This is a genomic window from Comamonas sp. CAH-2, from assembly GCF_009668305.1.
Lineage (GTDB): Bacteria > Pseudomonadota > Gammaproteobacteria > Burkholderiales > Burkholderiaceae_C > Comamonas > Comamonas aquatica.
The window spans coordinates 228,024-458,709 of the sequence record NZ_VSWF01000001.1 but is presented as its reverse complement, the minus strand read 5'-3'; the positions used below and the strand labels follow the sequence as shown (position 1 = coordinate 458,709).

Below are 230,686 nucleotides of genomic sequence, written 5' to 3'. Positions count from 1 at the left end.
GGAATCAGGGCCGGTAATGGTGGTGTCGGTGCCATCGGTAAAAACGTTGTGTCCGTTCTCAATGAGCGCCTTAACCACAGAAACCTGCACAGGCCCCCAGGGTTTATTAACAATATTGTCCTCAAATATACGCTGTAAAGGTGTGTCAACTTTGGGTGCGACACCATTGCAAACACCATTAACAACCGTTGAACCAGCAGTACAGCTAGAAGAACCACTACGGCTAAGGTAGGAATCACGCTGCTGATAACTGCCGTTATATGCAGTGCCTGCAATAACTACAGAAGAAGATGTGCAGGAAACGACAGAGGCGCTACCCGGTGGCCTAAAGATGATTTGACTTTGCGCAGCTAAAAAAGCAAAACATGCGCCATGAATGGAAGTTCCACAGCCAGAGGTGGTGCAATATGAATAACCGTCCGCGACAGATACGAGCGTATTTGGGTCCGTAGCCTCAACAGACAAAGAACCGTCAGTATTCTTTTTTATTTGGTTGTAACCCCATTCCGCTAAAGGAGCGCAAAAGATGAGGCATGCATGCGCACCTAATTGAACGTAAGGATTTGATGCAGCCACTGACACAGCAGCAGCAGCAGATTTCATTAAATCTGAAGCAGATATTGCAAGTGATTGCTTGTTAATCGGCTTGATTACTGAAACCTTAGCAAGCGCCCCGCCCTTGTGCTGATACGGCAGATCATGCTTGCCGGTCACCTTGGGTTCAACGTCAGAAATATCGAGCACCCAACCGCCGCGTAGGCGCGTGGATTCAGGGGATGCGGGGTGGACGTGGTGGGCGTTGCCAGAACGGACGAACTCCAGACCGTTCCAGTTGTAAATCTGGTCAATGGCGTGCGCGTTCAGTGCCAGGAAGCCCAGAGCAGCAGCAGCAAGCCACCGGCAAACAGATAGTCTTGTGGATTGGACATACGACATAGCTTCATTCAGGGTCGACGCGGAACAAATCCAGAAGACGCCGCGCCAAGAAAATGACAAGGGCAGACACGAAGAAAAGGCCGGCAAGCTCTAGCATGTCGGCCTGCCCTTCGGGACTGGGCGGGGCGGGCTGAACCACCAGCGTTCCCACTGGCAGCTCAGTAGCTGGTGCAGTCTCAGCCATGCCCGCCGCCTGCTTAACGCCAGCCCAGCTTGGACATCAGCTTCATCAGACCCCAGACAGCCACGCCTGCAGCCATGACCAAGCCCAGAGCCTGCAGAGCGTCAGTCTCGTAAGCCGTGATGGCTGTACCGGCAGCAGCAGGCAACTCAGCGTGGACTGCAGAGCCGACAGCCAAAGCGCCAGCGCCCAGCAGCGCACGGGCTGCATTGATACGGTTTTTGAACATACGTTTTCCTTGCGCCTCAAATTGGGGCTGCAGCCTAGAGGCGTCAGCAGCAGCCCTTGAAAAATCAGCTCCTCAACCACATGAAGGGGCCGCCAGCCTCAATCAATCGAGGGTGCCTACGGACCCGGACAAAGCGCGTAAAACTGCCGCCTGCTGGGGCAAACTCAGCGTGGAGGACTTCACCAGTTGCAGCGTTCTCATATCCGCCGCCCTTTGCAGGTCTCCAGCGCTCGGAACAGTCAGCATTGCCCTGCACATACGCAGGCCACATAACCCAACGACGAATGCCGCGGCCAACGACATCAAGACCACCACAGCCATGTATGCGTGCTCCACGTGGGAAACCTCCGATGTTTTTGCTTTCGATCTTTGAGGCGTACTTCATGATGTAGGCCACAGGAGCGGTCGATTCCAGGCGGTTTGACATGCCGTGGCGCCACATAGGGGGCTGCCAGCCGTCACGGTTACGCCATGGGCGATCTGGCTTTGGAGGCGTTAAGGCATGGTCTAGCCAGCAGATCACGTGGTAGTGAATGACGCCCCGCTCCTGCAGCTCTGCAGCCCATACGTAGCGAACTTTTTTGGAGCCTGTGCGGCTGTAGTGCCACTTACGAAGGCCATCCAGAAATTGGCTGATGTGCCGCGCATGCCACTGACGGTTTGAACCCGCATAGGTCAGCGTGAGCATCCAGACGCGCTGATTGCGGTCGCCGAGGTTGTGAAGGCACTTTGCTGCCACGCCCAGGGATTTACGCAGTCTGGTGATGCGAGCAATGTTTTTGTCGATTTCTACGGTCTCAGCCTCAGCAAGCAGCTCGGAAAAACTAGCGTTTTCAGGTTCCTTGCAACTTGTTGAAACTGAGACAAGCCCGGCGGCTACGCCGCCAAGCTGGGCAGCACGTGCGCCCTGCTCCTCCATGAACGCAATTGCCGATTTACGGGCGTGGCGAGCCACTGCAGCGCGATGGCCCGGAGTTACACGCTTGGAGTGGTCGACAAAGTGCGGCTTTTCGTCATCGTCCCGGTACTTAAAGGGGCGATCACGGAAAGCATCAGCAGCAGGCATGGCCTGCGCCGGGTACTTGGTGTGGGAGGTGCCGAGCAGCATCACAAGGCCCCCAGCAAAATCTGAAACAACAAAACCAGGGTGAGCAAAAAATTCACCACGACAAACGCCATCTGCAACGCAAACCACCCCAAGGGATAGCGAACAGCATCACGATGAAGACGAGCAATAAGAGACATCACTGCACCCCCACTTGAATGAGGTACGCCCCCTGCTCACGCAGGCGCATTGCCGTGTCAAAACATTGACGGTCGTAGTCGGGGGGCAGCTCCCGGCCACGCTGGGGGTGGTCAAGCCGCCAAGCCCTGGCACGCAGGGCTTCCAGCAGCTTTGCGCCGTTGGATTGCCCAAAGCGCAGGGAATCGGGGATTGGGGCGAGGCGACCGACCAGCATCAGTGCCCCCCAATCAGACCTACATTACTTAGCCACATCCACGCCAAACTAAGCGCGCCCGCCCAGAATGCGAGTCCCAGCGGAATGCCGATAAAAAGCAGTAGGTACCAGCCCGGCAGGTGATCTGGATCGCGAGGGGTACTCATCAGAAGCCCTCCCCGCCAACCGGCACGTCACCAGCCCAGTAGGTCACGTCGGTGAAGCAGCCGCCATCGGCGCCAGTTGTGAGGGAGACAGTCACACGGTCCGCTTTCTGGTCGTGTGTGCCGTTGAATTGAGCGAGAAGGGACAGCAAGGCCCCTTCCGCCATGGCTTCACGCGCTGCGTGTTCCATGATGTGCCTTTAGGCTGCAGGAGCAGCTTTGGGCTTCAGAGGCACCAGCCGGGGGCTGATGCTCAGATTGCCGCTACGGTCCACGTAGACCGAATTCGGGGCCAGGGTGTATTCACCCACGGGGTAGAACAGCGCAGCGCCCTGCTCGTTCTTCTCCAGGATGATTTCGACCTTTTCAGGGAACGGATTGGGGTTGCCGTTGCGGTCAGAGGTGTGGGCCCAAACGGTCTGGAAGTTCAGGTCGTAGGCTTTGCCAGAGGCTTTGGCTGTTCCGCGTTGGTTGCGGACTTCGGTCGACGTCACCGAGATTTTGATCATGGTTGCTCCAGTTGAGTTACCCACATCGGATAACGCACCAAAGCTAACATTGCTCAATCTGGATAACAAAGCCCAAAGCGCGTTACTCCATTTGAGTAACAATCAAGCCACACTTACTGGAGGCCCTATGCAAACGACGATGAATCTGCTAACTGAAGCCGAAAAAGTTAAGGACTTGAGCGCATGGGCAGCAGAGCTGGGCCTATCGAAACGCGTGCTTTACACGTCCAAATATCGGGAGCACTTGAGCCCAGCAGTAGCCGGTGTTTTGGCGGAAAAACTGGGGCTTGATTCCAAAGAATGGATCGTGATTGCAGCACTGGAAAGCGAGCGCGAAAGCGCCTGCAAATCGCGCATGGTGCGCAAGTTCATCACCGGAGCAGCTATCGCAGGAACCCTGATGGGCGCTGCCGGTACTGCTACTGCTGCTGTAGCAAGTACCGCTGCCAGGGCGGCAGTCTGTATATTATGTTAAATTGCTTTTGCGTGCGTTTAAGCGCCGTTGCAGCGGTTGCTTTGAGCCTTTCTTTAGCCCACTGCGCATGGCCTGATCTGACCAGCTTTGCGCATGTTCCGAGCACCTAGACCCGCGCAACTTCCGCACCTTCATTCGCTGCTGGACAACATCGGGCGCAACGATGCAGATCTGGCCAAATTCTTGGATATTTCGCCCCGAACTTTGAGCAGCTACCGCAGCAAAGGCCAAGCACCGCGTGTGGTTATGTTGGCCCTGTTTTGGGAGTCCACATGGGGCCAATCGGCTGCAAACTGCGATGCAGTGAACTGGGGAAGGCTCCAGTTTCAGGAAAACGCGATGCTCAAACGCCAGATTGCAAAGCTGCAACGCCAAATCCTTGAGCTTGAAAAAGCACTGGCCGAGGTGGACAAGGCCGCCAATAGCCCAATCTTTGACGTCCGCTAGTCGCGGTATTCAGCCTCAAATGCTCGCCTTGCTCTCATGTGTTCATTCGCGCAGTCGGCACGTACGTTATCGAGGCGGCAAATCGGTGACGGCTTGTAGTAGCTCTGCCAAGCTGCTTCCTTGCGCTTGGCGGCAAACTCTACCTGCTGTCGCTCCCAATCTTTTTCCAGCTCCTGCCGCATCTGGCGTCGCTGCTCTTCTTTTTGTTGCTGCAACATCTGTTGCTGTGCTTGCCTTTGCTGGTCGTTCATGGCTTTGAGCTCTTGTGCAAGCTGCCGTGCAGCCTGCTCTGCGCGCCAGGCCAGTACGCCCTCGTAGGCAAAGATTGCAGCCATGCTGCCGATGAATACGCCCAGGGCAATTTTGGCTACATCACCTAAAAATCCCCAGTCGCTTTCTGTTTGCTGTCGTCTATACATGCCCTCTCCTTTTTTCGGATCATAGGAGCACATGCTGCAGAAGCGCTGACGCGCAACAGCCGTGTTTATCAGCGACGAGTTGGCGACATGTATGAGCAGGATGCACTCCACGCGTCACCGACCAACGCTGCGACAGCTGGACCCATCGCGCCTTCTATTATTCGACGCGCGATACCGCCAAGACCAACGTCTGCAACTACATCGAAATGTTCTACAACCCAAAGCGGCGCCACGGCTCTGCCGGAAATACTTCGCCAGTAGCGTTTGAATGACGTCACTCCCAACAGCTCAAGAGTGTCTAGGGAATCTGATTCGATTAAGTTCCGCCGTAAAACGTCAATTCACCTCAATCCCCTTGGAGGGCTAATAAGACAACGTCGATTAGGTATTGACCAATCATTTGTTGAATATGTAAATTAGCTTTGAGTTGTTACTCCTTGTAATCAAACTATGAAGCGGTGAATTATTGGGAGCGACTTGGAAGCAACCTCTGAGACGTCCTTATCTATGAACTCCAGCATTCTGATCGTGGATGACAATACGGACATGATCCAGTTGATGGCACGCATGCTGAAGGGGGTGGCGCGACTGCGTTTCGCGACCCATGGTCAGGAAGCGCTGCGATTGATGCGCATGGAGCCGCCAGACTTGGTTCTTCTGGATGCTGAGATGCCTGGAATGAGTGGCTACCATGTGTGCGAAGCCCTTCAATTGGACCCTGTGCTGACGGACATCCCCGTGATCTTTGTCACCGGTCACACAGATACGGATTACGAGGTACGTGGGCTGGATGCAGGTGCCGTGGATTTCATTACCAAGCCCGTGAACGAAGCACTTTTGTTGGCAAGGGTCCGAACGCAGCTGCGCATCAAATCGATGGCCGATGAGCTACGCCACATGGCGGCGATTGATAGCCTGACAGGGCTGGCCAACCGTCGGCATTTTGAGAGCCTGATGCGTCGTGAATGGAAGTGCTGCGCGCGTGATGGCAAGCACATGACATTGCTCATGGCCGATGTCGATCACTTCAAACGGTACAACGATAGCTACGGTCACCCTGCCGGCGATGCGTGCTTGCAAGCGGTGGCACAAGCGTTGCTGTCGATTGCCAAACGCCCGAGTGATCTGGTGGGCAGACTAGGTGGTGAGGAGTTTGCGGTCCTGTTGCCAGATACGGATTTGGCGGGCGGACAGGAGGTCGCAGAGCATGCCGTACAAGCCGTCCGTGCGCAAAGGTTGCCACATGCTAGCTCCCTGACCGCCGAGCACGTCACCATCAGCGTTGGCTTGGCGGTGTGCACGCCACACAACGCAGCCGAAGCAGAGCTGCATGCACTCTACAGCGCAGCTGATCGGGCGCTGTACCAAGCGAAAGCCGAGGGACGCAACCGTTGGATGACGTGGTCTGGAGTGCATGCATGACCCGCGAAAGGCCATACATCATGGGGTTTGTCGACCGAACCATGATGATGGCCTCGGTGGCCATATGTTTAACGATGGCTGCTGCTGCTTTTGCATACCACCAGCAACTAAAAAAGAATACGCTCGAGGCCACGGAGCGATTTGAACGCCTCAAAAACCGCGTGCTGGGTGAAGTGCTTCTGCGCATGCAGCAATACGAGTACGGGTTGCGCGGTACACGCGGCGCAATCGTTGCGGTGGGCGATGGACTAAATGCGGCCACGTTTGCACGTTATAGCGCCAGCCGAAATTTTGACCATGAATTCCCTGGCGCGCGAGGTTTTGGCTTCATCCGCAAAGTACGACCGGACGAGCTTGATGCGTTTGTGCAGCATGCGCGCGATGAAATGGGCGCTGATTACCATGTGAAGGAGCTGCAACCCCACACCGGCGACAAGTACATCATTCAGTACATCGAGCCTTTGGAGCGAAATCGGCCGGTGTTGGGAATGGATATCGCCTCTGATCCCGTGCGACAGGCCACGGCCTTGTCTGCCATGCATTCAGGGCAAGCCACGCTCAGCGCTCCAATCACTCTGATTCAAGACTCTCGCTCCGAGTCCTTGGGGCTGCTGTTGATGCTGCCCGTGTTCAATTACGGCATGCCCTCGAACACCGATACCGAAAAGGACCAATCGCTGCTGGGCTGGGTGTATGCGCCGCTGGCAATGTCAGAGGTGCTGCGCAACCTCGACACGGATGAAAACTTCTTCGCGATGAACCTGCGCGATCAGGCTTCACCTCCCCAGACATGGCTGTATGGCGGCGAGTTGCCAGAGGTCGCAGCGCACCTCAAGCAGTACCCGACGCCCTTGATGCTTTTTGGCCGCGTGTGGGAAGCGCTCCTGCAACCGACACAAGCCTTTATCGATTCACTGCGCCAGCCCTCTCCGGAGCGCAAGGCCATGGAGGCCGGGTTGCTGGGATTGTTGATGTCCGCCTTGGCGATGTCGGTGCTGCACCTGGGGCATCGCGGCCGCGTGCAGCGCCTGGAGCAAGCACGGCGTGCGGCCATCGTGGAAGGCTCGGAAGACGCCATCATTGTGCAAACCTTGGAAGGCATCATCACGGACTGGAACGACGGTGCCAAACGTCTTTTCGGCCATGACTCGGCCGATGTCCTGGGTCACACGGCCCAAGAGCTGCTGGTGCCGCCCCAGCTCAGGGATGAGGACGAATCCATGCTGGCCAGAGTCGCCCAGGGCGAGCATGTCAAAGCCTATGAGACCGTGCGCAGTCACCGCGATGGCAGCATGATCGAGGTGTCCATTTCAGCCGGGCCGATTGTTGGTGCCGATGGCCGCGTGGTGGGCCTGGCCAAGACCTTGCGCGATGTCCGTGAAGTGCGGGCCACTGCCCGTCGTGTCGCAGAGCTCAATGCGACCCTGGAGGACCAGGTCCGCGAGCGCACCACAGACCTGGAAACCGCACGCCATGCGCTGCAAACGGTGCTGGATGCGATGCCTTCGCAAATTGGTTACTGGGATTTGGCGCTGCGCAACCGTGTTGCCAACCGGGCGTATGGGGATTGGTTCCACATCGAACCGGCCAAAGTCCATGGCATGCACTTGCGCGAGCTCATTGGTCGGGAGATGTACGAGCTTTGCCGGCCCCATGTTGAGGCCGCGTTAGCGGGTGAGCCCCGCAGCTTTGAGCAAACACGCCCGGCCACCGCCTCCGAGCCTGCGCGCCACATGCTCTTGCATTTCCTGCCGGACGTCCAGGATGGTGCCGTCAAGGGCTTCTACGCCTTTGTGCACGATGTGACCGAGCTGACCGAAAGCCGCCTGCAGCTTGCTGCGGCACAGCGCGACAACATTGCCCTGCTGCAAACGCTGAACCAGCATGCGATTGTGTCTGTGGCCGACCGGACGGGGCGCATCATCGAAGTCAACGATGCCTTTTGCCACATTTCAGGGTTTGCGCGCGCAGAGCTTCTGGGGCAGAACCATCGCATCGTCAACTCCGGCGAACATCCGCGCGCCTTCTGGGTGGGCATGTGGCGCTCCATCAGCAGCGGGCGCAGCTGGCACGCCGAAGTCTGCAATCGCGCCAAGGATGGAACCCTCTATTGGGTAGACAGCGTCGTTGCGCCGTTCATCGATGCACAAGGTCGTGTGGAGAAGTACGTCTCCATCCGTACCGACATCACGGACCGCAAGCGCACCGAGCTGGAGCTGCAACGCACCCTGGCACTGCTGCGCTCCGTGCTGGAGGCATCGACCCAAGTTGCAATTGTGGCGACCGACACGCGGGGCGTAGTCTCGCTGCTGAACCGGGGGGCTGAGCTGCTGCTCAACACGGACGCCGATACCGTCGTAGGGAAAATGCAAGTCCTGGAGTTTCTGGAAGTGAATGGTGGGGATCCGGCCGAGAGCCTCGACGACGATGGCATTGAGTTTCCCATGCTCGGATTCCGTGGGCCGACCGACATGGCCAAGTTCTACCAAGCCACACAGAATCCCAAGACGCAGTGGTCCATGGTGCGTGCCGATGGTTTGCGTGTGCCGGTCTCGCTGGCAGTGACACGGATGCAGGATGCCAGCGATCAGTTCATCGGTTATCTGGGCATCGCTTCAGACATTCGCCTGCGCTTGGAGCAGGAGCAATCGCTGCGCGTCGCCATGCACCAGGCGAATGCGGCAAATGATGCCAAGAGCCGCTTTCTGGCGAATATGAGCCATGAAATTCGCACACCGATGAATGCCGTGCTGGGCCTGTCGTACCTGCTGTCACGCACCGCCTTGAGTGAAGAGCAGCAAGGCATGCTGCGCAGCGTCCAGGTCGCCGGCAAGGCGCTTCTGGCGGTCATCAATGATATTTTGGACTTCTCTAAGATCGAGGCCGGCGAGATGGCGTTGGAGCGTGTGCCCGTTGATCTGAACCAGGTGGTGCGCGATGTCGCTGCGCTGATCGCCCTGCAGGCGCGTGAAAAAGGCGTGGCCTTTGTGGTGGATGTGGATGAACCTGTGCCCCAGCCTCTGGAAGGCGACAGCGTTCGCCTGCAGCAAATCCTCATCAACCTGCTGAGCAATGCCATCAAATTCACGGACGCCGGAGAAGTGCGTCTGACCGTGCGCCACAAGGCACTGGGCAGCGGCACGTTCCAGGTGCAGATCAGTGTCAAGGACACCGGTATCGGCATCGATGAAGAAGCCCGCAAGCGCCTGTTTGCGCCATTCGTGCAAGCCGATCTGTCCACCACCCGCCGATATGGGGGCACCGGGCTGGGCCTGTCAATTGTCAAGCAGCTGGTGGAGATGATGCGTGGCACTGTCGAGGTGCACAGCACCGCGGGCCAAGGCAGCCTGTTTGTGGTCACCCTCCCCATGTATCGCAGTGCCGGACTGTTGCTGCACCGGGATGCGGTACCGCCCATCCCTGCCGGGCGTGGTCTGTTGGGCGCACGCCTGCTGGTGGTGGATGACAACGAAACCAACCAGGAAATTGCTGCGCTGATCCTGAAATCCGAAGGCGCCACCGTCGACGTTACCGCCAATGGCCAGGCAGCCCTTGCCATGCTGCAAGCGAGTGCACCACCCTACGATGCCGTGCTCATGGATGTGCACATGCCGGTACTCAATGGGCTGGATGCCACGCGGCAGATCCGTGCGGCCCAGCATACGGCCCAACTGCCTGTGATTGGACTTACCGCCGGGGTCTCATTGACAGAACAGACCGAGGCCATGGACGCCGGTATGAACGCCGTCGTCGGCAAACCTTTTGATCCACCGGAGTTGATCCGCATTCTCTGGCGTTGTCTGCCGGCACTGGCGCAGCGCAATCGCATGGTGGCAGCGCCCGCCCCTGCCGCCAACTCGGCATCGGTCCCCGGTGATTGGCCTGCACTGCCGGGCGTGTCGGCCATCCAGTCGTTTGTCCGGCTCAAGGGGCACGCGCCGCTGCTATGGCAACTGGCGCGGCGCATCCTGGATGGCGTGCACCATTTAGCGATGCCTTCGGCAACGCCAACGGCGGAAGATTTTCAGGCTTTGAAAACCAGACTGCACGACCTCAAAGGCATGTCGGGCTCGATGGGCGCTGAACAGCTGTACCAATTGATCAGCCAGGCTGAAGACGCCGCCAAGTCGCAGCAAACGGAGAAGCTGCGGGCATTGATCGCCCAAATCCAACCGAGCTTGCAGGGGTGGGACGCCGTGCTGGCCCCCGCAGAGGACGATGCCAAAGCTGCGGATGCAGGCGTGGAGGGGAACACTGGCCACGATGTCACCGGGGGCGAGGCGCCGGTGTTGCCTCCGCTGGATGCGGCCACGCGCGCCCATCTCGAATCGCTGCGTGCCGCCTTGCAGCGCCATGATCTGGACGCCCTGGACCACTGGGAGGCCCTGGCCCCTGGACTGGCACCCAGGCTGCGTCCAGACCAGTTTGCCGTGCTCAAACTACGCATAGAAACGCTGGCATTTGATGCGGCATTGAATGTGTTGAACGAAGTACCGTTCGATTGAACCGCTTGCTTCTGGCAGCCTGGAACTGGAAACCTTCCCCACCGAGGCCCATGGCCGCAGACACGCGCATTTGCGGCAGGAGGGGCGCCCCCAGCCTGCGCTGGCTGCACATGGTGCGGGGCATGGCAACCGCCCACGGCGACTGCGCCTGCAGGGCCTGGACTAACACCAGGGCGCGGACCTTGTCAGCTCGTGTGGTCCGAGGGTGAATGGCCGTGGGGCACTCCTGCGGGTCCGTCCCCTTGTCCACGGCGCATCCAAACTTGCACCGTTGCTACGATATACTGAGCCGCAAATTGGACCGGAAAGGTGGCGGCGCACGCTGTGCGCCCCATTTCCCAGCCAATTTCACGCAACAGGTGCCCGGGTTCAATCCCGGGTTAAACGGGAACAGGGTGCAATGCCCTGGCTGCCCCCGCAACGGTAAGCAGATCAATCCGAATCAGGGTTCTTGCATGCAAGAACCAGCCACTGGCGTTTTACGTGGCCCCTCACGGGGTGTGCGGAAGCGCTGGGAAGGCGATCGGCAGGCCTTTGGCCATCTGTCAGCCCGGATACCGGCCTGTTGAGCGCTGTGCAATGGAGCTCACCCTCCTCTTGCCAGCATGTGCAACGACCGTCTGCGGGGAGCAGCGTGATGGCCACCAGCTAGCGACAAGAGCTGCGTACGCAGCCTCAGCTTCGCAGCATGGATTCGTCACTTGCAGGCAGACGGCCAGCCTCTTTTGACACCATGCACCATCTCGCCTTGCCTTTCGCCCTGATTGGGCTTGTACCTGCGGCCTGCGCCATCGCTGCGGATGCTCCGGCCGAACCGGCCCCCACCCTGCGCGACAGCGCCGCCCCTCCAGCCCAACTGCCCACGGTCCACGTCACGGACCGTGCCGAAGGCGGCCTGGGCCTGTCGCACGCCACCACCTCAGGCAGTCGCACCGGCATCGCCACGCGCGATCTGCCGGCCAGCCTGGACACGGTGGGCGAGCAAACCTGGCAGGAGCGCGGGGACAGCCGCATGGCCGACATCATCGGCCGCACCGTGGGCATGACGCCGCTGTCTGCGACCAGCTACAGCAGCCTGTCCTTCAGCACCCGCGGGTTTACGGGCACCAACTCGGTCGGCATTGCCGAAGACGGCGTGCGCCTGAGTGTGGCCTCGTCGACCACGCCCTACCCGGCCAACAGCTGGGGCTATGAGCGTGTGGAGGTGCTGCGCGGCCCGGCCTCCATCGTCTATGGCACGGGCACCGTCGGTGCCACAGCGAACGTCGTGCGCAAGCAGCCCACGCGCGAAACGGTGCGCGAGGTGCTGGTCGGTGCCGGCTCACACGGCGCGTCCAGGCTGGGCCTGGGCATGGGCGGGGCGCTGAGCGACACGGTGACCTACCGGGTCGACGCCTATGGCCACTACACCAACGGTGAGCACGACATGGCCCGTGCCCGTGGCGGCAAGCTGATGAGCACGCTGCGCTGGCAGCCCACGCCCGCGCTGCGCCTGGAGCTGCTGGCCGATGTGAGTGACGAACGGCCCGCGCGCTATTTCGGCACCCCCACGCTCAACGGCGCCATCGTGCCCGAGCTGCTGGGCCGCAACTTCAACACCACCGACAGCCGCATCCGCATCCAGGACCAGCGCCTGCGCGCCCGGGCCCAGTACCAGGCCAACGCCTGGCTGACCGTGAGCAACGAGCTCTACCGCTTCCAGGCCAACCGCTACTGGCGCAACATCGAGGCCTACCGCTACCTGCCGGCGACCCAACAGGTGGCGCTCTCGGACTATCTGGAGCTGTCGCACGACCTGGTGCAAACCGGCAACCGGCTGGAGGCCGCCATCCAGACCGGGGCGCACAAGCTGGTCATCGGCTGGGAAGCCAGCCAGGCCCAATTCGACTTTGCCCGCAACGATTACGCCGGCAGCGACCTGGTCGGCGTGAACGACCCGTCGCTGGGGCACTGGCCCAATGCCTCGCCCATGCTACCCAGCTACCGCACCCAGGCGACCACGCACGATTTCTATGTCGAGGACGCCTGGACGCTCAGCGATCGCTGGCTGCTGCTGGCCGGCATCCGCCGCGACATCACAGACTTTGAGCGCCAGGACCTGGTGGGCAGCGGCTCCTTCGACAAGCGCCTGGGCGGCACGGCCTGGCGGCTGGGGGTGACGCACCGGCTCAACGCCCGCACCAGCCTGTATGGCCAGCTGTCCCAAGGCCACGACCCCGTCACCAATGTGCTGACGCTGAACCTGGGCAACCGCCCGTTCAAGCTGACCACGGCACGCCAGATCGAGCTGGGGCTGAAGCAACAGTGGGCCCAGGGCCAGGGTGAATGGACGGCCGCAGCCTACCGCATCGAGAAGAAAGACATCATCACCCGCGACCCGAACAACAGCCTGCTGTCCGTGCAGGGCGGCGAGCAAAGCGCGCAGGGGCTCGAGCTGAGTGCCGCGCTGCGCCTGTCGCCGCATTGGCGCGTCGAGGGCAACTACGCGTTCGTCGATGCGCAGTACGACAGGCTGCTGGAAGCCGGTGGGGCCGATCGATCCGGCAACCGCCCGGCCAATGTGGCGCGCAACACCGCCAACCTGTGGCTGCACTACACCACCCCCAGCAGCCTGGGCCGCTGGCAGGCCTCGCTGGGGGCGCGCGCCGTGGGGCAGCGCTTTGCGGACACCGCCAACACCGCCAGCAGCGCTGGCTACACCGTGTGGGATGCCGCGCTGAGCTGGCGCCCCCACCCGCTCAGCACCTACCGCCTGACGGTGCGCAACCTGAGCGACAAGCTCTACACCTACTCCGCCGTCTCCAGCGCCACCGCCGCACAGGCCTATCCCGGCGAAGGCCGCCGCGTGGACCTGAGCGCCGAGTTCGCGTTCTGACCCAGGGCGATCTCTCAAAAACAGTAGCTGTTAGCGCATGTATTGACTTGCATTCATAGCCAAAACACCATGAAAACCAATCAACACCTGCGCAACCAGCTCTTGTTTTCGAGTGGCTGGCGGCGCCGTGCCATCCCCGCGCTGGCGGGCCTGGCGCTGGTGGCCTGCTCCGACCCACGCCCGCCCGAGGTGCGGGATGCACCCGCCCAGGCCGTTCCTGCAGCGCGGGCGCCTGTCACGGTGGACGTCTGTGGCCAGCCGGTCACCTACACCCAGGTGCCCCAGCGCGCCGTCACCCACGGCATCAACATCACCGAGATGTTCCTGGCCCTGGGGCTGCAGGACCGGCTGGTGGGCTACGGCGGCCTGCGCGACATCACCCGTTTGCCACCCGCCCAGCAGCCGCTGCTGGCGACGGTGCCCGACCTCTCCAACCAGGGCATGAACCTGGAGACCTTGATCAACGCCCAGCCGGACTTTGTCTTCTCCGGCTGGTCCTACGGCTTTCGCCAAGGGCAGATCACGCCCGCCAGCCTGCAGGCGCTGGGCATTGCCAGCTATGTGCTCAGCGAATCCTGCATCCGCCAGGTCGCGCGCGAGCGCGTGTCGCTGGAGGACACCTTCCACGATCTGCTCGCCCTGGGGCGCATCTTCGCGATTGAGGAGCGGGCCGAGGCCCTGGTCAACGGCCTGCGGGCCGAGCTGCAGCGCACCACGGACGCCCTGCAGGACCTGCCCCGAAAGCCCAGGGTGTTCGTGTTCGACAGCGGCACCGACATTCCGGTCACCACGGGCCGCTATGCCATGCCGCAAGCCATGATCGAGGCTGCGGGCGCGACGAACATCTTTGATGACCTGGACAGCAGTTGGATGCGCGGCAACTGGGAGGACGTGATCGCCCGCGATCCGGACTGGATCGTGATTGTGGACAACGACCGCCCCACGGCAGATGGCAAACGCCAGTTCCTGCTGAGCCAGCCAGAGCTGTCCCAGGTCCAGGCCATCCGTGCGCAACGCTTTGTGCTGATGGATTTTGCCGAGGCCACGCCCGGTCCCCGCAATGTGCAGGCCGTGCGCAGACTGGCCCACGCCTTGCACCCCGAGAGGATCCCATCGCCATGAACATGGATGCCAATTTTGCTTTTGGCCTGCAGCGCCGGCGGCGGGCACTGTGGCTGGCCGCCCTGCTGGCCTTGCTGCTGCTGTCGCTCACCTTGGCCATCACCCTGGGGCCGGTGCGCATAGCGCCGCAGCAGGCCTGGTGGATCACGGCGCACGAGATCGGCGGGCGGCTGGGCCTGGACTGGCCGCGCGGTGACTGGACATCCGCCCAGTGGCAGATCGTCTGGCACGTGCGCCTGCCCCGCGTGCTGCTGGCCGCCCTGGCGGGCGCCAGCCTGGCCCTGGTGGGCGTGGCCATGCAGGCCATGGTGCGCAACCCCCTGGCCGACCCCTACCTGCTGGGTGTGTCTTCCGGGGCGTCGGTGGGCGCGGTCAGCGTGATGGCCTGGGGGGCCCTGTCTTTCATGGGGGAGCTGGCCCTGTCGCTGGGCGCCTTTGGCGGGGCGCTGCTGGCCTGCACGGCCGTGTATGTCCTGGCGTGCGTCAACGGGCGCGTGCTGGCCGCGCGCCTGATTCTGGGCGGCGTGGCCATCGCCTACTGCCTGGGTGGCCTCACCAGCCTCATCGTGCTGACCGCGGACCAGCGCGAGTTGGCCAACGCCATCCTGACCTGGACACTGGGCAGCCTGGCGGGTACACGCTGGGACGAACTGGGCCTGCCGGCCGCGCTGCTGCTGGTGGGCGCGGCCTTGCTGCTGACCCAGGCACGCGCGCTTAATGCCCTACTGGCCGGCGAGGAAAGTGCCGCCACGCTGGGCGTGGACACCACCCGCACACGGCGCTGGCTGTTTGTCCTGGTCTCCCTGGTCACCGGCGGGCTGGTGGCACTGACGGGCCCTATCGGTTTTGTCGGTCTGATCGTGCCCCACGTCACCCGCATGCTGGTGGGGGCCGAGCACCGCAGCGTATTGCCCGTGGCCGCCTTGGTGGGCGCCATCTTCCTGGTCTGGGTGGATGTGCTGTCACGCACCACGTTTGCCCCGGCCGAAGTGCCGGTGGGCGTCATCACCTCGCTGCTGGGGGGGCCGTTCTTTGTCTGGATGCTGTGCCGCCAGAGTGCCCGTGAAAGGCTGCTGGCATGAACACACACCTCGAAGCCCGGCAACTGCGCTGGTACGCTGCTGCCCGCCACATCGTGCGCGATGTCAGCCTGCACGTGGGGCACGGTGAAATGGTCGGCCTGCTGGGGCCCAACGGCAGCGGCAAGTCCACCCTGCTGCGCATGATCTACCGCACCCTGCAGCCCACCCGCGGCAGCGTGCATGTGAACGGCCGTGATGTCTGGCACAGCGGTGCGCGCGACAACGCGCGCGCCATGGCGGTGCTGGCCCAGGAGCATGGTGGGGAGTTCGAGCTGCGGGTCCGCGATGTCGTGCTCATGGGTCGCACGCCCCACCAGACGACCTGGGCACGTGACAGCGCGGAAGACTTCCGCATCGTGGCGCAGGCCTTGCAGCGGGTGGACGCCAGTGGCTTGGCCGAGCGCATGTTCTCCACCCTCTCGGGCGGCGAAAAGCAGCGTGTGCTGATGGCCCGCGCGCTGGCCCAGCAAGCGCCGCTGCTGATTCTGGACGAGCCCACCAACCACCTTGATGTGCGCCACCAGTTCGAGCTGATGAACCTGATCCGCAGCCTGGGCTTGACGGCACTGGCTGCGCTGCACGAGCTGCCCTTGGCGGCGCATTACTGCGACCGGCTGTACCTGCTCAAGGATGGCGCGCTCGCTGCCCAGGGCACGCCGGCCGAGGTGCTGACGCCCGAGATCATTGCCGATGTCTATGGCGTGCACGCCCTGGTGCACACCAGCCCCCGCACCGGCAAGCCGGTGATCGAATTCCTGCCGGACGCTGTGCGATGACTTCCATACCCCCTCCCCCCGCCACGGCCGTGGTGCTCCTGGGCCGTGGCACAGCCTATGCGAATGCCACCACCGAGCTGACGCAGCTGGCCGAACGCCTGCAAGCGGTGATGGCCGCACAAGGCCCCCCCGTGCTGCGGGTCCAGCCTGCGTGGGTGGACCGATCCCAACCCAGCTTGCCGCAGGCGCTGGACCTGTGCGCCCAGGCGCAGACCATCGTCATCCTGCCGGTGATGGCGCCGGACGAGCCTTCGCTGCGCCGCTGGCTGCACAAGCTCGTCATGCGCTGGCGGGCTGCACAACCGGCAACGGCTCCTTGCCCACGCTTGATTTTTGCGCCACCGCTGCTGGGTGCCCCTGATCTGGCCCAGGTGCTGGCCCGTACCGTCGAAGCCGCGCTCGGTGATGTCTGTGCCCAGGATGTGCCCGCCGTGGTGGGTGATGACCCCTGGGAGCACGACCCGGCCGCCTGGTCGGCCGTGCCTGAGCACCAGCACCACGTGCTGTGGTGCGTGGGGCCGCGTTGCACGGCCAAAGGTGCGACACAGCTGTACCCAGAGTTGGCCCGGACGGTGCAGGCGAACAAGGACCTGAAGAAAAAGGTGATGCTGCTGCAGACCAGCTGCCAGTACCCCTGCAATCATGGGCCGCTGATGATCGTTTACCCCGGTGGGCATTGGTACGGGCCCATGACCGCCTCGACCATCGCCCCGGTCCTGACCCAGCAGGTGCTGCATGGTCAGGTGAATGAGGCACTGCTGGTGCATGGGCCAACCATGGTGGATGCTGACAACGCTTGAACGCCCCGCCGACAGCGCTTGTCGCAGCACCTCTTGCACAAAGGCTTGCAGATCATCGATCACGCCTTGCAGCACAGGGACTGTGTTTGACAGCTGATTAATTCACAGGCTGCCAGCCACATCCAACGCTGCATCCTGGGCGCCATCCATCGCGCGTGCAAACCCATCGTGATCGCCACCCGCCGCTCTCTTAGGCAGGTGCTGGCGGCTGGTGCCTCAATCGCGGATTCCTTCCCCGTCGGGGCAATCGCAAACCTGCGTACAGAAGTATCGCGCAGGACAGCCATAGCGATCGAAGTCCTCCAAGGCAGGACGTACTGCAGCCAAACCGTCCACTAGGCGCAGACGTCAAAGCTTGGAACTGCGGCCCACTTTCTCGACTTCGGTGGTCGTTTGGCCCTGCTGCAACAACCACTCCGTCAATTCCGAAGGCGCTAGAGGGTGAGCGAATAGAAACCCCTGGGCGACAGGATAGCCCTGCATGCTCAGCATCGAACGCTGGGCCAGCGTTTCCACCCCTTCGGCAACCACGGTCAGGTGCAGACTTTGGCCAATCCCCAGGATGGCGTTGCTGAGCGCACGTGCGGATTCGTTGTGTTCCAGATCGGCCACGAAACTGCGATCCAGCTTGAGTTCGCTGACGGGCAGGCGGCGAAGGTAGCTGAGGCTCGAGTAGCCTGTCCCAAAATCATCCATGGACAGGCGCACGCCATGGGCATGCACCGCTTCAATGGTCTTCATCGTGCTGAGGTTGGTGTCCAGCAAAATGCTCTCGGTCAACTCCAGGGTCAGATCTTGGGGCAGCAGCGCATTGCGTTGCAACGTTTGCGCCACCATGTCCGGCAAGTCCAGGTCATGGAAGCTCGACGGGGAAAGATTGACCGACACCGACGGCACCCGCAAACCTTGGGCGCGCCACTGCGCCAGTTGGCGGCAAGCTTCGCCGAGTGCCCAGCGCCCGATGTCGGCAATCAATCCGCACTCCTCGGCCAAGGGGATGAAGCGCGCGGGCGAGATGAAACCCAGCGCGGGATGTGTCCACCGCGCCAAGGCCTCTACACCATACAGTTGGCCACTGGCCAGTTCAATCTGGGGCTGGTAGTGAAGGTGCAGCTCCTGGTTCTTCAGTGCATCGCGCAGCGCCGTCTCCAGGGTCCGTCGCTCTTGCGCTAACCGGTTCATTTCATCACTGAAGAAGCTAAACAGCCCTCGCCCAGCGTTCTTGGCCTGGTACATCGCCATGTCAGCACGCTGCAAGAGGGTGTCCATGTCCCGTCCATCTTCGGGAAACATGGCAATCCCGATGCTTGCAGACACTGCCAGGGGTTTGCCGGCGACCACCAGCGAGTTCGCGAGCTGTTCCTGCAGCCGCTCTATGGTGCTGGTCGCTTGTTCCGCATCGGTCTGCGACAGCACCATAACGAACTCGTCACCCGACAAGCGCCCTGCCATGTCGCTGGGTCCCAGCGCCTGCAGCAAGCACGCAGCCACATTGCACAGCAATTCGTCCCCTGCGGGGTGACCCATTGAGTCGTTCACCGGTTTGAACCGATCCAGATCAATGAACAAAACCGCCAAAGCTTGCTTGTCACGTGCAGCAAGGGTGATGGCCTGGTTTGCCTGGGCTTGCAACAGGCTGCGGTTGGGCAGGCCGGTCAGTCCATCATAAAAAGCCAGTTGTCGAATGCGGCTGCGTGCATGTTCGCGCTCCAGCGCCAGTGCGCACAAATGTACGCACACATCGGCCAGTTGCTGGTGAAACTCGGTCCAGGCTTTCGAGCAGGTTTGGCGGTAATAAAAGGCCACCGTGCCTATCGCGCGGCCCTCACTGCTTTGAATGGGGGTTGACCAGCAGGCACGAAAGCCCAAGGGCAGCGCCAGGTGCTTGTAATCGGTCCACAGGGGGTCATTCGCAATATCCTCTACGAAGACAGCTTGGTTGCGCCAGGCTGCGGTGCCGCAGGAACCCGCCTGGGGGCCGATGGACAAGCCATCCAGCAATTGCGAATAAGACGCCGGCAGAGACGCACCTGCCAGCGGATGCAGCATCCCGAACGCATCGACTTCCAGGATAGAGGCCGTGATTTCAGGGGCAATCCGCTCCACCTCTTTGCAAATGGTCTCCAGCACATCGCTCAGAGGGCGTTCACGCGCCATGGCCTCCAGCCCTCGGTACTGCAATGCCTCATGCATTTTCGCGCGGGTGATGTCGGTGAGCGTGGAAACCGTGAACAGCAGCTGTCCGGCATCATCCAGGATGGGGTTGCTGACAACTTTGACCCAGTAACGGCGCCCGGTCTTGGTCACCACAATTTCCTCGCGCTCGACGGGAAGGCCCCCGCGCAGTTGAGAGCGGTAAGTTTGCACAAAACCATCGTGCAGCTTGGGCGACAGCAGCGTGATGGGGTCCTGTCCCAGGATCTCTTTCGCATGCCAGCCAAACAAGCGGCTGAATCCGCCATTCACATGAACAATCCGCGAGCTGGCATCACTCATGATGACGGCCGTGTCGGTCGCATCGGCAATCAAGGAAAGGCGCTGCAGATGCGCCTTCTGTGCCTGCTCTTGCGTGCGTCGTGCGGTGATGTCGGTGGCAATCTTGAGGATTTCCACCACCTGGCCTTGCGCATCCAACACGGGGGAATAAGTGGCCTCCATCCAGCAACTGCGGCCGTCACTGCGCACACGTTCCACCACACCCGAATATGCGGTGCCTGCACAGAGTTGCGCCCAAATGTCGTGGTATCTGCTCGTCGCCAGCAGCGCTGGTGTGCAGAGACTGCTGTGCAAACGCCCTTGGGCCTCTTCATGTGTCATGCCCATCATGCGCAGGTAATTGGCATTCGCGTGGCACAAGGCTCCATCCACCCGGAAGGACGCAATCGCCATGACCCGGTCCAGCGCATCAAGGTAGGACAATCGCTCCGTCCTTGGTGGCTGGTTATGGCGACTTCCCTCATTAATGCTGTTTCCTTTGGGACTGCCATGGTGGGCATCCCTGGTATGTGTGCAGGCCCCACGCTTCCGTGTGATCGACGGCCGTATCGCAGTTGCTGACTTAGAAAGACACCCAATCTTTTTGGGCGTCATCGCTGGAAGCAGCGAGGCTTTGTGACGGACTGGCACCGGGCGACTTCTGGTCTGCAGGTTTTTTGGCTGTCAAGGCGGCGGTACGTTTTGGCGCAACCAATGGCGCGTTATCAGGCTCTGGTGTTGGCTTTTCGTGGTCTGCAATCTTGAAGACCGCCACGGCAGCCACCAACGACTGGGCCTGGTTGCGCAAGCTGCTTGCCGCTGCGGACATTTCTTCGACCAGTGCGGCATTTTGCTGCGTTGTCTGGTCCATCTGCGTCACGGCCTCCCCAATTTGTGCCATCCCTGTGCTTTGCTCCTGGTTGGCGGCACTGATTTCGCCCACGATGTCTGTGACCCGGCCAATCGCAGCGACCACCTCGGACATGGTCTGCCCCGCACGGTCAGCCAGTACCGAGCCCTGTTCCACCCGCGCCACACTGGTGGTAATCAGCTGTTTGATTTCCTTGGCCGCCTCGGCGCTGCGCTGTGCCAGTGCCCGGACTTCAGCCGCTACCACGGCAAAGCCGCGTCCCTGCTCCCCTGCCCGCGCAGCTTCAACGGCGGCATTCAGAGCAAGGATGTTGGTTTGAAATGCGATGCCATCGATCACACTGATGATGTCGGAAATCCGGTGACTGCTTTCATCGATGCTCTTCATGGTTTGGACCACTTCGGATACAACGCTGCCTCCTTGAACCGCAACGGTCGACGCATTGATAGCCATTTGGTTGGCCTGGCGCGCGTTGTCGGCATTCTGTTTTACGGTCGCTGCCAGTTGTTCCATGGATGCGGCGGTTTCCTCCAACGCACTGGCCTGCTCTTCGGTGCGTCCGGACAGATCACCGTTGCCCATGGCAATTTGCGCACTGGCCGCAGCTACGCCATGGGCATTGGACCTGACTGCCGAAACGGTGCTGACCAAGCTGTGCTGCATGCGCTCTAACGCGCGCAACAGCTGCCCCATCTCGTCGTGAGATTGCACCAGAATCTTCGCGCTCAGGTCGCCGCCAGCCACGCGTTCTGCCACCGTGACCGCCTGTGCAATGGGTCGTGTGATGGAACGGATGCTGCCAACCGCCAAGAAGATGGCCAGCACTACCGCCACGGCCACAGAAACGGAGACATTGCGGATCAAATCCCGGGCTGCCGTTTCTGCTTGCTCGCTGGCCGTAGCAACGCGTTGGTTTTGGTAGGCCAGCAATTCACGCACCGATGCTTGGTATTCGCGCTGCGCAGGACGCAGTTGATTTTCCAGTGCGGCCATGGCTTCATCACGCCGGTTGTCATTCATCAGGCCCAAGTACTGGTCGCCCAGCGCCAAGTATTTGGAACGCTGTTGCATTACTTGGGCCAGCATGGTCTTGGCCTGCTCGGTTTGAATCAGTCCTGGCAAACGGTCCAGGGCTGCGGCTATGTCGGCACGGGCAGACTTAATTCTTTCGCGCGCGGATGTTTGAATGGTTTCCGAATTGAAGAGCCCGATGTTGCGAAACTGAATCGCCTGTTCGTTGGTGCCATCCAGAACGATACCCAAGGCCTGATTGATGGGCATCTGCCTTTGCGTCACCTGATTGAGGGCCTCGCTTTGTGTCGAAGACCCAAGCAAAGCCACCCCACCCAGTACAGCCATCAGCAAAACCAGCAAGGCAAATGAAACAGCAAGCCGAGTGGAAATCTTGAAGTGATTCATTGCTTCATCCCTTTACGACGTGTCATTGAATGGGCTGGCTCAAATGACCTTTGGAGTATCAACTTTTAGTAACAAATGACCGTTTTTTATATCCGTAGATACCTGAGGCCACTGCGGCAATATCTGTCAAGGCAGTGTATGGGGCGGCAGTTTGTATCTTGGTGCAGTGAAGTGCGGTGGCGTTTTTTCACAACGCAGCGCCCTGTACAGGATTTCGCATAGAAAAACCGTGCAGCATGGCCGGGGTTGACCATGATTCGCCCAGATACGGTCATGAGACGGTCTGGCAGTTCGTCGGCATTGTGGGTGATTGCAGAACCAAGCAGTTTGTAGGGCACTACTGCCCGGTTTGAATGCCGAATTGCATGATGACTGCGCGTGGCCCCCATCAGGAAGGGGTCCGCTTGTTGCTCCGCAAATCAGATCAGCTGCCCAGCCGGGCATCGCGCATTTGCCGGCAGCTTCTGGAATACCCAAGGACCGCAGATCCCGTATCACGCCATGATGGCGCGATTGCGCCCGGAGGCCTTGGCCGCATACAAGGCCCGATCCGCACGGGCCAATAAATCTTCCAGAGAGGCGTCCCCAGGGCGCCACTCCGAGACACCGATGCTCACCGTCGTGCTCGGCAACTGGGCGTCGGCTGCTGCCTGGATATTCACGAGGCTGTTCGCCATCTGGGTGGCTTGCTCGGCATTTTTATCAGGCATCAGCACCACGAACTCTTCCCCTCCGAGGCGTCCCAGAACGTCTTCACGGTGCAGGCTGGTTTCAATTCGGCGACAGAAGGCCTGCAGTACCTGATCCCCGATCTGATGCCCAAATTGGTCATTGAGCGATTTGAAATGATCCAAATCGAGCATCATCAGGGCAAACGAGCGTGCATGCTTTTGGCTGCGCTGAAAGCAGGCATGGGCCGCGCTGACAATCGCCCGTCGGCTGTGAACGCCTGTCAGGGCATCCGTCATCGCCAGCTTTTCGAATTCACCGCGAATGCTTTCCGCAGCCAACAACTGGAAGCCGATGTTCATCATCACGATGCCAAACACATAGCTGCTGATGTACAGCATTTGCAGCAAGGTGGTATCCAGCATGCCCTGCCCGGTTTGCGGCAACGCAACCGCATGCAGCCAACGGACGCCAAAGATCAGCGTCGAGAAAGCCACCCAAAAACCGGTGAAGTAAATGCCGAGCGCGCGCGATTCACGCTGGACATGCCGGCGGCGGATTTCACGCACAAACACCAGCGTGTGCATCAGCCCGGTGGCAAACACAAACCCGGCCACGCTGATGTAGCGGCCGCGCAAGCTATCGAGCCCGTAGGTGCAGTACAGCTGCACACACCAAGCCACGGCAAACAAAGCCAGCCACGGTTTGAGATGGCAGGTTTGCCCCCAGTGCTTGGCACTGCCCAGCATGAAAAAGCTGAACGCCAGCATCACCGCGGTGTTTTCGACCGTGAATGTCAGCCAAACGGGCGCAATATCCCGCAGAAGAATCAGCACCCCGGCCATCGCTGCCATCAGCGAGCCCGCTGCCCAATACTGGATACCCGCGATGCGCCGGGTCGTCGCGGGCATCAGCAAAAGCACACAGCCCATCAAGCCCGTCAATAAACTGGCGATCAACAGGAAAGTCTTGGGGTTGTAAATGGGCATCGCGGACAGGAAACGCGGCTACGGCATCGGGACTGCGGATTGTATCGACGGCAGCCTGTTCAACACGCACCGCAATGTCCAGGTGGATGCCATCCTTGCTTGAGGCGGAGAGCCGATGCAGAAAGCCCCCCTCGCTGGCCGGTTCGCCGCCTGGTTATCCAGAGGATGCATCTTGCGCCGCCAATCGTTGTTTTGGGCGGATTGCCACCTTCAGGCGGACATCACCAAGGGCCCACCTTTGTGCAAGGCCCGCTGGTAGGCAGGCCGTGCCTGCATGCGCAGGCGGTAGGCCAGCAGGTGCGGCCAGGCTTGCGCATTCCCTCCCCGTGCCAGCGCGGCCTCGACCGCAAAGCTCATCTGGAAATCCGCCATTGTCATGTGCTCGCCAGCAAACCAGTGGTGCTGGGCCAAGTGACTGTCCATGAAAGCCAACGCGGTCTGCACATTCGGCATGACCAGCTTGTGCTGCACCTTGCCACACAGGGCCCGTGCAATCGGTCGCACAAAAAAGGGCATGGGCTGGCGTGGAATGGTGTCGAAGACCAGCTTCATCACCAACCAGTTCATCAGAGAGCCCTCGGCGTAGTGCATCCAGAAGCGGCACTGCCGGTGTTCTGGAGTGCCACGCGCTGGCTCCAAATGCTGCAGATCACCATGGGCCTGCGCGCCATAGGTTTCGACCAGGTATTCGATGATCGCGCCGGATTCCGCGACCACGGTGTCCCCGTCGGTGATCACCGGTGATTTGCCCAGGGGGTGAACCTGCTTGAGCTCGGCCGGGGCCAGGCGCGTTGCGGGGTCGCGCTGGTACAGGCGCAGGTTGTAAGGCAGCTCGAGCTCTTCCAGCAACCACAAAATGCGTTGCGAACGCGAAGTCTCCAGGTGGTGCAACGTCAATCCCATGTATGTCTCCCTCAGGCTTAGGCTTGTGCCTGGGGGGCCGCGCCCGCGCGGCGCAGGGCCCGCATCAGCACGCCCAGCACAGGCAGCTTTTCGTACAGTTCCTCGGCAGTATCCCAGTAATCACGGTGTTCCTGGACCAGCCCTTGTGCGTCGAAGCGCAGCAAGCTGCCGCCGCGGATGCACTGCGGTTGGTCTGCGCGCCAACGGCGCAGGCGAAAGTGGAACTCCCATGCCAGAAAGGCCTGCCGGCCCTGCACCAGCTGCTCAGTCACGGCAAAGCGTGGCACCTCCAGTGTGGCGAACATGTGGGCAAACACCTGGCGAATGCTGGCGATCCCATGCACATCGTTGAACGGGTCTTTGAAATGCGCCTGGGCGCCGTAACACAGGTGCAGGCTGTCCAGGTGCTGCGGCGTCAGTTGTCCGTACAGCTGCACCAACCGCGCCACGGCAGCCAGCGTTTCTGCTGAAGCACCAGCAGCGCCACCGGAAGGCGAAGACAACGCGGGGAAAATATCAGAAGTCATCCGTTCACAGTCCTGTCAGGCGGTGCACCAGGGCAAAGTACCAGCGATACGGCAGCAGCCGCAGCAGCTGCAGCCAGGCCGTGAAACGCCGCGGGAAATGGGTGGCGAACGCACCGCGCGCCCAACCGCGCAGCATGGCATCGGCCGCCTGCTGCGGGGTCAACAGAGCCGGCATCCGGAAGTCATTTTGCGCGGTCAACGGGGTGTCCACAAAACCCGGGTTGATCACACTGACGCCCACGCCCTGGGGCCGCAGGTCCAGAAACAGCGTCTCCGCCAGATTGATCAAGGCCGCCTTGGTCGGGCCATAGGCCAGGCTCTGCGGCAGCCCGCGCAGGCCCGCCACACTGGCCACCAGGCTCAGATGCGGCGTGCGGCCTGCGTGGGCCGCGCGCAGCAAGGCCGGCACCACGGCCGCCAGCACGTGCAGGGCCCCGGTCAGATTGACCTGCTGGTGGCGCAGCAGCTCGTCCAGGTCCAGCGCGTCGGCACGCATCGGCTGGTAGTGCCCGGCGCAGTAGCACACAAAGTCCAGCGGCCCGGCGGCCAGCACCTCACGGGCCGCAGCAGCCACGGCCTGGCGGTCGGTCACATCCAGCGCCAGGGCCTGGCTGCCCGGGTGCTGCTGCGCAAACGCCTGCAGGGCCGCCTGCTGGCGGGCGGAGACAATCACGCGGGCGCCGCGCGCCTGCAAGGCCTCGGCCACCGCGCGGCCAATGCCGGACGAGGCGCCGATGATCCAGACCCGCCGGCCCTGCCAGTCGGTGATGGGCTGATTGAGTGGCATGGTCCTGCTCCTCAGGGTTTGCTGAAGGACAGCAGCACTTCGCCCAGGCGGACGCCGAATTTGCTCATGGTGGCGCGGTTAAGCATGACGCGGTCGTCCATCAGAAACATCCAGTCGTCGAACTGCACCTCGTACACGCTGCCATCCACCGGCAGGCGCAGGGTGTAGTTCCAGCGGAAGGCATTGCCCGCGGTCTGTCCCGTGGCTTCGCCCACCACATCGTCGGCGCGCCCGGTGTAGCGCCCGTCGGCGTGCTTGACCAGGCGCCAGACGCGCCGCTGGGTGCTGCCGTCCGAGTAGGTGAAATGCTCGTCAAGCACCCCCTGGTTGCCCTCCCAGTGGCAGTCCATCACCACCGTGAAGCGGCGGGCGACCTGCCCATCGCGCTTCTGGAAGATGCCATGGGCCAGCACCCGGCCGTTGAAATAGCGGTCCAGCTCCAGCACCGGTTGTTCCCGGGCATAGTCCTGGGGCTGGGGGCCGGCACAGCCGGCCAGCCAGGCAGCACCACCCAGTGCCGCCAGCAACATGGTGCGACGTCGGTTCATGACAAACTCCTTGGGGTCCATGCCGGATGGGGTTCCCGGCGAATCAGCAGCACATACAGCAGCAGTGCGGCCAGCAGCTTGAGGGCACAGGGCACCAGGGCATAGGCCCAGGCCAGATGCTGCAAGGCCTGGGCGTCCTGGTTGCCAGGGGCGTAGCCCAGCCATTGCAGCAGCGGCAGCGCGGCACCTGCCGCCAGCGCCAGGTTCAGTTTCGTGGCCAGGTTCCACCAGCCCAGATAGGCGCCGTCACGCTGTCCCTGGGCGCCCAGGCCGGCAATCAGGCGCGCCAGCAAGGCCCCGGGCAGTGCCAGGTCGGCCCCCAACGCCACCCCCGTCAGCGCGCAGATGACGGCAAAGGCCTGCACCTGGCCACTGCCCAGGCCGGCAGTCCAGGCAAAACAGACCACGGCCAGCAGCATGCCCAGCCACCAGCTCCGGGCCAACCCCCAGCGCTGCACGGCACGCAGCCACAGTGGCATGGAAGCTGCCCCGCAGATGAAATACAGCACCAGGAACGCGGCCGTGGCGGTTTCGCTGGCCTGCAACCGGTCCTGGGCAAAGAACAGCATCAGCGCGGCCGGAATGGCGCTGGCGATGCCGTTGCACATGAAGACGGCCAGCAGCCGCCGGAATGCGGGCTGGGCCAGCGGCTCCCACAAAGGCAGCGCGGCCGTCGGCGGCTGGGGCACAGGCTGCGGCGCGCGCCACCAGGCCAGCCAGCCCAGCAGCAAGGCGCCGCCCAGCACCGCCAGCATGGCGGCAGGCCCCCACACCACCGACAGGGCCGAGGCCGCAATCACCCCGGCCAGCCCCAGGCCTTCGCGCCAGGCCACGATGCGCCCGCGCAGCAGGTCATCACCGCCCAGGCGTACACCCCAGGCCTGGTGCGCAATCACCAGCAGGCTGTGGGCCATGCAGGTGACCAGCAAGCCGCCGACCAGCCAAGTCCCCAGGGCCCCCTGCCCGCCGACGGCGGGGAAGAACAGCCCGGCCATGCCCAGCCATTGCACCGTGGCCGCCAGCGCCCCCGCCAGCAGGACGGCGCGGGCGCTGCGGGCGAACAAGGCATCACTGGCGCGGCCCAGCCAGGGCTCAACCACCGCGTCCACCAGACGCACCGCCATCAGCAAGACACCCACCGTGGCCAGCGGCAAGCCAAAGCTGCGGGCGTAATGGTGGGGCAGCACCACATACAGCGGCAGTGCCGCAAAAGCCAGCGGCAAGCCCAACAGGCCATAGGAGAGCCCGGACCGCCAGGGCAGCGCGTGGGCGGTGGGCAAGCTGGTCATGGGGCGCTTTCTGCCACTGCAGCCAGCAAGGCACTGCGCAGCCGGGGCTCCGACGTCTGTGGCGACAGCCAGATGCCAAAGAAATGCTGCGCCAAATCGGCATCGCTGAGCTGGCCCAACAGCTGCCCGCCCCGCCACAAGCGCATGCCCTGGCCCGGCAAGTACAGCCCCGTCAGGCGGTCACCCGGCTGCACATCGGGCAGCCATTGCGCCAGTGCAGCCGTCCAGCGTGCCGCCTGCTGTGCGTCCAATGTGCGCTGGCGCCCTATTTCTTGGACCGAGCGCTCGGCAATCGCCTGGGCGCTGAACGCCCGGTGGTAGGTGAGTTCCAGCGCCAACGGGAAAGCCCCAAAGGTCTGGGCGTCAAAGCCCGGGCCCACCCACAGCCGGGCGTCATAGATGCGCAGGCCCAGAAAGCGCATCTGCCCCTGGCCTGCAAGCCGGGGCTGGCCCACGGCCTGGGCCACGGGATCGGGCAGCTCGGCGTGGGCCGGCGCCCCGCCCAGTACGACCAGCAACCCCGCGCAGGCCACGAGGTGACGCAGGATCTTCAGGCTGGTCATTTTGAATAAAAAGTGACTTTGAAGCATATGGCACCTGCGCTGTCAGCTATGAATTTTTCAATCCTTGACCAGGGTGAACTGCACCACATCAATGTTGCGCACGCTGAAGGCCGCCTCGCAATACGCCAGGTAGAACTCCCAGGTGTGCAGGAAGCGCGTGTCAAAGCCCTGCATCAGCACCTGGCCACGCTGCTGCACAAACTGGTGGTGCCAACGGCGCAGGGTCTCGGCGTAGTCCTGGCCGAACGCGAATTCTTGCTCCACGCGCAGCCCGGCCCGCTGGGCTTCGGCGCGCACGCGCTCGGTGCTGGGCAGGCAGCCCCCGGGAAAGATGTACTGCTGGATGAAATCCGTGCCCTGGACATAACGGTCAAACAGGGCGTCATCGATGACGATGGCCTGGATACAGGCCTTGCCACCCGGCTTGAGCAGGCGCTGCACATGCGCAAAGTAGGTGGGCCAGTATTCGCGCCCCACGGCTTCCAGCATTTCGATGGAGCAGATGGCGTCGTAAGGGCCGTCCTGGATGTCGCGGTAGTCCTGCAGGCGCAGATCCACCTGCTGCGCCACCCCGGCGGCGGCCATGCGCTGTTGGCCATAGGCCAGCTGCTCGGTCGACAGGGTGACGCCGACCACCTGGGCCCCATGGTCGACAGCGGCCATTTCGGCCAGTGCGCCCCAGCCACAACCGATCTCCAGCACGCGCTGGCCAGGCTGTACCGCGGCGCTGTCCAGCGCCCGGCGGACCTTGGCGTACTGCGCCTGGGTCAGGTCGCCCTGCAGATCCCCCTGGAACCAGGCCGAGGAGTAATTCATGCTGGGGTCCAGCCACAGCTGGTAGAAGCTGTTGCCCAGGTCGTAGTGGGCATGGATGTTCTTGCGGCTGTTGGCCTTGGTGTTGCGGCGCAGCAGGTGGCGCAGCCGGTAGGCCAGCCGCCCCCACCAGGAGCCGTAGACCAGCGAGGCCAGCGCTTCGCGGTTGGCCAGCAGCAGCCGGAACAGGTCGGCCAGGTGCGGCGTGCTCCAGTCTTCGGCGATATAGCTTTCCGCCAGGCCGATGTCGCCGGAGCGCAGCACGGCGGCAAACACGTTCCAGTTGCGCAGCCGGATGCTGGCCGCGGGCAGGCCACCAGGGCCACAGTGCAGTTGGCGGCCATCGGGCAACTCCAGCAACAGGCTGCCATGGCGCATGCGTTGCAGCAGATGCAAGCCGGTGCGTGCCACGGCGGGCATGTCGTTGGGCAGGGACACGGCGGTGGAAGTGGGGGCAGTGGGATGCATGGTGTTTAACGGTGCAAGGTGGAACGGGTGACCGGCTGCAACGGAGGCGGCGGCTTGCGGTAGAACGGCACGCGCTTGAGCCACAGGCGCAGCGCGTGCCAATGGATGCGGGCCGTGACGGCCAGCGTCATGCAGGGATAGCGCCACAGGGCGTGGCGGCGGGCGGCGGCGGTCAGCGGCTGCAGGCGCCCGCCCACGCCGGTCAGCACCAGGGGGCCCTGGGCGTCGTCGTAGTCCACGCGCACGGACACCGCGTCCAGGCCCTCGACCCCGCGGCGCTGGAATTCGAAGCGGTAGCCGCCCTCCACCGGACAGAAGGGCGAGACGTGGAACACCTTGCTGGCCTGCAGCTCGCAGCCATAGGCGGGGTGGTCCAGCACATAGGCGTGGCGCTCTCCAAAGGTGTTGTTGACCTCGGCCACGATGGCGCGCAGGGTGCCATCGCGGCGGTGGCAATACCAGAAGCTCACGGGCTTGAAGCTGTAGCCCAGCACACGCGGATAGCACTGCAGCCAGATCTCGCCATCGGCATCACCCAGCCCCTCGGCCTGCAGCAGCGTCTCCAGCCACGCCAGCGCACCGCCCTGCGCGGCACTGCGCCCATCACCATGGTCACTGTCCCTGAAGCCCAGCAGACCCGTTCGGTTCCAGGCCAGCACGCCGGCGGCATCGGGCTGGCGCTGCAGCGTGCGCATGGGCAGCATCAGGAAGAAGGTCGGATAGACAAAACGGTGGCGGCGCGGCCGCAGCCGGGTATGCCGCACATGACCAAAGCCGATCAGGGGCACGGCCCCAGTGGCAGGCGCTATGACGGGGCTCATGCGGCCTCCGCAGGCTGACGTAGGCTGGCCAGCACGCCGGCAGCGGCCGCGTAGCCGGACCGCAGGCCATCCTCATGGAAGCCATAGCCCGTCCAGGCGCCGCAAAACCAGGTGAACTGCTGCCCTTGCAGCGCAGGCACCTGGGCTTGGGCACGGATGGCGGGCAGATCAAACACCGGATGCGCGTAATCGATCTCTGCCACCACCTGATCGGGGGCGATGCTGCGCACCGGGTTCAGCGACACCAGCACAGGCTGTGCAAAGGGCAGCGGCTGCAGGCGATTGATCCAGTAGTGCAGGCACACCCGGGCCGATTCCTGCGTGGCCGAGGGCGCGCGTTCGTAGTTCCAGGCCGCCCAGGCCGCGCGGCGTTGGGGCATCACCGACACATCGGTGTGCAGCACGGCCCGGTTCGGTTGGTAGCGGATCGCGCCCAGCACAGCCTGCTCCTGCGCCGAAGGCTGGGCCAGCAGGCGCAGGGCCTGGTCGCTGTGCACGGCCAGCACCACGGCATCGAAACGCTGCACCTGCCCATGCGTGTACACGCGCACCCCGGCCGCATCGCGCTCGATGCGCTGCACCGGCGTCTGCAAACGGGCGTCCGGCAATTGCTGCACGATGCGCTGCACATACTCGCGCGAGCCACCCGCCACAGTCCACCACTGCGGGCGGTCGTTCACCTGGATCAGGCCATGGTTGTGGCAAAAACGGATCATGGTGGCCACCGGAAAACGCAACATCTGGTCGGTGGGACAGCTCCAGATACAGCCCAGCATGGGCAGGAAGTACCAGTCGCGAAAGCTGGCATCAAAACCGTGCTGCTGCAGGAAGTCCGACAACGGCTGGGCCAGCGCGCCCTCCTCGTTCGCCAGCGCAATCGCCGTGCACAAGCGATTGAAACGCAGCACCTCGCACAGCATGCGCCAGAATTTTGGGCGCAACAGGTTGCTGCGCTGGGAAAACACGGTTGCCAGGTTGGCGCCATTCCACTCCAGCCCCTGCCCGCCCAAGCCAGCCCCGGGCACCTGCACGGAAAACGACATGTCCGAGCGTGCAGCGGGCACCCCCAACTCGTGCAGCAAGGCAATCAGACCAGGGTAGGTCCGCTCGTTGAAGACCAGAAAACCGGTGTCGACCCCGTGCCTGACCAGCTGCCCGTGTGCATTTGGCAATTCAACATCCAGCGTGTTCGAATGCCCGCCAAAATACGGGCCGGCCTCGTACAAGGTCACATGGGCCTGTGCACGCAGGCGGTGTGCCGCGGCCAAGCCTGAAATTCCTGAACCGATGACTGCAACCTTCATGGCGAAAGCTCCGGGCACAGCCCTCGGTGGCGTCTGTGCGGTGGGGTGACGGAGGCCGGATGCGGTGGAAAGGAAGACCGCACATCCGGGAATAGTTTTGATTAGACAAAATTCTATTTGTCTTAGACAATTAATGAAAATTCTCACTTTGTCCACCATGGTTTTGTCCATGTGCTTGACTGCTCACCTTTTGTCTGCTGCAGCGGCGCTGAACCTGCGGGAGCCCTCATGAATGCCTTTGCTTCGGACAGCCCGTCCACATCCGGATTGCCGATTGCGGCGGTTGAACGCGAGACGGGACTGTCCAAAGACACGCTGCGTGTCTGGGAAAAACGCTATGGTTTCCCACAACCACTGCGCGACAGTGCTGGAGATCGCCTCTACCCCTCTGACCAGGTTGAGCAACTGGTACTGATCAGTCGACTGCTGGCGTCCGGAATGCGTCCCAGCAAGGTCGTGGGCCTGGACCTCTCAGCGCTGCAAGCGCTGCTGGTCCCTGCAACGTCTGCGATGCCAGCCACGGTCATGCCGGCGCTGCCACCCCAAGGCGCAGAGACCACGATGCCGCTGGAAGACTGGCTGGTCGCGATTGCCGCCCATGACCAGGTCAGCCTGCGCCATCAACTGGCACAGGCCCAGTTGCGCATGGGACTGGCAGCGTTCGTCACGGACCTGGTGGTGCCTCTGACGATTGCCGTGGGCGAGTCTTGGGCCCAAGGACGCTTTCAGGTGTTTGAAGAGCACCTGTACACGGAAACCATCTCCGTCGTACTGCGGCAGGCGATCGCCACCCTTCCACCACCGCCACGGTCGCATGGCCCGAAGGTGCTGCTGACCACCTTGCCGCAGGAGATGCACAGCCTGGGTTTGCTGATGGTCGAGGCGATGCTGGTCCTGGAGGGCTGCCACTGCGTGTCCCTGGGCACACAGACACCCTTGACGGACGTGGTACAAGCCGCCCAGGCGCATCGCGTCGATGTCGTGGGCTTGAGCTTTACCAACAACCAGCCAGGGGCAGTGGTCAAAGCCTCGCTGCGCGAGCTGCGCCAAAGACTGCCCCGCGACACGGCACTGTGGGTCGGGGGCAATAGCGCGGCACTGTACCAGTCCCCAATGGACGGGATTGTGGCCATGCCATCACTGCATGGTTTGCGGGATGCGCTGCAGAACTGGAGAAACGGCTCGCGGCCTCACTCAGGGTAAGCTGCTGTCCAAGTCACTGGTTGCTGCCGACTTGAACGCCTGCACCAGTTTATCTGCCAGTTGCGAGCGCAAATAAGGCTTGGGCAGCAGCAGTGCCCCTGCCCCCAGACCACCATGGTGGACCATGGCATGGCCGGTGTAGCCTGAAGCAAAAAGCACCGGCAAATCGGGCCGCAAAGTGCGCGCTTGATGCGCCAATTCGCTGCCGCTCATGCCACCGGGCATGACCACATCGCTGAACAGCAGCGCAATATCGGGCTCGCAAACCAATTGGTGCAAGGCTTGCTGGCTGTTTTCTGCCTCAATCACGGCATAACCCAGTGTTTCCAACTGGCGCCGGCTGATTTGTCGCACCTGTGCGTCATCTTCAACCAAGAGCACCAGGCGCCCCTGTCCATCGTGGTGCACTTCATGCATGGCCGAAGCTGGCGTATAGCGGTCATTTTCCAGGCAACGCGGCAGATAAATTTTCACCGTGGTCCCTTGGTTGATTTCGCTGTATATCGCGACATGACCGCGTGACTGCTTGACAAAGCCATACACCGTCGGAAGCCCCAGACCTGTGCCTTTACCCTGCTCCTTGGTTGTGAAAAAAGGCTCAAACACACGCGCCAGGTTTTCTTTTGAAATACCCTGCCCGGTATCGGAGACCGCCAGCATCACATACGGTCCGGCCTGCAGATCCATGTGCTGTGCAGCATAGTCTTCATCCAGGACTGTGTTGCTGGTCTCAATCAGCAAACGCCCTCCACTGGGCATGGCATCCCGGGCATTGATGGCCAGATTCAGCAAAGCCATTTCCAGCTGCCCTGGATCTACCAACGTGGGCCACAGCCCGTCACAGTAAATGGTTTCCACCCAGATTTGCTGACCCAGCGAACGACGCAGCAAAGGGGTCATTTCCTTGACCAGGGTATTGAGCTCCAGCACCTGGGGCTCCAGGGATTGTCTGCGCGCGAACGTCAGCAAGCGCTGGGTCATCTCAGCCCCACGCTGTGCGGCAGAGGAAATCATCTGGGTCAGCGCCTGCTCTTGTGTCGAGGCCCCGAATTGCTCTGCCAAGATTTCCGCGTTGCCCAATATCACAGTCAAAAGATTGTTGAAATCGTGTGCAACGCCGCCGGTCAACTTCCCGAGCGCGTCAATGCGCTGGGCTTGCTGCAATTGTTCCGTCAAACGTTTTTGCGTTGTCACATCCCGAAAATAGACAATCACCCCCCCTTGATGCGGATATGCACTGACTTCGAAATGCTTTTTCAGTGGCGCATATTCCGCATCAAAGCGAACGGTGGCATGCTCTTTCACGCAGCGCTCATATTCCAGTTGAAATTTGGAACCCCTGGCTTGCGGAAACTCATCCCAGACGCAACTCGACAGCAATTCTTCACGCTTACGTTCCAAAACCGTCTCGCATTGGCGGTTCATGTAAGTGAAAATCCAGTCGTGGTCCAGCACAAAGATGGCATCTGCCACGCTTTCCATGGTTTCGACCAAGCGGTTGGCAAGTTGTGAACCCGTTTCCTGGGCCTCCTTGAAGTCCTGGATGTCCATGGCGGTTCCATACCACTGTGCGCCTTGGGATGCATCCACCCGCACGGCACGCGCCAAATGCCAGCGCCATGTGCCATCGTGGCGCAGCACCCGGAATTCGGCGAGAAACGGTTGCACCGTCATCAGCGCAGTTTTCCAGATTGCTTTGGCGTTGGGCTTGTCGTCAGGATGCACGTATTGCCACCAGCCTTCTTGGATCAATTGCCTGGCATTGCTTCCCATGTATCCGGCAGCAAACTGGTTCACGTAACTCATGCGTCCCAGAGAGTTCGTCGTCCAGACGATCATGGGCACCGACTCTGCAAGCAATTGCCACTCTTCGCGACTGCTTTCTATTTCTTTTTGTACGGCCTTGTGTTTGTCAATATCTTGTACAGCACCTTGCGCAGCTTCAATCTGCCCTTGATCGTTCCAAACAGCTTCTCCGACCAAACGCACCCAATGGGGCGTACCATCTGGATGAATCACCTGTATTTCAGTATCGAATGGGCGGCCCTCGAAAACACATTTTTCAAATTTATCGCGAACATCGACCTGATATTTTTCATCGTACCACCCGATGATGGTGTCTATATCGGGAACCGTACCATGCGGGCGACCCAATATTTTGAAAACCTCTGCGGACCAATACGATTCCATCTCTGGAAGCTTCACACGCCAGCCACCCAATCCACCGACAGTGCTCGCCACCTGTAACAAAGAGGCAGTATCTTCCAAGGCCACTTGGGAGACACGACGTTGACGTCGCAACCGCAAAAGAATCATCGCTGCCACAGCCGATGCAATAATAGTACCCCAACCTAATAATCGGTTGAGAAGAATATATTCATAGCCGACGTTGGGCAAAGTTCCATTGCTATAAAAAATTCCCAATCCTGTCCCTAGCATCCCCAACGAACCGATCAACCAAATTGAAATCACTCTGTTCGCGAATAAACCAAAAAAGGTTGCGGGCGCATATAAAATTCCATGCGCAAACCCGAGGGGGGTCAGCATATCCCCACAAAAAACCAGCAACTGTGTCAGAGCGCCTACCGCAGTCCAAAATATAAAAATATGCTTATTGTCTGAATTTTTTTGATTATTGCTGCTCAGAAAAAATTTCTGCATCCATCGAGCACAAAAATTTTCAAATGCCTTCATCATGATTCAGCATTTATTTTGAATGCCGCACGGTACTCTTTCAACCAAGTATCAAATTGAGCCGCAGGCAGTGGACGTGAAATAAAGTAGCCTTGCGCCAACGAGCAGCCCAGCGACTTCAAGGTATTCAGCACTTCTGCATTTTCAACGCCCTCTGCAACGCTGGTCAGACCCATGCCTTTGGCCATGCGGATGGTGGCATCGACGATCTTCAAAGCATCTGCAGATGATTGCAGTTTCATGACAAAAGACTTGTCAATCTTGATTTCAGAAAGTGGCATACGCGCCAGCTGTGCCAAAGAAGAGTAGCCAGTTCCAAAATCATCCACACTGAGCCTGAAGCCTTTCAAGCGCAGTCTTGTCAGCGTGTCAAAACAATCGGCCGTACGATCCATGGCGGTGGATTCTGTGACTTCCAAAATCAGTTTTTGTGGCGCCACACCGAGGTTGAGACAGGCCGCCTCGATGCGGTCGGCCAAGTGGACATCCACCAGACAGCTGGTCGACAGGTTGATGGCAAAACTGCCATATGCAAAAAGCGGGCTGCCCACGAACCACTGCAGGGCTTGATCCAGTACGCAGGCGGTCAACGCCTGCATCAGACCATGCGACTCGGCCAGCGGGATAAATGTATCCGGGGGGATGCTGCCCAACTCAGGATCATTCCAGCGCGACAACACTTCGACGCAGACGATCCGCTGGCTGTGGATGTCCATTTTCGGTTGCAGTACGATCGATAGCTTCTTCTGTTCTATCGCAGTGGCCAGCAAGGCAACGGTTGGAGCTGTGGCGAAAGGAACGGCGGGACGTTGCTTGGTTTGGTGCTGTGTGAGCAGTTCGCGCAGCGCCTGGGGCCTGAACGGTTTGGGCAGGACACCCACAATATTCAGTCCACGCTCAAACGCGGTAGCTTGGGCGGACTCCAGCACCTTCTGCCCCATGCCGCTGGTAAGAATCAAGCTGGCATTGCAGCCTGTCTGCGCCAATCGCCTCAGAACCTCAATCCCATCCATGCGGGGCATGATGAGATCCAGAGCAACGTGCGAAGGTTGCAGCATCAACAAAGCCTCGAAAAAAGGCTCTGGATCTTCAAAATGATGTACCGAAAAATCAAGACCTTTGGCAATGAAGCCAATCGTCTGAGCAACAGCCGCATCATCATCTAGGATTAATAGAGTGTTTTCAGCTTGGCTCATGGGGTGCACCAGTCTAGGCGCAAGTCAACTAGGGCGACACGGATGTACATAGTTTAAAAAGCTGCAGCCTACCGCAGGCGGTACCGCAGCCTATTGCTTACCCTTAGACAGACACGGCCCTTTGGTGTTTTCTAAGGCATGCGCCGGATCGCTACGGTGCTTTATGCACAATAGGCAACATGAGAATCCTTCACACCATGCTGCGCGTTGGCAACCTCCAGCGCTCGATCGACTTCTACACCAAGGTGCTGGGCATGCAATTGCTGCGCACGTCCGAGAACCCTGAGTACAAATACTCGCTGGCCTTCCTGGGCTATGAGGGTGGCAACCCGGGCCAGGCCGAGATCGAACTGACCTACAACTGGGGCACGGACAGCTACGACATGGGCACGGCCTATGGCCATATTGCGCTCGGGGTGGCCGACGCCTACGCGGCATGCGACAAGATCCGCGCTGCGGGCGGCAACATCACGCGCGAAGCCGGTCCCGTCAAAGGTGGCTCGACCGTGATTGCCTTCGTGACCGATCCAGACGGCTACAAGATCGAATTGATCCAAATGAACTCCCGGGCGCACGCGAAGGAGCACCAGCAAGACGCCGGCGCCACCTTCGACCCGCTGCGCAACGCCTGAGCAGTTGCGCGGCCCTAAGACGCCGTCAATGCATAGCAGCCCCCTCTGGCCTCAGGCCGGAGGGGGCTTTTATTTACAGCTGCCGTGCATCCGGCATCGGACTTTGAATGCCTGGCGTGCCGCAGCCGAAGCTCCATGCCAACAGGGCATGCAATGCAGGCGTCAACGTTCAAAGGAGTCGACCACGATGGGCAACTGGGGCTTGCTCCATACGTATGCCTCACTCAGCACATCGTTGGACATGGTTTGACCGGGCCATGTCAAGCGCATCACGTTCGCCAAAGTCCAGGCGGCCCAGTCCGCGCGAAAAGGCCGGGTGGCTATGCCCTGGTCCTTTTGCCACGAAGGCTGGTTGCTCCATAGCAGCATGGGGATGCGATAGCCTGAAGCGCTGAGTGGACTGTGGCCTGCATGATTGCGGCCGTGGCCCACCTCCTGCCCGTGGTCTGACATATAGACCCAGGCGGCATAGCCGTCCGCAGAGCGGATATTCCGTGTCAGCGCCAACGTCTCTGACACGACGAAGTCGTGATACAGCAATGCCGCGTCGTAATCATGGCGGAACCGTCGCACCCAGCTCGGCCGCCCCTGGGTCTGCAGTTGCTGATCCACGGCATCGCTTTCATCGTCAAACGGGTTCTGCCCCGCAGGAAAGCGCAAGCGGTAGTGCGGATGAGCCCCCAAAAGATGGACCACGATCAACTTTTGGGGCGTCGCATCGGCCAGTGCGCGTTGCAGGTTATCCAGCAGCTCGCCGTCCAAGGAGCTGCTGGTACGCCCCGGCTGTCGATTCGCGAAATCCTGAATATCGGCAACACGTGCATGCTGCTGCTCTATGCCCAGGTCATCGTGGTTGCTAATCCACCAGACCTTGTAGCCTGCCGCGCGGGCCACCGCCAGCAAGTGCTGCGCATCCTGCGCATCGGGCTGCCCAAAACCAAAGATGTTGCCCAACGCCGGCAGCGTGCTGGCATCCACCGACCACGCATTGCGCAGCATGAGCATTTCTCCGTCCAGCCCACGCAGTTGACTGGCCAGATGCGGGGTGGTCGCGCGCTTGTAGCCATAGATGGACATGTTGTCGCGGTTGATGCTGTCCGCAATCACCAGCACGACGGTGGAATGGCCGGCCACTTGCACTGTGGGCGCCAGTGCATGGGCACGTGCCAGCGCAGCCTCTCGCCTCGCTTGCTGATTGGCCAGGCCCTGTTGCAGCTGCTGGATGGAAAACATCCACTGCGTCCAGAAAGCGATCGGGTGGTGGCGTCGCCATGGCTTGCTGGCGTAGCCAACGCTGACCAGCAGCAGCGCCACGCACAAAGCCATCACCGCCGGTTTTGGCCATCTTGCGCCGCTGGCCAGTCCTGCCCACCGGACCAGCCACCACGCGGCAGCACCACTGCCGATGACGGCCAACGCCCAGACCAGCACACTGCGCCAGACGGCATGCAGGTATTCGCCCGACTCGCGTGGGTTGCTGTTGGCAATGGCGCCCAGCACCAGTGAACTGTCGGGCGCGGCACCGTACAGATCCGCCAACAGCCCTCGCACGGCCCCATCCACCAGGAAGATGAGGGTCCAAACCCAGGCCAGCGCTTGGCGCAGTCGACGCCATAGCGTGCTCCGTACAGGCCATAGCAAGCCCAGAACAGCCGGCGCAAACAGCAGCAGCACCTGCCCTATGCGTCGTCCCTCATAGCCGTGCACGGTAAAGACAGCCACCAGCGCGACAAGGCCGGCAGCACCCAAGATTTGGTGCATACGCTCATCCGTCCAACCTGAGCATGTATGCCCATCAATTTTTTGGATTCTATGTGTGCAAAAGTAAGCCCTTCTGCGCGCAAGGGTGAGACCTCAGGATGGGGTCATAAGGCGCCGTACAGACCTTACGCGTCGCCGCGGGCACATCCAACTCTGCGCACCGCGACGCCCAGGCCCGCCATAGCTGGCGGCGCCCAAGCACGCCCGGTGGCGGCAGCTTGGGCCGCGTCAAAAGGATGTTCTGGCGCTGGGCTGGTCAAGTCAGTAGGGATGCTGTGCACGATACGGCTCAGCGCACAGCACGATCTTTGCGGACCCCTTCTGGTCAACGCCCTGGCTGTCCACCATGCAAAAAGCCCCGGACACATGGCCTGGGGCTTTGGGCATGGTGGCAGCGCTCAGGCGGCCTCATTCGATCAAAGTCACTTCCACTCGGCGTGCCTCGGCATAGCTGCCGAGGATGACAGTGACGGCAGGCTTTTGCAGCAGGATGCTGGACGCAGGCACGCCCAGTTCGAGCAGCTTCTTTTGTACCGCCAGGGCGCGCTGCTTGGCCAGCTCGGCGTTCGAGGGCGCATCTCCCGTGGCATCGTGAAAACCTGAAATCTGCACGCGCCGGCCGGTCTGCACGGCTGCCACGATGTCTTGCAGGGCCTGGTCGGCCCCTTGCACCAGCTGGGACTTGCCCGATGCGAAGAAGAACTTCACCACGCCCTGGTCCACCCGGTAGGCCGCCACCTTGTTGAGCACCACCGCCGAAGCGGCCAGCGTGGGGGGCTCGTACGGCGCCTTGCCCGGGCCCTGCTCCACGCTGGCGGCGTCGGAAGAGCTGGCTTCAACGGCGTAGGACACGGTCAATGCCATCACGGCCGCCGAGAACACCAGGGTCAGCAGGGGGGGATGGGTGTGCGGCACGGGCGGCATGGAGGCTCCTCAACGTTGTTGTTCTCAGCGGTCAAGCGGCTGTTTTTAACATTTTCTAACGTTGGGAGCATCTATTTACGCTGCGCGAAATCAAAAAAACGGGCATCGCACAGCATCGGCGGTGACAAACGGTGGGTGCACAATCGGGCCCATGAGCCAAATTTCCGCCCACATTGCCGATCTGCGCAAAAGTTACGAGCGCGCCGAACTCAACGAGGACGCATCGCACGCGGCCCCGCTGCAGCAGTTTGACCAATGGCTGCAAGAAGCCGTGAATGCCCAGGTGAACGAGCCCAACGCCATGACCGTGGCCACGGTGGGCAGCGACCTGCGCCCCAGCACGCGCGTGGTGCTGATCAAGGGCTATGACGAGCGCGGCATCGTCTGGTACACCAACTACGGCAGCCGCAAGGGCCAGGAGTTGGGGGGCAACCCGTTTGCGGCGCTGCAGTTCCACTGGGTGGAGCTGGAGCGCGTGGTGCGCATCGAGGGCCGTGTCGAACGCGTCAGCGCCGAGGAAAGCGATGCCTACTTCCACAGCCGTCCACTCGACTCGCGCATCGGCGCCTGGGCCAGCCCGCAAAGCCAGGTCATCAGCGGCCGCAGCGTGCTGGTGGCCAACGCCGCCAAATACGGGGCGCAATTCCTGCTGAACCCGCCCCGCCCGCCGCACTGGGGCGGCTTCCGCCTGGTGCCTGACCGCTGGGAATTCTGGCAAGGCCGCAAGAGCCGCCTGCACGATCGCCTGCGCTATGCACTGCACGACGGCCAGTGGCTGCGCGAGCGGCTGGCGCCCTGAACGCGCGCGGCTTCTTCCAAAACAAGAGCGGCTTGCGCAGGCCAATATTGCTTTTGAAGGATAAAACCTTCCAATAGTCAATGCTGGCGCGCGCCAGCAGCTCACTTTTATACGACCACTGCCCCATCGACACGGGGTCGCAGGCCCTGCTGCGCGCGGGCTCTGCGTGCCTTGGTCACGCCCGCCGCCTGACGGCACGGCGGCCTGCCATGCCTTCAGCGCAGCCGCTCCAGCACCAGCAGCACCACAGGCAGGGTGAAGAGCGACAAGCCGGTCGACAGCGCGATGCAGGCCGTCACCTCTTCCTGGGCCACGCCATAGCGCTGGCTGAAGATGTAGACGTTGGCGCCCACCGGCAGGCCAGCCGCCAGGGCCATGGCGGCCATGGGGATGCCACGCAGGCCCAGCAACCACGCCACGCCCAGGAACAGGATGGGGTGGACCACGGTCTTGACCACAGCAATGCGCATCGCCGGGCGGATCATGCTGCCCAGCTTGCTGTAGGCCAGGGTGATTCCCACCAGCAGCAAGGCCATCGGCCCCAGGGCACTGCCCAGCAGCTGCAGCGGTTTGTCGACCACGCCGGGAATGCCCCAGCCGGTCTGCGCGTACAGCAGGCCGGCAATGATGGGCAGGGGAATCGGGTGGATCACGCTGTTCTTGATCGCCTGCCCCAGGGTGCGGGCCAGGCCCTGGGGCCGGCCTTCGCTGCTGAACTGCCGGGCCTGGGCCAGCTCGAACACCACGGTGCCGCTGCCCAGCAGCACCAGGGCGTGCACGGAGATCAGTGTCAGCAGCGTGACCAGGCCTTCCTGGCCGTAGACCAGGCCGACCAGCGGGATGCCGATCATCACGTTGTTGCTGAAGGTGTGCGCCAGGGCGCGCGCGGCGGCCAGGGTGTTGAAGCCGAAGACCAGCATGGTGCCGACAAACACCAGGCCGACCGCCAGGAAGTAGACCAGGATGGGGCTGAAATCCAGCTCGCCCAGCTTCACGCTCGCCATGGTGCGAAACAGCAGCGCGGGCGTCAGGATGTAGAACACCAGGTTCGTCAGGTCCTTGACGGCGGCGGGCCGTACCCAGTCCACCTTGGCGGCGATGAACCCCAGAACAATCAACAAGACCACCGGCAGCAAGGCCGTCAACGCAGGCGTATCCACAATCAATACCAATCTCGAGAAAGCGGCAGCCCGATCACGGCCCCCTGCCCGTCGCGGCTTGCAGGCACGGCGCACCCAGCTTGTGGCAGGTGCGCCGTGCGGTGCCAGGGATCATATGCGCTGCCGTGGGGCTGGCAGCGCACACCGGGGACGCCTGCGCGTCAGAACGCCACGCGCAGCCCCACGCTCAGGTTGCGCCCCTTGAGCGGCGCCGCCTGCTTGATGGCCGAGGTGTGGGCGTAGCCCAGGCGATCGGTCAGGTTCTCGGCCTTCAGCGTCAGCTCCAGCGGGCTGCCGCTGAAGCGGTAGCTGGCCATCAGGTTCAGCATGCCGTAGCCGCCAGTCGCCGTTTCATAGGCCGTGGTGCGGTCCTGGCGGGCCACCTGCACCCACTCGGCCAGGCCTTCCCAGCCGCGCCAGCTGGCGTCCACGCGCACGCCCAGTCGGGCGGCCGGGATGCGCGGCAGATGGCCGCCTTCGGCCAGGCGCGCGCGCACCAGGTCACCGAACACGCCCACGCCAACAAAGCGGTTGATGCGCTGGCGCACCTGGCCTTCCACGCCGGTGAAGCGGGCATCGGCCTGGGTGTAGTGCTGCAGCTGGAAGCCGTCGTGCGCATCCACGGTGCGGCCATAGATGTAGCCCTGCACCCGGTGGTGGAAGGCGTTCGCACTCCACGTGGTGTCCCCACGGGTTTTACGCAGGCCAAAATCCCAGGCCTGGCTGGTTTCGCGGCCCAGTTGGGCGTTGCCGACTTCCCAGCTGTTGGTGGCCAGGTGCGGGCCGTTGGCAAACAGCTCTTCGGCCGTGGGCATGCGCTGCGCACGGCTGAACGAGGCGCTGGCCTGCCAGCCCGTGGCAAAGCGCCAGACCGTGCCCAGCGAGGCCGACAGGCCCTGGTGCGAGCGCTCCACCGCATCGTCCTGGGCCCGCACCGTCTGGCGGTCGTGGCGCAGCGCGGCCTGCCAGTTCCAGGCGCCGATCTGGTATTCCTCCAGCAGGAACAGGCCCAGCTTGTGCGTGCGCGTGGGCTGCACATAGGCCTCCTCGCCGTCGGCGCTGAAGCTGCGCTGGCCGTTGCTCAGCCCCACCACGCCGCGCCAGCCGGCGACGGGCGCGTGCTGCACCTCCAGCCGCAGGTCGTGGGCGCGGTTGCGGAACTGGGTGGCGGCCACGCCGTCTTCCAGCTCGTCGTGGGCATAGCGCGTGTGGCTGCCCTTGAGGCGCACGGCCTCCACCCCCGGCGCCAGGTTGCGCCATTCGCCACGCAGGTCCCAGCGGTAGCTGTGCAGGTCGACCACGGGCACCTCCTCGTGCTCATCGTGGGCATGGCCGTGTCCATGGCCGCCGCAGTGCAGGTGGTCGCCATGCGGGTGGCAATCGCTGTGCACATGGCCCGGCAGGCCGTACTGCGCCGCCTGCTTGGTGTAGGCCGCGCCCAGGTAGGCATCGGTACCCACCCAGGACAGGCCGACGGTGCCGGTGCTGCTCTGGCTGTCGCTGCCGGTCACGCGGCGCCCGCCCTCCTCATTGCGCCAGCCGTGGCCGGCGCGGTAGTCGCCGGCGTCGCGGGTGGCGGCCTCCACGCGCAGCACCAGGGGGCCGGTGCCGGCACTCAGGCCCACGGCGCCACTTTTTTCGCGCGCACTGCTGCCCCACTGCGCTTCGGCGCTGCCTTCCAGGCCGTTGGCCGGCAAGGCAGTGGGCACCTTGCTGTCCACCACGTTGACCACCCCGCCCACGGCACCGCCGTGCACCAGGGCAGCCGGGCCGCGCAGGATTTCCACGCGCTCGGCCAGCAGGGTTTCCGTGACCACGGCGTGGTCCGGGCTGATGGTGGAGGCATCGTGCAGCTCCATGCCATTGGCCAGCACCCCCACGCGCGGGCCATCCATGCCGCGGATGATGGGGCGGCTGGCCCCGGCGCCAAAGTGCGTGGCGTGGATGCCGGGCTCCCCCGTCAGGCTGTCGCCCAGCGTGGCGGTGCGGCGCAGTTGCCAGGCCTGGCCCTCCAGCACGCTGATGGGCGCCGCCATGTCCTGGGCGCTCAGGCCCAGGCCGGTGGCGGTCACGGTGATGCCGGGCAACTGCGCCTCGGGCGCGTCAGTGGTCTGGGTCTGGGCCTGGGCCAGCGACAGCGGGCCGGCGGACAGGGTGAGGGCCAGGGCCACCGGGTGGTGGCGCAGGAACTGGCGGGGGGCACGCAGCGCCGGGCGGGCGGCGGGCAAAGGATTCAGAGGTTTCATGGTCGGTCACAGGCACAGGCGCAGGCAGGCGCTGCCGCCAGGTCCCTCATCGGCCACCCGGCAGCGCGCAGCACCTGGCCCACGGACAAGCCGCAGCTGTGCTTTTAAAAAATGGGAGTCAAATCAGCCCCCAACGCTGATGCAATCAGCGCTGGCAGCTCTGTTTTTTGAATCGACTGACGCCATTGGGCGCGCCAAGCCTGCGCGATGGGCAGGCGCCAAGCAGCGCGCGTGCGCAGCGTCGGGCACACCGGCGGTGGTCCAGGCGATTCGGTCGAAACGAAGAGAGCGATGGCCGTATCAGGCCAGGGGGCCGGCCGGCGGAGCGCGGGCCAGGAAGACGGTGCGCGGCGCGGGCAGCAGGTGGGCCGTGCTGGTCCAGGCCGGAGGGTGGGCGGGCAGGCTTTGGCTGGCCAGCACCAGGGGCGCGGGACTGGCGGCGCCATGTCCCAGTTGGTCCAGCACCAGACATTGGGCCTGGGTGTGTTCCCCAAACCAGGCTGCCACCCCGTGGGCGTGCTGGTGGGCGTGCGGGACAGCCTGCGGCGCGTGGCGCTCAGGCAGAAGCGGTGCGTGCAGCACCTCGTGCATGCGTCCCAGGGCCGGTGCCAGCACCACGGCCAGGGCCAGCCACCACGCCATCCAGGGCGCGAGCAGGCGTTGCATGCGAAATTTCACCAACATTCGTGCGGTCGTTCGGGCTTAGTGGGCGTGGCGCATGCCGCAGTTCTTGCCCAGGGCCAGGCCCTTGCAGGCGGTCTGCAGCTGCTTTTGGCAGTCGTCGTACTTGCTGCCGCTGGCCAGGCACTGGGCGGCCTGCTCATGCGCACGGGCCATGCCGCGGTGGCGTTCGATGTCCTCCAGGGTGTGGGCATCCAGCTGGGGGGCTGGCGCCGCATGGCTGTGGGCCGGCGCAGGCTGGGCCTTGCCCGCAGGCGCGGGTTCGTGCGCCCAGACGGGGCTGGCCAGCAGGCAGGCTGCGGCCACGGTGGCAATCAAAGTTTTCATGGAGAGTTCCCTGAGGGTGGTGAAGAAACCGGGGGGCTGGTCTCGGCGGCGCACTGGGCGCATTCGCCCTGCACGGCCACATCCAGCGTGGGGTTGCGCACACCGCTGTGCGCCAGGGCCTGGCGCAGCGCCTGCAGCGCGGCCTGGACAGCGGCACTGCCCTCGCCCAGCTGGAACGGCTGGTGGCAGCCACTGCATTCCATGTGCGGGGCGGCCTGGTCGTGTGCCGCAGGGGCCGCCAGCCAGTAGCGCGTGACACGCTGGCCATCGACGCTGCGCTGCAACAGGCCGGCCGCGCAAAAACGGTCCAGCGCGCGGTAGACCGTCACGCGGTTCACGGCCACGCCCTGCTGATGCAGGGCGGCCTCCACGGCCCCTTCCGTCCAGCCCTGTGTCGGCTGGTCAGGCAGCAGCGACAGCAAAGCCTGCACGGCGCGCGTGGCGCGCAGGCCGGCCGGCAGGGTCAAGGGTGCAAGGGCGGGTTGGGAAGTGGGCATGCCAGACAGTTAACGCAACTCGGTTGCATTATGCCTGCAATCCACCTCTTCAAAAGCAATAGCTGGCAGCGCAATCAGCGCTTGGCGTACTGGGCAAAAGTCTGCAGAAACTTCTGCACCTTGGGGCCGACCACGTAGGCGCAATAGCCCTGGTGCGGGTTGTGCGCGAAGTAATCCTGGTGGTAGGCCTCGGCCGGCCAGTAGTTGTCCAGCGGCTGCACCTCGGTGACCACGGGCACGCCGAACAGCAGGCGCTGGTTCAGCATGTCCACAAAATCGCGCGCCACCTGCAACTGGGCCTCACTGGTGGTGTAGATGGCGCTGCGGTACTGCGTGCCCACATCGTTGCCCTGGCGATTGGGCGTGGTCGGGTCGTGCGTGCCGAAGAAAATCTCCAGCAGCAGATCCAGCCCGATCTGGGCAGGGTCAAACACCAACTTCAGCACTTCGGCGTGGCCCGTCGTGCCTTCGCACACCTGTTCGTAGCTGGGATGGGGCACATGGCCGTTCGCGTAGCCGCTTTCCACGTCCAGTACGCCGTGAACACGGTCGAACACCGCCTCCGTGCACCAGAAGCACCCGCCGCCGAAATAAATGGTTTCTTGCATGCTGCATTTTTACACCCAGTGGCCGATCGCAGAAAACCCGGGGCCGCGTGCAGACCTGTAGGACAGTGCAGGTCTTCGCCGGGCTTGACGCTGGCGGCACGGCTTTCTATAGTCTGCTACTGACCCACGGGTCATTGACCACCAAAATCCAACCGTGACCGACCACCCCTCCTCCAGCGCCCATTCCGCGCGCGGCCGCAGCCGCCGCAAGGAGGCCCGCCCGGCCGAGCTGCTGGAGGCCGCCACGCGCCTGTTTGTCGAGAAAGGCTATGCCGCCACCAAGGTGGAGGAAGTCGCCGCGCTGGCCCAGGTGTCCAAAGGCACCCTCTTTCTGTACTACCCCAGCAAGCAGGCCCTGCTCAAGGCCGTGGTGCGCGAGAACATCGCCGGGCGCTTTGCCGAATGGCAGGCCGAGCTGGAGGCCTTTGCCGGCACCACCCCCGAGCTGGTGCGCTACGCCTTCCAGGTCTGGCAGGAGCGCATCGGCGACACCTATGCCGGGGGCATCTGCAAGCTGATGGCCAGCGAGTGCTGCAATTTCCCGGAACTGGCCAGTTTCTACCTCGAAGAGGTGGTGGAGCCCGGCAACGCCCTGGTGCGCCGCATCCTCGAGCGTGGCGTGGCGCGCGGCGAGTTGCGCCCCCTCGACCTGGACGCCGCCATCCACCTGATCACCACCCCCATGTTTGCCTACATCCACTGGCGCCATTCGATCGGCATGCTCTACCCGCAGTCGCTGGGCGTGAGTGCCCCGCTGTTTTTCCAGACGCATGTCGACAACCTGCTGCGTGGCCTGTCTGCCACGGCGCCCGATGTCTGAGCCGCACACCACCACCGCAGCCTTCACGCGCCGCGCCCGGTGGTGGTGGCTGCTGGCCCTGTGCGCGGTGCTGGCCATCGTCTGGGGGATGTGGCGCGCCCTGGAACAACGCCAGGCGCGGCAGGCCGCCCTGCAGGCCAGCACCCAGCAAGCGCCGGCCACCCTGGCCATCCCGGCCCAGGAATGGCTGCAGGTCCAGGCACGCACGCTGACCGTGGGGGTGCCTATCACCGGCAGCCTGGCCGCTGTGGACCGCACCGTGGTCAAGGCGCGTGTGCCGGGGGAGTTGCGCGACTTGCACGTACGCGAAGGCGATGCAGTCGTGCAAGGCCAGGTCATCGCCCGCGTGGACGCGACCGATTCGGAGGCCCGCTTCCGCCAGGCCAAACTGCAGGCCGATGCCGCCCAGGCCCAGGTGGCGATTGCACAGCGCCAGTACGACAACAACCGCGCCCTGGTCGCGCGCGGTTTCATCTCCGATACGGCGCTGACCACCTCCCTGGCCAACCTGCAGGCCGCACAGGCCAGCCATGCGGCCGCCCGCGCCGCCCAGGACGGCGCCCGCAAGAACCTGGACGACACCGTGCTGCGCAGCCCGATCGACGGTCAGGTCGCGCAGCGCATGGTGCAAAACGGCGAGCGCGTGAATGTCGAGGCCGCCGTGGTCGAAGTGGTCAACTTGGCGGCGCTGGAGTTGCAGGCCCAGGTGGCCGCGAACGACACGGCCCAGGTGCAGGTCGGCCAGACGGCCCTGCTGCAGCTGAGTGGCCATTCGGCGGCCATGCCCCTGCCACTGCAGGCCCAGGTGGTGCGCATCAACCCCAGTGCCGCGGCTGGCAGCCGCACGGTGCCGGTGTACCTGCGCTTGCAGCCGCGCAACGATCTGAGCCTGCGGCCCGGTATGTATGTGGAAGGTTTCATCCAGACCGGGCACCACCAGGCCCTGGCCGTGCCCCTGGACGCCGTCCGCACCGACCAGCCCCTGCCCTATGTGCACACCGTGGCCCATGGCCAGGTGCAGCACACACCCGTCGTCCTGGGCGTGCAGAGTGTGGACAGCGCCCGGCCCTGGGTGGCCGTGGAAGACTTGCCTGAGGGCACCGTCGTGCTCGGCGGACGTGTGGGCGGCATCCCTGCAGGCACATCGGTGCAGCTGGAGGCCCAGCAGCCCGTGCCGCATCCCCCCACTGCCGCGGCCGCCGCCGCGCACTGACCCTCCCCAGGAAGATCCCGCACCATGTGGTTCACCAAGGTCAGTCTGCGCAACCCTGTCATGGCCACCATGGTCATGCTGGCGTTCGTGGTGTTGGGGCTGTTTTCCTACCAGCGCTTGGCCATTGACCAGTTCCCGAATGTCGATTTCCCGGTGGTGGTGGTGTCCGTGGCCTACCCCGGCGCCTCGCCCGAGGTGGTCGAGAGCGAAGTCACCAAACCACTGGAAGAGGCCATCAATTCGATTGCTGGCATCAATGCCCTGACCTCGCGCAGCTACGAGGGCAAGGCGCTGATCATCATCGAATTCCAGCTGCACATCGATGGCCGCAAGGCCGCCGACGACGTGCGCGAGAAGGTGGCCACCGTCCGCCCGCTGCTGCGCGACGAGGTGGAGGAACCCTGGGTGCTGCGCTTTGACCCGGCCAATGCCCCCATCTGGTCCGTCGCGGTGCTGCCGCGCCCGGCCGACGGTGCCCAGCCCCTGTCGCCCATCCAGCTGACCACCTGGGCCGACCAGGTGCTGAAAAAGCGCCTCGAAAACGTGCGCGGCGTGGGCGCGGTGAACCTGGTGGGCGGCACCCCGCGCGAAATCAACATCTACCTGGATCCTGCGGCCCTGCAGGCCTACGGCATCAGCCCGGCCCAGGTGGTGCAGGCGGTGCGCAGCGAAAACCAGGACCTGCCAGTGGGCAGCATCCGTTCGCTGCAGCAGGAACGGGTGGTACAGATCCAGGCCCGCATTGCCCGCCCCGCACAGTTTGCCGACATCGTCGTGGCGCAGCGCGCCGGCGCGCCTGTGCGCCTGGGTCAGCTGGCGCGCATCCAGGACGGCGCCCCCGAAGTGGAGAACCTGGCCCTGTACAACGGACAGCGCACGCTGCTGCTGTCCGTGCAGAAAGCCCAGGACGAAAACACGATCGACGTGGTCCGTGGGCTGAACCAGGCCATCCAGAGCCTGGGCGCCGAGCTGCCCACCGGCATTGCCCTGGAGCCGATTGCCGATGCCGCCCGTCCGATCCAGGTGGCCGTGGACAACGTGCGCCAGACCCTGGTCGAGGGTGCCGTGCTGACCGTGCTGATCGTCTTTCTGTTCCTGAACTCCTGGCGCTCCACCATCATCACCGGCCTGACGCTGCCGATTGCGCTGATCGGCACTTTCTGGTTCATGTACATGTTCGGCTTCTCGATCAACATGGTGACCTTGATGGCGCTGTCCCTGTGCGTGGGGCTGCTGATCGACGATGCCATCGTGGTGCGCGAGAACATCGTGCGCCATGTGCAGATGGGCAAGCGTCCGTACGACGCAGCCATGGACGGCACACAGGAAATCGGCCTGGCGGTGCTGGCCACCACCTTGTCCATCGTCGCGGTGTTCCTGCCCATCGGCTTCATGGGCGGCATCATCGGCAAGTTCTTCCACGAATTCGGTATCACCATCGTGGCGGCGGTGCTGATTTCCATGGTCGTCAGCTTCACGCTGGACCCCATGCTCTCCAGCGTGTGGCACGACCCCAGCATCCATACCCCTGGGCAAGCCGCCAGCACCCGACGGTCTCTCTACGATCGCACGCTGGGGCGGGTCACCCAGGCCTTCGACCACGCCAGCGCCGACATCTCGGCCCTGTACCAGCGTCTGCTGGGCTGGGCCCTGCTGCACAAGCTGGCCACCGTGCTGACCGCCGTGGGCATTTTTGTGGCCAGCGTGCTGATGCTGCCGCTGCTGGGCTCCGAATTTGTGCCCAGCGCCGACTTTTCCGAGACCCAGGTCAAGTTCAAGACCCCGCAGGGCTCGTCCATCGAGACCACGGAAGCCAAGGCCCGGCAGGTCGAAGCCCTGCTGCGCGCCATGCCCGAGGTGGACTACACCCTGACCACCATCAACACCGGCAATGCCGAAGGCAAGCACTCCGCCAGCATCTTCGTGCGCCTGGTGGACCGCAAGCACCGCACGCGCAGCTTGGAAGAGATGTCGCTGGTGCTGCGCAACGCCCTGCGCAGCGTGCCGGGCATCACCGTCATCCACGTGGGGCTGCTGGAGCCGGTCGGCGGGCAAAAACAGATCGAGTTTTCCATCATGGGGCCGGACCTGGGAGAACTGGGCCGCCTGAACCAGCAGGTGCAGGCCCAGATGCTGCGCATTCCGGGGCTGGTGGACCTGGACACCAGCCTGCAGGCCCCCAAGCCCGTGGTCAATGTGGAGGTGCGCCGCGATGCGGCGGCCGACCTGGGCCTGTCCGTGGCCAGCGTGGCCGGCAGCCTGCGCACCCTGGTGGCCGGCGACAAGGTGGGCAACTGGCGGGCCAGCGATGACCAGACCTACGACGTCAAGGTGCGCCTGGCACCGGAAGCCCGCACCCAGCCGGCCGATCTGCTGCACCTGCCGTTCAGCGTGACGGGACCGGACGGCAACCCTCGCGTGGTCCAGCTCAACCAGGTGGCCCAGGTGGTGGAAGCGCACAGTCCCAGCCAGATCAACCGCCGGGCCCTGACGCGCGAGGTCCAGTTCACGGCCAATGTGGCGCTGCGCTCGGTGGGGGAGGTCTCGGCCGACATCACCCGGGTGCTGCAACAGATGCAGTTGCCGCCTGGCTACCGCTGGGAGTTTGGCGGCTCCACCAAGAACATGAATGAATCGTTCGCCTATGCCGTCTCGGCCCTGGCCCTGGCCATCATCTTCATCTACATGATCCTGGCCAGCCAGTTCAAAAGCTTCATCCAGCCGCTGGCACTGATGACCGCGCTGCCCCTGACCCTGATCGGCGTGGTGCTGGCGCTCATGATGTTCAACTCCGCCATCAGCATGTTCTCCATCATCGGCATCGTGATGCTGATGGGCCTGGTCACGAAGAACGCCATCTTGCTGGTGGACTTTGCCATCCGCGCCCAGGGCGAACACACGGACGAACACGGTCAACTGCACCCCGGCCTGCCGCGCGAACAGGCCTTGCTGATGGCGGCCAAGGTGCGCCTGCGCCCGATCCTGATGACCACACTGGCGATGGTGTTTGGCATGGTGCCGCTGGCCTTTGCCGTCACCGAAGGATCGGAGCAGCGCGCCCCCATGGGCCAGGCCGTGATTGGCGGCGTCATCACCTCCTCCCTGCTGACGCTGGTGGTGGTGCCGGTCGTGTACTGCTATCTGGATGATTTTCAGCAATGGCTGCGCAAGCTTTGGAAGGGGCGTGAGCCCGATCACGCTGCCAAAGCATCCCCACCCTCGTAGAATCGTGAGTTTGTTTCAGACAAGCCATCCCCAGCGGAGGAGACCACAATGAATTTGCCCCTGAACAGCCTGCTAGATCGCAACGACGCCACCGAAAACGCCCGTTACAACATGGTGCAGCAACAAGTGCGCCCCTGGAATGTGAGCGGCGAGCGCCTGCTGGAAGCGCTCTACACCGTGCGCCGTGAAGATTTCACGCCCCCCGCACACTACAGCCTGGCCTTCATGGACGTGGAAGTGCCCCTGACCGACGATGCCGATGCCATCGCCCAGGGCCTTTGCATGTTCCAGCCCCGCGTGGAAGCGCGCATGATCAACGACCTGGACATCCAGCCCCATGAGCGCGTGCTGGAAATCGGCACCGGTTCGGGCTACAGCGCGGCCTTGCTGTCGCGCCTGGCCCAGGACGTGCTGACCCTGGAAATCCACCCCGAGCTGGCGGAAATGGCCCGCGAGAACCTGACCGACGCTGGCTGCGCCAACGTCAGCGTGCGCGTGGCCGACGGCTCCAAGGACACCCTGCCCGAAGGTCCTTTCGATGTGATCTTGCTCAGCGGCTCGGTCGAGGTCCTGCCCGCCAACCTGCTGCCCCACCTCAAGGACGGCGGCCGCCTGGGCGCCATCGTTGGCACCCAGCCCGTGATGCAATTCACCGTGGTGACCAAGCAGGGCAGCCAGACCACGACGAAGTCGCCCTGGGACATCGTGGCACCGCGCCTGCAAGGCTTTGCCACCGCCCCCCGCTTCTCGTTCTAAGCCGTATCGCGCGAGCACCGCCGGAGACTGCTGCATGTTTTACCAAGTGCGCCCCGCCCTGCTGGATGCATGGCTGGGCCAATTCAACGGCGATGCCGCCAAGCCCGTGGTCTTGGATGTGCGTGAAAAGTGGGAGTGCCAGGTGGCCAGCGTGGCCCCCAGCGACCAGTTCGAGCTGCTGTGCATCCCCATGGGCGAAATCACATCACGCCTGAACGAGCTGGACCCGGACCGACCCATCGCCTGCCTGTGCCACCACGGCGCACGCAGCATGAGCGTGGCGGCCTACCTGGCCCGCGAAGGCTTTGAATCGGTGGCCAACATCACCGGCGGCATCGCCGCCTGGGCGGTGGAACGTGACCCCAACGTGCCTCAGTACTGAGGCACTATCCAGCGTTTGGTGCATGGCCGGCATGTCTGCGCTGCCGGTGCGGTCTTGAAAAGGGTATCCATGGTGTCTTCCTCCGGGCTGTCTGTCGTCTCCTTTCGCCCTGCCCTGCGCTGCATGGCCGCAGCCGTTCTGGCCAGTGGATGGCTGTCGCTGGCCCAGGCCCAAAGCCTGGTGCAACTGACCGAACAGGCCCAGACCTATGACGCGGCCTGGCAAAGCGCCCGCGCCCAGCTCGATGCCACCAGCAGCAAGGGCGCCCAGGCCAAGGCTGGCCTGCTGCCCCGCATTGGCATCCAGGCCGGCAGCCAGTACAGCGAAACCCGGGTGCGCAGCGACTTCCCCGCCGCACGCCTGGATGCACGCCAGGACTCGGCCAGCCTGCAGGCGCAACAACCGCTGTACAACCCGGCCAACCTGGTCACGTACCGCCAGGGCCAGCGCAGTGTCGACCTGGCGTATGCCCAGGTCGATGCCGCGGCACAGAACCTGCTGGTGCGGGCCGCCCAGGCCTATTTCCAGGTGCTCACCGCGCAGGACACCTTGCAGCTGGTGCAGGCCCAGAAGCGGTCCGTGTCCGAGCAACTGGCCTTTGCCCAGCGCAATTTCGAAATCGGCACGGCCACGGTGACCGATTCGCGCGAAGCCCAGGCCCGCTTCGATCTGGTCCGCGCCCAGGAAATCGCTGCCGACAACCAGTTGCGCGTCAGCCAGGCGGCCCTCGAACAATTGGTCGGCGTCGCGGGCGCAACCCCCTGGCCCTTGGCACAGCCCGTGCGCCTGCCCACCCTGGCACCAGCCGATCTGGCCAGTTGGCTTGCACTGGCGGCCGACCGCAGCCCCCTGGTGCGCCAGGCGCAGATCGCGCTGGACGTGGCCCAGCTGGAAACCGACAAGGCGCAGGCCGGTCACAAACCCACGGTGGACTTGCAGGCCAGCTATGGCACACAACGCAACCCCGATGGCACTGCTGCCATGCGCTACCCCAACAACGCCACCGTCGGGACGGTGGGCGTGGTGATGAACATCCCTCTGTTCGCCGGGTTTGCGGTGCAGAACCGGGTCAAGGAAACCCTGTCACTGGAAGAGAAAGCGCGTGCCGACCTGGAAGATGCCCGCCGCCAGGTGGCGCAGGCCGTGCGCACGGCCTTTTTTGGCGTGCAATCGGCCACCGGCCAGGTCCAGGCCCTGGAGGCGGCCGTGGCCTCCAGCCAGAGCGCCCTGGAAGCCAATAAGCTGGGCTACGAGGTGGGGGTGCGCATCAACATCGATGTGTTGAATGCGCAAAGCCAGCTGTACCAATCTCAAAAGGATCTGGCGCAGGCCCGTTACAACCTGCTGCTGGGACACCTGCAGCTGCGCCAGGCCGCCGGCAACTTGGACATGCAGGACGTGCACGCCATCAACCAGTTGCTGAGCCCTGCACTGCAGACGGCAGATGCCACGGCAACGTCGTCCGCCCGCTGAGCATTCACTGCAGCTTGTGAACTGTAGGTGTTGCGACGGCAGGGTCATCTGCGGATCATGGCCACGCACCAAGATCCTAGGCTTCATTGGAAAAGTGAGCAGGCTGCCTTTGTTGAGCAAGGACTTCAATACTCCTTAGCACTGAAGCTATTGTTTTGCTGCGATAGCAGCTCACTTTTTTAAGCCATTTCAGCGATCGTTGGAATGAGCGCAACACTCAACCAACGTCCCAAGTATGTGGATATGTCGCCCGATATCTCAATGTAAGCTGTATTCAAGAACTAAATAAAAAAACGCTGACCTCACGATCAGCGCAGGCTCGAATCTCCGTGGCTTACTTGACCAGTTCCAGCATCTGCTTGAAGGCAGGGTGCTCGCAGCTGCGGATCCATTCGAAAGCCACCATCTCGGTCGTGACCAGCTCGGCCCCAGCGCCAGCCAGACGGTCGAACGCCGCATCACGGTTGCGCTCGCTGCGCGAGCTGCAGGCATCCGTCACCACCCACACCTCCATCTCCTCTTCCAGCAGTTGCAAGGCGGTCTGCAGCAGACAGACATGGGCCTCACAGCCGGCAATGATGATGGAAGGACGCTCGGGTTCTGCCGGTGCCGCCGGCTTTTGCAGGTGCTTGGGCAGGCTGCGCGCATTGCCACCCTGCTGCTTGCGCACAGGCGGGCGCAGCAGATCGATCAGGCCATCCTCGGCCGCGCTGAAGCTCATCTTGGACAAGGTCTGGTCGCACAGTGCGCGCAACTCGGACGCGTTCGGGCCCAGGCGGGAAGGGTTTTGCTCTGTGCCCCACACCGGCACCTGCATCAGGTTCGCCAGCTTGGCCAGCTTGACCGCATTGGCCAGAACCTGCGGTCCTTCAAAAATCACGGACATCAGCTTTTCTTGGTAGTCGATCAACACCAGTTGCGAGTCATCGGCGTCCAGCAGCATGTAATTCTTCCTTCAGAGGTTCTTCAAAGCCACATTGTCGCAGTGAAGCCTGCAAGCGGGCACACAAAATGCATGCCCGGAAACTCTGTCATATATCAATTACGGCATAACCAACCCGTAAAAATCGGCAATTAGATGCACTTTGTGCGCCAATTTCCGCCCACAACGTCAGACAAGCGTGATAACCTCCGTGCCCATGACTTGCAAATGGCTATTGTTTATCGCCCTCAGCTGTGGAAGCGTGCAAGCCGCTCCCACCAACAGCGAACCGTTGACCCAGGAACGTCTGGCAGACATCGTGCATGAGCGCGGCCTCGGCGCGAACCTGCAGAGCATGGGCCATTCCGTGGCCAGCAACACGTCCAGCCTGATCAACACGGCCATGGGCATGATCGGCATCCCCTACCGCTTTGGCGGTACCAGCGCTGAAACCGGCTTTGATTGCAGCGGTTTTGTGCGTGCCATCTACCAAGATACCGTCGGCCATCTGCTGCCACGCCGTGCCGACGAGCAGGCCAAGGCCACCCAGAAGATCGACAAGAAAGAACTGCGTCCCGGCGACCTGGTGTTCTTCAACACCATGCGCCGCACCTTCAGCCATGTGGGCATCTACGTGGGCGAAGGCAAGTTCATCCACTCCCCCCGCAAGGGCAAGAGCGTGCGCGTGGAAAGCATGAACGACAGCTACTGGGCCAAGCGCTTCAACGGCGCCCGCCGCGTGGATGTGGCGGATGCACAGCCTGCGTTGCTGGAAGCCTCCACCGCTCCTTGACATTGATCAACTCCCGCCAAGGCCTGCTTTCATGCAGGCCTTGTCTTTTGTCCTTTACCCATTGGTTTTGCCATGACCGACCAAGCCACTCCCAAACCCAAACTGGTTCGCTGGATCATCGGCCTGCCGGTGGCGATGTTTGCCATCCTCATGCTGATCAGCCAGCTGTTGTTCAACGCCTCGCCCGACAAGGAAACGCAATGGGTGGAGCGTGAAACCATCCGCCTGTGCTGGAAGGAACGCGAAAAAGGTCCGAAGGAAGGCACGCCGGCGCAATTCACAGAAGGGCAGTGCGAGAAGCTGGAATTCGACTTCAAGACCCGCTGGGGCATGAACCCCTGAGCCGGTGGCGCAAAGCCTTGCGCCTGAAGCAATTGCACAGGCTGGGCACAATAGCGCCCCGGATTGGCCTGCACGCTGGCAGGCACCGTGCCTGCATTGTTTGAATGAATACTTCGCCCCCTACCTCGCCTGCCACGTTCAGCCCCTGGCGCATGTCCGTGGCCCCGATGCTCGACTGGACAGACCGGCACTGTCGCTACCTGCACCGCCTGCTGAGCCGGCACACCCTGCTCTACACCGAGATGATCACCACCGGGGCCCTGCTGCACGGCGACGTGCCGCGCCACCTGCGCTTCAACGCCGAAGAGCACCCCCTGGCCCTGCAACTGGGCGGCAGCGAGCCGGGCGACCTGGCACAGGCGGCCAAGATTGGCCAGGACTGGGGCTATGACGAGATCAACCTCAACTGCGGCTGCCCCAGCGAACGCGTGCAGCGCGGGGCCTTTGGCGCCTGCCTGATGAACGAGGCCGGCCTGGTGGCCGACAGCGTCAAGGCCATGCGCGATGTGGTGGACATTCCCGTCACTGTCAAGCACCGCATCGGCATCGACAAGATCGAGAGCTATGACTTTGTGCGCGACTTTGTCGGCACCGTGGCCGAGGCCGGCTGCGAGGTCTTCATCGTCCATGCCCGCAACGCCTGGCTGCAAGGCCTGTCGCCCAAGGAAAACCGCGACATTCCACCGCTGCGCTACGAAATCGTGGCCCAGCTCAAGCGCGAGTTCCCGCACCTGACGATTGCCATCAACGGCGGCATCAAAACCGACGCGGTGGTGCAGGAGCAGCTGCAGCAGGTCGATGGCGTGATGGTGGGCCGCGAGGCCTACCACAACCCCTGGTGGATGGCCCGCTGGGACGAACTGTACTTCGGCAAGCCGGCGTCCACGTTGACCCACCTGGACATCGAGCAGGCCATGGTCGCCTACATGGAACGCGAAGCGCGCGAGCACGACACCCATTGGTACGCGATTGCCCGCCACATGCTGGGCCTGCGCCACGGCCTGCCGGGCGCGCGCCGCTGGCGCCAGGTGTGGAGCGACCACCGCCTCAAGCACCTGCCGGCCCGCGAAGTCTCGTCAATTGCCAACACCCGGCCGGACGGCTCCCAGTCCGAATAAGCCCCTTATGGGCGACGACGCCATGCAGGAGCTTGTATGCGACGAGCATGCCAGCCTGCATAGCAGGCATCTGGCTACTCCACCGCCCCCATATCTACAGGCCTCGCACTGGTAGGTTGGAGGGATGAGCCGTTCTGCCATCCCGCGCCATAAATCTAGGCCCAACCTCACCTACTCCCGGGCCGAACCTGCAGCATGCCGGCGCCGTGACCACAGCCCTGGGCCCCCATCGCCACGGGCTGCAGCCCGCAGGTTTCTGCAGGTGCCAGCGCAGCATTGGAGTTAGGCTGCAGACCAGCAGACCAGCAGACCTGTGGCTGTGGCTGTGGCTGTGGCTGTGGCTGTGGCTGTATGACAGTCAAAAAACATAGCTACTGGTGATTGCACAGCTTGATTTTTGGATAATTGACCTATTCAAACTCCACCCCTACGCGCGCTGAGCGCTATGCTTTCCTGCAAGGCCCTTTTGCCGACCAGGGCTTGCGCAAAGCCGCCGGGGAGGCCACCTATTTCAATTCTTGCAGCACGCGGACGCGCTGGGGCACGCTTGTCGCCTGCGCGACGCCCTCCCCTGGATAGTGCCATTCCGCGCCGGCGCCGCATGCTGTTATATTGCACTGCAACATAACGAGGTATGCACGCCATGCTCTACCAGCTCTACGAAACCCAACGCGCCCTGCTGGCCCCCTTTGCCGACTTTGCGCAAGCCACCTCCAAGCTGTACACCAACCCGCTGCTGCCCATGGCACAGTGGCCCTTTGCCCAACGCATCTCGGCCGGTTTTGACCTGTTTTACCGCCTGGGCAAGGGCTATGAAAAACCCGAATTCGACATCCAGTCCGTGCCCGTGCATGGTGTCAAGGTCACCATCCTGGAGCGTGTCGAGATCGACAAGCCGTTTTGCGAGCTGCGCCGCTTCAAACGTTTCTCAGACGATCCCGAGACGCTGGACACCCTGCTCACCCAGCCCCCGGTGCTGGTCGTCGCCCCGCTGTCGGGCCATTACGCCACCTTGCTGCGCGACACAGTCAAAAGCCTGCTGAGCGACCACAAGGTCTTCATCACCGACTGGAAGAACGCCCGCCTGGTGCCCCTGGAAGACGGCGAATTCCACCTGGACGACTACATCAACTACGTGCAGGAATTCATCCGCTACCTGCAACAGCAGTACGGCAACTGCCACGTCATCAGCGTCTGCCAGCCCACGGTGCCGGTGCTGGCCGCCGTGTCGCTCATGGCCAGCCGCGGCGAGACCACGCCACTGACCATGACCATGATGGGCGGCCCCATCGATGCGCGCCGCACCCCCACGGCCGTGAACAACCTGGCCGTGCAGCGCAGCTTCGAGTGGTTCGAGAACAATGTCATCTACCGCGTGCCGGACAACTACCCGGGCGCCGGCCGCCGTGTCTATCCCGGCTTCTTGCAGTACTCCGGCTTTGTGGCCATGAACCCCGACCGCCACGCCAACAGCCACTACGACTACTTCAAGAACCTGGTGAGGGGCGATGACGCCAGCGTCGAGCAGCATCGCAAGTTCTACGACGAGTACAACGCCGTGCTGGACATGGACGCCGATTACTACCTGGAAACCATCCAGACCGTGTTCCAGGACTTCAAGCTGGTCAACGGCACCTGGGACGTGCGCGCGCCGGACGGCACGCTGGAGCGCGTGAAGCCCCAGGACATCACCAGCACCGCGCTGTTCACCATCGAAGGCGAGCTGGACGACATCTCCGGCTCCGGCCAGACCCGCGCCGCGCAGGAGCTGTGCGCCAACATTCCCGCCACCATGCGCCTGCACTACGACGTCATGGGGGCCGGCCACTACGGCATCTTCAGCGGCCGCCGCTGGCGCGACATGGTCTATCCCAAGGTACGGGGCTTCATCTACGCCCACCAACCCGCCCCGGCCGCCGACAGCGCACCGGTCAATGACGGGGAATTGGTGCACGCCGAAGACGCCGCTCCCCAAGTTGCGCCACACTCTGCCCCCAGGACACCGACCACCGCAAAACCGGCCCCCGCGTCCAGGGCGCGCCGGCGCGGCACCCGCTAGACTGCATGCCTGAAATTCAGCCCAAGCCAGTCCTCACCGGACTGGCTTTTTCCATTGATGCCGCCCTGCCGCAAACGCAATGCACCCGTTGCGGCTACCCCGACTGCGCACGCTACGCCCAGGCGATTGCCGAGGAAGGCGCACCGATCAACCAGTGCCCCCCCGGGGGCACGGAAGGGATTGCACGGCTGGCGGCCCTGACCGGCCAGCCCGCGCAGCCGCTGAACCCGCAGTTCGGCATCGAAGGACCGCTGACACTGGCACGCATTGACGAAGACTGGTGCATTGGCTGCACCCTGTGCCTGAAAGCCTGCCCCACCGACGCCATCCTGGGCGCCAACAAGCAGATGCACACGGTGATGCCGGCGCACTGCACCGGCTGCGAGCTGTGCATCCCCGTCTGCCCCGTGGACTGTATCGAGCTGGAGGTCGTCAGCGACGCGCGCACCGGCTGGGAGGCGTGGACGCCCGCACAGGCGCAACACGCCAAGCAGCGCTACCACGCGCGCCAGCAGCGGCTGCAGGCCCAGGGGCTGACGGACAGCATCAACGCCAATGCCCAGGCCACGGCCCCCGTGCCCGAGGTGGTGCCCGACAAGAAAGCGGCGGTTGCCGCCGCCCTGGCCAAAGCCCGCGGCCTGCGCGGGCACTGAGTTCCTCAACCCCTACCGATTGCCAAAGTTCCTGTATTGATAGCTGCAGACGCTTGATCTATCAGCGCTGCAGGCCATTTTGAGGCCCAGTGCGGCATGCCCACAGCCCGTGCGCCCCTGCCACCAGGGCCACGCCAAGGGCATCAAGGGCCATCAAGGGCACTCAGCCGGCAAAGCTCTTGTAGACGCCGCAGCCCAGGTACACGCCATCCTGCTTGCAGACATAGGACATCTTGGCCTGCACCTTGCCCGACACGGGGTTGGTGAAGTCGTACTCAACCCAACCCGGCCCCTGCTCGGCCTGGGCAATAATGGCGCGCAGCAGGGCATCGCCATCCACCCCCTTGACATCCTGCACCCGGGTGCCGCGCTTGCCCGGGTTACCACCGAACGCCAGGTACTGCCCACCGGCATCCAGCACAAAGACATACATGTCGCGGTCGTGAAAGGGTTGCTGCGGGTCCGTCAGCGCTTGCCAGTACTGCTGCTGCGCCATGCCCATGCGGCGCAGCGCCACGGCCCGCTCCACCAAGGAAACGGCCTCGACCGCCGTGCCCTGCTGCAGCCGAAAACGCTCCACCGCCTCCGACAGCGTGGCCGCGCGCTGCTCCAGCGCCTGCGCCTCCTGCACCACATGGCGCACCATCAGGGCGTTCTCCTGGGTGACCTGGTCGATCTGGTGCACCGCCTGGTTGATCTGCTGCAGGCCCGTGCCCTGGCTGTTGCCGGACTCCGAAATCGCCTCCACATGCCCGGCCACGCTGCGCACGCCCTGCGCCACCTGGTGCATGCCCTGGCCCGCCTGGCGGATCAGCTGCGTGCTGCTGGCCACCTGCCGCACGGAGTCCTCGATCAGCAGGCGGATCTCCTTGGAGGCCTCGGCGGAGCGCTGCGCCAGGCTGCGCACCTCGGAAGCCACCACGGCAAAGCCACGACCCTGTTCCCCCGCGCGTGCGGCCTCGACGGCCGCATTCAGCGCCAGGATGTTGGTCTGGAACGCAATCCCGTCAATCACGGCAATGATCTCGGACATGCGCCCTGCGCTGCGCTCGATCGCCTCGACCGAATGCACGGCCTGCTCCATCACGCCACTGCCCTGCTCCACCGCCTGGCGCACCTGGGCCGTGCAGCGGTCGGCGGCCACCGCGGTCTCGGCATTGTTCTGCACCACGGCCGTGACCTGCTCCACGCTGACCACGGTCTGCGCCACGTTCGAGGCCTGCAGCTCGGTGCGCGCCGCCAGGGCCTGGTTGTCCTGGGTGAGCGTGTGCCCGGCCTGCGTGACCAGGGCCGCGTTGCTGCGGATTTCGGCCACCATGCTGGACAGGGCCACCACCATGCTGTCCAGCAGGCGGGCCATCTGCGCCAGCTCATCGGCCCCGTGGGCCGTGATGCGGTGGGCCAGATTGCCCTGGGCCGCGTGCTCCATGGCCGTCAGCAGGCGCGCCACCTCATGGGCCAGGCTGCTGTAGACGCTGTACAGCACATACAAGAACCACAGGCCTGCCGCCACCGGCAGGCCCACCTGCAGCCCAGGCGCCCAGCCCTGGCCCGCAGCCAGCCATGCGGCCAGCATGGCCAACCCGCCGCTGACGCCGATCAGCGCCAGCTTTCCGCCCAGCTTGCAGTGCCTGAGCACCCAACGCATTGGCTTGTGCATGCTCCCCCTCCCCGCGTTCGCACACGATGAAATTCGTTACAAAGGGTTGTAACTCCGGGAGGCGGCGCCAGCCTTGGGGGTTTTCCCAGCTAGCCTTGTTCGTTTTTCGCCGCACCCCCCGGATGCTTGCGGTCTGCAGACCCCCGGCATCACACATCAAGCACAAAGCGGGCGACATTCTGACCCCATAATATTTGGACCATGAATCCCCTGCTCCAACACCTCCAGCCCTATCCCTTCGAGCGGCTGCGCCAACTTTTTGCGGGGGTGACACCACCCGCCGATCTGCGCCCCATCAGCCTGGGGATTGGCGAGCCACGGCACGACACGCCGGAATTCATCAAGACCAGCCTGTGCGACAACCTGGCGGGTCTGGCCAACTACCCCGCCACCGCCGGCGACCTGCGCCTGCGCCAGGCCTGCAGCGACTGGATACAGCGCCGCTATGGCATCGCGGTGGACGCGGCCACCCAGATCCTGCCCGTCAACGGCTCGCGCGAAGCCTTGTTTTCCTTCGCCCAGACCATCATCGACCCCACGCTGCCCGGCGCCACCGTGCTGTGTCCCAATCCCTTCTACCAAATCTATGAAGGCGCCACGCTGCTGGCCGGCGCGCAGCCCTACTTCGTGCCCAGCGATCCCGCGCGCAACTTCGCCGTGGACTGGGACAGCGTGCCGGACGAGGTCTGGGCCCGGACCCAGCTGATCTACGTCTGCTCGCCCGGCAACCCCACGGGCGCGGTCATGCCCTTGTCGGAATGGGAAAAGCTGTTCGCGCTGTCGGACCGCCACGGCTTCGTGATTGCCTCGGACGAGTGCTACAGCGAAATCTATTTCCGCGCAGAAGCGCCCCTGGGCGGTCTGGAAGCCGCCGTGCAACTGGGCCGCAGCGACTACCGCAACCTGGTGGCCTTCACCAGCCTGTCCAAGCGCAGCAATGTGCCCGGTCTGCGCAGCGGCTTTGTGGCCGGTGACGCCAAGCTGCTCAAATCCTTCCTGCTGTACCGCACCTACCACGGTGGCGCCATGGGCCTGCCGATCCAGCACGCCAGCATCGCCGCCTGGTCGGACGAAGCCCATGTGGAGCACAACCGCCAGCTCTACCGCGACAAGTTCGCCGCCGTCATGCCCATCCTGGAACCCGTAATGGACGTGCGCCTGCCGGATGCCGGTTTTTACCTCTGGCCCCGCATCCCCGATGCTTTGGGCATGACGGACACCGAGTTTGCACAGGCCTTGTACGCGCAAAACCATGTTACTGTCCTGCCCGGCAGCTACCTGGCCCGCGATGCGCGTGGCCACAACCCGGGGGCCCAGCGTGTGCGCCTGGCCCTGGTGGCAGAAACCTCCGAATGCGTGGAAGCCGCTCAACGCATCGCCGATTTCATCCAAAAACATTTGAAGTAATTTGCTCCTATGACACAGCAACTCCAACAGATCATCGAAACCGCTTGGGACAACCGCGCCGAGCTGTCCGCAGCCTCTGCCCCCAAGGAAGTCGTAGAAGCCGTCGAATTTGCCCTGCAGCAGCTGGACAACGGCACGCTGCGCGTGGCCAGCCGTGAAGGCGTGGGCCACTGGACCGTGCACCAGTGGCTCAAGAAGGCCGTGCTGCTGTCCTTCCGCCTGAACGACAACAAGCTGATGTCCGCCGGCGCCCTGAACTTCTTCGACAAGGTGCCCACCAAGTACGAAGGCCTGAGCGAAGCCGACATCGCCGCCACCGGTGTGCGCGTGGTGCCGCCGGCCGTGGCGCGCCGCGGCTCCTTCATCGCCAAGGGCGCCATCCTGATGCCTTCCTACGTGAACATCGGCGCCTATGTGGACTCCGGCACCATGGTCGACACCTGGGCCACCGTCGGCTCCTGCGCCCAAGTGGGCAAGAACGTCCACCTGTCGGGCGGCGTGGGCCTGGGTGGCGTGCTGGAACCCCTGCAGGCCAACCCCACCATCATTGAAGACAACTGCTTCATCGGCGCACGCTCCGAAGTGGTCGAAGGCGTGATCGTGGAAGAGAACTCCGTGATCTCCATGGGCGTCTACATCGGCCAGTCCACCCCCATCTTCAACCGCGAAACCGGTGAAATCACCTACGGCCGCGTGCCCGCAGGCTCCGTGGTGGTCTCGGGCAACCTGCCCAAGAAGACCAAGGACGGCAAGGACTACTCCATGTACGCGGCCATCATCGTGAAGACCGTGGACGCCAAGACCCGCTCCACCACCAGCCTGAACGACCTGTTGCGCGATTGATGCGCATCAAGCATTTAGACAAGCTCTAAATCGCAAGCTGGGGGTTTTGCTGCAGACTACAGGCCTGCAACAAAGCCCCCAGTTTTTTAATCAGAGGTTTCGGCATGAGCATGATGGAACGCATCCTGCGCCTGATGGCGGAAAAGCACGCCTCGGACGTTTACCTGTCCGCCAATTCCCCCGCGCTCATCAAGATCGACGGGGTCTGCGTGCCCATCAACAACCAGCTCCTGCCGCCGGACGCGCCGCGCGCCCTGCTGGCCGAAGTGGTGTCTCCACACGACATGGAGGTGCTGCAGGACACGGGCGAGCTCAACATGGCCGTGCCCATCAAGGGCGTGGGCCGCTTTCGCGTCAGCGCCATGCGCCAGCGGGGTTCCGTGGCCGTCGTGGTGCGCTTCATCGCCCAACAAATCCCCAAGCTGGAAGAACTCAAGCTGCCGCCCATCCTGAACCAGCTGATTCTGGAAAAGCGTGGCCTGCTGCTGGTGGTCGGTGCCACTGGCTCCGGCAAGAGCACCACCCTGGCGGCCATGATCGACAGCCGCAACGAGCAGCGCTCGGGCCACATCCTGACCATCGAGGACCCGATCGAATTCCAGTTCCGCAACAAGCGCTCCATCGTCAACCAGCGCGAAGTGGGCTCCGACACCCAGTCACTGCAGGTGGCACTGAAGAACGCGCTGCGCCAGGCGCCGGACGTGATCCTGATCGGCGAGATCCGCGACCGCGAAACCATGTCCGCCGCGATCGCCTACGCGCAATCGGGCCACCTGGTGCTGGCCACGCTGCACGGCAACAACAGCTACCACGCCCTGAACCGCATCCTGAGCTTTTACCCTGTGGAGGTGCGCGCCACCATGCTGGGCGACCTGTCCTCGTCGCTCAAGGCCGTGGTCACCCAGCGCCTGCTACGCACGCCTGCGGGCAAGCGCGTACCCGCCGTGGAAGTGCTGCTCAACACCAAGCTGGTGTCCGAGCTGATCGAAAAGGGCGACTTTTCCGGCGTGCGCGACAACATGGAGCAGTCCATGGCCGAAGGTTCGCAAACCTTCGAAGAAGACCTGGCGCGCCTCATCACCAGTGGCACAATTGACCGCAGTGAAGGCTTGGCCAATGCCGACTCGCCCACCAACTTGATGTGGCGCCTGCAAAATGCGCCCCAAAAAGCCGCTCCGACCAGCAGTCCCCTGGAAGCGCTGGCCCCTGCGGTGGAGCAGAACGTCCCGGCCCTGCCCGAGTTTGGCGACTTGTTGCTGAACACCGGTCTTAAAACATAAGCCCCCGTGCAGACTGGGGGCCAGGTTGCCCGCAAGGTGCAGCCCATTTTGGATTTCTCTCATGTCCCGCACACTGCAACTGGCTGAGCAACTGATCAGCCGCCCCTCCATCACCCCCGAAGATGCCGGCTGCCTGGAAATGCTGGCCGACCGCCTGGCCCCCCTGGGCTTTGCCTGCGAGCGCATGGACGGCGGCCCCGACAGCTTCCGCGTGCACAACCTCTGGGCCGTGCGCCGCAGCGGCCACCCCGCGGCCAAGACGCTGATCTTCGCCGGTCACACCGACGTGGTGCCCACCGGCCCGGTGGAACAATGGGGCAGCCCGCCGTTCACCCCTTCCTACCGCGACGGCAAGCTGTTCGGCCGCGGTGCCAGCGACATGAAGACCTCCATCGCCGCCTTTGTCGTGGCCGTCGAGGAGTTCCTGGCCCAGCAGACCGACACCCCCCTGGACATTGCCTTCCTGCTGACCAGCGACGAGGAAGGCCCTGGCCATGACGGCACCAAGATCGTCTGCCAGGCCCTGCACGCGCGCGGCGAGTCCATGGACTGGTGCATCGTGGGCGAGCCCACGGCCGTGCAGCAGACCGGCGACATGATCAAGAACGGCCGCCGCGGCTCGCTCAGCGGGCGCCTGACCGTGGAAGGCATCCAGGGCCACATCGCCTACCCCCAGCTGGCGCGCAACCCCATCCACCAGGCCCTGCCGGCGCTGGCCGAGCTGGCCAGTATCGAATGGGACCAGGGCAACGCCTTCTTCCCCGCCACCAGCTGGCAGATCAGCAACATGCATGGCGGCACGGGCGCGTCCAACGTGATCCCCGGCGAGGTCGTGATCGACTTCAACTTCCGCTACAGCACCGAGAACACGGCCGAAAGCCTGAAGCAGCGCGTCAAGTCTGTCCTCGACCGCCACGCGCTGGAGTACGACCTGACCTGGAGCCTGTCGGGCGAGCCCTTCCTGACCACGCCCGGCGATCTGGTCCACGCCACGCAGCAGGCCATCCGTGCCGAAACCGGGCTGGAGACCGAGCTGTCCACCAGCGGCGGCACCAGCGACGGCCGCTTCATCGCCAAGGTCTGCCCCCAGGTGATCGAGCTGGGCCCGCCCAACGCCACCATCCACAAGATCGATGAGCACATCGTCGTGGCCGATGTGGAGCCGCTGAAGAACATCTACCGCCGCGTGCTGGAAAACCTGCATGCGCAGCTGCAGTCCGCCGCCGCCGTGCAAGGGGCCGCCGCATGAGCCACGCCTACACCCTGCCCCACGGCGCCACCGTTGGCGCCCTGATCGATTCCGGCGCGCAATGCCTGACCCAGGCCGGCGTGGGCTTTGGCCACGGCACCGCAAACGCCGAGGAAGAAGCCATCTGGCTGGTGCTGTGGCAACTGGGCCTGCCGATTGACGCCCCGCTGGGCGACGACGAAGATTCGGTGGAAAATCAGCCTGTCACGCCCGAGCAGCAAGCGCTGGTAGCTACACTTTTCAAAGAACGCATCGCCAGCCGCAAACCCGCCGCCTACCTGACGCGTGAGGCCTGGCTGATGGGTGTGCCCTTCTACGTGGACGAGCGTGCCATCGTGCCGCGCAGCTTCATTGCCGAGCTGCTGGCCGACGGTAGCATCGACCATTTCCTCTCGGACAAGACCCGCCAGGTGCTGGACCTGTGCACCGGCAATGGCTCGCTGGCCTGCCTGGCCGCCATGGCCTGGCCCGAGGTCGCGGTGACCGGCGCCGACATCAGCACCGACGCCCTGGCCGTGGCCCGCATCAACGTCGACAAGCACGGCCTGCAGGAGCGCGTGACCCTGGTCGAGACCGATGGCCTGCGCCAGGTGCCCGGCCCCTGGGACCTGATCCTGTGCAACCCGCCGTACGTCAACGCCGACAGCATGGCCAAGCTGCCCGCCGAATACCTGGCCGAGCCCGAGCTGGCCCTGGCCGGTGGCACGGACGGCATGGACTTCATCCGCCAGCTATTGGCCGATGCGCCCGCCTGCATGACCGACGACGCCGTGCTGGTGCTGGAGATCGGCAACGAGCGCCCCTTCTTTGAGGCCGCCTTCCCCGAGCTGCTGGTCTACTGGCTGGACACCAGCGTGGGCGAAGACGCCGTGCTGCTGGTCACCCGGCAGGAACTCGTCGCCCAGACCCAGCGCACGGCACAATAAGCACCGTGCCACCGGGCTTGAGGTTTCAAGCCTTTTTGGCCTCTAGCGCTTATCCGGCTTGTGCCAAGCGCTATTTATTTTTTCAACACCCGCACGATGGACCCCGTCTGCGGGTGCGCTTTTTTTTCGCTGCAGATGATCACCCTGAAAAACGTCACCCTGCGCCGCGGCACCAAAGTGGTGCTCGACAGCGTCAACGCCACCATCAACCCCGGTGAACACGTGGGTCTGGTCGGCCGCAACGGTGCCGGCAAATCCTCGCTGTTCGCCCTGCTCAACGGCACACTGCACGAAGACGGCGGCGACTTCTTCATCCCGACGCAGTGGCGCATGGGCCAGGTGGCCCAGCACATGCCCGAGACCGAGGACTCCGCCACCCAGTTCGTGCTGGACGGCGACACCCGCCTGATGGAAGTGCAGGCGCGCCTGCAGGCCGCCGAACAGGCGGGCGACGGCATGGCCATCGCCCAGGCCCATGCCGACCTGCAGGACGCTGGCGCCCACGACGCCACGGCACGCGCCCAGGCACTGATCCTGGGCCTGGGTTTCAAGACCGGCGAGCTGAACCAGCCCGTCAACAGCTTCTCCGGCGGCTGGCGCATGCGCCTGCAACTGGCGCGCGCGCTGATGTGCCCGTCCGACCTGCTGCTGCTGGACGAACCCACCAACCACTTGGACCTGGACGCCCTGGTCTGGCTGGAAGCCTGGCTCAAGCGCTATCCCGGCACCATGATCGTCATCTCGCACGACCGGGAGTTCCTGGACGCGGTGACCACCGTCACCCTGGAGCTGGCCAGCGGCCAGATCACGCGCTACGGCGGCAACTACAGCAAGTACGAAGAGCTGCGTGCCCAGCAGCTGGAGCTGCAGCAGTCGGCGTTCGAGAAGCAGCAGGACAAGATCGCCCACCTGCAGAAGTTCATCGACCGCTTCAAGGCCCAGGCCACCAAGGCCAAGCAGGCCCAAAGCCGCGTGAAGATGATCGAGCGCATGGAAAAAGTGGCGCCGGTACTGGCCGATGCGGAATTCACCTTTGAATTCAAAGCCCCGGCCAGCCTGCCCAACCCCATGCTGGCGATCACCGATGCCAGCTTCGGCTACACCGATGAGGCCGGCCAGGTCACCACCATCCTGCGTGGCGTGAACCGCTCGGTGCTGGCGGGTCAGCGCATCGGCATCCTGGGCGCCAACGGCCAGGGCAAGTCCACCCTGGTCAAGACCATCGCCCGCACCATGCAGGCCCTGGGCGGCAAGATCACCGAGGGCAAGGGCCTGAACATCGGCTACTTCGCCCAGCAGGAGCTGGACGTGCTGCGCCCGGACGAAGACCCGCTGCAGCACATGACCCGCCTGGCCAAGGACCTGGGCGCCGACGCCCCCGCCGCCAGCCGCGAGCAGGACCTGCGCAACTGGCTGGGCACCTTCAACTTCACCGGCGACATGGTCAAGCAGACCGTGGGCAGCATGAGCGGCGGCGAAAAGGCCCGCCTGGTGCTGGCCATGATCGTCTGGCAACGCCCCAACCTGCTGCTGCTGGACGAGCCCACCAACCACCTGGACCTGGCCACCCGCGAGGCGCTGGCCATGGCCATCAACGACTTCGATGGCACCGTCATGCTGGTCTCGCACGACCGCCACCTGCTGCGCGCCGTGTGCGAGGACTTCTGGATGGTGGGCCGCGGCGTGGTCGGCCCGTTCGACGGGGATCTGGACGACTACCAGCGCTACCTGCTGGACGAATCCAAGCGCCTGCGCGAGGAAGCCAAGCTGGCCGAGCAGGCCACTGCTGTGCCCACCAGCAGCGCCAGCGACGCCGGCACAGCCCCCCCGGTCGACCAGCGCGAAGCCCGCCGCCTGGCCGCCGCCGCGCGCCAGCAACTGGGGGAAAAGACCAAGCCGCTGAAAAAGGAGCTGGAGCAGGTCGACAAGCAGATGGCCACCCTGTCGAGCGAAAAGGCCGCGCTGGAGGACAAGCTGGCCACGCCGCTTGCGCCGGCTGACATCGCCGAAGCCGGCAAGCGCCTGAAAACCGTGGGCGACGCCCTGGATACGCTGGAAGAGCGCTGGCTGGAGCTGAGCGAACAGATCGAGCAGCTGACGCAGGAAGCTGGCCTGGCCGGCTGAACCCGGAGCCCCGTGTGCCTGCGGCCCCGGCCCTGGGTGCACGGTGCAGAACACAAAAAATAGCTGCTCGCGCGCACCCTACTTTGTTTTCAGAAGATTTCCACTTTGAAAACAAGGCAGGACAAGCGCCAGCAGCTATATTTTTATCCAGGCTTCTACTCAGGCAGCCCACGCATGCTGCGCGGCGCCACCAGTACGCAGGTCTTAACGGTTAGTCGCAGCCAGCAGCCCGCCCGCCGCGATGAAGGCCCCGCCCGTCACGCGGTGGAACCAGCGCCCGGGGCCACTGCGGCCCAGGCGGGCCGCCACCTTGGCGCCGCCGACGGCATAGGCAGACATGATGCTGCCATCCAGCACCATCCAGGTCACGGCCAGAATGGCCAGTTGCCCGGCCACCGGCTCGGCCGGGTTCATGAATTGCGGAAACAGGGCGCTGAAGAACAGCAGGTCCTTGGGGTTGCCAATACCCACCAGGAAGCCCTTGCGGTACAGCTGGCCCCAAGTGGCCGAGGGCAAGGAGGTCGCGGGCACGGCCACCTCGGCGGACTGCGCCGCTGGCGATGCGGGGGCCGCCTGGGGCCGGCTGCGCCAGGTGCTGATGCCCAGATAGACCAGGTAGGCGGCGCCGGCCCACTTGATCGCGTGGAACAGCGTGTCGGAAGCCGCAATCACCGCCCCCAGGCCCAGGGCCGACAGCAGCATCAGCGTCATCGAGGCGGTAATCCCCCCCAGCACCGTGCCCAGGGTGCGGCGCACACCGTGGCTCACGCCGTGTGAGACGCACAGCAGGGCCGACGGCCCGGGCGACACGATCAGCGCCCCCGCCAAAGAGACATACAGCAACCAGAGATTCCAGGACATCGCACCCACCCGCCTTCAGACAGCAAAGCCTTCGATTCTAGGCAATCCGCATGCGCTGCGGCCCCCTGAACGCGCCGCAAACCCATCGCACAAACAGGTGGCCGAACACCCCACATTTTTTTACGTCAACGTGTCAACGCGGGCGTTTCACCCCACGTTGTTGGTCATACATAAGGAGTACATCCCCCATGACCGCAACCACCATCCTGTCTGTCTGGCCCGAAGACGAACGCGACCGCAAGCGCAGCCCGGCTCGCCTCTGATGGCGTTGCGGCCACTCCTGCACCAGGTACCGGCCATCCCATTCAAAAAATGATTGTTGCTGTCAACCGCAGAAATTTGACAGCGTTGAATCTCTAAAGGACACCACCATGAACACCATTGCCTCGATCTGGCCCGAAGACGAACGTGACCGCAAGCGCGCTCCCCTGCGCGGTTGAAGCCCCTTGCTGCAGGCGGCCCCACGCCGCCTGCTCCCACAGCCCGCTCTGCCAGCGGGCTTTGTTTTGGGCCCAGGCTTGTTACAAACAGGGACGCTTCATGCAAACGCTTGCGTCCCCATCGTCAACCCGAACGCCCCGCAACACGTTGAACAGGTACAAAGGAGTGAAACGATGACACAACCCCAAATTCTGTCTGCCTGGCCCGAAGACGAACGCGACCGCAAGCGCGCCCCTGCCCGCCTGTAAGGCTGCGGCCCGTGCCAACCGGCGCCGCCGGTGACTTGGCAGGCACTTCACAAGTTTCCTGTTCTCCATGAAAAAAGCCCGCATTGCGCGGGCTTTTTGCTGGGCACCAGAAGCGCTCAGTGCATGTGCAGACCACCGTTGACCGAGAAATCGGCGCCGGTCGAGTAGCTGCCATCTTCCGAAGCCAGCCACGAGACGATGGACGCAATTTCCCGGGGCTCGCCCAGGCGCTTGACGGGGATGGTGCCCACGATCTTGTCCAGCACATCCTGGCGGATCGCCTTGACCATGTCGGTGCCAATGTAGCCAGGGCTGACGGTGTTCACCGTAACGCCCTTGCTGGCCAGCTCCTGCGCCAGGGCCATGGTGAAGCCATGCATGCCCGCCTTGGCCGCCGAGTAGTTGGTCTGTCCGGCCTGGCCCTTGGCGCCGTTGACCGAGCTGATGTTGATCACCCGGCCCCAGCCCTTTTCCACCATGTCGCCCACGACCTGCTTGGTCACGTTGAACATGGAGTTCAGGTTGGTCTCGATCACGGCCTGCCAGTCGTCCGGGGTCATCTTCAGGAACATGCGGTCCCGCGTGATGCCGGCGTTGTTCACCAGGACATCGATGCTGCCATGCTCCTGCTTGGCCTGGCCGAAGGCCTCGACGGTGGAAGCCCAGTCTCCGACGTTGCCGACGGAGGCGTAGAAGGTGTAGCCCAGGGCCTTTTGCTCGTCCAGCCACTTCTGGAAGTCGCGAGTGGGGCCGCAGCCCGCAATCACTTTGAAACCATCGTCATGCAGACGCTGGCAAATGGCAGTGCCAATGCCGCCCATCCCTCCGGTGACATACGCGACTTTCTGACTCATTGCTGATCTCCTTGTACTTGCTGTACTTGCGTTGCTCAAATCCGTATCAATGACTGTAGCGGGCCCGCCCCTCCAGACGCGTTGCGGTTAACCCGCTGGCCACTGTCGTGCGGCGGCCACGCCACAGTCCTTGCACATGCTTAGCGCTCAACCGCCAGGGCCACGCCCATGCCGCCGCCGATGCACAGTGCCGCCACACCCTTTTTGGCATCCCGGCGCTGCATTTCGTGCAGCAGGGTCACCAGCACGCGGCAGCCCGAGGCACCGATGGGGTGGCCAATCGCGATGGCACCACCATTGACATTGACCTTGCCCGCATCAATGCCCAGCACCTTGTTCACGGCGCAGGCCTGGGCGGCGAAGGCTTCGTTCAACTCAAACAGGTCCACATCGCCGACCTGCCAACCCGCGCGCTGCAGCGCCTTGCGCGTGGCGGACACCGGCCCCATGCCCATCGTGGCGGGGTTCAGGCCGCTGGTGGCATAGGCCTTGATCGTAGCCAGGGGCTTCAGGCCGAGGGCGGCCGCCTTGCTGGCAGACATCACCACCACGGCGGCCGCGCCGTCGTTGATGCCCGAGGCATTGCCTGCGGTCACCGTGCCGGCCTTGTCAAAGGCCGGCTTCAGGCTGGCCAGCGCCTCGGCGTTGGTCTTGCGGTTGATGTACTCGTCCGCTTCAAACACCAGTGGGTCGCCCTTGCGCTGGGGAATGAGCACGGGCACGATTTCATCCTTGAACTTGCCCGCGTCCTGCGCCGCGGCGGCCTTGTGCTGGCTGCCGATCGCCAGCTCATCCTGCTGGCCGCGCGAAATGTCGTTTTCCTTGGCCACGTTCTCGGCGGTGATGCCCATGTGGTACTGGTTGTACACGTCCCACAGGCCGTCCACGATCATCGTGTCCTGCATCCTCCAGTCACCCATGCGCTGGCCTTCGCGCGAGCCCTGCAGCACGTGGGGCGACAGGCTCATGTTTTCCTGGCCGCCCGCCACCACGATTTCGCTGTCACCGGTCGCCACGGCCTGGGCCGCCAGCATCACGGCCTTCAGGCCCGAGCCGCACACGGCGTTGATGGTCAGCGCCGGCGTTTCCTGGGCCACGCCGGCCTTCATCATGGCCTGGCGCGCAGGGTTCTGGCCAACACCGGCCGTGAGCACCTGGCCCATGATGACTTCTCCCACCTGGTCCAGCGGCACCTGGGCGCGCTGCAAGGCCGCCTTGATCACTGTGGCGCCCAGATCGACGGCCGGCACTTTGGCCAGCCCCCCCCCAAACTTGCCCACGGCAGTGCGTACGGCGGAAACGATGACGATGTCTTCCATGTGATGGGTCCCTTGTCGTTGATTGATTCTGCGCCGCGGCCCGTGTTGCTCTGCGTACAGCACACCCCCTGGGCCGGCGGCAATTCACATTGTGCAGGGGTTCTGTGTCAGTCAGGCCTTTTGCAGCACATAACGGCCCGGCGCCGGTTCGATGGCCTTGTACTGGTTGCCCTTGCCATAGCGCTTGGGGGCCGCCACCAGCTTCCCGGCATGCCCCTTGAGCCACGCGGACCAGTCCGTCCACCAGCTGCCCGGATGCTCTTGCGCCCCCTGCAGCCAATCGGCATGCGTGGCAGGCAAAGCGCCGTCGGCGCGAATCCAGTGGCTGCGCTTGTTCTTGGCGGGTGGGTTGATGACGCCGGCAATGTGCCCGGACGCGCCCATCACAAAACGCTTGTCGCCCGGGAACACCTGGGTGGATGCGTAGGAACCGCCAATCGGCACGATGTGGTCCTCGCGCGAGCCGTAGATGTACAGGGGCACATCCACACGACCCAGATCCAGGGCCTGGCCGCACACCGTCAGATGCCCGGGCTTGACCAGGTTGTTCTCCAGGTACATGTTGCGCAAGTACCAGGCATACCAGGGCCCGGGCAGGTTGGTGGCGTCGCTGTTCCAGTACAGCAGGTCGAAGGGCGGCGGGGTCTCGCCCTTCAGGTAATTGCCGACCACATAGTTCCAGACCAAGTCGTTGGGGCGCAGAAAGCTGAAGGTAGAGGCCAGCTCCTGGCCTTGCAACAGGCCGCCCTTGCCCATTTGCAGCTCGCGCATCTGGACAAAGGCTTCGTCAATAAAGACATCCAGCACGCCGGTGTCGGTGAAGTCCACCAGGGTGGTCAGCAAGGTGGCGCTGGCCACCGGCGCCTGCTGGCGCGCCGCCAGCACGGCCAGGGCCGCCGACAGCATGGTGCCGCCCACGCAAAAGCCCAGAGCATTGATCTGGTCGGCCCCACCGATCTCCTGCGTGGCGGCAACCGCCTGGAGCACGGCATGCTCGATGTAATCGTCCCAGGTCAGGTGGCCCAGCGATTCATCCGGGTTGCGCCAGCTGACGACAAAAGTACGGTGGCCCTGGTTGACCGCATAGCGGATCAGCGAATTCTCCGGCTGCAGGTCCAGGATGTAGTACTTGTTGATGCACGGCGGCACCAGCAGGAAGGGTCGTTCATGCACCTTGGCCGTGAGTGGCTTGTACTCGATCAACTGGAAGATGTCGTTCTCGTAGACCACCGCACCTTCGCTGGTGGCCACGTTTTTGCCCACCTCGAACACGCTCTCGTCGGTCATCGAGACATGGCCCTGCCCCATGTCGTGCAGCAGGTTCTGGATGCCCTGGGCCAGGCTTTGGCCCTTCGTGGCAATCGCTTTTTGCTGGGCCTCGGGGTTCAAGGCCAGGAAGTTGCTGGGCGACATGGCCGCCACCCATTGTTCTACGGCAAAGCGGATGCGTTCGCGCGTCTTGGCGTCGGCCTGCACGGCCTCGGCCATGCCGGTCAGGGCCTGGGCGTTGAGCAGGTAGGCATTCGCCGTCCACGCGGACAAGGGGTTCTCGGCCCAGGCGGCCGCGCCGAAGCGCTTGTCTTTGAGGGCCGAAGGCTGGGCCACGCCCTGGCTCCAGAGAGCGGTGGCTTCGCGCACGTAGTGCTGTTGCAGTTCCTGCAGCTTGGCCGCATCCAGCTGCACTGCGGCAGGACCCGCAGCGCCAGCCGGAACTGTCGGAAAGGCCGCCACGGCCTTGGCCCACTGGTCGGCAAAGAATTGCTGGAACTGTTGCGCGCTCTGATCCCAAGAAGCTTCCGAAGCCATGTTGTCTCCTGTGTGTGCAGGCCAGCACGGTGCGTGCTGTGCCGCTGGATTGATTGTTGCGCAGCAGCATGTGTCTGGCAATCCAGCTCCGCCCCTGCCCCAAGCAAAAACCGGGCTCATTGACGCGAATCAAGCCCACTATCTCCCAGGGAGGTGCTGCATCAGGCACATTTCAGCCATGTACCTGATTGTCATTGCCTGGTTCTATGTGACGCTGATGATGGCGCTGGCCGAGGCGGCCAGCCCGCAAGGCAGCATTCTGGGAGCCGTCATCACTTTTGTGCTGTATGGGCTGCTGCCCATCTCCATCCTGGTTTACATCCTGGGCACGCCCGCGCGCAAACGCCGCCTGAAGGCCAGGCGGGAGGCCGAGCAACGCGCCTGGGATGCCGCCCAGGCGGCCGCCACCCAATCAGTCCGTCTTCCAGATGCAGGCGGCCATGCGCCCAGTGCTGCCGAGGACGCCGGCATCGCGGCGGTGCGAAAAGAACCTTGAAGCGTCGCTGAACGTGCACCAGGCCGGCGTGCCATCGTTGCCATACAGCTGCGTCAGACCCACTTGCGCCAACCGCCGCCGGGCCAGGCCCGACAGGTCGGCCATCCACTTGCCCGGAGCCCCGGCACGCGCCTGAAAGCATGGGTCGGCACCCGCGTCACGGCCGGTGAACGCTGCCCGCACGTCCTCCCCCACCTCGAAGGCTTGCGGGCCGATGCACGGCCCCAGCCAGACCTGGGTCTGCGCAGCCAGTGCAGCATCGGCAGGCAGGCCCAGCTGGCGGGCATAAGCCAGCCACAGGGCCTCCAGGACACCATGCCCCTCCTGCCTCTCCTGCCCCGCCAGCCCGCGCCAGCCGGCATGTGCCGCCGCCACGACCCGGCCCGAGCGATGGGCCATCAGCACTGGCAGGCAATCGGCCACCATGATGGTGCAGACCATGCCGACCTGGTCGGTGACACAGGCATCAAAGGCCTGCGCCTGCGGCACGCCCTCCTCCAGCACCTGCACCCCACAGCCGTGCACCTGCTGCATGAAAACCGGCTGCACCCACCGGTCTGCGGCGTCCTGGATCACGCGGCCCAGCAACTGGCGGTTGGCCGCCACCGCCTGTGGAGCGTCGCCCACATGGTCGCCCAGGTTCATCGTGTCCCATGGCGGCGCGCTCACGCCCCCCTGGCGCGTGGTGAACAAGGCCTGCACGCCGGGAATGGCAGGCCAGTCGGGCTGCAGCCATTGCTGCAAAAGATGCTTGGTATCAGTCACACAGGCAGCATACCCTGCCCAATCGGCGCAAGAACTCATGGCACACTTTCGGCTTCCATCGCTTTGTCTGTTTTGCCATGCAGTTTGCGTTCCCCCCCGCCCCCCAGGCCTCGTTGCCGATTGTTGACAGCACCGACCGTTTTCCCGTGCACCGCATCTACTGCGTGGGCCGCAACTATGCCGAACATGCCAAGGAAATGGGCTTTACCGGCCGTGAAGCCCCCTTCTTCTTCATGAAGCCCGCCGACGCGGTCGTGGCCCCCACAGGCGATGCCCCCGTGCAGATGCGCTACCCCAGCCTGACCAGCAACCTGCACCACGAAATCGAGCTGGTGGTGGCGATTGGCAAGGGCGGCAAGAACATTCCGGCCAGCGAGGCCTTCGCGCACATCTGGGGCTACGCCGTGGGCCTGGACATGACACGCCGCGACCTGCAAAACGAGATGAAGAAGCAAGGCCGCCCCTGGTGCATTGGCAAGGCCTTCGAGTACAGCGCGCCCATCGGCCCTGTCACCCCCGCCGCCCAGGCTGGCGACATTGAACAGGCCGACATCTGGCTACAGGTCAATGGCCAGGACCGCCAGCGCAGCCAGATCGGCCAACTGATCTGGAACATTGCCGAAACCATCGAACACCTGTCCCAGGCCTGGGAACTGCAACCGGGCGACCTGATCATGACCGGCACCCCCGAAGGCGTGGGCGCCGTGCAGGTGGGCGACCTGCTGGAAGGTGGCATCACAGGGCTGCCCCCGCTGCGCGTATCCATCACGGCTTGACCCCCGACATGTACCAGCGCCCCGCCATCCAGTTCTGCAGCCTCTGCGGGCACGCTACGCGCCACGCCATCCCCGACGATGGAGACACGCGCGTGCGCGCCATCTGCACCGGCTGTGGCACCGTGCACTACCAGAACCCGCTGAACGTGGTGGGGGCGATTCCCGTGGCCGACGATGGCCGCATCCTGCTGTGCAAGCGCAACATCGAGCCCCGCTGGGGCAAGTGGACCTTGCCCGCCGGCTTCATGGAACTGGGCGAAACCGCCAGCCAGGGCGCCGCGCGCGAGACGGACGAGGAAGCCGGCGCCGACATCGAGATGGGCCGGCTGTTTTCCGTCATCAGCGTGCCCCGCGTCGGCCAGGTGCACCTGTTCTACTGCGCGCGCCTGCGCAGCGACATGCTCGACCCCGGGCATGAAACGATTGAAGCGCGCCTGTTCCATGCCGACGACATCCCCTGGGACGAACTGGCATTTCGCACCGTCAGCGTTACCCTGCAACGCTACTTGGAAGACCGCCAGGCCGGCCTGACCCAGGTGCACAGCATCGACCTCGACTGAGCCCACCCCAGGTGTTACTCCCCCTGAGGGTCGCACGCCAGGGCCTCGTGCCCCCGACGCACTCCTCCCCCTACGTCCTGACCGTGGGCACTGCATGCCGGCAGGCAGCGCCCTTGCTCAGCCCCTGGCACGCCGGCTGCAGGTGTGCGTTCGGCGTCCCCTTTGAGCTTTGGCCGCTGTCGGGCAGGTGACACCCAGCCCCTGTGCGCAGGGCTTGCGTGGCCCGACTTTTGCATCTGTTTCAAAAAGTAGAAGCGGGACTGACTTCATGAACGTTCCGCGCATTGCACGCAAGGAGGGCTGACATGGCACGAGACAACGACATCCATATCGACACTTTCATCCCCTACATGCGGGATGTCGCACGCTGCGAACGCTCCTTGCACGAGCTCAACCTGCTGTGGCGCCTGATCGAATCCTCCGCGAAGATGAACTGCGCCGAGGAAGCCCACAGCATGCTGCCCATGATGGCCGCCACGCGCGAAGGTTTCCAGCGGCTGGAGCTGGACTTGGTGCACTCCATGGTCTCCGAGTCGGTCCACGAGGTCATGTCGGAGATCGCCACCTGCGCCCACCACGTCATCGACATCGTGGTGCGCAATCTGTATGAACGCACCGCCGATGTCGGCTTCCTGGCCACGGACCGCACGTTGTGCAACTACGTCGCTGGCATCAGCGATGGCCGCGGCATCATGGAACGGCTGGGCGAATACCGCAGCAAGTACACGGTCTACGACGAGATCATGCTCATCAACACCGAGGGCACGGTGCTGGCGCAGATCGACGAATCCTCGCCCGTGGAAGGCAGCCTGGACCCGCTGCTGGCGCAGACGCTGGCCAGCGACAGCTACCTGGAAACCTTCCGCGCCTGTGACCTGCGCCCGCACAAGCAGCAGGCCCTGCTGTACACCCAGCGCATGCTGCACCCCAGCACGGGCGAGCCCTGCGGGGTGCTGTGCCTGTCCTTCGACTTCGAGGGCGAAATGGCCGGCATCTTTGCCGGCAGCAGCGCCGCCCAGGGGCGCAGCGTAGCCTTGCTGCTGAACGCCCAGAACCGGGTCATCGCCAGCAGCGACAGCGACTGGATCGCGCTGGGGGTGAAGCTGCCCACCAACCAGGATGGTGCACCACATCTGTATACACACTCGGGTCGCACCTACCTGGTGCAAACCGTCTCCGCCACGGATTACCAGGGCTACCCGGGGCCAGAGGGTTGGAAGGGCCAGGTCATGATCCCGATCGAACAGGCCTTCGGCACCAAAATCATGCGCTGCATCGACAGCCTGCCCCAAGATGTGGCGCAAGGCCTGCTGGGGCACGCCAAGAGCTTTTGCCCACCGCTGTACGACATCATCAAGGCGGCCGATGCCATCCGCCGCGTGGTCTGGAACGGCCAGGTCATGACGGCGGGACAGCGCGGCGGCTCCAGCCGGCTCAAGTCGGTGCTGGAGCAGATCGGGGAAACCGGGGCGCGCACGAACGTGGTGTTCACCCAGTCCATCCGCGACCTGTACGACACCGTGCTCAGCGCCGGCCTGCGCGACAGCCAGTCGCTGACCCAGCTGCTGGTCGACCTGCTGGACCGCAACCTGTACGAGCGCGCCAACGACTGCCGCTGGTGGGCGCTGTCACCGGTGCTGCGCCAGCTGCTCTCGCACACCGCGGCGCAGGGCGCCCCCAGTGCAGAGCTGCTGGAGCAGGCCACGCGCGTGCTGGAGCACATCAACAGCCTCTACACCGTCTACACCCGGCTGATGGTCTATGACCGCCAGGGCCGCATCCTGTGCGCCAGCCACCCCGACATGGCCAGTGGCCACAGCGTGCTGGAGCAGCACATCGACCCGGCCACACTGGCGGCCGTGCTGCAGCTCAAGGACAGCCAGCAGTACCACGTCAGCCCCTGGAGCGATGCCCAGGCCGGCGCGGAAGGCGCCACCTACGTCTACCACGCTGCCATCCGCCAGGAGGGCGACAGCAGCGTGACCGTGGGCGGCATTGCGATTGTCTTCAACGCCATCCCGGAAATGCAGGCCATGCTGAGCAATGCCCTGGCGGGCAAGCCCAAGAACCAGGCGCTGTACGTCAACCGCCAGGGCCTGGTGCTGGCCAGCACCGACCCTGCCTCGCCACCCGGCAGCACCGTGCAACTGCCCTCCCCGCGGCTGCTGCAGGTGCAGGCCGGCCAGAGCGAGGCCGTGATCGCGGTCCACCAGCAGCAGTACAGCATCGTGGGGGCCAGCGTGTCGCGCGGCTACCGCGAGTTCAAGACCACGGACGGCTACGGCGACGATGTGCTGGCCCTGTCCATCGAGACCTTCGGCCAGGTCGAAACCGACAGCCATGGCTTGGTGCAGGCCGCGCACGCGGTGGACGGCACGGGCAGCGGCATCGGCGGGGTGGAAATGGCCACCTTCTATGTGGGCGCCCAGCTGTTTGCCCTGCGCGCCGAGTCCGTGCTGGAAGCCCTGCCCGCTGCGGCCATCAGCCCAGTCTCCGCCGGCCGCCTGCCCTATTGCCTGGGCACGCTGGCGCGCCACGCCCAGGGCCAGGTCACGGGCTACGTCTGGGTGTTTGACCTGGGCGAGCTGCTCACGGGCCAGCGCACCCGGTTGACGGAGCAAAGCCAAGTCGTGGTACTGGAGCATGGTGCGCGCAAGCTGGGCGTGCTGGTCAGCGCCCTGCACGGCGTGCACCACTTCGAGCACGCCAGCATCATCCCCGCCCCCAGCATGACCGGCGGGGGCGACATGCTGGTCAGCGAATTGATCAAGGCCAACCGCGGCGCGCTGCTGGTGCAGTGCATCAACCCACACAGCCTGCTCAACACCCTGCAACGCAAACCCGGCGAAGTGGCCATTGCCGCGCCGGCCGTGGAGTGACCGACCTCAGCGCGGCAGCGGCGGTGCCACCGGCGTGTGGCGCAGTCCGCTGAAGCAGGCCGCCAGCACGGCAAAACCGCCGGCCAGCCACATCGCGCGCTGCTCGGCCAGCCCCTCGGTGCCGGGCCACAGCACAAAACAGGCGGCCAGGCAGACCGCACCCAGGCCCTGGCCGGTGTGGCGGGCCGACCCCAGCATGCCGCTGGCCGCGCCGCTGCGGTGCACCGGGGCCGAGGTCACGATGGTGTGGTTGTTGGGCGACTGGAACATGGCGAAGCCCGCGCCACACAGGGCCATGCGCCAGGCCACATCCCAGACTGCCGCGCCGATGGGCAGCAGCGCCAGCGCCCACAACCCGCTGGCAAACAGCGCCATGCCCATGGCCCCCAGGCGCCCGGCCGGAATGCGCCCAATGCGCCGCCCCACCAGCGGTGCCACCACCGCCAGCGCCACCGGCCAGGCGCTGATCAGCAGGCCCGCGCGCCCGGTGCTCAGGCCATGGGTTTCGATCAGCAGGAATGGCAGGGCCAGAAAGGCCATGGTCTGCGCGCTGAAGGCGCTGATGGAGGCCCCCATCGACAAGGCAAACACGGGGATGCGCAGCAGGTCCAGCGGCAGCATGGGTTGCGCCTGCCGCTTTTGCCGGCGCACATACCAGCAGCCCGCGACCAGGCCCAACGCCAGCCACAGCCCCGCCCACGCCAGGCTGGCGGTGCCGGGCTGGTAATGGCTGATGCGGTCCAGCGCCAGAAAGATGGCACCGAACATCAGCACGTTCAAACCCACATCCAGCCAGGACAGCCCCGCCTGTGCGGCCCGGCCCGCGTGCGGCGGGGGCAAGGCCTTGCGGCCCAGCCAGCACACCCACAGCGACAGCGGCAGGTGCAGGCTGAACAGCCAGCGCCAGTCGAACTGGGTCAGCACCGCCGCGGCCAGCACCGGCCCGGTGACCGTGCTCAGTGCCACCACCATGGAATTCAGCGCCATGCCCTGGCCCAGCAGGCCGCGCGGGTAGATCTGCCGCACCAGGGCGCCGTTGACGCACAGCGCCCCGGCCATGCCCATGCCCTGCAGGGCCCGGGCCACGATCAGCCAGGGTAAGGAAGGCGCCAGCGCCGCCAGCACGCTGGCCAGCCCGAACACCAGCATGCCCCACAGGTACACGCGCTTGTAGCCCAGGCGGTCGCCCAGGGCCGCCAGCGGCAGCAGCAGCACCAGGGATGCAATCTGGTTGGCATTCACCACCCACAGGGTGTAGGCCGGGTCGATCTGCCACTGGCGCGCCATCTGCGGCAGCGCCAGGTTCAGCATGGTGCTGTCCAGCACACAGAGCATCAGACCGCACACGATCACCGCCATGGCCAGCTGACGGGCACGCCCCTGCATGCCATCGGGCGCTTCAGGCGCGGGCGTTGCGGACACAGTAGAAAGACTCATATTGCATAGCTGTCAGCGCTGCTGGAATCAGCGTTTCCAGCCAATTTGGTAATAAAAAAACCCCGCACGGCTGGCGGGGTGGCAGCAGCCCCGAAAGCGGGCTCAGAGCTGCTGGATCACGACCTGGCCGAAGCCCGAGCACGAGACCTGCGTGGCGCCGTCCATCAGGCGCGCGAAGTCGTAGGTCACCTTCTTGCTCTGGATGGCCTTTTCCATGGCCTGGATGATCAGGTCCGCGGCCTCGGTCCAGCCCAGGTGGCGCAGCATCATCTCGGCGCACAGGATCATGGAGCCGGGGTTCACATAGTCCTTGCCGGCGTACTTGGGCGCCGTGCCGTGCGTGGCCTCAAACACCGCCACCGCGCCCGACATGTTGGCGCCGGGGGCAATGCCGATGCCGCCCACCTGCGCGGCCACCGCGTCCGAGATGTAGTCGCCATTCAGGTTCAGGGTGGCGATCACGCTGTACTCTGCCGGGCGCAGCAGCACCTGCTGCAGGAAGGCGTCGGTGATGCTGTCCTTGATCAGGATGTGCTTGCCGGTCTTGGGGTTGGGCACCTGGACCCAGGGGCCGCCGTCGATCAGCTCGCCGCCGAACTCCTGCAGCGCCAGCTCGTAGCCCCAGTCCCGGAAGCTGCCTTCCGTGAACTTCATGATGTTGCCTTTGTGCACCAGCGTGACCGAGGGCTTGTCATGGTCGATGGCGTACTGGATGGCCTGGCGCACCAGGCGCTGCGAGCCTTCCTTGGACACGGGCTTGATGCCCAGGCCCGAGGTCTCGGGGAAGCGGATCTTGTCGATGCCCAGCTCGTCGCGCAGGAAGTCGATCAGCTTGCGCGCCTTGTCAGTGCCGGCGGCAAATTCGATGCCGGCATAGATGTCTTCCGAGTTCTCGCGGAAGATGACCATGTCGGTCTTCTCGGGCTCGCGCACGGGCGAAGGCACACCCTTGAAGTAACGCACCGGGCGCAGGCAGACATACAGGTCCAGCGCCTGGCGCAGCGCCACGTTGAGCGAACGGATGCCGCCGCCCACGGGCGTGTTCAGCGGGCCCTTGATGGACACCACATACTCGCGCACGGCGTCCAGCGTTTCTTCGGGCAGCCACTCATCGGGGCCATACACCTGGGTGGATTTCTGGCCAGCATAGACCTCCATCCACTGGATCTGGCGCGCGCCACCGTAGGCCTTGGCCACGGCCGCGTCCACCACCTTGCGCATCACCGGCGTGACATCCACCCCCACGCCATCGCCTTCGATGAATGGAATGATGGGCTGCAGCGGCACGTTCAGCGACATGTCCGCATTGACCGTGATCTTCTGGCCGTGCGCAGGGATCTGAATGTGGGTGGTGGTGCTCATAAAAAGGCGGTCTCCGGGCTCTGATTCCAAGGCCCATGCAGGGCTTGCATGGTGTGGCGGGTTTATTCTAGGGGAGCTTGCGCCGCGCTCCAGGCTTGCGCAGGCGCCTGCATGACACTGCACAATAGCCGCATGAACGCATTGCCCCATCGACGCATCCTTGGCTGGGCCCTGATGGCCTGGCTGTCCGCCACGCTGAGCGCCCACGCCCAGTCCTCGAACGAACCCCAGATGCACCTGCCGCGCACCGAGCTGCGCGCCGGCATGTACCGCATTGATGCCCAGGTGGCACAGCGCTTTGCCGACCGCCAGCACGGCCTGATGTTCCGCCAGAGCATGCCGGCGCACGAAGGCATGCTGTTCGTGTTCGAGCAACCCGCCGTGCAGTGCTTCTGGATGAAGAACACGCTGATCCCGCTGACCGCGGCATTCGTTGCCGACGATGGCACGATTGTCAACTTGGCAGACATGCAGCCGCACGACGAGAACTCGCACTGCTCGGCCAAGCCCGTGCGCTTCGTGCTGGAGATGAACCAGGGCTGGTTCAAATCCAAGCACATCCAGGCCGGTGCCAAACTGACCGGTGCGCCTTTCAAGCCCTGAGGTACAGCGCCCCGGCATTACACAAAAAAAGAGCTGCCAGCGCTTGATGTGCTTGGCTTTCAGATAGTTTCCTATCTCAAAGCCAGCCCACACAGGCGCTGGCAGCTCTTTTTTTCATGGCCCGCCGAACAGCTTCAGCGGGCCTAACTCACCCTCAGGCCAGCGAAGCGATCGCGGCGTTGAAGGTGGCGCTGGGGCGCATCACAGCGTCCAGCTTGGACAGGTCGGGCTGGTAGTAGCCGCCGATGTCGGCCGCCTTGCCTTGCACGGCGCCCAGTTCGGCCACGATCTTGGCTTCGTTCTCGGCCAGGGCCTTGGCCAGGGGCGCAAACTTGGCCGCCAGGCCTGCGTCTTCGGTCTGCGACGCCAGGGCCTGGGCCCAGTACAGCGACAGGTAGAACTGCGAGCCGCGGTTGTCGATCTGGCCGACCTTGCGCGATGGCGACTTGTTCTCGTCCAGCAGCTTCCCGGTGGCCTGGTCCAGGGTCTTGGCCAGCAGCTTGGCCTGGGCGTTGCCGGTCTTGATGCCCAGGTCTTCCAGCGACACGGCCAGCGCCAGGAATTCACCCAGCGAGTCCCAACGCAGGAAGTTCTCTTCCACCAGCTGTTGCACGTGCTTGGGCGCGGATCCACCGGCACCGGTTTCGTACATGCCACCACCGGCCATCAGCGGCACGATGGACAGCATCTTGGCCGAGGTGCCCAGTTCCATGATGGGGAACAGGTCGGTCAGGTAGTCGCGCAGGATGTTGCCGGTCACCGAGATGGTGTCCAGGCCACGGGCCACGCGCTCCAGGGTGTAACGCATGGCGCGCACCTGGCTCATGATCTGGATGTCCAGACCTGTGGTGTCGTGGTCCTTCAGGTACTTCTGCACCTTCTTGATCAGCTCGGCTTCGTGCGGACGGTAGGCGTCCAGCCAGAACACGGCGGGCATGCCGGAGTTGCGGGCGCGGGTCACGGCCAGCTTCACCCAGTCGCGGATCGGCGCGTCCTTGACCTGGCACATGCGCCAGATGTCGCCGGCTTCCACGTTCTGCGACAGCAGCACTTCACCGGTGGCCAGATCGACGATGTTGGCCACGCCGTCTTCCTGGATCTCGAAGGTCTTGTCGTGCGAGCCGTACTCTTCGGCCTTTTGCGCCATCAGACCCACGTTGGGCACGGTGCCCATGGTGCGTGGGTCGAAGTTGCCGTGCCACTTGCAGAAGTTGATCATCTCCTGGTAGATGCGGGCAAAGGTCGACTCGGGCATCACGGCCTTGCAGTCGTAAGGCTTGCCGTCGGCACCCCACATCTTGCCGCCCTGGCGGATCATGGCGGGCATGGAGGCGTCCACGATGATGTCGTTGGGCGAGTGGAAGTTGGTGATGCCCTTGGCGGAATCCACCATGGCCAGTGCCGGACGGTGTTCCTGGCAGGCGTGCAGGTCACGGATGATCTCTTCGCGCTTGGAGGCAGGCAGCGTCTCGATCTTCTCGTACAGCGTGGACATGCCGTTGTTCACGTTGATGCCCAGCTCGTCAAACAGCTTGCCGTGCTTCTCGAAGGCTTCCTTGTAATAGATCTTCACGCAGTGGCCGAACACGATGGGGTGCGAGACCTTCATCATCGTGGCCTTGACGTGCAGCGAGAACAGGATGCCGGCTTCCTTGCAGTCGTCCAGCTGCTTTTCGTAGAAGTCGCACAGCGCCTTCTTGCTCATGAACATCGAGTCGATGATCTCGCCGTCCTTGAGCGCCACTTTTTCCTTCAGCACGATGGACTGGCCGGACTTGGTCTCCAGCACCATCTTCACGTCACGGGCCTTGTCCAGGGTCATGGACTTTTCGCCGTGGTAGAAGTCGCCTTCGTGCATGTGCGAGACGTGGGTCTGCGACCACTGCTTCCACTCGGCCATCGAGTGGGGGTGCTTCTTGGCGTAGTTTTTCACGGCCGCAGGTGCGCGGCGGTCGGAGTTGCCTTCACGCAGCACGGGGTTCACGGCCGAACCCAGGCACTTGCCATAACGGGCCTTGATGGCCTTTTCTGCGTCATTGGCAGGGTTCTCGGGGTAGTCGGGGATGGCGTAACCCTTGCCTTGCAGCTCCTTGATGGCGGCTTGCAGCTGCGCCACGGAGGCCGAGATGTTGGGCAGCTTGATGATGTTGGCTTCTGGTGTCAGCGTCAGCTGGCCCAGTTCGGCCAGGGTGTTGGGCACACGCTGGTTCTCGGGCAGCAGGTCGCTGAACTCGCCCAGGATACGCGCCGCCACGGAAATGTCGCTGGTCTCGACATTCACGCCAGCAGTGGAAGCGAAAGCTTGCACGACGGGCAGGAATGCGCTGGTGGCCAGACGGGGCGCTTCATCCGTCAGGGTGTAGATGATGGTGGATTGCTGTGTTGTCATCTCTTGCTTTTGGCTCAATGGATTGCTGGGATGTGGATAGGCCTTCGTCGCCTGCTCCCGACCGGGTTGCCCACTGCGCGCAGCGGTCTTGCCTGTGCCTGAAGCCACAGTTAATTTCGCATGACTGAAGCGGACTCCCACTATGCAAAATTCTAACCGTTGATCCACAGTTTTTCGCAAGTCTTGTAGAAGAGTTAGCGAAAAAGTCTTCTATAAGACCTGATGGACGCACACAGGGTTTTGTGCTTGCCCCTGTGCAATCTACCAGGGCGGTAAAAGAAAAGCCCGCGGGCTTTCACCAGCGGGCTTGACCGACCTCACGGTCTGCGATGACAGGCTAATGTCAGGCAGCGAAGTTGGCTTCGGCAAACTTCCAGTTCACCAGGTTGTTCAGGAAGGTTTCCACGAACTTGGGACGCAGGTTGCGGTAGTCGATGTAGTACGCGTGCTCCCACACGTCCACAGTCAGCAGGGCCTTGTCAGCGGTGGTCAGGGGGGTGCCTGCAGCGCCGGTGTTGACGATGTCCACGGAACCGTCGGCCTTCTTCACCAGCCAGGTCCAGCCGGAACCGAAGTTGCCCACGGCCGACTTCACGAAGGCTTCCTTGAAGGCATCAAAGCTGCCCCACTTGGCGTTGATGGCATCGGCCAGCGCGCCGCTGGGTGCACCGCCACCGTTGGGGGCCATGCAGTTCCAGAAGAAGGTGTGGTTCCAGATCTGGGCTGCGTTGTTGTAGATGCCGCCGGAAGACTTCTTGACGATTTCTTCCAGGGTCATGGATTCAAACTCTGTGCCCTTTTGCAGGTTGTTCAGGTTCACCACGTAGGCATTGTGGTGCTTGCCGTGGTGGAACTCCAGAGTTTCCTGGCTGTAGTGGGGGGCCAGGGCATCGATCGCATAAGGCAATGGGGGCAGGGTGTGTTCCATGCTGAATCCTCGTCGTGGTTCAAATAGTTAGAAGAAAAGCTGCACTGCACATTGCGCGCAGCGTGGAGAAGGGGCGCGTGTATTTTGACGTGGCGCAAACTACCTGCGGTGTCAGCCATTGTAGGAAGAAGATCGGCGGCGTGCAGCTAAAACTTAAATCCCTTCGCTATCAAAGCCAAAGCAGTCCACAGCCTGACACCAAGCCCGGACAGCCCTGCCGCCCGGCACACCGGCGGCACGGATCGGGCCTGCGTTGGCGCTCACAGCAGCTTGGGCTGCGTGACCGTCACATCCAGGCTGCCATCGGCCAGCAAGGCCTTCAGGGCCGCCCCCACCGGGGCCTGGCCGACACGCGACACCACCTGCCCGCTGGGCGTGGTCAGCACGCTGTAGCCGCGCTCCAGCACGCGCTGCGGGTTCAGCAGCTCCAGCCGCAGGCCCAACTGTTCCAGGCGCTGGCGATGGCGCTGCAGCTGGCGCTGGGTTTTTTGAGAAAAATCAGCCTCTAGCGCTTGATAGGACTGCGCTTGCCGCTGCACTTTCATGAGCATCCCGTAGCGCATGCGCTGGCCCAGTTGCGACAGCCGCAGGCGTTGCTGGGCCATGTGCTGGCTGGGCCGCCCCAGGCGCTGGGTGGCCGCATCCAGCCGCTGCCCCTGCCGGTCGATGTGGCGCAGCACGGCATCCTGCAGGCGCTGCTGCACCTGGGCCAAGCCCTCCAGCCAGACCTGGCGCGGCTGCGCCACCAGCTCGGCCGCGGCGGTGGGTGTGGGCGCGCGCAGGTCGGCGCTGAAGTCGGCAATCGTGAAATCGGTTTCGTGCCCCACCCCGCTGATCACGGGCACCGGGCTCTGCACGATGGTGCGGGCCACGCGCTCGTCGTTGAAGGCCCACAGGTCTTCCATGGAGCCGCCACCGCGCACCAGCAGGATCACATCAATGGGCGGCACCCCAGCCTCCCCCTGGCGCTGTGCCAGGCCGTACAGCTGCTGCAGGGCCCGGCTGATCGACGCGGGCGCCTCCGCGCCCTGCACCAGCGAGGGCACCAGCAGCACCGGAATGTGCGGCACCCGACGGCGCAGCGCCGTCACCACATCGTGCAGCGCGGCCGCGCCGGCCGAAGTCACCAGGCCAATGCCGCGCGGCATGACTGGCAGGCGCCGCTTGCGCGCGGCGTCGAACAGCCCCTCGGCCTCCAGCTGGGCCTTGACGCGCAGGAATTGCTCGAACAGCGCGCCCTGGCCAGCACGCTGCAGGCTGTCCACGATCAGTTGCAGCTCGCCGCGCTGCTCGTACACACCCAGCTTGCCGCGCACCTCCACCAGCTCGCCATCGCGTGGCAGAAAGTCCAGCGCCGAGGCGGCACGGCGGAACATGGCGCAGCGCAGCTGCCCGGCCACGTCCTTGATGCTGAAGTAACAGTGCCCGCTGCCCGCGCGGGAAAAGCCCGTGATCTCACCGCGCACGCTCACGGGGTTGAAGCGCGCCTCCAGGCTGTCGGCAATCGCGCGGCACAGCGCCCCCACCTCCCAGACACGGGATGTGGCGGTGGCAGCGGAGGGGCGGTCAAAGAGGGACATGGGCACAAACATCCGGCGGATGCAGAAAACAACAGCCCGCCGTGGCAATCCGGTGCAGACTGGGCGGCGCAGCGAATTGCACGGAATCCACCCCTGCGATCACTGCGCGACGCAGAGGCTGCGCGATAATGCGCGGCTGCACGCACACCACATACGCACGGGAGAAAAAGTTGCTGTCGATCATACAGGCCGCTGGCTGGCCCATCTGGCCTCTTATTGCATGTTCTATCTTCGCCCTGGCCCTAGTTTTTGAGCGTTTCATATCCCTCAAGACCGCGCGCGTGGCACCACCCCAACTACTGGACGAAGCGATTGCCGTGTCCAAGGACCGCCTGCCGTCCAAGGACACCGTGCAGCAACTGGCCCAGAACAGTGCCCTGGGCGAAGTGCTGGCCAGTGGCCTGCAGCAGTTGCATGCCCACCCCCAGAGCACCGAGGACGAGCTGCGCGCTCACATGGAATCCAGCGGCCGCGCCGTGGCCCACCGCTTGGAAAAATACCTCAGCGCACTCGCCACCATCGCCTCGGCCGCCCCGCTGCTGGGCCTGCTGGGCACGGTGATCGGCATGATCGAGATTTTTGGCTCGCAGTCCGGCGCGGGCGCCATGGGCACGGGCAACCCCGGCCAACTGGCACACGGCATTTCGATCGCGCTGTACAACACCGCCTTCGGCCTGATCGTGGCCATTCCCGCCCTGATCTTCTGGCGCTACTTCCGCAGCCGCGTCGATGGCTATGTGCTGCAGTTGGAGCTGTCCAGCGAGCAGTTCGTGCGCCACCTCAACCGCCTGCGCAGCAAATAAGACAGGGCTGGCCATGGCACTGAACTTTCGCCCCCGACGCACGGAAGAGCCGGAGATCAACCTGATCCCCTTCATCGACGTGCTGCTGGTGGTGCTGATCTTCCTGATGCTGAGCACCACGTTCAGCAAGTTCACCGAAATGCAGCTGACCCTGCCCACGGCCGACGCCGAGCAGATGCGCAACCGCCCCAAGGAAGTGATCATCACCATCGCCGCCGATGGCCGCTACGCGGTCGACAAGACCGCGCTGGAGGACCGCTCGGTGGATGCCATCGCCAGTGCGCTGGCCGGTGCCGCCCCGGCGGGTGGCGAGAGCATCGTCATCATCAGCGCCGATGCGGCCGCCCCGCACCAGTCGGTGATTTCCGCCATGGAAGCCGCGCGCCGCGCGGGATTGACCCAGATCACCTTCGCCACCCAGTCCGCCGCAGCGGGCAAATAAAGCCAGGCCCGCCGCATGCCCGCACCCGCCCACCAGGGCACCCGCTCGGACCGGTTGCGCGCCATCTGGCGCCACCGCGGGCTGGCCGCCTGGGCCCTGCGGCCGCTGGCCGGCCTGTACGGTGCCCTGTCTGGCCTGCAGCGCGCGCTCTATGCCTGGGGCCTGCGCCGGGCCCAGCACCCCGGCGTGCCCGTGGTCGTGATCGGCAACGTGATTGCCGGCGGCGCGGGCAAGACCCCGGTCACCCTGGCCACCGTGGCCCACCTGCAGGCCCGCGGCCGTCGCCCCGGCATCATCTCGCGCGGCTATGGCCGCAGCACCCAGGATGTGCGCCAGGCCACCCCCGACGCGCACCCACAGGAGGTGGGCGATGAACCCCTGCTGATGGCCCGCGCCAGCGGCGTGCCGGTGTTTGTGGCGCGCCAGCGCATTGATGCGGCCCGCGCCCTGCTGGCCGCCTACCCCGACACCGACATCCTGGTCTGCGACGATGGCCTACAACACCATGCCCTGGCGCGCGACCTGGAAGTGTGCGTGTTCAACAGCGATGGCGTGGGCAACGGCTGGCTGCTGCCGGCCGGCCCGCTGCGCGAGCCCTGGCCGCGCCCGGTCAGCGCCGTGCTGCACGCGGCGGCCACGCCCCCGGCCGGCACCCCGGCCGACACCCCCTGCTTTGGCTTACAGCGCCAGCTGGCCCCGTTCGCCCTGACGCGCGACGGCCAGCGCGTGCCCCTGGCCGGCCTGCAGGGCCTGCGCCTGCACGCCCTGGCGGCCATTGCCCGCCCGGAAGACTTTTTTGCCATGCTGCGCGCACAGTCTCTGGAACTGGCGCACACCGAAGCCCTGCCCGATCACTACAATTTTGAAAGCTGGCAACGCTCGTCAGATTTAGGCTTGCAGGTGATTTGCACCGAAAAAGATGCCGTCAAGCTGTGGCCCCACGTGCCGCAGGCCCTGGCCGTGCCGCTGCACCTGCGCATCGCGCCCGGTTATTTCGACCTGCTGGACGCGCGGCTGTGCCTATCATCGACCCCATTGAACACCAACCGCTAATACGCCCATGGACCCCAAACTGCTTGAACTCCTGGTTTGCCCCGTCACCAAAGGCCCGCTGCGCTTTGACAAGGAGCGCCAGGAACTGATCTCGCACAGCGCCCGCCTGGCCTACCCGGTGCGCGACGGCATCCCGATCCTGCTGGAGAACGAAGCGCGCCCCCTGGAAGACAGCGAACTGGAAGCCTGAGCGCCGTGAGCTTCACCGTCCTGATCCCGGCCCGCCTGGCCTCCAGCCGCCTGCCCAACAAACCCCTGGCCGACATCGCCGGCCTGCCCATGGTGGTGCGCGTGGCCCTGCAGGCCCGTCAAAGTGCCGCCCAGCGCGTGGTGGTGGCCGCCGACAGCCCGCTGATTGCCGATGCCTGCGCCGCGCATGGCATTGACGCCGTGCTGACCCGTGCCGACCATCCCAGCGGCAGCGACCGCCTGGCCGAAGCCTGCACCCTGCTGGGCCTGGATGGCAACGACCTGGTCGTCAACGTCCAGGGGGACGAACCCCTGATCGACCCAGCGCTGATCGACGCCGTGGCCCAGGTGCTGGCCGGTGCACCCGGCGCCAGCATGGGCACGGCAGCCCACCCGATTGCCAGCCAGGACGACTACCTGAACCCCAACGTGGTCAAGGTGGTGTGCAACGCCCAGGGCCTGGCCAGCTATTTCAGCCGTGCCCCCATCCCTTTCCACCGCGACCAAGCCGGCACCCAGTGGTGGGATGCGCACAGCAGCTTCGCGCCGCTGCGCCACGTGGGTATATACGCATACAAGGCGGGGTTTTTGCGCAGCTTCCCGCAGCTCACGCCCGCACCCACCGAAGGCGTGGAAGCGCTGGAGCAGCTGCGGGCGCTGTGGCATGGCCACCAGATCGCCGTGCACCTGACCTTGCAGGCCCCGGGCGCTGGCGTCGACACGCCGGAAGACCTGGCGCGCGTGCGCGCCCTGCTGCAACCGTCTTGAGCCATAAATTTTCAGAAATTTCTGAAAATTGAACGAAAAATAAGAGCAGTTAGCGCATGGTTGCCAAGGCTTTGCGTGTCACTCGATTTGCAAACCGCCATCCATCCTGCGCTGACCGCTCCTGTTTTGCGGGTCGACCACATCCTGTCTTGTACAAGACATGCACGGCTTTCATAACCACCCCAGGCTTTGCACATAATCTCCAAGCATTGTCTGCCACCGCTGTCAAGCCGCACGGCCGCCGCAACCCCGGGTCTGCACCGAGGACCGTCGTGCCCGATTTGTAAGTCATCAACAAGGGCGCGCGTGCTATCCTTGACCGGATATCAGCGGTTGCCACCAGCCTTTTCCGGTTGCAGAAAAGCCGTTGCACCGCCAAGAATTTCTACATATCGAGGATCTCCATGAAACTGATTTTGTTGGGCGCACCCGGCGCCGGCAAAGGCACACAAGCCGCCTTCATCTGCCAGAAGTTCGGCATCCCCCAAATCTCCACCGGTGACATGCTGCGCGCCGCCGTCAAGGCCGGCACCCCCCTGGGTCTGCAAGCCAAGGCCGTGATGGACGCCGGCCAGCTGGTCAGCGACGACCTGATCATCAACCTGGTCAAGGAACGCATCGCCCAGCCCGACTGCGCTAACGGCTTCTTGTTTGACGGTTTCCCCCGCACCATTCCCCAGGCCGACGCCATGAAGGCCGCCGGCGTGAAGCTGGACTACGTGCTGGAAATCGACGTGCCCTTCGACGCCATCATCGAGCGCATGAGCGGCCGCCGCAGCCATCCTGCCTCGGGCCGCACCTACCACGTCAAGTTCAACCCACCCAAGGTGGAAGGCAAGGACGACGTGACCGGTGAAGACCTGGTGCAGCGCGAAGACGACAAGGAAGAAACCGTCAAGAAACGCCTGGATGTGTACAGCAGCCAGACCCGCCCCCTGGTGGACTACTACAGCAACTGGGCCAAGGCCGACGCTGCAGCCGCTCCCAAGTACCGTGCCATCAGCGGCATGGGCAGCGTGGAAGACATCACCGCCCGAGCACTGCAAGCCCTGTCTTCCTGATCAGGCTACTGCTGCGGAGTACGCTCCGCACGCGCAAAAAAAGGCTGGTGGCAACACCAGCCTTTTTTTTGCCCGAAAGCCCTGGCGGTCCATCATCCGGATGGATAGCAGTCAACGCGCACCCGCATGGCCCCAGAAGCCTCCGAGACCTAGGCTTGGCGCGCCGCATGGAGCAATTCCAGCATCAGACTGATGCGGGCCTTGAGCGGGCTCAACGGGCTGACCAGCGGATCCTCCTCGCCCTGCGCCTGCACGATCTGCCCCTGCTCACAGCGCGTGCTGCGCCAGACCCGCACCCCGCGGTCTTGTGCGCGCTGCAAGGCCTGCTGCAGCGCCTGGTGCACCGAACCATTGCCCGTGCAGGCCACCACCAACCCCTGCACCCCGGCCGCCACCAGGGCATCCACCGCCGCCGGGCGCGCGCCTGCCGTGCTGGTCACAATTTCCACCCAGGGCCAGGCGTCGGCCACCGGCCACTCCGTCCATTCAGCGGCACACGACAAGGTGGCCTCGCTACCGCCCGCCCAGCGCACGCGCCCTTCTTCCACCCACCCCGCAGGCCCGGCCTCGCCAGAGGTGAAAGCATGCACACGGTAGGGGTGGGCCTTGTGCACCTGCTGCGCACTGTGCACCTCCCCGGACGCCACCGCCCACACCCCGGCCCGGCCCTGCGCCGTGCAAGCCAACGCATCGCGCAGATTGGCGGGCCCATCGGCGGACAAGGCCGTGGCCGGGCGCATGGCGCAGGTCAGCACCACCGGCTTGGCCGGTTGCAGGACGCACTGCAGAAACCAGGCTGTCTCCTCCAAGGTGTCCGTGCCATGCGTGATCACCACACCAGCCACCTCAGGCTGCAGCAACCAGCGCTGGCAGGCCTGGGCCAGCTGCAGCCACACGGTGACATCCATGTCCTTGCTGTCCAGTTGCGCCACCTGCTCCAGCTCCAGGGACCACCCCTGGGGCACTGCCTGGTCCGCAATCGGCTGTAGCAGCTGCGCAACGCCCAGTTGCCCCGCCTGGTAGCCCACGCCACCGCCCTGCGCATCCCCCAGGCCCGCAATCGTGCCCCCCGTTCCCAAGATAGCAATTTTTCTGCCTTCAGACACTTGCGGCCCTCACAAAACTGGTTAAAAATACAGGTACTGGATAAAACATCAGTTATCCGTACAAGGACTGGCATGGAGCACACACCCCTCACCCCACGGCAACAGCAAATTCTGGATCTTATCCAGGACGCGATTGCCCGCACCGGCGCACCGCCCACCCGGGCTGAAATTGCGCGCACCCTGGGCTTTCGCTCCGCCAACGCAGCCGAGGAGCACCTCAAGGCCCTGGCGCGCAAGGGCGTGTTGGAACTGGTCAGTGGGACCTCGCGCGGCATCCGCCTCGTCAGCGACGCCGTGCGCCACATCAATGCCGCCCGGGGCACGCACTTCGACCTGCCCATGACCGCCATGCAACCCCTGTTGCTGCCCCTCGTCGGGCGTGTGGCCGCCGGTTCACCCATTCTGGCGCAAGAGCACATCGACCAAAGCTTCGCCGTGGAAAGCAGCATGTTCCCCACCAAGCCGGACTACCTGCTGCGGGTGCGCGGCATGTCCATGCGCGATGCGGGCATCCTGGATGGCGACTTGCTGGCCGTGCAATCCACACGCGATGCACGCAACGGCCAGATCGTGGTGGCGCGCCTGGGTGACGAAGTGACCGTCAAGCGCCTGCGCAAATCGGCAAACGGCATTGAGCTGCTGCCTGAAAACCCGGACTACCCCGTCATCCAGGTCGGCGAAGAAGACAACTTCGCCATCGAAGGGCTGGCGGTCGGGTTGATCCGCAACAGCCTCCTGCTCTAAAACCACCCACCGCCCAGTGCTTCTTCGGATGCTTATGCTGCCTTTCGAGAGCGGCAGGGACAGCCATCGCCTGTAATTGACTGCAACCACCCCAAGGAATCGACCATGACCACGCTGCACTGTGAACTGCCTTTGCCCAGATCCACCTGCCGCCCCCGGGTGGCCAGTAACCAGGACCAGTTTCATGCGCTCACCATGCCGCTGCCGGCCAGCAGCGCCTGCCACGGCAACGTCCGCCTGATGCGCCGCCCCAAGGATACCGACAGGGCACGCTTTGCCCTGTCCGGCAAGCTGGCCGACGTCTGTGCGGCCCTGGAAGCACTGGCAGCCCAGGAGGCCCGCCACCGCTTGCGCTGCGCAGCCAACTGATGGCCATCGCCCTTGGCTGGCAATGCACGATGGAAAACGCCTGACAAGAAACATCGCCAGACCGGCCAACACAAGCTCCCACGCCCACACGAACATGTGTCATGCCTGCGCAAGCTGATGAAACTGCTGCATGACTTGCCCGGACAGGAGGACTTATGAGCCACACACCTTCTTCCACACCACGCCAACCCACCCTGCCCAGCAGCGGTGGCCTGATGGGACGCAGCTTCATTTACCGCACCGCGGAGAAAACCGACGTGCGCCTGACCTGGGCGCGCGCCAAGGCCAACCTGCCATTGCTCAACGCACAGGTCGCCAAACTCTCCAATCCATAGCATTCGGTGCTCACCAGCTTTGGGAGATTGGCCTGTTTGCACGTCTAAGTTGGAATACAGCAAGCTGGATGCGCTGCATGCCTGCTGAAGTGCTGCGCAGTCTTGCAACAATGTGTTTGCGGCACAGATGCACCTACATAGCCACATAACATCGCGATACTACTGCCACGTACAGTTGGCAAGCACCTTTAGGGTCGCCCCTACACACTGGTGGAGCGCTCCACCCTATTGCCCATACCCAACCACTGCCGCCGCACTGGCACAGCATCAGTGTCCCGTCCTACTGCGCTATAGATTGCTGGAACACCCGCCTTGGCATAGATTGTCTGGAACGCAGCATTCGCGCCACCTAGGAGGCTGGACATGTTCAAACACCTGCTGATCCCCACCGATGGTTCCGAACTCTCGAAGGAGGCCGTGCGCTCGGGCATCCGCCTGGCGCATGAACTGGGTGCCAAGGTCACTGCCCTGTATGTGATGCCGGATTACAACGCGCTGATTTATGGTGCCGAAGCCTTACTGACCATCAACGCAGCAGAATTTGATGCACATGTGCAGAAGTACGCAGACAAAGCCTTGCACCTCGTGGAACACCTAGCGCGCGAGCAAAACGTCCCCTGCGCCACGGTCCGCACGGCTAGCGCCTCCATCTACCGTGCCATTGTCAAGCAGGCCCAGGACCTGGATTGCGACCTGATCTGCATGGCCTCCCATGGACGCAAGGGAATCAGCGAACTGTTGCTGGGCAGCGAAACCCAGAAGGTGGTAACACATTCCAGCATTCCCGTGCTGGTCCACCGCGCAGTTCCCAAAGAGCGTGAAAAAACCTAGCACCGGGCACGATCCCCGTACCGCCGATTGCACGACCTTGATGGTGTAGGCAGTGGGCCTCACCATTCCTGCAAAGCGCCCGCCCAAGTCCGCTTCACGACGACCTGGCCACGCTCGCTCAGTACATGCCGTACTGGTAGAGAAAATACAGCGCTGCCAGTGCGCCGATCACGGACAGCACAGTCATTGCACGGTACATACCCATCCTTTTGTTGCGACGCAGGTACCTTGCACCAGCTATCCATGGTCTGCGCCTTGCCTCAGAGACAGACTGAGATTCATTTTCGAGAGCATGTTGCATTGACTAAATGAGCCATAGCCCACAACTCCTAAATATTGCTCGACTGCAAACGCAGCACCCAACCGACGGGCCGGCCGCCGCTTCCTGCCAAACACAACAGCTCACTCGCCTCCCAACGCAGCAACTGGCACAGCGCATCGCTGCGCTGGCTTAGCGTCCCACCTGGGTGCACAGCATGCAACACGGTTCAGGCCGATGCTTCGGCATCTGCACGCGCGGGCCGGAAGACTTCCACCCGATTGCGCCCATGGCGCTTGGCCTGGTAGAGCATCTCGTCGCTGTGCTTGAACACCGCAAACACATCGCGTGCATCTTCCGGGTAACAGGAGATGCCCACGGAGATCGTGATCTTGCCAACCACAGGAATGTCTGTCGCTTCCACGTTTTGCCGGAGTCTTTCTGCAATCTTGGCGGCGTCCAGCTTGTGGGTGCCGGGCAGCAAGATAATGAACTCCTCCCCACCCACGCGGCAGGGCACGTCATCCACACGGCAGATGTGCGACAGAAACTGCGCCAAATGCTGCAGCACCATGTCACCGACATCATGGCCATGCGTGTCGTTGACTGTCTTGAAATAATCAATATCGATGGAAAGCACGGAAAAATCCATCTGCAGACTTTTGAATTTCTGCAGCGCAGCATCGAGACTCCTGCGATTACCGAGCCCTGTCAGCGGATCCTTGTGCAAATCCTCGCGCAGTTTCCTGATATTGCCGTGCAACAGCCCGACTCCCAGGAGCATGGCTTTCTTGAGCTCCTGGGCTTCAAAATACCAGGACTTCACATTCTGGATATTTTTCTCGGTCCCATCGTCATTCATGCGTTGCGCGCCATCGGCCAGCATGCGCAGCGGCATCGATATTTTCTTGGCAGACCACACAATCACCACAAAACACAGGATCACAGCCGGCAGCGTCTTGTAGACCACCTGCTGCATCAGATGGTCCAGCGGCGCCAGCGCGGCGCGCATGGGCCGCTGCGCGACCACCCCCCATCCGGTTTTGCGTGCAATCGCAAATCCGGTGAGCATTTCAATCCCTTCGCTGTTGGCGATGATGGACTCGCCTTCATCCCCCTGCACCAGCCTGTCGATCAGCGGATTGTTGTCGACGGTCTCACCCAGCCTGGCCGCATTCGGGTGGTAGATCAGGCGCCGGTTCTGGTCGACCACGTAGATATAAGAACCGTCCTTGTGATAATGCTCGCCCAGTAAACGGTGCAGCGCGCTCTTCTTTTTCAGATACACCGTGCCGGCGACAAACCCCAGGTAATCCCCATTCCCTGAAAAAATGGGGTGCGAAATGAAGATCAGCAAATTGCCGGCTGTCGAAACATAAGGATTGCTGATGACCGGGGCCCGTTGGCGGATCGACTCCAGCACCCCCGGGGTACTGAGTTTCAAACCGGTGATTTGCAAGGCTTCAGGAGAAGTGGCCAGCACCTCGGTGGTCACATCCACGATCAGGACCGAATTGAAACTGTCCGTCTGCAACCTGATTCGGTCGACCTCCGAGGCAAGGGTCGGTTTGTCATGCAGTTTGCCCGACAAAACAGCGGCGGAAAACATCAGCTGCTGCTGCGCAGAGCCGAGAAAGTCATCGGTCGTCTTGGCCAGCTTGTCGGCATAGACATAGTTGTTGGACAGAGATGCCTGAATCAGTTGCTGCCGTTGCACGCTGTAGGCCGCATAAAAAGCACTGACCACAATCACAAGCCCACTGACGATGGAGAGCATCAAAATAAGCTTGCGCAGATCCACAGAACAATTGTTTTTATCCAAGACAGCAACCTGAAATATCTGCAGCCCCACAGCACTGCAGCAAAACACCGAACGACTCCGGCAAAGTTTACATTCGCTGCGGCGGGACACCGGCCTCAGGGCGTACGCAAAACCTGCGCCGCCTCAACGATGCTTCAGCCCAACCGGCCATTTGTGCCTGCGCCCCGGCGAGGCACTGCCGCTTACTTGCTGCGGACCATGCAGTGGCTGCGCACCCAACGCTGCATCCAAGCTCCCAATTCAATAGCTTCTCACGCTTGTGCCATCAGCGTCACGGCCATTTTTTTGCACAAAAAGAAACCGCCCGGCATACACCGGGCGGCTGCAGAGATTGCGCCGTGGGCAACAGATGTCCACGGTGCGCTGTTGGTTGGGAGGGCCAACCTGCCTCAGACAGCCTGGGATATGTCCCAGGGATTGAGAGGCAAGCGCCCTGCCAGCTTCAGCAATTGCCCTTCTTGGCCTGACCCGGTGGACAGAAACCACCATGGCCGCCGCCAGCACCGGGGTCAATCACCACGGAGCCACTGGGTGTGTACACCGCGCAGCCACCCAGCAATGCCGCCACCAAAGTCCATCCGAGCAGTTTTTTCATATCGATGATTCAGGAGTGAGAATGGCTGCCGAGTGTAGAAGCATGCGCTGCAACAAGTCTTATCAGGGCGTAACAACAAGCTGCAACGCCCGTGGCCACGGTTCTACCAATGGTTCCATCTTTTACCGCCCCCACCGGCACACAGTGCCGAGCACGGAGTTGCTTGGACGACAATATGGGCATCAACCGGTAGAGCCGGGGCTGCAGCCGGGTCACAATCCAGGCTTGCCCTTGCCAACCAACCTGGGCCGGATATTGCTTGCAAGCCACTGGATGGTCACAGGCACGCTACCGCCACCTGAACCCCGCGTTTTGGCAAGATCGCTTAAAAGGCTTGCCGCAGACCCATTGAAGAAATCAAGCACTTAGAAAGCACGCTGAATGCTGAACATCGTCATTCTGGACGACTACCAAGACACGGTCCGCAAACTCCAATGCGCTGCCCGCCTGGACGGGTTCAACGCCAAGGTCTACACCAACACCGTCAAAGGCGTGGGTCAACTGGCCGTGCGTCTGCGCGATGCGGATGTGATTGTGCTGATTCGGGAGCGCACCCCGCTGTCTCGCCAACTGATTGAGAAACTGCCCAAGCTCAAGCTGATCGCCCAGGTCGGCAAGGCCGGCCCCCACCTGGACGTGCAGGCCTGTACCGACCATGGGATTGCCGTTGCCGAAGGCGTGGGATCACCGGTCGCCCCGGCCGAGCTGACCTGGGCACTGATCATGGCGGCCATGCGCCGACTGCCCCAGTACATCTCCAACCTCAAGCACGGTGCCTGGCAGCAATCGGGCTTCAAGGCAGCGTCCATGCCGCCCAACTTCGCCATGGGCTGTGCGCTGCGTGGCCGCACCCTGGGCATCTGGGGCTATGGCCGGATCGGCCAGTTGGTGGCAGGGTACGGCAAGGCTTTTGGCATGGCCGTTACCGTGTGGGGCAGCGAGGCATCGCGCACCAAAGCCCTGCAAGATGGCTACCAGGCCGCCGCCAGCCGGGAAGAGTTCTTCGCGCACAGCGACGTGCTGTCCCTGCATTTGCGACTGCATCCGCAGACCCAACACATCGTGCGCCGGGAAGACCTGGCGCTGATGAAGCCCACGGCACTGCTGGTGAACACCTCGCGCGCCGAATTGATCGAACCCGATGCACTGGCCAGCGCTCTGACGCAGGGCCGCCCCGGCCTGGCGGCCGTGGACGTCTTCGAGAGCGAACCGATTCTGCAAGGCCACGCACTGCTGCGCATGGAAAACTGCATCTGCACACCACACATTGGCTATGTGGAGCAGGACAGTTACGAGCTCTACTTTGGAGCTGCTTTCGACAACATCGTGCACTTCTTCCAGGGCCAGCCTGTCAACATCCTCAATCCCGAGGTGCTGAGCCAGGTCTGAAGCAAGCCTGCCTGGGCAGGCAGGCCCTCAACCCCGCGTGGCAGGTGGGTAGCGCAGGTCGGCCAGTTCCTGGGCCACGGCCTCATTCACGGCCGCGCTGACCAGCCCCTCAACCTCCTGGCGAATGGACTGGTACAGGGCCTGGGTCTGCAACTGCACCACATCGGCCAGGGCATAGCGCAAGCGCTCTTCCAGCACGCCGTCCAGGCGCTCCATCACGCGCAGCTGCAGGGTCTGCGCCAGGGCCAGTCCCTGGTCGCGCAGCGCATCCGGCATCATCGCGGTCACGCTCACTGGCGCGGGAGGCAGCGGTGCTTCGGCGACGGGCACGGGCTGCACTGGCACCCGATCAGGCACGTCCTGCGCGGGGTCTGGCAACCGGGTAGAGGGTGCCACAGCGGGCTCCACCACCTCGGTCAAGGTCGGCACAAACCGCGGAGGCTGACGGTCACTGGGCTGCATCAATTACCTTTCAACACCAGGTCGTGGCGCTCGATCGCATGGCCCGCACCCTGGTAGGCGCGCCAGCGCACACGCGCCTGGGCACGGTCCTCGTCGTCAAAGCTGGAGACCACCTCGACCACCTTGGCAAAGGCCTCGAAGCCCTGGGGCATATCCAGCCCCAGGTTCAGCAGTACTTCACGGTGGGCACTGACCTGGGCCTGCTCCACCAGCGCCACGGGCGCCAGGGCCAGCAGCTCGGCATCGTCGCCTTGCAAGGCATGCGCCAGGAACTCGTGCCCGGCGTATTTCCACAGCTTGGCGGACAGCTGGCGCAGCTGCGCCATCGGCGCCACCACGGTCACCCGCGCATCATGGCGCAAGGCCTTGCGGATGAAGCGGCAGGCGTAATCCAGCTTGTCAGGCGCATTGAAGTGGAATGCCACCTGCACCGAAGACTCGGCCATGCTCATCCAGCTTTCGCGGTCTTGGCCGGTGCTTTGCGTGGCGCCGACTTGGGCTTGGTCGTCGTCTTGACAGGCTTGGCTGCAGCCGCGCTGTCCAACAGGTACTGCACCAGCAAGGGCACCGGACGGCCAGTGGCACCCTTGGCGGCTCCCTCTTTCCAGGCCGTACCGGCAATGTCCAGGTGTGCCCAGCGCATGGTGCCCACGAAGCGCTGCAGGAACTTGGCCGCCGTGATTGATCCGCCAGCGCGGCCTGCCACGTTGCCGACATCGGCAAAATTGCTCTTCAGGCCTTCGGCGTAGTCGTCATCCAGCGGCATCTGCCAGCACAGGTCCTGGCTCTTTTCACCCGCGTGCAGCAGCGCCTGACCCAGGCTGTCTTCGTTGGCATACATGCCGGAGCGCACGCCCCCCAGCGCAATCACACACGCCCCTGTCAGGGTGGCGATGTCCACCACGGCGGCAGGCTTGAAGCGCTCTGCATAGGTCAGGGTGTCGCACAGCACCAGGCGCCCTTCGGCATCGGTGTTCAGGATTTCAATGGTCTGACCGCTCATGCTGGTCACCACATCGCCCGGTTTGATCGCGCCGCCATCGGGCATGTTTTCGCACGCAGGGATCAGGCCCACGACGTTGATCGCGGGCTTGAGCTCGGCCAAACTGCGGAAGACGCCCAGCACGCTGGCAGCACCGCACATGTCGAACTTCATCTCGTCCATGGCTGCGGCAGGCTTGAGCGAAATACCACCTGTGTCAAACGTGATGCCCTTGCCCACCAGCACCACCGGGGCCTGCGACTTGGCGGCCCCCTGGTAGGTCAGCTCGATGAACTGCAATGGCTCCTTGGAACCCTGTGCCACCGCCAGGAACGCGCCCATGCCCAGCTTGGCCACTTCTTTCGGTCCATGCACCTTGCAATCGATGTCTACATGTTTGGCCAAGTCCTTGGCAGCCTGCGCCAGCAAAGTGGGCGTGGCATGGTTGGCAGGGCGGTTGCCCCACTCCTTGGCCAGGCCCTGGCCCAAGGCCACAGCCACGGCCTGCTCGAACGCTGGGGTGGCTGCACGCTTGTCCGCGACCCCCACGGTCACCTTCTGCAAGCCCAGCGCCTTGGCCTGGGGCTTGGTCAGGGTATAGACATAGCTGGCATCGGCCACGCTGTGCACGCTGGCGCGCACCGCAGCCGGTGCATCGTCCAGTGCACTCAGGCACAACACCGCGTGCTGCACGCCCTCGGCCTTGAGCACGGCGGACACGCTGCCCAGGGCCATGCTTACATCGCGTTGGCTGCCCAAGCCGGTGCCCACCAGCAGCACCCGCCGCGCCTGCACGCCCGCAGGCTGGTAGCAGTGCAACTGCTTGCCGGCCGCATGGCTCCAGTCACCATGGCGCACCGCAGCTTCGACCAGCGCCGACAAAGGGTCTTGCGCAGGCTCAAACGCCTGGGGCACCAACAATACAAGAAGATCACACTTTGCAACGGCTGCACTGGACAGGCTCAAAGCCTTGAGTTCAAAGTTCATAATCGGTGTTTTCCTTTTGAGCCAATGTTATTCGATTCATCCATACGCAAGGAGCTGGGACGCAGCTTCGGTGCCACCCTGGTGGTGCTCATCACCGTCGTCATGACCATGATGCTGATCCGGACCCTGGGCCAGGCGACCAAGGGCACCGTCAGCCCATCCGATGTGATGCTGGTCATGGGCTTCACCGTACTCGGCCAGATGTCCACCATCCTGACGCTCAGCCTGTTTGTGGCTGTTGTCGGCACGCTGTCGCGCATGTACCGCGACAGCGAAATGGCCATCTGGTTCGCCAGCGGCCAGGGACTGGCCAGCCAGCTGCGTCCGGTGCTGCGCTTCGCGTGGCCGATTGTGGCAGTCATTGCCGTACTGGCGTTGCTGGTATGGCCATGGAGCAACCACCAGATCCAACAGCTGCGCGCCCAATTCGAGCAGCGCAGCGACATTGACCGCATCGCGCCCGGGGAGTTCCAGGAATCTTCGGACGGCACGCGCGTGATCTTCATAGACAAGGACACGGTCACCACAGAGGCTGCCAGCAACATCTTCCTGGTCGAGCAACGCCAGGGACGTGAATATGTGACCTCGGCCAAGTCCGCCCACCTGGAAACCGTGGACGGTTTGCGCAACGCCGTGCTCGAGAACGGCCAGCGCGTGGAGACTGCCCCTGCCACAGGGCAACTCAAGCTGACGCATTTTGAAGCCTACACCGTGCGCCTCGAAGACAACACACCGGCCAAGACCAGCCTGACCGCCCGTGCGCTGTCGACCCCGGAGCTGTTCCAGGCACCCAATCCCGTCAACCTGGCTGAAGCCGGCTGGCGCGCGGGCTTGCCGCTGGCAGCCTTGAACCTGCTGGTGCTGGCACTGACCATCACCATCGTCAACCCCCGCGCCGGGCAAAGCACCAGCCTGGTCGTGGCACTGCTGGCCTTCGTCGTCTACTACAACCTGATGAGCGTCGGCCAGAGCTGGACCGCCTCGGGCCGCATCGGGCTGGCCGGCTATGTGCTGGGCGTGCATGGCAGCGTCTTCGTGCTAGCGGCATTGGGGCTGGCCATCCGCCATCATCGCTGGCACCTCAAGGACCTGTGGCAACGCCGGGGAGCCACCGCATGAAGACACTGCGCAGACTGATCTACCGCGACACCGTTAGTGCCATCGGCTTTGTGGCCCTGGCGTTTCTGGCGCTGTTCTTTTTCTTTGACCTGCTCGACGAGATGGGCGATGTGGGCCGCACCGTGGGCGATACCACCTACACCGTCTGGCATGCCTTGCTGGCCGTGTCCCTGGGCATCCCGAACCATTTGTACGAACTGCTGCCGATTGCCGTGCTGATCGGCAGCATCTTTGTGATGGCCCGATTTGCGCAAAGCTCAGAGTTCACCATCATGCGCACCAGCGGCCTGGGGCCCTGGCTGGCGCTGCGCACCATGCTGCTGCTGGGCGCCTGCTTTGTGGTACTGACGGTAGCGGTCGGCGACTACATTGCGCCCGCCGCCGAGCGCATGGCCCTGGTGGCCAAGGCCAAGTACCTGGGCAAGACCTCAACCAGCGGTTCCACCGGCGCCTGGCTCAAGGAAAAAAACAACGGCAACACGCTGGCCGTCAATGTCCGTGCGGTGCGCGCCGACGGTGCCCTGCAGGGCATCCGTGTGTTCCAGTTCGATGGTCAGGGCCGCATGGTGCTGCAAATCCATGCCGACAGTGGGCAGGTGCAAAGCACTGCCACCGCCTGGGACCTGACGAATGCCCGCATCGCGCGTTTCCGCTACACGCCTGACGCCCAGGGTGCCGAAACCGCCCAGGTCACGCGCGAGCAGGCGCCCAGCCTGGAATGGCCCACCAGCATCACCAGCGAAATGCTGGTGGCCGCCGTGCACAAGCCCGATCGCATGCCGACCCTGGAGCTGTTCCAGTTCATCCAGCACCTGAAGGCCAACGACCAGTCGGCACAGAAGTACGAGATCGAATTCTGGCGCAAGGTCTTCTATCCTTTGAGCTGCCTGGTCATGGTGGTGCTGGCCCTGCCCTTTGCTTACCTGCACTTCCGCTCCGGTGGCATTGCAGGCTATGTCTTCGGCGGGGTGATGGCCGGCATCAGCTTCTTCCTGCTGAACAACGTGTTCGGCTATGCCGGCAACCTGCAGAACTGGTCGCCCATGCTGACCGCTGCCGCGCCGGGGCTGATCTACTCGATATTGTCTTTGGGGGCCTTTGCATGGCTGGTGATTCGCCGATGAGTACGCCGTCTTCACAGCGCGGTATTGTTTTCTTTGCCCATGGTTCGCGCGATCCGCAGTGGCGCCTGCCGATCGAGGCGGTGGCGCAGCAACTGCTGCTGCAGCACCCGCAGGCACGCTGCTGCACGGCCTACCTGGAACTGACCGAGCCTGACCTGCCCACGGCCGCCGCCGACCTGGTGGCCCAGGGCTGCACCCACATCACCGTGCTGCCCATGTTCCTGGGCACCGGCCGCCACGCGCGCCAGGACCTGCCGGTGCTGGTGGCCGCATTGCGAGACCAGCACCCCCAGGTGCAGTTCGAGGTGGCCACCGCCGTCGGCGAAGACGCACGCCTGACGGCCTTGCTGGCCGAGATGGCACACCAATACATTGCATAAAGCAAGACACCTTTAGACAATTACTTCATAATAATGAAAGCATCGTTGCTTTCATTCTGTTATGAACCTCCACCAATTCCGTTTCGTCCAAGAAGCTGCGCGCCGCAACCTCAACCTCACCGAGGCGGCCAAGGCCCTGCACACCTCGCAGCCCGGTGTCTCCAAGGCCATCATCGAGCTGGAAGAGGAATTGGGGGTGGACATCTTTGCCCGCCACGGCAAGCGCCTCAAGCGCATCACCGAACCCGGCCAGCATGTGCTCAAGAGCATCGAGCTGATCATGCGCGAGGTGGGCAACCTCAAGCGCATCGGCGAGCAGTTCAGCGCCCAGGACAGCGGCACGCTCAGCATTGCCACCACCCACACCCAGGCGCGCTACGTGCTACCCAAAGCCGTGGCCAAGCTGCGCGATGCCTACCCCAAGGTCACCATCAGCCTGCACCAGGCCACGCCGCACGAAGTGGCGCGCATGGTGCTGGACGAGGTGGCTGAGGTCGGCATGGCCACCGAGTCCCTGGCGGATTACCCCGATCTGGTCACCCTGCCCTGCTACGAATGGCAGCACGTGCTGGTCGTTCCCAGCGGCCACCCGCTGGCCACCAAGGAACGCATCGGCCTGGACGATCTGGCCGGTGAGCCGCTGATCACCTACCACCCCTCCTTCACCGGACGTGGCAAGGTCGATGCGGCCTTTGCGACGCGCAAGATCGAGCCGCGCATCGTGCTCGAAGCCATCGACTCCGACGTGATCAAGACCTATGTGCGCCTGGGCCTGGGCATCGGCATCGTGGCCGAGATGGCGATGCGCGACGACCTGGGCCCCGACCTGGTCTCCCGCCCCATGGGCCACCTGTTCGGCCAGAGCGTGGCGCGCGTCGCCTTCAAGCGCGGCGCCTACCTGCGCAACTTCGTCTACAAGTTTGCCGAGACCCTCAGCGACCGCCTCTCGCGCGACCTGATCCTGCGCGCCATGAGTGGCCACGTGAACGACTACGAGCTCTGATCCCTTTTCCTGAAACAGGTGCCTTGCGGGCACCTTTTTTACGCCATGACCGTGACTTCCCCCGCCCAGACCCCGGCCTTCCCCAGCAAGCTGCCCCAGGTGGGCACCACCATTTTTTCCGTCATGTCGGCCCTGGCCCAGCAGCACCAGGCCGTCAACCTGGGCCAGGGTTTCCCGGACTTCGGTTGCGACCCGGCGCTGATCGATGCCGTCACGGCCGCCATGCAGGCCGGCCACAACCAGTACCCGCCCATGCCCGGCATGCCGCAGTTGCGCGAGGCCGTGGCCGCAAAAATTGAAGCACTGCACGGCCGCCACTACGACGCCAACGCCGAAATCACCATCACCGCCGGCGCCACCCAGGCCATCCTGACAGCCATTCTGGCCACCGTGCATGCCGGCGATGAGGTCATCGTGCTGGACCCCTGCTACGACAGCTACGCCCCGAATATCGCGCTGGCCGGTGGGGTGATCGTGCGCGTGCCGCTGACCCCCATCAGCTTCCGCCCGGACTTCGCCAAGATCGCTGCGGCCATCACACCCAAGACGCGGCTGCTGATCATCAACAGCCCACACAACCCCAGCGCCACCATCTGGACCGCCGACGAAATGCGCCAGCTCGAAGCCCTGCTGGCGCCCACCAACGTGCTGCTGATCAGCGACGAGGTGTACGAGCACATGGTCTTCGACGGCGCCCAGCACGAAAGCGCCGCGCGTTTTCCCGGGCTGGCTTCGCGCGCCTTCATCGTCTCCAGCTTTGGCAAGACCTACCACGTCACGGGCTGGAAGGTGGGCACCGTGGCGGCCCCCGCCGCGCTGACGGCCGAATTCCGCAAGGTGCACCAGTTCAACGTGTTCACGGTGAACACGCCGATGCAGGTTGGCCTGGCCACCTACATGCAGAACCCGGCGCCGTACCTGGAGCTGTCCGCCTTCTACCAGCGCAAGCGCGACCTGTTCGCCCAGGGGCTTGCGCAGACGCGCCTGAAGCTGCTGCCCACCACGGGCACCTACTTCCAGTGCGTGGACATCTCCGAGGTGACGGACCTCAGCGAGTCCGACTTCTGCCAGTGGCTGGTGCGGGAAGTGGGCGTGGCCGCCATCCCGCTGTCGGCCTTCTACGGCGACGGGTTCGACCAGAAGGTGGTGCGTTTTTGCTTCGCCAAGCAAGATGCCACCTTGCTGGCCGCGCTGGAGCGCCTGCGCAAGCTCTGACACCGCCACGCCCACCTACCAGCCCCCAGCCCTGCGCGAAAGCCTGCCCCATGAAAATTGTGATCGCCCCCGACTCCTACAAGGAAAGCCTGTCCGCGCTGGAAGTCGCCACGCAGATCGAGCTGGGCTTGCTGGAGATATTTCCCGAGGCGCAGTGCCTCAAGATCCCCATGGCCGATGGCGGCGAAGGCACGGTGCAGGCCATGGTGGAAGCCACCCAGGGCCGCCGCGTGGACGTGATCGTGACCAACCCCCTGGGCGAACCCGTCATGGGCTTTTATGGCCTGTCCGGTGACGGCCACACGGCAGTGATCGAAATGGCCGCCGCCAGCGGCCTGGCCCTGGTGCCGCCCGCGCAGCGCAATCCCCTGTTGACCACCAGCTACGGCACGGGCGAGCTGATCGCCGCGGCCCTGGATGCCGGCGCGCGCCACCTGATTCTGGGGATTGGCGGCAGCGCCACCAACGACGGCGGTGCCGGCATGCTGCAGGCCCTGGGCGTGCGGCTGCTGGATGCACAGGGTGCAGAGCTGGCACGCGGCGGCGCGGCCCTGGTCCAGCTGGACAGCATCGACACCTCGGGCCTGGACGCGCGCCTGGCCACCTGCCGCATCGACGTCGCCTGCGACGTGGACAACCCGCTGACCGGCCCACGCGGTGCCTCGGCCATCTTTGGTCCACAAAAAGGTGCCACGCCGGACATGGTGGCCGCCCTGGATGCCAGCCTGCAGCACTGGGCCGCCATCCTGCGGCGTGACTTGGGGGCGGACGTGGAAGGGATTGCGGGTGCCGGTGCCGCCGGTGGCATGGGCGCTGCCCTGCTGGCCGTGCTCCAAGGCCGGTTGCGCCCCGGCTGCGAGATCATTGCCCAGGCCGTGGGCCTGGACGCCGCCGTGCGCGATGCCGACCTGGTCATCACCGGCGAGGGGCGCATCGACGAGCAGACCATCTTTGGCAAGACCCCGTTCGGGGTGGCGACCGTGGCCAAACGCTACGGCAAACCCGTGATTGGCATGGCCGGCAGCCTGGGACGCAACGCCCAGGTGGTGCACGCGCACGGCATCGATGCCATCTGCAGTGTGCTCAGCCGCCCGTGCAGCATCGAAGACGCCATCGCCGAAGCGGCCCACAACGTGCGCAGCACTGCACGCAATGTGGCCGCGCTGCTGGCCATGGGCCAGGCCTTGCGCACCTGAACGGCCCTCTGCACAAAAAAGGGAGCTGCTTGCGCGCTCCCTGGCTGGCTTTAAGCCACTTTTTACTCATAACACCCAGGTCCTGTCACCTGGCACAGACGGCCGACAGCCGTCATGTGCAGGCCTAAGGCGCAGGCGCCCACCACCTGGCCCGGCGCGGTCCGGGTGGCATGCCCTGCGGCGTCGGCATTCCAGCCATGCCGTGAAGAAGCTGACGGCGCTGGCGCCATCCGGCTTGCGGGCCTGCGGTGGCCGCCGCTGCGAACGCGCAACCATCCGCGGCCAGCCATGGGTGGCGGAATCCACAGGACAGCCGTGCGAAGGCACGAATCCGGCAAGGGAGGGCAGGCGCCACAGTTTTCGTCGATTGGCTGTGACCGTGTGCCCCCCTCAGGCCCAGGCCGCCGATGCATGGCCGTGCTGCACAAAAACGATCTACCCACCACCCACGCTATGACGATTTGCTTTGGCAACGCAAGCGTTGGGCCGCTTGAAGCCTTGGCTGCTTGCGCAGCCAAGGCCACCAGGCTTAAGCGCTCTCCAGTTGGCGATGGCCCTGGCCGGTACGGAACAGCGAAACCGCCTCCATCAAGCTGCTGGCCTGCACCCGCAGGCTGCCCGAGGCCCCGGCCATTTCCTCCACCAGGCCGGCATTTTGCTGGGTGGCCCGGTCCAGCTCCGAGACCGACACTGTCACCTCGCCAATGCCCTGGGTCTGGGCCCGCGACGCGGCACTGATTTCGCTGATCAGCGCGGCCACGCTCTTGACCTCACCCACCAGCTGCGCCATGGTCACGCCGGCTTCCTGGACCTGCTCCACGCCCTGGGCCACCTGGCCCATGCTGGTATCGATCAGTTGCTTGACTTCCTTGGCGGCCTCCGCACTGCGCTGCGCCAGCATGCGCACCTCGGCGGCCACCACGGCAAACCCACGCCCTTGTTCGCCCGCACGCGCGGCCTCGACCGCGGCATTCAGGGCCAGCAGGTTGGTCTGGAAGGCGATGCCATCGATCACGCCGATGATGCTTTCGATGCGGCGGGAACCTGCGGCAATGTCCTCCATGGTCTGGACCACGCCACCCACCACCTGGCCGCCGTGCTCGGCCGATTGGCTGGCCGTGGCCGCCAGGCTGGTGGCCTGGTGCGCATGCTCGGCGTTCTGCACCACGGTGCCATGCAGTTGCTCCATCGTGGCCGAGCTGTGCTGCAGCCGCGTGGCCTGCAGCTCCGTGCGCTGCGCCAGGTCGGTATTGCTGGAGTCGATCTGTGCCGAGCTGGCGGCAATCGTTTCGGCCGAGGTGCGCACCTGCCGCACGATCTGCGCCAGCGCCGTCTGCATTTCGGCCAGCGAAGCCAGCACGCTGCTGTGGTGCACGCCCGCGTCCAGCGTCACCTCGTTCAGCTCGCCAGCCGCCACGCGCTTGGCCACGGCCCGCAACTCGGCCGGATCCGCCCCCAGCGCCCGCATCAGGCTGCGGATGATGCGCCAAGCCAGTACGCCGGCAATCGCCAGGGCCAGGGCGCAGGCCGAGAGCAAGGCGGTCTTGGTGGAGCCATAGGCCTGCGCCGCCACCTCGACGTTGGCATCGCCCCGCTCACGGATATAGGCCACATAGGCACTGGTCTTGCGCACCAGCTCGGCCAGCAAGGGGCGGCATTCGTCCGTCAGTTTGCGGATGGCCGCCTCGCGCTGGTCCTTCAGTGCCATATCGACAATCGCCAAAGCCACGGGGCCGTACTGCCCCTCGATCTGCTCGACAGCGGCAAACAGGGCCCGTTCGTCGCTCGACACGTCCGGGGCCTGCACCAGGGTGCGCAAGCGCCCCAGGCGCTCTTGCATGCGCTCGTGGGCCTGCATCACGGCATTTTTCTCGGCCTCGATGTCGGCCGGCGCAGTCACCAGCAGCAAATTGCGGGCCGCCACGGCGCGTGCATCGGCGGCCGCCTGCAGTTCACGCGCCAGGCCGGCACGCCGAAAGTCGTTGGACACAAAATGCTCGAAACTGCCCTGGGTCACAGCAATCCCGCGCACCGCCATGCCCGATAGGCCGAAAAGAATCAGCATCAGAAGCGCAAAAGACAAGATCAGCTTGTTTTTGATTGACATTTTTTAATCTGTTTTCCAGAAATTGAATCCGTTGCACACCGACACCATCGGTGCGTCGGCCGAGCCAGCCCACTGGCCCGGCACACGCTGGCTGCGCCCCCTGGGCACCAACGCATTCCTACGCGGCACAGCCGATGGCAGTGCCATCAGCAGAACGTGGCGCCCTGTCGAGCACCTGTCGCCGTCCGTGGCCAGCGCATACAGCGCATGTCCCTCTTCCAACCCAACCCTTCACCACGCAGCCAGCCGCACACCCTTGTGCTGCATGGATGACTGGCAGGTGCTGCGCCATGTTTCACGCATGGCTTGGGTCTTAATGTATTGGACAAAACTATTTTTGTCCTAGACAATTATGGCTATATCTTGAATTGTCTATGTCTATCCGCACCGCTTCCAGCAATCCAGCGTACCGCCGCGATGGGGGCACACCGCCACCCATGGCTGTGCAGGCATGCCCAGACACAGTGGCAGAAGACCGCATGGGCGACGGAGATAGACGCTATGGTTTTTGTTGCACGAAAGGACCTAGGCAAGCCCATGCAAGGCTGCTGAAGACCATGTCTACAGGGCGATGCCCGGTGGCTGCCAGTGCGCACTGTCTGCGAATGTGGGGGACTGGACCAACGGGCTGGTTTGGCGTGACGGGCTGCGCACCGTGCCATGCCTGGCCTGAATTTGTCCAAGACAAAGAGGCACAGCTGCATCGCCCTGCATGCCCCCCAACATGGCAGGGGCGGATTGTCCCGGATCGCCCCCGCACAGGGAGTCAGGCTGTCACACACCCACGGGCACCGGTAGGTCTATCGCCTTGCCCAAGTGGATCGCGGACCACTGTGGTGTACGCGACCGCTGGGTACGCCCAGGCCCGATGGCGCATCCAACAGGTTGGGAGCACATCGCGCCAAGGCGGCACTCACCACCTGAGTGCAACAACTGCCCCCACACAGCCTGCCTGTGCGCGGTCCTGCGCATATGCAGGGTGTCGGCCAATACGCTCCGCAGGGAAGCCAGACAGCCGCGTATTGGCGACACCCCATGCCGGGGCTCAGCGCTTTGCTCCAGACAGGCTTTGCCGCGATCGCGTGGCCATCACGGCCCTGCCCCCAATACCTTGACCGATAGAAGCACCTCACAGACATGCAGCACCTGACACGCCCACTGCCACACCAGCCCGCCGCACCGACAGCGCGCCCACGCCTGCTGCGCTGGCTGGCCTCCGCACTCCTCGGGGCCGCCCTGCTGACAGGGTGCGCCAGCACCAGCCCGCCACCGGGGCTGCAGCCCGTCACAGGCTTCGATCTGCAGCGCTACCAGGGCCGCTGGTACGAACTGGCGCGGCTGGACCACGCCTTCGAGCGCGGCCTGCGCGATGTGTCGGCCACTTACACCCCGCAGCCCGACGGCAGCGTGCAGGTGATCAACCGCGGCCGGCAGGCCGCCAGCGGCCAGTGGCGCGAGGCTGTCGGCAAGGCGCTGTTCACCGGTCCGAGTAGCACCGCCTCCCTCAAGGTGTCCTTCTTTGGTCCCTTCTATGGCGGCTACCACGTCGTGGGCCTGGACGCCGACTACCGCTGGGCGCTGGTGGTCGGCCCCGATACCGGCTATGCCTGGATTCTGGCGCGCGACACCCAATTGCCCCGTGCCACGTTGCAGCGCATCGTGGCGCAGGCCCAATCCCTCGGCATTGACACACAGGCTTTCATTTGGGTGGACCACACCGACACGGACTCCCCCACCCCGGCACAACCATGACCAGCACCGCAACTTCCCCATCCTTGGAACACGCCACGATCGCCATCGTCGGTGCCGGCCTGGCAGGCCTGGCCTGTGCCCAGGCCCTGGCCCACGCAGGCCACAGCGTGCACGTGTTCGACAAAAGCCGTGGCCCCTCGGGCCGCATGAGCACGCGCCGCAGCAGCGATGGTGCGACGGATTGGCAGTGCGACCACGGCGCCCAGTACTTCACGGCACGCCATGCCGATTTCCGGGCCCAGGTTGCCAGCTGGGAGCAAGCCGGCGCCGCAGCCCCATGGCACGCCCGCATCGGCACGCACGATGGGCAAGGCTTCACGCAGCAGGCCAGCACGGTGCAGCGCTTTGTCGGCACCCCACGCATGACCTCCCCAGCAGCCCAGTTGGTGCACAGCATGCAGGCCCTGCACCAGCCGGTGCGCTTTCAGTGGCAAACCACGGTCCAGCCGCTGCAGGCGCATACCGGCGATGGGTGGCTGCTGCACAGCCCTGAGCACGGTAGCGAGCCCCAGCCCTATCAGGCGGTGCTGCTGGCCGTGCCGGCCCCACAGGCCGTGCCCCTGCTGGCGGCTGTGGCCCCGCAAGCCGCCGACCTGGCGCGCAGCGCCCGCATGCGGGCCTGCTGGTCGGTCATGGTGCGCTGCCCCCAGCCGGTGCACCTGCCCGTGGACGGCTGCTTTGTCGAGCACAGCCCCCTGCGCTGGATCGCACGCGACAGCAGCAAGCCCGGGCGCAACGGCCCCGAAACTTGGCTGCTGCACGCCACCCACACCTGGAGCGAGGCGCATGTGGAAGACGACGCTGCCTCGGTCACGGCCACGCTGCTGCAGGCCTTTGCACAGCTGGGCGGCCCGGAGCCGGCCAGCGTGCAGGCCACCGCCCACCGCTGGCGCTACGCCGACACCGCCCCGCCACTGAACGTGGACTGCTGGTGGCAGCCGGAGACCGGCCTGGGCCTGTGCGGCGACTGGCTGCACAGCGGCACAGTGGAAGGCGCCTGGCTCAGCGGCCGCTGTCTGGCGCAGCGCGTACACGCCGCGCTGCAGGCGCACACCAGGTAAAACCGCCCACCACTGGAAGCACACCATGCACCGCAAACCCCATCTGCCTGAAAAGCCCTGCCAGTGCTGCGGGCGCCCGTTTGCGTGGCGCAAAAAGTGGGCGCAGGTGTGGGAGGAGGTCAAGTACTGCTCCGAACGTTGCCGCCGCCAGCGCAAGCCGCCGCCTTCGCCCGGAGCGCAGCCATGAGCACGGTGCTGGTGTGGCTGCGCCACGACCTGCGCCTGCACGACCAGCCCGTGCTGCACGCCGCAGGCCAGCTGGGGGCACAGCACCTGCTGCCCGTGGTGTGCCGGCCCGATGTCCAAGCCACCACTCGCTGGGGCTTTGCCCGCATCGGCCCACACCGCCGCGCCTGGCTGGCCAATACCCTTCAAAACCTGCTCCAGCGCTTTCAGAATCTACGCTCTCAGCTATGTATTTTGAATCAGCCTGCTGCAATTGCATTGCCTGCGCTGGCGCGGGCCGTGGGCGCCACCACCATCGTCTGTGAGGACATTGCCGCACCCGAGGAGCAGGCCGAAGTTGCCGCCCTGCGCGCCGCAGGCCTGCAGGTGCACACCGTGTGGCACAGCAGCTTGCTGCACCCGGACCAGTTGCCGTGGCCGGTGGCGCAGTTGCCTGCCGTGTTCACGCCGTTTCGCCAAGCGATTGAGCGTGCCGGGCTGCAACCCGCAGCACCCCTGCCAGTACCGGCCGCACTGCCCCCCTTGCCACCTGAGTTGCCGACGGCATCCCCAGACACACCAGCGCAAGCCCTGGCCGTACTGGCCGGGCTGCCCCCGGCTGCCGATGCACGCAGCGCCTTCCCCTACCTGCAAGGCCGTCTGCACGGCGGGGAGTCAGCCGCGCTGGCCCACCTGCGCCAGTATCTGGAACGCGGGCTGCCCCACAGCTACCAGCGCACACGCAACGGCCTGGTGGGGCTGGACTACTCCAGCAAATGGTCGCCCTGGCTGGCCACGGGGGCGCTCTCGCCGCGCCAAGCCATGGCCCAGCTGCGGCAGTTTGAAGCCACACACGGCGCCAGCGATGGCAGCTACTGGCTGTGGTTTGAGCTGCTGTGGCGCGATTACTTCCGTTTTCTGCACCTGCAGCATGGCCACAAGCTGTACTGGGCGCGGGGACTGGGTCCTACGCAGGCCGCGCCCCACAATGACCAGCACTTTGCCGCCTGGTGCGCCGGGCAGACGGGCCAGCCCTTGGTGGATGCCGCCATGCGCGAGCTGGCGGCCACCGGCTACCTGAGCAACCGCCTGCGCCAGGTGGCGGCCAGCTATCTGATCCACGACCTGGGCTGCGACTGGCGCGCCGGTGCCGCCTGGTTTGAGGCACAGTTGCTGGACTATGACGTGTACAGCAACCAGGGCAACTGGCTGTACATCGCCGGGCGGGGCACCGACCCGCGCGGGGGGCGCCGCTTTGACCCCGTCAAACAGGCCGCCACCTACGACCCTGACGGGGCCTACCAACGCCTGTGGGGCACGGCATGAGCAACACCCGCACATCCACCCCCACCGCCCCGCACGGCGCACACACCCTGCGCCTGCTGCTGGGCGATCAGCTCAACCCGCAGCACAGCTGGTTCCAGCAGGTGGATGCGCAGGTGGTCTACGTGCTGATGGAAGTGCGCCAGGAAACCGATTACGTGCTGCACCATGCACAGAAAATACTGGCCATCTTTGCCGCCATGCGCGATCTGGCGCGCCAGCTGCGCGCTGCGGGCCACCGCGTGCGCTATGTGGCGCTCGACGACGCCAGCAACCGCCAGTCCATCCCCGACAATCTGGCAGCACTGGCCGCGCACTACGGCGCTCAGCACGTGCAGTGGCAGCAGCCCGACGAATGGCGGCTGGACGCCCAGTTGCAGGACTGGGCCCGCACCACCCCACTGCACTGCAGCGTGGTGGACAGCGAACACTTTCTGACAGCGCGTGACGACCTGGCCACCCAGATGCACGGGCGCCGCCAGTGGCTGATGGAGCATTTCTACCGCAGCATGCGCCGCCGCTACCGCCTGCTGCTGGACGAGCACGACCAGCCCGCAGGCGGTCAGTGGAATTTTGACCACGACAACCGCAAGCCCTGGCCCGGCACTCCGTCCGAGCCTGCGGACTGGCGCCCCACGCACGACCACCGCGCGCTGTGGGACCTGCTGCAGCGCTGCGGCGTCCAAAGCTTTGGAGAGTCGCAGGCCGACGCCGTGCGCTGGCCGCTGAACCGTGCCGAGGCACTGGCCTGCCTGGAGGCCTTCATCACCCACGCCCTGCCGCAGTTTGGCGACTATGAAGACGCTATGGCCAGCCAGGCCCCGCGCCTGTTCCATTCGCTGCTGTCGTTTGCGCTGAACGTGAAGATGCTGCACCCGCTGGAGGTGCTGCAGCGCGCCGAGGCCGCCTGGCACACCGGGCGTGCCCCGTTGGCGGCGGTGGAAGGCTTTGTGCGCCAGATCCTGGGCTGGCGCGAGTACGTGCGCGGCATCTACTGGGCACGCATGCCGGGCTACGAGCTGCGCAATGCGCTGGGCCACCACCTGCCGCTGCCGCACTGGTTCTGGAGCGGGGACACGCGCATGCGCTGTCTGCAGCTGTCCATCCGCCAGTCGCTGCAGACCGCCCATGCCCACCACATCCAGCGGCTGATGGTGATCGGCAACTTTGCGCTGCTGGCGGGGCTGGACCCGGCCGCGCTGCACCACTGGTACCTGGGCATCTACATCGATGCCTTCGAATGGGTGGAGCTGCCCAACACCCTGGGCATGAGCCAGCGCGCCGATGGCGGCCTGATCGCCACCAAGCCCTATGTCAGCAGCGCGGCCTACCTGCAGCGCATGGGCGACTATTGCCAGGGCTGCGCCTACCACCCCAAGCTCAAGACCGGCCCGCGCGCCTGCCCCTTCAACGCCCTGTACTGGGACTTTTTTGCGCGCCATGCCGAGACACTGGGCAGCAACCACCGGCTGGCGCTGGTGTACCGCCAGTGGCAAAAAATGCCGCCCGAGCAGCAAACCGCCCTGCAAGCGCACGCACAGCAGGTGCGCCAGCAGCTCGGCACCCTGTAACCACCACCCCACTCCACAAGGCCTGCCATGCAATCCCTGCCCACTGGTTACCAAGCCCTCATCCTGGGGGCCACTGGCGCCATTGGCGGTGCCCTGGCCGCGCAGCTGGCAGCGGACCCACGCTGTGCCCAGGTGGTTGCCCTGAGCCGCCAGAGCACGCCTGCGATGGATTTTGAACAACCGCAGAGCATTGCCACTGCCGCCGAGGCGCTGCGCCCGCAAGGGCCCTGGCACCTGATCGTGGTCGCCACCGGCATGCTCAGTGGCCCCACCGGCGGTCCCGAAAAACGCCTGACCGACCTGAATGCCACGCACCTGGCGGCCAGCTTTGCCACCAACACCATCGGCCCGGCCCTGGCGCTGGCGCATTTCGCGCCGCAGCTGGCCAAGGGGGAGCGCAGCCTGCTGGCGGTGCTGTCGGCCAAGGTGGGCAGCATCGGCGACAACCGCCTGGGCGGCTGGTACAGCTACCGCGCCTCCAAGGCCGCGCTGAACATGCTGCTCAAGACCGCCGCGATCGAAGTGGCGCGCACCCACCCCCAGGCCGTGCTGGCGGCGCTGCACCCCGGCACGGTGGATTCGGCGCTGTCGGCACCGTTTCGCGGGGCGCAGATCGGTCGCCCGCCCGCCGCGGCCGCGCAGGACCTGCTGGCGGTGCTGGATGGCTTGCAGCCCCAAGACAGCGGCGGCTTCTGGGCCTACGATGGTCAACGCCTGCCCTGGTAAGCCCTTCGCCCACTTTGCACCAAGGAGAACCCCATGCGCATCCTGCTGACTGGCGGCACCGGCCTGATTGGACAAGCCCTGTGCCAGCACTGGCAACGCCAAGGCCACGAACTCTGGGTCTGGAGCCGCGAACCGCACAAGGTGGCAGCCCTGTGCAGCGGTGCCCGCGGCATAGCCCACCTGCACGAACTGGAAGGTACATCGCTGGACGCGGTGGTGAACCTGGCCGGCGCCCCGATTGCAGACCGCCCCTGGACCGCATCGCGCCGCCAGGTGCTGTGGCGCAGCCGCGTCGATCTGACACGGACCCTGGTGGACTGGATGGCGCAGCAGCCCCAGCCGCCGCGTGTGCTGCTGTCGGGCTCGGCCGTGGGATGGTACGGCGATGGTGGCGACGCCTGGCTGGATGAAAGCAGCCCTGCCGGGGCCACCGATTTCGGCAGCCAGTTGTGCATCGCCTGGGAGCAGGAGGCCGAGCACGCGCGCCGCTTCGGCGTGCGCGTGGCCCTGGTGCGTACCGCACCGGTTCTGGCCCCCCGGGGCGGCATGCTGGCGCGGCTGCTGCCCCCGTTCAAGCTGGGCCTAGGGGGCAGACTGGGTGATGGCCAGCAGTGGATGCCCTGGATCCACCTGGACGACCAGGTCCGGCTGATGGACCACCTGTTGCACCACGCAGACTGCAGCGGCCCCTTCAATGCCTGCGCGCCAGAGGCCGTGCGCAACGCCACCTTCACCCAGACCCTGGCCACCGCCCTGCACCGCCCGGCCTGGCTGCCGGCACCGGCCTGGGCGCTGCGCATAGCGCTGGGCGAAATGTCCGTGCTGCTGCTGGGTGGCCAGCGCCTGCGCCCCCAGCGTGCGCAGGCCGCGGGATTTGCGTGGCAGCACCCCACGCTGGCGGGCGCCTTGGACCAGTTGCTGCACCCACCGGGTGCCTGATCCGCGGCCGACGCGCACAGCCACAGACTGCGCCCGTCGAGCATGCTCTGGGCCAGCACCGCCCGCTTGGCGCTGCCCGACTCAGGCAGCGATCAAGCCCCCTCGTGTATGCCTACGCACGGACTATGCGGGCGCTTGCGGCCCCTCATTTGCGCGGGGCGGCGGATCACGCTGCAGCGGGGCCGCTGTGTGAGCGCTCAGGCCGCCAACAGTTGCTCAATCCAGGCCTCAGGCTGTGAAAACAACAGGTTGGAAGGTAGCAACTGCCCACGCCCATCGATTTCGAGCAAGAACGTGGGCACGCCCCGTGCGCCCAGCTGCTGCAGCCAGTGCTGGGCTTGCTGCGTGCGCGCGGCATGCGCCTGCAAGAGCTCGGCATCGGCCGCGGTCAAGCGCTGCGCCGCCTCGGCCAGCCCCAGGCCTTGCAAGATCACGGCCAGTTGGTCCAGCGACGTCACATCCTGCCCGTCGATGTAGCGCGCCTGCTGCATGGCCTTGAGCGCTGCCACCTCCTGCGTGGGGGCTGTCAACGCCACCGCTGTCAGGGCCAGGCTGATAGGGCCGCTGTCAAAGCGCTGCTGGCGATCGGCCAGCACCTGGGTGCGGTAGCGCGGCGAAAAGTGCTGACCGGTCAGTTGCTCGATGCGCTGGTCGTTCGCCCAGGCGTAGGCGGCAAAGTCGTCGTCCATGGCGCGCGAGCCGGCGCCCGAAAACATGCCGCAGGGCCACAATTTCAGTTGCAGCTGCGGCAGGGCGGCCACCTGGGCCACGACAGCCCCGGCGCCATAGCACCAGCCGCACAGCGGATCAAAGATGTAATGCAGGGTTTTGCTCATGTTCCATTCCGGTTCGTGCGGGGCCACCGGCACTGCCGCGGCCCCGCGTGGCCGCTTTACAGCAGCACGATGTCGTACTGTTCCTGGGCCAGACCGCCTTCGGCCTGCAGTGAGATGGGCTTGCCGATGAAATCGCTCAGGCCCGCCAGGTGCTGACTTTCCTCGTCCAGCAGCAGGTCGATGACATCCGGGTTGGCCACCACCCGGAACTCCTTGGGGTTGAACTGGCGCGCCTCGCGCAGGATTTCGCGCAGGATCTCGTAGGCCACGCTGCGCACCGTCTTCACGCTGCCCTTGCCCTGGCACACGGGACAGGGTTCGCACAGCATGTGGGCCAGCGATTCGCGCGTGCGCTTGCGCGTCATCTCGACCAGCCCCAGCTGCGAGAACGTGCCCGCCATGGTCTTCACCCGGTCACGGCCCAGTTGCTTGCGCAGCTCGGCCAGCACTTGCTCCCGGTGCTCCTCGTGCGCCATGTCGATGAAGTCGGCAATGATGATGCCGCCCAGGTTGCGCAGGCGCAGCTGGCGTGCAATCGCCTGCGCCGCCTCCAGGTTGGTCTTGAAGATGGTGTCATCGAAATTGCGGGCCCCGACATAGCCGCCGGTGTTCACGTCCACCGTGGTCAGCGCCTCGGTCTGGTCGATGATCAGATAACCGCCCGACTTCAGCTCGACGCGCCGGCCCAGCGCCTTGGCGATTTCCTCGTCGATGGAATACAGGTCGAAGATCGGCCGCTCGCCTTTGTACAGCTGCAGCTTGGGCACGGCGCTGGGCATGAATTCCTTGCCAAAGGCCATGAGCTTGGCGAACTGCTCTTGCGAGTCGATGCGGATGCTCTGCGTACTCTCGCCGGCCAGATCGCGCAGCACGCGCTGCAGCAGGCTCAGGTCCTGGTGCAGCACCGACATCGGCGGCAGCGTGGTGGCGGCCAGCTTGATGCGCGCCCAGGTCTTGCGCAGATAGGCGATGTCCTCGGACAGCTCCTCATCGCTGGCGTCCTCGCCGTTGGTGCGCAGGATGAAACCGCCACCGCCGCCCTGGTCCTTCAGGCCCACCAGCTTTTGCAGGCGTCCGCGCAGGGCATCGCGCTCCTCGGGCGTGATCTTCTGCGACACGCCAATGTGCTCGTCCTGCGGCAGATGCACCAGCAGGCGCCCGGCGATGCTGATCTGCGTGGACAGGCGCGCACCCTTGCTGCCGATCGGGTCCTTGATGACCTGCACCACGATGGACTGGCCCTCGAACACCTGGTGCTCGATGGGCTTGAGCGGCTCGTTCTTGCGCGCAATCATGGGCGCATCGCCGCTTTCGTGGCGCTGCCAGACATCGGCCACGTGCAGGAAGGCGGCGCGCTCCAGCCCGATGTCGATGAAGGCCGACTGCATGCCCGGCAGCACGCGCGACACCTTGCCCAGGTAGATGTTGCCGACCAGGCCGCGTTCCAGCGTGCGTTCGATGTGCAGCTCCTGCACAGCGCCCTGCTCCACCACGGCCACCCGGGTTTCCTGGGGCGACCAGTTGATCAAAATGTCTTGCTGCATGCGCTTGTCTTGGTTTGTTGAGAGAGCGGGTGCTGCCGGACCCGTACTGCGGTGCGTCCGAACGCCAGCTGCGCGCACATCGGCGCCAAAGCTGGCCGTCCAGGCGCTGCTTAAATCTGCCAGCCGAGTTGCCGCAGCAGCTGGGCCGTCTCGAACACGGGCAGGCCCATGATGCCGGAATAACTGCCAGCCATATGTTCGATATAGGCCGCTGCACGTCCCTGAATACCATAGGCCCCGGCCTTGCCGAAAGGTTCCCCCGAGGCCACGTAGGCGGCCATTTGCGCCTCGCTCAGCGCCATGAAGCGCACGCGGGAGACCGACAGGGCCTGCCAGCGCTGTGCGCCCTGCTGCACCGCCACCGCCGTCAGTACCGTGTGGGTCTGGCCGGACAGCTGCGCCAGCATCTGCAGCGCATGCGCGGCATCGGCCGGCTTGCCCAGGATCTGCGTGCCCAGGGCCACCGTGGTGTCCGAGGTCAGCACCGGCGCATCGGGCAGGCCGCGCCGCGCCAGGCGGGCCACGGCGGCATCCAGCTTCAATCCGGTCACGCGCTGCACGTAGGCCTGCGGGTCCTCACCATGCCACACTTCTTCAATAGCCTCGGCATCCTCGGCCACATCCCCCGGGGCATTGGGCAACAGCAGTTCGTGGCGCACGCCCAGCTGCTGCAGCAACTGGCTGCGGCGCGGGCTTTGGGAGGCGAGGTAGATGAAGTCGGACATGGTTTTGAATCAAAAAAGGCTTTAGCGCCCATTCAGCAAGCGCCAGAAGCTATTAAAAAAATAGTATCACGGCACCTTGGGCCATGCAATCCAGGGCCACACCGCCCTGCGCCCAGGCTGACGCTGAAAAAACAAAACCCTGCACGCTGGGGGCAGGGTCTGCGGATGCCGGGCAGCCGGCACGGAGGGGTTCGCGACTCACTCGCGGTGATACGGGTGGCCCGCATTCACCGACCAGGCGCGGTACAGCTGCTCAATCAGCAGCACGCGCACCATGGCGTGCGGCAAGGTCAGGTCCGAGAGGCGGATTTTCTCGTGTGCGGCCTGCTTGAAGGCCGGGTCCAGGCCATCGGGGCCGCCGATGACCAGTGCCACATCATCGCCTTCCAGCTGCCAGTGCTGCAGGCGCTGGGCCAGGGCCTTGGTGGTCAGGTTGGTGCCCCGCTCGTCCAGCACCACGATGCGGGTGCCCCGGGGAATCGCTGCCTCGATGCGCTTGCGCTCGGCGGCATACAGCGTCTCGACCGTCTTGGAGCCACGCGGCTCGGTCTTGACGGCCTTGAGCTCGACCTTGAGTTCCGGAGGGAAGCGCTTGGCGTAATCGTCGTAGGCCGTCTGCGCCCAATCGGGCACATGCTGGCCCACGGCCACGATCCACAGCTTCATGCCTTCTTCGCAGCCGCCTTCTTGGCGCCACCGCGTGGTACCGTGGGCTTGACCACCACAGTCTTCACGGTGGCGGCTTTCTTTGCGGCAGGCTTCTTGGCTGCCGGCTTTTTCACGGCCGGAGCCTTGTCGGCCTTGGCGTCCACCGACTTCTCGGCAGACTTTTTGGCAGCGGCCTTCTTCACCACGGTCTTGCCATCCACCGCGGCGGCGGTCTTCTTGGCCGCAGCCTTCTTGGCAGGCTTGGCTTCGGCCGAGGCATCTTCGGAGGCGAAGATCTTGGCAGGCTTGGCGCCCGCCAGCTTCAGGCGCACGGGCTTGTCACCCCAGATTTCTTCCAGGCGGTAGTACTGGCGGATCATGGGCTGCATGATGTGCACCACGCACTGGCCGCAGTCGACGATGATCCACTCGCCGTTCTCTTCGCCTTCATGGCGTGGCACGGCAAAGCCGGCCTTCTTCACGGCATCGCGCACGCTGGAGGCCAGGGCCTTGGTCTGGCGGTTGGAAGTACCGGAGGCGACGATGACGCGCTCAAACAGCGGCGACAGGTGCTCGGTATTGAAAACCTGAATGTCTTGGGCCTTGACGTCTTCCAGGCCATCGACGATGGCACGCTGGAGTTTGGTCACGTCTTTCTTGGCTGCGGAATCCGATTGGGTGGAAGTGCTCATCAGGCGATGTCTGGTTGAAAGTTCCGGTCAATATAGCGCGGCTGCATCGCGGGCTTCAATGCCCTTGGGGATGCTGCCCCACGCTGACAGGGCTTTTATTGTTGGTCTAAATAGAAAGGCCGACCACAGGGACTGTCGTCGGCAGCTATGGAAATTATAGTTTTTCGGCCAGGGGGCTGCTTGCGCGCCCTCAAAGCCAGTCGCGGCGCACCAAGAATTGGCTCAGCAGTTGCGCCTCGGGCGTCCCCGGGGCGTCCACGCGCTGGTAGCTCCAGTCCGCATGCAAGGGCATGGACAGCAGGATGGATTCGGTACGCCCCCCGGACTGCAGGCCGAAGTGGGTGCCCCGGTCCCAGACCAGGTTGAACTCCACATAACGACCACGGCGGTAGCGCTGGAAATCCACCTGCGCCGCGCCGTAGGCCATGGCCTGGCGCCGCTCGACGATGGGCAGATAGGCCTGCAGGAACGCATCCCCCACCGCGCGCAGCATGGCGAAGCCCTGGTCCTGGCCCAGCTCGCTGAAGTCATCAAAGAAGATGCCGCCGATGCCGCGCTGCTCGTTGCGGTGTTTCAGGAAAAAGTACTCGTCACACCACTGCTTGAAGCGCGGATACAGCTGCGCGCCAAAAGGCTGCAGCGCATCGCGGCAGGTCTGGTGGAAGTGCACGGCATCGTCTTCGAAGCCGTAGACCGGTGTCAGGTCCATGCCACCGCCAAACCAGCACACCTGGGGCTGGCCCGGGTGGCCGGCGGCAATCATGCGCACATTCATGTGTACCGTGGGCACATAGGGGTTGCGCGGGTGGAACACCAGCGACACGCCCATGGCCTCGAACGGTGCACCCGCCAGTTCGGGCCGGTGCTGGGTGGCCGAGGGCGGCAGTTGCGCGCCCTTGACGTGCGAGAAACCACAGCCGGCACGCTCGAACACCCGGCCGTTTTCCAGGATCTTGGTAACGCCATCGCCCTGCAGGCGCTCATCCGCCCCCTTGTGCCAGGAATCTGCCAGGAACTGGGCCGCACCTTCGCCAGCGGCGGCTTCCACCGCCTCCAGCGCACGGGTGATGCTGGCTTGCAGCCCCAGCAGGTAGGCGCGCACGTTGTCGATGCTGGCGGTGGGTGCTTGCATGGCGGCCTCCTCAGCCCTTGATGGCGCGGAAGCCGATGTCGCGGCGGTACTGCATGCCGTCGAAGTGGATGCCGCGCGTCACATCGTAGACACGGGTCTGCGCCTGGCGCACGCTGTCGGCCAGCACGGTCACGCACAGCACACGGCCACCACTGGTCACGGGCACGCCTGCCTCATTCAGCTGCGTGCCGGCATGGAACACCACGGCATCGTCCACTTCGGCGGGCAGGCCGGTGATGGCATCGCCCTTGCGCGGATCTTCCGGGTAACCGGCAGCCGCCATCACCACGCCCAGCGCGGTGCGACGGTCCCACTCCAGTTCCACCTGGTCCAGCTTGCCGTCCACGGCCGCCTGCATGACGTCCACCAGATCGCTCTTGAGGCGCATCATGATGGGCTGGGTTTCGGGGTCCCCCATGCGGGTGTTGAACTCCAGTGTCTTGGGGTGGCCGTTGCCGTCGATCATCAGGCCGGCATACAGGAAGCCGGTGAACGGGATACCGTCCTTTTCCATGCCACGGATGGTGGGCAGGATGATTTCGCGCATGGCGCGGGCATGCACGTCGGCCGTGACCACGGGTGCGGGCGAGTAGGCGCCCATGCCACCGGTGTTGGGGCCTTCGTCGTTGTCCTTGAGGCGCTTGTGGTCCTGGCTGGTGGCCATGGCGACCACGTTCTTGCCATCGCACAGCACGATGAACGAAGCTTCCTCGCCAGCGAGGAACTCTTCGATCACCACGCGTGCACCGCCTTCGTTGTGCTGCACGCCGTACTTGTTGTCCACGAGCATGAAGTCCACGGCATCGTGGGCCTCCTGCAGCGTCATCGCCACGACCACGCCCTTGCCGGCGGCCAGGCCGTCGGCCTTGATGACGATGGGCGCGCCCAGGCGTTCCACAAAGGCGTGGGCGGCCACGGGGTCGGTGAAGGTGTCGTAGTCGGCCGTGGGAATGCCGTGGCGACGCATGAAGGCCTTGGAGAAGGCCTTGGACGACTCCAGCTGCGCAGCCGCCTTGGTGGGACCGAACACCTTCAGGCCGTGCGCGCGGAACTCGTCCACCACGCCGGCGGCCAGCGGCGCCTCGGGGCCGACCACGGCCAGCGCCACGCCTTCAGCCTGCGCCCATTCGCGCAGCTTCACCACATCGGTGATGGGCAAGTTCTGCAGCTTGCCACCTGCCAGGCCAGTGCCACCGTTGCCGGGCGCGACAAACACCTTGGTCGCCTTGGGCGACTGGGCCAATTTCCACGCCAGAGCGTGTTCGCGGCCACCGCCGCCAATCACAAGAATCTTCATAGTTCAGCGTTGTGGTAGACGTCCTGCACGTCGTCCAAATCTTCCAATACATCCAGCAGTTTTTGCATCCGCTCGGCGTCCTCGCCTTGCAGTTCGATGGTGTTTTCGGCGCGCATGGTCACTTCCGCCACTTCGGGCTTCAGGCCAGCCGCTTCCAGGGCATTCTTCACGGCTTCAAAGTCCGCAGGCGCGGTCAGCACCTCGATGGCACCGTCCTCGTCGGTGATCACATCCTCGGCGCCGGCTTCCAGGGCCACATCCATGACCTGGTCTTCGCTGGTTCCGGGGGCAAACACGATCTGTCCGCAGTGCTTGAACTGGAAGGCCACCGAACCTTCGGTGCCCATGTTGCCGCCGTGCTTGTTGAAGGCGTGGCGCACTTCAGCGACCGTGCGCACCCGGTTGTCGGTCATGGTGTCCACGATGATGGCCGCGCCGCCGATACCATAGCCCTCGTAGCGGATTTCCTCGTAGTTCACACCTTCCAGATTGCCTGTGGCCTTGTCGATGTTGCGCTTGATGTTGTCGGCAGGCATGTTGGCAGCTTTGGCCTTGTCCACTGCCAGGCGCAGGCGGGGATTGGCATTCAGATCACCGCCACCTTGACGGGCCGCCACCATGATTTCACGAATGATGCGTGTCCAGATTTTGCCGCGCTTCTCATCCTGGCGACCCTTGCGGTGCTGGATGTTGGCCCACTTACTATGTCCTGCCACAGGAAATCCTTTGGTCTTGATTTAATCTATTGGGCACGGATTCTACTTTTGACAGCGCAACTTGACAGAGGAAACCCGAACATGGCCCCAGCTTTGCCTATTGCCTTGCACGGCGATACCGTTTGCTCCCTCCTGCCCGGCATGGCCAACCGCCATGGGCTGATCACCGGCGCCACCGGCACCGGCAAAACCGTGACGCTGCAGAAGATGGCCGAAAGCTTCTCGTTGGCCGGGGTTCCCGTGTTTTTGGCCGACATCAAGGGCGACCTGACCGGCATCAGCCAGGCCGGCAGCATCGGCGGCAAGCTGGCCGCCTCGCTGCAGGAGCGCGGCATCGCACTGCCTGATCCCGTGGCCTGCCCCTGCACCCTGTGGGACGTGTTTGGCGAGCAGGGCCACCCGGTGCGGGCCACCATCTCGGACATGGGGCCGCTGCTGCTGGGCCGCATGCTGGGCCTGAACGACACGCAGATGGGCGTGCTCAACCTGGTCTTCAAGATTGCCGACGACAACGGCATGCTGCTGCTGGACCTCAAGGACCTGCGCGCCATGCTGCAGCATGTGGGTGACAACGCCAAGCAGTTCACCACCGAGTACGGCAACATCTCGGCCGCCAGCGTGGGCGCCATCCAGCGCGGCCTGCTGCAGATCGAATCGCAAGGGGGCGACCAGTTCTTTGGCGAACCCATGCTCAACATCGAGGACCTGATGCAGACCGATGCCCAGGGGCGCGGCGTGATCAACATCCTGGCGGCCGACAAGCTCATGCAGTCGCCGCGCCTGTACTCCACCTTCCTGCTGTGGATGCTGTCCGAGCTGTTCGAGCGGCTGCCGGAAATCGGCGACCCCGACCAGCCCAAGCTCGTCTTTTTCTTCGATGAAGCCCACCTGCTGTTCACCGACGCCCCCAAGGTGCTGATTGAGCGCATCGAACTGGTGGTGCGCCTGGTGCGTTCCAAGGGCGTGGGCGTGTACTTCGTCACCCAAAACCCCATGGACATTCCCGACAGTGTGCTGGCCCAGCTGGGCAACCGCGTGCAGCATGCGCTGCGCGCCTTCACCCCCAAGGACCAGAAGGCGGTGAAAGCCACGGCCCAGACCATGCGCCCCAACCCCCAGGTGGACATCGAATCGGCCATCACCGAGCTGGCCGTGGGCGAGGCCCTGATCAGCTTTCTCGACGAAAAGGGCCGCCCCAGCATCACCCAGCGCGTCTACGTCGTGCCCCCGGGCAGCCAGATCGGCCCGATCCAGGAGCCACAGCGCCGGGCACTGCTGGCCCATTCCCTGGTCGCCGGGGTCTATGAAAAATCGGTCGACCGGGAGTCGGCCTACGAAGTGCTGCAAAGCCGCGCCAGCCAGGAGCCGGCGGCCACCGCAGGGGCCCCGGGGGCCACCGGCGCCGGCACTGCGACCGACAGCGGCCTGATGAATGGCTTGAACGAATTCCTCTTCGGCTCCACCGGCCCACGCGGCGGCAAGCGCGATGGCCTGGTGCAAAGCGTGGTCAAGTCCACGGCCCGCAGCATGACCAACCAGCTGGGCCGCCAGTTGCTGCGTGGCGTGCTGGGCAGTTTGACGGGCAGCAAGAAACGCTGACGACAGGCCGCACATCAGGGAATGTGCGAGTTCTGCGGTGCGGGTGCGCTGCCTACAGTCACCAGCCATGCCTACCACGACCCTGCCCTCCCTGGCGGTCATGCACCTGCAGGTGCAAGACCACATCGCCCACCTGCAGCTGAACCAGCCCGAGCGCCTGAACACCATGCACCCCGCCTTCTGGCGGGACCTGGATGCGGCGTTGGAGCACCTGCAGCGCAGCCCCGACGTGCGCGTGCTGGTCCTCAGCAGCACCGGCAAGCACTTCAGCGCCGGCATGGCGCTGGAGACCTTTGCCAACCCGGACTTCATCCCCCAGGACCGCTCACCCGAAGGGCGCGCCGCCCTGTCCGAATTCCTGTGGGACATGCAGCAGGCCTTCACGCGACTGGACAACCTGCGCATCCCCGTGATTGCCGCCATCCAGGGCGGCTGCATCGGCGGCGCGCTGGACCTGGTCTGCTGCGCCTGCCTGCGCTATGCCACGCAGGATGCCTTCTTCTGCGTGCAAGAAATCAACATCGGCATGGTGGCCGACCTGGGCAGCCTGCAGCGCCTGCCCAAGCTGCTGCCCATGGGCCTGGTCAAGGAGCTGGCCTACACCGGCCGCCGCTGGCCGGCCGAAGCAGCCCTGGCCCAGGGCTTTGTGAATGGCGTCCACGCCACCCAGAACGCCATGCTGGACGCCGCCATGGCCTGTGCCCGCGAGATCGCGGCCAAACCCCCGATTGCCATCTGGGGCAGCAAGCAGGCGCTGCAGTTTGCCCGCGACCACAGCGTGGACGACAGCCTGCGCCAGATGGGCTGGCTGCAGGCCGGCATCTGGAGCAACCGCCATGTGATGGAATCCGTACAGGCCACACAGCAAAAACGTGCGGGCACCTTTGCCCCCCTGGAGCCGGTGCGCCACTTTGCACAACTGGATGCCGAGCCCGGCCCGGGTAGTGCCCCGGGTGCCCACAGCCCTGCCGAGCGGATCACCAGCTAGCGCCAAAGCCCCAGCGCATGTGCGCGAGTTCAAGGAAAACACCCTTGCGCGCACAGAAAAGCGCGCGTTTTTTCACCAATGGGGCCAGAAAAAAGGACAATGCGGGGCATCGCAATCGGCGCAGGCACGCCATCTGCTGGGGCACAACGACAGCAACATCTCACTCAGCACCCGGCCTGCACGGCGCTTTTTCTCTTCACAGACACCCCGACCATGAGCAACGTCCACCTCATCGACCACCCCCTCGTCCAGCACAAGCTGACCCTGATGCGCCGCAAGGAAGCCAGCACCAACAGCTTCCGCCGCATGCTGGGCGAGCTGTCCACGCTGATGGCCTACGAACTGACCCGCGATTTCCCACTGCAGGACATCGAGATCGAAACCCCGATGGAAAAGATGACCGGCAAGGTCATCGACGGCAAGAAGCTGGCCCTGGTGTCCATCCTGCGCGCCGGCAACGGCTTCCTGGACGGCATGCTGAACGTGGTGCCTGGCGCGCGCATCGGCCACATCGGCCTGTACCGCGACCCCGAGACCCTGCAGCCCGTCGAGTACTACTACAAGATGCCCGAGAACATGGGCGAGCGTGACGTGATCGTGGTCGACCCCATGCTGGCCACCGGCAACTCCGCCGCAGCCGCGGTGCAGCAGCTCAAGGAAAAGAGCGCGCCCAAGTCGATCAAGTTCATGTGCCTGCTGGCCGCACCGGAAGGCATCAAGACCATGCAGGCCGCCCACCCCGACGTGGACATCTACACGGCCGCCATCGACCGCGAACTGGACAGCCACGGCTACATCCTCCCCGGCCTGGGCGATGCCGGCGACCGCATCTTCGGCACCAAGTAAGCCCCTGCGCGCGCGGCCCAGGGCTGTGCGCCGCAACCGATGCCAGGCTTCCCCAGGGAAGCCTTTTTTGTGCCCGCCCGCTGGCCGTGGGCGGCGCCAGCCCGGCCACGGCCCCTCCAGACGCCCGCAACTTCCGGCCTGCGATTGACATGCATCAAGCGACAGGCGCGCACTGCCCAATCTACTGCCTGTCGGCAGGCATCATGGAAAACCCTAGTATTTGATGACACAAAGGTATATCCATGACCCCACGTTCCGTCTCCTCCCCCAAGAAGTTCCTGATCGGCGCCGGCCTGTTCGATCAGGTGGGCGACTACCTGGCAGAGCACGGTGACCATGTCTTCATCATTGGCGACCGCTTCTTCCTGCCGCGCATCACCGAGCGCACCGTACCCCAACTGCAGGCACAAGGGCTGCGTGCGCACGTGGAAACCTTTGCCGGCGAATGCACCACCGACGAGATCGAGCGACTGACCGCCGCGCTGCAGACCGCAGGCTGCAACGTCATCCTGGCCGTGGGCGGCGGCAAGGCGCTGGATGTGGCCAAGGCCGTCTCGCACCACTGCAAGCTACCCCAGGTGCTGGTGCCCACCATTGCCTCCACCGACGCGCCCTGCACCGCGCTGGCCGTGATCTACAAGCCCAATGGCGAGTTCGACCACTACCTGTTCATGCCGCACAACCCCGACACCGTGCTGGCCGACACCGCCATCATCGCCCAGGCTCCGGCCCGCTTCTTCGCGGCCGGCGTGGGCGACGCGCTGGCCACCTACTTCGAGGCCCGTGCCACCTGGCGCTGCAACGGCACCAACCTGATCCTCAAGCGCCCCTCGCGCACCGGCCTGGGCCTGGGCGAGATGTGCTACCAGATCCTGCGCCGCAACATCGACGCCGCCATGGACGCCGTGCGCAACCACGCTGTGACCCCTGCGCTGGAGGAAACCATCGAGGCCACCATCTACCTCAGCGGCGTGGGCGCCGAAGCCGCTGGCGTGGCTGCAGCCCATGCGGTGAACAACGGCATGGCCGTGGTGCCTGCACTGCACGGGGCCCAGCACGGCGAGAAGGTGGCCTTTGGCCTCTTGACCCAGTTGGTGCTGGAAAACGCCCCGCTGGACGAGGTGGAGGAAGTCATCCGCATCATCAAGGCCGCGGGCCTGCCCCTGTCGCTGCGCGACTTCGGCCTGACCGAATGGGTGGAGGCTGAATGGCGCCAGGTGGCCAAGCTGGCCTGCGACAAGAACGACACCATGGGCAACATGGGCCGCCCCATCAGCGAGCAGGAGGTCTACGACGCCATGCGCGCCGCCAACAGCCTGGCCGAGCGCTACCACGACTGAGCGGGGTGGCATTCCTGCAGTCTGCGGAATGCATAGCACCCAGCGCTGAATGGACAAGGCTTGCACAGCGTTGGCATGCCGCAACGTCGCCAGCGACGCAGACTGCGGGCCACCGCGCCCACCACCGCCAGTCCCCAGGGGCTGGCTTTTTTTCGTGAGCGCCACCGGTGCGGGCAATGTCCGTAGGCACCGTCACTCCATTCAGGATGGGCAAGCCGACGGCCTGCGGTGGCGGGGCACCGATTGCCCCTTCAGCGCCCAGCACATCCGGCAGGAGTGGGCCCCGGCGGCCCCGCAGCACCCACCCATGACGCAACCTTCGCGGAGCCAACGCGCGCAGTTAATGCCGGCGCTGGTGACCCAGGGCATGGCCCACCGTGAAATCGCCACCTGCCCGGTGCTGTCGCGCGACATGGCGTCTGCCACACCCCGCAGAGCTTCCCGCAGATGGACGTGCCCTCGCACGCCCAGCCATGCACCTGGCGCCAGCACGGCCTGACCGGCTGCGCCCAGACCATCTCAAAAAACAGAGCTACCTGCGCTCGTCACGCCTACATTTCAGGCAGAAAATCCTTTGAAACCATGTGCTGACAAGCGCCAACCGCTCTGATACTGAGAGTAGGCACAAAAAAAAGACTGCCATCGGCAGTCTTTTTTGTCCCCGTCCCAGGGCCTGGGCGGCGCGGCGCCATGCCTGTGGATCAGGCGGCACTCAGTCCACCAGACCCACGAAGACGTGCTGCACGTCGTCGTCGTTGTCCAGGCCGGCCAGGAAGGCCTGCACTTCTTCCTGCTGCTCGGCCGACAGGCTGGACATGCTGACAGGGTTCTTGGCCTTGTAGCCCAGCTTGGCCGACAGCACCTTGATGCCCTGCTCCGGCAGCGCCTTGCTGACCACGTCCAGGTCGGTCGGCTCGGTGATGAACAGTGTCACGCCCTCGTCGTCGGCGGGCTCGAAATCCTGCGCGCCGGCCTCGATGGCGGCCAGTTCGACGTCGGCGCCGTTCTCGGCTTCGCCTTCGATCATGCCCACATGGTCAAAGTCCCAGGCCACGGCCGTCAGCTGGCCCTTGCGGAAGCACACGCGCAGATTGGGGGCCGTGCGGTTGGGGTTGTCGGTCAGGCATTCGACCATCACCGGCACGCGGTGCGGGCCGTAGCCTTCGAAAATCACGCTGGAATAGTTCACGGCATCGGCGCCCGCGCCCGAGCCCTTCTTGATGGCGCGGTCCAGGGTTTCCTTGGACATGGAGGCCTTGCGCGCCGCTTCGATCGCCATGCGCAGGCGGGCATTGCTGCCGGGGTCACCGCCGCCCAGACGGGCCGCCACCGTGATTTCCTTGACCAACTTGCCAAACAGCTTGCCCTTGGCATCTGCGACCAGGGCCTTGCCCTTGGCTTTCCATTGCGCTCCCATACGGCGCCTTTCCTGAAAAAGAACAAAAAAATGCCGCGCTCCAGGGCCGGCATAGAATGAATCAGCGTGTTTTATACACCTGCCACAGTGGCCTCAGCGCCAGCGATGCCAACTTTTTTCGTGCCTTCCGCCTTCGAGCTTGCGTTGCCGCAACCCCATTCCGAGGAGACACCCGATGCCCACCTTCCCCCGCAGCGCTGCACGGCGCACCACCATTGCCCTGGCCCTGGGCGCCCTGCTGGGCCACGCCCAGGCCCTGGAGATCACCCCCGAGGTCGTGGCCCAGGGCCTGCAGAACCCCTGGGCCGTGGCCTTTTTGCCGGACGGCCAGTTCCTGGTGACCGAACGCCCCGGCCGCCTGCGCGTGGTCAGCGCCCAGGGCCAACTGGGCGAGCCCGTGCAAGGCCTGCCGGCGATTGCCGCCGGCGGCCAGGGCGGCCTGCTGGACGTGGTGCTGGACAGCGGCTTTGCCCAGAACCGCACGCTGTACTTCTGCTACAGCGAAGCCGCACCCAACGGCACCAACAGCACGGCCCTGGCCAAGGCCCGGCTGTCGAGCGACCAGCGCGCGCTGCAGGACGTGCAGGTGCTCTTCAGCCAGCAGCCCAAGGTGGCCAGCCAGCTGCACTTTGGCTGCCGCATCGTGGAGCGGCGCGACGGCACGCTGCTGCTGACGCTGGGCGAACGGTCGCACTACAAGGAAGAGGCGCAGAACCTGCAGAACCACCTGGGCAAGATCGTGCGCCTGCACAAGGACGGCAGCGTGCCCCAGGACAACCCCTTCGTCGGTCGCAGCGGCGCGCGGCCCGAAATCTGGAGCTATGGCCACCGCAGCCCGCAAGGGGCGGCGCTGGCCCCCGACGGCACGTTCTGGATGAATGAGCACGGCCCGCAAGGCGGTGACGAGATCAACCGCCCCGAGCCCGGCAAGAACTACGGCTGGCCCGTCATCACCTATGGCGAAAACTATGGCGGCGGCAAGATCGGCGCCGGCATCACCCACCAGGCGGGCATGGAGCAGCCCGCCCACCAGTGGACACCGTCGATCGCCGTCTCGGGCATGGCCTTCATCACCTCGGACCGCTATCCGGGCTGGCAGGGGCAGATGGTGGTGGGCGCCCTCAAGGCGCAGCGCCTGGAACGCATCACCCTGGCCGGGGACAAGGTGGTCCGGGTCGAACCACTGCTGCCCCAGCTGGGCCAGCGCGTGCGCGATGTGCGCCAGGGCCCGGACGGCTGGCTCTACGTGCTGACCGACCGCAGCAACGGCCAGTTGCTGCGCCTGCGCAGCCGCTGAAGGGCCGGCGCCTCAGGGCGCGCCGGCCAGCAGGGACTGGATGCCGGCGTAATCCTGTGCCGTGACCGGCACCACCTGGCGGTAGTTCTTGATGCGCAGCCACGGCTGCAGCTGCGCCTGCTTGGCCAGAAAGGCCTGGCGCACGGCATGCTGCAGCGCCGGGCACAGGGTGGCATCCAGCAGGAACGGGCTGCCCACCAGGGCGGGCGAGCGCCACAGCACGCGCCAGGCGGGGTCGGCCTCATCGAGCTGGCTGCTGGCCACGAACGCGGCCTGCGCCTTGCCTTCGCGCACGGCGGCCAGGGCCTTGTCGTGCGAGCCCATGAACACCACGCGGGCGAAAAAATGGCCCAGCTTGTAGCCCGTCAGCTGGGCCACGGCCAGCTCCGGCACGATGGCCCCGGAGGTGCTGGACGGATCGGTCAGCGCCAGGGCGCGCCCACGCAGACCCTGGATGTCACGGATACCCGCATCGGCGCGCACCACCAGCAGCGAGTGGTAGCGCCCCACCTCGTGGCTGTTGGACAGGGTGGCAAACGGCACGAACCGCGTGGAGCGCTTGGCCAGCAGGGCATAGCCGGCCGGCCCCAACTCGGCCACCTGGGCCTGGCCGGCCAGCAGGCTCTCGATCACCGCCGCGTACGAGGCCACCGGCAGCATCTGCACCGGCTTGCCCGTGCTCTCGCGCAAGGCCTGCAACAGCGGGGCCTGGGCTTGTTCCTGCACGCTTTGCGCATTCTTGGGAATCAGCGCCACATGCAGCACCTCGGGATTCAGGCAGGCCGCCTGGGCCAGCCCTGCCCCCCACACCAGCCAGCCCATGGCCATCCAGCGACGTCGCATCATGCGGGCTCCAGAATGCCTTGCTTGAGCAGCGCCTCGGTCTGCGCCAGCGGCACAGGGCGGCTCAGGAAGTAGCCCTGCGCCACATCGCAGCCGGCCGTCTTGAGGTAGACCAACTGGTCCATCAGCTCCACGCCTTCGGCCACCACCTGCATCTTCAGGTTGTGCGCCAACGTGATGATGGAGGTCACCAGCACCCCCGCCTCCTTGCTGCTGCGCAACTCGTTGACGAAGGACTTGTCCAGCTTGATGGTGTTGATAGGCAGCGCCCGGATCTGGCTCAGGCTGGAAAAACCAGTGCCGAAATCGTCCAGCCCGATGGACACCCCCATCTGCTGCAGCTGGTGCAGCACCCGGGCGGCCAGGCCTACGGGCTCGACCAGGCAGCTTTCGGTGATCTCCACCTGGATATCGCTGGCCCGCACGCCGTAGTGCTTGAGGTAGGTCGCCATGCGGCTGGGGAAGGCGCTGTCCTTGAGTTGCAGCGGCGACACATTGAAGGCGATCGGCACCGTCTCCACCCCCTGCATGCGCCAGGCCGCAATCTGGCGGCAGCAGGCCTGCATCACCCAGTCGCCCAGGGCCTCGATGTGGCCGTGCTCTTCCGCCAGCGCGATGAAATCCCCGGGGTAGATCAGGCCGTACTGGGGGTGCTGCCAGCGCACCAGGGCTTCCAGGCCCACGATGCGGCAGTCCTCCAGCCGCACCTTGGGCTGGAAGTGCAGCACCAGCTGCTCCTGCGTGATCGCCGACGGCAGCTGGCGCGCCAGCTGGTAGTAGCGGTCGCTGTCCAGCTTGGGAATGCCGTCGTAGTAGGTGTAGCGGTTGCGCCCGGCCTTTTTCGAGGCATACATGGCCGCATCGGCATGGCGGCAGAGCACCTCGACATCGTGGCCGTCGCGCGGGAAAAAGGCGATGCCAATGCTGGGTGAAGTGTGCAGCGTCTCCTGCGCCAGGCCCTCATAGGGGGCCCCCAGCCCGGTCAGCAGCTTCTGGGCCAGGGTCTCGACATCGCTCGGGTCTTCCATGGCCGTGATCAGCACGGCGAATTCATCGCCGCCCATGCGCGCAATGATGTCCGAGCTGCGCAGCATGGTGCGCAGGCGCTGTGCCACGGCCTGCAGCAGGGCATCGCCCACATGGTGGCCCAGGGTGTCGTTGATGTGCTTGAAGCGGTCCAGGTCCAAATACAGCAAGGCATAGTGCTTGCGGCTGCGCCGCGCCAGGGCCAGGTGGCTGGACACCAGCTCGTGGAACATGCGCCGGTTGTGCAGGCCGGTCAGGTGGTCGCTGGCGGCCAGCTCCAGCGCCCGCTGCTTCTCGCTCTCCAGCTGGGCGATCAGTTGCTGCTTGTCCTGGTCGGCCTTCTCCAGCGCATTGAACAGGTGCTGGCGCCGCTGCATGGTGCGCCACAGCAGCAGCGAGCCCACCAGGGCCAGTGCCGTGATTGCGCCCAGCACCGCCCAGGTGCGCTGGGCATTTTGTGCATGGGCCGCGCGGATTTCGTTCCAGTCGCGGCTCACCACCACCGTCAGCGGCATGTAGCGGGCGCGGTGGAAGTTGGCCAGCCGCGTGCTGCCCTGTGGCCCCGGCAGTTCCATCTCGCCCGGCCCTTCGGGCACCTTGCTGAAGCTGGCCATGCGCTGCGTTGGTTGCTGGGCCAGCAGGCCGCCGCCCGCCATGGCGGCAATCACGCTGCCATCGGGGGACAGCAGGTGCAAGCTGCCGCTGCCGCCCAGGTCCACGTCCTGGTACAGCCCGAGGAAATAGCCCATGTCCATGTAGAGCAGCAGGTAGCCCAGCGAGACGCCCTGGGCATCGGCCATGCACAGCAGCAGGGGCACCTGCCAGGCCTGGTCCTGCGACTGCGCCTGCTGGTGCAGCACAAAGGCGCCCCGCCCGGCCGCGCAGGAGCCCTGCTGGTACGGCAGCAGGCTGTGCAGCAACGAGGCCTGCTGGGGATCGCCGGCCAGCAGTTGCAGCTGCTTGTCCAGCACTGCCATGCGCAGGAAGACGCGGTCGCGCTCCAGCATGTGCGCCAGCTGGGCCTGCCAGGGGCCACCATCGTGGTGCATGCCCTGCAGCGCGACCACGCTCATCAGCTGGGCCTTTTCCAGCACCTGGCTCAAATTCTCGGAAACAATCGCCGCCAGCCCGGACTGCTGCAGTCGGGCGGCCTGCTCGGCCTGGGCCAGTTGGGCCCGCAGGTGCTTGGCCGTCAGCCACCAGGACGCCGCCAGCACCAGCAGGACGATCGCCATCAGGGCCATGTGCACTGGCTGCCAGCTGTTGGCCCAGCCAATGCACCGGCGCTTGAGCGTGGAAAAACTCGCAGTCGGGCTGGGCGGCAAGGCAGACAAAGGCATGGGATTCAATCTTCTCCACGCCGGATTGTGCGAATGCCGCGTGACAGCTTGATGACTGTCACATTCGCCAACCAGTCAGCCCGCTAGGCGAAGAACCAGTAGCACACCAGGATGGCAGCAACCACCCCGGCCAGCTCGGCCAGAAGGGCGCAAGGCACGGCATGGCGCGCCTTCTGGATGCCGACCGCGCCAAAGTACACGGCCAGCACATAAAACGTGGTTTCGGTGCTACCCTGGATGGTAGCGGCGACCAGGGCCGCAAAGCTGTCGACCCCCTGGGTTTGCATGGTCTCGATCAGCATGGCGCGCGCCGCGCTGCCGGAGAACGGTTTAACCAGGGCCGTGGGCAAGGCATCGACAAAGCGGCCATCCAGGCCCAGCACCTGTACACCCCAGCGGATGCCGTCCAGCGCATAGTCCAGCGCCCCCGAGGCGCGGAACACCCCGACCGCACACAGCATGGCCACCAGGTACGGCAGCAGGCCCTTGGCCACGTCGAACCCTTCCTTGGCCCCGGCGATGAAGCTGTCGTACACCGGCACTTGCTTCCAGGCCCCCAGGCTGACGAACAGCACCACCAGGGCAAACAGCGTCAGGTTGCCCAGCAGGGCCGACAGGGAAGCCAGGGCTGCGGCGCTCAGCGTCATCAGCAGCGCCATGAACCCGGCCAGCCCCAAGGCCACAGGCAGCAGATAGGCCAGGACCACCGGGTGCCACAGTGGCAGACGCTGGACCAGCGCCACCGACAGCAGGCCCACCAGGGTCGAGGCCGAGGTGGCCAGCAGGATGGGCAGGAACACCAGCGTCGGGTCCGGCGCGCCCTGCTGCATGCGGTACATGAAGATGGTCACCGGCAACAGCGTCAGCGAGGACGCGTTGAGCACCAGAAACAGGATCTGCGCATTGGTGGCGGTGTCGGGCCGGGGGTTCAGCTCCTGCAGCGCGCGCATGGCCTTCAGGCCCATGGGCGTGGCCGCGTTGTCCAGCCCCAGGCCGTTGGCGGCAAAGTTCAGCGTGATCAGGCCCAGCGCCGGGTGGCCGCGCGGCACCTCGGGCATCAGCTTGGCAAACAGCGGGCCCAGCACCCGGGCCAGCCATTGCACCACCCCGGCCTCCTCGGCGATGCGCAAAAAGCCCAGCCACAGCGTCAGCGTGCCGAACAGCAGCACCATGACCTCGACCGACAGCTTGGCCATGGCAAACAGCGCCTGGACCATGGCCGCAAACACTTGTGGCTGCCCGCCCACCAGCCACTGGGCCAGTGCCGCGACGGCAGCCACCAGAAAAAAGCCCAACCAGAGCATGTTGAGCATAGGCGTGGATCCGCTCAGGAATTAATAGGTGATGGTGCGCACACCCTCGGCGCAGCCCAGCAAGCATACCTGGGCTTTCTGGTGGGCGAAGACCCCCACGGTGACCACGCCGGGCCACTGGTTGACTTCGCTCTCGAACGCCAGCGGTGCGCTGATCTGCAGGCCGCGCACGTCCAGGATGTGCTGGCCGTTGTCGGTCACCAGGGGCTGGCCGTCCTTCAGGCGCAGGGTCGCCGTGGCGCCCATGGCTTCAAACTTGCGGGCGATCTGACCAGCAGCCATGGGGATCACTTCCACAGGCAAGGGAAAGTTGCCCAAGGCAGGCACCAGCTTGGATTCGTCGGCAATGCAGACAAACTGTTGGGCCAGCGCGGCCACGATCTTTTCACGCGTCAGCGCCGCGCCACCGCCCTTGACCATATAGCCCTGGCCGTCGATCTCGTCGGCACCGTCGATGTAGACCGACAGGCTGGTGACGGCATTCGCATCGAACACGGGGATGCCCAGCGCCTGCAGGCGCTCGGTGCTGGCGACGGAACTGGACACGGCGCCCTGGATCTGGTCCTTCATGCTGGCCAGGGCGTCGATGAACTTGTTGACGGTCGAACCGGTGCCCACCCCCACGATCTCGCCGGGCACCACGTAGCGCAGCGCCGCTTGGCCGACCAAAGTTTTCAATTCATCCTGGGAAAGGGGGGCAATAGATGTCGTCATGGGGGAAAATCCGGTTAATCCATCGAATTATTCCCTATGTCGCTTATCCCTTACGCCCTCGTACGCCCCTTCTTGTTTGGTATGGACCCCGAAGCGGCCCACGACTTCACCATGAACACCCTGGCCAAGGGCCAGGGCACGCCGCTGCAGCTGGCGTGGTCGGCGCCTATGGTGCACGACCCCATCACGCTGGCCGGCCTGTCGTTCCCCAACCGCGTCGGCATGGCCGCCGGGCTGGACAAGAATGCGCGCTGCATCGACGCGCTGGCCGCCATGGGCTTTGGGTTTGTCGAAGTGGGCACCGTCACGCCCAAGGGCCAGCCCGGCAACCCCAAGCCGCGCATGTTCCGCCTGCCCGCGGCCCAGGGCCTGATCAACCGCCTGGGCTTCAACAACGACGGGCTGGAGGCCTTCATCGCCAACGTCAAGAAGTCCACCGTGCGCGCCCAGGGAAAGCCCCTGCTGCTGGGCCTGAACATCGGCAAGAACGCCGCCACGCCGATCGAGGATGCCACCAACGACTACCTGATCTGCCTGGAAGGCGTCTACCCGCATGCCGACTACGTGACGGTCAACATCAGCTCGCCCAACACCAAGAACCTGCGCGCCCTACAAAGCGACGAGGCGTTGGACGTCTTGCTGGGCGCGATTGCCGCCAAGCGCGAAACCTTGGCCGCCGCCCAGGGCCACCGCGTGCCCATCTTCGTGAAGATCGCGCCCGACCTGGATGAAGCCCAGGTCCAGGTGATCGCCGCCACGCTGCAGCGCCACGGCATGGACGGCGTGATCGCCACCAACACCACCCTCAGCCGCGAGGCCGTCCAGGGCCTGCCCCACGCTGAGGAGGCCGGCGGTCTCAGCGGCGCCCCGGCGTTCGAGGCCAGCAACCAGGTGATCCGCCAGCTGCGCGCTGCGCTGGGCCCCGGTTATCCCATCATCGGCGTGGGCGGCATCATGAGTGGCGAAGACGCCGCCGCCAAGATCCGCGCCGGCGCCGACGTGGTGCAGATCTACAGCGGCCTGATCTACGCCGGCCCCGGCCTGGTCAGCGACGCGGCCAAGGCCATCCGCGCCTTGCGCTAAAAAGTGATCAGATTGCGCTCGTTATTCAACAACTTCACGCTGTTTACATACGCAAGTGCTCTGATAGCGCGCACCAACAGCTCCTAAAAACAAAGCCCGGTCATGCCGGGCTTTGTCGTTCCAGGGGCGCCAGTCGCGCGCCATCGGCGGCGTCAGCGGCGCAGCTTGTTGATCCACGGCAGGGCCAGGGCCCCGTAGCGCCACAGCTTGCGCGGCCCCAGCAGCAGCGCCAGACCGGCCACGCCGGCCGTCGCCACGGGGTGCAGCCGGGCAAACACCATCAGGCGTTCGGCCAGCGGTGCATCGACCGGCACGCTGGTGCGGGCCGCGCGCTGCGCCAGCGCCTGTTCGCGGGCCTGCCGCGCCGCCGTCCAGCGGTCGCGCTGCAGGGCGATGCGCTTGAGCACTTCACGCTGCTGGGGCGTGGCCGTGGCCCAGCGCGCTTCGCGTTGCAGGGCCTCCAGGGCCGTCAAGGGCGCGGAGACCTCGGACGTTGCCGAGGCCGCGCCGGTCATGGCAGAGGTATTCACAGCTTCTCCTTGATCACGGCCCAGTCGCGTGCCAGTTCGGCCCGGGTCAGCGCAAACGGCTGGCTGGACTTGCGCAGGAACGACAGCAGCAACGCCAGCGCCCCCGCCCAGGCCAGCAACCACACCCCGGCAATCACCCAGGCGACGACGGAGCGTTCGGGCGAATCCCAGAACTGGATCAGCACCGCCAGCGACAGCAGCACCAGGGCCACGATGGTCAGACCGCCCAGCACCACGCCCAGCACAAAGATGGCTTGCAGGCGTTGCTTCTGGGCACTCCACTCCAGGCGCGCCAGCGCAATACGGTCTTCCGCGGCCATGGCGCCCTCATTCAGATTGGCCCGCAAGCGGGCTGACAGACTCTCCAATCCAATCGCAGACATCCAATTCACGGCAGACTTCCTTTACACAGACCAGGGTTTGACAGGCAGGGTGTCGGGCGCACCGCTCAGCGGCGTGCCAGCAAGAAGCCGATCAAAGCACCCACGGCCAGCGCCGCACCGGCCACGCGCCAGGGTTCGTCGTGCGCATAGCGGTCTGCGGCATAGGCCGCTTCCTTGGCCTGGCGTGCCGCTTCCTGGGCGGCATGCACTGCGGATTCGCGCGCGTGGTAGACGCCGTCGTCCAGCTTCTGGCGCAGCACGTTGATTTGGGGGATGGAGTCCAGGTCCTTGCTGGCCAGCAGGCCGCGCACATCGGTGACCAGCTTTTCCAGATCAGCCTGGGCAGAAGAAACAGTGTCGGAAACAGAAAACGCCATGGTGCACGCCTTTCTTATGGTGGTGGGACAAAGGAAAACGAAGCGGCACGGTGCAGGCCCGCAGGCTGCTGCCGCTCCATGGAAAGCATCTTAGCGAATGCAACGCCCCCCACCAAGCAACGCGGCGCTTGCCGCAGCGCTGGGCCATGCGGGGGCGGCGGCATCAGGGCTGCGACGGCAGGTGTGGCAGCACCGCCTCGGCCACTGCCAGGCAGCTGGTCAGCCCCGGGGATTCGATGCCGAACAGGTTGACCAATCCCGGCACGCCGTGCGTGGCCGGACCCTGGATGCAGAAGTCGGCCGCGGCCTCGTGCGGGCCGGAAATCTTGGGGCGGATGCCCGCATAGCCGGGCGCCAGGCTGCCATCCTGCAGCGCGGGCCAGTACTTGCGCACCTCGGCATAGAAGCCGTCGCCACGCTGCGGGTCCACCTGCAAGTGGCTGGGGTCGTCCACCCATTGCACGTCTGGGCCGAACTTGGCCTGCCCGCCCAGATCCAGCGTCAGGTGCACGCCCAGGCCGGCGGCCTCGGGCACGGGATAGATCAGGTGGCTGAACGGCGCGCGCCCGCTGAGCGTGAAATAGCTGCCCTTGGCGTAATAGGCCGTGGGCACATGGGCGGCGTCCAGCCCCTGGATGCGGGCCGCCACGCCCGGCGCCCACAGGCCCGCGGCGTTCACCACCTCCTGCGCCAGCAGCTCGGTGCCGTCCTCGGTGCGCAGCAGGATGCCGCCGTCTTGCACCTGGGCCGACGCCAGCGGGGACAGCAACGCCACGGCGCCGCCCGCATGTTCCAAATCGCCCTGCAGCGCCAGCATCAGGCCATGGCTGTCGACGATGCCGGTGCTGGGCGACAGCAGCGCGGCGTGGCAGGCCAACGCCGGCTCCAGCGCCTGGGCCTGCTCACGGGTCAGCATCTGCAGATCGTCCACGCCGTTGGCGGCGGCCTTCTGGCGGATCCCCTCCAGCTGCGCCACCTGCTCGGCGCTGGTCGCCACGATCAGCTTGCCACAGCGGCGGAACTCCACCCCGCGCTCGGCGCAGTAGGTGTACAGCAGTTCCTTGCCCCGCACGCACAGCCGGGCCTTGAGCGAGCCGGCCGGGTAATAGATGCCGGCATGGATCACCTCACTGTTGCGCGAGCTGGTGCCCGTGCCAATGGCGTCGGCCGCCTCCAGCACCACCACTTCACGCCCTGTCTGCGCCAGGGCGCGGGCCACGGCCAGCCCTACCACCCCCGCGCCAATGACCACGGTTTGCACCTGATCGACCATGTTCTGTCTCTCCCTTTATTGGTATGGATGCACACGGCCCACCCGCCTGATTCAGGCCGCCGGTGGCGCCGCTGCCGCTTGGCGCCCTTGCGGCGCCAGGGCCCATTCTCGCACCACTGCGGGACCATTTCGGCCAGCTTCAGGCCGTCGCGGCATGGCACCCGAAACGTGTCGCACAGCCCGGTCAGACAGGTTATCGCCGCTTTTAATACTTTCTTAATTCTTACAATAAAAAATAGGAAGTTTTTTGCAAAATTTCAATTAAATCAATAACTTACATTGATTGATGCAAGTCAAACCGGCACCCTGGCAAGGCGTCCAACAATGCCATCACCCAACGATGGATGTGAAAACGATGGCAGATCCCAACCCCTCCCCCCCTGACGCAGAACCAGGGCACCAGCAAACGCACTTTTCTGCAAGAACTGGTGGCCCTGGCCACCACCTTCGGCCTGGCCGGAACCGCCCAGGCGGCCCTGCCGGGTGACCCTGGTTTCCAGCCAGCACGTCGCCCGGGCATGCCGGGCAAGCGCTTTGGCATGCTGGTGGACATGCGCAAGTGCATCGGCTGCCAGGCCTGCACGGTGAGCTGCTCGGTCGAGAACCAGCCGCCGATTGGCCAGTTCCGTACCACCGTGCTGCAGTACGAGGTGGAACAACCCGGCGGCAGCGCCCCCGCCATGGTCAGCCTGCCCCGGCTGTGCAACCACTGTGACGAGCCGCCCTGCGTGCCCGTGTGCCCCGTGCAGGCCACCTTCCAGCGCACCGACGGCATCGTGCTGGTGGACAACGAGCGCTGCGTGGGCTGCGGTTACTGCGTGCAGGCCTGCCCCTACGACGCGCGCTTCATCAACCACGAGACGCAGACCGCCGACAAGTGCACCTTCTGCGAGCACCGGCTGGAGGCCGGGCTGCTGCCCGCCTGCGTGGAAAGCTGCGTGGGCGGGGCCCGCGTGATCGGCGACCTGAACGACCCGCACAGCGCCATCAACCAGCGCATGGCCGAGCACCAGGACGAGCTCAAGGTGCTCAAGCCCGAGATGAACACCGCCCCGCGCGTGTTCTACATCGGCCTGCCCGAGGCCTTTGTCCACGGCATCGACGGCCAGGCCAGCGTGCGCCTGGTGGCTGAACATTGAAGGAGCCCACGATGCAGATCATTGAACTCCTGACCCCCGCCTACGAAGCCGCCTGGCTGCCCTGGGCCGTGCAGTATTTCTTTCTGGTGGGCGTGGCCACGGGCGCAGCCCTGCTGGCCTGCGCCTGCGTGTTCGGCGCACCCGGCAGCCCCAGCCAGCGTGTGCTGCCCGCCCTGCTGCTGACCCTGGCGGTCAGCGTGGTCGCCGCCCCCGTGTCGCTGCTGGCCGACCTGCACCAGCCGGCCCGCTTCTGGCACTTCTACGCGCACTTCACGCCCTGGTCGTGGATGTCCGTGGGGGCGCTGCTGCTGCCGGTGTTCGTCACCCTCAGCGTGGCCCTGCTGGCCAGCTGGTGGCTGGGCCGCCCGGGCTGGATGCGCGCCATCGCCCCGCTGCTGGTGCTGTCGGCGCTGAGCATCACGGTCTACACCGGCGCGGAAATGATGGTGATCCGCTCGCGGCCACTGTGGAACACGCTGTGGGTGCCCCTCAACCTGGCCCTGACCGGCTGGCTGGCCACCGTCGGCTGCACCCTGGTGCTGGAACGCTTTCTGCCCACCCCACTGCGCGCCGGCCACGCCGGCCTGCAACTGCTGCGCACCCTGGCGCTGGCCCTGGCAGCACTGCTGGTGCTGGTGGCGCTGGCCTGGGCCCTCAGCGGCCTGCTGGGCCACAACGCCTCGTTCAACGCGGCCCTGCGCCTGTGGCAGGACTTCCCGGTATGGCGCCTGACCCTGCTGGGCTCGGCCGTGTTCGGGGCCCTGGTGCTGGGGGCGCTGCTGCGCGGCCAGCACCGCCTGCATGCCCGGGGCTACACGCTGGTGCTGGGCCTGGGGCTGGCGGCCAGTGCCTGGGCGTTCCGCTGGGCGCTGTTCATGGGCGTGCAGGGCGTGCCCAAGTTCGGCGCGGGACTGTACCTGTACCACATGCCCCTGGGCGGCGACGGCCTGCTGGGCATGGTGGGCGTGGCGGGGCTGTGCGTGGCCCTGGTGGCCCTGACCACCTGGGCACTGGAGCTGTTCCCGGCCCGCCGCACCGCCGCCTGAGGGCGCTTCGCCCATTTACATCCAATTGGCATTTCACCCAGTATTGACGGGCGCCAGAAGCTATCAAAACAGATAGCCCTACTCGCTGGCGCCTGCCTTCTCTGCAGCTGCAAGGGCAGACCATGACCGACAAACAACATCCCCCCACACACACCGAAGAAACCGATGCCGCCCGCCGCCGCCTGCTGCTGCGTGGCGGGGCCGTGGCCGGTGGCCTGGCCGCGTTTGCCGCCGGCTATGGCGAAACCCTGGCCCGCGGCGCCAAGGGCCTGGTGGCCGGCACCTCCGGCACCAGCACGGCCAGCGCCACGCGCGGCAACTCGCTGACCCCAGAATTCCGCATCGACCCCGCCACCGGCCAGCTGAGCACCCAGCCCGGCCAGGTGGTCAGCCCCTCGTCCTGCCTGGGCTGCTGGACCCAGTGCGGTGTGCGCCTGCGCGTGGACAGCGCCAGCAACCAGATCCTGCGTATTGCCGGCAACCCCTACCACCCGCTGGCCACCACCAACCCCGCGCCCATGGAAACCCCGGTGCGCGAGGTCTATGCCATGCTGGGCGGCGACAACGGCCTGGAAGGGCGCGCCACCAGCTGCGCCCGCGGCTCGGCCATGCTGGCGCACCAGACCGCACCGCACCGCGTGCTGGCCCCGCTCAAGCGCGTGGGCCCGCGCGGCGCCGGCCGGTGGCAGAGCATTTCGCTGGAACAGCTGGTCAAGGAAATCAGCGAAGGCGGCGACCTGTTCGGCGAAGGCCATGTGGAGGGCCTGGCGGCCATCCGCGACACGCGCACGCTGATCGATCCCGAGAACCCCGAGTACGGCCCCAAGGCCAACCAGCTGCTGGTGACCGATGCCTCCAATGAAGGCCGTACCCCGCTGATCAACCGCTTTGCACGCCAGGCCTTTGGCACGGTGAACGTGGCCAACCACGGCGCGTACTGCGGCCAAAGCTACCGCGTGGGCACGGCGGCGGCGCTGGGCGACATCCCCGGCATGCCCCACGGCAAGCCGGACTGGAAGCACTCGCGCTTCGGCCTGTTCATCGGCACGGCGCCGGCCCAGGCGGGCAACCCCTTCCAGCGCCAGGGCCGCGAGCTGGCCGAGGCCCGCTCACGCAAGGAGCAGACCTACCGCTACGTGGTGGTCTCGCCCGTGCTGCCCACCTCCTCCAGCCTGGCTGCCGGTGACAACAACCGCTGGCTGCCCATCAAGCCGGCCACCGACCTGGCCCTGGCCATGGCGCTGATCCGCTGGATCATCGACCACGAGCGCTACGACGCCCAGTTCCTCACGCAACCCGGCCCGGCCGCCATGGCTGCCGCAGGCGAGGCCAGCTGGAGCAACGCCACCCACCTGCTGATCAACGACCCCCAACACCCGCGCTATGGCCAGTTCCTGCGCGGGGCCGACCTGGGACTGTCCATGCCCGAGCCGGTGGACGAAAAGGCCCCGGCCGAAGACGTCTATGTGGTGCAGGTGGCCGATGGCAATGGCGGCTTCAAGCTGGTGCCCCACACCGTGGCCCAGCCGGCGGAGCTGGTGGTGGAGCGCGCATTCACCCCGCTGCAGGCAGTCGACGCAACCCAAGCACCCGCGCCCATCGCCGTGTGCACCGCCTTCGTCAAGCTGCGCGAGGAAGCGCGCCGCAAGACGCTGCTGGAATACGCCGAGCTGTGCGGCGTACCGGTGCAGGACATCGAAGAGCTGGCGCGCGAGTTCACCAGCCACGGCAAGCAGGCCGTGGCCAACTCCCACGGTGGCACCATGAGCGGGGCGGGCTTTTACACCGCCTACGCCATCGCCATGCTGAACAACCTGATCGGCAACCTCAACGTCAAGGGCGGCTGGGTGATGGATGCCGGGCCTTTCGGCCCCTTCGGCCCCGGCCCGCGCTACAACTTCGCGCAGTTCCCGGGCGCGGTCAAGCCCACCGGCGTGACCTTGTCGCGCACCCGCTTCCCGTACGAGAAGACCAGCGAGTTCCAGCGCAAGAAGGCCGCGGGCGAGAACCCCTACCCCGCCAAGGCCCCGTGGTACCCGGCCCCAGGTGGCCTGTCCAGCGAGATGCTGGCCGCCGGCCTGCTGGGCTATCCCTACCCGGTCAAGGCCTGGATCAACCACATGAGCAATCCCATGTACGCGATCGCCGGCTTCGAGAACACGCTGGCCGAGGCCATCAAAGACCCGAAGAAGCTGCCGCTGTTCGTGTCCATCGACCCCTTCATCAACGAGACCTCGGCCCTGGCCGACTACATCGTCCCCGACACCGTCACCTACGAAAGCTGGGGCATCGGCGCGCCCTGGGCCGATGTGATTGCCAAGAGCAGCACCGTGCGCTGGCCCACCGTGGAGGCGGCCACCGCCAAGACGGCCGACGGCCGCCCTGTCAGCTTCGAGAGCTTCGTGTTTGCACTGGCCCGGCAACTGCAGCTGCCCGGTTTTGGCAAGCACGCCATGTCCACCAAGGACGGCCAGCCGCTGGACCTGGACAACGCGGAAGACTTCTACCTGCGCGGCATGTGCAACATCGCCTACCAGGCGGGCCGGCCTGTGCCCGAGGCCAGCGACGATGACATCGCCCTGACCGGGCTGGGCCGCTGGATGCCCGCGCTGGAACAGCGCCTCCAGCCCGAGGAAGTGCGCCGCGTGGCCATGGTGATGAGCCGGGGTGGCCGCTTCGACAAGGTGGACGATGCCTGGAAGGGCGACCAGCTCAAGCAGGCTGCCAAGTTCCCCGTGCAGCTGTGGCACGAGGGGCTGGCCAAGATGCGCCACTCCATGACCGGCGAGCGCTATGTGGGCTGCCCCACCTGGTACCCCACCCGCTTCGCCGACGGCAGCAGCATGCGCGAACACTTCCCCACGCAGGACTGGCCGCTGAGCATGAGCAGCTACAAGTCCAACCTGATGAGCAGCATGTCGATCGCCGCGCCGCGCCTGCGCCAGGTGCACCCGCACAACCCCATCAGCCTGCACAAGGCCGATGCGGCCAAGCTGGGGATTGCCAATGGCGACAGGATCGAGGTGCGCACGCCCGGTGCCCGCCTGGAGGGCGTGGCCCTGGTGCGCGAGGGCATTGCCCAGGACGCGATTGCCATCGAGTACGGCTATGGCCACAAGCAGCTGGGGGCCGTGGCCCACACCGTGGATGGCCAGCCCACCCACGCCAACCCGCAGCACGCCAACGGCGTGAACCTGAACCACCTGGGCTTTGCCGACCCCACGCGTCCCGCCAAGGACAATGTGTGGATCGACTGGGTCTCCGGCGCCGTGGTGCGGCAGGGGCTGCCGGTGCGGGTGCGCAAGCTCTGACAGGGCTCGGCGGCAGGCCGTGCCACACAGTCCGCCCACCGGCCATGCCGGTGGGCTTTTTTTACGGTGGCCCGCCCTGGGGGCCAGCCGCGGCACTCACTCCTGCACGGCGGAGTTCAAGCTGCGGTAATGCGCTTCCAGCATCTGCTGGAATTCGTGGGCGGGAATCGGCCGAGAATACAGGTAGCCCTGGGCGTAATCGCAGCCCATCTCTTTGAGCAGATCGCGCTGCTGCTCCGTCTCCACACCCTCGGCAATCACCTTCAGCCCGACCTTGTGGGCCATCATGATGATGGCCTCGCACAAGGCCTGGGTCTCGTTGCCCGGAGCCAGGTTGCTGGTGAAGGACTTGTCGATCTTCAGGTAATCGATGTCAAACTTGGTCAGGTAGGACAGCGAGGAATACCCGGTGCCGAAATCATCGATGGCCACCTGGATGCCGGCGTCGCGGAAGGCCAGCAGCTTCTCCTCGATGAACGGTTCCTGCCGCAGCAGCAAGCCCTCGGTGATTTCCGCGACGATGTGCTTGCCGGGCAGCTCCAGGGTCTCCAGCAGTCGGACCCAGTCGAGGTGCTCGGGACTGCGGTCGCGGAACTGCACCGGCGACTTGTTGATGCTGATGGCCAGGTCGTCGCCGACGATGGACAGCCATTTCTTGGCGTTCTGCGCCGCCCGCATGAAGATCCAGCCGCCGATCTCCACAATCGCCCCGATGTCCTCGGCGATCGGGATGAACACGGCGGGGCTGATGAAGCCGCGCGTCGGGTGCCGCCAGCGCAACAGCGCCTCGGCCTTGTGGATCCGGCCGGTCGCCAGCTCCACGATCGGCTGGTAGTAATCCTTGAACTGGTTGAGCGCCATCGCCTGGCGCAGATCGCGCAACAGTTGCATGCGCTGCAGCGCGGACTCCTGCATCGAGGCGGTGAAAAAACGGAAGCAGTGGCGCCCCTCGTTCTTGGCCGCGTACATGGCCTGGTCGGAGTGGCGCAGCATCTCGACGGCATCGCCAGCATCGTCAGGATAAATGCTGATCCCCAGGCTGGCGGTGCTGTAGACCTGCTCGTCCCCCAGGGCATAGGGGCACGCCAGCTGGTCGAGGACCTTCTGCGCCAGCTCGGTCAGTTGGGTCACATCAGCCAGATCGGCGATCAGGATGCAGAACTCATCGCCCCCCAGGCGGGCCACCGTGTCCGACTCGCGCACGCTGCGCCGGATGCGGGCACCGGCCTGGATGATCAGTTGGTCGCCCACCGGGTGGCCCAGGGTGTCGTTGACCTCCTTGAAATGGTCCAGATCGATGAAGATCAGCGCCACCTTGTGCTGGCTGCGCTCGGCGCGCTTGAGCACATCCGTCAAGCGGTCGTTCAGCAGCAGCCGGTTGGGCAACTGGGTCAGGCTGTCGTAGTTGGCCTGCTGCCAGATGGCATCGTTGGCGATCTTGCTTTCGGTGATGTCGATGTGCGTGCCATTCATCACCAGGGGCAGGCCCTCGGGGGTTCTGGAGATCAAGCGGCCGCGGTCGGACACCCACACCCAGTGCCCGTCCTTGTGTCGCATGCGCATCTCACTCTCGTAATACTGGGTCTTGCGCGCAAAGTGCAGCTCCAGCCGTTCCATCGTCGGCGCCAGGTCGTCCGGGTGGGTGAGCCGGGTCCAGGTGTCCACCGTCCAGGGCCGGATTTCCTCCAGGGTATAGCCCAGCATCTGCGCCCAACGCTCGTTGAAGACGCACGCACCGGTCTGCACATTCCACTCCCAGGTGCCGGCCCGTGTGGCATCCAGGATTTCCTGCAAGCGGCTGCGCTCCAGCCCCAGCTGGCTGGCCTGGGCCTGGATTTCCGTGGTCTTCTTCTTCACCGCCACCCGCAGCAACCAGATCCACAGCGCCAGAACGCCCCCCAGCGCCGCAATCGCCAGCAAGCCGTATTGCACCAACTGTGAATACGACAGCCGGTGGACCGGGCGCCCCTTCCACTTTTTTTCCAGGGCCTCGCGCGCCTCCAGCGGAATGGCGGCCATGCCACGCTCCACCAACTCCAGGGTGGCCAGGTCGTTCTTTCGGACAGCACGTCGAAAATCATCAAAATAAAAAGAAAATGCCTTGCGAATGTGTTTATCGGCATCCATCAGGTACAGGTAATAATCCGCCGGATATTCATCCATGCAAAATATTTTTATTTTTTGCGCCAGCGTATCGCTGATCATCTGGCGATACCCATCGTAGGTCTGCAAACCGCCAACCCCAGCCGCATTCAGCTTGGCGATGCACGCATCCCCTTTTTGCACGCCGACCACAAAACCAGACAGCTCGCGCGGTGACGAAATGCCGACGATGCCATCCAGGGTGTAGATGTTCGCATTCACCCGCTCATAAGGCTGCGAGAAACTGTAGGCGTCTTCGCGCTCCGGCGTGCGGAAGATCATTTCGATCACATCCGCCTGGCCATTCAATATCCGCTGCTGGGCATCGCCCCAGGATGTGGCCACCAGGTTCACGCGCACGCCGGTTTGCTGCTCCCACAGCGCCCAGAGGTCTGCGATATAGCCCACCGTGTTGCCGCTGGCATCCTTGAACAGGTAGGGCGGGTAATTGTCATCCCCCACCACCGTGATGGTGCGCGCCTGCAGATTGCCAAGCAGGCACAGGGCCATGAAAAGACCACCCAAAATGGAAAACCAGCATTTAGTTTTTTTCATTTCTAGACCGATGCAATATCTTTCCACCAGCGATTGATTGGATGGTGCGACCCGGCAGCTCGCAGCTCGCGCCATGGCATCTAAAAATAAAATGAATTCGGTTTTTCCGCCCTCTCTGAATCCCTGCATCCCTGCATTGGCCGCAGCGCGGCTGAGCCCAGCAGTCCGCACTGCAGGTTGCGTGCCCGGTCCGGGACAGCCCCCTCGCTTGGGCCTGCAGGGACACGGGGTGTGCGCCACTTGGCCGCACCGTTTCAATTTGGCACGACAGGCTTTGTCTGGCAAGGCCGCCACAGCACAAGGGACGGCCTGGATCAGGGCCATGCCCTTGACTTTCCCACGTCCCCCGCCGTGCCCCCGGCACGCGCTAGCCGCCGATCGGCGTGCACAGCTCGATCAGCGTGCCGTCGGGGCTGCGCACATAGGCCACGACCTGCCCCCAGGGTTTGCGCGTCGGCGCGGACAGCTGCACGGCCCCGGCCTGCAAAGCCCGGGTGTAAGCCTGCTCCACATCCTCGGTGACCAGCCCGATCTCCATGCCCAGGGGCTGGACAGACTCCGAAGCCGCCACATGCCCGCCAGGGAAATTGCCCTCGCCCAAGGCATGCGCGGCAAAGGCCAGGGTGGTGGCCCCGGTGTCCAGCTCGCCGTAGGTGCCGGATTCGTGCAAGAACTTCACAGCAAAACCGAATGCGTCGGAAAAAAACTGCAGAGAGGCCGCCACCTCCGGTACATAGACGATGGTGTATCCCAGTTTCATGGTGCTGTACTTTCTTGTTGACATGTGCGGGTGATGTCCCAAGGGTAACCCGGTGGCCGGTGCCTGCCCAGGCGGGCCGCCCGATGGCCACCGAAGTGCCCGACCTTCAGGGCCGGCACCGAGCTTGATGCGCATCAATTTATAGCCAAATCAGGCCCTGACGCACATCCAGCCAGCGCAAACAGCTATCAAACCTGATGAACGGTGACCCGCACGGCGCCACTGCGTTAATGGCTCCCGCCTACACTCGCCCACTACCTGCGCCAGACCGAATTTGCCCATGCACATCCTGATCGTCGAAGACAACCCCCTGGTGGCCAGCGGCCTCAAGAGCGGCCTGGAACTGCATGGTTTCACCTGCGACGTGGCAGCCACGCAAGCACAGGCTGGCAGCCACCTGGCCGCCAGCCACTTCGATGCCTGCGTGCTGGACCTGGGCCTGCCCGACGGGAACGGTCTGGAACTGCTGCGTGCCTGGCGTGGCCGTGGTAAGGACCTGCCCGTGCTGATCCTGACGGCACGCAGCAGCCTGGAAGACAAGGTGGCCGGCTTTCAGACCGGCACCGACGACTACCTGACCAAGCCCTTCGACCTGCAGGAGCTGGCCCTGCGCCTGCAGGCCCTGCTGCGCCGCGCGGCGGGCCGGGCCAGCGATGCGCTGACGCTGGGCGATTGCCAGATCAACCCCGCCACCTGCGAAGCCTGGCGCGACGGCCAGGCCATCGAGCTGTCGCGCCGTGAATGGGCCTTGCTGACCGCCCTGCTGCAGGCCCGGGGCCGGATTCTCAGCCCCGCGCAACTGCACGACAGCCTGTATGGCTTCGACCTGGACGTGGGCAGCAACACCGTCAACGTGCACGTGCACCACCTGCGCAAAAAACTGGGCAACGACACCATCGAGACGGTGCGCGGCCTGGGTTTTCGACTGGGCGCACGTTACTGCGCGGACGCTGCATGAGCACGCACCGCAATTCCGACCCGGGCCAGCCCTTGGCTGCACTGCAGACCGCGCCCAAGAGCCTGCGCTTGCGGCTGGTCGTGGCACTCAGCCTGACCCTGTGCATGCTGTGGGGCAGCGTGGCAGCCTGGATGTTCCCCACCATGCAGCGCGAGCTGCGCCTGGTGCTGGACAACCGACTGATTGCCTCAGCCAAGATGGTCGCCGGTCTGGCACACCAGTTCCAGCAGCAGGACACGCCGCTGGGCGCCCAGCACACCGCCCTGCAATCCGTCATCGGCCGCGACGGCGTGGCCTGCGAAGTCAGCCTGGTGCGCAGCGAGGTCGACATCGTGCCGCTGGCGCGCACCGACAACAGTCCGGGTTTCAGCCCTGCCCCCAGCGGTTTTGGCCAGATCGAAAAAGGCGGCAAGCTGTGGCGCACCTACGTGCTCGAGGACCAGGGCATCCGCATCGCCACCGCCGACCGGCTGGATGTGCGCGATCAGCTGGTGACCGCATTCGCCCGCACCCTGGTGCTCCCCTTTGTGCTGTCGCTGGTGGGCGTGGTAGTGCTGAGCTGGTGGATCACAGGCTGGTGCCTGCAACCCCTGCGACAGCTGGGACAAGTGCTGGCACAACGCCCACCGCAGGACCCCAGCGCCGTTCAGATCGGGCTGGACACGGTGGAGCTGGCACCACTGACCCACAATCTGAACCAGTTGCTAGCGCGCATGGATGCGGCCCTGGAACACGAACGCCGCTGGACCGCCGATGCGGCCCATGAACTGCGCACGCCGCTGACCGCCATCAAGACCCACACGCAAATCGCCCAACTGGTGCTGGAACGCCAGGCTGCGGCCGAGTGCACGCAGGCCCAACAGGCCCTGGCACAGGCGCACGCGGGCATCGAGCACATGCACGCCACGCTGGAACAATTGCTGCAGCTGGCCCAACTGGAAAACACCTGCAGCACCACCGCGCCCGCCAGGTGCGCCAGCGGCCCGCACATCGTGGCCGCCCTGCACCAGGCGGCCAACCAGTCCATGGAACGCGCGCGCAGACAGGCCGCCCAGGGGCAGCAGCACGCGCCCCAGTTGCACACCGCGGTGGACGCCACCCTGGAAAGCGCCGAAGCTTGGCAGTTGCACCTGCCCCCGGCGTTGCTGACCTGCGCCATCACCAACCTGCTGGACAATGCGCTGCGCCACCACCGTGGCCCCCTGCCCGTGACTGTGCGCATGCAGTTGCACAGCGCCAGCACACCGGGCGCGCCAGGCTCACTGGTGGTGAGCGTCGAGGACCACGGCGCCGGCCTGAACACCGAGGAACGCAGCCAGGCCCTGCAGCGCTTTTGGCGCAAGGCAGCCAACTCCGCTGGCAGCGGGCTGGGACTGACCATCGTGCAACGCATTGCCCACAGCGCCGGAGGGCGCTTGCAGTTGCAAGCACATGCCGACGGCACCCCTGGCCTGTGTGCCCAGCTGCATCTGCCGGCACAGCCTCCCACCGCGCCCCCCCGCGAACCTGCCGTGGCACCAGCCCTCTCCCATGGATGAGACCTGCATGGGCTTGCCTCTCCAGGCGCGCAAGTCAAAAGGCAACAAAAAACCCTCTTGAACCAAAGATTCAAGAGGGTTGTCAGATGGTGCGTGATACATGGATCGAACATGTGACCCCTGCCGTGTGAAGGCAGTGCTCTACCGCTGAGCTAATCACGCAGTGCCAGCATTGCTGCTGGCTTTAAATTGTGGTGCGTGATACATGGATCGAACATGTGACCCCTGCCGTGTGAAGGCAGTGCTCTACCGCTGAGCTAATCACGCAGTGCCAGCATTGCTGCTGGCTTTAAATTGTGGTGCGTGATACATGGATCGAACATGTGACCCCTGCCGTGTGAAGGCAGTGCTCTACCGCTGAGCTAATCACGCAAAACCAGCATCGCTGCTGACTCAAAATTTGGTGGGTGATACATGGATCGAACATGTGACCCCTGCCGTGTGAAGGCAGTGCTCTACCGCTGAGCTAATCACCCGTTTGTCAGTGTTCCGACAAGTCTTAGATTATGTCACAGCTTGCGCCGCGTCTTTTCCAATTCGCCAAATAGTTTTGCCACCGGACGATTTGTCCAGATCGGCCAGCACGGCGTCGTGCGCGGCCAACTCCTGCTCGTTGGCCTTGAGCACGGGCAGCACCATGGCACGCAGATCCAGCACGGGCAGCGCATCGCTGGTCTCTTGCTCCTGCGGGGACTCGTCATCTTCCGGCATGACCAGGGCATTCTGCCCGCGCGTCATGTTGATGTAGACGTCGGCCAGCAATTCCGCATCCAGCAGCGCACCGTGCAGGGTCCGGCCACTGTTGTCCACATCCAGTCGCGAGCACAGCGCATCCAGGGAATTGCGCTTGCCAGGGAACATCTCCTTGGCCATGGCCAAGGAGTCGGTGATGCCTTCTACATAGTGGGTCAGCGGCGGCAGGCCCAGCAACGAGAATTCCTTGTTCAGGAAGCCCACGTCGAACGGCGCATTGTGGATGATCAGCTCCGCCCCTTGCAGGTAGGCCAGGATGTCCTGGACCATGGACTCGAACTTGGGCTTGTCGCTCAGAAACTCGGTGGTCAGACCGTGGACGCGCAGGGCATCGGGGTGGCTATCACGCCCGGGGTTGAAATACAGGTGCAGGTTGTTGCCCGTGAGCTTGCGGTTGACCAGCTCCACGCAGCCCAGCTCAATGATGCGATCCCCGCCCTCTGCGGACAGGCCCGTGGTTTCGGTATCCAGAACAACGAGGCGCGACATAGGTCAGTGGTTTTCCTTGGCGTGGTTGATGGAGTACTTGGGGATCTCCACCACCAGATCCTTCTGTGCCACGATGGCCTGACAGCTCAGGCGCGACTGGGGCTCCAGCCCCCACGCGCGATCCAGCAGGTCCTCTTCCTCTTCCTCGGCGTCGTTCAGCGAGTTGAAGCCTTCGCGCACGATCACATGGCAGGTGGTGCAGGCGCAGCTCATGTCGCACGCATGCTCGATCTTGATGTTGTGGTCCAGCAAGGCTTCGCAGATCGAGGTACCTGCGGGCGCTTCGATCTCAGCGCCAGCCGGGCAGTATTCGGGGTGGGGAAGAATTTTGATTACAGCCATGTTCTTATGAATCAAGTAAGAGATTGGACGTTCTTGCCAGCCAGCGCATCGCGAATGCCGCGGTTCATGCGCTCGGCCGCAAAAGCTTCCGTGCCTTTGGCCAGGGCTTGCGTGGCCGCCTCGATCACCGCCACATCGGCCGCGGTCACCGTGGCACGCAGCGCATCCATCAAGGCCGTGATTTCACCACGCTGTGCCGGCGACAGCAGATCACCATCGGCAGCCAGCGCACTCTGGGTTGCCAGCAGCATGCGATCGGCATCCACGCGCGCCTCGACCAGGGCACGGGCCTGCATGTCTTCCTGGGCGGTGCTGAAGCCTTCCTGCAGCATGCGTGCCACCTGGTCATCCGACAGGCCATAGGATGGCTTGACGGCCACCTGGGCTTCCACGCCACTGACCTGTTCCTTGGCATGCACGGACAGCAGGCCGTCGGCATCCACCGTGAAACTCACACGGATGCGTGCAGCACCCGCCGCCATCGGCGGAATGCCGCGCAGCTCGAAACGCGCCAGGCTGCGGCAGTCCTGCACCAGATCACGCTCGCCCTGCACCACGTGGATGGCCATGGCGGTCTGCCCGTCCTTGTAGGTCGTGAAGTCCTGGGCGCGCGCCGTGGGAATGGTTTCGTTGCGCGCAATGATGCGCTCGACCAGCCCCCCCATGGTTTCCACACCCAGCGACAGCGGGATCACATCCAGCAGCAGCAATTCACCCGCGGCATTGTTGCCCGCCAGCTGGTTGGCCTGGATGGCAGCACCCAAGGCCACCACCTCATCCGGATTCAGGTTGGTCAGGGGCTGCTTGCCAAACAGCTGGGCCACGGCCTCCTGCACCTGGGGCATGCGGGTCGAACCACCCACCATGACCACGCCCTGCACGTCCTCCACCGTCAACTCAGCATCGCGCAGCGCCCGGCGCACCGCCTGCAGCGAGCGCTTGGTCAGGTGCTCGGTCGCCTGCGCGAAATCCGAGCGCGCCACCGCCTGCTGGAGGGCCGCGCCACTGGGCAACTGCACAGCGAATTCGGTGTGCTCCACATCCGTCAGGCGCTCCTTGCAGGCCTTGGCCGCCACCCGCAGGGCCGCCCAGTCCTCTGCCGACTGCGCCTGCACCCCGGTCTGTGCCAACACCCACTGGGTCAGGGCCGCGTCGTAGTCATCGCCGCCCAGGGCCGAGTCGCCGCCGGTGGAGATCACCTCGAACACGCCCTGGGTCAGGCGCAGCACGGAAATGTCAAAGGTGCCGCCACCCAGGTCGTACACGGCGTAGGTGCCTTCGCTGGCGTTGTCCAGGCCGTAGGCAATCGCTGCCGCCGTGGGTTCGTTGATCAGGCGCAGCAGGTTCAGACCCGCCAGCTTGGCCGCATCCTTGGTGGCCTGGCGTTGCGCATCGTCGAAGTACGCGGGCACGGTGATGACCGCGCCGTAGAGGTCGTCGTTGAACGTGTCTTCCGCGCGGTAACGCAGCGTGGCCAGGATTTCGGCACTGATTTCCACGGGGCTCTTGGTGCCAGCGCGGGTCTGCAGGCTGACCATGCCCTGCTCGGCCTGCGGCTCGAAGGTGTAGGGCAGTTGCTGCACCTGCGCTCCCAGGTCGGACAGGCTGCGACCCATGAAGCGCTTGACCGACACGATGGTGTTGGGCGCATCCTCCACTTCGTGTCCACGCGCCTCGTAGCCAATCTGGCGCTTGCCCTCGGGGGCATAGCGCACCACGGATGGCAGCAACACCCGCCCTTGGTCATCCGGCAGGCACTCGGCCACGCCGTTGCGCACCGAGGCCACCAGGGAATGGGTCGTACCCAGGTCGATCCCCACCGCGATACGGCGCTGGTGAGGATTGGGCGATTGACCGGGTTCGGAGATTTGCAATAAAGCCATGTTCATCAGTCTCTGTGTGAACGGAATGCTCCGCTCTGGACGCCCGCACCGGGGTGTGCTGGACGCGACGTTGCATGCAACGACTGGGTTATTGTTCCAGTTGCTCGCGGCGGCGTTCGATGTCTTGCGCAAAGCGCTCAACAAACATGAGGGATCTCACCACCTGTACGGCCTGTGCCGCCCCCTCCGGCGACGCCAGCAGACGCTCACAATTTTGAAGCATCTGACGCTTGACCAGCATGACCTCATCGGCCAAAGCATCCACATCCGCTTCGGAGTCGGCGTCTTCCAGCGCCTCGCGCCACTCCATCTGCTGCATCAGGAATGCCGCAGGCATCGCTGTGTTGTCCTCGGCACGCACAGGCACGCCAAACAATTCGCACAGATAGGCCGCGCGCTTGAGCGGGTGTTTCAGCCGCTGGTAGGCCTCATTGATGCGCACCGACCATTGCATGGCCACCCGCTGCGCCACACCGCCTTCACCGGCAAAGCGGTCGGGGTGGGTCTGCTTTTGCAGCTCTTTCCAGCGCTCGTCCAGCACCGCGCGGTCCAGCGCAAACTGCCGGGGCAAGCCCATCAATTCGAAATCGTCAGACTGAAGGTTCATGTCAATAAAAAACCGCCAGCACTGCTGCAATGGCGGTTTGAAAAATCAGGGGCAGCACAACCGCCCTTCAGCAATCAGATCCGGAAGCTTTCTCCACAGCCACAGCGATCACGCTCATTGGGGTTGTGAAACTTGAAGCCCTCGTTCAAACCTTCGCGCACGAAGTCCAGCTCCGTGCCGTCGATGTACGCCAGGCTCTTGGGATCGATCATCACCTTGATGCCATGGCTTTCGAACACCACATCTTCAGGTTCGGGCGCGTCCACGTACTCCAGCTTGTAAGCCAGACCGGAGCAACCGGTGGTCTTGACCCCCAGACGCACCCCGATCCCCTTGCCACGCTTGGTGAGGTAACGCCCCACGTGGCGTGCAGCAGCATCCGTCAGCGTGACAGCCATGGTTATGCAGCCGAGGCAGTTTCGCTGTGCTTGGCGCGGTAGTCGTCGACCGCAGCCTTGATGGCATCTTCCGCCAGGATGGAGCAATGCACCTTCACGGGGGGCAATGCCAGCTCCTCAGCGATCATGCTGTTCTTCAGCGCAGCCGCTTCGTCCAGCGTCTTGCCCTTCACCCACTCTGTCACCAGGGAGGACGAGGCAATCGCCGAGCCGCAACCATAGGTCTTGAAGCGCGCATCTTCGATCACGCCCGTTTCAGGGTTGACCTTGATCTGCAGCTTCATCACGTCACCGCAGGCGGGCGCACCCACCATGCCGGTACCCACGCTGTCATCGCCTTTTTCAAACGAGCCAACGTTGCGGGGATTTTCGTAGTGGTCAATGACCTTGTCGGAGTAAGCCATGATGTCTACCTCTTCAAATTCAATCTATGTGACGGCTCAGTGCGCAGCCCACTGGATGGTGCTCAGGTCCACACCGTCCTTGTACATTTCCCACAGCGGGCTCAATTCGCGCAGCTTCTCTACGTTCTTGCGGATGGTCGCAATCGCGTAATCGATCTCTTCCTCGGTGGTGAAGCGGCCGATGGTCATGCGCAGCGAGCTGTGTGCCAACTCATCGCTGCGCCCCAGGGCGCGCAGGACATAGCTGGGCTCCAGGCTGGCCGAGGTACATGCCGAACCCGAGGAAACGGCCAGGCCCTTGATACCCATGATCAGGGACTCACCTTCGACGTAGTTGAAGCTGATGTTCAGGTTGTGGGGCACGCGGTGCTCCATGTCCCCGTTCACGAACACCTGCTCGATGTCCTTCAGACCTTCCAGCAGGCGCTGCTGCAGGCGCTTGGCGTGGTCGAAGTCCTGCTGCATTTCTTCCTTGGCGATGCGGAAGGCTTCACCCATGCCCACGATCTGGTGCGTGGGCAGGGTGCCCGAACGCATGCCGCGCTCATGGCCGCCACCGTGCATCTGGGCCTCCAGGCGCACGCGGGGCTTGCGGCGCACGTACAGCGCACCAATGCCCTTGGGTCCATAGGACTTGTGCGAAGCCAGGCTCATCAGGTCAATCGGCATGGTCTGCATGTCCAGCGGCATCTTGCCCGTGGCCTGTGCAGCATCCACGTGGAAAATGATGCCCTTCTCACGGCACAGATTGCCGATCGTGTTCAGGTCCTGGATCACGCCGATCTCGTTGTTCACGGCCATCACACTCACCAGGATGGTGTCGGGACGGATGGCTGCCTTGAACACATCCAGATCCAACAGGCCGTTTTCCTGCACGTCGAGGTAGGTCACCTCGAAGCCCTGACGCTCCAGCTCACGCATGGTGTCCAGCACGGCCTTGTGCTCGGTCTTCACGGTGACCAGGTGCTTGCCCTTGCCTTGGTAGAAGTGCGCGGCACCCTTGATCGCCAAGTTGTCAGATTCGGTGGCACCACTGGTCCACACGATTTCACGGGGGTCGGCATTGATCAGCTCCGCCACCTGGGTGCGGGCCTTTTCAATCGCTTCCTCCGCTTCCCAACCCCAGGCGTGGCTGCGCGATGCAGCATTGCCAAAGTGCTCACGCAGCCATGGGATCATGGCGTCCACCACGCGCGGATCGCAAGGTGTGGTCGCACCGTAGTCAAGGTAGATGGGGAAATGTGGGGTCATGTCCATGGCTGGCTCTACTGATATCTGTCTGGCAACGCCGGGGTTGCCGATTGAAAACTTGTCCTTGCCTGCCGAGCGCACCCGGCGGGCCGATCACACCATCAAGATTTGGCGAATACGTTGCCCAGTGCGAACACCGAGTTGGGGGCATTCACGCGGATCGGCTTGACCACGGGTGCGGTCGAGATAGCGCGACGCACCACGGGCTTGTCCTCGATCTGGATTCCCTTGGCCAACTGTTCATCAACCAGCTTCTGCAGCGTCACAGAGTCCAGAAACTCCACCATGCGCTGGTTCAGCGCAGACCACAGCTCGTGGGTCATGCAGCGACCGGCCTCACCCATACAGTTTTCTTTGCCACCACACTGGGTGGCATCGATGGGTTCGTCTACCGACACGATGATGTCAGCCACCGTGATTTCTGCAGCCTTGCGAGCCAGGGTGTAGCCACCACCAGGGCCACGGGTGGATTCCACCAGCTCATGACGACGCAGCTTGCCGAACAGCTGCTCCAGGTACGACAGGGAAATTTGCTGGCGCTGACTGATGGCAGCCAGCGTGACAGGACCATTGTTCTGGCGCAGTGCCAGATCGATCATGGCGGTGACCGCAAAGCGGCCTTTTGTTGTGAGACGCATCGTGAGCTCCTTCAGTCAGGCTGTTAGTTACAGAAACATCAATCGCGGTCAATCGGACTGATACCGTCTCCGCCCTTACTCCAGCGCCCTGCCCGTAACCAGCAGGCGCAGAGCCCTTCTCCTAAGAAGTCTTTTGTTGTTGTTGAGTGATAACCCGAAGTATACCAGAAACCCCATCAATTTTGTCGGATACCGCCAATCAACGTCATCAACGCAAGCTATCAAGGAGAAAAAAGTGTTGAAAATCAAGCCCCAAACAGTTTCTGCTTGAGCACGGCCAGCTGGTCCCGCAGACGTGCTGCAGCCTCAAACTCCAGGTTCTTGGCATGCGCCAGCATGTCCTTTTCTAGCTTCTTGATGGCCTTCGCTAGGTCGGCCTCCGACATCACGGCCTCGGCTTCGTGGCGCACCAGGGCCCGCGCCTGGTCGTCGGCCGCACGGCCACTCTTTTCGCTATAGACCCCATCAATCAGGTCTTTCACCCTCTTGACAATTGCCTGTGGCTGAATCCCGTGCGCTTCGTTGTAAGCGATCTGTTTGGCGCGGCGGCGCTCGGTTTCATCGATGGCCTTGCGCATGGAGTCGGTGATGCGGTCGGCGTACAGGATGGCCTTGCCATGCAGGTTGCGTGCCGCGCGGCCAATTGTCTGGATCAGGCTGCGCTCGGCCCGCAGGAAACCCTCCTTGTCGGCATCCAAAATGGCCACCAGCGACACCTCGGGAATGTCCAGCCCCTCGCGCAGCAGGTTGATGCCAACCAGCACGTCGAACACCCCCAGGCGCAGGTCACGAATGATCTCCACGCGCTCCACGGTGTCGATGTCCGAGTGCAGGTAGCGCACCCGCACGCCGTTTTCGGTCAGGTAGTCGGTCAACTGCTCGGCCATGCGCTTGGTCAGCGTGGTGATCAGCACCCGCTGCCCGCGCTGCTCGCGCAGTCGGATTTCCTGCAGCACATCGTCCACCTGGTGGGTGGCGGGCCGCACCTCGATCTCGGGATCCACCAGTCCCGTGGGGCGCACGACCTGATCCACCACCTGCCCGGCATGGGTCTTTTCGTAATCCGCGGGCGTGGCCGAGACAAAGATCACCTGGCGCATGCGCTGTTCAAACTCCTCGAACTTGAGCGGCCGGTTGTCCAGCGCCGACGGCAGGCGAAAGCCATACTCCACCAGCGTGGTCTTGCGCTGCTTGTCGCCGTTGTACATGGCGTTGAGCTGGCCGATCATCTGGTGGCTCTCGTCCAGGAACATCAGCGCGTCCTTGGGCAAGTAGTCGGTCAGCGTGCTCGGCGGCTCACCGGGTGCCGCCCCGGACAGGTGGCGCGTGTAGTTCTCAATGCCCTTGCAGTGCCCCACCTCGCTCAGCATCTCCAGGTCAAAGCGGGTGCGCTGCTCCAGGCGCTGCGCCTCCACCAACTTACCCATGTCCACCAGTTGCTTGCTGCGCTCGCGCAACTCTTCCTTGATGGTCTCGACGGCCGCCAATACCTTGTCGCGCGGCGTGACGTAGTGGCTGCTGGGGTACACGGTAAAGCGCGGAATGCTCTGGCGAATGCGCCCGGTCAGCGGGTCAAACAACTGCAGGCTGTCCACTTCGTCATCAAACAGCTCGATGCGCAGCGCCAGCTCGGAGTTTTCCGCCGGAAACACGTCGATGGTGTCGCCGCGCACGCGGAACGTGCCGCGCGAGAAATCCTGGTCGTTGCGTTGGTACTGCATGCGGATCAGCTGGGCGATGACATCGCGCTGGTTCATGCGATCACCAGTGCGCACCGTCATGATCATCTGGTGGTAGCTCTCGGGCTCGCCAATGCCGTAGATGGCCGACACCGTGGCGACGATGACCACGTCGCGCCGCTCCATCAGGCTCTTGGTGCACGACAGGCGCATCTGCTCGATGTGCTCGTTGATGGCACTGTCTTTTTCGATGAACAGGTCGCGCTGCGGCACATAGGCCTCGGGCTGGTAGTAGTCGTAGTAGCTGACGAAGTACTCCACCGCGTTCTTGGGAAAGAACTCGCGGAATTCGCTGTACAGCTGCGCCGCCAGGGTCTTGTTCGGCGCAAAGATGATGGCGGGCCGCCCCAGGCGCGCGATCACGTTGGCCATGGTGAAGGTCTTGCCCGAGCCCGTCACGCCCAACAGTGTCTGGAAGGCCTCACCATCCTGCACCCCCTCCACCAGCTTGGCGATCGCCGACGGCTGGTCGCCCGCCGGCGGATACGGCTGGAACAACTCGAACGGCGAGCCGTCAAAGTGGGCAAAAGTGCCTTCTGGCGCAGCGGTGCTGATGGATTCTTGCATAGCGTTATGTCCGGCGCGCATGGCGCCCTCGGGAGTAAAATGCCGAGTTAACCCTCGAGCCTAACCCATCAGGTGGGGGCCTTTAGCGTTATATCTACCCCTCAAGGACGATTCATGTCTCTGTTTACCGCCGTCGAAATGGCCCCCCGCGACCCCATCCTGGGTCTGAACGATCAATTTGCCGCCGACACCAACCCCAACAAGGTCAATCTGGGCGTGGGCGTGTACTTCGACGACAACGGCAAGCTGCCCCTGCTGCAATGCGTACAGGCCGCGGAAAAGGCCATGATGGACAAGCCTGCCGCGCGCGGCTACCTGCCCATCGACGGTATTGCGGCCTACGACAACGCCGTCAAGGGCCTGGTGTTCGGTGCCGACTCCGACGTGGTCACCTCCGGCCGTGTCTCCACCGTGCAAGCGATTGGCGGCACGGGCGGCCTGAAGATCGGCGCCGACTTCCTGAAGAAGATCAGCCCCAACGCCAAGGTGCTGATCTCCAACCCCAGCTGGGAAAACCACAAGGCCATCTTCACCAACGCGGGCTTTGAAGTCGGCACCTATGCCTACTACGACGCCGCCACCCGCTCGGTCGACTTCGCCGGCATGCTGGCCGACCTGAACGCCGCCGCCGCCGGCACCATTGTGGTGCTGCACGCCTGCTGCCACAACCCCACCGGCTACGACATCACCGCCGCCCAGTGGGATCAAGTGATCGCCGTCGTCAAGGCCAAGGGCCTGGTCGCCTTCCTGGACATGGCCTACCAAGGCTTTGGCCACGGCATCGCCGAAGACGGCGCCGTGATCGGCAAGTTCGTGGCCGCCGGCCTGAACATCTTCGTGTCCACCTCCTTCTCCAAGAGCTTCAGCCTGTACGGCGAGCGCGTGGGCGCCCTGTCCGTGGTCGCCAACGACAAGGAAGAAGCCGCGCGCGTGCTGTCGCAGCTGAAGATCGTCATCCGCACCAACTACTCCAACCCACCCACCCACGGTGGCGCGGTCGTGGCTGCCGTGCTGAACAACCCCGAGCTGCGCGCCCTGTGGGAAAAGGAGCTGGCCGAAATGCGCGTGCGCATCAAGGAAATGCGCCAGAAGCTGGTGGACGGCCTGAAGGCCGCCGGCGTGACCCAGGACATGTCCTTCATCACCACCCAGATCGGCATGTTCTCGTACTCCGGCCTGTCCAAGGACCAGATGGTGCGCCTGCGCTCCGAATTCGGCGTGTACGGCACCGACACCGGCCGCATGTGCGTGGCCGCGCTGAACAGCAAGAACATTGAACACGTCTGCAAGTCGATTGCCGCCGTGATCTAAGGAAAAGGGACCGCGCTGTCCACGCAAAAAGCCACCTGCGGGTGGCTTTTTTGATGGCAGGAGTATTCAAAATACGTAGCTGGTTGCGCTGATCGCACAAGGTATTTCTTATGTTTAGCGTCTGAAACCTTGTGTTGACCAGCGCCAGCAGCTATCAAAACCACGAATCGACGCCCAGGCGTCAACCCTGAACGCTGCGCTGGTTTACAAAACCGGCATGCACACCACACCGACCCTGCAGCCGCTCAGCGGCACCCACATCCTGAGCCTGGCGCTGAACCTGCCCGGCCCCGCCGCCCTCATGCGCTGCCGCGACATGGGTGCGCACTGCACCAAGCTGGAGCCCCCCACCACACCGCCCCAACCCAGCGCCGACCCCATGCACAGCTACAGCCCCGCGGCCTACGCCCAGTTGCATGCCGGCATGCAGGTCCTGCACGCGGACCTGAAAAGCACCGCCGGCCAAGCCACGCTGCACCAGGCGCTGGCGCAGACCGACGTGCTGCTCACCTCCTTCCGCCCCGCTGCCCTGTACAAGCTGGGGCTGTCCTGGGAGAGCCTGCACACCCGCCATCCACGACTGTGCATGGTGCGCATCTTCGGCAGCACCGACCCCGACGAAGCCAACCACGCCGGGCACGACCTGACCTACCAGGCCCAGGCTGGCCTGACCGATGACGGCCACCTGCCCGCCAGCCTGTTCGCCGACATGGCCGGCGCCGTCATGGGCAGCGAGGCCGTGCTGCAAACCCTGCTGCAGCGCAGCCGCAGCGGCCACGGCCACTGTCTGGATGTCGGCCTGGCCCAGGCCGCGCAATGGCTGGCGCTGCCGCGCCACTGGGGCATGACCACGCCGGGCGGTGATGTCGGCGGTGCCCACGCCGGCTACCGCATGTACCCTTGTGCCGACGGCTGGGTCGCACTGGCGGCGTTGGAGCCACACTTTGCCCAGCGCATCGCCCAGGTGGCCGGGCTGGTGCAGCGCGACGGCAGCCTGTCCAGCATGCACCACAGCGGCTCCCACGCCGCACTGGAGCGCTTTTTCGCGCTGCAGCGCTGCGAACAGCTGGCAGCGATGGCAGCACAAAGCGACATCCCCCTACATGTAATTCCAGTCCGAGACAAATAATCTTTGTCAATCAGGAGGCATTGATTTGAACCTATGACCTGAGCCTTTGCGCAAGCAACGAACTATCTCCATCGCCCTGTGGCCTGACCCGCATTGGGATCGGCCCCCACCCTGGAGTTTCCAGTGCCGAGCAATGACCATCGCACGATCCACCATGGCAGGTTTCTGCCTGGAGGCCATGCACCAGCCCCCCATCTGCCGGCCCAAGCTGGCAGCGGGCGCCGTGCGTCCCTGGCCTTCCACTGCGAGGAGTACGCTTGATGCCAAGCCAGACCTCTGCCAGCAAAGCCTACACCCGGCGACGCTGGCTCTTCATCACCGCTGTTGGCGTCCAATTGCTGGTGGCCTGCATCAGCATCGTGCTGATGACCTCGGTGCGCGTCGTTGTGGGTGGCGAGAGCCTGTGGAGCAAAGGATTCAACGCGGCAGCCTTGCACCTCAACCAGTACGCAGAAACTGGCAATACCCAGGATTTTCTGGATTTCCAGGATGCGCTGACGACACCGCTGGGCGTCGGCCAGGCGCGTGAAGCACTGGACGAAGGCGACCGCCACAGCACGCGCATCCGCACCGGCTTGCTGCAGGGAGAAAACCACCCGGACGACGTCGACACACTCTTGTATGCCCTGCCCTGGGTGTGGACCCTGGACGTGCTGGCACCCACGCTGACAATCTGGCGCAGCGGCGATGCCCATGTGCAAGCCCTCAACCAGTTGGGCAAGGACATCTACAACCACCGCAACTCAGGGCGCCCGGTGACAGAGCAGACGATTGCATCCTGGCACGAAGAAATCAACAACATCAGCACCACCGTGGTCCCGCTGGCCAAGAAATTCAACGCAACGCTGGCCAGCAATGCCCGCGATCTGGAATGGCTGCTGATCTTTGTGAACATCTTCACCGCCGCCTTGCTGTGCACCATGCACTGGCTCGCCATCCAGAAAGCGATTGTCGAAAACCGCAAAACCAGCAGCAAGCTGGAGACCGAGCGCCAGCGCAGCAGCACCACCCTGGCCGCCTTGGGCGACGGCGTGCTGAATTTGGACGAGCAGCACCGCATCCGCTACGCCAACCCCTCCGCATCGCGGCTGCTGGACCTGTCGCAAGGCCATCTGCTGGGCCAGGACATCCAGACCATCCTGCCGTTTGCCACCGAGGTGCTGGTCAAACACCTGGCAGGCCCCAAACAGCCGGGAATGGCCCCACGCCGCGACGACAGCGTGCACTGGATCCGCCGCACCTCGGGCGACAACGTGGCCGTCCACGTCAGCGCCACCACGCTGGATGGTGAAAATTCCGGCACCGTGGTGGTGCTGCACGATGTCTCGCAGGAGCAGAACTACATGCGCATGCTGCAATGGCAGCAAAGCCACGACCTGCTGACCGGCCTGGACAACCGCGCCACCTTCGAGAAATACCTGCAGCAGGTGCTGGGCAAGCACCAGGCGAGCCTGCTGCACCTGAACCTGGACCACTTCAAGATGATCAACGCCAGCTACGGCCACGCAGCGGGCGACGAGATCCTGCGCCAGGTCTGCCAGCAACTGCGCCTGGTGCTGCGCGAAAGCGATGTGCTGGCGCGCGTGGGCGGCGACGAGTTCGCCGTGCTGCTGACCCACTGCCCGCCCCATGCCTCGATGCAGTCTGCCGAGCGCTTGCGCCAGTCCATCCACAATCTCAACGTGCAGTGGCGCCAGCACAACCTGCACACCGGCGTCAGCATTGGCGTGGTGCACATCGACCCACAGCAAAGCAGCGATCCGGCCAGCCTGCTGGGCATGGCAGAAAGCGCCTGCAAGCACGCCAAGGAAAGCGGGCGCAACCGCATCACGGTCTACAACCCGCATGACCGCGCCTTCCAGCGCTACCAGGGCGACATGGAATGGGTGCAACGCCTGCGCAACAGCCTGGAAGAAGACAAGTTCACCCTGTTTGCGCAGACGGTCTACCCGCTGCACCCCGAGGACCAGGGGGGGGTGCACTTCGAAGTGCTGCTGCGCCTGTCCGATGTCCCTGGGCAACAGCTGTCGCCGTCCGAATTCATCCCGATCGCCGAGCGCTACGACCTGATGAACCTGATTGACCGCTGGGTCGTGCGGCACGCCCTGCAACTGCTCAAGACGCACCTGGCGCAAGGGGCCGACATTCGCACCTGCTCCATCAACCTGTCCGGCTCCAGCCTGGGGGACAGCGACCTCACCGAGTTCATCCGGCAAAGCATCCTGGAGTTCGGCATCGCCGGCGACAAGCTGTGCTTTGAGATCACCGAAACCAGCGCCATCGCCAGCATGGACAGCGCCATCGCCATGATCACCGAGCTGCGCAAACTCGGTTGCCGCTTCTCGCTGGACGATTTCGGCTCCGGCATGGCCAGCTTCCGGTACCTGCAACAGTTGCCCGTGGACTACCTCAAGATCGACGGCAGCTTCGTGCGCGACATGCTCAAGAACCCCAGCAACTTCGCCATGGTGGAGGCCATCGGCCACATCGGCCACGTCATGGGCAAATCCACCGTCGCCGAGTTCGTGGGCGACCAGGCCACCTTCGACGCCCTGCGCAGCATGGGCATCGACTACGCCCAGGGCTACTACATCGCCACCCCGGTGCCGCTGGACACCACCTACTTCCAGCACGCCCACCAAGCCCCACAGCAGCGCAGCCGGGCCACCGCGACCCCGGCACCGCGCGACTGAGGCCGCCCACAAAAAAGCCAGCGCAGGCGCTGGCTTCTGGGGTCAGCGCCTTCAGCGCTTGGGCTTGGGTTTGCCCCCTGCCGCAGGGCGTGGCTTGACGCCGGGGCGCGGCGGCAGCCCAGTGTGCTGGGTCAGCAGCTTGCCGGGACGCGGTGCGTTGCCACGCACCTCGGACCCGCGGAAGCGCACATCGCTCTTGGGCTCCATCAGGGCGTGCTCGTCCTGCTTGCGCGGGCGCAGCGCCACGGCCTTGCCATCCTGGTTGGTGGTATAGCCCAGGCCGGTCTTGCCGCCTGCCGAGGGCGTGCTGTTCTTCTTGCGCGCGCTCTGGTAGCTGCCATCCACCATGGGCTGGAAGGTCGGAATCAGGTGGTGCTTGCCGTTGCCGATCAGATCGGCACGCCCCATGGTCTTGAGCGCATCGCGCAGCAGCGGCCAGTTGTTCGGATCGTGGTAGCGCAGGAAGGCCTTGTGCAGGCGGCGGCGCTTTTCACCGCGCACAATGTCCACGGTTTCCTCGTCCCGGTCGCGCATTTCGCGGCGTACCTTGGTCAAGGTGTTGCGGCCGCTGTGGTACATGGCCGTGGCCGTGGCCATGGGGCTGGGGTAGAAGGTCTGCACCTGGTCGGCGCGGAAACCGTTCTTCTTCAGCCAGATGGCCAGGTTCATCATGTCCTCATCGCTGGTGCCGGGGTGGGCAGCGATGAAGTACGGGATCAGGAACTGCTTCTTGCCCGCTTCTTCGCTGTACTTCTCGAACAGCTGCTTGAACTTGTCGTAGCTGCCGATGCCGGGCTTCATCATCTTGGACAACGGGCCGGACTCGGTGTGTTCGGGCGCGATCTTCAGGTAACCACCCACGTGGTGCTGCACCAGCTCGCGCACGTATTCGGGCGACTTGACGGCCAGGTCGTAGCGCAGGCCCGAGCCGATCAGGATCTTCTTGATGCCCGGCAGCTTGCGCGCGCGGCGGTAGATGTTGATCAGCGGGCCGTGGTCGGTGTGCAGGTTCGGACAGATGCCGGGGAACACGCAGCTGGGCTTGCGGCAGTGCTTCTCGATCTCGGGGCTGGAGCAGCCCAGGCGGTACATGTTGGCGGTGGGGCCGCCCAGGTCGGAGATGGTGCCGGTGAAGCCCTTGACCTTGTCGCGGATGTCCTCGATCTCCTGGATGATCGAATCTTCGGAACGGCTCTGGATGATGCGGCCTTCGTGCTCGGTGATCGAGCAGAAGGTGCAGCCGCCGAAGCAGCCACGCATGATGTTGACCGAGGTGCGGATCATCTCCCAGGCCGGGATCTTGGTCGCGCCTTCGTGGCTGCCGTGCTCGTCGGCATAGCTGGGGTGCGGGCCACGCGCGTACGGCAGGCCGAACACCCAGTCCATCTCGGCCGTGCTCAGCGGGATGGGCGGCGGATTCAGCCACACATCGCGTGCCGTCGCGCCCTCCCCGTGGGCCTGCACCAGGGCGCGGGCATTGCCGGGGTTGGTCTCCAGATGCAGCACGCGGTTGGCGTGAGCGTACAGAATTGGATCGCTCTTGACCTGCTCGTAGCTAGGCAGGCGCAGCACGGTCTTGTCGCGCGGAGGCTGCTTGGCCTTGCTGCGCAGCGACAGGTTGGGCATGAACTGGATGGGCTGCACGGCCGGCATCGCCGATTCAGCAGCATTTTGGCCTGTCGCGCACGCTGCGCCTGCGCTAGGTGCTATACCGTTTGCAGCATCTTCCTTGGAGCAGCTCTGGCCCTGGGCCGCGGCCTGCTCGCTGGTGGTCATGTAGGGATTGATATGGGGCTCGACCACACCGGGCTCGTCCACCACGGAGGAATCCACCTCGAACCAGCCGTCTTCGGAGCTGCGGCGGAAGAACGCCGTGCCGCGCACGTCGGTGATGCTTTCCACCGGATCGCGCCGGGCAATGCGGTGCGCCACTTCGACCAGGGCGCGCTCGGCGTTGCCATACAGCAGGATGTCGCACTTGCTGTCCACCACGATGGAGCGGCGCACCTTGTCGCTCCAGTAGTCATAGTGGGCAATGCGGCGCAGCGAACCCTCGATGCCACCCAGCACGATGGGCACATCCTTGTAGGCCTCGCGGCAGCGCTGGCAGTAGACGATGGCCGCACGGTCCGGGCGCTTGCCGCCGACGTCGCCGGGGGTGTAGGCATCGTCGCTGCGAATCTTGCGGTCCGCCGTGTAGCGGTTGATCATGGAATCCATGTTCCCCGCCGTCACGCCCCAGAACAGATTAGGCTTGCCCAGGGCCTTGAAGGCCTCGGCGCTCTGCCAGTCGGGCTGGGCGATGATGCCCACGCGGAAGCCCTGGGCTTCCAGCACGCGCCCGATCACCGCCATGCCGAAGCTGGGGTGGTCGACGTAGGCATCCCCGGTCACCAGGATGATGTCGCAGCTGTCCCAGCCCAGCTGATCCATCTCTGCCCGGCTCATCGGCAGAAACGGGGCCGTGCCAAAGCGTTTCGCCCAGTACGGGCGATAGCTGGTCAGCGGCTTGGCATCGCGCTGAAAAAAGGAAACATCAATCGGTGCGTTCATCGAGGGATTTCGTGCGGGAAAATTCAACCCGCCAGTGTACGTTTGACCCTCCAACATTGGAGGCTGTAGGCTTATAGCACCGCGACCCAGCCATGCGCTGGGCGTACCCTGGCCTGCCCGGCTGCGCCGCCGTCCCTTTTTTCTCCGCACTCCCGACCATGAGCATTGTCGTCTTTCACCTGCACAACGCCCAGCCCGCTGCCGAAGCCCCTGTCTGGGTGCCGCAGTGCCATGCCTACAGCGACAGCGCCATGACCCAGGCGCTGGCCCACTGCCAAAGCCTGCGCGCCGACCCGCGCAACGCCCATGTCTGCATCTCGTCCGACCTGAGCGAGATGGTCGGCACGCTGGGCGTGGCGGCGGTGGAGAACGGCCGCACTCCCGATGGCGAACCCTACGACTGGAGCAAGGCCGGCCGCGCCGGGGCCGTGCGCCGCCGCTAGGCGCCGGACATTCACTATCGAATCGGCGTTTTGCGCAATACCAGCAAGCGCTGACTGCTATGGTTTAAGAATTTTCCTGGGGTGGCTTGTCCACCGCGGCCTTCCAGCCGAAATGCTGCAAGCCCGGCAGGGCGGCCTGCGCAGCGGCATAGCCCGCAGCCACGGCCTCCTTGGCGCGGTGGAAATCCAGCAGCCCCATGTCGGACAGCCTGGGGGCGATCACCAGCTCTGGTGGATCGCCCGCCATGCGGCTGCGCGTGATGCGCATCTGCATGATGTTGACACTGGTCATCGCCACATCCAGCAGCGAAGGAATGGGGATCGCATCGCTGGCCGGGGTGGCGCGCCCGGCACGCCGCCCCCGCAGGCGGCTTTGCAGGCGCGCCATCCAGGCCGCGCTGTGCGCATCCACCACCTCCGCCGGCTGGCCAGCCGTATCGTCGGGGTGCGTCGCCACCACCCCCAGGGGGTGCATGTGGCGGTGCAGCAAGCTGGCGTTCAAATCCACGGCGATGACAATGTCCGCCCCCATGGCACGCGCCAGCGAGGCCGGCACCGGGTTGACCAGGCCGCCATCGGCCAGCAGCCGCCCCTCGCGCACCACCGGGGTGAACAGGCCCGGCATCGCGATCGAGGCCCGCACCGCGTCGGCGATGGAGCCATGGCGCAGCCAGACCTCGGCGCCCGAATGCAGGTCCGTGGCCACGGCGGCAAACGGCAGGGCCGAATCCTCGATGTTGAAATCCGCAAAATTGCGGCGCCAGAAGCTGATCAGCTTCTCGCCCTTGAGCATGCCGCCCGACAGGTTGAAGTCCATGAAGCCGAAGACATCGCGCATGCCCAGGCTTTGCACCCAGTCGGCAAACCGCTCCAGCTCGCCGGCGGCATAGGCCGCGCCGACCAGGGCACCGATCGAGGCGCCACAGACCACATCGGGGCGGATGCCGGCTTCGTCCAGCGCCTGCAGCACACCGATGTGCGCCCAGCCGCGTGCCGAGCCACTGCCCAGCGCCAATCCAATCTTCGGGGTGCGCCGGGCCAGTGTCATGCTCAGTTCTCCGTAGCGTTCAGCAGGGCCAGCATGCCGGCTTCGTCCAGCACGGGCACGCCCAGTTCCTGGGCCTTGGCCAGCTTGCTGCCGGCCTCGGCCCCCGCGATCACATAGCTGGTCTTCTTGCTGACCGAGCCGCTGACCTTGGCGCCGGCCGCCTCCAGCAATTCCTTGGCGGCATCGCGCCCCAGGGTGGGCAGGGTGCCGGTCAGCACCACGGTCTTGCCCGCCAGCACCTGCGGGGCTTTTTCCGCCGGTGCGCCCTCGTCCCAGTGCACGCCGCAGGCGCGCAACTGCTCCACCACCTCGCGGTTGTGGGGCTGGGCGAAGAAGGTGTGGATGCTTTCGGCCACCACCGGCCCCACGTCACGCACCTGCAGCAACTGCTCGACGCTGGCGTCCATGATGGCGTCCAGCGTGCCGAAATGGCGCGCCAAGTCCTTGGCCGTGGCCTCCCCCACGTGGCGGATACCCAGGCCGAACAGGAAACGGTTCAGCGTCGTGGACTTGGATTTCTCCAGCGCTGCCAGTACGTTTTGGGCCGATTTTTCAGCCATGCGATCCAGTGAAGACAGCGCGGTCAAGCCCAAGCGGTACAAATCCGGCAAGGTGCGCACCACATGGCCATCCACCAACTGGTCCACCAGCTTGTCGCCCAGGCCTTCGATGTCCATGGCGCGGCGCGCGGCAAAGTGCAGGAGGGCTTCCTTGCGCTGCGCCGGGCAGAACAGCCCGCCGGTGCAGCGGTGGTTGGCCTCACCGGGTTCGCGCACCACCTCCGAGCCACAGATCGGGCAGGCCTTGGGCATCTGGAAGTTGGGTACGTAGACCGGGCGCTCGCCGGGCACCTTGCCCACCACCTCGGGAATCACATCACCAGCGCGCCGCACGATGACGGTGTCACCCACGCGCACGCGCTTCTTGCGGATTTCAAACAGGTTGTGCAGCGTGGCATTGGTCACCGTGACCCCGCCCACGCTGACCGGTGCCAGCCGCGCCACGGGCGTGAGCTTGCCGGTGCGCCCGACCTGCACGTCAATGCCCTCCATGACGGTGGGCATTTCCTCGGCCGGGTACTTGTGCGCCACGGCCCAGCGCGGCTCGCGCGTCACAAAGCCCAGCTGGCGCTGCAGGGCCAGGCTGTTGACCTTGTAGACCACGCCGTCGATTTCATACGGCAGGCTGGCACGCTGCTGGCCCAGCTCGGCATGGAAAGCCACCAATTCAGGAGCACCCCGCGCAATGCAGACCTGCGCTGCCACCGGAAAACCCCAGGTGCGCAGCTGCTGCAGCAAGCCATAGTGGGTGCTGAACACCGGCCCGCCCTGCTCGGGCGGTGTCACCTCGCCCACGCCGTAGGCAAAGAAGGACAGCGGCCGTTGCATGGCGATGTGCGAATCGAGCTGGCGCACCGAGCCCGCCGCCGCGTTGCGCGGATTGGCAAACAGCTTGCCGCCGGCGGCTTCCTGGCGCGCATTCAGCGCCTGGAAGTCGGCACGGCGCATGTAGACCTCGCCGCGCACTTCCAGCACCGGGGGCACACCGTCCGGCAGGCTCAGGGGGATCTGGCGGATGGTGCGGATGTTGTGGGTCACGTCCTCGCCCACCTCGCCATCGCCGCGCGTCACGGCGTGCACCAGGCGGCCCTGCTCGTAGCGCAGGCTCATCGCCAGGCCGTCGAACTTGGGCTCGGCCACGTACTCCACAGGCGGCGCGGCCAGGTCCAGTTCCAGCTCGCGGCGGATGCGTGCATCGAAGGCCTCGGCGCCCGAAGCCTCGTTGTCGGTTTCCGTGCGGATGGACAGCATGGGCACCACGTGGCGCACCGGCTTCAATCCCTCCAGCACCGCACCGATGACCCGCTGCGTGGGCGAATCCGGCGTCTGCAGCGCGGGGTAGGCGCCTTCCAGGGCCTGCAGCTGCTGGAACACGCGGTCATACTCGCCATCGGGCACCGAGGGCGCATCCAGCACATAGTATTCATGCGCCCACTGGTTCAGCTGGGCACGCAGCTGCTGCACCTTGGCAACAACGGTTTTAGGAGCAGCAGGCGTAGGCTGCTCGGGCGCTGGAGCGCCAAAAAGGTCCAGATTGTCGTGCATGCCGCCTCAATTGAACAGACGGCGCGCCAGCATGGAGCCGGCCGACAGTTCGCGGCTGTCGAGCTTGTCGTACAGCTTTTGCAGGTCGGCCTCGATCGGGTCCAGCACCTGGGGCAGCAGCTGGTAGCCGTTCTGGTCGCACAGCATGCCGTCCATGCCTTCGCACAGCACCTGCACCACCTGGCGCAGGCGTGCAAACGGCTCCTCGGTGCGCGGCACCTGGGGCACATCCAGGCTCAGCCAGACCTCGTGCACGGCGGTCTGGTCCAGGTTGTCGGCCTGGGCCGCCTGGGCGTCGTAGGCCAGGGTCAGCAGCGGCGCATGGCCGGGCGTTTCGGACGGCAGCAGCATGCGCCCTGGCATGGTGGCCGGCACGAAGCCGACGGCCGCGGCGTGCTGCTCGATGTAGCCCGGGCTCCAGGCCGCGCGGCGCGGGCGCAGCATGAAGCTCAGCTGCGCATCGTGCTCGCCGGCGAACTGGTCCAGCTCGCGTGCGCGCGCCACTTCGTGCAGCATGTCGGGCAGGTCCACGGCGGCATTCAGCGCATCGCCAAAGCCCTGCACCTTGGCCACAAACTCGGAAAATTCGATCTCGTTGAGCGCCCCCAGGCGGTTGGCCAGTTGCACCCCGGCCTGAAACGCCGTGTAGCGCTGGCCGGCACGCACGGTTTCCCATTCCTGGGTCGCGGCGTTCAGGCCTTCGATGCGGAACTGCTTGCTGCCGGCGCGGCGCGTGGTGGGCTGCACCATCAGGGCGGCATCGCCGGTGACCACGTGCTCCACGCGCAGCGGGGCAATCGCGTCGATCAGGCCATCCAGCGCCAGCTTGCGCTCGGCCGCCGCCGCGGGCGACACGGCCACGGCCGCACCGCCATCCACCGCGGCCGTGGCCGGCGCGGCGTCCAGCGCCGGATCGGCGGCCCAGATGCCGGCCTGCGCCTCTTGCGCGGGTGCGGTGTCCATCAGGGGGTCGACCACCGGCGCGCGGTGGCTGGGTGGCAGATCGGTCACATCCACGCCGTCCAGGGCCGGGTCGAAGCGCGAATGCCCCTCGCCCAGGCGCGTGTCCCCGTCGGCATACTGCGCGCGCTTGGGGGCATTGCGCCGGTGGGTCCAGGTGTTGTAGGCCACGATCAGGCCCAGCAGGATCACCCCCACCACGGCCAGACTGATTTGAAGGGTACTCATGGAATTGCTTCGTCCCGTAATCCGTTGACTCAGGCGTGGGCCATGGACAGGGCCGATTCCATGTCCACGGCCACGATGCGCGAGACACCTTGCTCCTGCATCGTCACACCGATCAGTTGTTGCGCCATCTCCATGGCAATCTTGTTGTGGCTGATGAACAGGAACTGGGTTCCCTTGCTCATGCTGGCCACCAGTTTGGCATAGCGCTCGGTGTTGGCGTCATCCAGCGGCGCGTCCACCTCGTCCAGCAGACAGAACGGCGCGGGGTTGAGCTGGAAGATGGCGAACACCAGCGCAATCGCCGTCAGGGCCTTTTCGCCACCCGACAGCAGGTGGATGGTCTGGTTCTTCTTGCCCGGTGGCTGGGCCATGACCTGCACGCCGGAGTCCAGAATTTCATCGCCGGTGATGATCAGTTTGGCCTGCCCGCCACCAAACAGCTCGGGGAACATGCGGCCAAAGTGCTCGTTCACCGTGTTGAAGGTGCCCGACAGCAGCTCGCGCGTCTCGTTGTCGATCTTCTTGATGGCGTTTTCCAGCGTGGTCATGGCCTCGGTCAGGTCGGCCATCTGGGCATCCAGGAAGGTCTTGCGTTCCTTGGCCAGCTGCAGCTCTTCCAGGGCCGCCAGATTGACCGCGCCCAGGGCCGCGATCTCGCGGTGCAGGCGGTCGATTTCCGACTGCAGGCCGTGCAGCTTGACATTGCCTTCGAGGATGGACTGCGCCACCGCCGCCAGGTCGGCCCCGGCTTCGGCCAGTTGCTGCTCGTACTGGGCACTGCCCAGCGAGGCGGCCTGCTCCTTGAGCTGGAATTCGGTGATGCGCGCGCGCATCGGGTCCAGCGCGCGTTCGATCTGCACGCGGCGCTCGTCGCTGGCACGCAGCTTGTTGGTCAGGTCTTCGTAGGCGCTGCGCGCGGTGGCCACGGCCTGCTCGCGCTCCATCTTCAGCGCCAGCGCGTCCTGCAGTCCGCCCTGGGCGGCGGCATCGTTCAGGCGCCCCTGCTCGGCCTGCGCACGCTCGCGCTCTTCCAGCAGCGCCTTGGTCTGCTGCTCGGCGGTTTCCAGCGTGCGCTGCAGCTCGCCTTGGCGGGCCTGCATGCTGCGCTGGCTGAACGTGGCCTCCTGTGCTCGGCGCTCCAGCGTGCGCAGCTGCTCCCGGCTTTCGGCCAGCTTGCGCTCGGCCTCGATCACGCGGTCGTCCAGCTGGGCATGCAGCTCCTGGCTGTCGGCCAGCTGCATGTCCAGCTCTTCAAAGCGTGCCTCGGCGGCCACGGCGCGCTCCTGCAGCTCGTCCAGCGCGGCCTGCACCTCGGCCACGTCGGCCTCGATCTGTGCCGTGCGCGCGCGCGCCTGCTCGGCCTGCTGCGTCAGGCGCAACATGTCCACCTGCAGCTCGTGCGCGCTCTGCTTGGCCTCACTGGCCTCGCGGCGCGCGCTGACCAGGCGCTGCGAGGCGTCGCCATAGGCGGCCTCGGCCTTGGCCAGGGCGGTGCGGGTTTCTTCGCTGATCAGGGCCTGGGCGCGCAGTTCTTTTTCCAGGTGTTCGATCTCCTGGGCGCGCGCCAGCAGGCCGGACTGCTCCGAATCCTGCGCATAAAAGCTCACGCTGTGCGCCGTCACGGCATGGCCCGTGGGCACATAGATGGTGTCGCCGGGCCGCAGCTGCGCCCGGTGGCTCAGCGCCTCGTCCAGCGAAGCAGCGGTGTAGCAACCGGCCAGCCATTCACAGAGCACGGCCTTGAGGCCCGCGTCGGTCACGCGCAGCAGGTCGGCCAGCAGGGGCAGGCCCTGGCTGGTCAGCGCGATGCTGGCGTCGGGCCGGGAGTAAAACGCCAGGCGCGCCGGCGGGGCATCCTTGGCGCCGGCACCCAGGAAGCCGCGCACCATGTCCAGGCGGCTGACTTCCAGCGCGCCCATGCGCTCGCGCAAGGCCGCTTCCAGCGCGTTTTCCCAGCCGGCTTCCACGTGAATCTTGGTCCACAGGCCTTGCAGGCTTTCCAGCCCATGCTGGGCCAGCCAGGGCTGCAGCTTGCCATCGGTCTTGACCTTTTCCTGCAACGCCTTGAGGGCCTCCATGCGCGCGGCCAGCTCGGCCTGCTTGGAGGTCTCGGCATTCAGGGCCTGCTGGCGCTGGCGCCGCTCGTCATCGAGCTGGGGCACGCTGTCCTGCAGCTCCACCAGCACCGCCTCGGCCATCTCGGCCATCTCGGCGGCGTCCGCGTACTGGGCGCTGACCTGCTGCAGCCGGTCTTCGTCGGGGGCAGCCAGCGCATTGCGATCGTTGCGCAGGCGCTCCAGCCGGGCTTCGTGCTGGCGGGTTTGCTCGTTCAAGCTGCGCTGCTCGGCGGCCAGCACCTGGATCTGCTGCTGCACCTGCACCACCTGCTGGCGCTGGGTATTGGCCTTGTGCTGGGTGGCGCGCAGCGCGTCTTCGAGGTCCGGCAGGCGCTGGCTCTGCTCTTCCAGCTGCGCGGCCAGCATTTCGGCCTGCTCTTCGGCATCCATGCCGCTGGCGGCCAGGTGTTCCAACTCGGCTTCGGCATCGTCTTTGCGCTGCGCCCACTGGGCGATCTGCTCGGCCAGCTGCTGCATGCGCTGCTCGACGCGCTGGCGCCCCTCGACCACGTAGCGGATCTCGGCCTCCAGCTTGCCCACCTCGGCCGTGGCTTCGTACAGCCGCCCCTGGGCCTGGTTGACCTGGTCGCCGGCCTCGTAGTGCGCCTGGCGCACGGCTTCGAGGTCGGCCTCGATGTGGCGGATTTCCGCCATGCGGCTTTCCAGCTCGTTGACGGCCTGCAGGCCTTCCTGGCGGATCTTGGCCAGATCGCCCTCGGCATCCTGCTTTTTCAGGAACCACAGCTGGTGCTGCTTGAGCGTCACGCTGGCCTGCAGCGTGTTGTACTGGGCCGCCACCTCGGCCTGCTTTTCCAGCTTGTCGAGGTTGGCATTCAGCTCGCGCAAGATGTCCTCGACGCGCGTCAGGTTCTCGCGCGTGTCGCCCAGGCGGTTTTCGGTCTCGCGGCGGCGCTCCTTGTACTTGGACACGCCGGCCGCCTCTTCCAGGAACAGGCGCAGCTCCTCGGGGCGCGACTCGATGATGCGGCTGATGGTGCCCTGGCCAATGATGGCGTAGGCGCGCGGACCCAGACCAGTGCCCAGGAACACGTCCTGCACATCGCGGCGGCGCACTGGCTGGTTGTTGATGAAGTAACTGCTGTTGCCATCGCGCGTGAGCACGCGCTTGACGGCGATTTCCGTGAACTGGCCCCATTGGCCGCCCGCGCGGTGGTCGCTGTTGTCAAACACCAGCTCCACGCTGGAGCGACTGGCCGGCTTGCGGTGCGTCGTGCCATTGAAGATCACGTCCTGCATGCTCTCGCCGCGCAACTCGCTGGCCTTGCTCTCCCCCAGCACCCAGCGCACGGCATCCATGATGTTGGACTTTCCGCAACCGTTGGGGCCGACCACGCCGACCAGCTGGCCCGGCAGCAGGAAGTTGGTGGGTTCGGCGAAGGACTTGAAGCCGGAGAGCTTGATCGAATTAAGGCGCACGGAGGTCGGGTCGGAGAAGCAGACGTGGCAACAGTGGAAACCAGGGGCCGATGATAACGCGCCTGCTTACAACTGCCGCCCGGGCCTCGGCGCGGACTTTGTAACAAAAAAGGCTTTTGCGCAGGTTCAGCCAGCGCGTTCAGCTCTCAATTCAGGAGTTGACGGTCCGCGAGGGTTCTCACACCGGGCGCGGCGCCAAGGCGATGATGGCCATGCCGCACAGGCAGACGGCGACGCCGGCCCATTCCCAGGCCGTGGGACGCAGGCCATCCACCAGCCACAGCCAGACCATGGCCACGGCCACGTAGACACCGCCGTAGGCGGCATAGACCCGACCGGCGGCAGCCGGGTGCAGGCTCAACAACCAGACAAAAGCCACCAGACTGGCGGCCGCCGGCAGCAGCAACCAGGCGCTGCCGCCCTGCTTGAGCCACAGCCACGGCAGGTAGCAGCCGAGAATTTCGGCCACGGCCGTCGCCACAAACAAACCCGCTGTCTTCAGCAACCCGGCCAGGCTGCCCACCCAAACCGTGTCAGGCATGGCTGCGCTCCGTGCGCGCCGCACCATAGGCCCGTGTCCAGGTCTCGAATTCTGCGATCGGCTTGGGCTGGCTGAACAGGAAGCCCTGCCAGTAATGGCAGCCGCTGGACGCCAGGAATTCGCGCTGCGCCTCGGTCTCCACGCCTTCGGCGATCACCTGCAGGCCCAGGCTGTTGCCCAGAGCGATGATGGAGCGCGCAATCGTGGCGTCGTTGGCGCTGGACAGTACCTCGTAGACAAAACTCTGGTCGATCTTGAGCTTGTCCAGCGGCAGGCGCTTGAGGTAGCTCAGCGACGAATAGCCCGTGCCGAAATCGTCCAGCGAGAAGATCACACCCATGGCCTTGAGCTGCACCATCTTGCGGATGGTGTCCTCGACATCGGCCAGCAGCATGCCCTCGGTCAATTCCAGCTCCAACATGCGCGGCGGTGCACCAGTGACGCGCAGGGCCTGCTGCACCTGCTCCACAAAGCTGGGCTGGTAGAACTGGCGCGGACTGACGTTGACCGACATGGTCAGGCCCGCCATCTGCGGGTCCTTGGCCCACTGCGCCAGCTGGCGGCAGGCGGCGTACAGCACCCACTCGCCCAGCGGCAGGATCAGGCCGGACTCTTCGGCCGCTGGCACGAACACGCTGGGGGAGATAAAGCCCTTGACCGGGTGCTTCCAGCGCAACAGCGCCTCGGCACCGATCACCTTGTCCTTTTGCACCTGGGGCTGGAAGTACAGGTCGAACTCATGGCGCTCCAGGGCCAGGCGCATGTCCTTTTCCATCTCGACCCGGGCGCTGACGGCCTTTTGCATGCTGGGATCAAAGAACTGCAGGGTGTCGCGGCCCGCGCTCTTGGCCTGGTACAAGGCCAGGTCAGCGCGCTTGAGCAGCTCTTCCACGGTGTCGCTCTTGCCGCTGAACACCACGGCCCCCATGCTGACGGTGACGTGAAAGTCCTGCGCCCCCAGGTAGAACGGCGTGCGCAGCGCCTCCAGCACCGCGCAGCCCACCTGCTCGGCACGGCGTCCGGCCTCCAGGGGCTCGCTGGGCAGGTCCTCCAGGACCACGGCGAACTCGTCCCCCCCCTGGCGCGCCAGGGTGTACTGGCCCGCGATGCAGTTGCTCAAGCGCGTGGCCACCAGACGCAGCAGTGCATCGCCATGCTGGTGGCCCAGGGTTTCGTTCAGGGATTTGAAATTGTCGATGTCCAGCAGCAGCAACGCACCCTTGCCACCGCCCGGGCGCTGGCAGCGGGCCACGGCCTCGGCCAGCCGCTCCAGCAGCAGTCGGCGGTTGGGCAGCTGGGTGACGGTGTCGTAAAAGCCCAGCCAGCGGATTTCCTCTTCCGCGGCCTTGCGCTGGCTCAGGTCCACAAAGCTCAGCAGGATGCGCCCGCCCAGGAAGCGGCCCGACACCTCGATGGGCAGCTCCTTGCCGTCCTTGCTGCGCAGCAGGTATTCGGCCGCCGGCATGTTGACGCCGGTGGGCACCACCTCGCAGCGCCCCGCGTTCAGGCGCTGCAGCAGCGCGGCATGCTGCATGGCGTCCACGCACAGCAGGCGCCACAGCGTGGTTTCGTCGGCCATGTCGCACTGCGACCAGCCGGTCATCACCTCGAACTGGTGGTTCACGAACTCGATGTTGCCGCTGGGCCCGACCACCACCAGCCCCACCGGCATATAGCGCAGCATTTCGCTGGAATAGGCTTCGCGCGCGTGCAGCTGCGCCTGCAGGATCTGGCGTTCGGTCACATCCAGCAGCAACACAATCTGGCGGCCCATGGACTGGCCGGTGTTGTCCACCACGGGCGAGACCCAGACCTCGGTCCAGACCTCGCTGCCATCGGCGCGCACCATGCGCTGCGTCACCGTGAAATGGGCCAGACGGCCGGCCGCCAGCGCGCCTTCCAGGCGCTGGAACTCGGGGCGTTCCTCGGGGTGCAGGATCTGGTAGAGATCCATCATCTCCAGCGTCTTGGGGTCATAGCCCACAACATCGGAGAAGCGGCTGTTCACGCTGAGATAGCGGCCGGTGCCGGGCTCGATCTCGGCCACGCCGATCGCCGACTGGTGCAGCAGCGCCTTGAGGCGGTCGCTTTGCTGGCGCAGCAAGTTGTGCTTGACGCGGGTCTGGAATTGCGCGCGCAGCCGCTGGTGCGACAGCACGGCCACCAGGGCCGCCAGCACCAGGGTCGCGCCCAGCCCGCCAATCCCGACAATCATGGGATAGGCGCTTTCCAGCGCCGACAGCACCTGGGGCTGGGGCGCGAACTCCAGCGACCAGATGCGCCCCCAGACCAGCAGCTCATGCTGCACTTTGGGGGCACTGGCCGGCAACTGTGCCCAGCCATCGCTCACATAGATGGGCAGGCGCGGTGTGCGGCTGGTGGCACTGCGGTGCGAAGCCGAGCCCTGGTCCTGGATCGACACCAGTCCCTGCTCCAGCCCCCCGCGTGCCATGAAATGCTCCAGCAACTGGTCGGCACGCAGGCCCATCGCCAGAATGTCGCCTTGGTGCACCGCGGCGGACCGGGCCGAGGCCGGCCACATCGGCATGCCGATGACCACCCGCTGCGGCGAGGCATCCCCACCCAGCACCGCGAACGGCTCGCTCATGCTGGGCTCCAGGCTTTCGGGCAGCCGGGCCCACAGCTGTGTCAGCGCTTCCAGGTTCTGGGCGTTCTCGCCCATCCAGACATCGGTGCTGCGGGTGGGCCAGACATCGGCCATTTCATAGCCGGCCACGGCCGAAGGCATGCGCCGCACCAGGCTCAGGAATTCCACACCCGGATAGCGCTGCGCATTGAGCTGGGGCAGCAGCGGCGAAGACAGGCTATCCGGCGATTTGCCGAGCACGGCCATACCATAGACCAGCTCGCCATAGGCATCCATCTTCTGTTCCAGCGCGCTGCTGAGCTGCAGGGCCTGCTGCTCCAGACGCTCCAGTGTCATGCTGGCCCGGTGCGCTTCCAGGGTGTGCCACAGGCCCAGACTCAGGGCACCACCCACTGCGCAGACGGTCGCGGAAAGCCACCACAGTTGCAATCGCTGTCGGAACTTAGAGCGAAGTTTCATGAATCACTAGAGCTGTGCCGCAATGCAGGTATGCAATTGCTAACAAAAATTAACCGAAGCGATAGCATAACCTTGGCTCAGGCCCTGTTTGGGCAAACCAAACTGCTAAATAACCCTGAGTCGACCACGCTCACAGGGGCTTGAGCCGGGACTGGTGTTCTGTAAACAAATGCTTCAGTAGTTTCCATACCACTTGGATGCGCGGCACCCCCTTGGCTTCCTCGGGCATGGACATCCAGAAGCTGCGCTCGAACCGCGCCTGCTCGGGCAGCACGCGCTGCAGCAGCGGGTCCCGGTCGGCCAGGAACGCCGGCAGCACCGCCAGGCCTGCGCCGGCGCGCACGGCCTCGTACTGCGCCGCGATGCTGGTGCTGCGGAACACGAAATGGGTGGGCTTGTACAGCTGCGACAGCAGTTGCAGCTCCTGCGAGAACAACAGGTCGTCGACGTAGTGGATGAACTGGTGGTGGCGCAGGTCCTCGCTGCTGTGCACCAGCGGCTTGCGCGCCAGGTACTGGCGCTCACCATACAGATACAGGTGATAGTCGGTCAGCTTGCTGACCACCACCGTGCCGCGCTTGGGCCGCTCCAGGGAAATGACGATGTCCGCCTCGCGCCGCGACAGGTGCATCAGCCGGGGCAGCGCCAGCAGATCCACCGACAGCTTGGGGTACTGCAGCGACAGGCGCGACAGCGGCGCGGCCAGCAGTTGCACACCCAGCCCCTCGGTCACGCCAACGCGCACCAGCCCGGCCACCGCCGCATGCTCGGCATCGCTGTGCCGCGCCAGGTGCTCGATGCCGCTGGCGGCCTGCTCCATGGCCTGGGCCGTGGGCAGCAGCTGGCGCCCGGCCTGGTTGAGCTTGTGCCCCGTGGCATCGCGCACGAACAGCGGGGTACCCAGCTGGTGCTCCAGCGCCTGGATGCGCCGGGCCACGGTGGTGTGCTCCACGCCGAGTGCACGCGCCGCCCCCACCAGCGTGCCGGTGTGGGCCAGGGCCGCAAAGAAACGCAAATGATCCCAATCCATGCCCACAGTATGACTGTGCATTTATGCAAAGCCAAGGTGCGTAAATGCGTATTGCTTTGGCAGTTTTGCACACCTAGCATGTCCTCCATGGTCGGGCGAATGCACCGCAGCCGCTGCCAAGCCCACCTGATTCCTACAACACCCTGGAGACACGCACCATGAATGCACCTGCTTCCCAAGCCGTCCTGGCCCCGACCGTCAAACTGCTGATCAACGGCCAGCTGGTCGAATCCAAGACCACCCAGTGGCGCAACGTGGTCAATCCGGCCACCCAGGAGGTGCTGGCCCGCGTGCCCTTTGCCACCCCCGAGGAAATCAACCTGGCGGTGAGCAACGCCAAGGAAGCCTTCAAGACCTGGAAGAAGACCCCCATCGGCACCCGCGCCCGCATCTTCCTGAAGCTGCAGCAGCTGATCCGCGAGAACATGAAGGAGCTGGCCGCCATCCTGACCGCCGAACAGGGCAAGACCCTGCCCGACGCCGAAGGCGATGTCTTCCGTGGCCTGGAAGTGGTGGAGCACGCTGCCAACATCGGCACCCTGCAACTGGGCGAGCTGGCCAACAATGTGGCCAACGGCGTGGACACCTACACCCTGAACCAGCCCCTGGGCGTGTGCGCAGGCATCACCCCGTTCAATTTCCCCGCCATGATTCCGCTGTGGATGTTCCCCATGGCGATCGCCACCGGCAACACCTTCGTGCTCAAGCCTTCCGAGCAGGACCCCATGGTCACCATGCGCCTGTGCGAACTGGCACTGGAAGCCGGCGTCCCCCCCGGCGTGCTGAACGTGATCCACGGCGGTGAAGACGCGGTGAACGCCATCTGCGACCACCCGGACATCAAGGCCATCAGCTTCGTCGGCTCCACCAAGGTCGGCACCCACGTCTACAACCGCGCCAGCCTGAACGGCAAGCGCGTGCAGTGCATGATGGGCGCCAAGAACCACGCCATCGTCCTGCCCGATGCCAACAAGGAGCAGTCGCTGAACGCCCTGGCCGGTGCCGCCTTTGGTGCGGCCGGCCAGCGCTGCATGGCGCTGTCGGTGGTAGTGCTGGTGGGCGAAGCCCGCAACTGGATCCCCGAGCTGGTCGCGAAGGCCAAGACCCTGAAGGTCTCCGGCGGCACCGAAGCCGGCACCGACGTCGGCCCCGTGGTCAGCTGCGCCGCCCTGTCGCGCGTGGAAAGCCTGATCGAGCGCGGCATTGCCGACGGCGCCAAGCTGGAGCTGGATGGCCGCAAGCCCCAGGTCGCCGGTTACGAGAAGGGCAACTTTGTCGGCCCCACCATCTTCAGCGGCGTCAAGCCCGGCATGAGCGTGTACGACCAGGAAATCTTCGGCCCCGTGCTGTGCATTGCCGAAGCCGCGGACATCGATGAAGCCATCGCCTTCATCAACGCCAACCCCAACGGCAACGGCACGGCCATCTTCACGCAAAGCGGCGCCGCCGCGCGCAAGTTCCAGGAAGAGATCGACGTCGGCCAGGTCGGCATCAACGTGCCCATCCCCGTGCCCGTGCCCCTGTTCTCGTTCACCGGCAGCCGCGCCTCCAAGCTGGGCGACCTGGGCCCCTACGGCAAGCAGGTGGTGATGTTCTACACCCAGACCAAGACGGTCACCGCGCGCTGGTTCGACGACTCGACCACCAGCCACGGCGTGAACACCACCATCAGCCTGAAGTAAGGCCTGCGCAAAGCATAGCTGGCAGCGCTGGTGCAGATTGGGCTGGAGGCCATTTGGACCCCAAACTCTGGGATGATGCAGGCATGACTTTGCCTGCCCCCTCCCTGGTCGCAGCCTGCCTGCTGGTGGCCGGGCTGATCCACAGCCCCGCCGTGCGGGCCCAGGCCGGCGCGGCCTGCGCGCCCGGTGCCAGCGACACCGCCAGCCGCAATGCCTGCGCCGTGCAGCGCTTTCAGCAGGCCGACAGCGCGCAGAACATCCTGTATGGCGATGTGATGCGCGCCCTGTCGGCCCACGAACGCCCGGCCCTGCGCAAGGACCAGAGCGCCTGGAGCCGCCAGCGCACCAGCACCTGCAAGGCCCGCCATGCCGGCGACGAGGGCCGCGCCGACTGGCCCCAGCGCTTGCACGACTGCCTGACGCAGCAGACCGAAGCCCGCCACGCCGCCCTGCGGCACTGGCTGCACCACGGCGAAGCGCCGCCCCCCTGAGCCGCGGACCTTGCATCTGCGGACACCGCCTTCGACAACAACAAAGAGACAGGAGACACCGCCATGGACTTTGAACTCAGCGCAGACCAACGCGCCTTTGCCGACACCGCGCGCCAGTTCGCACAGACCGCCCTGGTCCCGCATGCCGCCGAATGGGACCGCGAAGCCATCTTCCCGCGCGAGGCAATCGCCCAGGCCGGTGAACTGGGTTTTTGCGGCCTGTACGCGCCCGAGAATGCTGGCGGCCTGGCCCTGCCGCGCCTGGATGCGACGCTGGTGTTCGAGGAGCTGGCCGCCGTCGATCCCAGCACCACCGCCTTCATCACCATCCACAACATGGCCACCTGGATGCTGGGCACCTGGGCCACCGAGGCCGTGCGCACCACCTGGGGCGAGGCGCTCACCAGTGGACAGAAGCTGGCCAGTTACTGCCTGACCGAACCCGGCGCCGGCTCGGACGCCGCCTCCCTCAAGACCCGGGCCGACAAGGACGGTGACCACTACGTGATCAACGGCGCCAAGGCCTTCATCAGCGGCGCCGGCAGCACCGACGTGCTGGTGCTGATGGCCCGCACCGGCGCCCCCGATTCGGGCGCCAAGGGCATCAGCGCCTTTGCCGTGCCGGCCGATGCCCCGGGCATCAGCTACGGCAAGAAGGAAGAGAAGATGGGCTGGAACAGCCAGCCCACGCGCGTCATCAGCTTTGACAATGTGCGCATCCCGGCCAACCACCTGCTGGGCCAGGAAGGCGAAGGCTTCAAGATCGCCATGAAGGGGCTGGACGGCGGGCGCATCAACATCGCCACCTGCTCCATCGGTGCCGCCCAGGGCGCACTCACCCAGGCGCAGCAGTACATGCAGGAGCGCAAGCAGTTCGGCAAGGCCATCGCCAGCTTCCAGGCCCTGCAGTTCAAGCTGGCCGACATGGCGACCGAGCTGGTCGCCGCGCGCCAGATGGTGCGCCTGGCCGCATCCAAGCTGGATGCCGGCGCGCGCGACGCATCGACCTACTGCGCCATGGCCAAGCGCTTTGCCACGGACGCCGGCTTCATGGTCTGCAACGAAGCCCTGCAACTGCACGGCGGCTATGGCTACATCCGCGAGTACCCGCTGGAGCGCCTGATGCGCGATGCGCGCGTGCACCAGATCCTGGAGGGCACGAACGAGATCATGCGTGTCATCATTGCCCGGCGCATGCTGGAGGCCGACGCGCCCGACGCCATCCGTTAAGCGTGCAATAAAGCAAATGACTGAAGCAAGCATCGTTACCAAAGTGTGTCCTCAATGTGGCGTCAAAGTAGTGCACTTGGAAAAACACTTAAAGAAGGCACATGACCCAGTCAAAATTACCGAGAGACAAAAGAAAGAAAACGCTAGAAAAAACGTAAGCATTTCTCAAAAAAATTTCCAAATAGTAGAAAAAGCTCGACAAACATTTCTTTCGACTTTGGTTCGCTGCACGTCTTGCAAAGAGCAAGTCATGCTCAAACTGATTTCAGAACACTACTTCTCAGAACACAGAACATCACTTCCGGCAGAAATGCGCGCTTTGTACGGGCTTGCTGAACAAAAAAACATGTTCAAAACAACCAAAGAGCGAGAAGAATATTGGAGATCAGTTAGCGGAATATCACCACGTGGCGACGACATTTATGACAGAGGAATGACCGTACAAGGCGGTGCATTTGGTCTTGGTAAAAGCCGCAAGCACTAATTAATCAAATAGTTATGCCTGCCCGCCCACTTTCCGACGACACCCTGCAGCTCATCGACGCCGTGCGCGCAGCGCTGCTGGAGGCCGGCGAGGTCGAGGAAAAGCGCATGTTCGGCTGCCATGTCTTCATGGTCAACGGCAAGCTGTGCCTGGGTGTGGAAGGCGACGAGCTGCTGGTGCGCCTGCCGCCGGACACGCACGCCGCCGTCGCGGAAACGCCGGGCGTGCGCCCCCTGTCCAGCAAGGGGCTGATGGACGGCTACTTCTACATCAGCCCCGCCGCCTACGCCACGCGCGCACAGTGGCAGCACTGGATCGCCGCGGCCCTGGCCTTCAACCCGCTGGCCAAGGCCACGCGCAAGAAGGCCGCAGGTGGTGACGGGGCACCGGCACGCTCTCCCGAAGAGAGCGCACCACGCACTTCCAGACTGCGTAAAACCGCCAAAACACCCACCAGCACGAAGGCCACGCCGCGCCCGCCGGCGCGCAAGCACTCCGTGTTCGATGACGACGCCTGACCGGCCCGGAGATCCGCCATGCCCATCCGCATCGTTCAACTTGGCAGCCCGCGCAGCGCGGACGAAGGCCTGCGCATCGGCACCGTGCGCCGACCGCCGCGCGGTGTGCCCAAGGCCGAATTTGCCCGTCGCGACTATTACGACGTCTGGTACCCGGAGCTGTCCCCCTCGACCGAACTCATGGCCCTGGGCCAGGCTGCGCAGAAAAACGGCGACGCCAAGGACTGGCAACAGTTTGAGAAAGCCTTTCGCAAGGCCATGGCCGAGGCCCCGGCAGCACGCACGCTGGACCTGCTGGCGGCGCTATCGCACCACGGCCGTTTCGCCCTGGGCTGCTATTGCGAGGACGAAGCCCGCTGCCACCGCAGCATTTTGCGCAGCCTGCTGAGCGAACGCGGGGCCGACTTCGGCACTGGCTAACTCACATTGCAAGACTTTTAAGCCTCCAGCCCTTATCACACCAGCGCAGACAGCTAGTTTTTTTGAAGATTACAACCACAGTTCAACACCACCAGGAGACAACGGTATGACCACCATCGCTTTCATCGGCCTCGGCAATATGGGCGGCCCCATGGCCATCAATCTGCAAAAAGCCGGCCACGCCGTGCGCGCCTTCGACCTGTCCAAGGAGGCCGTCGCCAAGGTGGTCGCTGAAGGCGCCACCGCCGCCTTCAGCGCACAGGACGCCGTGCAGGGCGCCAAGGTGGTGGTCACCATGCTGCCCGCCAGCCAGCACGTGGAGGCCCTGTTCCTGGGCAAGGACGGCGCCCCCGGCCTGCTGGCCAGCATTGCCCCGGGCACGCTGGTGATCGACAGCTCCACCATCGCCGCCGCCACCAGCCAGAAGGTGGCCAAGGCGGCCGATGCCGCCGGCATCGACTTCATCGACGCCCCGGTGTCGGGCGGCACGGGCGGCGCGATTGCGGGCACGCTGACCTTCATGGTCGGCGGCACCACGGCGCAGCTGGAACGCGCCCAGCCCTACCTGGAGAAAATGGGCGCCAACATCTTCCACGCCGGCGCCGTGGGGGCCGGCCAGACCGCCAAGATCTGCAACAACATGCTGCTGGGCATCCTGATGGTGGGGACCAGCGAAGCCATCGCCCTGGGCGTGGCCAATGGCCTGGACCCCAAGGTACTGAGCGAGATCATGCGCCGCAGCTCCGGCGGCAACTGGGCACTGGAAAAGTACAACCCCTTCCCCGGCGTGCACGAGAACGCCCCGGCCAGCAAGGGCTATGCCGGCGGCTTTGGCACGGACCTGATGCTCAAGGACCTGGGCCTGGCCCAGGACAATGCCATCGCCACCAAGGCCAGCACCCCGCTGGGCGGCATGGCCCGCGCCATCTATGCGGCCCACAGCATTGCGGGCCACGGCGGCGAGGACTTCTCCAGCGTCATTAAGATGCTGCAAAAACCGTGAGGGTCTGAGCCACGGCGGATACCCCAGCCCAGGCCGCCAGGCACATGCCTGGCGGCTTTTTTTTTGCAGGCGGTGCAGATGCTCTGGCGCCTGCGGGCTCTGAGAGCTATTCGCTCTGCGGACGCTGCCCCAATGCCCCCATGACCTGCTCTTCGGGCCGCGGTGTGCAAGCCGCACGATCGTGCAAGCAGCGGCACAGTCCGGCTGGGGTTAGAGGCCATCGCTGGAGGACAAGCGCGTCACGCCACCACCAAGCAAGGAAGAAGGACGAGCATTCGCCGCAGCCAGACGTGGCGCACCCTCGCCGTTTAGCGCCTGCACGCACAGGCCGCGCCACGCCATGGGCACGGCTGCCATCATTCCGAGGCATCATTCGGCCACCCGGTCGGGCGCCGCCCTTGCATGCCCCCAGACACTGGCCATTGCCGCGGACAGGATGCATGCTCCGCCAACCACCAGGCCCAGATGCAAGGACGCGCCGCCCCACCACACGGCAGTGACGGCCGCAAACAGCACCTCGCACGGCAGGACCACCGCCGTCACCCGGGCGCTGAGGCGGGCCACGGCATATTGCAGGCACAGGTTCACCCCCAGGAAAGCCAGGGCCAGTCCCGCAACGGGCAGCACCCACGCTGCTGCGGCGCCAGGCCAGGTGACGGCCAGGGAGGCAGCATCCCCTGCCCCGGACAACAAGGTGGCAGCAGCCCCAGCGACCAGGGCCCCACCCAGGAACATGGCCATCGCCCGCCCTTCGCGCGGTACCGCGGCCGCACGCCGCAGCAGCACGGTGTTCAAGGCAAAGGCAAAGCCGGCCAGCAAGGCCAAGGCATCGGCAAGGCTGGCAGAACTGGCCCGCATGTCCCCGGTGGCTGCCGCGGGGCCGGCCAGCACGCAGGCGGCCCCAACCACCGCCAGCACGGCGCGCACGCACGCACCAACCGTCACGGCTTCGCCAAGCAACAGCCTTGCCAGCAGCAGCGACCACAGCGGCATCAGATAGAACAAAAGCACCACACGGACCACATCCCCGATGCTGACCGCCCAGTTGAAGGCCGCATTGGTCAGGCCTGAGGCGATGAGGATCCCCCACAGCGACGGCAGGCGCACGACCTGCCCCAGGGCTTGGGGGCGCCACAGCCCGATCACGCTGGCCGCCAACCCGTAGATGCAGGCGGTCGCCCACAGCGGATGCAGCCCCAAGGACTGAAGCTGCCGGAAAGGCCACCACGCGACACCCCAGGCCAGCGCATTGAGCAGCAGCGCCAGCACCGGCACGGCTGTCGTATTCAAGAACGTTGCACGCATATATTCCACTATAGTAGATATCCACTATAATGGAATGCATGTCGCCCCACACATCCCCCGAAAACCTCATCCCCCAGCGCGTCCGCGAAGAGCGGATGCGACGCGGACTGACACTGGACCAGCTGGCGACCCAGGCGGGCGTGAGCCGGGCCATGATTTCCAAGATCGAGCGCCGGGAGAGCAGCCCCACCGCCGTGCTGCTCTCCCGCATTGCTGATGCCATGGGCCTGAGCATGTCAGCCCTGATGCGCGAGCCCCGGTCGGCCCCCACAGCGATCCAGCGCGTGCAAGAGCAGCAGCAGTGGACAGATCCGGCCACGGGCTATATCCGGCGGCTGCTGTCCCCCCCGGGCGATGCCGCCGAGGTGGAGATCGTGGCGGTCGAGTTGCCACCGGGGCAAACCGTCAGCTTTGCCGCCAGTGCCACGCTGCACTCGGACGACCAAATCCTGCTGCTGGAAGGCCAATTGACGCTCACCAGCGGGGCCACCGTCTACGAACTACAGCCCGGGGACTGCGCGCGCGTATCCACCCACGAAGAACAATCCTTTGGCAACGGCGGAACGACCGCTGCGCGCTATCTGGTCATCAAGCGCCACTTTCGCTGACCCCATCGGCAACGCCGCCTCGCCCCAGCACACCCGCACAACATGAAGCATCTGAACTACCACTGGAACCGCCTGGAGGCCTTCACGGCCCTGGAAATCTACGAAGTGCTCCGCGCCCGAGAATCGATCTTCATCGTCGAGCAGCAGTGTGCCTACCAGGACGCCGACGGCTTGGACCCACAGTCCTGGCACCTGCGGGTGACGGTGGGGGGCGAGCTGGCGGCCTATGCCCGGGTCGTGGATCCCGGGCTCAAATACACGGAGCCTTCGATCGGGCGCGTGATCACGCTGGCCCAATTCCGCAACCTCCAAATTGGCCGCGCGCTGGTTGCCGAAGCCATCGCCTTCACGGAAAAACACTTTCCGGGCCAAGGCATACGAATCGGTGCGCAGGCGCGCCTCGAAAAGTTCTATGGATCGCTCGGCTTCCAGGCCGTCGGGGACGTCTATGACGAAGATGGCATTCCCCACATCGACATGTTGAAACCGGCGGCATCGGCCGGCAGCGCTGCAGTGTGATGGACTGCCCAGGCAAAGGCCACCTAGTTGACGCAACCGGCTGAAAGCGACTCCCCACGCAATCCATGTATGGCGCATATCGCAGTGCTGTGCGCTGATGCGTCAGACACGCAAGGCCCGCCTTCCTCCGCATCCGTGCATCAAGTCCGGCGGTTGTTGTGTGAGGACACCCTGCGCCAGATTTGCCACCCCGAATTGGCCAGGTGCCTCATCCCAGCGCATGCCGCCCTATGGGCAACCGAGAGCGTGCTGTGGCGTGGTCTTCAAGAACTCCACCGTCTTTTCAAAAGGCAAGGGGCGGCTGAAGTAGTAGCCCTGCATCTCGTTGCACCCCAACTGGTGCAGCATCTCCAGTTGCTGCGCCGTTTCCACCCCTTCGGCAATCACGTTCAGTTTGAAATTCTTGGCGATGCCAACAATCGCCTGGATGATGGCGTAGGAGTCTTGCGACAGGCCCAGGTCACGCACAAAGGATTGATCGATCTTGATGCGGTTGACTGAGAACCGGCGCAAGTAGTTCAACGATGAATAACGCGTGCCGAAATCATCGATGGAGATGTGGATCCCTGTATCACGCAGGCGCTGAATGCGTGCCACGATGCTTTCGACATCCTTCATCAACAGGCTCTCGGTGATTTCAATGTCCAGGGACTGGGGCGGCACACCAAACTCCTCCAGCGGTACCTGGATACGCTCCATGAAGTCACTGCGGTCAAATTCACGGGGCGAGAGGTTGATGCCCAGGCGCAGGTGGTCAAAACCCAGGGCACTCAACGCCGCGAAATGGGAGCAGGCCTTCCACAGCACCCAGTCACTGATGGCCACGATCAAGCCGGTTTCCTCAGCGATCGGGATGAACACATCAGGGCTGATCATCCCTTCCTTGGGATGGTGCCAACGTATGAGTACCTCCAGGCCGGTTGCCTTGCCGGTCAAGGCCTCGATCTGCGGTTGAAAGTACAGCTCGAATTGGTTGCCTTGTTTGACGGCTTCACGCAGGTCATTCTCGATGGACAAGCGGTTCAGGTAGGAGGTCTGCATGTGCGGCAGAAAAGCTGCGCAGCCATTTTTGCCCTGGCCTTTCACTTGGTACATGGCCATGTCGGCACAACGGATCAGTTCTGCGGCATGCGTCGCATCGTCCGGATAGACCGCAACGCCAATGCTCGTCGTCGCCAGAAACTGCGTGTCCGAGACCCGGAAAGGCTTGCGCAGCTCCGCCTGGATTTTTTCCGCAATCACGGCAATGTCATCGCGATGCGCCAGGGACGGCAGCAAGACGGTGAATTCATCGCCCCCCTGGCGCGCCAGGGTGTCACCATTGCGCAGGCATTTGCGCACACGCGCCGCGAACTCCCGCAAGAGCTGGTCGCCCACGGGGTGGCCGTAGGTGTCGTTGACCAGCTTGAAGCGATCCAGATCGAAAAACATCACGGCCAGTTTTTCTTTGCGGCGGCTCGCCTCGACAATCGCCATCTCCAGGCGGTCCATGAACAGGTTGCGATTGGGCAGCTTGGTCAGCAAATCGTGGAACGCCTGAAAGGCAATCGTTTCTTCCGCGCGCTTGCGCTCGGAAATATCGCGGGCCACTCCGGCTGTGCCCACAAAGCGTCCGGTCTGCCCGATATCCTGGGCCTCGTACACGCCCTGGGTACTGAGGATGACCGTGATCTCGCTGCCACTGCTGGCCTTGGGTGACACCGGGTTGACGCGAAAGCGCACTTCCTTGTTGCTGGTGGCGCGCAGGCCGACACGCCGCTCCTTGAACGCATATTGCACGTGCAGGTAGTCGCGCGGGTCAACGATCAGCGAATAGTGCTTGCCGATCAACTCATCGGCCTCGTACCCCAGCAGGCTGTATACGCGGCCATTCATGAAGGTAAAGAACCCTTCTTTGTTGAGCGTAAAGATGATGTCGGGGGACTGTTCCACCAGGAAGCGGTGCAGACGTTCTGAGTGCTTGAGCTGCGCCGAGATGCTGGCGTGCTCCTTGTCACGCTGCCGGTGGTTCAAAGCGCGCTCGACCGCCAACAACATATCGTCTGGATCGCAATCTTTGCGCAGGAACTCAAAAGCCCGGTGGCGCAAGGCATGGATTGCGGAATTGATGGATTTGTCGGCGCTGAAGACAATGACGGTGGTGTTGATCTTGTTGGCCGTCAACCACTCCATGATCTCCAGACCCGAGATGTCCGGCAGCTTCAAATCCAGGATCACCAGATCGATTGTTCCCTCTTTGAGCTTGGACAAGGCTTCCTGCCCGTTCTCGGCCTCCTCGATGACCCGCTGCTCGTGGGCCAGCAAGGTTTTGTAGGCTGTCCGAAAGCGCGTTTCGTCGTCCACGATCAAGAGATGGCCGCCAGTCTCCAAGCTTTGGGGCTTGTCGGGAACGCCCAGGATGCTGATGGCATTCATGTGAGTGCGCTCTCCGGTATGAATTTTGGAACCAGTAGTTCGATGCAGGTCCCCGCGCCTGGCTGGCTGCGGCAGGTGATCAAAATCCCTTCCTGCCTGGCGAGGCGCCCGACCAGTGACAGGCCCAATCCACGCGTTTGGGTCGTGGAAATGACGGCAGGCTCGTACAGGGTACGGATTTTCGCTTCGGAGATGCCCGGGCCCGAGTCATCGATCCGAAGCTGCGCGTAATGGGTGCCACCGTGCACCACCCCGTCAATCAGGACAATTTTGACCAGCTCACCCGCACCCAAGGCCTCTGATGCATTCTTCCAAAGATTGAGCACGATCTGCTTAAAGCTGTCGCGCTCCACGGATGCCAGGATTTCAGCCGGGGGCACTTGCTTTTCAACTCGGATCCCTTTTTCTTTGAATAGAGGGTCCGCATACAGGGCCAGCAAATCGCTCAACACGGCTGCCAGGTCCGTGCCCTGGCTCGCCACGTTCTGGGTGTGTTCATCGGCCATCTTTCCGACAATCCCGGCCACACGGTCAATTTCTTCTGCCAGGATTCCCAGCTCCTGCCCAACGCTGTCTTCGGGCAGCTTGCGCTCCAGAATCTTCAAATAGCTCTTGATGATGCCGAGCGGATTACCGGCTTCGTGCGCGATCTGGCGTGCGTGCCGGATGAATTGCTGGGTTCGCTGCTTTTCGGCCTGGTGTCGCTGTTGTTCGGCCACCAGCGCAATCTCCAGGCTCAAGGCGGCGATTTTTCCAAAATGCTTCAACCACGGAATACGCCGCTGCAGGCCTGTGTAGTGCGCAGAGGACAGACCGCAGACGATCACGCCCACCGTCCGCTGGCGGGCCACCAACGGAATGCACAGCAGGCCATCGGCCGAGAGGGCGCGCACCAATTGCTGGTCCAGCAAGGCCAGCGGCTGGGCGCTGGCAAACGATGCTCTGACCTGGTGATCGGCGACAGCCGCCGCCACCAGACATGCGGCGGGTGCCAAAGGGATCGATAGTTGGCGAAAAAGCGAGGGTTGACCTTCCACCCCGTCGCCGGTCAAGGCTGCACCGGAGGCATCAACCAGCAAGATGGCCATGCTGGGCAACTCAAACAGGATGCGCGCAGACTCTCGCAGCGCCAGCAACACCTCCCGGACGTTACCCAGCTGCAGCAAATCCTGCTGCAGGGGTTGCAGCAAGGCCATGCCTCCCACCATCACCGACAGCTCACTCTCAGCCGGGCTGAGTGACATGGCTGGCACGCTGGTCGCTGGTACCTGCTGGAGGGCACGTTGCGGGAATTCCGCAGCCACCGCGATCCCCATGGCCTCCGCAATCTGCCGGGTGCGCTCCACCGCACGCGCTCGTGTCACGACCAAGGCCACGGGGTCGATAGCAAGCGCGGTGCGCTCGATCAGTGCCCCGTATTCAGCCGCGTCCTCCTCCAGCAGCGTGAGCGCCTGCGCGAGCCACACGGCTTGCGGCAACGCTGTCGCTGCGGCTATCTCCGTGGCACGGGCATGGTGAAACGCAATGCCATCGGCCAGCACCGAATCCAGCCCCCAATGAGCGATCAGCCACGCACCGACCTCACCGTGTGTCGTGCCAAAAAGCTGTTCCTCATCGGCAGTCAACGAAGGACGGGCCGAGACATTCGCCAGAAATTGGCGATAGGGGTCGCCGATGGCCTGCAGCAAGATCAATTCACCGATGTCGTGCAACAGACCGGACAGATAGGCATCGTCGGGCTTGTGCAAGCCAGCCTGCTCGGCAATGCCCCGTGCGAGTTCACCCACCAGCAGTGAATGGCACCAGAAATCCGCCACTTCGGCCAATGAAAGCTTCTGGTCTTTGTCAAACAGCCTTTGGATAGACAGGCATGTGACCAAGGCACGCACCAATCGAATGCCGATGGATGTGAGGCAGTCTTCAATCGTCGTGAGTTCTTTCGTTCGCCGCAGTGCGGGGGAATTGGCGACCGACAGGATGCGGCTTGCCAAGCCAGGGTCCTGGCTGACAATCTGCGCCAGATCGGGAATGGAGGAGGCCTCGTCCTCCATCGCCCGCATCAGATGCACCAAAACTTCAGGTGGCGACGGGATCTTCCCGGTTTCTACGGATTCCCGAACGACCTCTGGTAGTCGATGCATGGTTGATTTTGCTTTGATCTGTGGTTGTGTCAAAAATTCTATAAGTTATTTTTGATACGCAAGCAATAAATCGGCACAACAGCCGTCCAGTGATAATCACAAACAACAACACACAGACATATTGCATTTGAAAGCGCGCTTGTCCTACACAACAAAAAAACTGCTTTATACCTTCCCTTATTTATTCATCAATCGTGCTTCAGATGCTGCTTCATTGCCTTGCAATTCTCGCAAATTTCAAATGGACTTTCTTCGCTGACCCACGACGTTGACAGCATCCGGTGGGTTGTCACGCACAAGCATTCAAGCCACCAATATCTTGGTTCGACGCATCGTCGGCCTATCGCCAAGCCGGGAAGAATATCGCTGCTGCTGCGAATTGAGCATCGCACCAAAATGGAACAAATGTGGGATACCAATATTCCCAACACCCGCGGCCAGATCATGGAATACCCGATGACCTCCAATATGCACGCCACGCGATTGCTTTCCGAATAGCCACAGGCTCGTGAAAATCTGCGTCCCGAATCCACATTTCGCCCAGGCTGATACGCCCCCATCACTGGCATGCAGTCGCTCACTATCCCAAGGGGGCGTTGTTACAGCTTTCCTCAGTCCGCGCAACATCGGTCAGACCGCATCGGACGTCGCTGTTTCTTGCACCCCATCCCACACCTGCACCATTAGCCCTGCTGCACAGGATTAAGCAAATGTCGCGGTCAAGACGCACAAGCACCGTCCCATAATGGTGGTGCGGTCTATCAAGCGATATCACCCGCATGGTCTGAGCGGCTGCCCCAGCTTTCCACAGCAAGCCCTGCCCCTCAGCCAGCGGCGCTGCAAAGGAGCGGGCCATGAGCATGCATGCACACCACATCCTGGTTCTCGGCGCGGGAAAGATCGGCACCACCCTGGCCGACATGCTGACCGAGCTGTATGAGATGCCGGTCACGCTGGCGGATGTTCAGCCGGCTCCACCCCACAGCGATCCCCTGTTGCGCCACCTGCAGTTGGATGTCCAAGACGATGCGGCACTCACCGCCGCGCTGGCCGCCCACAGCCTTGTCATCAATGCCCTGCCCTTTTTCTGCGCGGCACGCGTGGCAACGGCAGCAGCGCAGCGGGGCGTGCACTACTTTGATCTGACCGAGGATGTGGCGGCCACTCGCACCATCCGCGCATTGGCACCCCGGGCACGGGCAGTGCTGATGCCGCAGTGCGGACTGGCACCTGGGCTGATCGGCATGCTGGGCGGGCATCTGGCCAGGCAGTTTGACGAGCTCTATGACCTGCAACTGCGTGTGGGCGCGCTCACGCTGCACGCCCTGAATGCGCTGCGCTACCACTTCACCTGGAGCCCGGACGGCGTCATCAACGAATACTGCAACCCCTGTGACGCCATCGTGGGCGGCCAGCTCACCAATGTGCAACCCCTGGAGGGCCTGGAAAACCTCAGCCTCGACGGGCAGGTGTTCGAGGCCTTCAACACCTCTGGTGGCTTGGGCACGCTGTGCGAAACGCTGGCCGGCCGCGTGCGCAACCTGAACTACAAGACCATTCGCCACCCGGGCCACCGCGACGCCATGCACCTGCTGCTGCACGGGCTGCGCCTGATCGAGCGGCACGATCTGCTGCGCCAGGTGCTGAATGGTGCTGTGCCCCACAGCCGGGACGACATGGTGGTGGTGGCCGCCACGGCCACAGGTCTGCGCAGCGGTCGGCTGGAACAGGTCACGCACAGCGCCCGGCTCTACGGTGCACCGCTGCGCGGGCGGCAGCGCACGGCCATCGAACTGACCACGGCCGCTGGCGTGTTGGCGGCGGTGGAACTGTGGGCCCAGGGCCTGCTGCCGCAACAAGGCTTTGTGCGACAGGAGCAATGCACGCTTTCCGCCTTGCGCAACACCCGTGTGGGGCGCTACGTTGAATCCCTGTTGCCCGCTCCGGCGGCGCCCGGCAATACCGACGCCTGATCACCCTGCCAGGGTCTGCCTCTTTCGCCCGCTGCCATGTTTGTTCTGCCCGCCATCGCCCTGCCCTTCCTGCTCATGCTGGCGATCTACCGCCTGCTGCACATCCCCCGGCAACTGCGTGCCGGTGCCTTGCGGGTCCCGGAACAGCGGCGCACAGTGCTGCAGGTGGCCACCACTGCGGCCTATCTGGCGCTGCTGGCATATACGGCGGGATTGCTGACGGCACTGGTACACACCTTGTTTTTGCAGCGGACAGTTTGTCGACCTACCTGGAACTGGCAGCCTACGTGCTGGCCTATCCCTTGGTGCACCTCGCCGCGGCCTGGATCTTGTACCACGGCCTGAAACCCATCGCGCCACACACCCTGTCCTCTGCCAAGGAGCACCCATGAGCGAGCTTTCTGCTACCGATTCTTCCACCGTGCTGTCGCACTGCGGCATCGATCTGGCCGCCCACCAAGGCGATGGCATCACCGTGCGCTCCCCCATCGACGGCGCCACGCTGGCCCAGCTGGCTGCAGTGCCCGTGGCCGCCATGCCGGCCGTGATCGATCGTGCGGCCCAGTCCTTCCTGCAATGGCGTCTGGTGCCCGCCCCGGTGCGCGGCGAGCTAGTGCGGCTGTGGGGCGAAGAGCTGCGCCGCTGCAAGGCCGATATCGGCCAGGTGATCTCGCGCGAGGTGGGCAAGATCCTGCAGGAAGGCCTGGGGGAGGTGCAGGAAGGCGTGGACATCTGCGAGTTTGCCGTCGGCCTGTCACGCCAGCTGCATGGCAAGACCATCGTGTCCGAACGCCCCGGCCACCGCATGATGGAGCAGTACCACCCACTGGGGCCTGTGGCCGTGATCACAGCCTTCAATTTTCCCAGCGCGGTGTTCGCCTGGAACGCGGCGCTGGCCTTGGTGTGCGGCGACCCGGTGATCTTCAAACCCTCGGAAAAAGCCCCGTTGTCGGGCCTGGCCACTTTCCAGGCGCTGGAGCGGGCGATCGCACGTTTTGGCGACCGTGCGCCCCCGGGTCTGGCGCAGATCGTGCTCGGCCACAGCGATGTCGCGGAGGCCCTGGTGGACAGCCCGCAGATCGCGCTGGTGTCCGCCACAGGCTCCAGCCGCATGGGCCGCGCCGTGGGCCCCAAGGTGGCGGCCCGCTTTGGCAAGCGCATTCTGGAGCTGGGGGGCAACAATGCCATGGTGGTCACCCCCGCGGCCGATCTGGACCTGGCGGTGCGCGCCATCGTCTTCAGCGCCGTGGGCACGGCGGGCCAGCGCTGCACCTCGCTGCGCCGGCTGATCGTGCACCGCAGTGCCAAGGCCACGCTGCTGGAAAAGCTCCTGAAAGCCTATGCCAGCCTGCGCATCGGCGACCCGCTGCAGGCCGGCACACTAGTAGGCCCGCTGATCGACCGGGCCGCTTTGGATGCGATGCAGCATTCTCTTGCCCAGGCCCAGACCCAGGGCGGAACCGTGCTGACCGGTGGTCAGCGCGTGCTGGCCGACCAATTCCCCCATGCCTACTACGTGGCACCGGCCATCGTGGACATGCCGGCACAAACCGCCATCGTGCAGCACGAGACCTTTGCGCCCCTGCTCTATGTGCTGACCTACGACACGCTGGAGCAGGCCATCGCCTGGAACAACGGCGTGCCCCAAGGTCTGTCCTCCTGCATCTTCTCCAACGATCTGCGCGAGGTGGAGACGTTTCTCGGCGCTGCTGGCTCGGACTGCGGCATTGCCAACGTCAACCTCGGTCCCAGCGGTGCCGAGATTGGTGGTGCCTTTGGCGGCGAAAAAGAAACCGGTGGCGACCGCGAAAGCGGCTCCGACGCCTGGAAACAGTACATGCGCCGCACCACCAACACCATCAACTACTCGCGCGAGCTGCCCCTGGCCCAGGGCATTCAGTTCGGGTGAATCGGTCGCTCTGAGCCACCTCCCGTCTCCACCGGGCCCGCAAGCCCTGGCCAGTAGTGCTGGTCCGGTACAGCCCGGGCCCCGAAAATAGCCTGGCCCACACGCACCACCGTAGCGCCCTCCTCAATCGCGATGTCAAAGTCGCCCGACATCCCCATGGACAGCTCCTCCAGGGACATGCCCGCCGGGGCACTCTGCCGCAACTGGTCCCGCAACCTGCGCAGGCGCACGAAACACTGGCGCACCCGCGCGCTGTCATGGGAGAACAACGCCAGCGTCATCAGGCCGCGCACCCGCAGCGCCGACATGGCGGGCAAGGCTTGCAGGAATGCCGGCACCGCCTCCGGTGCCAGTCCGTATTTGCTGGCCTCGCCCGAGGTATTGACCTGGACAAAGACATCCAGCGCGCGTCCTTCGGCCTGCAGACGGCGGTCCAGAGCCTCGGCCAGGCGCAGGCTGTCCAGGGCCTGGAACTCGCAGGCAAAGCGCGCCACCAGCTTGGCCTTGTTGGTTTGCAAATGGCCGATGACCGACCAGCGCAGATCGGTGAGGTCTTGCAGTGCCTCCCACTTGCCCCAGGCTTCCTGCACCTTGTTTTCGCCCAGCATGCGGCAACCCGCCGCATGGGCCAGGCGCAGTCTGTCTGCGGGCTGGGTCTTGCTCACCGGCAGCAGCCGCACGCTGCCCGCATCCCGCCCGGCGCGTTGGCAGGCAGCGGCCATGCGGGCCTGCACCGCCGCCAGGTTGTGCTGAAAATCCGCCAGGGTCAGCGCCTGGGGGTAGCGACCATGCTGGTCATGCCCGGTGCGGGTCGTGAAAGAAGAAACGGTATCGGATGGCATATGTTCAGACCTTGCGGGCAGAAGAAAACACCCGCGAGGCAGCATCACGCAGACGCAGACGCAGGGGCATGCGGCCATGCAGCACGGCATGGGCCAGCAGGCCAATCAGCAAGCCCCAGAACGCGCCCCCAACGCCCAGCCACTGGATGTTGGCCGCAGCGGCCAGAAAGGTGATCAGCGCCGCCTCGCGGGTACGGGTATCGGCCAGGGCAGCCGCCAGACTGCCGCCCAGGGTTCCCAGCAGGGCCAGTCCGGCCAGCGTGGTGGTGAAAACGGCAGGCAACGCCATGAAGACCGCGGCCAGTGTCACTCCGAACACCCCCACCAGGCAATAAGCCAGGCCTGCAGCCACGCCGGCGATCCACCGCTTGGACGGGTCTTCATGGGCTTCAGGCCCCGTGGCAATGGCTGCCGTGATGGCCGCCAGATTGAAGGCATGCGCACCAAACGGAGCCATCAGCAGCGAACCCAGACCTGTCACCGTCACGATCGGGTTGGCACTGGTGGCAAAGCCATCGTTGCGCAACACCAGCATGCCCGGCATGTACTGCCCCGTCAGGGTGATCAGAAACAATGGCAGGGCCACGCTGAGCAGGCTGTCCAGCGACCAGGCTGGCGCGGTGTACACCGGGGCCGCCAATTGCAGCGACAGCCCCGACAGGTCCACACGCTGCTGCTGCACCAGGAACGCCAGCCCCAGCAGCAGAATACCCACCACCGCATAGCGCGCGGCAATGCGCTTGAGCACCACATAGGCCACGATCAGCAGCAGCGCCATTGCCGGCTCCACCGCCATGCCACCAAAGGCCCGCATGCCGAAGGGCAGCAGAATCCCCGCCAGCAGCCCCGTGGCCACACCCGCTGGAATCAGCCGGATGACACGCTCAAAGCCCCCTGACAGCCCCAGCACCACAAAGGCTGCAGCCGATACCAGGTAGGCGCCCACGGCTTCGGCATACGGCGTGCTGGCCAGTGCCGTCACCAGAAACGCGGCCGCCGGCGTGGACCAGGCCGTGATGATGGGGGCACGTGTCATCCAGCTCAGCAGCAGGCCCGTCAGACCCACGCCCATCGAGAGTGACCACACCCAGGACGCCGTGTGTGCGGCGTCCAGCCCGGCCACCCGGGCCGCCTGGAACACCAGGATGAAGGTACCGCCGTAGTTGACGATGACCGATACCAGCCCCGCCACGGCGGGATGGAACACATCGCGCAGACGCAGCCGCGCGGACACAGAAACGGAAGCCGGGGTATGGGCCATGCCTGAACAACTTTCCAACAGATCACACAGTCAAACAATCGAACCTGCCCAGGCGTTGCTCGACCGATGGAACACGGTTTGGCTACGGCCTGGGTATGCATCGTTTATAAAATCCGAATGGCATGCTGTAGCCAGCCACTTTTTCACCATCAGCCAGACCAATTGTTCAAACACGCCTTGCTCGAATCCGTCAAAGCCTGGATGGCCGATCCCGCCCACCGGGCCCTGCCCTTGCACGCCCGGCTGCAACGCAGCCTGCGGCAGCTGATCCTCGACGGCCAACTGGCGGCCGGGCGGCCCCTGCCCGCCTCGCGTGCACTGGCGCAATCGCTGGCGGTGTCGCGCGATACGGTGGAAACGGCCTACAGCCAGCTGCACGCCGAAGGCTTCATCACCCGGCGCGTGGGCAGCGGCAGCCAGGTGTCCCAGCAGGCGCGGCGCCTGCCGGCACGCCCCACAGCAGCCAGCCTGGCCGCAGCGCCGCCACTGAGCCAACGTGGCCAAGCCATGCTGGCCGCCGGGGGGGTAAGCGACTTTCCGATGCCGCATACCTTCGTCCCCGGGGTGCCCGAGACCCGCAACTTCCCATTGCCGACCTGGGAGCGGCTGCAGCGCCAGGTGCTCAAGGAATACGGCCACCGCGCGCTGCAGCACAGCCCCGCACAGGGCGTGCTGCCGCTGCGCCAGGCCATTGCCGACTATGTGAACCTGGAGCGCGGCGCCCGCGCCACGCCCGAGCAGGTGCTGGTGCTGACCAGCACCCAGCAGGCGCTGAGCCTGTGCGCCCAGGTACTGCTGGACCCGGGTGACCGCATCCTGATCGAAGACCCGGTCTACCATGGTGCGCGCAAGGCCTTTGACGCCGCCGGCCTGGTCTGCCAGCCCGTGCCACTGGATGCCGAGGGCATGCAGGTGCAGCACCTCGCCGCCGCCCCACCCGCCCAGGCGATGTTCCTGACCCCGTCCCACCAGTACCCTACCGGCGCCACCCTGTCGCTGGAGCGGCGGCTGGCCGCCATCGCCTGGGCCCGGGAGCACCAGAGCTGGATCCTCGAGGACGATTACGACAGCGAATTCCACTACGCCGGCAAGCCTACGGCCTGCGTGCAGGGGCTGGACGCCCACGGGCGCACGCTCTATATCGGCACCTTCAGCAAATCGCTGTTTCCAGGCCTGCGCCTGGGCTACATGGTGCTGCCGCCCGCGCTGGTGGCCCCCATGACCGTCGCCCGCTCCCTGCAGGACGGGCACAGCGCGCCCCTGGCCCAGCTGACACTGGCGCGCTTCATCGAAGGCGGTCACCTGGGCGCCCACATCCGCACCATGCGCACCGTCTACGCCCAGCGCCGCGATCGGCTGGCCCAGTTGCTGCGCACGCACCTGGCCGACTGGCTGGAACCCCAGGTGCCCGCAGGCGGCATGCAGATGGCCTGCCACCTGCGCGGCGGGCTGCAGGAAGCAACGCTGGTGGCGGCCGCCGCACGCGCCGGCATCACGCTGGCGGGCCTGTCGGCGCTGTACAGCGGACCACCGCGCCACCAGGGCGTGCTGATGGGCTTTGCGGCCTACACCCCCATGGAACTGGAGGCCGGGGTGCGCCAGTTGGCCCAGGTGCTGCACGCGCTGCGCCACCCTGCCTGAAACGGGCAACAGCCTCGGCCCAGGCTGACCACCCCGATGTCCATCCCAAGTTGGCACTGGCAAGACCAGGCCCCACACCGGTCCTTGCAGCCACACGCACCGGCCCTGCCGTCCAAGTGCTGCTTTGGCGCTGCGCAACGGGAGGGCGTCCATAGCACTCACCGGCCGTGCGGCCAGCAGCGCACCCCCAGGGCAGCCAGGGCCGACACGGTGGCCAGCACGACCACGCCCAGCCAGCCCGCATGGTCCAGCACCCAGCTGCCGATGGCCGCACCGCTGGCCATGCCCACGAACATGCCGGTGAACAGCAGCGCATTCAGGCGGCTGCGCGCCTCGGGCGCAATGCCGTAGACGATGGTCTGGTGCGCCACCAGCACGGCCTGCACGCCAAAGTCGAACACCACGGCTGCCGCCACGATCAGCAGCAACTGGCCCTGCACCCCCAGCCAGGGCATCGCCGCCATGCTGGCAAAGGCGGCCGCTGCCAGCGCGGCGCCGGCACGCGTCACCAGCTCGGGGCCACGGCGGTCGGCCATGCGCCCGGCCAGTGGGGCGGCCAGGGCCCCAGCCGCACCGGCCAGCCCCAAGGCCCCCGCCGCGGCGGCCCCCAGCTGGAACTGGCTGTGCAGCATCACCGCCAGCGTGGACCAGAAGGCGCTGAAGCCCACCGCCAGCAGCCCCTGGGCCAGCGCCGCACGGCGCAAGGCCGCATGCTGGCGCCACAGCCCCCACATGGAGCGCATCAGTGCCGGCCAGCCTAGCTGGGTGGTGGGGGCAAAGTGCGGCAGGCCGCGCCACACGGCCACGGCCAACAGGGCCATGGCGGCAGCGGCCAGCAGGTACATGCTGCGCCAACCCCAGAACTGGGCCACCAGGCCACTGACCACGCGGGACAGCAAAATGCCCAGCAGCAGCCCGGTCATCACCGTGCCCACCATGCGCCCGCGCTGGGCCGCGGGGGCCAGCGTGGCTGCGGCGGGCACCACGTCCTGCGCCATGGTGGCGGCCAGGCCCACGCCCAAACTAGCAGCCAGCAGGCTGGCCATGCCAGGCGCCAGACCGCTGACCAGCAGCGCCAGCACCAAAGCCGCAGCCTTGGCCAAGATGATGCGGCGGCGGTCATACCGGTCCCCCAGCGGCGCCAGCAGCAAAATGCCCAATGCATAGCCCAGCTGTGTCAGCGTGGGCACCCAGCCGGCGGTGCTGGCCGGGGCCTGCAGATCGGCGCCCAGCACCCCCAGCATGGGCTGGCTGTAGTACAGCGACGCGACGCTGATACCCGCGGCCGTGGCCAGCAACAGCAACAGCAGCAGCCGTGCGCCGATGGCCGGCGGCGCCGGTGGGTGGGTCACGCCCTGCGAGGCCTGGGTGGTGTGCGTGCTGCGCATTTCATACGCAGATGGAATGGATGACATGTTCAACGTCCAGATGTTTGCTATCAATGCTGCAGAGTTTCCGTATATCAGCAGCGCGCGGGTAGTGGTCTGGCTTGTAGATTTGCTATACGCTTAACGTATGGAAACCTCGCCTTCCAGCGGCAGCGGCAGCGACCGCATTGCCCTGCTGCATACCCTGGTGCGCATCGTCGAAGCCGGCAGCCTCTCGGCCGCCGCCCTGCAACTGGGCACCACCCAACCCACCGTCAGCCGCCGCCTGCAGCAGCTCGAGCGCGCGCTGGGCCTGCGCCTGCTGCAGCGCTCCACGCACGGGATGAAGCTGACCGTGGACGGCGAGCGCTGCTACGCCCATGCCAAGTCGCTGGTGCGGGACTGGGAGGCCATGGAGGCCGATCTGCGCGGCGTGCAGGACGTGCCCCGGGGCCAGTTGCGCGTGCTGGTGCCGCATGCCTTCGGCCAGGACCAGCTGATGGCGCCCTTGCTGGACTACCTGCGCCGCTACCCCGAGGTGCAGGTGGAATGGATGCTGCACGACCGCCGCCCAGACTTCATCGCCGAAGGCATTGACTGCGCCATCCAGGTGGGCCAGGTGCAGGACCCGGCCGTCATCGCCCTGCGCCTGGCCGAAGTGCCGCGCATCGTGGTGGCGGCGCCGTCCCTGGTGACCCGGCACCCGCCGGCCACGACCGCACAGGACCTGGCCGATTGGCCGTGGATGGCGCTCAACACTTTCTACCAGCGCGAAGTGGGCCTGACGCACACCCTGCACGGCACGCAGCGCCTGGCCATCCAGCCCCGCCTGTCCACCGACAGCCTGTACGCCCTGCGCAGCGCGGCCCTGGCCGGCCTGGGCGTGGGCATCGCCTCGGCCTGGGTGGTGCAGGACGATCTGCGCGCCGGCCGGCTGCAGCACCTGGTGCCGGGCTGGGAAGCCGCCCCACTGCCTGTCTCCCTGGTCTACCCGCAGGCTGCGTTCTACCCGGCCAGGCTGCGCTGCTTTCTGGACACCATGCGTGCCGCCATGCCGCAGCTCAGCGGCATGCGGGCGGCTTCGGTCATACCGCCCCCGCCGTGAGGCACGGGACCAACCGCCATCGCCACATCGTCGACCGACCACCCCACGGCAAAGGCCCAGCCCCTTCCACCCTGCGGCCTGCCCGGCCACGATGTCCTGCCGAGCCCCATGCAGGGGTAGGTGCGAGGACGCCACGCAGACCAGGCGTGCAGTGCCTGCATGACCACACCACGCCAACAGCCGGCGTGTGGCCGCGCCTGATGGACCCAGCGCACCCCAGGCGTGAATCGTGACGGGCAGTGAACTTGGCCTGCCAAGGCCTGCAGGCCCGCCATTCGACCGCCCCAGCGTTGACTCCGCCGCCACAGCCGTGGCCAGCGCGCACAGAACCCCACCGTGACCGCACCAGCACAGGGCAGTTGGACCGGGCAGGACAAGCACCTGACACAGCACCCGGTCGCCATCGATTCGCCATCCCGGCACCATGGCCTTGCCGTGCAGCGCTGCCGCGATGGGGTTAGGCTGGCCCTGGCTGCCACGACCGAGGAGGTTTCCATGGCCCACACCATCCGCCTGCACCGCGTACTCCAGGCGCCCCCGGAGCGCATCTACCGTGCCTTTACCAGTGCCGCCGCCCTGGCCAAATGGATGCCGCCGCACGGTTTTGTCTGCGAGGTGGAAGAGATGGACGCCCGCACCGGCGGACGCTTTCGCATGGCCTTCATCAACCTGGGGTCGGGCGAGCGCAGCAGCTTTGGCGGCACCTACCTGGAGCTGGTGCCCAACGTGCGCATCCGCAACAGCGACCAGTTCGACGACCCCAGCCTGCCCGGCAGCATGACCACCACGGTCGATCTGCGTGCCGTGCCTTGCGGCACCGAGGTGCAGATCGTGCAGGAAGGCGTGCCCGCCATGATCCCCGCCGAGGACTGCTACCTGGGCTGGCAGCAATCGCTGCAACTGCTGGCGCTGCTGGTGGAGGCACACATCCCGTCCGCACCGCCAACGGCCTGATCCGCGGCGCCCCTGCCACGCAGGGCCTGTACAGACGGCTGGCTGTAAGCCTGGCGTGCTATCAAGATGGGGACTGCTTTGACCCACTCCCCACCCTTGTGACCCCTGCCATGCACACAGCCACCACGTTTGCCACCATGCCCGATGACCAGGGCTTCTTCGGCCCCTACGGCGGCCAGCTGGTGCCCCTGCACCTGAAACAGGCCATGGACGACATCAACGTCGCCTACGCCCAGATCACCCAGCGCCAGGACTTCCAGCAGGAGCTGGCCGAGCTGTTTGCCGACTATGTGGGCCGCCCCAGCCCCATCTTCCACGCCAAGCGCCTGTCCGCCCAACTGGGCGGCGCGCAGATTCACTTGAAGCGTGAAGACCTGAACCACACCGGCGCCCACAAGATCAACCACTGCCTGGGCGAAGCGCTGCTGGCCAAGTTCATGGGCAAAAAGAAGGTGATTGCCGAAACCGGCGCCGGCCAGCACGGCGTGGCCCTGGCCACGGCCTGTGCGCTGGTGGGTATTCCCTGCGAGATCCACATGGGCCAGGTCGATATCGCGAAGGAACACCCCAACGTCACCAAGATGCGCATCCTGGGCTGCAAGCTGGTGGCCGTGACGCGCGGTGCCGCCACGCTGAAGGAGGCCGTGGACAGCGCTTTCGAGGAGTACCTGACCAACCCCAGCGACTACCTGTACGCGATTGGCTCGGTGGTCGGGCCCCACCCCTTCCCGATGATGGTGCGCGACTTCCAGAGCATCATCGGCCGCGAGGCGCGCGAGCAGTTCCAGGCCAAGCATGGCCGCCTGCCCGACTTCGTGGCCGCCTGCGTGGGCGGCGGCAGCAACGCCATCGGCATGTTCACCGCCTTCCTGCCCGACACCGCCGTGCAGCTGGTCGGCGTGGAGCCCGCCGGTGAAGGCGTGGACAAGCCCGGTCGCCACGCGGCCACACTGTCGGTGGGCAAGCCCGGCGCCATCCACGGCATGCAGTGCTATGTGCTGGAAAACGCCGACGGCACGCCGGCCGCCGTGCACAGCATCGCCTCCGGCCTGGACTATCCGGGCGTGGGCCCGCAGCACAGTTACCTCAAGGACCTGGGCCGTGTGCAGTACCAGTCGGTCACCGACCAGGAGTGCCTGCACGCCTTCATGGCGCTGTCGCGCGTGGAAGGCATCATCCCCGCGCTGGAAAGCGCCCATGCCGTGGCCTGGGCCATGCGCACCGCCCCCACGCTGGGTGCGGACCAGCACATCCTGGTCAACCTGTCCGGCCGTGGCGACAAGGATGCGGACTACGTGGCCAAAATCCTCAACCTGTAAAACGATCGTCAAGAGGTTGGCGCGAAATTTGCGAAACATTTTGTATACCGTTGCCATAAGCAGCGGGGCATACCCAAGGATTCGTGATGAACTTCGTTGCCAACCTGTCGATCAAGCGCCGCCTGTACTGCGGCACCCTGTTTTGCCTGGCCATGCTGGCCGCCATTGGCGGCGCGGGCTTTTATGCCCTGGAGCAGACCCACCACACGGTGGAAGAGGTCTTCGCCACCCGGGTGCAGACCCTGACCGATATCAGCGAGCTGCGCACCAATCTAGGGAGCCTGCAGATCGCCGAGAAAAACACCATCGTGAATGCCGACAGCTCGGACCGGGCCGAAGAGATGCTGGGCCGCTGGCAGACCACGCTGGCCAGCATCAAGGAACGCGCCCAGATGCTGGGGATGCTGCAGCCCGACACCTCGGACTACGCCCAGAAGCTGGGCGTGGTCCACACCTCGCTGGAGCGCTATGGCAACGACCTGTCCCCGCTGCTGGAGCAGGTGCGCCAGGGCCTGGTCAGCCCGGCCGAGGGGGCCGAGCAGGCCGAGTTCGTGCGCTCGGCCATCCATGACGCGGACGCCCTGCTGAGCGCCGCCGTGATGCAGGCCCAGGCCGAGCTGGACACCGCCCGCCAGCAGATCACCGCCCAGGCCGAGCAGATGAAGCGGCTGATGGCCGCCGTGGTGCTGATCGCCGTGCTGGTGATGCTGCCGGTGACGGTGGTCAGCGTGCGCACCATCATGCGTTCGCTGACCATGGCGCGCGACATGGCGCAGCGCGTAGCCGCTGGCGACCTGTCGCAGGACATCGTGGCACTGAACCGCGACGAGGTCGGCCAACTGGTGACCGCCATGGCCGCCATGCAGGCCGCCCTGCGCAGCCTGGTGGCCCAGGTGCAGGCCGCCTCGGGCCAGGTGTCCACCGCCAGCGCGGAAATCGCCACCGGCAACCACCACCTGAGCGAGCGCACGGAGGACACGGCCTCGCACCTGCAGACCACCACCGGCGCCATGGAAGAGCTGGGCCAGGGCGTGCAGCACAACGCGCAGGCCAGCGAAACCGCGCACCAGCACGCCCAGGCCGCCACCAGCGTGGCCCAGCGCGGGCGCCAGGTGACGGCGGAGGTGGTGCAGACCATGGCGCAGATCGCCCAGAGCTCCGAGCGCATCGCCCACATCACCGGGGTGATCGACGGCATCGCCTTCCAGACCAACATCCTGGCGCTGAATGCGGCCGTGGAGGCCGCCCGCGCCGGCGAACAGGGCCGCGGCTTTGCCGTGGTGGCCAACGAGGTCCGGGCCCTGGCCGGCCGCAGCGCCGAGGCGGCGCGCGAAATCAAGGCGCTGATCACCGCCTCCACCCAGTGCGTGGACACCGGCACCAGCCTGGTGCGGCAGGCCGGCAGCACCATGGACGACATCGTGGGCAGCGTGCACCGCGTGGCCCAGGTGATTGCCGAGATCAGCGAGGCAGCCCACACCCAGCACCGCCAGATTGCGGAGGTGATGCGCTCCGTGGACGAGCTGGAACAGATGACCCAGCAAAACGCCGCCCTGGTGGAGCAGTCCAGCGCGGCCTCGGCCTCGCTGCGCGACCAGGCCGGCGTGCTGGACCAGGCCGTGCGGCAGTTCACCCTGCCCGGCGGCGTCCCGTCGGCCGAACAGGCACTCCTGGAATCAGAGCAGCCCGTGCTGATGCTGCAAGGCTAGAGGCCATTTTCACCCCTTGATCACAGCCACAGGGGGTAAGCCAGCGTCGCTGAGCCCTCGGCCAGCGGCGGGGTCGTCACCCTGGGCGGCCACACGTACCATGACGCCCAGACCGACCCGTCCAATATCAGCCGAATTGGCCTGCAGCGCCTGTGCAGCAAGCGCAAGCAGCGATCAAAACCGAATAGCCCGTTCTCAGGGCAGCGGCGGGGCCATCAGGCGCCGCCCTTCCCCACCGGGCACGCTGCCAAAGCGTTCGCTCTGGGCCTGCCAGGCCTCGCGGTAGGCGCGGATGCTCGCCAGATCCGGGCCGACAAAGTTCCACCACATGGTCACCGGGTCGGCAAACGGTGCGCCACCGATCAGCAGCAGCCGGGTGCCGGCCTGCATCTGCAGAGTCACCGCAGTGCGCCCGGCGGCCAGGTACGCCAGTTCATTCGCAATCCAGGTCTCGCCGGCCACGGCCAGCCCGCCGGTCAGCGGCAGCAGGCCGTATTCGAAATCCGCGCGCAGCGGCAGCGTCACGGTGGCCCCGCGGTCACAGCGCACCTCCAGGCCCACCAGTGGGGAATGCAGCTGCGTGGGCGCGGTGTGTTCGCCATAGCTGCCGGCCATCAGGGCCCAGTCGCAACCCTGCGCCTGCCAGGTGGGCAGCACCGGGTAATGCGCAAAGGCGGGCGGCTGGTCGGCCACCGCCGCCGGCAAGGCAATCCACAACTGGGCCGCATGCAGGCGTGCACCGGATGTGACCGAGTCTTCGGTGTGCGAAATGCCGTAGCCTGCCGTCATCAGGTTCACCTGACCGGGGCGCACCACCTGTTCCGAGCCCAGGCTGTCGCGGTGCAGGATTTCGCCCTCGATCATCCAGGTGAAGGTCTGCAGCCGGGTGTGCGGGTGGGCCCCCACATGCATGCCCTGGCCGGCCGGAAAATCCACCGGACCCAGGTGGTCCAGAAAACACCAGGCGCCGATCATGCGCCGTCCCCGGGTGGGCAGGACGCGGGCCACCGTCATACCCTCCCCCAGGCTGCTGGTGCGGGCAACGATGCGTTCAGGCGGGACGGGTGCTTCGGACATGGTGCAAGACTCCTGGTGGGGCACATCAAACATGCGACGTTGTACCACCCAGCGGGCCTGCCCGGTGTCATCCAGGCACGCCAGACCCGCAGGCATCCAGGCCGTGGCGCCTGGGCGCCCCGCTGTCAGCCCAGGGCGACGACCGCGCCGGCCAGACGGGCGAAGGCGGACTCGGACAGGTCGTCGGCCGCCAGCGACTGGCGCCCGCCCCATTGGGTGAAGTGGCGCGACTGCGAACGCTGGTACTGGGGGTCGTAGTGCAGGCGCATCAGCTCGTCAAACAGCTGCGGCAACGCGCCAGCCTGGGCCCAGTCCTGCCAGCGGGCAATCGTCTCGCTGCCCTGGATTTCCTTGAGGTAGGCCAGCCGCTCGCACAACGAGGCCACGTCATCGCCCAGGTAGGCGTAATCGCGCAACAGGTAGTCCAGCCGCGCCGCCTCGGTGGCCTGGATCTCGATGACCGGCGCCTGGCGCATGTGCTGCACCAGTTGCAGGGGCAAGGCCACGCGGCCGATCTTGGGGCTTTCCCCCTCCAGATACACCGGCCGGCTCAGGTCCAGGGTTTCCAGCACGGCTACCAGCTGTGTCTCGAAGCTCTTTTGCGAGGGCTGCGGCACGCCCGGCAAGGCGCCCAGCAACGACCCCTTGTGGCAGGCCAGCCCCTCCAGGTCCACCACCTGCGCACCCTGCTGCTGCAAGGCGTGCAGCACCCGGGTCTTGGCGCTGCCGGTGGCGCCGCACAGCACGCGCAGCTGCAACTGCGGCACCAGGCGCTCGATCTCGTCGACCACATGGTGGCGGAAGGACTTGTAGCCACCCGCCAGTTGCTGGGCATCCCAACCGACCAGACGCAGCCACGTCACCATGGAGCCGCTGCGCAGCCCCCCGCGCCAGCAATAGACCACGGGGCGCCAGTTCTCGGGCTTGTCGGCAAAGGTGGTGTGCAGGTGCTGGGCCAGGTTCTGGGCCACCAGGGCCGCCCCCAGGCGTTTGGCCTCGAAGGGGCTGACCTGCTTGTAGATGGTGCCGATGGTGGCGCGCTCGGCGTCGCTCAGCACCGGGCAGTTGATCGCGCCGGGGATGTGGTCAAGGGCAAATTCTGCAGGCGTGCGGGCGTCGATGATGGTCGTGAACTGAGCAAGATCGGCCACACGGACGGGCTGGCGATGGGACATGGAAAAAACCGCAACAAGGAACAAAAGCCGACGCAGACAAGACGACCGGCGCATCTGCGCACAGCAGCCACCGCTGTACGCCAACACGAAGATGGGTCGACCCTCGACACGTGGCACACCCGCCTTCACGGGTTGCGCACACCTTGCTGTTGATGGCCCGCATTGTCGCCGCTGCAGGCGGCGCTTGCTGGATTTTCCATAAAGCACACACGGCCCGCACCTACAAAACTCGGGTTCTTCCCGCCTTATATGTGCCGCCGATCTATGCAACCATATGCATACATTCCCCGGCAAGCGCCATCGGTTAAAGGCTGGGGAGTGGGTCTTGTATGAGACACATAACTAGAATTTCGCCTACAAGCGTCAAGTTTTAAAAGGTAACCCCATGGTGCAACTATCCAGACGCCAGTTCATGCAAGTGACTGGCTCGAGTCTGGCGGCATCCAGTCTGGCAGTGATGGGCTTCTCGCCCACCGCAGCCCTGGCTGAAGTCCGTCAGTTCAAACTGGCCGCAACCACCGTCACACGGCAGACATGCACGTACTGTTCGGTGGGCTGCGGCATCCTGATGTACTCCTACAGCGACGGCGTCAAGAACGCCAAGATGTCGGTGATGCACGTTGAAGGTGATCCCGATCACCCCGTGAATCGCGGCACGCTGTGCCCCAAGGGCGCCTCGCTGCTGGACTTCGTTCACAGCCCCAACCGCCTCAAGTACCCCGAATACCGCGCTCCCGGCTCGACCGAGTGGAAGCGCCTGTCGTGGGACGAAGCCCTGGACCGTATCGCCAAGCTCCTGAAGGAAGACCGCGACGCCAACTTCGTCGAGAAGAATGAAAAGGGTCAAACGGTCAACCGTTGGCTCACCACCGGCATGCTGGCTGCTTCGGCCTCTAGCAACGAAGCCGGTTACGTCACCCACAAGGTTGCCCGTTCCTGGGGCCTGCTGGCGCTCGATAACCAAGCACGTGTCTGACACGGCCCGACGGTGGCAGGTCTTGCCCCGACGTTTGGCCGTGGAGCCATGACAAATCACTGGGTCGACATCAAGAATGCTGATGTGATCCTGATCATGGGCGGTAACGCTGCGGAAGCGCACCCCTGTGGTTTCAAATGGGTGACCGAAGCGAAGGAGCACAACGGTGCGCACTTCATGGTGGTCGATCCGCGTTTCAACCGATCTGCTTCCGTAGCCGATTTCTATGCCCCTATCCGTTCGGGCTCGGACATCGTGTTCCTGGGCGGCATCATCAATTACCTGCTGACCAACGACAAGATTCACCACGAATATGTGAAGAACTACACCGACTTCACATACATCGTGCGCGAAGACTTTGCGTTTGACGAAGGCATCTTCTCCGGCTACAACCCCGAGACCCGTACTTACGACAAATCGTCGTGGGACTACGAGATGGGCGAAGACGGCTTCGTGAAGACCGACCCCACGTTGCAGCACCCCCGTTGCGTCTACCAGTGGCTCAAGCGCCATTACGCGGGCTATACCCCTGAGAAGGTGGAAAGCATCTGCGGCACACCCCAGGCCAAGTTCCTGCACGTGGCCGAGCAGTTTGCCTCGACCGCAGTGGCCGGCCGTGTGGCGACCATCATGTACGCACTGGGCTGGACCCAGCACACCACGGGCGCACAGATGCTGCGTACCGGCGCCATGATCCAGCTGCTGTGCGGCAACATCGGCGTTGCAGGTGGTGGCATGAACGCGTTGCGCGGTCACTCCAACATCCAGGGCCTGACCGACTTGGGTATCTTGTCCGCTTCGTTGCCGGGTTACCTGACGCTGCCCAACGAGCGCGAGCAAGACTACCAACAGTACATCGCCGCACGCACGCCCAAGCTGCTGCGTCCCGGCCAGATGAACTACTGGTCCAACACACCCAAGTTCCACGTCAGCCTGATGAAGGCATGGTGGGGTCCTGCGGCGACTGCGGAAAACAACTGGGCATTCGATTACCTGCCCAAGCTGGACAAGCAGTACGATATGCTGCAGGTCACCGACATGATGGTGCAGGGCAAGGTGAATGGCTATATCGCGCAGGGCTTCAACCCCCTGGCCGCGCTGGCCAACTCCAACAATGTCCGCGAAGGCTTGAAGAAGCTGAAGTTCCTGGTCGTGATGGATCCGCTGGTCACCGAGACTTCCGAGTTCTGGAAGAACCACGGTGAATTCAACGATGTGGACTCCGCCTCCATCCAGACCGAGGTGTTCCGCCTGCCCACCACCTGCTTCGCCGAAGAAGACGGTGCCGTCGTGAGCTCCTCGCGCGTGCTGCAGTGGCACTGGAAGGCCGCCGATGCACCGGGTGAAGCCAAGACCGACATCGCGATCATGTCCGGCCTGCACCTGCGCATGAAAAAGTTGTACGAGAAGGACGGCGGCAAGTTCCCCGACCCCATCGTCAACCTCTACTGGCCGTACTCGCACGCCGACCACCCCACTTCCGAGGAAATTGCCAAGGAATACAACGGTCGCGCCCTGGTCGATCTGTACGACCCCAAGGACCCCACCAAGCTCATCCGCAAGGCGGGCGAGCAACTGGCGGGCTTTGGCGAAATGCGTGATGACGGCACCACCCTGGGTGGTTGCTGGATCTGGGCAGGCAGCTGGACGTCTTCGGGCAACCAGATGGCGCGTCGCGACAACAGCGACCCCACCGGGATCGGCAACACGCTGAACTGGGCCTGGGCCTGGCCGGCCAACCGCCGTGTGCTGTACAACCGCGCATCGTGCGACCGCCAGGGCAATCCGTTCAACCCCAAGCGCGTGCTGATCAAGTGGAATGGCAAGCAATGGGGCGGCGCGGACGTGCCGGACGTGGCCGTAGGCCTGGATCCCGAGGTGATCAACCCCTTCATCATGAATCCCGAGGGTGTGGCGCGCTTGTTCGCGCGCAAGGGCATGAACGAAGGTCCGTTCCCCACGCACTACGAGGCGTTCGACAACCCTCTGGGCTACAACCCCATGTATCCCAAGAACCCGCTGGCGGTCATCAACCCTGCAGCGCGTATCCTGGAATCCACCAAGGGCACCGCGGGCGATCCCAAGGACTACCCACACGTGGGCACGACCTACCGCCTGACCGAGCACTTCCACTACTGGACCAAGCACGTTCAGCTGAACAACATCGTTCAGCCCGAACAGTTTGTGGAAATTGGTGAAGCGCTGGCCAAGGAGCTGGGCATCGAAACCGGCCAGAAGGTCAAGGTGTCGTCCAAGCGTGGTTTCGTCAAGGCTGCGGCAGTGGTGACCAAGCGCATCAAGCCCATGCAGATCGACGGCAAGACCATCCACCACGTGGGCATTCCGATCCACTGGGGCTTTGCCTCGACAGGTCGCAAAGGCTACCTGGCGAACAACTTGACTGCGTCGGTCGGTGACGGCAACAGCATGACCCCTGAATCCAAGACCTTCCTCGTGAAGGTTGAGAAGGCATAAGGAGAAATAGCTGATGTCCTCAACCATGTCCCTCGATATCAAGCGTCGCTCCGCAACGACCACCCCCGCCCCCAGTGCGCGTGAAGCGCACAGCGGGGAGGTCGCCAAGCTGATCGATGTCTCCAAATGCATTGGCTGCAAGGCTTGCCAGACCGCCTGCATGGAGTGGAACGATCTGCGCGACGAAATCGGCACTTCGGCTGCTGGCGTGTACGACAACCCGACCGATCTGACCGATCAGTCGTGGACCGTGATGCGCTTTGCCGAGTACGAGAACGAAGCCACCGGCAATCTGGAATGGCTGATCCGCAAGGACGGCTGTATGCACTGTGAAGACCCCGGCTGTCTGAAGGCCTGCCCCTCGCCTGGTGCGATCGTGCAGTACGCCAACGGCATCGTGGACTTCCAGCAGGACCAGTGCGTCGGTTGCGGCTACTGCGTGACCGGCTGCCCGTTCAACATTCCACGCATCTCCAAGAAGGACCACAAGGCGTACAAGTGCACCTTGTGTTCGGACCGCGTGGCGGTGGGCCGCGAACCTGCCTGCGTCAAGACCTGCCCAACCGGCGCCATCATGTTTGGCACCAAGAAGGCAATGCACGACCAGGCAGAGCGCCGCATCGGCGATCTGAAGCAGCGTGGCTACGCGAACGCCGGTTTGTATGACCCAGCAGCTGTGGGCGGTACGCACGTCATGTACGTGCTGCACCATGCTGATAAGCCTTCGCTGTACAAGGGCCTGCCGGACGATCCCAAGATCAGCCCGATGGTGTCCCTGTGGAAGGGTGTTGCCAAGCCTCTGGCGATGGCCGCACTGGGTGCAGCTGCTGTTGGCAGCCTGTTCCACTACATCACCAAGGGTCCGAACGACGTGTCCAAGGAACTGGAAGATGAAATGGAGCGCAAGGACGCTGAAGCGCTGAACAAGGAGAACGGCAAATGAAACGCAACCCTCGCGACCTCGTGCGCTACAACGCATCGGAGCGCGCCAACCACTGGGTGGTAGGCATTTGCTTCATTTTGCTGGCCCTGTCCGGTCTGGCGTTCTTCCACCCCGCCTTCTTTCCGCTGACTCAGCTGTTCGGTGGCGGCCCCTGGACGCGCATCTTGCACCCCTACATCGGGGTGGTGATGGCTGTGTTCTTCATCATCATGGCCTGCCGTTTTGCCAAGCTCAACATCGTGGAACCCCGCGATATTGACTGGCTCAAGAACGTCAACAAGATGATCGACGGCGACGACCACGACATGCCCGAACAGGGCAAGTACAACGGTGGCCAGAAGCTCCTGTTCTGGGGCCTGGTGATCGGCATGCTGCTGATCACGGTCACCGGCGTGCTGATGTGGCGCGCCTGGTGGACGCTGCCCGTGGGCGTGGTGCGTGCCGCTTCGGTGGTGCACGCCATCGCTGCAGTGTGGATGATCGGTCTGATCATCATGCACGTCTATGCGGCTATTTGGACCCGCGGCACCATCCGCGCCATGTTGTATGGCACAGTGACCCGTGCTTGGGCCAAGCAACACCACCGCGGCTGGTATCGCAAGATGACTGGCGACAACGACTGATCCGATCAGTCTTTAGATAAAGTCACTTAGACGCTTGTTGATTGCCGCCGGACGCCCTCTGCTGGGCGTGCCGGCGGCTTCAATTTCTGGACCCCTATTTCTATGCAACAACGCATTCTTCAACCCGGCGAAATCGAAGCGCTGGACAAGACCAGCTTCCCCCGCATCCTGCTGCCCCAGGTCGCCAGCCTGTTCGCCGACCGCGCAGCGCGCCTGCGCCAGCTGTCGGACGGCAACCCGATCGCGGACTACCTGCAGTTTGCCGCCAAGATCGTGGATGCCCAGCATGCGGCGGCCGCCCAGGTGACGCTGCAGCCCCTGGACACCAGCAGCATGGAACGTGCGCAGCAGCACTCCATGCCCCTGTTGCCCGCCGCCGACCACATCGACCCCGCCTGGCACGCCGTGCTGGACGCCATGCTGGACACACTGGCGGGCAACGAAGGCCTGCCCGAGCCGCTGCAGCCACTGATCACCTCGCTGCGTGCCCTCAGCCTGCAGGAGCGCGATGAAATCGCCCAGCGCCTGCTGCAAAAGGAAGTGGCCGCCCGCCACATCGGCATGGCCCCCTTCATCATGGCCGCGCTGCAAGTGACCTATGCCCAGCGCGCCGCAGCCCTCAGCGTGCGCGACGTACCCTACACCGAGCCGGCCACCATCTGCCCCGTCTGCGCCAGCGAACCCGTGGCCAGCGTGCTGCGCATTGGCGGCCAGAGCAGCGGCCACCGCTACCTGCACTGCGGCACCTGCTGCACCGAATGGCACATGGTGCGCGTGAAGTGCTCGCACTGCGAGTCCACCGAAGGCATCCACTACCAGACCATCGAAGGCAGCAAGGACGTCATCACCGCCGAGACCTGCGACCAGTGCGGCACCTACCGCAAGGTCATCAACCAGGAAAAGGACCCCTTGGCCGAGCCGCTGGCCGACGACCTGGCCAGCCTGACCATGGACCTGCTGATGAGCGAGAGCACCCGCTTCCAACGCTCCAGCGCCAACCCCCTGCTGTTTGTGGCCGTGGCCGAAGAGCAGGCGGCCGACGCCGAGGCCGGCCTGGTAGACCCTGCGGCACAATAAGAGGCCAGCCACCTCCAGCCCCCGCCGAAAGGCCGCTGCAGCGGCCTTTCTTCATTGCACCATTGTTTTTTGACTGCGAGATTCCCCGCCGTGAACGCTGCCACCCCGCGCCTCCCCTCCGTTGACAAGCTGCTGCACACCCCGGCCCTGCAGGCCCTGCAGCAGCAGTACGGCACCAGCAGCACCACGGATGCCGTGCGCCAGGTGCTGGAAGGGCTGCGCCCGGCGCTGCGCGAGGGCAGCCTGCACGCAGACCAGGTGACCGAGAACGCCCTGGTGCAAGCGACCGCGCAGCGCCTGACCGAGCGCTTTGCCCCGCGCCTGCGCAGCGTGTTCAACCTCACAGGCACGGTGCTGCACACCAACCTGGGCCGCGCCCTGCTGCCCCAGGAAGCGGTGGACGCCGTGGTCGAAGCGCTGACCCACCCCGCCAACCTGGAGTACGACCTGGACACCGGCGGCCGTGGCGACCGCGACGACCTGGTCGAACAGCTGGTCTGCGAGTTGACCGGCGCCGAGGCCGCCACCATCGTCAACAACAATGCCGCCGCCGTGCTGCTGGCCCTGTCCACCCTGGCGGCCGGCCAGGAAGTGGTGGTCTCGCGCGGCGAGCTGGTCGAGATTGGCGGCGCATTCCGCATTCCGGACATCATGAAGCGCGCCGGCTGCCAACTGGTTGAAGTGGGCACCACCAACCGCACCCACGCCAAGGACTATGCCGAGGCCGTGACCGACGCCACCGCCCTGCTGATGAAGGTTCACACCAGCAACTACGCCGTCATGGGCTTCACCAAGAGCGTCTCGGATGCCGAGGTCACCGCCATGGCGCACGAGCGCGGCCTGTCCATGCTGGTGGACCTGGGCAGCGGCACCCTTGTGGACCTGCGCCAGTGGGGCCTGCCCCACGAGGTGACGGTGCGCGAGACCGTGGAGGCCGGCGCCGACATCGTCACCTTCTCGGGCGACAAGCTGCTGGGCGGGCCCCAGGCCGGCATCATCGTCGGCCGCAAGGACCTGATCGCCAAGATCAAGAAGAACCCCATGAAGCGCGCGCTGCGCGTGGGCAAGCTGACGCTGGCCGCGCTGGAGCCCACGCTGCGCCTGTACCTGCACCCGGAAAAGCTGGCCGAGCGCCTGACCACGCTGCGCCTGTTCACCCGCCCGCCCGCCGACATGCAGGCCCAGGCTGAGGCCCTGCGCCCCCGGTTGCAGGACGTGCTGGGCAATGCCTGGGTCGTCGAGACCGCCGCCATGCACAGCCAGATCGGCAGCGGCGCCCTGCCCGTGGGCAACCTGCCCAGCTGGGGCATGAAGCTGTACCCCGCCAGCGGCAAGCAGGCGGGCCGCCAGCTGACCCAGCTGGAAGCGCGCTTGCGCGCCCTGCCACGCCCGGTGATTGGCCGCCTGCACGACGATGCCCTGTGGCTGGACCTGCGCTGCCTGGAGGCCCCGGCCCAGCCGCAGTTTGAACAACAGCTGCATGCCTTGCGCTGAGCACGGCCCGCACGCCAAGACCCAGGCGATGGACGATGGCAACGAGGCGCGAAGCTGCAGGTAGCTCTTCAGTACGACAATCCCAGGCAACGGCGTGCCCAGGTTTGCACAGGGCTATCTAAATACATAGCTACTGGCGCTTGCTAAGCAAGTGCTGGATGCCAATTTGACTAGGAACCATCGGGGTTCTGGAAAGTGTTTGCATGATCATCGGTACCGCGGGACACATTGACCACGGCAAGACCACGCTGGTGCGCGCCCTCACGGGGGTGGAGACCGACCGCCTGAAGGAAGAGAAGGCGCGCGGCATCTCGATCGAGCTGGGCTACGCCTACGCCCCCCTGCCCAATGGTGACGTGCTGGGCATCATCGACGTGCCCGGCCACGAAAAGTTTGTCCACACCATGGCCGCCGGCGCCGTGGGCATCGACCACGCCCTGCTGGTGGTGGCTGCCGACGACGGCGTCATGCCGCAGACGCTGGAGCACCTGGAAATCCTGCAACTGCTGGGCATCCGCCAGGGCACCGTGGCCCTGACCAAGGTCGACCGCGTGCTGCCCGAGCGCATCCAGGACGTGCGCGACGAGATCACCGCCATCCTCAGCGTCACGGCCCTGGCCGGCAGCCCGATCTTTGAAACCGCCGCCGCCCAGCCCGGCGCCCCCGGCGTGCAGGCCCTGCGCGCGCACCTGGACGTGCAGGCCCAGCTGATGCCCCCGCGCCCGCGCGACGGCCTGTTCCGGCTGGCGGTGGACCGCGTCTTCACCCTGCCCGGCCAGGGCACCGTGGTCACCGGCACGGTGTTCAGCGGCCGCGTGGCCGTGGGCGACAGCCTGGTGCATTCGGCCAGTGGCCAAACGGTGCGGGTGCGCAGCATCCACGCCCAGAACCAGGCGGCCGAGCAAGGCGTGGCCGGCCAGCGCTGCGCGCTGAACCTGGCCGGCATCGCCAAGGACGACATCCAGCGCGGCGACTGGATCGCCGATGGCCGCGTGCTGCAGGCCACCGACCGCATCGACATCCGCCTGCACCTGCTGGCCGAAGCGCCGCCCATGGCGCAGTGGACGCCGGTGCACGTGCACCTGGGCACCCAGCGCGGCACGGCCCACGTGGCCCTGCTGCAGGACCAGCCGATCGAGCCCGGCACCGAAGTGCGTGCGCAGCTGGTGCTGGACGCCCCGGTCTTCACCGTGCCCGGAGACCGCCTGGTGCTGCGCAACGCCCAGGCCAGCCGCACCATAGCCGGCGGCCTGGTGCTGGACCCGTACGCCCCCGCGCGCAAGCGCCGCAGCCCGGAGCGCAGCGCCACCCTGGATGCGCTGGAGCACCTGGTGGCCACGCACGATGCCACGCCGCTGGTCGCCCAGGCGGCCCACGGTCTGCCGCTGTCGCAGCTGCAACGCCTGACCGGGCGCAGCTTGGACGGCATCGCCCTGGCTGGCACGCAGCGTATTGCCCTGGCCGACGGGGATGCGCTGCTGATCAACGCCCAGCGTCTGGCCCAGCTGCAGGCCCAGGTGCTGGACACCATCACGCGCTTTCACGACAAGTACCCGGATGAGCCCGGCATCAACGCCGCGCGCCTGCGCCGCATGGCCTGGCCCGGCCTGGTCCATGCGCAGCACGACATGCTGTGGCGCGCCATCATCGACCAGTTGCTGCAGTCGCAGCAGCTGGCCAGCAGCGGGGCGTGGCTGCACCGGCCCGGCTACAGCGTGCAACTGTCCGCAGCCGAGCAGGCCCTGGCCGAGCAACTGCTGCCGCGCCTGCAGGACGGCCGCTTTGACCCACCTTGGGTGCGCGACCTGGCACGCGACACCGGCAGCGGCGAGGAAGTGGTGCGCCAGCTGCTGCGCAAGCTGGCCCGCCAGGGACTGCTGTTCCAGGTGGTCAAGGACCTGTTCTACACCGCCGCCAACATGGACCAGCTGGCCACCATCGTCCAGGATCTGGCCGCCACCACGCCCCACGGCGAGGTCGAAGCCCGCGCCTTCCGCGACGCGACGCAACTGGGCCGCAAGCGCGCCATCCAGATCATCGAGTGCTTCGACCGCCTGGGCTACACCCGGCGCGTGCGCGACGCCCACGTGCTGCGCCCGGACGCGCAGTGGCACCCCCAGGCATGAGCCCGCATCGCCCCAATTGCCGCGCTGCGCTACGCCAGCGCGTTACAATCGGCGCCAGCTTCTTCGGAAGGCAATCGTGCCCGGTGGTGCGGCCGGGCTTCAAACCCGGTGAGGGGTGTTAGCCACTCCTGGGTAGGTTCGACTCCTGCTGCTTTCCGCCACACATCCAAGCCCTGACTCTGCCGGAGTCAGGGCTTTTTTAATGAACCGCACGTTCGTATAAATAAATGAGCAATTAGCGCCTGCTCACTCGGCCTTTCCTTTTACTTTTGCTTGCAATCCAAAGAGAATCAAGCGCTTCGCGCTATGGTTTTAGGCCACCATGTCTTTGCATCTTTCTGACGAAGAGTTTCTGGACTTTCAAAGCTTCATCCATCGCCAGACGGGCATCCAGATGCACCGCGGCAAGAAAGCCTTGATCTGCGGCCGCCTGGCCAAGCGCCTGCAGCAATGCGGCATGCCCAGCTATGGCGACTACTTCCGCTTCATCCATAGCGCGGAAGGCCAGGGTGAACACCAGACCTGCATCGACCTGCTGACCACCAACGAAACCTATTTCTTCCGTGAACCCAAGCACTTTGACTGGCTGACGGATTACCTGCAGGGTCTGTGCCCTGGCACGCAGCCACTGCGCCTGTGGAGCGCGGCCTGCTCCAGCGGTGAGGAGGCCTACAGCCTGGCCATGGTGCTGGCCGAATACAGCCCACGCGCCTGGCAGTTGATGGGCTCGGACATCAGCACCCGCATGCTCGAGCGTGCGCGCACCGGGCACTATCCGATGGCGCGCAACAAGCACCTGCCGCCCGAGCTGCTCAAGAAGTACTGCCTGCGCGGCACCGGCCGGCAGGATGGCACCTTCCTAATCACCAAGGCCCTGCGCGAACGCGTGGAGTTCTGCCACATCAACCTCAACGAGGCCCTGCCCCAGGTCGGTCTGTTTGATGTGATCTTTCTGCGCAACGTGATGATCTACTTCGGCTCGGCGACCAAGCAGGCCGTGGTCAACCGGCTGGCGCAGCAACTGCGGCCCGGCGGGTTCCTGTGCATCGGGCACTCGGAAAGCCTCAACGATGTGCAGCACCCGCTGCAAGCCCTGGCCCCGGCCATCTTCCGTAAGCCCGGCACGGCCGTCTGACGATGAGCATCCGCGTTCTGCTGGTCGACGACTCCGCACTGATGCGCCAGACACTGGGGGCCCTGCTGCACGACAGCCCCGGCATCAAGCTGCTGGCCGCCGTCTCCGACCCGCTGCTGGCCATGAAGCGCATGCAGCAAGAGTGGCCCGACGTGATCGTGCTGGATGTGGAGATGCCGCACATGGACGGCATCACCTTCCTCAAGAAAATCATGCACGAGCGGCCCACGCCCGTCATCATCTGCTCCACCCTGACCGAGCAGGGCGCACAGGCCACCCTGGACGCCATGGCCGCCGGCGCATTCACGGCCATGGCCAAGCCGCGGCTGGGCCTGCGCCACTTTCTGGACGAGCATGCCAAGGAGTTCATCACCACCATCCGCGCCGCTATGCAGGCCAACGTGCGGCGCCTGGTGCCGCGCGCGCCCTTGCCGGCGCCAGCCCCCAAGCTGAGCGCCGACGCCGTGCTGCCGGCCACCGCGCCCCGCCATGCCCTGGCCCACACCACGGAGCGGATTGTGGCGGTGGGCACCTCCACCGGCGGTACCCAGGCCCTGGAGCGCATCCTCACCGCCCTGCCGCGGCTGTCGCCGGGCCTGGTCATCGTGCAGCACATGCCCGAGCAGTTCACCGCGGCTTTTGCCCAGCGCCTGAACCAGCTGTGCGACATCACCGTGCAGGAAGCCCAGAACGGCGACCGCGTACTACCAGGCCATGCCCTGATCGCCCCGGGCGGGCGCCACATGCTGCTGCGCCGCAGCGGTGCGCAATACCGCGTGGAGATTGTGGATGGCCCCCTGGTCAGCCGCCACCGCCCCTCGGTCAATGTACTGTTCCGTTCCGTGGCGCAGACCGCTGGCGCCAATGCCCTGGGCATTTTGCTGACCGGCATGGGCGACGATGGTGCAGCCGGCTTGCTGGAGATGCGCCAGGCAGGTGCCCACACCCTGGCGCAGGACGAGGCCAGCTGCGTCGTATTCGGCATGCCCAAGGAAGCCATCAAGCGCGGTGCGGCCGCCCAGGTGCTGGCCCTGCACGACATGCCGGAAGCCATCGCGCGCTACAACAAAAGGACCGCCTAGGTAAAGCCTTTAACCGCGTGGTCTGCCCAGGATTCTAGGGTTTACCCGGTAAATCTTCGGCTTTGCGCATATCCTCACCGTATACATTTTTTAACAAAAGCGCACACCGGATCATCCGGCACTCGCGCTGCATGGCATGACCCCCCTTTCTTCCAGCGCCTCGGCCGCACGGCCGGCTTCGGCATGTGCGGCTTTTGCCGCACGCATGCACACCTTTGGTGAATGGGCCGGCAGTCCCACCACCTTGGGGATTGCCGCCGGCCTGGGTATCTGGGCGGCCAGTGCCTGGCACCCCGCAGCCGCGCTGGCAGGCCTGGCCTGCAGCGCCTGGGGTGTGCTGGCCCACCGCCGGCATGCCCGGGACCTCCAACAGGTGCATGCGCAGCACAGTTCGCAGCGCCAAGGCCTGCAGGCCTTGGGCCACGAACTGCTGCCACTGTGGCGCCAGCACCTGGGCGCATCCCAAGGGCAGATGGAAACGGCCGTGACGCAGCTGACCCAGCGCTTTGCCAGCATCGTGGACCGGCTGGATCAGGCCATGCAGGCCTCCACCCTGTCCTCGCAGGCAGGGACCCAAGAGGGGGTGCAGGTGTTCCAGCACAGCCAGACGCAGTTGCAGGCCGTGCTGCAGGCCTTGCGCGCGTCGATCGATTGCAACCAGCAGTTGCACCAGCAGGTGCAGGACCTGGAGCGCTACGTGCAGGAGTTGCAGGACATGGCGGCGGAGGTGGCTTCGATCGCCTCGCAGACCAACCTGCTGGCCATCAACGCGGCGATTGAAGCCGCCCACGCGGGCGAAGTCGGCCGTGGCTTCTCGGTGCTGTCGCAGGAGGTGCGCAAGCTGGCTGCCCTGTCCGGTGCCACGGGCCAGCGCATGACCCAGAAAGTCACGGCGATCACGCAGGCCATCAGCCACACCCGCCTTCAGGCCGCCGACACGGCCGCGCAGCAGACTGCATCGCTGACCGCCTCCCAGGACAGCGTGGAGCAGGTGCTGACCCGCTTCCAGGGACTGACAGGGCAACTGACCGATGCCGCGCAGCTGCTGCAGGATGAAAGCCGGGGCATCCAGACCGAAATCGTGCAGTCGCTGGTCCAGTTGCAATTCCAGGACCGCGTCAGCCAGATGATGGGGCACGTGGGCGACAGCCTGCAGCAGCTGGGCGCCCAGTTGCAGTCCGCCCAGGGGCTCGACATCCCCCACCTACTGGCCACCCTGGAAAGCACCTACGCCATGGCCGAAGAGCGCCAGGCCCATGCCGCACAGCGCGGCCAGGCAGCCCCTCCCTCCCCCGCACACGACAGCGATGCCGTGACCTTCTTCTGACCGCCCCTTGCCTGCCTGTTTTCCGAAAGTTGTACCGTGCCCAAGACCATCATGATCGTGGATGACTCCGCCTCGCTGCGCCAAGTGGTGTGCATTGCCTTGCGGGGCGCTGGCTACGAGGTGCTGGAAGCGCGGGATGGCCAGGATGCACTGGGCAAGCTCACCGGCCACAAGGTGCACCTCATCGTCTCCGACGTGAACATGCCCAACCTGGACGGCATCGGCTTGGTCCAGGCGGTCAAGGCGTTGCCGGCTTACCGTTTCACCCCGGTCGTGATGCTGACCACCGAATCCCAGGCCGAAAAGAAGGCCCAGGCCCAGGCCGCAGGTGCCAAGGCCTGGGTGCTCAAGCCCTTCCACCCCACGCAACTGCTGACCGTCGTGCAAAAGCTGGTGCTGCCATGAACGAAGCCGCTGTGTTCACCATCGCGGGCGAGCTGAGCATCTACCGCGCGGCCGAGCTGTGCCAGGCCTTGCAAGCCTGGCTGCCCCAGGCCCTGGCCTGCGGTAATGACGCCGTGCATCTGGACCTCGCCGAGGTGTCCGACATGGACACCGCCGGCCTGCAGCTGTTACTGGCACTGCAGCGCAGCGCAGAAGACGCCGGCGCCCGGCTGGCCTTGCAGTCAGCCAGCCCAACGGTCATGGAAGTGCTGCAACTGACCGCACTGGAACACCTGATCGCGCCTGCCGCGTCCACCGCCCCATGAACCTGGACCACGCCTTGCACACCTTCATCGCGGAAAGCCGCGAGCTGCTGGCCGACATGGAAGCCAGCCTGCTGCACCTGCAGCCGGAGGCGCCCTCGCCCGACGCCATCCACGCCATCTTTCGCGCGGCCCACACCATCAAGGGCTCGGCTGGTTTGTTCGGGCTCGATCACGTGGTGGCATTCACCCACGTGGCCGAAACCCTGTTGGACCAGGTCCGTGCGGCCTGTGTTCCGCTGGATGCCGGCTTGATCGAGCTGCTGCTGGCCTGCTGCGACCACATGCACGCCCTGATGAATGTCGTCGAGGCGCATGGCGCCATCCAGGACCCACAGCTGCAGGCACGCAGCGACACCCTGGTGCAGGCCCTGCACGCCCGCAGCCTGATGTCCAGCAAGTCCGTGCTGCCGCCCCAGACGGCCACCCCCGACCTGCCTGCCGAAACCGACGCCCCCAGCTGCGCCTGGCAGATTGCGGCCCGGTTCGGTCCGGCCGTGCTGCAAAACGGCATGGACCCGCTGTCCTTTCTGCGCTACCTGCACACCCTGGGTCGGATCACTCATACCGAACTGCTGAGCCAGGCGGTACCGAACCTGCAGCAGCTGGACGCCGAGCAGTGCTACCTGGGATTTGTGGTGCACCTGCACGGCCACGCCAGCCAGCAGGAGGTGGAGTCCGTGTTCGATTTCGTGCGTGACGAATGCGAGCTGCAGGTCACGCCGCTCGCATCGCCACATGCTGCCCCCTGCCCCTCACAGCCCAGTGCGCAGGACAGCGCTGATGGCGACAAGCCCCCCGCAAGAGCACTGCCCCATGCTCCCCCCAGCAACACCTGGCTGGATCTTGCCCAGGTCAACGTGGTGCCATCCGCGGAAGCCCTTCCCAGCGCGTCTGCAAGCACGACAGCCCCCCGCCAGGGCGAGCACGCCAGCCTCCGGGTCGATGCCCACAAGCTGGAGCAGCTCATCAACCTGGTCGGGGAACTGATCACCGCATCGGCCGGCGCCACCGAAGTGGCACGCCAGCTGCGCCACAGCGAGATGCTGGAAGCCACCGCCACCGTCGCCGCGCTGGTCGAGCAGGTCCGCGACCATGCGCTGCAGCTGCGCATGGTGAAAATCGGCGGCAGCTTCAACAAGTTTCAGCGCATCGTGCACGACGTGGCACGCGAGCTGGGCAAGGACATCGCCCTGCACATCAGTGGTCAGGACACCGAGCTGGACAAGACCGTGGTGGAACGCATCGGCGACCCGCTGACCCACCTGGTGCGCAACGCCATCGACCATGGGATCGAGCCGGCTGCCGTGCGCCTGTCCAACGGCAAGCCAGCACAGGGCTCCGTGTACCTGGACGCCCACCATGAGTCGGGCCACATCGTGATCGAGATCCGTGATGACGGCGCCGGCCTGGATCGCGAACGCATCCTGGCCAAGGCCGTGGAGCGGGGCCTGATCGAGCCGGGCCGTCAGTTGGCGGACAACGACATTGACGCCCTCATCTTCGAACCCGGCTTTTCCACCGCCACGCAGATCACAAGTCTGTCAGGGCGCGGTGTGGGCATGGACGTGGTGCGCAGCAACATAGCGGCGCTGCGCGGCACGGTTGAGGTGCGCAGCGTGCCGGGTCAGGGCACGACGGTGCAAGTGCGCCTGCCGCTGACCCTGGCCATCATCGACGGTTTCCAGGTGCGCGTGGGCCACTCCGTGTTAGTGATTCCACTGGAAATGGTGGACGAATGCGTGGAATACCTGGGTACGCCGGCGCAGCACTACACCGACCTGCGCGGCACGGTGCTGCCCTTTATTCGTCTGCGCCAGCACTTTGCCCTGCAGGGCCCTGGCAGTGCACGGCCCAACATCGTGGTCATCCAGCATGGCACCCAGCGTTTTGGGCTGCTGGTGGACGAACTGCTGGGCGAAGCCCAGGCCGTCATCAAGCCCCTGTCCCGCATCTTCCGACAGGCGCGGGGCATCAGTGGCTCCAGCATTTTGGGCAATGGCAAGGTGGCGCTGATTTTGGACATTGCCGCGCTGCATCAGCAGGTGTTGACCACTCGCCGCAGGGAAACCATCCCCTTCACGACGACTGCGCCCTGAGCGCCCGACTTTATTACCTCTTAATCCCTTCAAGGACAGGCATGTTTGCAAATATGCGCGTTGTGACGCGACTTGGCATTGGCTTTGGGCTGATGATTCTGATGCTGCTTGGCAGCTCCATGTTCGGGCTGGACCGTCTGCGTTCGGTGAGCGATCTGAGCGCACGGGTGATGGACGTGCACTACCCCCTCGCCTCGCTGAGCCGCGACATCATCGACGCCAACGACCGCACCAAGGTGCTGGTGCGCGACCTGGTGTTCGCGCACACGGATGTCGAGCTGTCCCGCGCACTGCAAACGCTAAATGCCGGGCGTGCCGACGTGGTCAAACACATCGCGCAACTCAACGACGCTGTCCAATCTGCTGAAGGCCGCCGCCTGCTGGAGCTGATCACCCAGAACTCGCACAAGCTCAATGCCCTGTACGAACAGATCACAGCCCTGGCCCAGGCGGACAAGGATGGTGCGCTGGCCCTGATCCGCGGCGAATACACCACCATCCAGGACCTGCAGACCCAGCACCTGCTGGACCTGTCGCGCCTCATCTCCACACGCATGCACGCGGCCAATGTCGAGGCCCAGAGCACCGCCCAGGCCACCCAGCAGATGCTGCTGTACATCGCCGTGGCGGCCATCGTCGTGGCCGTGCTGACCGCCTGGCTGATCGCACGCGGGCTGACACGCCTGCTGGGCGGCGAGCCGGCGTATGCCGCCGAGATCATGAACCGCATTGCCGCTGGCGATCTGGGCATGGAGGTGCAACTGCGCCAGAACGACAGCAGCAGCATGCTGCATGCCGTCAAACAGATGGTCGCCAAGCTGCAACTGGTGGTCGGCGAGGTCAACAGCAGCTCCGAGGCGCTGGCCAGCGCCTCGGAAGAAGTCAGCGCCACCGCCCAGACCTTGAGCCAGGCTTCCAGCGAACAAGCGGCCGGGGTGGAAGAGACCAGCGCCACCATCGAGCAGGCGAATGCCTCGATCACGCAAAACACCGAAAACGCCAAGCTGACGGACAGCATGGCCGCGAAGGCCGCCCGCGATGCCGCCGAAGGGGGCCAGGCCGTCAAGGCCACCGCCACCGCCATGAAGCAGATTGCCCAGAAGATCAGCATCATCGACGACATCGCCTACCAGACCAACCTGCTGGCTCTGAACGCGGCCATCGAGGCCGCCCGTGCCGGTGAGCATGGCAAGGGCTTTGCCGTGGTGGCGGCCGAAGTGCGCAAGCTGGCCGAACGCAGCCAGGTGGCCGCGCAGGAAATCAGCGATGTGGCCACCTCCAGCGTGCAACTGTCCGAGCGGGCCGGCCAGCTCCTGGATGTGATGGTGCCCAACATCCAGAAGACCTCGGA

196 protein-coding genes, 5 tRNA genes, 1 pseudogene and 1 riboswitch (2 of these 203 only partly in view) are annotated in these 230,686 nt (G+C 64.7%); of the genes and pseudogenes, 106 read left to right on the top strand and 96 right to left on the bottom strand.

Annotated features, from left to right (window positions below):
- The 6 genes from FYM52_RS02020 to FYM52_RS01995 form a co-directional block, all read right to left on the bottom strand.
- A protein-coding gene (locus FYM52_RS02020; RefSeq protein ID WP_154162874.1) for a hypothetical protein crosses the window boundary here: on the bottom strand, positions 1 to 996 show its 5' portion. 606 nt of this gene lie to the left of the window's left edge; the window shows 996 of its 1,602 coding nt (coding positions 1-996); the start codon lies at positions 994 to 996; the stop codon falls past the left edge of the window.
- Positions 997 to 1,133: 137 nt separating this feature from the next.
- Positions 1,134 to 1,346 carry a major capsid protein gene (locus FYM52_RS02015; protein ID WP_154162873.1) on the bottom strand — a complete coding sequence of 71 codons (213 nt, stop codon included), beginning with the start codon at positions 1,344 to 1,346 and terminating at the stop codon, positions 1,134 to 1,136.
- Between the two features lie 64 nt (positions 1,347 to 1,410).
- Positions 1,411 to 2,454 (bottom strand): hypothetical protein, encoded by a 1,044-nt coding sequence (locus tag FYM52_RS02010; RefSeq protein WP_238826073.1) that lies wholly within the window; start codon positions 2,452 to 2,454, stop codon positions 1,411 to 1,413.
- Positions 2,454 to 2,591, bottom strand: a complete 138-nt coding sequence (locus FYM52_RS02005) for a hypothetical protein (RefSeq protein ID WP_154162872.1) — start codon at positions 2,589 to 2,591, stop codon at positions 2,454 to 2,456. Before FYM52_RS02005 ends, FYM52_RS02010 begins: the two co-directional genes overlap by 1 nt.
- A 360-nt stretch (positions 2,592 to 2,951) precedes the next feature.
- A complete protein-coding gene (locus FYM52_RS02000; protein ID WP_154162871.1) occupies positions 2,952 to 3,140 on the bottom strand; it encodes a hypothetical protein in 189 nt (62 codons plus the stop codon).
- Positions 3,141 to 3,149: 9 nt separating this feature from the next.
- Positions 3,150 to 3,458 (bottom strand): single-stranded DNA-binding protein, encoded by a 309-nt coding sequence (locus FYM52_RS01995; RefSeq protein WP_154162870.1) that lies wholly within the window; start codon positions 3,456 to 3,458, stop codon positions 3,150 to 3,152.
- Between FYM52_RS01995 and FYM52_RS18825 the strand changes: the two genes are divergently transcribed.
- Both FYM52_RS18825 and FYM52_RS01985 read left to right on the top strand, forming a co-directional pair.
- Positions 3,457 to 3,933: a hypothetical protein gene (locus FYM52_RS18825; protein WP_238826072.1), complete on the top strand. Its 477-nt coding sequence runs from the start codon at positions 3,457 to 3,459 to the stop codon at positions 3,931 to 3,933. The two genes, FYM52_RS01995 and FYM52_RS18825, sit on opposite strands and share 2 nt — an antisense overlap.
- 93 nt (positions 3,934 to 4,026) lie before the next feature.
- Entirely contained in the window at positions 4,027 to 4,380 is a 354-nt protein-coding gene (locus FYM52_RS01985; protein WP_154162869.1) for a hypothetical protein, read from the top strand.
- Here the strand turns inward: FYM52_RS01985 and FYM52_RS01980 are convergent.
- Positions 4,377 to 4,910, bottom strand: a complete 534-nt coding sequence (locus tag FYM52_RS01980; RefSeq protein ID WP_154162868.1) for a hypothetical protein — start codon at positions 4,908 to 4,910, stop codon at positions 4,377 to 4,379. The genes FYM52_RS01985 and FYM52_RS01980 overlap by 4 nt on opposite strands.
- 47 nt (positions 4,911 to 4,957) lie before the next feature.
- On the opposite strand from FYM52_RS01980, the pseudogene FYM52_RS01975 reads away from it, so the two are divergent.
- The 8 genes and pseudogenes from FYM52_RS01975 to FYM52_RS01940 form a co-directional block, all read left to right on the top strand.
- Positions 4,958 to 5,071, top strand: a pseudogene (locus tag FYM52_RS01975) (IS3 family transposase); the annotation flags it as partial.
- Positions 5,072 to 5,306: 235 nt separating this feature from the next.
- Complete coding sequence (locus FYM52_RS01970; protein WP_154162867.1) at positions 5,307 to 6,221, top strand: diguanylate cyclase domain-containing protein; 915 nt, start codon at positions 5,307 to 5,309, stop codon at positions 6,219 to 6,221.
- Positions 6,218 to 10,726, top strand: coding sequence for a PAS domain S-box protein (locus FYM52_RS01965; RefSeq protein WP_154162866.1), 4,509 nt, complete (start codon positions 6,218 to 6,220; stop codon positions 10,724 to 10,726). Before FYM52_RS01970 ends, FYM52_RS01965 begins: the two co-directional genes overlap by 4 nt.
- A 340-nt stretch (positions 10,727 to 11,066) precedes the next feature.
- Positions 11,067 to 11,307, top strand: a riboswitch (cobalamin riboswitch).
- Between the two features lie 152 nt (positions 11,308 to 11,459).
- Positions 11,460 to 13,601 (top strand): TonB-dependent siderophore receptor, encoded by a 2,142-nt coding sequence (locus FYM52_RS01960; RefSeq protein ID WP_154162865.1) that lies wholly within the window; start codon positions 11,460 to 11,462, stop codon positions 13,599 to 13,601.
- A 69-nt stretch (positions 13,602 to 13,670) separates the two neighbouring features.
- Positions 13,671 to 14,723 carry an ABC transporter substrate-binding protein gene (locus FYM52_RS01955; protein WP_154162864.1) on the top strand — a complete coding sequence of 351 codons (1,053 nt, stop codon included), beginning with the start codon at positions 13,671 to 13,673 and terminating at the stop codon, positions 14,721 to 14,723.
- Positions 14,720 to 15,805, top strand: coding sequence for an iron ABC transporter permease (locus tag FYM52_RS01950; protein WP_238826071.1), 1,086 nt, complete (start codon positions 14,720 to 14,722; stop codon positions 15,803 to 15,805). The genes FYM52_RS01955 and FYM52_RS01950 overlap by 4 nt, the downstream gene beginning before the upstream one ends.
- Complete coding sequence (locus FYM52_RS01945) at positions 15,802 to 16,581, top strand: ABC transporter ATP-binding protein (protein ID WP_154162863.1); 780 nt, start codon at positions 15,802 to 15,804, stop codon at positions 16,579 to 16,581. Before FYM52_RS01950 ends, FYM52_RS01945 begins: the two co-directional genes overlap by 4 nt.
- Positions 16,578 to 17,381 (top strand): (2Fe-2S) ferredoxin domain-containing protein, encoded by an 804-nt coding sequence (locus tag FYM52_RS01940; protein WP_154162862.1) that lies wholly within the window; start codon positions 16,578 to 16,580, stop codon positions 17,379 to 17,381. The genes FYM52_RS01945 and FYM52_RS01940 overlap by 4 nt, the downstream gene beginning before the upstream one ends.
- A gap of 348 nt (positions 17,382 to 17,729) precedes the next feature.
- On the opposite strand, the gene FYM52_RS01935 is transcribed toward FYM52_RS01940, so the two are convergent.
- The 12 genes from FYM52_RS01935 to FYM52_RS01880 form a co-directional block, all read right to left on the bottom strand.
- Positions 17,730 to 20,270, bottom strand: coding sequence for a GGDEF and EAL domain-containing protein (locus tag FYM52_RS01935; protein ID WP_154162910.1), 2,541 nt, complete (start codon positions 20,268 to 20,270; stop codon positions 17,730 to 17,732).
- Positions 20,271 to 20,439: 169 nt separating this feature from the next.
- A complete protein-coding gene (locus FYM52_RS01930; RefSeq protein WP_154162861.1) occupies positions 20,440 to 22,146 on the bottom strand; it encodes a methyl-accepting chemotaxis protein in 1,707 nt (568 codons plus the stop codon).
- A 494-nt stretch (positions 22,147 to 22,640) separates the two neighbouring features.
- Positions 22,641 to 23,804, bottom strand: coding sequence for a diguanylate cyclase (locus FYM52_RS01925; protein ID WP_154162860.1), 1,164 nt, complete (start codon positions 23,802 to 23,804; stop codon positions 22,641 to 22,643).
- Between the two features lie 210 nt (positions 23,805 to 24,014).
- Entirely contained in the window at positions 24,015 to 24,707 is a 693-nt protein-coding gene (locus FYM52_RS01920) for a glutathione S-transferase (protein ID WP_154162859.1), read from the bottom strand.
- A gap of 17 nt (positions 24,708 to 24,724) precedes the next feature.
- On the bottom strand, positions 24,725 to 25,234 hold the full coding sequence (locus FYM52_RS01915) for a nuclear transport factor 2 family protein (protein ID WP_154162858.1): 510 nt from the start codon (positions 25,232 to 25,234) through the stop codon (positions 24,725 to 24,727).
- 4 nt (positions 25,235 to 25,238) lie between these two features.
- Entirely contained in the window at positions 25,239 to 26,021 is a 783-nt protein-coding gene (locus FYM52_RS01910; RefSeq protein WP_154162857.1) for an SDR family NAD(P)-dependent oxidoreductase, read from the bottom strand.
- An 11-nt stretch (positions 26,022 to 26,032) separates the two neighbouring features.
- On the bottom strand, positions 26,033 to 26,569 hold the full coding sequence (locus tag FYM52_RS01905) for a DUF3833 domain-containing protein (protein ID WP_043378106.1): 537 nt from the start codon (positions 26,567 to 26,569) through the stop codon (positions 26,033 to 26,035).
- The gene (locus FYM52_RS01900; RefSeq protein WP_154162856.1) at positions 26,566 to 27,858 is read right to left on the bottom strand and encodes an MFS transporter; all 1,293 of its coding nucleotides are present in this window, start codon (positions 27,856 to 27,858) and stop codon (positions 26,566 to 26,568) included. The genes FYM52_RS01905 and FYM52_RS01900 overlap by 4 nt, the downstream gene beginning before the upstream one ends.
- On the bottom strand, positions 27,855 to 28,421 hold the full coding sequence (locus FYM52_RS01895) for a chalcone isomerase family protein (protein ID WP_154162855.1): 567 nt from the start codon (positions 28,419 to 28,421) through the stop codon (positions 27,855 to 27,857). The genes FYM52_RS01900 and FYM52_RS01895 overlap by 4 nt, the downstream gene beginning before the upstream one ends.
- 57 nt (positions 28,422 to 28,478) lie before the next feature.
- Positions 28,479 to 29,702: a cyclopropane-fatty-acyl-phospholipid synthase family protein gene (locus tag FYM52_RS01890; protein ID WP_154162854.1), complete on the bottom strand. Its 1,224-nt coding sequence runs from the start codon at positions 29,700 to 29,702 to the stop codon at positions 28,479 to 28,481.
- 5 nt (positions 29,703 to 29,707) lie between these two features.
- Positions 29,708 to 30,523, bottom strand: coding sequence for a DUF1365 domain-containing protein (locus FYM52_RS01885; RefSeq protein ID WP_154162853.1), 816 nt, complete (start codon positions 30,521 to 30,523; stop codon positions 29,708 to 29,710).
- Entirely contained in the window at positions 30,520 to 31,827 is a 1,308-nt protein-coding gene (locus FYM52_RS01880) for an NAD(P)/FAD-dependent oxidoreductase (RefSeq protein ID WP_154162852.1), read from the bottom strand. The genes FYM52_RS01885 and FYM52_RS01880 overlap by 4 nt, the downstream gene beginning before the upstream one ends.
- 228 nt (positions 31,828 to 32,055) lie before the next feature.
- Between FYM52_RS01880 and FYM52_RS01875 the strand changes: the two genes are divergently transcribed.
- Positions 32,056 to 33,030 (top strand): cobalamin-dependent protein, encoded by a 975-nt coding sequence (locus FYM52_RS01875; protein WP_154162851.1) that lies wholly within the window; start codon positions 32,056 to 32,058, stop codon positions 33,028 to 33,030.
- On the opposite strand, the gene FYM52_RS01870 is transcribed toward FYM52_RS01875, so the two are convergent.
- Together FYM52_RS01870 and FYM52_RS01865 are read right to left on the bottom strand one after the other, a co-directional pair.
- Positions 33,022 to 35,727, bottom strand: coding sequence for a PAS domain S-box protein (locus FYM52_RS01870; protein ID WP_154162850.1), 2,706 nt, complete (start codon positions 35,725 to 35,727; stop codon positions 33,022 to 33,024). The genes FYM52_RS01875 and FYM52_RS01870 overlap by 9 nt on opposite strands.
- A complete protein-coding gene (locus FYM52_RS01865) occupies positions 35,724 to 36,920 on the bottom strand; it encodes an EAL domain-containing protein (RefSeq protein WP_154162849.1) in 1,197 nt (398 codons plus the stop codon). Before FYM52_RS01865 ends, FYM52_RS01870 begins: the two co-directional genes overlap by 4 nt.
- Positions 36,921 to 37,099: 179 nt before the next feature.
- Here FYM52_RS01865 and gloA point away from each other — a divergent pair, with 179 nt between their 5' ends.
- Positions 37,100 to 37,552 (top strand): lactoylglutathione lyase, encoded by a 453-nt coding sequence (gloA, locus tag FYM52_RS01860; RefSeq protein ID WP_045266784.1) that lies wholly within the window; start codon positions 37,100 to 37,102, stop codon positions 37,550 to 37,552.
- A 162-nt stretch (positions 37,553 to 37,714) separates the two neighbouring features.
- Here the strand turns inward: gloA and FYM52_RS01855 are convergent, their stop codons facing one another.
- Together FYM52_RS01855 and FYM52_RS01850 are read right to left on the bottom strand one after the other, a co-directional pair.
- The gene (locus FYM52_RS01855) at positions 37,715 to 39,313 is read right to left on the bottom strand and encodes a phosphoethanolamine transferase (RefSeq protein WP_154162848.1); all 1,599 of its coding nucleotides are present in this window, start codon (positions 39,311 to 39,313) and stop codon (positions 37,715 to 37,717) included.
- Positions 39,314 to 39,721: 408 nt separating this feature from the next.
- The gene (locus FYM52_RS01850; protein WP_154162847.1) at positions 39,722 to 40,237 is read right to left on the bottom strand and encodes an OmpA family protein; all 516 of its coding nucleotides are present in this window, start codon (positions 40,235 to 40,237) and stop codon (positions 39,722 to 39,724) included.
- Positions 40,238 to 40,388: 151 nt separating this feature from the next.
- On the opposite strand from FYM52_RS01850, the gene pdxH reads away from it, so the two are divergent.
- Entirely contained in the window at positions 40,389 to 41,036 is a 648-nt protein-coding gene (gene pdxH / locus FYM52_RS01845) for a pyridoxamine 5'-phosphate oxidase (RefSeq protein WP_154162846.1), read from the top strand.
- 215 nt (positions 41,037 to 41,251) lie between these two features.
- Here the strand turns inward: pdxH and FYM52_RS01840 are convergent, their stop codons facing one another.
- The 6 genes from FYM52_RS01840 to msrA all read right to left on the bottom strand — a co-directional run bounded on the left by FYM52_RS01840 (position 41,252) and on the right by msrA (position 46,555).
- A complete protein-coding gene (locus tag FYM52_RS01840; RefSeq protein WP_043378115.1) occupies positions 41,252 to 42,196 on the bottom strand; it encodes an AEC family transporter in 945 nt (314 codons plus the stop codon).
- 161 nt (positions 42,197 to 42,357) lie between these two features.
- Positions 42,358 to 44,442: a TonB-dependent receptor gene (locus FYM52_RS01835; protein ID WP_154162845.1), complete on the bottom strand. Its 2,085-nt coding sequence runs from the start codon at positions 44,440 to 44,442 to the stop codon at positions 42,358 to 42,360.
- Between the two features lie 300 nt (positions 44,443 to 44,742).
- Positions 44,743 to 45,108, bottom strand: a complete 366-nt coding sequence (locus FYM52_RS01830) for a hypothetical protein (RefSeq protein WP_051519272.1) — start codon at positions 45,106 to 45,108, stop codon at positions 44,743 to 44,745.
- Positions 45,109 to 45,144: 36 nt separating this feature from the next.
- Complete coding sequence (locus tag FYM52_RS01825; protein WP_154162844.1) at positions 45,145 to 45,450, bottom strand: hypothetical protein; 306 nt, start codon at positions 45,448 to 45,450, stop codon at positions 45,145 to 45,147.
- Complete coding sequence (locus FYM52_RS01820; RefSeq protein ID WP_238826069.1) at positions 45,447 to 45,947, bottom strand: transcriptional repressor; 501 nt, start codon at positions 45,945 to 45,947, stop codon at positions 45,447 to 45,449. The genes FYM52_RS01825 and FYM52_RS01820 overlap by 4 nt, the downstream gene beginning before the upstream one ends.
- A gap of 74 nt (positions 45,948 to 46,021) precedes the next feature.
- On the bottom strand, positions 46,022 to 46,555 hold the full coding sequence (gene msrA, locus FYM52_RS01815) for a peptide-methionine (S)-S-oxide reductase MsrA (protein ID WP_154162843.1): 534 nt from the start codon (positions 46,553 to 46,555) through the stop codon (positions 46,022 to 46,024).
- 154 nt (positions 46,556 to 46,709) lie between these two features.
- Here msrA and FYM52_RS01810 point away from each other — a divergent pair, with 154 nt between their 5' ends.
- The 6 genes from FYM52_RS01810 to FYM52_RS01785 all read left to right on the top strand — a co-directional run bounded on the left by FYM52_RS01810 (position 46,710) and on the right by FYM52_RS01785 (position 54,424).
- A complete protein-coding gene (locus tag FYM52_RS01810) occupies positions 46,710 to 47,375 on the top strand; it encodes a TetR/AcrR family transcriptional regulator (protein WP_162524615.1) in 666 nt (221 codons plus the stop codon).
- On the top strand, positions 47,368 to 48,588 hold the full coding sequence (locus tag FYM52_RS01805) for an efflux RND transporter periplasmic adaptor subunit (RefSeq protein WP_154162842.1): 1,221 nt from the start codon (positions 47,368 to 47,370) through the stop codon (positions 48,586 to 48,588). Before FYM52_RS01810 ends, FYM52_RS01805 begins: the two co-directional genes overlap by 8 nt.
- 24 nt (positions 48,589 to 48,612) lie before the next feature.
- Positions 48,613 to 51,813, top strand: a complete 3,201-nt coding sequence (locus FYM52_RS01800) for an efflux RND transporter permease subunit (RefSeq protein WP_154162841.1) — start codon at positions 48,613 to 48,615, stop codon at positions 51,811 to 51,813.
- Between the two features lie 48 nt (positions 51,814 to 51,861).
- Positions 51,862 to 52,569 (top strand): protein-L-isoaspartate O-methyltransferase, encoded by a 708-nt coding sequence (locus tag FYM52_RS01795; RefSeq protein ID WP_154162840.1) that lies wholly within the window; start codon positions 51,862 to 51,864, stop codon positions 52,567 to 52,569.
- A gap of 34 nt (positions 52,570 to 52,603) precedes the next feature.
- Positions 52,604 to 52,951, top strand: coding sequence for a rhodanese-like domain-containing protein (locus tag FYM52_RS01790; RefSeq protein ID WP_154162839.1), 348 nt, complete (start codon positions 52,604 to 52,606; stop codon positions 52,949 to 52,951).
- Positions 52,952 to 53,074: 123 nt separating this feature from the next.
- Positions 53,075 to 54,424, top strand: coding sequence for a TolC family outer membrane protein (locus FYM52_RS01785; RefSeq protein WP_179954918.1), 1,350 nt, complete (start codon positions 53,075 to 53,077; stop codon positions 54,422 to 54,424).
- A gap of 334 nt (positions 54,425 to 54,758) precedes the next feature.
- On the opposite strand, the gene FYM52_RS01780 is transcribed toward FYM52_RS01785, so the two are convergent.
- Positions 54,759 to 55,367, bottom strand: coding sequence for an isochorismatase family protein (locus FYM52_RS01780; protein ID WP_154162837.1), 609 nt, complete (start codon positions 55,365 to 55,367; stop codon positions 54,759 to 54,761).
- 196 nt (positions 55,368 to 55,563) lie between these two features.
- Between FYM52_RS01780 and FYM52_RS01775 the strand changes: the two genes are divergently transcribed.
- The 5 genes from FYM52_RS01775 (at position 55,564) to FYM52_RS01755 (ending at position 60,311) form a co-directional block, all read left to right on the top strand.
- Positions 55,564 to 56,139 (top strand): C40 family peptidase, encoded by a 576-nt coding sequence (locus tag FYM52_RS01775; RefSeq protein WP_154162836.1) that lies wholly within the window; start codon positions 55,564 to 55,566, stop codon positions 56,137 to 56,139.
- 72 nt (positions 56,140 to 56,211) lie between these two features.
- Complete coding sequence (locus FYM52_RS01770) at positions 56,212 to 56,481, top strand: hypothetical protein (RefSeq protein ID WP_154162835.1); 270 nt, start codon at positions 56,212 to 56,214, stop codon at positions 56,479 to 56,481.
- 104 nt (positions 56,482 to 56,585) lie between these two features.
- Positions 56,586 to 57,599, top strand: a complete 1,014-nt coding sequence (gene dusA, locus FYM52_RS01765) for a tRNA dihydrouridine(20/20a) synthase DusA (RefSeq protein WP_154162834.1) — start codon at positions 56,586 to 56,588, stop codon at positions 57,597 to 57,599.
- A gap of 643 nt (positions 57,600 to 58,242) precedes the next feature.
- Positions 58,243 to 59,658, top strand: a complete 1,416-nt coding sequence (locus tag FYM52_RS01760; protein ID WP_154162906.1) for a polyhydroxyalkanoate depolymerase — start codon at positions 58,243 to 58,245, stop codon at positions 59,656 to 59,658.
- A 5-nt stretch (positions 59,659 to 59,663) separates the two neighbouring features.
- Entirely contained in the window at positions 59,664 to 60,311 is a 648-nt protein-coding gene (locus tag FYM52_RS01755) for an RnfABCDGE type electron transport complex subunit B (protein WP_154162833.1), read from the top strand.
- A 163-nt stretch (positions 60,312 to 60,474) separates the two neighbouring features.
- Here the strand turns inward: FYM52_RS01755 and FYM52_RS01750 are convergent, their stop codons facing one another.
- Positions 60,475 to 61,971 (bottom strand): methyl-accepting chemotaxis protein, encoded by a 1,497-nt coding sequence (locus tag FYM52_RS01750; RefSeq protein ID WP_154162832.1) that lies wholly within the window; start codon positions 61,969 to 61,971, stop codon positions 60,475 to 60,477.
- A gap of 201 nt (positions 61,972 to 62,172) precedes the next feature.
- Here FYM52_RS01750 and dapC point away from each other — a divergent pair, with 201 nt between their 5' ends.
- From dapC to FYM52_RS01720, 6 genes are all read left to right on the top strand, one after another.
- Positions 62,173 to 63,378 carry a succinyldiaminopimelate transaminase gene (gene dapC, locus FYM52_RS01745; protein WP_154162831.1) on the top strand — a complete coding sequence of 402 codons (1,206 nt, stop codon included), beginning with the start codon at positions 62,173 to 62,175 and terminating at the stop codon, positions 63,376 to 63,378.
- A 9-nt stretch (positions 63,379 to 63,387) separates the two neighbouring features.
- Positions 63,388 to 64,221, top strand: a complete 834-nt coding sequence (gene dapD, locus FYM52_RS01740) for a 2,3,4,5-tetrahydropyridine-2,6-dicarboxylate N-succinyltransferase (protein WP_154162830.1) — start codon at positions 63,388 to 63,390, stop codon at positions 64,219 to 64,221.
- A gap of 104 nt (positions 64,222 to 64,325) precedes the next feature.
- On the top strand, positions 64,326 to 65,501 hold the full coding sequence (locus FYM52_RS01735; RefSeq protein ID WP_154162829.1) for a PilT/PilU family type 4a pilus ATPase: 1,176 nt from the start codon (positions 64,326 to 64,328) through the stop codon (positions 65,499 to 65,501).
- Positions 65,502 to 65,562: 61 nt separating this feature from the next.
- Entirely contained in the window at positions 65,563 to 66,750 is a 1,188-nt protein-coding gene (dapE, locus tag FYM52_RS01730; protein WP_154162828.1) for a succinyl-diaminopimelate desuccinylase, read from the top strand.
- Positions 66,747 to 67,676, top strand: a complete 930-nt coding sequence (prmB, locus tag FYM52_RS01725; RefSeq protein ID WP_154162827.1) for a 50S ribosomal protein L3 N(5)-glutamine methyltransferase — start codon at positions 66,747 to 66,749, stop codon at positions 67,674 to 67,676. The genes dapE and prmB overlap by 4 nt, the downstream gene beginning before the upstream one ends.
- A 135-nt stretch (positions 67,677 to 67,811) precedes the next feature.
- Positions 67,812 to 69,800, top strand: coding sequence for an ABC-F family ATP-binding cassette domain-containing protein (locus FYM52_RS01720; RefSeq protein ID WP_154162826.1), 1,989 nt, complete (start codon positions 67,812 to 67,814; stop codon positions 69,798 to 69,800).
- A 204-nt stretch (positions 69,801 to 70,004) separates the two neighbouring features.
- Here FYM52_RS01720 and FYM52_RS01715 read toward each other — a convergent pair whose 3' ends face one another.
- From FYM52_RS01715 to FYM52_RS01700, 4 genes are all read right to left on the bottom strand, one after another.
- Positions 70,005 to 70,661: a LysE family translocator gene (locus FYM52_RS01715; RefSeq protein ID WP_154162825.1), complete on the bottom strand. Its 657-nt coding sequence runs from the start codon at positions 70,659 to 70,661 to the stop codon at positions 70,005 to 70,007.
- 805 nt (positions 70,662 to 71,466) lie between these two features.
- Entirely contained in the window at positions 71,467 to 72,204 is a 738-nt protein-coding gene (phbB, locus tag FYM52_RS01710; protein WP_042418188.1) for an acetoacetyl-CoA reductase, read from the bottom strand.
- Between the two features lie 140 nt (positions 72,205 to 72,344).
- Complete coding sequence (locus tag FYM52_RS01705) at positions 72,345 to 73,523, bottom strand: acetyl-CoA C-acetyltransferase (RefSeq protein ID WP_154162824.1); 1,179 nt, start codon at positions 73,521 to 73,523, stop codon at positions 72,345 to 72,347.
- Between the two features lie 111 nt (positions 73,524 to 73,634).
- On the bottom strand, positions 73,635 to 75,329 hold the full coding sequence (locus tag FYM52_RS01700) for an alpha/beta hydrolase (protein ID WP_154162823.1): 1,695 nt from the start codon (positions 75,327 to 75,329) through the stop codon (positions 73,635 to 73,637).
- Between the two features lie 178 nt (positions 75,330 to 75,507).
- Here FYM52_RS01700 and FYM52_RS01695 point away from each other — a divergent pair, with 178 nt between their 5' ends.
- Positions 75,508 to 75,825, top strand: a complete 318-nt coding sequence (locus tag FYM52_RS01695; protein WP_154162822.1) for a hypothetical protein — start codon at positions 75,508 to 75,510, stop codon at positions 75,823 to 75,825.
- Here the strand turns inward: FYM52_RS01695 and FYM52_RS01690 are convergent.
- Positions 75,742 to 76,590: a polyphenol oxidase family protein gene (locus tag FYM52_RS01690; protein ID WP_370513780.1), complete on the bottom strand. Its 849-nt coding sequence runs from the start codon at positions 76,588 to 76,590 to the stop codon at positions 75,742 to 75,744. The two genes, FYM52_RS01695 and FYM52_RS01690, sit on opposite strands and share 84 nt — an antisense overlap.
- 77 nt (positions 76,591 to 76,667) lie before the next feature.
- On the opposite strand from FYM52_RS01690, the gene FYM52_RS01685 reads away from it, so the two are divergent.
- From FYM52_RS01685 to FYM52_RS01675, 3 genes are all read left to right on the top strand, one after another.
- Entirely contained in the window at positions 76,668 to 77,366 is a 699-nt protein-coding gene (locus tag FYM52_RS01685) for a fumarylacetoacetate hydrolase family protein (protein WP_154162820.1), read from the top strand.
- Between the two features lie 8 nt (positions 77,367 to 77,374).
- A complete protein-coding gene (locus FYM52_RS01680; RefSeq protein WP_045266760.1) occupies positions 77,375 to 77,926 on the top strand; it encodes an NUDIX hydrolase in 552 nt (183 codons plus the stop codon).
- A gap of 305 nt (positions 77,927 to 78,231) precedes the next feature.
- Positions 78,232 to 80,805 carry a chemotaxis protein CheW gene (locus tag FYM52_RS01675; protein WP_154162819.1) on the top strand — a complete coding sequence of 858 codons (2,574 nt, stop codon included), beginning with the start codon at positions 78,232 to 78,234 and terminating at the stop codon, positions 80,803 to 80,805.
- 6 nt (positions 80,806 to 80,811) lie between these two features.
- Here FYM52_RS01675 and FYM52_RS01670 read toward each other — a convergent pair whose 3' ends face one another.
- The gene (locus tag FYM52_RS01670; RefSeq protein ID WP_238826068.1) at positions 80,812 to 82,242 is read right to left on the bottom strand and encodes an MFS transporter; all 1,431 of its coding nucleotides are present in this window, start codon (positions 82,240 to 82,242) and stop codon (positions 80,812 to 80,814) included.
- A 102-nt stretch (positions 82,243 to 82,344) separates the two neighbouring features.
- The gene (gene icd / locus FYM52_RS01665) at positions 82,345 to 83,604 is read right to left on the bottom strand and encodes an NADP-dependent isocitrate dehydrogenase (RefSeq protein ID WP_154162818.1); all 1,260 of its coding nucleotides are present in this window, start codon (positions 83,602 to 83,604) and stop codon (positions 82,345 to 82,347) included.
- A gap of 111 nt (positions 83,605 to 83,715) precedes the next feature.
- Between icd and FYM52_RS01660 the strand changes: the two genes are divergently transcribed.
- Positions 83,716 to 84,207, top strand: a complete 492-nt coding sequence (locus FYM52_RS01660; protein ID WP_081889011.1) for a DUF192 domain-containing protein — start codon at positions 83,716 to 83,718, stop codon at positions 84,205 to 84,207.
- A 154-nt stretch (positions 84,208 to 84,361) separates the two neighbouring features.
- Here FYM52_RS01660 and FYM52_RS01655 read toward each other — a convergent pair whose 3' ends face one another.
- The 3 genes from FYM52_RS01655 to xseA all read right to left on the bottom strand — a co-directional run bounded on the left by FYM52_RS01655 (position 84,362) and on the right by xseA (position 89,104).
- On the bottom strand, positions 84,362 to 86,596 hold the full coding sequence (locus FYM52_RS01655; RefSeq protein ID WP_154162817.1) for an NADP-dependent isocitrate dehydrogenase: 2,235 nt from the start codon (positions 86,594 to 86,596) through the stop codon (positions 84,362 to 84,364).
- Between the two features lie 343 nt (positions 86,597 to 86,939).
- Positions 86,940 to 87,524 carry a superoxide dismutase gene (locus FYM52_RS01650; protein WP_154162816.1) on the bottom strand — a complete coding sequence of 195 codons (585 nt, stop codon included), beginning with the start codon at positions 87,522 to 87,524 and terminating at the stop codon, positions 86,940 to 86,942.
- Positions 87,525 to 87,784: 260 nt separating this feature from the next.
- Complete coding sequence (gene xseA / locus FYM52_RS01645; protein WP_154162815.1) at positions 87,785 to 89,104, bottom strand: exodeoxyribonuclease VII large subunit; 1,320 nt, start codon at positions 89,102 to 89,104, stop codon at positions 87,785 to 87,787.
- A gap of 170 nt (positions 89,105 to 89,274) precedes the next feature.
- Here xseA and FYM52_RS01640 point away from each other — a divergent pair, with 170 nt between their 5' ends.
- The 6 genes from FYM52_RS01640 to adk all read left to right on the top strand — a co-directional run bounded on the left by FYM52_RS01640 (position 89,275) and on the right by adk (position 93,420).
- A complete protein-coding gene (locus tag FYM52_RS01640; protein ID WP_043377801.1) occupies positions 89,275 to 89,907 on the top strand; it encodes a MotA/TolQ/ExbB proton channel family protein in 633 nt (210 codons plus the stop codon).
- Positions 89,908 to 89,926: 19 nt separating this feature from the next.
- Positions 89,927 to 90,349 (top strand): biopolymer transporter ExbD, encoded by a 423-nt coding sequence (locus FYM52_RS01635; RefSeq protein WP_043378141.1) that lies wholly within the window; start codon positions 89,927 to 89,929, stop codon positions 90,347 to 90,349.
- 15 nt (positions 90,350 to 90,364) lie between these two features.
- A complete protein-coding gene (gene lpxK / locus FYM52_RS01630; protein ID WP_154162814.1) occupies positions 90,365 to 91,402 on the top strand; it encodes a tetraacyldisaccharide 4'-kinase in 1,038 nt (345 codons plus the stop codon).
- A 7-nt stretch (positions 91,403 to 91,409) separates the two neighbouring features.
- On the top strand, positions 91,410 to 91,592 hold the full coding sequence (locus FYM52_RS01625) for a Trm112 family protein (protein WP_042418233.1): 183 nt from the start codon (positions 91,410 to 91,412) through the stop codon (positions 91,590 to 91,592).
- A 5-nt stretch (positions 91,593 to 91,597) separates the two neighbouring features.
- Complete coding sequence (kdsB, locus tag FYM52_RS01620) at positions 91,598 to 92,359, top strand: 3-deoxy-manno-octulosonate cytidylyltransferase (protein ID WP_179954917.1); 762 nt, start codon at positions 91,598 to 91,600, stop codon at positions 92,357 to 92,359.
- A gap of 404 nt (positions 92,360 to 92,763) precedes the next feature.
- Positions 92,764 to 93,420: an adenylate kinase gene (gene adk / locus FYM52_RS01615; RefSeq protein WP_042418237.1), complete on the top strand. Its 657-nt coding sequence runs from the start codon at positions 92,764 to 92,766 to the stop codon at positions 93,418 to 93,420.
- Between the two features lie 149 nt (positions 93,421 to 93,569).
- On the opposite strand, the gene FYM52_RS01610 is transcribed toward adk, so the two are convergent.
- A complete protein-coding gene (locus tag FYM52_RS01610; protein WP_162524614.1) occupies positions 93,570 to 94,526 on the bottom strand; it encodes an asparaginase in 957 nt (318 codons plus the stop codon).
- Between the two features lie 72 nt (positions 94,527 to 94,598).
- Here FYM52_RS01610 and lexA point away from each other — a divergent pair, with 72 nt between their 5' ends.
- The 4 genes from lexA to FYM52_RS01590 all read left to right on the top strand — a co-directional run bounded on the left by lexA (position 94,599) and on the right by FYM52_RS01590 (position 96,805).
- A complete protein-coding gene (lexA, locus tag FYM52_RS01605) occupies positions 94,599 to 95,270 on the top strand; it encodes a transcriptional repressor LexA (RefSeq protein ID WP_154162811.1) in 672 nt (223 codons plus the stop codon).
- A 105-nt stretch (positions 95,271 to 95,375) separates the two neighbouring features.
- Positions 95,376 to 95,639, top strand: a complete 264-nt coding sequence (locus FYM52_RS01600) for a hypothetical protein (RefSeq protein ID WP_154162810.1) — start codon at positions 95,376 to 95,378, stop codon at positions 95,637 to 95,639.
- 155 nt (positions 95,640 to 95,794) lie between these two features.
- The gene (locus FYM52_RS01595) at positions 95,795 to 95,974 is read left to right on the top strand and encodes a hypothetical protein (RefSeq protein ID WP_042418249.1); all 180 of its coding nucleotides are present in this window, start codon (positions 95,795 to 95,797) and stop codon (positions 95,972 to 95,974) included.
- Between the two features lie 363 nt (positions 95,975 to 96,337).
- Entirely contained in the window at positions 96,338 to 96,805 is a 468-nt protein-coding gene (locus FYM52_RS01590; protein WP_154162809.1) for a universal stress protein, read from the top strand.
- A gap of 488 nt (positions 96,806 to 97,293) precedes the next feature.
- Here the strand turns inward: FYM52_RS01590 and FYM52_RS01585 are convergent, their stop codons facing one another.
- The gene (locus FYM52_RS01585; protein WP_238826067.1) at positions 97,294 to 98,886 is read right to left on the bottom strand and encodes a sensor domain-containing diguanylate cyclase; all 1,593 of its coding nucleotides are present in this window, start codon (positions 98,884 to 98,886) and stop codon (positions 97,294 to 97,296) included.
- A gap of 442 nt (positions 98,887 to 99,328) precedes the next feature.
- The gene (locus FYM52_RS18710; RefSeq protein ID WP_162858916.1) at positions 99,329 to 99,481 is read right to left on the bottom strand and encodes a hypothetical protein; all 153 of its coding nucleotides are present in this window, start codon (positions 99,479 to 99,481) and stop codon (positions 99,329 to 99,331) included.
- A gap of 384 nt (positions 99,482 to 99,865) precedes the next feature.
- Between FYM52_RS18710 and FYM52_RS01580 the strand changes: the two genes are divergently transcribed.
- On the top strand, positions 99,866 to 100,870 hold the full coding sequence (locus tag FYM52_RS01580) for a D-2-hydroxyacid dehydrogenase family protein (RefSeq protein WP_042417880.1): 1,005 nt from the start codon (positions 99,866 to 99,868) through the stop codon (positions 100,868 to 100,870).
- A 27-nt stretch (positions 100,871 to 100,897) separates the two neighbouring features.
- On the opposite strand, the gene FYM52_RS01575 is transcribed toward FYM52_RS01580, so the two are convergent.
- From FYM52_RS01575 to FYM52_RS01565, 3 genes are all read right to left on the bottom strand, one after another.
- Positions 100,898 to 101,266: a hypothetical protein gene (locus FYM52_RS01575; RefSeq protein ID WP_270152399.1), complete on the bottom strand. Its 369-nt coding sequence runs from the start codon at positions 101,264 to 101,266 to the stop codon at positions 100,898 to 100,900.
- 65 nt (positions 101,267 to 101,331) lie between these two features.
- Complete coding sequence (locus FYM52_RS01570) at positions 101,332 to 101,778, bottom strand: DNA polymerase III subunit chi (RefSeq protein WP_154162807.1); 447 nt, start codon at positions 101,776 to 101,778, stop codon at positions 101,332 to 101,334.
- Between the two features lie 2 nt (positions 101,779 to 101,780).
- Complete coding sequence (locus FYM52_RS01565) at positions 101,781 to 103,301, bottom strand: leucyl aminopeptidase (RefSeq protein ID WP_154162806.1); 1,521 nt, start codon at positions 103,299 to 103,301, stop codon at positions 101,781 to 101,783.
- A gap of 24 nt (positions 103,302 to 103,325) precedes the next feature.
- Between FYM52_RS01565 and lptF the strand changes: the two genes are divergently transcribed.
- The 6 genes from lptF (at position 103,326) to FYM52_RS01535 (ending at position 109,338) form a co-directional block, all read left to right on the top strand.
- Positions 103,326 to 104,420, top strand: a complete 1,095-nt coding sequence (gene lptF / locus FYM52_RS01560; protein WP_154162805.1) for an LPS export ABC transporter permease LptF — start codon at positions 103,326 to 103,328, stop codon at positions 104,418 to 104,420.
- Complete coding sequence (lptG, locus tag FYM52_RS01555; RefSeq protein WP_154162804.1) at positions 104,417 to 105,544, top strand: LPS export ABC transporter permease LptG; 1,128 nt, start codon at positions 104,417 to 104,419, stop codon at positions 105,542 to 105,544. Before lptF ends, lptG begins: the two co-directional genes overlap by 4 nt.
- Complete coding sequence (locus FYM52_RS01550) at positions 105,541 to 105,924, top strand: sirohydrochlorin chelatase (protein WP_238826066.1); 384 nt, start codon at positions 105,541 to 105,543, stop codon at positions 105,922 to 105,924. The genes lptG and FYM52_RS01550 overlap by 4 nt, the downstream gene beginning before the upstream one ends.
- A gap of 61 nt (positions 105,925 to 105,985) precedes the next feature.
- The gene (locus FYM52_RS01545) at positions 105,986 to 106,927 is read left to right on the top strand and encodes a CysB family HTH-type transcriptional regulator (RefSeq protein ID WP_154162802.1); all 942 of its coding nucleotides are present in this window, start codon (positions 105,986 to 105,988) and stop codon (positions 106,925 to 106,927) included.
- Positions 106,928 to 106,972: 45 nt separating this feature from the next.
- On the top strand, positions 106,973 to 108,142 hold the full coding sequence (locus tag FYM52_RS01540) for a pyridoxal phosphate-dependent aminotransferase (RefSeq protein WP_154162801.1): 1,170 nt from the start codon (positions 106,973 to 106,975) through the stop codon (positions 108,140 to 108,142).
- 50 nt (positions 108,143 to 108,192) lie between these two features.
- Positions 108,193 to 109,338: a glycerate kinase gene (locus tag FYM52_RS01535; RefSeq protein WP_154162800.1), complete on the top strand. Its 1,146-nt coding sequence runs from the start codon at positions 108,193 to 108,195 to the stop codon at positions 109,336 to 109,338.
- Between the two features lie 529 nt (positions 109,339 to 109,867).
- On the opposite strand, the gene FYM52_RS01530 is transcribed toward FYM52_RS01535, so the two are convergent.
- Positions 109,868 to 111,445, bottom strand: a complete 1,578-nt coding sequence (locus FYM52_RS01530) for a methyl-accepting chemotaxis protein (protein ID WP_154162799.1) — start codon at positions 111,443 to 111,445, stop codon at positions 109,868 to 109,870.
- Positions 111,446 to 112,582: 1,137 nt separating this feature from the next.
- Between FYM52_RS01530 and FYM52_RS01525 the strand changes: the two genes are divergently transcribed.
- From FYM52_RS01525 to FYM52_RS01495, 7 genes are read left to right on the top strand one after another with little or no spacing between them, the layout of a single operon-like run.
- Complete coding sequence (locus FYM52_RS01525) at positions 112,583 to 113,197, top strand: lipocalin family protein (protein ID WP_043377846.1); 615 nt, start codon at positions 112,583 to 112,585, stop codon at positions 113,195 to 113,197.
- Entirely contained in the window at positions 113,194 to 114,258 is a 1,065-nt protein-coding gene (locus tag FYM52_RS01520; protein WP_154162798.1) for an NAD(P)/FAD-dependent oxidoreductase, read from the top strand. Before FYM52_RS01525 ends, FYM52_RS01520 begins: the two co-directional genes overlap by 4 nt.
- Positions 114,259 to 114,283: 25 nt before the next feature.
- On the top strand, positions 114,284 to 114,445 hold the full coding sequence (locus FYM52_RS19150; protein WP_154162797.1) for a DUF2256 domain-containing protein: 162 nt from the start codon (positions 114,284 to 114,286) through the stop codon (positions 114,443 to 114,445).
- Positions 114,442 to 115,749, top strand: coding sequence for a DASH family cryptochrome (locus FYM52_RS01510; protein ID WP_154162796.1), 1,308 nt, complete (start codon positions 114,442 to 114,444; stop codon positions 115,747 to 115,749). The genes FYM52_RS19150 and FYM52_RS01510 overlap by 4 nt, the downstream gene beginning before the upstream one ends.
- Positions 115,746 to 117,317, top strand: a complete 1,572-nt coding sequence (locus FYM52_RS01505) for a cryptochrome/photolyase family protein (RefSeq protein ID WP_154162795.1) — start codon at positions 115,746 to 115,748, stop codon at positions 117,315 to 117,317. The genes FYM52_RS01510 and FYM52_RS01505 overlap by 4 nt, the downstream gene beginning before the upstream one ends.
- Positions 117,318 to 117,344: 27 nt before the next feature.
- A complete protein-coding gene (locus FYM52_RS01500; protein WP_154162794.1) occupies positions 117,345 to 118,043 on the top strand; it encodes an SDR family NAD(P)-dependent oxidoreductase in 699 nt (232 codons plus the stop codon).
- Between the two features lie 33 nt (positions 118,044 to 118,076).
- Positions 118,077 to 118,982, top strand: coding sequence for a TIGR01777 family oxidoreductase (locus FYM52_RS01495; protein WP_154162793.1), 906 nt, complete (start codon positions 118,077 to 118,079; stop codon positions 118,980 to 118,982).
- A gap of 197 nt (positions 118,983 to 119,179) precedes the next feature.
- Here FYM52_RS01495 and FYM52_RS01490 read toward each other — a convergent pair whose 3' ends face one another.
- From FYM52_RS01490 to FYM52_RS01455, 8 genes are all read right to left on the bottom strand, one after another.
- On the bottom strand, positions 119,180 to 119,818 hold the full coding sequence (locus FYM52_RS01490; RefSeq protein WP_043378146.1) for a DsbA family protein: 639 nt from the start codon (positions 119,816 to 119,818) through the stop codon (positions 119,180 to 119,182).
- Positions 119,819 to 119,874: 56 nt separating this feature from the next.
- Positions 119,875 to 121,362 carry a ribonuclease G gene (rng, locus tag FYM52_RS01485; RefSeq protein ID WP_154162792.1) on the bottom strand — a complete coding sequence of 496 codons (1,488 nt, stop codon included), beginning with the start codon at positions 121,360 to 121,362 and terminating at the stop codon, positions 119,875 to 119,877.
- Between the two features lie 110 nt (positions 121,363 to 121,472).
- A complete protein-coding gene (locus FYM52_RS01480) occupies positions 121,473 to 122,087 on the bottom strand; it encodes a nucleoside triphosphate pyrophosphatase (protein ID WP_154162791.1) in 615 nt (204 codons plus the stop codon).
- Positions 122,088 to 122,285: 198 nt separating this feature from the next.
- Positions 122,286 to 122,753: a 23S rRNA (pseudouridine(1915)-N(3))-methyltransferase RlmH gene (gene rlmH, locus FYM52_RS01475; RefSeq protein ID WP_154162790.1), complete on the bottom strand. Its 468-nt coding sequence runs from the start codon at positions 122,751 to 122,753 to the stop codon at positions 122,286 to 122,288.
- Complete coding sequence (gene rsfS, locus FYM52_RS01470) at positions 122,750 to 123,427, bottom strand: ribosome silencing factor (RefSeq protein WP_154162789.1); 678 nt, start codon at positions 123,425 to 123,427, stop codon at positions 122,750 to 122,752. The genes rlmH and rsfS overlap by 4 nt, the downstream gene beginning before the upstream one ends.
- Positions 123,428 to 123,617: 190 nt before the next feature.
- The gene (gene hemF / locus FYM52_RS01465; RefSeq protein WP_154162788.1) at positions 123,618 to 124,559 is read right to left on the bottom strand and encodes an oxygen-dependent coproporphyrinogen oxidase; all 942 of its coding nucleotides are present in this window, start codon (positions 124,557 to 124,559) and stop codon (positions 123,618 to 123,620) included.
- 10 nt (positions 124,560 to 124,569) lie between these two features.
- Positions 124,570 to 125,856, bottom strand: a complete 1,287-nt coding sequence (gene purD / locus FYM52_RS01460; RefSeq protein ID WP_042417812.1) for a phosphoribosylamine--glycine ligase — start codon at positions 125,854 to 125,856, stop codon at positions 124,570 to 124,572.
- The gene (locus tag FYM52_RS01455; protein WP_042417809.1) at positions 125,853 to 126,572 is read right to left on the bottom strand and encodes a YebC/PmpR family DNA-binding transcriptional regulator; all 720 of its coding nucleotides are present in this window, start codon (positions 126,570 to 126,572) and stop codon (positions 125,853 to 125,855) included. Before FYM52_RS01455 ends, purD begins: the two co-directional genes overlap by 4 nt.
- Before the next feature lie 81 nt (positions 126,573 to 126,653).
- On the opposite strand from FYM52_RS01455, the gene FYM52_RS01450 reads away from it, so the two are divergent.
- The 4 genes from FYM52_RS01450 to FYM52_RS01435 all read left to right on the top strand — a co-directional run bounded on the left by FYM52_RS01450 (position 126,654) and on the right by FYM52_RS01435 (position 131,345).
- On the top strand, positions 126,654 to 128,171 hold the full coding sequence (locus FYM52_RS01450) for a helicase HerA-like C-terminal domain-containing protein (RefSeq protein WP_154162787.1): 1,518 nt from the start codon (positions 126,654 to 126,656) through the stop codon (positions 128,169 to 128,171).
- A 67-nt stretch (positions 128,172 to 128,238) separates the two neighbouring features.
- Positions 128,239 to 129,159, top strand: coding sequence for an enoyl-CoA hydratase-related protein (locus FYM52_RS01445; RefSeq protein ID WP_154162786.1), 921 nt, complete (start codon positions 128,239 to 128,241; stop codon positions 129,157 to 129,159).
- Between the two features lie 213 nt (positions 129,160 to 129,372).
- Positions 129,373 to 130,005: a uracil phosphoribosyltransferase gene (gene upp, locus FYM52_RS01440; RefSeq protein WP_042417802.1), complete on the top strand. Its 633-nt coding sequence runs from the start codon at positions 129,373 to 129,375 to the stop codon at positions 130,003 to 130,005.
- Positions 130,006 to 130,247: 242 nt separating this feature from the next.
- The gene (locus tag FYM52_RS01435; protein WP_154162785.1) at positions 130,248 to 131,345 is read left to right on the top strand and encodes a glycerol dehydrogenase; all 1,098 of its coding nucleotides are present in this window, start codon (positions 130,248 to 130,250) and stop codon (positions 131,343 to 131,345) included.
- A 712-nt stretch (positions 131,346 to 132,057) separates the two neighbouring features.
- Here FYM52_RS01435 and FYM52_RS01430 read toward each other — a convergent pair.
- Entirely contained in the window at positions 132,058 to 132,762 is a 705-nt protein-coding gene (locus tag FYM52_RS01430; RefSeq protein ID WP_042417793.1) for a YebC/PmpR family DNA-binding transcriptional regulator, read from the bottom strand.
- A 175-nt stretch (positions 132,763 to 132,937) separates the two neighbouring features.
- On the opposite strand from FYM52_RS01430, the gene FYM52_RS01425 reads away from it, so the two are divergent.
- Positions 132,938 to 134,059: a PQQ-dependent sugar dehydrogenase gene (locus FYM52_RS01425; protein WP_154162784.1), complete on the top strand. Its 1,122-nt coding sequence runs from the start codon at positions 132,938 to 132,940 to the stop codon at positions 134,057 to 134,059.
- 12 nt (positions 134,060 to 134,071) lie between these two features.
- Here FYM52_RS01425 and phnD read toward each other — a convergent pair whose 3' ends face one another.
- The 4 genes from phnD to rpiA form a co-directional block, all read right to left on the bottom strand.
- Positions 134,072 to 134,905: a phosphate/phosphite/phosphonate ABC transporter substrate-binding protein gene (gene phnD, locus FYM52_RS01420; RefSeq protein WP_154162783.1), complete on the bottom strand. Its 834-nt coding sequence runs from the start codon at positions 134,903 to 134,905 to the stop codon at positions 134,072 to 134,074.
- Positions 134,902 to 137,268: a bifunctional diguanylate cyclase/phosphodiesterase gene (locus FYM52_RS01415; protein WP_238826064.1), complete on the bottom strand. Its 2,367-nt coding sequence runs from the start codon at positions 137,266 to 137,268 to the stop codon at positions 134,902 to 134,904. Before FYM52_RS01415 ends, phnD begins: the two co-directional genes overlap by 4 nt.
- Positions 137,269 to 137,351: 83 nt before the next feature.
- Entirely contained in the window at positions 137,352 to 138,581 is a 1,230-nt protein-coding gene (locus FYM52_RS01410) for a nucleoside recognition domain-containing protein (RefSeq protein WP_154162782.1), read from the bottom strand.
- A gap of 21 nt (positions 138,582 to 138,602) precedes the next feature.
- On the bottom strand, positions 138,603 to 139,295 hold the full coding sequence (rpiA, locus tag FYM52_RS01405; RefSeq protein WP_154162781.1) for a ribose-5-phosphate isomerase RpiA: 693 nt from the start codon (positions 139,293 to 139,295) through the stop codon (positions 138,603 to 138,605).
- A 36-nt stretch (positions 139,296 to 139,331) separates the two neighbouring features.
- Here rpiA and FYM52_RS01400 point away from each other — a divergent pair, with 36 nt between their 5' ends.
- Entirely contained in the window at positions 139,332 to 140,378 is a 1,047-nt protein-coding gene (locus tag FYM52_RS01400; protein ID WP_154162780.1) for a quinone-dependent dihydroorotate dehydrogenase, read from the top strand.
- 152 nt (positions 140,379 to 140,530) lie between these two features.
- Here the strand turns inward: FYM52_RS01400 and FYM52_RS01395 are convergent, their stop codons facing one another.
- From FYM52_RS01395 to FYM52_RS01380, 4 genes are all read right to left on the bottom strand, one after another.
- Complete coding sequence (locus FYM52_RS01395; RefSeq protein WP_279819624.1) at positions 140,531 to 140,908, bottom strand: hypothetical protein; 378 nt, start codon at positions 140,906 to 140,908, stop codon at positions 140,531 to 140,533.
- Complete coding sequence (locus FYM52_RS01390) at positions 140,905 to 141,300, bottom strand: phage holin family protein (protein WP_042417775.1); 396 nt, start codon at positions 141,298 to 141,300, stop codon at positions 140,905 to 140,907. Before FYM52_RS01390 ends, FYM52_RS01395 begins: the two co-directional genes overlap by 4 nt.
- A gap of 56 nt (positions 141,301 to 141,356) precedes the next feature.
- The gene (locus tag FYM52_RS01385; RefSeq protein WP_042417772.1) at positions 141,357 to 141,668 is read right to left on the bottom strand and encodes a YqjD family protein; all 312 of its coding nucleotides are present in this window, start codon (positions 141,666 to 141,668) and stop codon (positions 141,357 to 141,359) included.
- Positions 141,669 to 141,831: 163 nt separating this feature from the next.
- Complete coding sequence (locus FYM52_RS01380) at positions 141,832 to 142,941, bottom strand: NAD(P)/FAD-dependent oxidoreductase (RefSeq protein WP_154162779.1); 1,110 nt, start codon at positions 142,939 to 142,941, stop codon at positions 141,832 to 141,834.
- 362 nt (positions 142,942 to 143,303) lie between these two features.
- Here FYM52_RS01380 and dsrO point away from each other — a divergent pair, with 362 nt between their 5' ends.
- The 3 genes from dsrO (at position 143,304) to FYM52_RS01365 (ending at position 148,437) form a co-directional block, all read left to right on the top strand.
- On the top strand, positions 143,304 to 144,080 hold the full coding sequence (dsrO, locus tag FYM52_RS01375; RefSeq protein ID WP_162524619.1) for a sulfate reduction electron transfer complex DsrMKJOP subunit DsrO: 777 nt from the start codon (positions 143,304 to 143,306) through the stop codon (positions 144,078 to 144,080).
- 11 nt (positions 144,081 to 144,091) lie between these two features.
- Positions 144,092 to 145,126, top strand: coding sequence for an NrfD/PsrC family molybdoenzyme membrane anchor subunit (gene nrfD, locus FYM52_RS01370; RefSeq protein ID WP_043377885.1), 1,035 nt, complete (start codon positions 144,092 to 144,094; stop codon positions 145,124 to 145,126).
- 122 nt (positions 145,127 to 145,248) lie between these two features.
- Positions 145,249 to 148,437: a tetrathionate reductase subunit A gene (locus tag FYM52_RS01365; protein ID WP_154162777.1), complete on the top strand. Its 3,189-nt coding sequence runs from the start codon at positions 145,249 to 145,251 to the stop codon at positions 148,435 to 148,437.
- 96 nt (positions 148,438 to 148,533) lie between these two features.
- On the opposite strand, the gene FYM52_RS01360 is transcribed toward FYM52_RS01365, so the two are convergent.
- Complete coding sequence (locus FYM52_RS01360; RefSeq protein WP_154162776.1) at positions 148,534 to 151,089, bottom strand: EAL domain-containing protein; 2,556 nt, start codon at positions 151,087 to 151,089, stop codon at positions 148,534 to 148,536.
- 412 nt (positions 151,090 to 151,501) lie between these two features.
- Complete coding sequence (locus FYM52_RS01355; RefSeq protein WP_045266715.1) at positions 151,502 to 151,894, bottom strand: VOC family protein; 393 nt, start codon at positions 151,892 to 151,894, stop codon at positions 151,502 to 151,504.
- 280 nt (positions 151,895 to 152,174) lie between these two features.
- Here FYM52_RS01355 and FYM52_RS01350 point away from each other — a divergent pair, with 280 nt between their 5' ends.
- Both FYM52_RS01350 and FYM52_RS01345 read left to right on the top strand, forming a co-directional pair.
- Complete coding sequence (locus FYM52_RS01350; protein ID WP_154162775.1) at positions 152,175 to 152,852, top strand: response regulator transcription factor; 678 nt, start codon at positions 152,175 to 152,177, stop codon at positions 152,850 to 152,852.
- Positions 152,849 to 154,390: an ATP-binding protein gene (locus tag FYM52_RS01345; protein WP_238826063.1), complete on the top strand. Its 1,542-nt coding sequence runs from the start codon at positions 152,849 to 152,851 to the stop codon at positions 154,388 to 154,390. The genes FYM52_RS01350 and FYM52_RS01345 overlap by 4 nt, the downstream gene beginning before the upstream one ends.
- An 87-nt stretch (positions 154,391 to 154,477) precedes the next feature.
- Here the strand turns inward: FYM52_RS01345 and FYM52_RS01340 are convergent.
- The 13 genes from FYM52_RS01340 to uvrB all read right to left on the bottom strand — a co-directional run bounded on the left by FYM52_RS01340 (position 154,478) and on the right by uvrB (position 163,461).
- A tRNA-Val gene (locus FYM52_RS01340) sits at positions 154,478 to 154,552 on the bottom strand.
- A gap of 30 nt (positions 154,553 to 154,582) precedes the next feature.
- Positions 154,583 to 154,657, bottom strand: a tRNA-Val gene (locus tag FYM52_RS01335).
- A 30-nt stretch (positions 154,658 to 154,687) separates the two neighbouring features.
- Positions 154,688 to 154,762 (bottom strand) — tRNA-Val (locus FYM52_RS01330).
- Positions 154,763 to 154,791: 29 nt separating this feature from the next.
- Positions 154,792 to 154,866, bottom strand: a tRNA-Val gene (locus tag FYM52_RS01325).
- 28 nt (positions 154,867 to 154,894) lie between these two features.
- Entirely contained in the window at positions 154,895 to 155,632 is a 738-nt protein-coding gene (gene dnaQ / locus FYM52_RS01320) for a DNA polymerase III subunit epsilon (RefSeq protein WP_154162774.1), read from the bottom strand.
- Positions 155,633 to 155,635: 3 nt separating this feature from the next.
- Positions 155,636 to 155,974, bottom strand: coding sequence for an ISC system 2Fe-2S type ferredoxin (fdx, locus tag FYM52_RS01315; protein WP_042412781.1), 339 nt, complete (start codon positions 155,972 to 155,974; stop codon positions 155,636 to 155,638).
- An 11-nt stretch (positions 155,975 to 155,985) separates the two neighbouring features.
- Entirely contained in the window at positions 155,986 to 157,857 is a 1,872-nt protein-coding gene (hscA, locus tag FYM52_RS01310; RefSeq protein WP_154162773.1) for a Fe-S protein assembly chaperone HscA, read from the bottom strand.
- Between the two features lie 88 nt (positions 157,858 to 157,945).
- Positions 157,946 to 158,464 carry a Fe-S protein assembly co-chaperone HscB gene (hscB, locus tag FYM52_RS01305; protein WP_154162772.1) on the bottom strand — a complete coding sequence of 173 codons (519 nt, stop codon included), beginning with the start codon at positions 158,462 to 158,464 and terminating at the stop codon, positions 157,946 to 157,948.
- 74 nt (positions 158,465 to 158,538) lie between these two features.
- Complete coding sequence (iscA, locus tag FYM52_RS01300) at positions 158,539 to 158,862, bottom strand: iron-sulfur cluster assembly protein IscA (RefSeq protein WP_042412779.1); 324 nt, start codon at positions 158,860 to 158,862, stop codon at positions 158,539 to 158,541.
- A 2-nt stretch (positions 158,863 to 158,864) separates the two neighbouring features.
- A complete protein-coding gene (gene iscU, locus FYM52_RS01295; protein ID WP_043377907.1) occupies positions 158,865 to 159,266 on the bottom strand; it encodes a Fe-S cluster assembly scaffold IscU in 402 nt (133 codons plus the stop codon).
- 36 nt (positions 159,267 to 159,302) lie between these two features.
- Positions 159,303 to 160,523: an IscS subfamily cysteine desulfurase gene (locus tag FYM52_RS01290; RefSeq protein WP_154162771.1), complete on the bottom strand. Its 1,221-nt coding sequence runs from the start codon at positions 160,521 to 160,523 to the stop codon at positions 159,303 to 159,305.
- Positions 160,524 to 160,618: 95 nt separating this feature from the next.
- A complete protein-coding gene (gene iscR / locus FYM52_RS01285; RefSeq protein ID WP_042412774.1) occupies positions 160,619 to 161,155 on the bottom strand; it encodes a Fe-S cluster assembly transcriptional regulator IscR in 537 nt (178 codons plus the stop codon).
- Between the two features lie 245 nt (positions 161,156 to 161,400).
- Positions 161,401 to 163,461, bottom strand: coding sequence for an excinuclease ABC subunit UvrB (gene uvrB, locus FYM52_RS01280; protein WP_154162770.1), 2,061 nt, complete (start codon positions 163,459 to 163,461; stop codon positions 161,401 to 161,403).
- A gap of 114 nt (positions 163,462 to 163,575) precedes the next feature.
- Here uvrB and FYM52_RS01275 point away from each other — a divergent pair, with 114 nt between their 5' ends.
- From FYM52_RS01275 to FYM52_RS01265, 3 genes are all read left to right on the top strand, one after another.
- Positions 163,576 to 164,772, top strand: coding sequence for an amino acid aminotransferase (locus FYM52_RS01275; RefSeq protein ID WP_154162769.1), 1,197 nt, complete (start codon positions 163,576 to 163,578; stop codon positions 164,770 to 164,772).
- A 217-nt stretch (positions 164,773 to 164,989) separates the two neighbouring features.
- Positions 164,990 to 165,901 carry a CoA transferase gene (locus tag FYM52_RS01270; protein ID WP_154162768.1) on the top strand — a complete coding sequence of 304 codons (912 nt, stop codon included), beginning with the start codon at positions 164,990 to 164,992 and terminating at the stop codon, positions 165,899 to 165,901.
- A 260-nt stretch (positions 165,902 to 166,161) separates the two neighbouring features.
- Positions 166,162 to 168,594, top strand: coding sequence for a bifunctional diguanylate cyclase/phosphodiesterase (locus FYM52_RS01265; RefSeq protein WP_154162767.1), 2,433 nt, complete (start codon positions 166,162 to 166,164; stop codon positions 168,592 to 168,594).
- 51 nt (positions 168,595 to 168,645) lie between these two features.
- On the opposite strand, the gene FYM52_RS01260 is transcribed toward FYM52_RS01265, so the two are convergent.
- A complete protein-coding gene (locus FYM52_RS01260) occupies positions 168,646 to 171,147 on the bottom strand; it encodes a YgiQ family radical SAM protein (protein ID WP_154162766.1) in 2,502 nt (833 codons plus the stop codon).
- A 158-nt stretch (positions 171,148 to 171,305) separates the two neighbouring features.
- Between FYM52_RS01260 and FYM52_RS01255 the strand changes: the two genes are divergently transcribed.
- Positions 171,306 to 171,590: a hypothetical protein gene (locus FYM52_RS01255; protein WP_045266704.1), complete on the top strand. Its 285-nt coding sequence runs from the start codon at positions 171,306 to 171,308 to the stop codon at positions 171,588 to 171,590.
- Positions 171,591 to 171,654: 64 nt separating this feature from the next.
- On the opposite strand, the gene rssA is transcribed toward FYM52_RS01255, so the two are convergent.
- From rssA to FYM52_RS01220, 7 genes are all read right to left on the bottom strand, one after another.
- Positions 171,655 to 172,638 (bottom strand): patatin-like phospholipase RssA, encoded by a 984-nt coding sequence (rssA, locus tag FYM52_RS01250; RefSeq protein ID WP_154162765.1) that lies wholly within the window; start codon positions 172,636 to 172,638, stop codon positions 171,655 to 171,657.
- A 2-nt stretch (positions 172,639 to 172,640) separates the two neighbouring features.
- A complete protein-coding gene (ligA, locus tag FYM52_RS01245) occupies positions 172,641 to 174,743 on the bottom strand; it encodes an NAD-dependent DNA ligase LigA (RefSeq protein WP_154162764.1) in 2,103 nt (700 codons plus the stop codon).
- 6 nt (positions 174,744 to 174,749) lie between these two features.
- On the bottom strand, positions 174,750 to 175,931 hold the full coding sequence (locus tag FYM52_RS01240; RefSeq protein ID WP_154162763.1) for a cell division protein FtsZ: 1,182 nt from the start codon (positions 175,929 to 175,931) through the stop codon (positions 174,750 to 174,752).
- A 29-nt stretch (positions 175,932 to 175,960) separates the two neighbouring features.
- Positions 175,961 to 179,485, bottom strand: a complete 3,525-nt coding sequence (gene smc / locus FYM52_RS01235; protein ID WP_162524613.1) for a chromosome segregation protein SMC — start codon at positions 179,483 to 179,485, stop codon at positions 175,961 to 175,963.
- Between the two features lie 178 nt (positions 179,486 to 179,663).
- On the bottom strand, positions 179,664 to 180,026 hold the full coding sequence (locus FYM52_RS01230) for a YnfA family protein (protein WP_154162762.1): 363 nt from the start codon (positions 180,024 to 180,026) through the stop codon (positions 179,664 to 179,666).
- Positions 180,019 to 183,093, bottom strand: coding sequence for an EAL domain-containing protein (locus FYM52_RS01225; protein WP_154162761.1), 3,075 nt, complete (start codon positions 183,091 to 183,093; stop codon positions 180,019 to 180,021). Before FYM52_RS01225 ends, FYM52_RS01230 begins: the two co-directional genes overlap by 8 nt.
- A 130-nt stretch (positions 183,094 to 183,223) precedes the next feature.
- Complete coding sequence (locus FYM52_RS01220) at positions 183,224 to 184,123, bottom strand: LysR family transcriptional regulator (RefSeq protein ID WP_154162899.1); 900 nt, start codon at positions 184,121 to 184,123, stop codon at positions 183,224 to 183,226.
- 158 nt (positions 184,124 to 184,281) lie between these two features.
- Here FYM52_RS01220 and FYM52_RS01215 point away from each other — a divergent pair, with 158 nt between their 5' ends.
- From FYM52_RS01215 to mmsB, 7 genes are all read left to right on the top strand, one after another.
- Positions 184,282 to 185,805, top strand: a complete 1,524-nt coding sequence (locus FYM52_RS01215) for a CoA-acylating methylmalonate-semialdehyde dehydrogenase (RefSeq protein WP_154162760.1) — start codon at positions 184,282 to 184,284, stop codon at positions 185,803 to 185,805.
- A gap of 83 nt (positions 185,806 to 185,888) precedes the next feature.
- Positions 185,889 to 186,296 carry a lysozyme inhibitor LprI family protein gene (locus tag FYM52_RS01210; protein WP_154162759.1) on the top strand — a complete coding sequence of 136 codons (408 nt, stop codon included), beginning with the start codon at positions 185,889 to 185,891 and terminating at the stop codon, positions 186,294 to 186,296.
- 63 nt (positions 186,297 to 186,359) lie between these two features.
- Positions 186,360 to 187,526, top strand: coding sequence for an acyl-CoA dehydrogenase family protein (locus tag FYM52_RS01205; protein ID WP_154162758.1), 1,167 nt, complete (start codon positions 186,360 to 186,362; stop codon positions 187,524 to 187,526).
- Positions 187,527 to 187,542: 16 nt separating this feature from the next.
- A complete protein-coding gene (locus FYM52_RS01200; RefSeq protein WP_154162757.1) occupies positions 187,543 to 188,010 on the top strand; it encodes a hypothetical protein in 468 nt (155 codons plus the stop codon).
- A 14-nt stretch (positions 188,011 to 188,024) separates the two neighbouring features.
- A complete protein-coding gene (locus tag FYM52_RS01195; RefSeq protein ID WP_154162756.1) occupies positions 188,025 to 188,528 on the top strand; it encodes a TfoX/Sxy family protein in 504 nt (167 codons plus the stop codon).
- Between the two features lie 18 nt (positions 188,529 to 188,546).
- Positions 188,547 to 188,948, top strand: a complete 402-nt coding sequence (locus tag FYM52_RS01190) for a DUF488 domain-containing protein (protein WP_154162755.1) — start codon at positions 188,547 to 188,549, stop codon at positions 188,946 to 188,948.
- 106 nt (positions 188,949 to 189,054) lie between these two features.
- Positions 189,055 to 189,951, top strand: coding sequence for a 3-hydroxyisobutyrate dehydrogenase (gene mmsB / locus FYM52_RS01185; protein ID WP_042412744.1), 897 nt, complete (start codon positions 189,055 to 189,057; stop codon positions 189,949 to 189,951).
- 369 nt (positions 189,952 to 190,320) lie between these two features.
- Here mmsB and FYM52_RS01180 read toward each other — a convergent pair whose 3' ends face one another.
- Positions 190,321 to 191,241, bottom strand: a complete 921-nt coding sequence (locus tag FYM52_RS01180; protein WP_238826062.1) for an EamA family transporter — start codon at positions 191,239 to 191,241, stop codon at positions 190,321 to 190,323.
- A gap of 53 nt (positions 191,242 to 191,294) precedes the next feature.
- Here FYM52_RS01180 and FYM52_RS01175 point away from each other — a divergent pair, with 53 nt between their 5' ends.
- The gene (locus FYM52_RS01175; RefSeq protein ID WP_154162753.1) at positions 191,295 to 191,864 is read left to right on the top strand and encodes an XRE family transcriptional regulator; all 570 of its coding nucleotides are present in this window, start codon (positions 191,295 to 191,297) and stop codon (positions 191,862 to 191,864) included.
- Between the two features lie 42 nt (positions 191,865 to 191,906).
- Positions 191,907 to 192,383 (top strand): GNAT family N-acetyltransferase, encoded by a 477-nt coding sequence (locus FYM52_RS01170; protein ID WP_154162752.1) that lies wholly within the window; start codon positions 191,907 to 191,909, stop codon positions 192,381 to 192,383.
- A 228-nt stretch (positions 192,384 to 192,611) separates the two neighbouring features.
- On the opposite strand, the gene FYM52_RS01165 is transcribed toward FYM52_RS01170, so the two are convergent.
- A complete protein-coding gene (locus tag FYM52_RS01165) occupies positions 192,612 to 194,798 on the bottom strand; it encodes an EAL domain-containing protein (protein ID WP_154162751.1) in 2,187 nt (728 codons plus the stop codon).
- Positions 194,795 to 196,939 (bottom strand): HDOD domain-containing protein, encoded by a 2,145-nt coding sequence (locus tag FYM52_RS01160; protein WP_154162750.1) that lies wholly within the window; start codon positions 196,937 to 196,939, stop codon positions 194,795 to 194,797. The genes FYM52_RS01165 and FYM52_RS01160 overlap by 4 nt, the downstream gene beginning before the upstream one ends.
- Positions 196,940 to 197,158: 219 nt before the next feature.
- Here FYM52_RS01160 and FYM52_RS01155 point away from each other — a divergent pair, with 219 nt between their 5' ends.
- The 4 genes from FYM52_RS01155 (at position 197,159) to FYM52_RS01140 (ending at position 200,821) form a co-directional block, all read left to right on the top strand.
- The gene (locus FYM52_RS01155) at positions 197,159 to 197,437 is read left to right on the top strand and encodes a hypothetical protein (RefSeq protein WP_154162749.1); all 279 of its coding nucleotides are present in this window, start codon (positions 197,159 to 197,161) and stop codon (positions 197,435 to 197,437) included.
- Positions 197,438 to 197,793: 356 nt separating this feature from the next.
- Positions 197,794 to 198,912, top strand: a complete 1,119-nt coding sequence (locus FYM52_RS01150) for a saccharopine dehydrogenase family protein (RefSeq protein WP_154162748.1) — start codon at positions 197,794 to 197,796, stop codon at positions 198,910 to 198,912.
- Between the two features lie 36 nt (positions 198,913 to 198,948).
- The gene (locus FYM52_RS01145; RefSeq protein ID WP_238826061.1) at positions 198,949 to 199,257 is read left to right on the top strand and encodes a hypothetical protein; all 309 of its coding nucleotides are present in this window, start codon (positions 198,949 to 198,951) and stop codon (positions 199,255 to 199,257) included.
- Positions 199,258 to 199,300: 43 nt separating this feature from the next.
- Positions 199,301 to 200,821 (top strand): aldehyde dehydrogenase family protein, encoded by a 1,521-nt coding sequence (locus FYM52_RS01140; protein WP_154162747.1) that lies wholly within the window; start codon positions 199,301 to 199,303, stop codon positions 200,819 to 200,821.
- Here the strand turns inward: FYM52_RS01140 and FYM52_RS01135 are convergent.
- Together FYM52_RS01135 and FYM52_RS01130 are read right to left on the bottom strand one after the other, a co-directional pair.
- Positions 200,809 to 201,663: a YggS family pyridoxal phosphate-dependent enzyme gene (locus tag FYM52_RS01135; RefSeq protein ID WP_154162746.1), complete on the bottom strand. Its 855-nt coding sequence runs from the start codon at positions 201,661 to 201,663 to the stop codon at positions 200,809 to 200,811. The two genes, FYM52_RS01140 and FYM52_RS01135, sit on opposite strands and share 13 nt — an antisense overlap.
- 4 nt (positions 201,664 to 201,667) lie before the next feature.
- Entirely contained in the window at positions 201,668 to 202,924 is a 1,257-nt protein-coding gene (locus FYM52_RS01130) for a benzoate/H(+) symporter BenE family transporter (RefSeq protein ID WP_154162745.1), read from the bottom strand.
- A gap of 162 nt (positions 202,925 to 203,086) precedes the next feature.
- On the opposite strand from FYM52_RS01130, the gene FYM52_RS01125 reads away from it, so the two are divergent.
- Complete coding sequence (locus tag FYM52_RS01125) at positions 203,087 to 204,565, top strand: PLP-dependent aminotransferase family protein (protein WP_154162744.1); 1,479 nt, start codon at positions 203,087 to 203,089, stop codon at positions 204,563 to 204,565.
- 158 nt (positions 204,566 to 204,723) lie between these two features.
- Here FYM52_RS01125 and FYM52_RS01120 read toward each other — a convergent pair whose 3' ends face one another.
- Positions 204,724 to 205,980 (bottom strand): MFS transporter, encoded by a 1,257-nt coding sequence (locus FYM52_RS01120; protein ID WP_154162743.1) that lies wholly within the window; start codon positions 205,978 to 205,980, stop codon positions 204,724 to 204,726.
- A gap of 100 nt (positions 205,981 to 206,080) precedes the next feature.
- Here FYM52_RS01120 and FYM52_RS01115 point away from each other — a divergent pair, with 100 nt between their 5' ends.
- The 4 genes from FYM52_RS01115 (at position 206,081) to FYM52_RS01100 (ending at position 211,019) form a co-directional block, all read left to right on the top strand.
- Positions 206,081 to 207,037, top strand: a complete 957-nt coding sequence (locus FYM52_RS01115) for a LysR family transcriptional regulator (RefSeq protein ID WP_154162742.1) — start codon at positions 206,081 to 206,083, stop codon at positions 207,035 to 207,037.
- 495 nt (positions 207,038 to 207,532) lie between these two features.
- Positions 207,533 to 207,991: an SRPBCC family protein gene (locus tag FYM52_RS01110; protein WP_154162898.1), complete on the top strand. Its 459-nt coding sequence runs from the start codon at positions 207,533 to 207,535 to the stop codon at positions 207,989 to 207,991.
- A gap of 110 nt (positions 207,992 to 208,101) precedes the next feature.
- The gene (gene trpB / locus FYM52_RS01105) at positions 208,102 to 209,310 is read left to right on the top strand and encodes a tryptophan synthase subunit beta (protein WP_154162741.1); all 1,209 of its coding nucleotides are present in this window, start codon (positions 208,102 to 208,104) and stop codon (positions 209,308 to 209,310) included.
- Between the two features lie 86 nt (positions 209,311 to 209,396).
- Positions 209,397 to 211,019: a methyl-accepting chemotaxis protein gene (locus FYM52_RS01100; protein WP_154162740.1), complete on the top strand. Its 1,623-nt coding sequence runs from the start codon at positions 209,397 to 209,399 to the stop codon at positions 211,017 to 211,019.
- A gap of 195 nt (positions 211,020 to 211,214) precedes the next feature.
- On the opposite strand, the gene FYM52_RS01095 is transcribed toward FYM52_RS01100, so the two are convergent.
- The gene (locus FYM52_RS01095; protein WP_154162739.1) at positions 211,215 to 212,096 is read right to left on the bottom strand and encodes a pirin family protein; all 882 of its coding nucleotides are present in this window, start codon (positions 212,094 to 212,096) and stop codon (positions 211,215 to 211,217) included.
- Positions 212,097 to 212,221: 125 nt separating this feature from the next.
- Positions 212,222 to 213,271, bottom strand: a complete 1,050-nt coding sequence (mnmH, locus tag FYM52_RS01090) for a tRNA 2-selenouridine(34) synthase MnmH (protein ID WP_154162738.1) — start codon at positions 213,269 to 213,271, stop codon at positions 212,222 to 212,224.
- Between the two features lie 385 nt (positions 213,272 to 213,656).
- On the opposite strand from mnmH, the gene fdnG reads away from it, so the two are divergent.
- From fdnG to FYM52_RS01020, 14 genes are all read left to right on the top strand, one after another.
- Complete coding sequence (gene fdnG / locus FYM52_RS01085; protein WP_154162737.1) at positions 213,657 to 216,722, top strand: formate dehydrogenase-N subunit alpha; 3,066 nt, start codon at positions 213,657 to 213,659, stop codon at positions 216,720 to 216,722.
- Positions 216,723 to 216,735: 13 nt separating this feature from the next.
- Positions 216,736 to 217,665, top strand: a complete 930-nt coding sequence (fdxH, locus tag FYM52_RS01080; protein ID WP_042412715.1) for a formate dehydrogenase subunit beta — start codon at positions 216,736 to 216,738, stop codon at positions 217,663 to 217,665.
- Positions 217,662 to 218,288, top strand: coding sequence for a formate dehydrogenase subunit gamma (locus tag FYM52_RS01075; RefSeq protein ID WP_042412714.1), 627 nt, complete (start codon positions 217,662 to 217,664; stop codon positions 218,286 to 218,288). The genes fdxH and FYM52_RS01075 overlap by 4 nt, the downstream gene beginning before the upstream one ends.
- A 102-nt stretch (positions 218,289 to 218,390) precedes the next feature.
- Positions 218,391 to 219,365, top strand: coding sequence for a formate dehydrogenase accessory protein FdhE (fdhE, locus tag FYM52_RS01070; protein WP_154162736.1), 975 nt, complete (start codon positions 218,391 to 218,393; stop codon positions 219,363 to 219,365).
- A gap of 90 nt (positions 219,366 to 219,455) precedes the next feature.
- Positions 219,456 to 220,859 carry an L-seryl-tRNA(Sec) selenium transferase gene (gene selA, locus FYM52_RS01065; protein WP_162524612.1) on the top strand — a complete coding sequence of 468 codons (1,404 nt, stop codon included), beginning with the start codon at positions 219,456 to 219,458 and terminating at the stop codon, positions 220,857 to 220,859.
- 203 nt (positions 220,860 to 221,062) lie between these two features.
- Positions 221,063 to 222,985 carry a selenocysteine-specific translation elongation factor gene (gene selB / locus FYM52_RS01060; RefSeq protein ID WP_154162734.1) on the top strand — a complete coding sequence of 641 codons (1,923 nt, stop codon included), beginning with the start codon at positions 221,063 to 221,065 and terminating at the stop codon, positions 222,983 to 222,985.
- A 65-nt stretch (positions 222,986 to 223,050) separates the two neighbouring features.
- Positions 223,051 to 223,146: transfer RNA gene (locus FYM52_RS01055), tRNA-Sec, on the top strand.
- 161 nt (positions 223,147 to 223,307) lie between these two features.
- Positions 223,308 to 224,120: a protein-glutamate O-methyltransferase CheR gene (locus FYM52_RS01050; RefSeq protein ID WP_154162733.1), complete on the top strand. Its 813-nt coding sequence runs from the start codon at positions 223,308 to 223,310 to the stop codon at positions 224,118 to 224,120.
- Positions 224,121 to 224,122: 2 nt separating this feature from the next.
- Complete coding sequence (locus FYM52_RS01045; protein ID WP_154162732.1) at positions 224,123 to 225,202, top strand: chemotaxis response regulator protein-glutamate methylesterase; 1,080 nt, start codon at positions 224,123 to 224,125, stop codon at positions 225,200 to 225,202.
- Between the two features lie 136 nt (positions 225,203 to 225,338).
- A complete protein-coding gene (locus tag FYM52_RS01040; RefSeq protein WP_154162731.1) occupies positions 225,339 to 226,529 on the top strand; it encodes a methyl-accepting chemotaxis protein in 1,191 nt (396 codons plus the stop codon).
- A 36-nt stretch (positions 226,530 to 226,565) separates the two neighbouring features.
- Positions 226,566 to 226,934 (top strand): response regulator, encoded by a 369-nt coding sequence (locus FYM52_RS01035; RefSeq protein WP_162524611.1) that lies wholly within the window; start codon positions 226,566 to 226,568, stop codon positions 226,932 to 226,934.
- Positions 226,931 to 227,239 carry an STAS domain-containing protein gene (locus FYM52_RS01030; RefSeq protein WP_154162730.1) on the top strand — a complete coding sequence of 103 codons (309 nt, stop codon included), beginning with the start codon at positions 226,931 to 226,933 and terminating at the stop codon, positions 227,237 to 227,239. The genes FYM52_RS01035 and FYM52_RS01030 overlap by 4 nt, the downstream gene beginning before the upstream one ends.
- On the top strand, positions 227,236 to 229,335 hold the full coding sequence (locus tag FYM52_RS01025; protein ID WP_154162729.1) for a chemotaxis protein CheA: 2,100 nt from the start codon (positions 227,236 to 227,238) through the stop codon (positions 229,333 to 229,335). Before FYM52_RS01030 ends, FYM52_RS01025 begins: the two co-directional genes overlap by 4 nt.
- 53 nt (positions 229,336 to 229,388) lie before the next feature.
- Positions 229,389 to 230,686, top strand: the 5' portion of a protein-coding gene (locus FYM52_RS01020; protein WP_154162896.1) for a methyl-accepting chemotaxis protein. It continues 337 nt past the right edge of the window; 1,298 of the gene's 1,635 nt are visible here — the first part of the coding sequence; its start codon is at positions 229,389 to 229,391; the stop codon falls past the right edge of the window.

Excerpts from the sequence above, each read along its gene's own strand:
- FYM52_RS02015 (WP_154162873.1), bottom strand. The coding sequence starts at position 1,346 with ATGTTCAAAAACCGTATCAATGCAGCCCGTGCGCTGCTGGGCGCTGGC.
- FYM52_RS02010 (WP_238826073.1), bottom strand. The coding sequence starts at position 2,454 with ATGCTGCTCGGCACCTCCCACACCAAGTACCCGGCGCAGGCCATGCCT.
- FYM52_RS02005 (WP_154162872.1), bottom strand. The coding sequence starts at position 2,591 with ATGTCTCTTATTGCTCGTCTTCATCGTGATGCTGTTCGCTATCCCTTG.
- FYM52_RS02000 (WP_154162871.1), bottom strand. The coding sequence starts at position 3,140 with ATGGAACACGCAGCGCGTGAAGCCATGGCGGAAGGGGCCTTGCTGTCC.
- FYM52_RS18825 (WP_238826072.1), top strand. The coding sequence starts at position 3,457 with ATGGTTGCTCCAGTTGAGTTACCCACATCGGATAACGCACCAAAGCTA.
- FYM52_RS01995 (WP_154162870.1), bottom strand. The coding sequence starts at position 3,458 with ATGATCAAAATCTCGGTGACGTCGACCGAAGTCCGCAACCAACGCGGA.
- FYM52_RS01985 (WP_154162869.1), top strand. The coding sequence starts at position 4,027 with ATGTTCCGAGCACCTAGACCCGCGCAACTTCCGCACCTTCATTCGCTG.
- FYM52_RS01970 (WP_154162867.1), top strand. The coding sequence starts at position 5,307 with ATGAACTCCAGCATTCTGATCGTGGATGACAATACGGACATGATCCAG.
- FYM52_RS01965 (WP_154162866.1), top strand. The coding sequence starts at position 6,218 with ATGACCCGCGAAAGGCCATACATCATGGGGTTTGTCGACCGAACCATG.
- FYM52_RS01960 (WP_154162865.1), top strand. The coding sequence starts at position 11,460 with ATGCACCATCTCGCCTTGCCTTTCGCCCTGATTGGGCTTGTACCTGCG.
- FYM52_RS01955 (WP_154162864.1), top strand. The coding sequence starts at position 13,671 with ATGAAAACCAATCAACACCTGCGCAACCAGCTCTTGTTTTCGAGTGGC.
- FYM52_RS01950 (WP_238826071.1), top strand. The coding sequence starts at position 14,720 with ATGAACATGGATGCCAATTTTGCTTTTGGCCTGCAGCGCCGGCGGCGG.
- FYM52_RS01945 (WP_154162863.1), top strand. The coding sequence starts at position 15,802 with ATGAACACACACCTCGAAGCCCGGCAACTGCGCTGGTACGCTGCTGCC.
- FYM52_RS01940 (WP_154162862.1), top strand. The coding sequence starts at position 16,578 with ATGACTTCCATACCCCCTCCCCCCGCCACGGCCGTGGTGCTCCTGGGC.
- FYM52_RS01935 (WP_154162910.1), bottom strand. The coding sequence starts at position 20,270 with ATGGCGATTGCGTCCTTCCGGGTGGATGGAGCCTTGTGCCACGCGAAT.
- FYM52_RS01930 (WP_154162861.1), bottom strand. The coding sequence starts at position 22,146 with ATGAATCACTTCAAGATTTCCACTCGGCTTGCTGTTTCATTTGCCTTG.
- FYM52_RS01925 (WP_154162860.1), bottom strand. The coding sequence starts at position 23,804 with ATGCCCATTTACAACCCCAAGACTTTCCTGTTGATCGCCAGTTTATTG.
- FYM52_RS01920 (WP_154162859.1), bottom strand. The coding sequence starts at position 24,707 with ATGGGATTGACGTTGCACCACCTGGAGACTTCGCGTTCGCAACGCATT.
- FYM52_RS01915 (WP_154162858.1), bottom strand. The coding sequence starts at position 25,234 with ATGACTTCTGATATTTTCCCCGCGTTGTCTTCGCCTTCCGGTGGCGCT.
- FYM52_RS01910 (WP_154162857.1), bottom strand. The coding sequence starts at position 26,021 with ATGCCACTCAATCAGCCCATCACCGACTGGCAGGGCCGGCGGGTCTGG.
- FYM52_RS01905 (WP_043378106.1), bottom strand. The coding sequence starts at position 26,569 with ATGAACCGACGTCGCACCATGTTGCTGGCGGCACTGGGTGGTGCTGCC.
- FYM52_RS01900 (WP_154162856.1), bottom strand. The coding sequence starts at position 27,858 with ATGACCAGCTTGCCCACCGCCCACGCGCTGCCCTGGCGGTCCGGGCTC.
- FYM52_RS01895 (WP_154162855.1), bottom strand. The coding sequence starts at position 28,421 with ATGACCAGCCTGAAGATCCTGCGTCACCTCGTGGCCTGCGCGGGGTTG.
- FYM52_RS01890 (WP_154162854.1), bottom strand. The coding sequence starts at position 29,702 with ATGCATCCCACTGCCCCCACTTCCACCGCCGTGTCCCTGCCCAACGAC.
- FYM52_RS01885 (WP_154162853.1), bottom strand. The coding sequence starts at position 30,523 with ATGAGCCCCGTCATAGCGCCTGCCACTGGGGCCGTGCCCCTGATCGGC.
- FYM52_RS01880 (WP_154162852.1), bottom strand. The coding sequence starts at position 31,827 with ATGAAGGTTGCAGTCATCGGTTCAGGAATTTCAGGCTTGGCCGCGGCA.
- FYM52_RS01875 (WP_154162851.1), top strand. The coding sequence starts at position 32,056 with ATGAATGCCTTTGCTTCGGACAGCCCGTCCACATCCGGATTGCCGATT.
- FYM52_RS01870 (WP_154162850.1), bottom strand. The coding sequence starts at position 35,727 with ATGATGAAGGCATTTGAAAATTTTTGTGCTCGATGGATGCAGAAATTT.
- FYM52_RS01865 (WP_154162849.1), bottom strand. The coding sequence starts at position 36,920 with ATGAGCCAAGCTGAAAACACTCTATTAATCCTAGATGATGATGCGGCT.
- gloA (WP_045266784.1), top strand. The coding sequence starts at position 37,100 with ATGAGAATCCTTCACACCATGCTGCGCGTTGGCAACCTCCAGCGCTCG.
- FYM52_RS01855 (WP_154162848.1), bottom strand. The coding sequence starts at position 39,313 with ATGCACCAAATCTTGGGTGCTGCCGGCCTTGTCGCGCTGGTGGCTGTC.
- FYM52_RS01850 (WP_154162847.1), bottom strand. The coding sequence starts at position 40,237 with ATGCCGCCCGTGCCGCACACCCATCCCCCCCTGCTGACCCTGGTGTTC.
- pdxH (WP_154162846.1), top strand. The coding sequence starts at position 40,389 with ATGAGCCAAATTTCCGCCCACATTGCCGATCTGCGCAAAAGTTACGAG.
- FYM52_RS01835 (WP_154162845.1), bottom strand. The coding sequence starts at position 44,442 with ATGAAACCTCTGAATCCTTTGCCCGCCGCCCGCCCGGCGCTGCGTGCC.
- FYM52_RS01830 (WP_051519272.1), bottom strand. The coding sequence starts at position 45,108 with ATGCAACGCCTGCTCGCGCCCTGGATGGCGTGGTGGCTGGCCCTGGCC.
- FYM52_RS01825 (WP_154162844.1), bottom strand. The coding sequence starts at position 45,450 with ATGAAAACTTTGATTGCCACCGTGGCCGCAGCCTGCCTGCTGGCCAGC.
- FYM52_RS01820 (WP_238826069.1), bottom strand. The coding sequence starts at position 45,947 with ATGCCCACTTCCCAACCCGCCCTTGCACCCTTGACCCTGCCGGCCGGC.
- msrA (WP_154162843.1), bottom strand. The coding sequence starts at position 46,555 with ATGCAAGAAACCATTTATTTCGGCGGCGGGTGCTTCTGGTGCACGGAG.
- FYM52_RS01805 (WP_154162842.1), top strand. The coding sequence starts at position 47,368 with ATGTCTGAGCCGCACACCACCACCGCAGCCTTCACGCGCCGCGCCCGG.
- FYM52_RS01800 (WP_154162841.1), top strand. The coding sequence starts at position 48,613 with ATGTGGTTCACCAAGGTCAGTCTGCGCAACCCTGTCATGGCCACCATG.
- FYM52_RS01795 (WP_154162840.1), top strand. The coding sequence starts at position 51,862 with ATGAATTTGCCCCTGAACAGCCTGCTAGATCGCAACGACGCCACCGAA.
- FYM52_RS01790 (WP_154162839.1), top strand. The coding sequence starts at position 52,604 with ATGTTTTACCAAGTGCGCCCCGCCCTGCTGGATGCATGGCTGGGCCAA.
- FYM52_RS01785 (WP_179954918.1), top strand. The coding sequence starts at position 53,075 with ATGGCCGCAGCCGTTCTGGCCAGTGGATGGCTGTCGCTGGCCCAGGCC.
- FYM52_RS01780 (WP_154162837.1), bottom strand. The coding sequence starts at position 55,367 with ATGCTGCTGGACGCCGATGACTCGCAACTGGTGTTGATCGACTACCAA.
- FYM52_RS01775 (WP_154162836.1), top strand. The coding sequence starts at position 55,564 with ATGACTTGCAAATGGCTATTGTTTATCGCCCTCAGCTGTGGAAGCGTG.
- FYM52_RS01770 (WP_154162835.1), top strand. The coding sequence starts at position 56,212 with ATGACCGACCAAGCCACTCCCAAACCCAAACTGGTTCGCTGGATCATC.
- dusA (WP_154162834.1), top strand. The coding sequence starts at position 56,586 with ATGAATACTTCGCCCCCTACCTCGCCTGCCACGTTCAGCCCCTGGCGC.
- FYM52_RS01760 (WP_154162906.1), top strand. The coding sequence starts at position 58,243 with ATGCTCTACCAGCTCTACGAAACCCAACGCGCCCTGCTGGCCCCCTTT.
- FYM52_RS01755 (WP_154162833.1), top strand. The coding sequence starts at position 59,664 with ATGCCTGAAATTCAGCCCAAGCCAGTCCTCACCGGACTGGCTTTTTCC.
- FYM52_RS01750 (WP_154162832.1), bottom strand. The coding sequence starts at position 61,971 with ATGCACAAGCCAATGCGTTGGGTGCTCAGGCACTGCAAGCTGGGCGGA.
- dapC (WP_154162831.1), top strand. The coding sequence starts at position 62,173 with ATGAATCCCCTGCTCCAACACCTCCAGCCCTATCCCTTCGAGCGGCTG.
- dapD (WP_154162830.1), top strand. The coding sequence starts at position 63,388 with ATGACACAGCAACTCCAACAGATCATCGAAACCGCTTGGGACAACCGC.
- FYM52_RS01735 (WP_154162829.1), top strand. The coding sequence starts at position 64,326 with ATGAGCATGATGGAACGCATCCTGCGCCTGATGGCGGAAAAGCACGCC.
- dapE (WP_154162828.1), top strand. The coding sequence starts at position 65,563 with ATGTCCCGCACACTGCAACTGGCTGAGCAACTGATCAGCCGCCCCTCC.
- prmB (WP_154162827.1), top strand. The coding sequence starts at position 66,747 with ATGAGCCACGCCTACACCCTGCCCCACGGCGCCACCGTTGGCGCCCTG.
- FYM52_RS01720 (WP_154162826.1), top strand. The coding sequence starts at position 67,812 with ATGATCACCCTGAAAAACGTCACCCTGCGCCGCGGCACCAAAGTGGTG.
- FYM52_RS01715 (WP_154162825.1), bottom strand. The coding sequence starts at position 70,661 with ATGTCCTGGAATCTCTGGTTGCTGTATGTCTCTTTGGCGGGGGCGCTG.
- phbB (WP_042418188.1), bottom strand. The coding sequence starts at position 72,204 with ATGAGTCAGAAAGTCGCGTATGTCACCGGAGGGATGGGCGGCATTGGC.
- FYM52_RS01705 (WP_154162824.1), bottom strand. The coding sequence starts at position 73,523 with ATGGAAGACATCGTCATCGTTTCCGCCGTACGCACTGCCGTGGGCAAG.
- FYM52_RS01700 (WP_154162823.1), bottom strand. The coding sequence starts at position 75,329 with ATGGCTTCGGAAGCTTCTTGGGATCAGAGCGCGCAACAGTTCCAGCAA.
- FYM52_RS01695 (WP_154162822.1), top strand. The coding sequence starts at position 75,508 with ATGTACCTGATTGTCATTGCCTGGTTCTATGTGACGCTGATGATGGCG.
- FYM52_RS01685 (WP_154162820.1), top strand. The coding sequence starts at position 76,668 with ATGCAGTTTGCGTTCCCCCCCGCCCCCCAGGCCTCGTTGCCGATTGTT.
- FYM52_RS01680 (WP_045266760.1), top strand. The coding sequence starts at position 77,375 with ATGTACCAGCGCCCCGCCATCCAGTTCTGCAGCCTCTGCGGGCACGCT.
- FYM52_RS01675 (WP_154162819.1), top strand. The coding sequence starts at position 78,232 with ATGGCACGAGACAACGACATCCATATCGACACTTTCATCCCCTACATG.
- FYM52_RS01670 (WP_238826068.1), bottom strand. The coding sequence starts at position 82,242 with ATGAGTCTTTCTACTGTGTCCGCAACGCCCGCGCCTGAAGCGCCCGAT.
- icd (WP_154162818.1), bottom strand. The coding sequence starts at position 83,604 with ATGAGCACCACCACCCACATTCAGATCCCTGCGCACGGCCAGAAGATC.
- FYM52_RS01660 (WP_081889011.1), top strand. The coding sequence starts at position 83,716 with ATGACACTGCACAATAGCCGCATGAACGCATTGCCCCATCGACGCATC.
- FYM52_RS01655 (WP_154162817.1), bottom strand. The coding sequence starts at position 86,596 with ATGACAACACAGCAATCCACCATCATCTACACCCTGACGGATGAAGCG.
- FYM52_RS01650 (WP_154162816.1), bottom strand. The coding sequence starts at position 87,524 with ATGGAACACACCCTGCCCCCATTGCCTTATGCGATCGATGCCCTGGCC.
- xseA (WP_154162815.1), bottom strand. The coding sequence starts at position 89,104 with ATGTCCCTCTTTGACCGCCCCTCCGCTGCCACCGCCACATCCCGTGTC.
- lpxK (WP_154162814.1), top strand. The coding sequence starts at position 90,365 with ATGCCCGCACCCGCCCACCAGGGCACCCGCTCGGACCGGTTGCGCGCC.
- FYM52_RS01625 (WP_042418233.1), top strand. The coding sequence starts at position 91,410 with ATGGACCCCAAACTGCTTGAACTCCTGGTTTGCCCCGTCACCAAAGGC.
- adk (WP_042418237.1), top strand. The coding sequence starts at position 92,764 with ATGAAACTGATTTTGTTGGGCGCACCCGGCGCCGGCAAAGGCACACAA.
- lexA (WP_154162811.1), top strand. The coding sequence starts at position 94,599 with ATGGAGCACACACCCCTCACCCCACGGCAACAGCAAATTCTGGATCTT.
- FYM52_RS01600 (WP_154162810.1), top strand. The coding sequence starts at position 95,376 with ATGACCACGCTGCACTGTGAACTGCCTTTGCCCAGATCCACCTGCCGC.
- FYM52_RS01595 (WP_042418249.1), top strand. The coding sequence starts at position 95,795 with ATGAGCCACACACCTTCTTCCACACCACGCCAACCCACCCTGCCCAGC.
- FYM52_RS01590 (WP_154162809.1), top strand. The coding sequence starts at position 96,338 with ATGTTCAAACACCTGCTGATCCCCACCGATGGTTCCGAACTCTCGAAG.
- FYM52_RS18710 (WP_162858916.1), bottom strand. The coding sequence starts at position 99,481 with ATGAAAAAACTGCTCGGATGGACTTTGGTGGCGGCATTGCTGGGTGGC.
- FYM52_RS01570 (WP_154162807.1), bottom strand. The coding sequence starts at position 101,778 with ATGGCCGAGTCTTCGGTGCAGGTGGCATTCCACTTCAATGCGCCTGAC.
- FYM52_RS01565 (WP_154162806.1), bottom strand. The coding sequence starts at position 103,301 with ATGAACTTTGAACTCAAGGCTTTGAGCCTGTCCAGTGCAGCCGTTGCA.
- lptF (WP_154162805.1), top strand. The coding sequence starts at position 103,326 with ATGTTATTCGATTCATCCATACGCAAGGAGCTGGGACGCAGCTTCGGT.
- lptG (WP_154162804.1), top strand. The coding sequence starts at position 104,417 with ATGAAGACACTGCGCAGACTGATCTACCGCGACACCGTTAGTGCCATC.
- FYM52_RS01550 (WP_238826066.1), top strand. The coding sequence starts at position 105,541 with ATGAGTACGCCGTCTTCACAGCGCGGTATTGTTTTCTTTGCCCATGGT.
- FYM52_RS01545 (WP_154162802.1), top strand. The coding sequence starts at position 105,986 with ATGAACCTCCACCAATTCCGTTTCGTCCAAGAAGCTGCGCGCCGCAAC.
- FYM52_RS01540 (WP_154162801.1), top strand. The coding sequence starts at position 106,973 with ATGACCGTGACTTCCCCCGCCCAGACCCCGGCCTTCCCCAGCAAGCTG.
- FYM52_RS01535 (WP_154162800.1), top strand. The coding sequence starts at position 108,193 with ATGAAAATTGTGATCGCCCCCGACTCCTACAAGGAAAGCCTGTCCGCG.
- FYM52_RS01530 (WP_154162799.1), bottom strand. The coding sequence starts at position 111,445 with ATGTCAATCAAAAACAAGCTGATCTTGTCTTTTGCGCTTCTGATGCTG.
- FYM52_RS01525 (WP_043377846.1), top strand. The coding sequence starts at position 112,583 with ATGCAGCACCTGACACGCCCACTGCCACACCAGCCCGCCGCACCGACA.
- FYM52_RS01520 (WP_154162798.1), top strand. The coding sequence starts at position 113,194 with ATGACCAGCACCGCAACTTCCCCATCCTTGGAACACGCCACGATCGCC.
- FYM52_RS19150 (WP_154162797.1), top strand. The coding sequence starts at position 114,284 with ATGCACCGCAAACCCCATCTGCCTGAAAAGCCCTGCCAGTGCTGCGGG.
- FYM52_RS01510 (WP_154162796.1), top strand. The coding sequence starts at position 114,442 with ATGAGCACGGTGCTGGTGTGGCTGCGCCACGACCTGCGCCTGCACGAC.
- FYM52_RS01505 (WP_154162795.1), top strand. The coding sequence starts at position 115,746 with ATGAGCAACACCCGCACATCCACCCCCACCGCCCCGCACGGCGCACAC.
- FYM52_RS01500 (WP_154162794.1), top strand. The coding sequence starts at position 117,345 with ATGCAATCCCTGCCCACTGGTTACCAAGCCCTCATCCTGGGGGCCACT.
- FYM52_RS01495 (WP_154162793.1), top strand. The coding sequence starts at position 118,077 with ATGCGCATCCTGCTGACTGGCGGCACCGGCCTGATTGGACAAGCCCTG.
- FYM52_RS01490 (WP_043378146.1), bottom strand. The coding sequence starts at position 119,818 with ATGAGCAAAACCCTGCATTACATCTTTGATCCGCTGTGCGGCTGGTGC.
- rng (WP_154162792.1), bottom strand. The coding sequence starts at position 121,362 with ATGCAGCAAGACATTTTGATCAACTGGTCGCCCCAGGAAACCCGGGTG.
- FYM52_RS01480 (WP_154162791.1), bottom strand. The coding sequence starts at position 122,087 with ATGTCCGACTTCATCTACCTCGCCTCCCAAAGCCCGCGCCGCAGCCAG.
- rlmH (WP_154162790.1), bottom strand. The coding sequence starts at position 122,753 with ATGAAGCTGTGGATCGTGGCCGTGGGCCAGCATGTGCCCGATTGGGCG.
- rsfS (WP_154162789.1), bottom strand. The coding sequence starts at position 123,427 with ATGAGCACTTCCACCCAATCGGATTCCGCAGCCAAGAAAGACGTGACC.
- hemF (WP_154162788.1), bottom strand. The coding sequence starts at position 124,559 with ATGCAAGCACCCACCGCCAGCATCGACAACGTGCGCGCCTACCTGCTG.
- purD (WP_042417812.1), bottom strand. The coding sequence starts at position 125,856 with ATGAAGATTCTTGTGATTGGCGGCGGTGGCCGCGAACACGCTCTGGCG.
- FYM52_RS01450 (WP_154162787.1), top strand. The coding sequence starts at position 126,654 with ATGGCCCCAGCTTTGCCTATTGCCTTGCACGGCGATACCGTTTGCTCC.
- FYM52_RS01445 (WP_154162786.1), top strand. The coding sequence starts at position 128,239 with ATGCCTACCACGACCCTGCCCTCCCTGGCGGTCATGCACCTGCAGGTG.
- upp (WP_042417802.1), top strand. The coding sequence starts at position 129,373 with ATGAGCAACGTCCACCTCATCGACCACCCCCTCGTCCAGCACAAGCTG.
- FYM52_RS01435 (WP_154162785.1), top strand. The coding sequence starts at position 130,248 with ATGACCCCACGTTCCGTCTCCTCCCCCAAGAAGTTCCTGATCGGCGCC.
- FYM52_RS01430 (WP_042417793.1), bottom strand. The coding sequence starts at position 132,762 with ATGGGAGCGCAATGGAAAGCCAAGGGCAAGGCCCTGGTCGCAGATGCC.
- FYM52_RS01425 (WP_154162784.1), top strand. The coding sequence starts at position 132,938 with ATGCCCACCTTCCCCCGCAGCGCTGCACGGCGCACCACCATTGCCCTG.
- phnD (WP_154162783.1), bottom strand. The coding sequence starts at position 134,905 with ATGATGCGACGTCGCTGGATGGCCATGGGCTGGCTGGTGTGGGGGGCA.
- FYM52_RS01415 (WP_238826064.1), bottom strand. The coding sequence starts at position 137,268 with ATGCCTTTGTCTGCCTTGCCGCCCAGCCCGACTGCGAGTTTTTCCACG.
- FYM52_RS01410 (WP_154162782.1), bottom strand. The coding sequence starts at position 138,581 with ATGCTCAACATGCTCTGGTTGGGCTTTTTTCTGGTGGCTGCCGTCGCG.
- rpiA (WP_154162781.1), bottom strand. The coding sequence starts at position 139,295 with ATGACGACATCTATTGCCCCCCTTTCCCAGGATGAATTGAAAACTTTG.
- FYM52_RS01400 (WP_154162780.1), top strand. The coding sequence starts at position 139,332 with ATGTCGCTTATCCCTTACGCCCTCGTACGCCCCTTCTTGTTTGGTATG.
- FYM52_RS01385 (WP_042417772.1), bottom strand. The coding sequence starts at position 141,668 with ATGGCGTTTTCTGTTTCCGACACTGTTTCTTCTGCCCAGGCTGATCTG.
- FYM52_RS01380 (WP_154162779.1), bottom strand. The coding sequence starts at position 142,941 with ATGGTCGATCAGGTGCAAACCGTGGTCATTGGCGCGGGGGTGGTAGGG.
- nrfD (WP_043377885.1), top strand. The coding sequence starts at position 144,092 with ATGCAGATCATTGAACTCCTGACCCCCGCCTACGAAGCCGCCTGGCTG.
- FYM52_RS01365 (WP_154162777.1), top strand. The coding sequence starts at position 145,249 with ATGACCGACAAACAACATCCCCCCACACACACCGAAGAAACCGATGCC.
- FYM52_RS01360 (WP_154162776.1), bottom strand. The coding sequence starts at position 151,089 with ATGGCCCTGTGCCTGCTTGGCAATCTGCAGGCGCGCACCATCACGGTG.
- FYM52_RS01355 (WP_045266715.1), bottom strand. The coding sequence starts at position 151,894 with ATGAAACTGGGATACACCATCGTCTATGTACCGGAGGTGGCGGCCTCT.
- FYM52_RS01350 (WP_154162775.1), top strand. The coding sequence starts at position 152,175 with ATGCACATCCTGATCGTCGAAGACAACCCCCTGGTGGCCAGCGGCCTC.
- FYM52_RS01345 (WP_238826063.1), top strand. The coding sequence starts at position 152,849 with ATGAGCACGCACCGCAATTCCGACCCGGGCCAGCCCTTGGCTGCACTG.
- dnaQ (WP_154162774.1), bottom strand. The coding sequence starts at position 155,632 with ATGTCGCGCCTCGTTGTTCTGGATACCGAAACCACGGGCCTGTCCGCA.
- fdx (WP_042412781.1), bottom strand. The coding sequence starts at position 155,974 with ATGGCTGTAATCAAAATTCTTCCCCACCCCGAATACTGCCCGGCTGGC.
- hscA (WP_154162773.1), bottom strand. The coding sequence starts at position 157,857 with ATGGCTTTATTGCAAATCTCCGAACCCGGTCAATCGCCCAATCCTCAC.
- hscB (WP_154162772.1), bottom strand. The coding sequence starts at position 158,464 with ATGAACCTTCAGTCTGACGATTTCGAATTGATGGGCTTGCCCCGGCAG.
- iscA (WP_042412779.1), bottom strand. The coding sequence starts at position 158,862 with ATGGCTGTCACGCTGACGGATGCTGCTGCACGCCACGTGGGGCGTTAC.
- iscU (WP_043377907.1), bottom strand. The coding sequence starts at position 159,266 with ATGGCTTACTCCGACAAGGTCATTGACCACTACGAAAATCCCCGCAAC.
- FYM52_RS01290 (WP_154162771.1), bottom strand. The coding sequence starts at position 160,523 with ATGGACATGACCCCACATTTCCCCATCTACCTTGACTACGGTGCGACC.
- iscR (WP_042412774.1), bottom strand. The coding sequence starts at position 161,155 with ATGCGTCTCACAACAAAAGGCCGCTTTGCGGTCACCGCCATGATCGAT.
- uvrB (WP_154162770.1), bottom strand. The coding sequence starts at position 163,461 with ATGCAAGAATCCATCAGCACCGCTGCGCCAGAAGGCACTTTTGCCCAC.
- FYM52_RS01275 (WP_154162769.1), top strand. The coding sequence starts at position 163,576 with ATGTCTCTGTTTACCGCCGTCGAAATGGCCCCCCGCGACCCCATCCTG.
- FYM52_RS01270 (WP_154162768.1), top strand. The coding sequence starts at position 164,990 with ATGCACACCACACCGACCCTGCAGCCGCTCAGCGGCACCCACATCCTG.
- FYM52_RS01265 (WP_154162767.1), top strand. The coding sequence starts at position 166,162 with ATGCCAAGCCAGACCTCTGCCAGCAAAGCCTACACCCGGCGACGCTGG.
- FYM52_RS01260 (WP_154162766.1), bottom strand. The coding sequence starts at position 171,147 with ATGAACGCACCGATTGATGTTTCCTTTTTTCAGCGCGATGCCAAGCCG.
- FYM52_RS01255 (WP_045266704.1), top strand. The coding sequence starts at position 171,306 with ATGAGCATTGTCGTCTTTCACCTGCACAACGCCCAGCCCGCTGCCGAA.
- rssA (WP_154162765.1), bottom strand. The coding sequence starts at position 172,638 with ATGACACTGGCCCGGCGCACCCCGAAGATTGGATTGGCGCTGGGCAGT.
- ligA (WP_154162764.1), bottom strand. The coding sequence starts at position 174,743 with ATGCACGACAATCTGGACCTTTTTGGCGCTCCAGCGCCCGAGCAGCCT.
- FYM52_RS01240 (WP_154162763.1), bottom strand. The coding sequence starts at position 175,931 with ATGAGTACCCTTCAAATCAGTCTGGCCGTGGTGGGGGTGATCCTGCTG.
- FYM52_RS01230 (WP_154162762.1), bottom strand. The coding sequence starts at position 180,026 with ATGCCTGACACGGTTTGGGTGGGCAGCCTGGCCGGGTTGCTGAAGACA.
- FYM52_RS01225 (WP_154162761.1), bottom strand. The coding sequence starts at position 183,093 with ATGAAACTTCGCTCTAAGTTCCGACAGCGATTGCAACTGTGGTGGCTT.
- FYM52_RS01220 (WP_154162899.1), bottom strand. The coding sequence starts at position 184,123 with ATGGATTGGGATCATTTGCGTTTCTTTGCGGCCCTGGCCCACACCGGC.
- FYM52_RS01215 (WP_154162760.1), top strand. The coding sequence starts at position 184,282 with ATGAATGCACCTGCTTCCCAAGCCGTCCTGGCCCCGACCGTCAAACTG.
- FYM52_RS01210 (WP_154162759.1), top strand. The coding sequence starts at position 185,889 with ATGACTTTGCCTGCCCCCTCCCTGGTCGCAGCCTGCCTGCTGGTGGCC.
- FYM52_RS01205 (WP_154162758.1), top strand. The coding sequence starts at position 186,360 with ATGGACTTTGAACTCAGCGCAGACCAACGCGCCTTTGCCGACACCGCG.
- FYM52_RS01200 (WP_154162757.1), top strand. The coding sequence starts at position 187,543 with ATGACTGAAGCAAGCATCGTTACCAAAGTGTGTCCTCAATGTGGCGTC.
- FYM52_RS01195 (WP_154162756.1), top strand. The coding sequence starts at position 188,025 with ATGCCTGCCCGCCCACTTTCCGACGACACCCTGCAGCTCATCGACGCC.
- FYM52_RS01190 (WP_154162755.1), top strand. The coding sequence starts at position 188,547 with ATGCCCATCCGCATCGTTCAACTTGGCAGCCCGCGCAGCGCGGACGAA.
- mmsB (WP_042412744.1), top strand. The coding sequence starts at position 189,055 with ATGACCACCATCGCTTTCATCGGCCTCGGCAATATGGGCGGCCCCATG.
- FYM52_RS01175 (WP_154162753.1), top strand. The coding sequence starts at position 191,295 with ATGTCGCCCCACACATCCCCCGAAAACCTCATCCCCCAGCGCGTCCGC.
- FYM52_RS01170 (WP_154162752.1), top strand. The coding sequence starts at position 191,907 with ATGAAGCATCTGAACTACCACTGGAACCGCCTGGAGGCCTTCACGGCC.
- FYM52_RS01165 (WP_154162751.1), bottom strand. The coding sequence starts at position 194,798 with ATGAATGCCATCAGCATCCTGGGCGTTCCCGACAAGCCCCAAAGCTTG.
- FYM52_RS01160 (WP_154162750.1), bottom strand. The coding sequence starts at position 196,939 with ATGCATCGACTACCAGAGGTCGTTCGGGAATCCGTAGAAACCGGGAAG.
- FYM52_RS01150 (WP_154162748.1), top strand. The coding sequence starts at position 197,794 with ATGAGCATGCATGCACACCACATCCTGGTTCTCGGCGCGGGAAAGATC.
- FYM52_RS01145 (WP_238826061.1), top strand. The coding sequence starts at position 198,949 with ATGTTTGTTCTGCCCGCCATCGCCCTGCCCTTCCTGCTCATGCTGGCG.
- FYM52_RS01140 (WP_154162747.1), top strand. The coding sequence starts at position 199,301 with ATGAGCGAGCTTTCTGCTACCGATTCTTCCACCGTGCTGTCGCACTGC.
- FYM52_RS01135 (WP_154162746.1), bottom strand. The coding sequence starts at position 201,663 with ATGCCATCCGATACCGTTTCTTCTTTCACGACCCGCACCGGGCATGAC.
- FYM52_RS01130 (WP_154162745.1), bottom strand. The coding sequence starts at position 202,924 with ATGGCCCATACCCCGGCTTCCGTTTCTGTGTCCGCGCGGCTGCGTCTG.
- FYM52_RS01120 (WP_154162743.1), bottom strand. The coding sequence starts at position 205,980 with ATGTCATCCATTCCATCTGCGTATGAAATGCGCAGCACGCACACCACC.
- FYM52_RS01115 (WP_154162742.1), top strand. The coding sequence starts at position 206,081 with ATGGAAACCTCGCCTTCCAGCGGCAGCGGCAGCGACCGCATTGCCCTG.
- FYM52_RS01110 (WP_154162898.1), top strand. The coding sequence starts at position 207,533 with ATGGCCCACACCATCCGCCTGCACCGCGTACTCCAGGCGCCCCCGGAG.
- trpB (WP_154162741.1), top strand. The coding sequence starts at position 208,102 with ATGCACACAGCCACCACGTTTGCCACCATGCCCGATGACCAGGGCTTC.
- FYM52_RS01100 (WP_154162740.1), top strand. The coding sequence starts at position 209,397 with ATGAACTTCGTTGCCAACCTGTCGATCAAGCGCCGCCTGTACTGCGGC.
- FYM52_RS01095 (WP_154162739.1), bottom strand. The coding sequence starts at position 212,096 with ATGTCCGAAGCACCCGTCCCGCCTGAACGCATCGTTGCCCGCACCAGC.
- mnmH (WP_154162738.1), bottom strand. The coding sequence starts at position 213,271 with ATGTCCCATCGCCAGCCCGTCCGTGTGGCCGATCTTGCTCAGTTCACG.
- fdxH (WP_042412715.1), top strand. The coding sequence starts at position 216,736 with ATGTCCTCAACCATGTCCCTCGATATCAAGCGTCGCTCCGCAACGACC.
- FYM52_RS01075 (WP_042412714.1), top strand. The coding sequence starts at position 217,662 with ATGAAACGCAACCCTCGCGACCTCGTGCGCTACAACGCATCGGAGCGC.
- fdhE (WP_154162736.1), top strand. The coding sequence starts at position 218,391 with ATGCAACAACGCATTCTTCAACCCGGCGAAATCGAAGCGCTGGACAAG.
- selB (WP_154162734.1), top strand. The coding sequence starts at position 221,063 with ATGATCATCGGTACCGCGGGACACATTGACCACGGCAAGACCACGCTG.
- FYM52_RS01050 (WP_154162733.1), top strand. The coding sequence starts at position 223,308 with ATGTCTTTGCATCTTTCTGACGAAGAGTTTCTGGACTTTCAAAGCTTC.
- FYM52_RS01045 (WP_154162732.1), top strand. The coding sequence starts at position 224,123 with ATGAGCATCCGCGTTCTGCTGGTCGACGACTCCGCACTGATGCGCCAG.
- FYM52_RS01040 (WP_154162731.1), top strand. The coding sequence starts at position 225,339 with ATGACCCCCCTTTCTTCCAGCGCCTCGGCCGCACGGCCGGCTTCGGCA.
- FYM52_RS01030 (WP_154162730.1), top strand. The coding sequence starts at position 226,931 with ATGAACGAAGCCGCTGTGTTCACCATCGCGGGCGAGCTGAGCATCTAC.
- FYM52_RS01025 (WP_154162729.1), top strand. The coding sequence starts at position 227,236 with ATGAACCTGGACCACGCCTTGCACACCTTCATCGCGGAAAGCCGCGAG.